The organism is Bdellovibrio sp. MYbb2 (assembly GCF_056175685.1).
Map to the genome: position 1 here is coordinate 1 of NZ_JBJKJI010000004.1, position 230,686 is coordinate 230,686.

General features: G+C 50.5%; 200 protein-coding genes, 1 tRNA gene and 1 riboswitch (1 of these 202 cut by a window edge). Of the genes, 85 read left to right on the forward strand and 116 right to left on the reverse strand.

Translation table 11 applies throughout. The features are described 5' to 3' along the window. Window positions 1-354 precede the first annotated feature (354 nt). Entirely contained in the window at window positions 355-1,149 is a 795-nt protein-coding gene (locus AC04MQ_RS16680; protein WP_475392635.1) for a hypothetical protein, read from the forward strand. A 42-nt stretch (window positions 1,150-1,191) separates the two neighbouring features. Here AC04MQ_RS16680 and AC04MQ_RS16685 read toward each other — a convergent pair. The 9 genes from AC04MQ_RS16685 to AC04MQ_RS16725 form a co-directional block, all read right to left on the reverse strand. Then, a tRNA-Cys gene (locus AC04MQ_RS16685) sits at window positions 1,192-1,265 on the reverse strand. 62 nt (window positions 1,266-1,327) lie between these two features. After that, window positions 1,328-2,779 carry an ATP-binding protein gene (locus tag AC04MQ_RS16690; protein WP_475392636.1) on the reverse strand — a complete coding sequence of 484 codons (1,452 nt, stop codon included), beginning with the start codon at window positions 2,777-2,779 and terminating at the stop codon, window positions 1,328-1,330. A gap of 82 nt (window positions 2,780-2,861) precedes the next feature. Continuing rightward, entirely contained in the window at window positions 2,862-3,740 is an 879-nt protein-coding gene (locus AC04MQ_RS16695) for a site-specific tyrosine recombinase (RefSeq protein ID WP_475392637.1), read from the reverse strand. A 93-nt stretch (window positions 3,741-3,833) separates the two neighbouring features. Further along, window positions 3,834-4,457 carry a hypothetical protein gene (locus tag AC04MQ_RS16700; RefSeq protein WP_015091377.1) on the reverse strand — a complete coding sequence of 208 codons (624 nt, stop codon included), beginning with the start codon at window positions 4,455-4,457 and terminating at the stop codon, window positions 3,834-3,836. Between the two features lie 107 nt (window positions 4,458-4,564). Next, window positions 4,565-5,338 carry a hypothetical protein gene (locus AC04MQ_RS16705; protein ID WP_015091378.1) on the reverse strand — a complete coding sequence of 258 codons (774 nt, stop codon included), beginning with the start codon at window positions 5,336-5,338 and terminating at the stop codon, window positions 4,565-4,567. A 377-nt stretch (window positions 5,339-5,715) separates the two neighbouring features. Beyond that, on the reverse strand, window positions 5,716-6,900 hold the full coding sequence (locus AC04MQ_RS16710; RefSeq protein WP_015091379.1) for a SpoIID/LytB domain-containing protein: 1,185 nt from the start codon (window positions 6,898-6,900) through the stop codon (window positions 5,716-5,718). 92 nt (window positions 6,901-6,992) lie between these two features. Then, window positions 6,993-7,745: a slipin family protein gene (locus AC04MQ_RS16715; RefSeq protein ID WP_015091380.1), complete on the reverse strand. Its 753-nt coding sequence runs from the start codon at window positions 7,743-7,745 to the stop codon at window positions 6,993-6,995. Window positions 7,746-7,757: 12 nt separating this feature from the next. Next, a complete protein-coding gene (locus AC04MQ_RS16720) occupies window positions 7,758-9,032 on the reverse strand; it encodes an NfeD family protein (protein WP_475392638.1) in 1,275 nt (424 codons plus the stop codon). Further along, window positions 9,029-9,526, reverse strand: a complete 498-nt coding sequence (locus AC04MQ_RS16725) for a hypothetical protein (protein WP_038449588.1) — start codon at window positions 9,524-9,526, stop codon at window positions 9,029-9,031. The genes AC04MQ_RS16720 and AC04MQ_RS16725 overlap by 4 nt, the downstream gene beginning before the upstream one ends. 149 nt (window positions 9,527-9,675) lie before the next feature. Here AC04MQ_RS16725 and AC04MQ_RS16730 point away from each other — a divergent pair, with 149 nt between their 5' ends. Next, on the forward strand, window positions 9,676-9,879 hold the full coding sequence (locus AC04MQ_RS16730; protein ID WP_011164733.1) for a hypothetical protein: 204 nt from the start codon (window positions 9,676-9,678) through the stop codon (window positions 9,877-9,879). Here the strand turns inward: AC04MQ_RS16730 and AC04MQ_RS16735 are convergent. Beyond that, the gene (locus AC04MQ_RS16735) at window positions 9,876-11,072 is read right to left on the reverse strand and encodes an MFS transporter (protein ID WP_475392639.1); all 1,197 of its coding nucleotides are present in this window, start codon (window positions 11,070-11,072) and stop codon (window positions 9,876-9,878) included. The two genes, AC04MQ_RS16730 and AC04MQ_RS16735, sit on opposite strands and share 4 nt — an antisense overlap. Window positions 11,073-11,149: 77 nt before the next feature. On the opposite strand from AC04MQ_RS16735, the gene AC04MQ_RS16740 reads away from it, so the two are divergent. After that, window positions 11,150-11,554 carry an Ig-like domain-containing protein gene (locus tag AC04MQ_RS16740; protein WP_475392640.1) on the forward strand — a complete coding sequence of 135 codons (405 nt, stop codon included), beginning with the start codon at window positions 11,150-11,152 and terminating at the stop codon, window positions 11,552-11,554. Here the strand turns inward: AC04MQ_RS16740 and murJ are convergent, their stop codons facing one another. Genes murJ through uvrB form a run of 3 tightly spaced genes read right to left on the reverse strand, consistent with a single transcriptional unit; the run spans window position 11,555 to window position 17,068 of the window. Further along, window positions 11,555-13,117, reverse strand: coding sequence for a murein biosynthesis integral membrane protein MurJ (gene murJ / locus AC04MQ_RS16745; protein ID WP_041577730.1), 1,563 nt, complete (start codon window positions 13,115-13,117; stop codon window positions 11,555-11,557). After that, the gene (gene uvrC, locus AC04MQ_RS16750; protein WP_015091386.1) at window positions 13,114-15,006 is read right to left on the reverse strand and encodes an excinuclease ABC subunit UvrC; all 1,893 of its coding nucleotides are present in this window, start codon (window positions 15,004-15,006) and stop codon (window positions 13,114-13,116) included. Before uvrC ends, murJ begins: the two co-directional genes overlap by 4 nt. Next, window positions 14,993-17,068, reverse strand: coding sequence for an excinuclease ABC subunit UvrB (gene uvrB / locus AC04MQ_RS16755; protein ID WP_475392641.1), 2,076 nt, complete (start codon window positions 17,066-17,068; stop codon window positions 14,993-14,995). The genes uvrC and uvrB overlap by 14 nt, the downstream gene beginning before the upstream one ends. 124 nt (window positions 17,069-17,192) lie before the next feature. Between uvrB and AC04MQ_RS16760 the strand changes: the two genes are divergently transcribed. From AC04MQ_RS16760 to AC04MQ_RS16770, 3 genes are all read left to right on the forward strand, one after another. Next, window positions 17,193-19,499, forward strand: coding sequence for a penicillin acylase family protein (locus AC04MQ_RS16760; RefSeq protein ID WP_475392642.1), 2,307 nt, complete (start codon window positions 17,193-17,195; stop codon window positions 19,497-19,499). Between the two features lie 11 nt (window positions 19,500-19,510). Then, window positions 19,511-20,026, forward strand: coding sequence for a DUF3617 domain-containing protein (locus tag AC04MQ_RS16765; RefSeq protein ID WP_015091389.1), 516 nt, complete (start codon window positions 19,511-19,513; stop codon window positions 20,024-20,026). A gap of 75 nt (window positions 20,027-20,101) precedes the next feature. Continuing rightward, complete coding sequence (locus tag AC04MQ_RS16770) at window positions 20,102-20,593, forward strand: hypothetical protein (protein WP_475392643.1); 492 nt, start codon at window positions 20,102-20,104, stop codon at window positions 20,591-20,593. Between the two features lie 90 nt (window positions 20,594-20,683). Here AC04MQ_RS16770 and AC04MQ_RS16775 read toward each other — a convergent pair whose 3' ends face one another. The 8 genes from AC04MQ_RS16775 to recG form a co-directional block, all read right to left on the reverse strand. Then, a complete protein-coding gene (locus tag AC04MQ_RS16775) occupies window positions 20,684-21,136 on the reverse strand; it encodes a GNAT family N-acetyltransferase (RefSeq protein ID WP_475392644.1) in 453 nt (150 codons plus the stop codon). Continuing rightward, window positions 21,136-22,584, reverse strand: coding sequence for a cysteine--tRNA ligase (gene cysS, locus AC04MQ_RS16780; RefSeq protein WP_475392645.1), 1,449 nt, complete (start codon window positions 22,582-22,584; stop codon window positions 21,136-21,138). The genes AC04MQ_RS16775 and cysS overlap by 1 nt, the downstream gene beginning before the upstream one ends. Before the next feature lie 10 nt (window positions 22,585-22,594). Next, complete coding sequence (gene gltX / locus AC04MQ_RS16785; RefSeq protein ID WP_015091393.1) at window positions 22,595-24,067, reverse strand: glutamate--tRNA ligase; 1,473 nt, start codon at window positions 24,065-24,067, stop codon at window positions 22,595-22,597. A gap of 120 nt (window positions 24,068-24,187) precedes the next feature. Then, complete coding sequence (locus tag AC04MQ_RS16790; RefSeq protein ID WP_011164744.1) at window positions 24,188-24,682, reverse strand: CarD family transcriptional regulator; 495 nt, start codon at window positions 24,680-24,682, stop codon at window positions 24,188-24,190. Window positions 24,683-24,895: 213 nt separating this feature from the next. Further along, on the reverse strand, window positions 24,896-27,031 hold the full coding sequence (locus AC04MQ_RS16795) for a S8 family serine peptidase (protein ID WP_475392646.1): 2,136 nt from the start codon (window positions 27,029-27,031) through the stop codon (window positions 24,896-24,898). A gap of 85 nt (window positions 27,032-27,116) precedes the next feature. Beyond that, window positions 27,117-27,521 (reverse strand): hypothetical protein, encoded by a 405-nt coding sequence (locus AC04MQ_RS16800; protein WP_015091395.1) that lies wholly within the window; start codon window positions 27,519-27,521, stop codon window positions 27,117-27,119. A gap of 81 nt (window positions 27,522-27,602) precedes the next feature. After that, the gene (locus AC04MQ_RS16805; RefSeq protein ID WP_475392647.1) at window positions 27,603-30,512 is read right to left on the reverse strand and encodes an RCC1 domain-containing protein; all 2,910 of its coding nucleotides are present in this window, start codon (window positions 30,510-30,512) and stop codon (window positions 27,603-27,605) included. Between the two features lie 117 nt (window positions 30,513-30,629). Beyond that, on the reverse strand, window positions 30,630-32,717 hold the full coding sequence (gene recG, locus AC04MQ_RS16810) for an ATP-dependent DNA helicase RecG (protein ID WP_015091397.1): 2,088 nt from the start codon (window positions 32,715-32,717) through the stop codon (window positions 30,630-30,632). Window positions 32,718-32,883: 166 nt separating this feature from the next. Here recG and AC04MQ_RS16815 point away from each other — a divergent pair, with 166 nt between their 5' ends. The 5 genes from AC04MQ_RS16815 to AC04MQ_RS16835 all read left to right on the forward strand — a co-directional run bounded on the left by AC04MQ_RS16815 (window position 32,884) and on the right by AC04MQ_RS16835 (window position 37,003). Next, a complete protein-coding gene (locus AC04MQ_RS16815) occupies window positions 32,884-33,630 on the forward strand; it encodes a class I SAM-dependent methyltransferase (RefSeq protein WP_475392648.1) in 747 nt (248 codons plus the stop codon). 19 nt (window positions 33,631-33,649) lie between these two features. Beyond that, complete coding sequence (locus tag AC04MQ_RS16820) at window positions 33,650-34,714, forward strand: lactonase family protein (protein ID WP_475392649.1); 1,065 nt, start codon at window positions 33,650-33,652, stop codon at window positions 34,712-34,714. A gap of 123 nt (window positions 34,715-34,837) precedes the next feature. Beyond that, window positions 34,838-35,782 (forward strand): HD-GYP domain-containing protein, encoded by a 945-nt coding sequence (locus AC04MQ_RS16825; RefSeq protein WP_015091400.1) that lies wholly within the window; start codon window positions 34,838-34,840, stop codon window positions 35,780-35,782. Next, a complete protein-coding gene (locus AC04MQ_RS16830) occupies window positions 35,783-36,160 on the forward strand; it encodes a hypothetical protein (protein ID WP_015091401.1) in 378 nt (125 codons plus the stop codon). A 111-nt stretch (window positions 36,161-36,271) separates the two neighbouring features. After that, a complete protein-coding gene (locus AC04MQ_RS16835; RefSeq protein ID WP_475392650.1) occupies window positions 36,272-37,003 on the forward strand; it encodes a hypothetical protein in 732 nt (243 codons plus the stop codon). A gap of 14 nt (window positions 37,004-37,017) precedes the next feature. Here the strand turns inward: AC04MQ_RS16835 and AC04MQ_RS16840 are convergent, their stop codons facing one another. From AC04MQ_RS16840 to AC04MQ_RS16850, 3 genes are all read right to left on the reverse strand, one after another. After that, window positions 37,018-37,488 carry a hypothetical protein gene (locus AC04MQ_RS16840; RefSeq protein ID WP_475392651.1) on the reverse strand — a complete coding sequence of 157 codons (471 nt, stop codon included), beginning with the start codon at window positions 37,486-37,488 and terminating at the stop codon, window positions 37,018-37,020. A 14-nt stretch (window positions 37,489-37,502) separates the two neighbouring features. Then, window positions 37,503-38,252: a ParA family protein gene (locus AC04MQ_RS16845; protein ID WP_015091405.1), complete on the reverse strand. Its 750-nt coding sequence runs from the start codon at window positions 38,250-38,252 to the stop codon at window positions 37,503-37,505. Window positions 38,253-38,349: 97 nt separating this feature from the next. Continuing rightward, entirely contained in the window at window positions 38,350-39,294 is a 945-nt protein-coding gene (locus AC04MQ_RS16850) for a S1 family peptidase (RefSeq protein ID WP_475392652.1), read from the reverse strand. 70 nt (window positions 39,295-39,364) lie between these two features. Here AC04MQ_RS16850 and AC04MQ_RS16855 point away from each other — a divergent pair, with 70 nt between their 5' ends. The 3 genes from AC04MQ_RS16855 to AC04MQ_RS16865 are packed head-to-tail and all read left to right on the forward strand — an operon-like array spanning window position 39,365 to window position 42,928. Next, complete coding sequence (locus AC04MQ_RS16855) at window positions 39,365-39,847, forward strand: DUF3465 domain-containing protein (protein ID WP_235046098.1); 483 nt, start codon at window positions 39,365-39,367, stop codon at window positions 39,845-39,847. Further along, complete coding sequence (locus AC04MQ_RS16860) at window positions 39,844-40,731, forward strand: trypsin-like serine peptidase (RefSeq protein WP_475392653.1); 888 nt, start codon at window positions 39,844-39,846, stop codon at window positions 40,729-40,731. Before AC04MQ_RS16855 ends, AC04MQ_RS16860 begins: the two co-directional genes overlap by 4 nt. 55 nt (window positions 40,732-40,786) lie before the next feature. Beyond that, a complete protein-coding gene (locus AC04MQ_RS16865) occupies window positions 40,787-42,928 on the forward strand; it encodes an ATP-binding protein (protein WP_015091409.1) in 2,142 nt (713 codons plus the stop codon). On the opposite strand, the gene AC04MQ_RS16870 is transcribed toward AC04MQ_RS16865, so the two are convergent. Genes AC04MQ_RS16870 through AC04MQ_RS16885 form a run of 4 tightly spaced genes read right to left on the reverse strand, consistent with a single transcriptional unit; the run spans window position 42,862 to window position 46,652 of the window. Then, window positions 42,862-43,314 (reverse strand): YiiD C-terminal domain-containing protein, encoded by a 453-nt coding sequence (locus AC04MQ_RS16870; RefSeq protein ID WP_475392654.1) that lies wholly within the window; start codon window positions 43,312-43,314, stop codon window positions 42,862-42,864. The genes AC04MQ_RS16865 and AC04MQ_RS16870 overlap by 67 nt on opposite strands. Continuing rightward, entirely contained in the window at window positions 43,305-44,150 is an 846-nt protein-coding gene (locus AC04MQ_RS16875; RefSeq protein WP_475392655.1) for a sulfurtransferase, read from the reverse strand. Before AC04MQ_RS16875 ends, AC04MQ_RS16870 begins: the two co-directional genes overlap by 10 nt. 48 nt (window positions 44,151-44,198) lie before the next feature. Continuing rightward, the gene (gene lysS, locus AC04MQ_RS16880) at window positions 44,199-45,677 is read right to left on the reverse strand and encodes a lysine--tRNA ligase (RefSeq protein ID WP_015091412.1); all 1,479 of its coding nucleotides are present in this window, start codon (window positions 45,675-45,677) and stop codon (window positions 44,199-44,201) included. A 51-nt stretch (window positions 45,678-45,728) separates the two neighbouring features. Beyond that, window positions 45,729-46,652 carry a class I fructose-bisphosphate aldolase gene (locus AC04MQ_RS16885; RefSeq protein WP_041577739.1) on the reverse strand — a complete coding sequence of 308 codons (924 nt, stop codon included), beginning with the start codon at window positions 46,650-46,652 and terminating at the stop codon, window positions 45,729-45,731. Between the two features lie 206 nt (window positions 46,653-46,858). Here AC04MQ_RS16885 and AC04MQ_RS16890 point away from each other — a divergent pair, with 206 nt between their 5' ends. Beyond that, complete coding sequence (locus AC04MQ_RS16890; RefSeq protein ID WP_475392656.1) at window positions 46,859-47,419, forward strand: NifU family protein; 561 nt, start codon at window positions 46,859-46,861, stop codon at window positions 47,417-47,419. Beyond that, window positions 47,406-48,749, forward strand: coding sequence for an MATE family efflux transporter (locus AC04MQ_RS16895; RefSeq protein ID WP_235046099.1), 1,344 nt, complete (start codon window positions 47,406-47,408; stop codon window positions 48,747-48,749). Before AC04MQ_RS16890 ends, AC04MQ_RS16895 begins: the two co-directional genes overlap by 14 nt. 7 nt (window positions 48,750-48,756) lie before the next feature. On the opposite strand, the gene AC04MQ_RS16900 is transcribed toward AC04MQ_RS16895, so the two are convergent. From AC04MQ_RS16900 to AC04MQ_RS16910, 3 genes are all read right to left on the reverse strand, one after another. Further along, entirely contained in the window at window positions 48,757-51,426 is a 2,670-nt protein-coding gene (locus AC04MQ_RS16900; protein WP_475392657.1) for a hypothetical protein, read from the reverse strand. Window positions 51,427-51,598: 172 nt separating this feature from the next. After that, the gene (locus tag AC04MQ_RS16905) at window positions 51,599-52,963 is read right to left on the reverse strand and encodes an MFS transporter (protein WP_015091418.1); all 1,365 of its coding nucleotides are present in this window, start codon (window positions 52,961-52,963) and stop codon (window positions 51,599-51,601) included. Between the two features lie 111 nt (window positions 52,964-53,074). After that, window positions 53,075-55,162, reverse strand: coding sequence for an AarF/ABC1/UbiB kinase family protein (locus AC04MQ_RS16910; protein ID WP_475392658.1), 2,088 nt, complete (start codon window positions 55,160-55,162; stop codon window positions 53,075-53,077). Between the two features lie 163 nt (window positions 55,163-55,325). On the opposite strand from AC04MQ_RS16910, the gene AC04MQ_RS16915 reads away from it, so the two are divergent. Continuing rightward, a complete protein-coding gene (locus AC04MQ_RS16915; protein WP_475392659.1) occupies window positions 55,326-55,775 on the forward strand; it encodes a YaiI/YqxD family protein in 450 nt (149 codons plus the stop codon). 5 nt (window positions 55,776-55,780) lie between these two features. On the opposite strand, the gene AC04MQ_RS16920 is transcribed toward AC04MQ_RS16915, so the two are convergent. Next, complete coding sequence (locus tag AC04MQ_RS16920; RefSeq protein ID WP_015091421.1) at window positions 55,781-56,572, reverse strand: MOSC domain-containing protein; 792 nt, start codon at window positions 56,570-56,572, stop codon at window positions 55,781-55,783. Window positions 56,573-56,707: 135 nt separating this feature from the next. On the opposite strand from AC04MQ_RS16920, the gene AC04MQ_RS16925 reads away from it, so the two are divergent. Then, window positions 56,708-57,271 (forward strand): hypothetical protein, encoded by a 564-nt coding sequence (locus tag AC04MQ_RS16925; RefSeq protein ID WP_475392660.1) that lies wholly within the window; start codon window positions 56,708-56,710, stop codon window positions 57,269-57,271. Window positions 57,272-57,360: 89 nt separating this feature from the next. On the opposite strand, the gene AC04MQ_RS16930 is transcribed toward AC04MQ_RS16925, so the two are convergent. Together AC04MQ_RS16930 and AC04MQ_RS16935 are read right to left on the reverse strand one after the other, a co-directional pair. Further along, window positions 57,361-58,332 carry a deoxyhypusine synthase family protein gene (locus tag AC04MQ_RS16930; protein ID WP_015091423.1) on the reverse strand — a complete coding sequence of 324 codons (972 nt, stop codon included), beginning with the start codon at window positions 58,330-58,332 and terminating at the stop codon, window positions 57,361-57,363. A gap of 136 nt (window positions 58,333-58,468) precedes the next feature. Beyond that, window positions 58,469-59,521 carry a class I SAM-dependent methyltransferase gene (locus tag AC04MQ_RS16935; RefSeq protein WP_475392661.1) on the reverse strand — a complete coding sequence of 351 codons (1,053 nt, stop codon included), beginning with the start codon at window positions 59,519-59,521 and terminating at the stop codon, window positions 58,469-58,471. A 141-nt stretch (window positions 59,522-59,662) separates the two neighbouring features. On the opposite strand from AC04MQ_RS16935, the gene AC04MQ_RS16940 reads away from it, so the two are divergent. Together AC04MQ_RS16940 and AC04MQ_RS16945 are read left to right on the forward strand one after the other, a co-directional pair. Continuing rightward, window positions 59,663-60,499, forward strand: coding sequence for a hypothetical protein (locus AC04MQ_RS16940; RefSeq protein WP_011164772.1), 837 nt, complete (start codon window positions 59,663-59,665; stop codon window positions 60,497-60,499). A 156-nt stretch (window positions 60,500-60,655) separates the two neighbouring features. Further along, the gene (locus AC04MQ_RS16945; RefSeq protein ID WP_475392662.1) at window positions 60,656-61,429 is read left to right on the forward strand and encodes a hypothetical protein; all 774 of its coding nucleotides are present in this window, start codon (window positions 60,656-60,658) and stop codon (window positions 61,427-61,429) included. Between the two features lie 8 nt (window positions 61,430-61,437). Here AC04MQ_RS16945 and AC04MQ_RS16950 read toward each other — a convergent pair whose 3' ends face one another. From AC04MQ_RS16950 to AC04MQ_RS16960, 3 genes are read right to left on the reverse strand one after another with little or no spacing between them, the layout of a single operon-like run. Then, window positions 61,438-61,584, reverse strand: a complete 147-nt coding sequence (locus AC04MQ_RS16950; RefSeq protein ID WP_417864305.1) for a hypothetical protein — start codon at window positions 61,582-61,584, stop codon at window positions 61,438-61,440. After that, window positions 61,581-62,435, reverse strand: coding sequence for a tRNA threonylcarbamoyladenosine dehydratase (locus AC04MQ_RS16955; protein ID WP_417864306.1), 855 nt, complete (start codon window positions 62,433-62,435; stop codon window positions 61,581-61,583). Before AC04MQ_RS16955 ends, AC04MQ_RS16950 begins: the two co-directional genes overlap by 4 nt. Beyond that, window positions 62,413-63,222, reverse strand: a complete 810-nt coding sequence (locus AC04MQ_RS16960) for a TatD family hydrolase (protein ID WP_475392663.1) — start codon at window positions 63,220-63,222, stop codon at window positions 62,413-62,415. The genes AC04MQ_RS16955 and AC04MQ_RS16960 overlap by 23 nt, the downstream gene beginning before the upstream one ends. 80 nt (window positions 63,223-63,302) lie before the next feature. Between AC04MQ_RS16960 and AC04MQ_RS16965 the strand changes: the two genes are divergently transcribed. Continuing rightward, a complete protein-coding gene (locus AC04MQ_RS16965) occupies window positions 63,303-64,361 on the forward strand; it encodes a hypothetical protein (protein ID WP_475392664.1) in 1,059 nt (352 codons plus the stop codon). Between the two features lie 55 nt (window positions 64,362-64,416). Here AC04MQ_RS16965 and AC04MQ_RS16970 read toward each other — a convergent pair whose 3' ends face one another. Further along, complete coding sequence (locus AC04MQ_RS16970) at window positions 64,417-65,055, reverse strand: DedA family protein (protein ID WP_015091431.1); 639 nt, start codon at window positions 65,053-65,055, stop codon at window positions 64,417-64,419. A gap of 132 nt (window positions 65,056-65,187) precedes the next feature. Between AC04MQ_RS16970 and AC04MQ_RS16975 the strand changes: the two genes are divergently transcribed. Beyond that, entirely contained in the window at window positions 65,188-66,039 is an 852-nt protein-coding gene (locus tag AC04MQ_RS16975; protein WP_038449630.1) for an RluA family pseudouridine synthase, read from the forward strand. Here AC04MQ_RS16975 and AC04MQ_RS16980 read toward each other — a convergent pair. Continuing rightward, complete coding sequence (locus AC04MQ_RS16980; RefSeq protein WP_011164780.1) at window positions 66,036-66,956, reverse strand: hypothetical protein; 921 nt, start codon at window positions 66,954-66,956, stop codon at window positions 66,036-66,038. The two genes, AC04MQ_RS16975 and AC04MQ_RS16980, sit on opposite strands and share 4 nt — an antisense overlap. Before the next feature lie 149 nt (window positions 66,957-67,105). Here AC04MQ_RS16980 and AC04MQ_RS16985 point away from each other — a divergent pair, with 149 nt between their 5' ends. The 3 genes from AC04MQ_RS16985 (at window position 67,106) to AC04MQ_RS16995 (ending at window position 68,987) form a co-directional block, all read left to right on the forward strand. Further along, a complete protein-coding gene (locus AC04MQ_RS16985; RefSeq protein WP_475392665.1) occupies window positions 67,106-68,293 on the forward strand; it encodes an endonuclease/exonuclease/phosphatase family protein in 1,188 nt (395 codons plus the stop codon). 177 nt (window positions 68,294-68,470) lie between these two features. Further along, entirely contained in the window at window positions 68,471-68,752 is a 282-nt protein-coding gene (locus tag AC04MQ_RS16990; protein WP_041577746.1) for a BrnT family toxin, read from the forward strand. Further along, window positions 68,736-68,987 carry a hypothetical protein gene (locus tag AC04MQ_RS16995; protein ID WP_015091436.1) on the forward strand — a complete coding sequence of 84 codons (252 nt, stop codon included), beginning with the start codon at window positions 68,736-68,738 and terminating at the stop codon, window positions 68,985-68,987. The genes AC04MQ_RS16990 and AC04MQ_RS16995 overlap by 17 nt, the downstream gene beginning before the upstream one ends. A gap of 47 nt (window positions 68,988-69,034) precedes the next feature. On the opposite strand, the gene AC04MQ_RS17000 is transcribed toward AC04MQ_RS16995, so the two are convergent. The 6 genes from AC04MQ_RS17000 to AC04MQ_RS17025 form a co-directional block, all read right to left on the reverse strand. Continuing rightward, on the reverse strand, window positions 69,035-69,268 hold the full coding sequence (locus AC04MQ_RS17000) for a hypothetical protein (protein ID WP_148278813.1): 234 nt from the start codon (window positions 69,266-69,268) through the stop codon (window positions 69,035-69,037). A 4-nt stretch (window positions 69,269-69,272) separates the two neighbouring features. Further along, window positions 69,273-70,226 carry a hypothetical protein gene (locus tag AC04MQ_RS17005; RefSeq protein ID WP_015091437.1) on the reverse strand — a complete coding sequence of 318 codons (954 nt, stop codon included), beginning with the start codon at window positions 70,224-70,226 and terminating at the stop codon, window positions 69,273-69,275. Window positions 70,227-70,309: 83 nt separating this feature from the next. Next, the gene (locus AC04MQ_RS17010) at window positions 70,310-71,488 is read right to left on the reverse strand and encodes a THUMP domain-containing class I SAM-dependent RNA methyltransferase (protein ID WP_080602389.1); all 1,179 of its coding nucleotides are present in this window, start codon (window positions 71,486-71,488) and stop codon (window positions 70,310-70,312) included. A 168-nt stretch (window positions 71,489-71,656) separates the two neighbouring features. After that, window positions 71,657-72,721, reverse strand: coding sequence for a hypothetical protein (locus tag AC04MQ_RS17015; RefSeq protein WP_475392666.1), 1,065 nt, complete (start codon window positions 72,719-72,721; stop codon window positions 71,657-71,659). A 15-nt stretch (window positions 72,722-72,736) separates the two neighbouring features. Beyond that, window positions 72,737-75,145 carry a hypothetical protein gene (locus AC04MQ_RS17020; RefSeq protein WP_475392667.1) on the reverse strand — a complete coding sequence of 803 codons (2,409 nt, stop codon included), beginning with the start codon at window positions 75,143-75,145 and terminating at the stop codon, window positions 72,737-72,739. After that, window positions 75,135-76,502, reverse strand: coding sequence for a hypothetical protein (locus tag AC04MQ_RS17025; RefSeq protein WP_475392668.1), 1,368 nt, complete (start codon window positions 76,500-76,502; stop codon window positions 75,135-75,137). The genes AC04MQ_RS17020 and AC04MQ_RS17025 overlap by 11 nt, the downstream gene beginning before the upstream one ends. Before the next feature lie 120 nt (window positions 76,503-76,622). Between AC04MQ_RS17025 and AC04MQ_RS17030 the strand changes: the two genes are divergently transcribed. Next, a complete protein-coding gene (locus AC04MQ_RS17030) occupies window positions 76,623-77,669 on the forward strand; it encodes a glycosyltransferase family 9 protein (RefSeq protein ID WP_475392669.1) in 1,047 nt (348 codons plus the stop codon). Further along, complete coding sequence (locus AC04MQ_RS17035) at window positions 77,666-78,961, forward strand: 3-deoxy-D-manno-octulosonic acid transferase (protein WP_475392670.1); 1,296 nt, start codon at window positions 77,666-77,668, stop codon at window positions 78,959-78,961. The genes AC04MQ_RS17030 and AC04MQ_RS17035 overlap by 4 nt, the downstream gene beginning before the upstream one ends. A 116-nt stretch (window positions 78,962-79,077) precedes the next feature. On the opposite strand, the gene AC04MQ_RS17040 is transcribed toward AC04MQ_RS17035, so the two are convergent. The 10 genes from AC04MQ_RS17040 to AC04MQ_RS17085 form a co-directional block, all read right to left on the reverse strand. Continuing rightward, window positions 79,078-80,106 (reverse strand): vWA domain-containing protein, encoded by a 1,029-nt coding sequence (locus AC04MQ_RS17040; protein ID WP_475392671.1) that lies wholly within the window; start codon window positions 80,104-80,106, stop codon window positions 79,078-79,080. Between the two features lie 2 nt (window positions 80,107-80,108). Next, window positions 80,109-81,704, reverse strand: a complete 1,596-nt coding sequence (locus AC04MQ_RS17045; protein WP_475392673.1) for a tetratricopeptide repeat protein — start codon at window positions 81,702-81,704, stop codon at window positions 80,109-80,111. Continuing rightward, on the reverse strand, window positions 81,701-82,408 hold the full coding sequence (locus AC04MQ_RS17050) for an outer membrane beta-barrel domain-containing protein (RefSeq protein WP_088564943.1): 708 nt from the start codon (window positions 82,406-82,408) through the stop codon (window positions 81,701-81,703). The genes AC04MQ_RS17045 and AC04MQ_RS17050 overlap by 4 nt, the downstream gene beginning before the upstream one ends. Continuing rightward, the gene (locus AC04MQ_RS17055) at window positions 82,405-83,565 is read right to left on the reverse strand and encodes a hypothetical protein (protein WP_015091447.1); all 1,161 of its coding nucleotides are present in this window, start codon (window positions 83,563-83,565) and stop codon (window positions 82,405-82,407) included. Before AC04MQ_RS17055 ends, AC04MQ_RS17050 begins: the two co-directional genes overlap by 4 nt. A 3-nt stretch (window positions 83,566-83,568) precedes the next feature. Then, entirely contained in the window at window positions 83,569-84,699 is a 1,131-nt protein-coding gene (locus AC04MQ_RS17060) for an AgmX/PglI C-terminal domain-containing protein (RefSeq protein WP_015091448.1), read from the reverse strand. Further along, window positions 84,696-84,962, reverse strand: a complete 267-nt coding sequence (locus AC04MQ_RS17065) for a hypothetical protein (RefSeq protein ID WP_011164794.1) — start codon at window positions 84,960-84,962, stop codon at window positions 84,696-84,698. Before AC04MQ_RS17065 ends, AC04MQ_RS17060 begins: the two co-directional genes overlap by 4 nt. Further along, window positions 84,959-87,949 (reverse strand): tetratricopeptide repeat protein, encoded by a 2,991-nt coding sequence (locus tag AC04MQ_RS17070; protein WP_015091449.1) that lies wholly within the window; start codon window positions 87,947-87,949, stop codon window positions 84,959-84,961. Before AC04MQ_RS17070 ends, AC04MQ_RS17065 begins: the two co-directional genes overlap by 4 nt. An 86-nt stretch (window positions 87,950-88,035) precedes the next feature. Further along, on the reverse strand, window positions 88,036-88,533 hold the full coding sequence (locus AC04MQ_RS17075) for an ExbD/TolR family protein (RefSeq protein ID WP_475392674.1): 498 nt from the start codon (window positions 88,531-88,533) through the stop codon (window positions 88,036-88,038). Window positions 88,534-88,543: 10 nt separating this feature from the next. Next, window positions 88,544-88,999 (reverse strand): ExbD/TolR family protein, encoded by a 456-nt coding sequence (locus tag AC04MQ_RS17080; RefSeq protein ID WP_015091451.1) that lies wholly within the window; start codon window positions 88,997-88,999, stop codon window positions 88,544-88,546. Window positions 89,000-89,015: 16 nt separating this feature from the next. Continuing rightward, complete coding sequence (locus tag AC04MQ_RS17085; RefSeq protein WP_080602390.1) at window positions 89,016-89,720, reverse strand: MotA/TolQ/ExbB proton channel family protein; 705 nt, start codon at window positions 89,718-89,720, stop codon at window positions 89,016-89,018. 390 nt (window positions 89,721-90,110) lie between these two features. Between AC04MQ_RS17085 and AC04MQ_RS17090 the strand changes: the two genes are divergently transcribed. The 3 genes from AC04MQ_RS17090 (at window position 90,111) to AC04MQ_RS17100 (ending at window position 92,368) form a co-directional block, all read left to right on the forward strand. After that, window positions 90,111-91,439 carry a chloride channel protein gene (locus AC04MQ_RS17090; protein WP_475392675.1) on the forward strand — a complete coding sequence of 443 codons (1,329 nt, stop codon included), beginning with the start codon at window positions 90,111-90,113 and terminating at the stop codon, window positions 91,437-91,439. Beyond that, window positions 91,436-91,807 (forward strand): hypothetical protein, encoded by a 372-nt coding sequence (locus tag AC04MQ_RS17095; protein ID WP_015091454.1) that lies wholly within the window; start codon window positions 91,436-91,438, stop codon window positions 91,805-91,807. The genes AC04MQ_RS17090 and AC04MQ_RS17095 overlap by 4 nt, the downstream gene beginning before the upstream one ends. 90 nt (window positions 91,808-91,897) lie before the next feature. After that, window positions 91,898-92,368 (forward strand): hypothetical protein, encoded by a 471-nt coding sequence (locus AC04MQ_RS17100; protein WP_235046103.1) that lies wholly within the window; start codon window positions 91,898-91,900, stop codon window positions 92,366-92,368. Between the two features lie 72 nt (window positions 92,369-92,440). On the opposite strand, the gene AC04MQ_RS17105 is transcribed toward AC04MQ_RS17100, so the two are convergent. Then, window positions 92,441-93,442 carry an HNH endonuclease gene (locus AC04MQ_RS17105; RefSeq protein WP_015091456.1) on the reverse strand — a complete coding sequence of 334 codons (1,002 nt, stop codon included), beginning with the start codon at window positions 93,440-93,442 and terminating at the stop codon, window positions 92,441-92,443. 253 nt (window positions 93,443-93,695) lie between these two features. Between AC04MQ_RS17105 and AC04MQ_RS17110 the strand changes: the two genes are divergently transcribed. The 3 genes from AC04MQ_RS17110 to AC04MQ_RS17120 all read left to right on the forward strand — a co-directional run bounded on the left by AC04MQ_RS17110 (window position 93,696) and on the right by AC04MQ_RS17120 (window position 98,789). Beyond that, window positions 93,696-94,829: a hypothetical protein gene (locus tag AC04MQ_RS17110; protein WP_015091457.1), complete on the forward strand. Its 1,134-nt coding sequence runs from the start codon at window positions 93,696-93,698 to the stop codon at window positions 94,827-94,829. Further along, complete coding sequence (locus AC04MQ_RS17115; protein WP_475392676.1) at window positions 94,816-98,112, forward strand: hypothetical protein; 3,297 nt, start codon at window positions 94,816-94,818, stop codon at window positions 98,110-98,112. Before AC04MQ_RS17110 ends, AC04MQ_RS17115 begins: the two co-directional genes overlap by 14 nt. 65 nt (window positions 98,113-98,177) lie before the next feature. After that, window positions 98,178-98,789, forward strand: coding sequence for a hypothetical protein (locus tag AC04MQ_RS17120; protein ID WP_015091459.1), 612 nt, complete (start codon window positions 98,178-98,180; stop codon window positions 98,787-98,789). A 45-nt stretch (window positions 98,790-98,834) separates the two neighbouring features. On the opposite strand, the gene AC04MQ_RS17125 is transcribed toward AC04MQ_RS17120, so the two are convergent. Together AC04MQ_RS17125 and AC04MQ_RS17130 are read right to left on the reverse strand one after the other, a co-directional pair. Then, window positions 98,835-99,938, reverse strand: coding sequence for an alkaline phosphatase D family protein (locus AC04MQ_RS17125; RefSeq protein WP_475392677.1), 1,104 nt, complete (start codon window positions 99,936-99,938; stop codon window positions 98,835-98,837). 81 nt (window positions 99,939-100,019) lie between these two features. Continuing rightward, window positions 100,020-100,760, reverse strand: a complete 741-nt coding sequence (locus tag AC04MQ_RS17130; protein ID WP_475392678.1) for a helical backbone metal receptor — start codon at window positions 100,758-100,760, stop codon at window positions 100,020-100,022. A 167-nt stretch (window positions 100,761-100,927) separates the two neighbouring features. Here AC04MQ_RS17130 and AC04MQ_RS17135 point away from each other — a divergent pair, with 167 nt between their 5' ends. Then, a complete protein-coding gene (locus AC04MQ_RS17135) occupies window positions 100,928-102,220 on the forward strand; it encodes an enoyl ACP reductase FabMG family protein (protein ID WP_475392679.1) in 1,293 nt (430 codons plus the stop codon). 4 nt (window positions 102,221-102,224) lie between these two features. After that, window positions 102,225-103,067 (forward strand): MBL fold metallo-hydrolase, encoded by an 843-nt coding sequence (locus AC04MQ_RS17140; protein WP_475392680.1) that lies wholly within the window; start codon window positions 102,225-102,227, stop codon window positions 103,065-103,067. Here AC04MQ_RS17140 and AC04MQ_RS17145 read toward each other — a convergent pair whose 3' ends face one another. Beyond that, on the reverse strand, window positions 103,068-103,796 hold the full coding sequence (locus AC04MQ_RS17145; RefSeq protein WP_015091464.1) for a hypothetical protein: 729 nt from the start codon (window positions 103,794-103,796) through the stop codon (window positions 103,068-103,070). 69 nt (window positions 103,797-103,865) lie between these two features. Here AC04MQ_RS17145 and AC04MQ_RS17150 point away from each other — a divergent pair, with 69 nt between their 5' ends. The 7 genes from AC04MQ_RS17150 (at window position 103,866) to AC04MQ_RS17180 (ending at window position 109,766) form a co-directional block, all read left to right on the forward strand. After that, window positions 103,866-105,008, forward strand: coding sequence for a phospholipase D-like domain-containing protein (locus AC04MQ_RS17150; RefSeq protein ID WP_080602391.1), 1,143 nt, complete (start codon window positions 103,866-103,868; stop codon window positions 105,006-105,008). Between the two features lie 45 nt (window positions 105,009-105,053). After that, window positions 105,054-105,659 (forward strand): ATP/GTP-binding protein, encoded by a 606-nt coding sequence (locus AC04MQ_RS17155; protein ID WP_015091466.1) that lies wholly within the window; start codon window positions 105,054-105,056, stop codon window positions 105,657-105,659. Then, a complete protein-coding gene (locus AC04MQ_RS17160) occupies window positions 105,659-107,437 on the forward strand; it encodes a hypothetical protein (protein ID WP_015091467.1) in 1,779 nt (592 codons plus the stop codon). Before AC04MQ_RS17155 ends, AC04MQ_RS17160 begins: the two co-directional genes overlap by 1 nt. 18 nt (window positions 107,438-107,455) lie before the next feature. Next, on the forward strand, window positions 107,456-108,187 hold the full coding sequence (locus AC04MQ_RS17165) for an SGNH/GDSL hydrolase family protein (protein WP_015091468.1): 732 nt from the start codon (window positions 107,456-107,458) through the stop codon (window positions 108,185-108,187). A gap of 150 nt (window positions 108,188-108,337) precedes the next feature. Beyond that, window positions 108,338-108,571, forward strand: coding sequence for a hypothetical protein (locus AC04MQ_RS17170; RefSeq protein ID WP_475392681.1), 234 nt, complete (start codon window positions 108,338-108,340; stop codon window positions 108,569-108,571). Beyond that, entirely contained in the window at window positions 108,571-109,110 is a 540-nt protein-coding gene (locus tag AC04MQ_RS17175; protein ID WP_148278816.1) for a GNAT family N-acetyltransferase, read from the forward strand. The genes AC04MQ_RS17170 and AC04MQ_RS17175 overlap by 1 nt, the downstream gene beginning before the upstream one ends. A gap of 8 nt (window positions 109,111-109,118) precedes the next feature. Continuing rightward, window positions 109,119-109,766, forward strand: coding sequence for a hypothetical protein (locus AC04MQ_RS17180; protein WP_475392682.1), 648 nt, complete (start codon window positions 109,119-109,121; stop codon window positions 109,764-109,766). A gap of 13 nt (window positions 109,767-109,779) precedes the next feature. Here the strand turns inward: AC04MQ_RS17180 and AC04MQ_RS17185 are convergent, their stop codons facing one another. The 5 genes from AC04MQ_RS17185 to AC04MQ_RS17205 all read right to left on the reverse strand — a co-directional run bounded on the left by AC04MQ_RS17185 (window position 109,780) and on the right by AC04MQ_RS17205 (window position 117,969). Further along, window positions 109,780-110,493, reverse strand: a complete 714-nt coding sequence (locus AC04MQ_RS17185) for a hypothetical protein (RefSeq protein WP_475392683.1) — start codon at window positions 110,491-110,493, stop codon at window positions 109,780-109,782. Then, entirely contained in the window at window positions 110,490-113,231 is a 2,742-nt protein-coding gene (locus tag AC04MQ_RS17190; RefSeq protein ID WP_475392684.1) for a PKD domain-containing protein, read from the reverse strand. Before AC04MQ_RS17190 ends, AC04MQ_RS17185 begins: the two co-directional genes overlap by 4 nt. 442 nt (window positions 113,232-113,673) lie before the next feature. Next, complete coding sequence (locus tag AC04MQ_RS17195) at window positions 113,674-115,602, reverse strand: response regulator (RefSeq protein ID WP_041577765.1); 1,929 nt, start codon at window positions 115,600-115,602, stop codon at window positions 113,674-113,676. A gap of 100 nt (window positions 115,603-115,702) precedes the next feature. After that, window positions 115,703-116,173 carry a hypothetical protein gene (locus AC04MQ_RS17200; protein ID WP_015091474.1) on the reverse strand — a complete coding sequence of 157 codons (471 nt, stop codon included), beginning with the start codon at window positions 116,171-116,173 and terminating at the stop codon, window positions 115,703-115,705. A gap of 32 nt (window positions 116,174-116,205) precedes the next feature. Next, window positions 116,206-117,969, reverse strand: a complete 1,764-nt coding sequence (locus AC04MQ_RS17205) for a SpoIIE family protein phosphatase (RefSeq protein ID WP_015091475.1) — start codon at window positions 117,967-117,969, stop codon at window positions 116,206-116,208. A 187-nt stretch (window positions 117,970-118,156) separates the two neighbouring features. On the opposite strand from AC04MQ_RS17205, the gene AC04MQ_RS17210 reads away from it, so the two are divergent. The 3 genes from AC04MQ_RS17210 to AC04MQ_RS17220 all read left to right on the forward strand — a co-directional run bounded on the left by AC04MQ_RS17210 (window position 118,157) and on the right by AC04MQ_RS17220 (window position 123,030). After that, window positions 118,157-120,325 carry a FecR domain-containing protein gene (locus AC04MQ_RS17210; protein WP_475392685.1) on the forward strand — a complete coding sequence of 723 codons (2,169 nt, stop codon included), beginning with the start codon at window positions 118,157-118,159 and terminating at the stop codon, window positions 120,323-120,325. Then, window positions 120,322-122,271 carry an ATP-binding protein gene (locus AC04MQ_RS17215; protein WP_475392686.1) on the forward strand — a complete coding sequence of 650 codons (1,950 nt, stop codon included), beginning with the start codon at window positions 120,322-120,324 and terminating at the stop codon, window positions 122,269-122,271. The genes AC04MQ_RS17210 and AC04MQ_RS17215 overlap by 4 nt, the downstream gene beginning before the upstream one ends. A gap of 177 nt (window positions 122,272-122,448) precedes the next feature. Then, window positions 122,449-123,030, forward strand: a complete 582-nt coding sequence (locus AC04MQ_RS17220) for a superoxide dismutase (RefSeq protein ID WP_041578349.1) — start codon at window positions 122,449-122,451, stop codon at window positions 123,028-123,030. On the opposite strand, the gene AC04MQ_RS17225 is transcribed toward AC04MQ_RS17220, so the two are convergent. The 3 genes from AC04MQ_RS17225 to AC04MQ_RS17235 form a co-directional block, all read right to left on the reverse strand. Continuing rightward, complete coding sequence (locus tag AC04MQ_RS17225) at window positions 123,027-123,593, reverse strand: helix-turn-helix domain-containing protein (protein ID WP_011164827.1); 567 nt, start codon at window positions 123,591-123,593, stop codon at window positions 123,027-123,029. The two genes, AC04MQ_RS17220 and AC04MQ_RS17225, sit on opposite strands and share 4 nt — an antisense overlap. 62 nt (window positions 123,594-123,655) lie before the next feature. Continuing rightward, on the reverse strand, window positions 123,656-124,060 hold the full coding sequence (locus tag AC04MQ_RS17230; protein ID WP_011164828.1) for a response regulator: 405 nt from the start codon (window positions 124,058-124,060) through the stop codon (window positions 123,656-123,658). Window positions 124,061-124,136: 76 nt separating this feature from the next. Continuing rightward, window positions 124,137-125,018: a ChaN family lipoprotein gene (locus AC04MQ_RS17235; RefSeq protein WP_235046105.1), complete on the reverse strand. Its 882-nt coding sequence runs from the start codon at window positions 125,016-125,018 to the stop codon at window positions 124,137-124,139. Between the two features lie 137 nt (window positions 125,019-125,155). Between AC04MQ_RS17235 and rpmG the strand changes: the two genes are divergently transcribed. The 3 genes from rpmG to AC04MQ_RS17250 are packed head-to-tail and all read left to right on the forward strand — an operon-like array spanning window position 125,156 to window position 126,507. Further along, complete coding sequence (gene rpmG / locus AC04MQ_RS17240) at window positions 125,156-125,335, forward strand: 50S ribosomal protein L33 (protein WP_011164830.1); 180 nt, start codon at window positions 125,156-125,158, stop codon at window positions 125,333-125,335. A 6-nt stretch (window positions 125,336-125,341) separates the two neighbouring features. Next, complete coding sequence (gene dcd / locus AC04MQ_RS17245; protein WP_015091481.1) at window positions 125,342-125,878, forward strand: dCTP deaminase; 537 nt, start codon at window positions 125,342-125,344, stop codon at window positions 125,876-125,878. Then, complete coding sequence (locus AC04MQ_RS17250; RefSeq protein WP_475392687.1) at window positions 125,860-126,507, forward strand: hypothetical protein; 648 nt, start codon at window positions 125,860-125,862, stop codon at window positions 126,505-126,507. The genes dcd and AC04MQ_RS17250 overlap by 19 nt, the downstream gene beginning before the upstream one ends. A gap of 75 nt (window positions 126,508-126,582) precedes the next feature. On the opposite strand, the gene AC04MQ_RS17255 is transcribed toward AC04MQ_RS17250, so the two are convergent. From AC04MQ_RS17255 to AC04MQ_RS17270, 4 genes are all read right to left on the reverse strand, one after another. Then, the gene (locus AC04MQ_RS17255) at window positions 126,583-129,642 is read right to left on the reverse strand and encodes a hypothetical protein (protein ID WP_015091483.1); all 3,060 of its coding nucleotides are present in this window, start codon (window positions 129,640-129,642) and stop codon (window positions 126,583-126,585) included. Beyond that, window positions 129,632-131,068: a transposase gene (locus AC04MQ_RS17260; protein ID WP_148278817.1), complete on the reverse strand. Its 1,437-nt coding sequence runs from the start codon at window positions 131,066-131,068 to the stop codon at window positions 129,632-129,634. Before AC04MQ_RS17260 ends, AC04MQ_RS17255 begins: the two co-directional genes overlap by 11 nt. Before the next feature lie 168 nt (window positions 131,069-131,236). Then, window positions 131,237-131,977 (reverse strand): alpha/beta fold hydrolase, encoded by a 741-nt coding sequence (locus AC04MQ_RS17265; RefSeq protein ID WP_041577768.1) that lies wholly within the window; start codon window positions 131,975-131,977, stop codon window positions 131,237-131,239. Further along, a complete protein-coding gene (locus AC04MQ_RS17270; protein ID WP_015091486.1) occupies window positions 131,964-132,980 on the reverse strand; it encodes a M14 family zinc carboxypeptidase in 1,017 nt (338 codons plus the stop codon). Before AC04MQ_RS17270 ends, AC04MQ_RS17265 begins: the two co-directional genes overlap by 14 nt. A gap of 138 nt (window positions 132,981-133,118) precedes the next feature. Between AC04MQ_RS17270 and AC04MQ_RS17275 the strand changes: the two genes are divergently transcribed. Next, window positions 133,119-133,922: a DUF1338 domain-containing protein gene (locus tag AC04MQ_RS17275; protein WP_015091487.1), complete on the forward strand. Its 804-nt coding sequence runs from the start codon at window positions 133,119-133,121 to the stop codon at window positions 133,920-133,922. Between the two features lie 34 nt (window positions 133,923-133,956). Here the strand turns inward: AC04MQ_RS17275 and AC04MQ_RS17280 are convergent, their stop codons facing one another. Continuing rightward, window positions 133,957-134,604: an HD-GYP domain-containing protein gene (locus tag AC04MQ_RS17280; protein ID WP_015091488.1), complete on the reverse strand. Its 648-nt coding sequence runs from the start codon at window positions 134,602-134,604 to the stop codon at window positions 133,957-133,959. Between the two features lie 171 nt (window positions 134,605-134,775). Here AC04MQ_RS17280 and AC04MQ_RS17285 point away from each other — a divergent pair, with 171 nt between their 5' ends. Then, window positions 134,776-135,438, forward strand: a complete 663-nt coding sequence (locus AC04MQ_RS17285) for a hypothetical protein (RefSeq protein ID WP_475392688.1) — start codon at window positions 134,776-134,778, stop codon at window positions 135,436-135,438. On the opposite strand, the gene AC04MQ_RS17290 is transcribed toward AC04MQ_RS17285, so the two are convergent. Beyond that, window positions 135,435-136,070 carry a hypothetical protein gene (locus tag AC04MQ_RS17290; RefSeq protein WP_015091490.1) on the reverse strand — a complete coding sequence of 212 codons (636 nt, stop codon included), beginning with the start codon at window positions 136,068-136,070 and terminating at the stop codon, window positions 135,435-135,437. The two genes, AC04MQ_RS17285 and AC04MQ_RS17290, sit on opposite strands and share 4 nt — an antisense overlap. 260 nt (window positions 136,071-136,330) lie before the next feature. Between AC04MQ_RS17290 and AC04MQ_RS17295 the strand changes: the two genes are divergently transcribed. Both AC04MQ_RS17295 and AC04MQ_RS17300 read left to right on the forward strand, forming a co-directional pair. Further along, window positions 136,331-136,726, forward strand: coding sequence for a hypothetical protein (locus AC04MQ_RS17295; protein WP_475392689.1), 396 nt, complete (start codon window positions 136,331-136,333; stop codon window positions 136,724-136,726). A gap of 114 nt (window positions 136,727-136,840) precedes the next feature. Beyond that, the gene (locus tag AC04MQ_RS17300) at window positions 136,841-137,563 is read left to right on the forward strand and encodes a rhomboid family intramembrane serine protease (protein ID WP_475392690.1); all 723 of its coding nucleotides are present in this window, start codon (window positions 136,841-136,843) and stop codon (window positions 137,561-137,563) included. 70 nt (window positions 137,564-137,633) lie between these two features. On the opposite strand, the gene AC04MQ_RS17305 is transcribed toward AC04MQ_RS17300, so the two are convergent. The 9 genes from AC04MQ_RS17305 to AC04MQ_RS17345 all read right to left on the reverse strand — a co-directional run bounded on the left by AC04MQ_RS17305 (window position 137,634) and on the right by AC04MQ_RS17345 (window position 151,324). Next, window positions 137,634-138,542 (reverse strand): hypothetical protein, encoded by a 909-nt coding sequence (locus tag AC04MQ_RS17305; RefSeq protein WP_041577769.1) that lies wholly within the window; start codon window positions 138,540-138,542, stop codon window positions 137,634-137,636. Between the two features lie 55 nt (window positions 138,543-138,597). Then, window positions 138,598-141,699, reverse strand: a complete 3,102-nt coding sequence (locus tag AC04MQ_RS17310; protein WP_475392691.1) for a S8 family serine peptidase — start codon at window positions 141,697-141,699, stop codon at window positions 138,598-138,600. Then, window positions 141,696-145,097: a hypothetical protein gene (locus AC04MQ_RS17315; RefSeq protein WP_475392692.1), complete on the reverse strand. Its 3,402-nt coding sequence runs from the start codon at window positions 145,095-145,097 to the stop codon at window positions 141,696-141,698. Before AC04MQ_RS17315 ends, AC04MQ_RS17310 begins: the two co-directional genes overlap by 4 nt. Before the next feature lie 189 nt (window positions 145,098-145,286). Further along, window positions 145,287-146,339: a hypothetical protein gene (locus AC04MQ_RS17320; RefSeq protein WP_015091496.1), complete on the reverse strand. Its 1,053-nt coding sequence runs from the start codon at window positions 146,337-146,339 to the stop codon at window positions 145,287-145,289. A 123-nt stretch (window positions 146,340-146,462) separates the two neighbouring features. Beyond that, entirely contained in the window at window positions 146,463-147,164 is a 702-nt protein-coding gene (locus AC04MQ_RS17325; RefSeq protein WP_475392693.1) for a phosphatase PAP2 family protein, read from the reverse strand. Beyond that, window positions 147,161-147,727 (reverse strand): phosphatase PAP2 family protein, encoded by a 567-nt coding sequence (locus AC04MQ_RS17330; RefSeq protein WP_015091498.1) that lies wholly within the window; start codon window positions 147,725-147,727, stop codon window positions 147,161-147,163. The genes AC04MQ_RS17325 and AC04MQ_RS17330 overlap by 4 nt, the downstream gene beginning before the upstream one ends. Before the next feature lie 12 nt (window positions 147,728-147,739). Then, complete coding sequence (locus tag AC04MQ_RS17335) at window positions 147,740-148,399, reverse strand: hypothetical protein (RefSeq protein ID WP_015091499.1); 660 nt, start codon at window positions 148,397-148,399, stop codon at window positions 147,740-147,742. Between the two features lies 1 nt (window position 148,400). Next, window positions 148,401-149,009: a DUF3943 domain-containing protein gene (locus AC04MQ_RS17340; protein ID WP_475392694.1), complete on the reverse strand. Its 609-nt coding sequence runs from the start codon at window positions 149,007-149,009 to the stop codon at window positions 148,401-148,403. 266 nt (window positions 149,010-149,275) lie between these two features. Further along, on the reverse strand, window positions 149,276-151,324 hold the full coding sequence (locus AC04MQ_RS17345; protein ID WP_475392695.1) for a hypothetical protein: 2,049 nt from the start codon (window positions 151,322-151,324) through the stop codon (window positions 149,276-149,278). A 144-nt stretch (window positions 151,325-151,468) separates the two neighbouring features. On the opposite strand from AC04MQ_RS17345, the gene AC04MQ_RS17350 reads away from it, so the two are divergent. Then, window positions 151,469-152,191: an FAD-binding oxidoreductase gene (locus AC04MQ_RS17350; protein ID WP_475392696.1), complete on the forward strand. Its 723-nt coding sequence runs from the start codon at window positions 151,469-151,471 to the stop codon at window positions 152,189-152,191. Beyond that, complete coding sequence (locus AC04MQ_RS17355) at window positions 152,184-153,074, forward strand: DMT family transporter (RefSeq protein WP_475392697.1); 891 nt, start codon at window positions 152,184-152,186, stop codon at window positions 153,072-153,074. The genes AC04MQ_RS17350 and AC04MQ_RS17355 overlap by 8 nt, the downstream gene beginning before the upstream one ends. A gap of 34 nt (window positions 153,075-153,108) precedes the next feature. Here the strand turns inward: AC04MQ_RS17355 and AC04MQ_RS17360 are convergent, their stop codons facing one another. The 5 genes from AC04MQ_RS17360 to folE2 form a co-directional block, all read right to left on the reverse strand. After that, on the reverse strand, window positions 153,109-154,140 hold the full coding sequence (locus tag AC04MQ_RS17360; protein ID WP_475392698.1) for a DUF475 domain-containing protein: 1,032 nt from the start codon (window positions 154,138-154,140) through the stop codon (window positions 153,109-153,111). A 98-nt stretch (window positions 154,141-154,238) separates the two neighbouring features. Further along, the gene (gene uvrA, locus AC04MQ_RS17365; RefSeq protein ID WP_475392699.1) at window positions 154,239-156,839 is read right to left on the reverse strand and encodes an excinuclease ABC subunit UvrA; all 2,601 of its coding nucleotides are present in this window, start codon (window positions 156,837-156,839) and stop codon (window positions 154,239-154,241) included. A gap of 108 nt (window positions 156,840-156,947) precedes the next feature. After that, entirely contained in the window at window positions 156,948-158,225 is a 1,278-nt protein-coding gene (locus AC04MQ_RS17370) for a hypothetical protein (RefSeq protein ID WP_475392700.1), read from the reverse strand. 387 nt (window positions 158,226-158,612) lie between these two features. Continuing rightward, window positions 158,613-159,110 carry a Fur family transcriptional regulator gene (locus AC04MQ_RS17375; RefSeq protein ID WP_051026306.1) on the reverse strand — a complete coding sequence of 166 codons (498 nt, stop codon included), beginning with the start codon at window positions 159,108-159,110 and terminating at the stop codon, window positions 158,613-158,615. 97 nt (window positions 159,111-159,207) lie between these two features. After that, complete coding sequence (folE2, locus tag AC04MQ_RS17380; protein ID WP_475392701.1) at window positions 159,208-160,122, reverse strand: GTP cyclohydrolase FolE2; 915 nt, start codon at window positions 160,120-160,122, stop codon at window positions 159,208-159,210. Window positions 160,123-160,295: 173 nt separating this feature from the next. Here folE2 and AC04MQ_RS17385 point away from each other — a divergent pair, with 173 nt between their 5' ends. The 3 genes from AC04MQ_RS17385 to AC04MQ_RS17395 are packed head-to-tail and all read left to right on the forward strand — an operon-like array spanning window position 160,296 to window position 162,007. Next, the gene (locus AC04MQ_RS17385; protein ID WP_015091510.1) at window positions 160,296-160,865 is read left to right on the forward strand and encodes a Maf family protein; all 570 of its coding nucleotides are present in this window, start codon (window positions 160,296-160,298) and stop codon (window positions 160,863-160,865) included. Continuing rightward, window positions 160,862-161,266: a cytidine deaminase gene (locus AC04MQ_RS17390; RefSeq protein ID WP_015091511.1), complete on the forward strand. Its 405-nt coding sequence runs from the start codon at window positions 160,862-160,864 to the stop codon at window positions 161,264-161,266. The genes AC04MQ_RS17385 and AC04MQ_RS17390 overlap by 4 nt, the downstream gene beginning before the upstream one ends. A gap of 24 nt (window positions 161,267-161,290) precedes the next feature. Continuing rightward, complete coding sequence (locus AC04MQ_RS17395) at window positions 161,291-162,007, forward strand: substrate-binding periplasmic protein (RefSeq protein WP_475392702.1); 717 nt, start codon at window positions 161,291-161,293, stop codon at window positions 162,005-162,007. Here the strand turns inward: AC04MQ_RS17395 and AC04MQ_RS17400 are convergent. Both AC04MQ_RS17400 and AC04MQ_RS17405 read right to left on the reverse strand, forming a co-directional pair. After that, window positions 162,004-163,083, reverse strand: coding sequence for an endonuclease/exonuclease/phosphatase family protein (locus AC04MQ_RS17400; RefSeq protein WP_015091513.1), 1,080 nt, complete (start codon window positions 163,081-163,083; stop codon window positions 162,004-162,006). The genes AC04MQ_RS17395 and AC04MQ_RS17400 overlap by 4 nt on opposite strands. 177 nt (window positions 163,084-163,260) lie before the next feature. Next, window positions 163,261-164,067 (reverse strand): substrate-binding periplasmic protein, encoded by an 807-nt coding sequence (locus tag AC04MQ_RS17405; protein WP_475392703.1) that lies wholly within the window; start codon window positions 164,065-164,067, stop codon window positions 163,261-163,263. A 212-nt stretch (window positions 164,068-164,279) separates the two neighbouring features. On the opposite strand from AC04MQ_RS17405, the gene AC04MQ_RS17410 reads away from it, so the two are divergent. Beyond that, window positions 164,280-165,032 (forward strand): type 2 periplasmic-binding domain-containing protein, encoded by a 753-nt coding sequence (locus AC04MQ_RS17410; protein WP_475392704.1) that lies wholly within the window; start codon window positions 164,280-164,282, stop codon window positions 165,030-165,032. A gap of 15 nt (window positions 165,033-165,047) precedes the next feature. Here the strand turns inward: AC04MQ_RS17410 and AC04MQ_RS17415 are convergent, their stop codons facing one another. Continuing rightward, the gene (locus tag AC04MQ_RS17415) at window positions 165,048-165,620 is read right to left on the reverse strand and encodes a hypothetical protein (protein WP_475392705.1); all 573 of its coding nucleotides are present in this window, start codon (window positions 165,618-165,620) and stop codon (window positions 165,048-165,050) included. 71 nt (window positions 165,621-165,691) lie between these two features. Continuing rightward, window positions 165,692-166,732 (reverse strand): SurA N-terminal domain-containing protein, encoded by a 1,041-nt coding sequence (locus tag AC04MQ_RS17420; RefSeq protein ID WP_041577772.1) that lies wholly within the window; start codon window positions 166,730-166,732, stop codon window positions 165,692-165,694. A gap of 215 nt (window positions 166,733-166,947) precedes the next feature. On the opposite strand from AC04MQ_RS17420, the gene mreC reads away from it, so the two are divergent. From mreC to rodA, 4 genes are read left to right on the forward strand one after another with little or no spacing between them, the layout of a single operon-like run. Next, entirely contained in the window at window positions 166,948-167,916 is a 969-nt protein-coding gene (mreC, locus tag AC04MQ_RS17425; RefSeq protein ID WP_475392706.1) for a rod shape-determining protein MreC, read from the forward strand. Further along, window positions 167,913-168,449, forward strand: a complete 537-nt coding sequence (locus AC04MQ_RS17430; protein ID WP_015091519.1) for a hypothetical protein — start codon at window positions 167,913-167,915, stop codon at window positions 168,447-168,449. Before mreC ends, AC04MQ_RS17430 begins: the two co-directional genes overlap by 4 nt. After that, a complete protein-coding gene (mrdA, locus tag AC04MQ_RS17435) occupies window positions 168,446-170,431 on the forward strand; it encodes a penicillin-binding protein 2 (RefSeq protein ID WP_015091520.1) in 1,986 nt (661 codons plus the stop codon). Before AC04MQ_RS17430 ends, mrdA begins: the two co-directional genes overlap by 4 nt. 2 nt (window positions 170,432-170,433) lie before the next feature. Continuing rightward, window positions 170,434-171,558 carry a rod shape-determining protein RodA gene (gene rodA / locus AC04MQ_RS17440; protein ID WP_015091521.1) on the forward strand — a complete coding sequence of 375 codons (1,125 nt, stop codon included), beginning with the start codon at window positions 170,434-170,436 and terminating at the stop codon, window positions 171,556-171,558. A 51-nt stretch (window positions 171,559-171,609) separates the two neighbouring features. On the opposite strand, the gene AC04MQ_RS17445 is transcribed toward rodA, so the two are convergent. Beyond that, a complete protein-coding gene (locus AC04MQ_RS17445; RefSeq protein WP_475392707.1) occupies window positions 171,610-175,257 on the reverse strand; it encodes a hypothetical protein in 3,648 nt (1,215 codons plus the stop codon). 298 nt (window positions 175,258-175,555) lie between these two features. Between AC04MQ_RS17445 and AC04MQ_RS17450 the strand changes: the two genes are divergently transcribed. Together AC04MQ_RS17450 and AC04MQ_RS17455 are read left to right on the forward strand one after the other, a co-directional pair. Continuing rightward, a complete protein-coding gene (locus AC04MQ_RS17450; RefSeq protein WP_475392708.1) occupies window positions 175,556-176,275 on the forward strand; it encodes a lytic transglycosylase domain-containing protein in 720 nt (239 codons plus the stop codon). A gap of 216 nt (window positions 176,276-176,491) precedes the next feature. Next, complete coding sequence (locus AC04MQ_RS17455) at window positions 176,492-177,052, forward strand: hypothetical protein (protein ID WP_015091524.1); 561 nt, start codon at window positions 176,492-176,494, stop codon at window positions 177,050-177,052. 64 nt (window positions 177,053-177,116) lie between these two features. On the opposite strand, the gene AC04MQ_RS17460 is transcribed toward AC04MQ_RS17455, so the two are convergent. From AC04MQ_RS17460 to AC04MQ_RS17480, 5 genes are all read right to left on the reverse strand, one after another. Then, window positions 177,117-177,764, reverse strand: a complete 648-nt coding sequence (locus AC04MQ_RS17460; protein ID WP_015091525.1) for an iron-containing redox enzyme family protein — start codon at window positions 177,762-177,764, stop codon at window positions 177,117-177,119. 30 nt (window positions 177,765-177,794) lie between these two features. Then, window positions 177,795-178,475 carry a hypothetical protein gene (locus AC04MQ_RS17465; protein WP_080602398.1) on the reverse strand — a complete coding sequence of 227 codons (681 nt, stop codon included), beginning with the start codon at window positions 178,473-178,475 and terminating at the stop codon, window positions 177,795-177,797. A 133-nt stretch (window positions 178,476-178,608) separates the two neighbouring features. Continuing rightward, complete coding sequence (locus AC04MQ_RS17470) at window positions 178,609-179,307, reverse strand: hypothetical protein (RefSeq protein ID WP_015091527.1); 699 nt, start codon at window positions 179,305-179,307, stop codon at window positions 178,609-178,611. 121 nt (window positions 179,308-179,428) lie between these two features. After that, complete coding sequence (gene trxA / locus AC04MQ_RS17475) at window positions 179,429-179,755, reverse strand: thioredoxin (RefSeq protein ID WP_011164878.1); 327 nt, start codon at window positions 179,753-179,755, stop codon at window positions 179,429-179,431. A 70-nt stretch (window positions 179,756-179,825) separates the two neighbouring features. Next, window positions 179,826-180,848, reverse strand: coding sequence for an ANTAR domain-containing protein (locus AC04MQ_RS17480; RefSeq protein ID WP_015091529.1), 1,023 nt, complete (start codon window positions 180,846-180,848; stop codon window positions 179,826-179,828). 128 nt (window positions 180,849-180,976) lie between these two features. Here AC04MQ_RS17480 and lptF point away from each other — a divergent pair, with 128 nt between their 5' ends. After that, a complete protein-coding gene (lptF, locus tag AC04MQ_RS17485; protein WP_015091530.1) occupies window positions 180,977-182,080 on the forward strand; it encodes an LPS export ABC transporter permease LptF in 1,104 nt (367 codons plus the stop codon). Between the two features lie 172 nt (window positions 182,081-182,252). On the opposite strand, the gene AC04MQ_RS17490 is transcribed toward lptF, so the two are convergent. The 3 genes from AC04MQ_RS17490 to AC04MQ_RS17500 are packed head-to-tail and all read right to left on the reverse strand — an operon-like array spanning window position 182,253 to window position 185,437. Continuing rightward, window positions 182,253-183,200: a DNA-processing protein DprA gene (locus AC04MQ_RS17490; RefSeq protein ID WP_015091531.1), complete on the reverse strand. Its 948-nt coding sequence runs from the start codon at window positions 183,198-183,200 to the stop codon at window positions 182,253-182,255. Window positions 183,201-183,244: 44 nt separating this feature from the next. After that, the gene (locus AC04MQ_RS17495; protein WP_235046108.1) at window positions 183,245-184,882 is read right to left on the reverse strand and encodes a LysM peptidoglycan-binding domain-containing protein; all 1,638 of its coding nucleotides are present in this window, start codon (window positions 184,880-184,882) and stop codon (window positions 183,245-183,247) included. Between the two features lie 27 nt (window positions 184,883-184,909). Then, window positions 184,910-185,437 carry a tetratricopeptide repeat protein gene (locus tag AC04MQ_RS17500; RefSeq protein WP_015091533.1) on the reverse strand — a complete coding sequence of 176 codons (528 nt, stop codon included), beginning with the start codon at window positions 185,435-185,437 and terminating at the stop codon, window positions 184,910-184,912. Between the two features lie 303 nt (window positions 185,438-185,740). On the opposite strand from AC04MQ_RS17500, the gene AC04MQ_RS17505 reads away from it, so the two are divergent. The 4 genes from AC04MQ_RS17505 to AC04MQ_RS17520 all read left to right on the forward strand — a co-directional run bounded on the left by AC04MQ_RS17505 (window position 185,741) and on the right by AC04MQ_RS17520 (window position 191,710). Continuing rightward, window positions 185,741-186,655 carry a ComEC/Rec2 family competence protein gene (locus tag AC04MQ_RS17505; protein ID WP_148278820.1) on the forward strand — a complete coding sequence of 305 codons (915 nt, stop codon included), beginning with the start codon at window positions 185,741-185,743 and terminating at the stop codon, window positions 186,653-186,655. Beyond that, on the forward strand, window positions 186,652-187,392 hold the full coding sequence (locus tag AC04MQ_RS17510; RefSeq protein WP_148278821.1) for a ComEC/Rec2 family competence protein: 741 nt from the start codon (window positions 186,652-186,654) through the stop codon (window positions 187,390-187,392). The genes AC04MQ_RS17505 and AC04MQ_RS17510 overlap by 4 nt, the downstream gene beginning before the upstream one ends. A 111-nt stretch (window positions 187,393-187,503) precedes the next feature. Then, window positions 187,504-190,695 carry a G8 domain-containing protein gene (locus tag AC04MQ_RS17515; protein WP_475392709.1) on the forward strand — a complete coding sequence of 1,064 codons (3,192 nt, stop codon included), beginning with the start codon at window positions 187,504-187,506 and terminating at the stop codon, window positions 190,693-190,695. Between the two features lie 25 nt (window positions 190,696-190,720). Then, window positions 190,721-191,710, forward strand: coding sequence for an SCO family protein (locus tag AC04MQ_RS17520; RefSeq protein ID WP_475392710.1), 990 nt, complete (start codon window positions 190,721-190,723; stop codon window positions 191,708-191,710). A 17-nt stretch (window positions 191,711-191,727) separates the two neighbouring features. Here the strand turns inward: AC04MQ_RS17520 and AC04MQ_RS17525 are convergent, their stop codons facing one another. The 3 genes from AC04MQ_RS17525 to AC04MQ_RS17535 form a co-directional block, all read right to left on the reverse strand. After that, window positions 191,728-192,000, reverse strand: a complete 273-nt coding sequence (locus tag AC04MQ_RS17525) for a hypothetical protein (protein WP_475392711.1) — start codon at window positions 191,998-192,000, stop codon at window positions 191,728-191,730. A gap of 178 nt (window positions 192,001-192,178) precedes the next feature. Continuing rightward, on the reverse strand, window positions 192,179-193,285 hold the full coding sequence (gene ald, locus AC04MQ_RS17530) for an alanine dehydrogenase (RefSeq protein WP_015091539.1): 1,107 nt from the start codon (window positions 193,283-193,285) through the stop codon (window positions 192,179-192,181). A gap of 163 nt (window positions 193,286-193,448) precedes the next feature. Next, window positions 193,449-194,240, reverse strand: coding sequence for a nitrilase-related carbon-nitrogen hydrolase (locus AC04MQ_RS17535; protein WP_475392712.1), 792 nt, complete (start codon window positions 194,238-194,240; stop codon window positions 193,449-193,451). A gap of 177 nt (window positions 194,241-194,417) precedes the next feature. On the opposite strand from AC04MQ_RS17535, the gene AC04MQ_RS17540 reads away from it, so the two are divergent. Both AC04MQ_RS17540 and AC04MQ_RS17545 read left to right on the forward strand, forming a co-directional pair. Then, window positions 194,418-196,070 (forward strand): hypothetical protein, encoded by a 1,653-nt coding sequence (locus AC04MQ_RS17540; protein WP_041577773.1) that lies wholly within the window; start codon window positions 194,418-194,420, stop codon window positions 196,068-196,070. A 281-nt stretch (window positions 196,071-196,351) separates the two neighbouring features. After that, a complete protein-coding gene (locus tag AC04MQ_RS17545; protein ID WP_475392713.1) occupies window positions 196,352-196,606 on the forward strand; it encodes a hypothetical protein in 255 nt (84 codons plus the stop codon). Window positions 196,607-196,656: 50 nt separating this feature from the next. On the opposite strand, the gene AC04MQ_RS17550 is transcribed toward AC04MQ_RS17545, so the two are convergent. From AC04MQ_RS17550 to ruvC, 7 genes are all read right to left on the reverse strand, one after another. Continuing rightward, window positions 196,657-197,382, reverse strand: a complete 726-nt coding sequence (locus AC04MQ_RS17550; RefSeq protein ID WP_475392714.1) for a hypothetical protein — start codon at window positions 197,380-197,382, stop codon at window positions 196,657-196,659. A gap of 89 nt (window positions 197,383-197,471) precedes the next feature. Continuing rightward, entirely contained in the window at window positions 197,472-198,380 is a 909-nt protein-coding gene (gene lpxC / locus AC04MQ_RS17555) for a UDP-3-O-acyl-N-acetylglucosamine deacetylase (protein WP_475392715.1), read from the reverse strand. A gap of 21 nt (window positions 198,381-198,401) precedes the next feature. Further along, window positions 198,402-199,406: an asparaginase gene (locus AC04MQ_RS17560; RefSeq protein WP_475392716.1), complete on the reverse strand. Its 1,005-nt coding sequence runs from the start codon at window positions 199,404-199,406 to the stop codon at window positions 198,402-198,404. Window positions 199,407-199,608: 202 nt separating this feature from the next. Beyond that, entirely contained in the window at window positions 199,609-202,995 is a 3,387-nt protein-coding gene (locus tag AC04MQ_RS17565; RefSeq protein WP_475392717.1) for a Calx-beta domain-containing protein, read from the reverse strand. Between the two features lie 110 nt (window positions 202,996-203,105). Then, the gene (ruvB, locus tag AC04MQ_RS17570) at window positions 203,106-204,095 is read right to left on the reverse strand and encodes a Holliday junction branch migration DNA helicase RuvB (protein WP_015091547.1); all 990 of its coding nucleotides are present in this window, start codon (window positions 204,093-204,095) and stop codon (window positions 203,106-203,108) included. Then, window positions 204,092-204,682 carry a Holliday junction branch migration protein RuvA gene (ruvA, locus tag AC04MQ_RS17575; RefSeq protein ID WP_015091548.1) on the reverse strand — a complete coding sequence of 197 codons (591 nt, stop codon included), beginning with the start codon at window positions 204,680-204,682 and terminating at the stop codon, window positions 204,092-204,094. Before ruvA ends, ruvB begins: the two co-directional genes overlap by 4 nt. After that, window positions 204,679-205,179, reverse strand: coding sequence for a crossover junction endodeoxyribonuclease RuvC (gene ruvC / locus AC04MQ_RS17580; protein WP_235046110.1), 501 nt, complete (start codon window positions 205,177-205,179; stop codon window positions 204,679-204,681). Before ruvC ends, ruvA begins: the two co-directional genes overlap by 4 nt. Window positions 205,180-205,264: 85 nt before the next feature. On the opposite strand from ruvC, the gene AC04MQ_RS17585 reads away from it, so the two are divergent. From AC04MQ_RS17585 to AC04MQ_RS17605, 5 genes are all read left to right on the forward strand, one after another. After that, window positions 205,265-206,095, forward strand: a complete 831-nt coding sequence (locus AC04MQ_RS17585) for a tetratricopeptide repeat protein (protein ID WP_015091550.1) — start codon at window positions 205,265-205,267, stop codon at window positions 206,093-206,095. Window positions 206,096-206,161: 66 nt separating this feature from the next. Continuing rightward, window positions 206,162-206,728, forward strand: a complete 567-nt coding sequence (gene efp / locus AC04MQ_RS17590) for an elongation factor P (protein ID WP_015091551.1) — start codon at window positions 206,162-206,164, stop codon at window positions 206,726-206,728. 89 nt (window positions 206,729-206,817) lie between these two features. Then, on the forward strand, window positions 206,818-207,879 hold the full coding sequence (locus AC04MQ_RS17595; protein WP_011164898.1) for a hypothetical protein: 1,062 nt from the start codon (window positions 206,818-206,820) through the stop codon (window positions 207,877-207,879). Beyond that, window positions 207,876-211,844: a translocation/assembly module TamB gene (locus AC04MQ_RS17600; protein WP_038449731.1), complete on the forward strand. Its 3,969-nt coding sequence runs from the start codon at window positions 207,876-207,878 to the stop codon at window positions 211,842-211,844. The genes AC04MQ_RS17595 and AC04MQ_RS17600 overlap by 4 nt, the downstream gene beginning before the upstream one ends. After that, on the forward strand, window positions 211,841-214,630 hold the full coding sequence (locus tag AC04MQ_RS17605) for an outer membrane protein assembly factor (protein WP_011164900.1): 2,790 nt from the start codon (window positions 211,841-211,843) through the stop codon (window positions 214,628-214,630). The genes AC04MQ_RS17600 and AC04MQ_RS17605 overlap by 4 nt, the downstream gene beginning before the upstream one ends. Window positions 214,631-214,642: 12 nt before the next feature. On the opposite strand, the gene AC04MQ_RS17610 is transcribed toward AC04MQ_RS17605, so the two are convergent. Further along, complete coding sequence (locus AC04MQ_RS17610) at window positions 214,643-215,311, reverse strand: hypothetical protein (RefSeq protein ID WP_157865701.1); 669 nt, start codon at window positions 215,309-215,311, stop codon at window positions 214,643-214,645. A gap of 100 nt (window positions 215,312-215,411) precedes the next feature. Then, window positions 215,412-215,690, reverse strand: a complete 279-nt coding sequence (locus tag AC04MQ_RS17615; RefSeq protein WP_011164902.1) for a helix-turn-helix domain-containing protein — start codon at window positions 215,688-215,690, stop codon at window positions 215,412-215,414. Between the two features lie 219 nt (window positions 215,691-215,909). Between AC04MQ_RS17615 and AC04MQ_RS17620 the strand changes: the two genes are divergently transcribed. From AC04MQ_RS17620 to AC04MQ_RS17640, 5 genes are all read left to right on the forward strand, one after another. Then, entirely contained in the window at window positions 215,910-216,683 is a 774-nt protein-coding gene (locus AC04MQ_RS17620; RefSeq protein ID WP_011164903.1) for an acyl-[acyl-carrier-protein] thioesterase, read from the forward strand. Further along, entirely contained in the window at window positions 216,680-217,213 is a 534-nt protein-coding gene (locus AC04MQ_RS17625) for a DOMON-like domain-containing protein (protein WP_011164904.1), read from the forward strand. The genes AC04MQ_RS17620 and AC04MQ_RS17625 overlap by 4 nt, the downstream gene beginning before the upstream one ends. Before the next feature lie 95 nt (window positions 217,214-217,308). Continuing rightward, window positions 217,309-218,817: an MmgE/PrpD family protein gene (locus tag AC04MQ_RS17630; protein WP_475392718.1), complete on the forward strand. Its 1,509-nt coding sequence runs from the start codon at window positions 217,309-217,311 to the stop codon at window positions 218,815-218,817. Between the two features lie 516 nt (window positions 218,818-219,333). After that, a complete protein-coding gene (gene prpB / locus AC04MQ_RS17635) occupies window positions 219,334-220,233 on the forward strand; it encodes a methylisocitrate lyase (RefSeq protein WP_038449736.1) in 900 nt (299 codons plus the stop codon). Window positions 220,234-220,442: 209 nt separating this feature from the next. Further along, on the forward strand, window positions 220,443-222,257 hold the full coding sequence (locus AC04MQ_RS17640) for a methyl-accepting chemotaxis protein (protein ID WP_011164907.1): 1,815 nt from the start codon (window positions 220,443-220,445) through the stop codon (window positions 222,255-222,257). On the opposite strand, the gene AC04MQ_RS17645 is transcribed toward AC04MQ_RS17640, so the two are convergent. Together AC04MQ_RS17645 and sugE are read right to left on the reverse strand one after the other, a co-directional pair. Further along, entirely contained in the window at window positions 222,254-224,059 is a 1,806-nt protein-coding gene (locus AC04MQ_RS17645) for a methyl-accepting chemotaxis protein (protein WP_475392719.1), read from the reverse strand. The genes AC04MQ_RS17640 and AC04MQ_RS17645 overlap by 4 nt on opposite strands. Window positions 224,060-224,190: 131 nt before the next feature. After that, window positions 224,191-224,526 carry a quaternary ammonium compound efflux SMR transporter SugE gene (gene sugE, locus AC04MQ_RS17650; RefSeq protein WP_038449738.1) on the reverse strand — a complete coding sequence of 112 codons (336 nt, stop codon included), beginning with the start codon at window positions 224,524-224,526 and terminating at the stop codon, window positions 224,191-224,193. 23 nt (window positions 224,527-224,549) lie between these two features. Further along, a riboswitch (guanidine-III (ykkC-III) riboswitch) is annotated at window positions 224,550-224,615 on the reverse strand. A 135-nt stretch (window positions 224,616-224,750) separates the two neighbouring features. Here sugE and AC04MQ_RS17655 point away from each other — a divergent pair. From AC04MQ_RS17655 to AC04MQ_RS17665, 3 genes are all read left to right on the forward strand, one after another. Continuing rightward, window positions 224,751-225,770: a lipoate--protein ligase gene (locus AC04MQ_RS17655; RefSeq protein ID WP_011164910.1), complete on the forward strand. Its 1,020-nt coding sequence runs from the start codon at window positions 224,751-224,753 to the stop codon at window positions 225,768-225,770. 200 nt (window positions 225,771-225,970) lie between these two features. Continuing rightward, window positions 225,971-227,101: a metallophosphoesterase family protein gene (locus AC04MQ_RS17660; protein ID WP_475392720.1), complete on the forward strand. Its 1,131-nt coding sequence runs from the start codon at window positions 225,971-225,973 to the stop codon at window positions 227,099-227,101. Between the two features lie 78 nt (window positions 227,102-227,179). Beyond that, on the forward strand, window positions 227,180-228,829 hold the full coding sequence (locus tag AC04MQ_RS17665) for a hypothetical protein (protein ID WP_475392721.1): 1,650 nt from the start codon (window positions 227,180-227,182) through the stop codon (window positions 228,827-228,829). Here AC04MQ_RS17665 and AC04MQ_RS17670 read toward each other — a convergent pair. Further along, a complete protein-coding gene (locus tag AC04MQ_RS17670; RefSeq protein WP_475392722.1) occupies window positions 228,826-229,194 on the reverse strand; it encodes a DUF1304 domain-containing protein in 369 nt (122 codons plus the stop codon). The genes AC04MQ_RS17665 and AC04MQ_RS17670 overlap by 4 nt on opposite strands. Window positions 229,195-229,379: 185 nt before the next feature. Here AC04MQ_RS17670 and AC04MQ_RS17675 point away from each other — a divergent pair, with 185 nt between their 5' ends. Further along, the gene (locus AC04MQ_RS17675; protein WP_011164914.1) at window positions 229,380-230,546 is read left to right on the forward strand and encodes a bifunctional 2-methylcitrate synthase/citrate synthase; all 1,167 of its coding nucleotides are present in this window, start codon (window positions 229,380-229,382) and stop codon (window positions 230,544-230,546) included. A 51-nt stretch (window positions 230,547-230,597) separates the two neighbouring features. On the opposite strand, the gene AC04MQ_RS17680 is transcribed toward AC04MQ_RS17675, so the two are convergent. Then, window positions 230,598-230,686: the 3' portion of a hypothetical protein gene (locus AC04MQ_RS17680; RefSeq protein WP_011164915.1), read on the reverse strand. 484 nt of this gene lie beyond the right edge of the window; only the last 89 of its 573 coding nucleotides appear in the window; its start codon lies off the right edge, out of view; the stop codon is at window positions 230,598-230,600.

The following is a 230,686-nucleotide window of genomic DNA, read 5'->3' on the forward strand; positions in this document are numbered from 1 at the left end:
TAATTTCCGTCTGTTAGACGTTACTTCCATAAAGACCCCCTGGGCTGGGTGTCCAAATCAAATCGGGGTCAGGAACACTAGACATAATACTCAATCCACTTCAAACAAATCTTTTTTTAAGAATGCCAAATGTTCCCTAAGATATTGTATCGGTAAACCATAACATTAGATAAACATTCTTATGTTTCATCAAGAACCTTTAACAACCCACCTCCATTTTGGCCTCAAAAAAAGCATCCAGTATGGAAACAATCCACTCATCAACTCATTCTCTTTTTTCCAGAACTCCAACCATCAACTATTACAAGTTTATTCCGATAAAATAGTGTTTGATTTTAAGGAGAACCATCCACGATGAACCCAAACGAAGAGTTAACCAAGAAATGTCCTGCATGTGCTGAATCCGTTCAATCAGAAGCAAAGAAATGTAGATTCTGCGGCGAGGTTTTCAATCAACATGACATGAAAAGTGGATTTCGTGGTGTCAGTCTCCGACTGAAACTAGGAATTCTTTTCTTCCCAATTATATTCACGTGGTTCACTCTACGCAGCGGCTACTCTTTTAAGGCAAGATTTTTCTCTTTCCTCTGGATGGTTCTGATTACTCTTGGCGCGATGTCCGATAAAAAAAGAAACGTTGAACCACCACAAACTTCCACTGTTGCAGCGAGCCCAACCCAAGACAGCGAATCAATTCAAGAGAGTATGTGGATTATGGGGACCTATGTTGACGAGTTTGGAGAGAAAACCAAGGACAACTACATCACAAACAGAAAATATCTATTTGGAACATTCTCCAATAGCGCTACTACCAATTCTGATCTTAAAGTTAGCTTAATAATCGATAGCCCTAAAAAAATTTCTATTCAACTTTACGAGTATGCTGGTAAAAATCCGGTAAAGTCATATGGAGAGGACCACTATCGAATTTCCGCCAAAGATAAGAACGGCAAAAAATACCAAATGAACGCAACTAACTACTCTGATCGTCTCGTTCTTAACGGCCCCTCAGCACTGAAGATGCACAACATACTAAAAACTGGAGGGAAAGCTTACTTTGTCATTGAGGAAGCCAGAAACACTATTACAACCTATAGTTTTTCCATTGAGAATGCAGATGGGTACTCAAAGCTTGTTTCCCAAAAGTAGCTCCTTAAAACGCAAAAACCCGCTGTTAAGCGGGTTTAAAGTTGGAGGTGACGAGCGGATTTGAACCGCTGTAGCAGCTTTTGCAGAGCTGAGCCTAACCCCTCGGCCACATCACCATGTGCATTTTCTTATGCGAAGGAAGAACCAAACTAATCCTTCCCCCCGTTTAAGTCAATATTTATCCCCCAAGTCGTTTTAAAGCTTCAAACGGAAGATGGGTGATTTTCAAGGCTTCCTCAACATGAAGCGGATGCAGCTTTTCAGCCTTCATCAGGTCCGCCAAACTTCTTGCGACCCGGAGCGTCGCAAGCTCCCGGCGCCTAGAAGACAGCTCTTTAGGGAACAGCTCCCGCATGTAAAACCCGGGCAGATCCTGGGTCAGCTCCTCCCAGCTCCAGCGGGCGGCGACCCTTAAAAACCGAGGATCTTTTCCAGCCATAGACGCTCTAAAGGCCCGAACCTCTTCCAGCTCTTTTAAAAGACTGATCCCGGTGACGGTCCCACCCTCTTCCCGCTTGCGGGTAAAGAAGGTGATCTGGAACCGGTCGACCAAAGGCCCCGACAAGCGCTCCATATAGGAATGGCACTTCTTAATCGAACGCCCACAGATGACTTTGGCCTGAGGCACCCAATCCCCGCAAGGACAAAGGTTCGTGGTCGCCACCACCAGCGTGTCGGCTGGATGTTCTTCGACGTAACGGCCGCGGCGAATGCGGATGCGGAAGTCCTCCATGGGTTCCCGCAGGGCCTCTTGCGCGCGGGGGTTAAACTCCAACAATTCATCCAAAACCATCATCCCCTTGTGCGCCCGGGTGATGTCGCCTTTGAACGGTGGCACTCCCCCACCGATCAGTCCCAACGGCGAAGTTGAATGGTGAGGATGCACCATGGGACGCCAGGATAGTGGAGCCTCTGCGCCCCCTTTATTATTCTGACGAATTTCATGCATCTCTTTCTGAGTGGGCGCCGCCAGCAACGCGTGCAGTGCTTTGGCGATCGTGCTTTTACCGGACCCCGCAGGGCCCGCCAGCAACACGGAATGCTCGCCAATGGCAGCAAGTTTTAAAAGCTTTGCCTGGCGATCAGGAAACTCCAGATCAAGGCCAAACGACGGACGTTCAATCGGATATTCGCGCGGAGCATGGGCCACGATCTCAGGTGCCGTGACGGATTTTAATTCCCGCAAACACGAACGTGCAAATGGCGAAGAACGTCCATCACCGTCCCCGGTCCATACGGTCAAGGGAACTTCGGGATCAAAGTCTTCATGCAGATCCCCGGGTTCAAACACTTCTCCGCCCAAAGAAAGTTCACCATACACCAAAGCTTCCCCATCCAAAGGCTTTGGCACTTGTTCGGTTTCCCACAAGATGCCCAAGGCCACCGCAAGCTCCAAGCCTCGCGAAGTTTTCTTTAAATGCGAGGGGCGCAAGTTGACCAGAATCTGCTGCGCTTTCGGGAATTCATACCCTTGATTGCGAATCGCACTTTTGATCCGGTGGATGCTTTCTTTGATCGCCTGATCCGGCAAGCCTAAGAATTGAATTTGCGGCAACCCCGGGACGAAGCTCAGCTCCACCTCTACAGGCACCAGACGGTCGTTATTGCGAATAAGTGATTGGATTTTCATGCCTGGGCCCAAAAGCAAGTTCAGGCCCGCGATAGAACAAACAAAAAAGGCCCCTCAGAGAGGAGCCTTTTCGAAAGCCGGACTATTTATCCGCATCAACCATCTGCGAAAGCGGATGGTGTTCTTCGATGGTTTTGGTCATCGTGTTGGTGGTAACGTTCGTGTAAATCTGCGTCGTCTGGATGCTAGCATGCCCCAGCAGCATCTGAATGGAACGAAGATCCGCTCCGCTTTCCAGCAAAGCCGTCGCACAACCATGACGGAATCTGTGCGGATTCACCGGTTCAGCAAAACCAGCGCGAGCCGACCACGCCGCCAGCCATCTCCACACGTCCACGCGGGACGGACGATGACCACGGTCATTGATCAGAATCGACGGGCTGTTTTCTTTCATCAGGGTCGGACGATGTTCTTTCAGGTAAGCCGTCAGATTTTCTGCCAGCTTTTCAGTCAACGGCACCAGGCGTTCTTTATTGCCCTTACCCAAAACCTTGATCCAACGGTCCGTCTGATTGAAGTCCACCACGTTCAAACCGATCAGCTCTGAAACACGGCAGCCCAAACCATAAAGGAACAACAGCGTCAGCTGATTGCGCGCGGTTTTCACCGCATCCGGAACTTCCGCTGCATCAAAAAGTTGCTGGAACTCTTGTGGAGTCAGAACCTTTGGCAGGCCCACCTTCACTTTTGGTGGACGCAGCTCACGCAGCTCCGGGCATTTCATCCCGCGAGTTTCACAGAATTTAAAGTAAGTGCGCAAAGAAGAAATCACACGGGCCTGAGAGCGTGTGGAGAGATTGTTTTTCTTCATAAACTCATAAAAGCCCGGCACCGTTTTACCGGTTTTACGGTACTCAAGATAGAGTTCCAAATCGCGGCGATATGCCATCACCGTATTCTGGGAGCGTCCTCGTACATTTTGCAGTTCATCAAAGAAGTCGATCCAAAGAGGTAGTTCCATACCCACATTAGACCCAGACTTTCATCTATACGCAAGAAAAAACCCCAGGTTTCCCCGGGGCTTGGTGATTCATTTATTTGGATTTGGTGAAGATTAGTAGAAGGAACCGAAGAATCTGCCAGAGCAAACGTAACCATTCACTCGAGTCACAGAAACTTTTGCGAACAGGCGGGTTCCAGAAGTGAACAACTGACCGTTTTCGATTTTCACTTCGATATTACCCACATTGCTCAGCATTGCCGGCACATTCACATCGCCGCCTGCCAAGCCCATAGTTCCTGTCGTCAAAGTCTGCAGATTGTAAGTTCCTGCTGGCAAAACACATGGAGTCAACTGAGCCCCAGTGACCGTATCCACATCCATCATCTGTCTGGTTACAACCATCTGACCTTGGATCGCAATCGGACCCTGGTAGTTATTGTAGTTGTTCCCAGAGGCATTTTGCTGAATCAGGTTCGCAGACACGATGATCTGCATATTCTGCAACATGATCTCAGGATTGCTGGTGGATGACTGAGACTGGAAAGTCGTCAGAATCACCGGTGCGGTGATATTGCCACAAGCCTGATTCAGACAGTTCAAACCCACATTGGTGTTTGTACCGCCGCCACCGCCTTTACCGCAAGCTGCTAAAGCCAGAACCATACCCAGCGCTGCAAAAGCTCGTGTGAACATCTTTGCTGGAAAACTTAAAGTTTTGTTGTTAAGTCCTTCCATTTTTTCTCTCCTGGTTAATTACCTTATTAATAAAAATTATATTAAAATTCTAAACTGCTTCAGCTTTCACGCCTGCCGGCGTTCCAGCTCTGCCGGGCCGTGCCCGATTACTTAAACGCTGCGGATTTTGCCAAGCCGGAGAATGTTCCAAGCTTTTTGAATCCGTCTGCTGGGTACAGGCTGGTCTTGTCAATTACTGCAGAAGCGCGGCAGTTGTATGGACCCGAGCGGATGTACCAGCATTTTCTGTATGGAGACTGTTGTACGTAGGACTGTGCGAAGTTCTTGTAGTATACAGAACCTGTTACATATCCGCCGCCTTGACCGTCACCTTGGTTCACTACGTTATCCACGATCAGTACAATGGCACCCTGAGCATCCTGGAAGTAAGCGCTGAACACTGTCTTGCTGCCATATTTGAACCAGTAGTTGTAGTTGTACTCCAGCATGTTGTTGTCCTGCAGACCGCTCAATTTCTGATTGGTGCCAGAACCGGATTCAAACACACCTTGATACTGATAACCTGTGTCTACATAAGAAATCTTCACAGAACCGGCATAACGGCCGCTCTCAAGCTTTTGCAAATCCACCGTCAACTTATAGTTGGATGGATTGTTCAGCGGGTGAGAAGCCACATAGTTACTGAACTCAGTAAATGATGTCGGTACGAAATCAACCGTGTTGCTGCCAGAAGTGGATCCGGAAGAAGATGAACCAGAACCATCTGGTGAAGTCGGTACGCTTCCATCAACTCCGCCATCAACAACTGTATTCGTGTTGGTGTTGGATCCAGTCTGGAACTGATTGCTCTTACCGCAACCAACGCCCATCAAAGAGAACGCCGCCAGCAGGAAGATCAGTTTAGAGTTGAATGTTTTCATATCAGCCTCACTTAAAAGGTCCGGTTGATTGATGGACCTCTCACCAAGACTCTATTGCGATGCTTGTGCCAACCTTGCCAAAACGGCATAACTCTATGATCTAACGGGGGTTTTGCAGCTAATCTCAGGGTGGTACAAACCCCAGTAATCGTCTAATCCTTGAGGATGGTGCGCAAAAGGGGCACCACTGTCACATCCTGAGCCGCCTAAAACTTCGACGAAAAAAGAAATATTTAAGATTTTCCCTCATCTTACCGAAATGGGATGTATCAATTTAAACAAGGAATTATAGATGACTGTTACAGCAACAAACGCATTGATCCTGGGCGCAGTATTCATGTTCGCAGCCCGCGTATTCATGGGCTTCTAAGCCCTTTTTATTTCTGAACGGCCTCTTGTGCAACGAGCGTTGCACCACTCAAGCCCGCCAATGGATAATAGTGTTTTAAGATCTGCCGGAAGGAATACCCCTTCTGCCCCAAAGCACGACTTCCCCACTGACACAATCCCACGCCATGACCAAAACCACGGCCCTCAAACAGGAATTGATCCCCGTTTTGCTTCATATCAAACAAAGCACTGCGCAGATCCTGAAAACCCAAAGCCTGACGGAAGTCATTGGCTGAAATCACCTTATCCGGCAGCCCATTGAAAGCCACACGCACAGACTTGATTCTTTGATCTGCAGGATTTCGTTCCAACCGCAAATCACTGAAATCTTCAACCTTCAAACGCTTTTGCAGATCCATTTTCGTCAGTGCCAACTTCCAGTGGCCGCGCGGGTTCGTGGGACAAGAGCTGTCCACCACCACTCCGGTGTTCACACCATAGTTCCAGACATTCTTGGACGTCGTGGTTTTGCCACCGCAGTCAGAATGATAGAAGGCCTTCAGCACGCGGTCTTTATTCCCCAAAAGTTTGATCCCTTGGGTGGACTCTACCGCCTGCAAAGCTTTTTGAATCAACGGGCTTTTACGATCTTCCGCCACCACATGACGAAAAACCTGATCCAGCACACTGCTTTCCAGATGATAGGCTTTGTCTTTGCGTTCGCTGATCACCGCCAGCGCATAGGATCTTGCCGCCACCGCCTGAGCCTTCAGGGTTTCCAACGGCCAGGACAAGGGCATTTCACTGGCCAGCACACCCGTGATATATTCATCCAGCGGCATCACGCCGATAACATCAATCTGTCTTTCAGAATTTAAGTTCAGCAAAACCCGGCTTGGCAGCGCCTGGGATCCGGCACGCAGGTTGTGCCCCTGAATCATCAGGTACTTGTCGGTAAAAAGATGCTCAGGGTCTTTGTTATTGATACGAAGGGCCCAGATTTTTTTTGAGCCTTTTGAAAGCACTCGCACTTCGGCAGAAGAGGAATTAGGAATCGCCACCGGGCGGAAATTCTGGGTCAGATTTTGAAACTGCAAACCCGTCCCGTTAAAAGAGATTTTTCCGGCCACGGAACTTAAGCGCACACGAACAATTTCTTTATCCGCGCGGGCCTCTGAGGTGAAACTGACCAAACCAATGCTGAAGATCAACGCTGCAAAAACGAGCTTCACTGTTGTTACTCCATCCGTAGAGCAAAAAAATAGGGATAAAGCGTCTTGCTTTATCCCCTCTATTAAACCAACAGTGGTCCAGCGATGAAAGTCTAGTTTTCCTTTTTCGTCATCTCCATGAACGGTTTAATCATGTCTAGAGGCAACGGGAACAGGATCGTGTTGGATTTATCACCAGCAATTTCCGTCAAAGTCTGCAAATAAGCCAATTGCAGGGCTGATGGAGATCCCGCCAGAGTGTTGGAAGCTTCCTGAAGCTTCTGCGCACGCTGCACTTCCCCTTCCGCGCTGATGACTTTTGCACGACGCTCACGCTCAGCTTCCGCTTCACGGGCCATGGCTCTTTGCATTTCTTTTGGAAGGTCGATTTGTTTCACTTCAACCATCGTCACTTTGATTCCCCAGGATTCAGTCGCCTTATCCAGGATCACCTGCAAAGCGGCATTGATCTTGTCACGATGCTCCAGCACGTCATCAAGATGGTACTGACCCATCACAGAACGCAAAGTGGTCTGCGCCAGCTGACTGGTTGCAAAGTAATAGTCTTCGATTTTTGTGATCGCTTCCATCGGAGAAATCACCTTGAAGTAAACAACCGCATTCACCTGCATGGATACGTTGTCTTTCGTGATAACGTCCTGAGGCTGAACATCCATTGTGATGGTACGAGTGTCGATCTTGATCATGCGCTCTACGAACGGAATCAACAGAATCAAGCCCGGACCACGCACGCCCACAGCTTTACCCAGACGCAAAACCACACCGCGTTCCCAGTCGTTCAGAATCTTGATCATCGAGCTGCCGATGATACCGCCGATGACGATAATACCAATTATAAATTCCATGCTGCTATCTCCTTATTTGTTCTTTTTCACATTCAAAGTCAGACCCTGGCGGCCCGTGATATGCACACGATCGCCGGGAACCAGTGGATCTTCAGAAACGAATTTCCAGATTTCGCCGATAATTTCAACTTGCCCACTGTGTCCGTTGCCTTCCACAGTCATCACCACGCCGTCGCGGCTTTGCATCTGTGCATCCGCATCCTGGGTGCGCAGGCGGATGGTTTTTACCGCCAGATATCCCAAGCCCAGGAAGAAAATCCCCAAAACACCCACCACTGAAACAATCAAAGACATTGGCAATGAATACCCCGTTGTCTGCGCATCAAACAAAAACACACTTCCCACAAACACGGCAATCAATCCACCAATGCCCAGCGCCCCGAAACTTGGAATGAACATTTCAGCGATTAAGAAAGCCACGCCCAACAAAATCAACGCCAGGCCACCCCAAGTGACATCCAGCTTGTGGAAGGCCACCATCGAAAGCACCAGACCAATCCCACCGATCACGCCTGGCGCAATCAATCCCGGATGAGTCACTTCGACATATAACAAAGCCAAACTGCCCATAAATAGCAAATAGGCAAATTCAGGATCTGCCACAAAACTTAAAACCTTATAGCGAAGATCCGGCACAAATTCGCGTAAGTCATGAACTGCCACAACGGAAGGCTCTTTCTTTTCACCGACAAGAACTTTGCGGCCTTGAGATTGTTGCAGGAACTCCAGCTCTGTAGCTGCCAGAATATCCAACGCGCCTTCAGCATGGGCCACTTCACTGGAAAGCGATTTGGCTTCCGTGATGATTTCTTTTGAGAACTTCAGACTGCGACCACGAAGTTTGGTCACGCCTTCCATCCAGCTGACGGTGTCGTTGATAAGTTTTTTGCGCAGATCTTCCGGCGTCTTTTCACCCGTGCCCAGAATCGGCGTCGCCGCGCCGATATTGGTGGCAGTCAATCCGCCGTTCACGTGGCAAGCTTGCAGAATAATAGCCCCAGCACTGCCCGCATGCCCCCCGCGAGGAGCAATCAGACACAGGTAAGGAACCGGTGACGCCAGAATGCGTTCAACAATCAGACGCGTGCTTTGCAGGCTGCCACCCGGTGTGTTGATACGCAGATACAATGAACTGCACTTATCTTCGACGGCGCGTTTTTCAGCGCGTTCCAGATAATCAGAAGTGCTGGCCGAGATGGCCTCGTTGATAGTGATCGCCGTCGTACAGTCCGCTTTGGCAACCACCGACAGCAAAGACACAAACAGGATCAGCATCAAAGACTTCATACTCCGAGCTCCTTCATTACTTTTTGCAGGTCATTCCACACGACTTTTTTAGCGGCCGGGTCTTCCAGCAGATAAGCCGGGCTGTAGGTTTCAAGCCACTTGCCCGGACCTTTGAAAATCAACTCGCCGATGTCTTTCGGGAACGAGCTATAGACAACCACAACTTTGCTTTCACAGATCTTCGCCAGTTCCGACGGAAGCTGTGACCGGTCTTCCACCGTGCAATCCAACTCAAGCACCTGCAGATTACGCAGCTTCATCGCTGCCTTCATCTTGGAATAAAGATCGTTCACTTCCGGCAGGAACAGACTTTCTTTGCTTTGAGTCAGGATATTTAGAAACACCAATTCATAATGGCGAAGTTCAGAGACCGTGAACGGCCCTTTTGCAGTGAAAAACTGCGTCTTGGCAGCTTCAACCCCGGCTTGTTCGGGAGCGAGCATGACATTTTGCAGACCAAGAACGTCTTGAAGATACTGGATGTAGTCTTTCATGGCGCCGATTGTATCTGGACCTTGGTTTGGAGACACCAAAAACCGGGGTTAATGCACTGTTCAAAGGGGGCCAAAACCCGCTTTTTTGTCTCAAGTTGGGACAAACTTTACCGATAAGAAAGATATCACGCACAAACAGGAGGCATCACATGGAAGTATTCAAATTCAATATCATCCCGACTGAAGAATTCATGAAACGCGAAGCCTTCCGCAAAGCCATCAACAACTGTGAAGCCTGCGGCACGGCCCTGGAATTCAGTTACAAACAATTGAATGAATTTGCAGTGCTTTCAGAAGAAGCATCCTGCCCATGCTGTGCTTTGATCAAAGAAGAAAATCACCGAGTGCACTAAGCGCGAGTGAAATCTTTAAGCCCTTTGTAAAATCCAATCAGCCCCAAACCCACGGAAGCCATGATCAGAGCCACCGAAGTGGAACCCACACGCGCCACGGCCCCCCAGGAAATCGCACCCAACGCCATACCAGCATAGAACACCGCCAAAAACACACCCAGCATTGTCGCCTTCAATTGCGAAGCACCGGTGATTTGCCTTGAGCTCATGTTCATCAAAGTGGAAAGCACCAGCCAGCCCACCCCGCCACAGAACATCGCCGCACACATCAACGCGTAACCGGGCGCAAGCCCTAACAGCAAAATCCCCACCGCATAGATCACATAAGATCCCGCCAAAGATTTTTGAGTGCGATCCGGATGCATGATCTTTCCTGACAGGAAAGCACTGACGCAGGCACCAAGTCCCAGGAATCCCAAAAGTGATCCGTATTGCAACGAGCTTAGTTGCAGCTCGATACGCCCGCGTGTCGGATAAAGCGCCCACAACGAAGACGCAAAGAAAGTGACCAGGAAAATTTCCACCCACAGTTTCATGTTATGCAATGACAACAACGGCTTCCAGTCACTTTCCTGAATGCGGATTTTTTGCTTTTGGGTTTCCACGGTTTGCGGCACTGGCCACTTCCAGAAAAATAGAATCAATCCCAGGTAAGAAACACTGTTCACCACAAAGGCACTGCTGGGCCCAAAACCACTTAAGATACCACCACCCAGTGTGGGCCCCAGTACTCGCGTGATGTTGATCCCCATGTAATACACCAGCACTGCCTGCGCCTGCATGGCATTGGGAACAAGATCAGTCAGCACGGACTGAAACGCGGGATTGGAAAGTGCGAATCCCACACCCATGATCAGCGACAACCCCAGCAAACTGACTTCGGTGACTTGTTCTGTCCAAACCAGATACGCCAAAAGACCCGCGGCAAAACACATCAGACCTTGCGCAAATAAAAGCAATTTTCGACGATGCCCCAGATCCGACAAATAGCCGGAAGGGATACTGAAGAACAACACAGGCAAACTGCCCGTGAACGACAGCAAAGAAATAATCAGCGGTGACGTCGATAAATGTGTCATCACCCAGCTGGCCGCCACATCCTGAATCCAGGTTCCCAGATTCGACAAAAAGGCACAGATCCAGAAGGATCGATAGATTGAAATTCTCATCGGAGACCAGACTGATTCGTTCATGACAAGAACAGCATACTCCTGAAAAACTTTGCGACCAATCTCTTCTTGGGAAAAAATAGAGGTGTCAGGAGGTGCTTATGAAGCTTCTACTAAGTATTTTCCTTGCCGCAAGTCTTTACCTGCCCTTAACGACCCAGGCAGCCCCACTGGAAGTCACCGTCACTCCATCCACGATAGAGACGCAGTCGCATCAATACTATTACTACAATTTTGGCAGCGTGCGCGTGAACTGGAGCCAATACGCTGATATCTATTTGCGCAACACAGGATATGAACCTTTGTATGTTCGTGGAGTTTACATCAGCGGTGCCGCGTTCTGGGCCTGGAGCCAATGTCCGAACTATCTGTATCCGGGCCAAAGCTGTTTGACCCGTGTCGAGTTCCGTCCTTGGTATGAAGGCTATTTCAGCGGCGCACTCAGATTCGCCTTCCCGAACGGCAGTATAGTCGTTGAACTCTACGGCTGGGGTGTGCGCTGGTGATTAACGAATTCGGCGCAGAACTTTCTGCAGCAAACTGTGTGCTTGCTCTACTTTCAAGAAATAACCCAATATGAAGTAGAGCAGGCCATAGACCGAAAGTGCCACTGCCGCACGCGCAATGACGTGCATTGAAGCATCGAGCAAACCCTTGGCAACGAGCGCGCCGGCACCCGCCCCAATCAAAGCCATCAGCCACACTTTACCCTGGAATCTTAAAGACAATCCAGTGCGACCGATGCGTTTATTCAAGGCCTTGCGCAAAAGATAGAATTCAATCCAACCCGCCATCCCCGCAGCCGCGGTCAGACCTGCTGTTCCCCACTGAGAATCAAGACCCAACGCCTGGGGCACATAGAACCCCAGCATCGCGCCCAGCAAGGTCGCAAAGATCACACGCACAATTGCAAATTGCAGCGGTGTCTTGGTGTCTTTCAAAGAAAAGAACGTCGAGGAATACAAACGTCCCAGGGTGGAGGCCAATAAGCCCAAGGTGTATCCCACCAGCACCATCCACACATAATGGGTGTTCTGTGCAGTGAATTCACCAGTCTGGAAAACAGCGCCGACAATCAGATCCCCCAAAATCAGGAAACCCGCCACCGACGGAATAATAAAGAACGCGATCTGTTCAAGCCCCTTGTTCAGGCGCCCTTGCAGATAGTGACGGATCTCTTCGTCAGAACCTGTCGCTTGGGACATCGCCGGCAGCTCGGCGGCCGAGACACTCATACCAAAAAGGCTTACTGGCAACAGATACAAGGTCTGCGCATAAGCCAACGCGGATACCGCTCCGGTTGGCAGCAAACTTGCCAGTACGTTATCGATATAGGCACTGACCTGAACCACCCCGCGGGAAAACACCACCGGCACAAAGTTCTTCACCACCGTGCGAACAGAAGTAAGTTTCAAATCCAAAGACGGAGAAATCTTTCTTCCTAAACGCAACGCCGACGGCAACTGCACTGCAAACTGCAGAAAGCTTCCGGCCACAAGGCCCCAAGCCACCGTGACGGCCAGATCGAACTGACCTTGCTTCCCACCCCACATCACAAGCGCTGCGATAATCGCCAAGTTCCAGATCACCGGTGCCACATAAGAAAGGAAGAACTTGCGATGGGAATTTAAAATCCCCAGACACCAAGCCGACATTACCAAGAAACCCGTGCCCGGGAACAGGATCTGGACGATTTGAATGGTCAGATCCCGCTTTTCACCGGTGAACCCCGGCGCAATCACATCAATCAAAAATGGTGTCGCCAGCACACCCAACAGCACCAGACCTGAAGTCATCAGGAACAACAAACTGCCAATGACCGACGCCACTTTGGCAGCGTCTTCATCGTGCTTTTTTGCCAATAACTGGGCATAGACCGGGATAAAGCTTGCGGACAGCACGCCTTCACCGAAAAGATTTTGCAGGAAATTGGGAATTTTCAAAGCGGCCTTGAAGGCGTCCCCGGCATCAGAATTTCCGAAGTAGTGGGCAAAGACCCTTTCACGGACAAGACCCGCGATACGACTTAAAAATATCCCCAGTCCCACTAAGAGCGCATGACTCTTCACTCTTCAACCTCAGTTTCTTCTTCTTCGCTTTCGTTCAGTTGCAGTAAAATACGCTCGGCCAGGACCCGGTTAAAGCCCTTCAGTTTTGCGATTTCCTCGGCATCAGCCATTTTGATTTCATCAACAGAGTTGAACTGAGTCAAAAGAACTTTCTTTCTTTTTTCCCCCAAACCCACGACGTAATCCAGCTCACTTTCAAGCGACGTGCCTTCACGCAACTTGCGGTGGTAGGTGATGGCAAAACGATGGGCTTCATCACGGATGCCCGAAAGAATGTACAAGGCCTCGGCATTGTGCTTAAAGATCACCGGATTGGACCGCCCCGGCAGGAAGAAGCGCTCTTCCGTGGATTCGACTTCCTGTTTCTGGAAGTCACTTTCAGTGCGCGCCTTGGCCAAGCCCACCACGGGAATGTCCTTGCGGCCGATTTCTTCCAGAATCTTCATGGCCTGGGACAGCTGCCCCTTGCCACCGTCGATCACGATCAAATGTGGATCATCATATTCCGTATGCTTGAAGCGACGACTTAGAACCTCGTACATCGAGGCAAAGTCATTGATGCCCTGAACGGTTTTAATCTTATAACGACGATAATGTTCTTTGGCCGGAACCCCGTCCTCAAACACCACCTGCGAGGCCACGGTTTCAGCCCCCTGGAAGGTGGAGATATCATAACACTCAATACGGCGCGGACGTTCCGGCAGATTGAAGCGTTCTTTGATTTCTTCCAAACCACGCAGCTTTTCTTCGGACTTCGAAACGTATTTCAAGAAATGCGACTTGGCGTTTTCATGGGCCATTTCAACCAGATTGCGGCCGCGCTCATCAGTGGCAAATCTGACAGTAGCCTTGCTGCCCGAGCGTTCTTTTAGAACTTCTTCCATCAGCTTGGTCAGGTCGCTGCCGATATCCAGTGGCAGTAAAACCTCGTCCGGTATGAAGTTGTCTTCATAGTACTGATTCAGGAAGTCCACCAGCCATTCGCGTGGATCTTCAACCGCATCATTCGGATCAAAGTGCGGCAGATAATGCGGCCTTGTTCCTATAACACGTCCGGCACGGATGTGGACGGTTTCAATCAAACAGCCACGTTCATCCCCATAGTACCCCAGGGCATCCTGGTCTTTTTCCGAGGTGTCATTGATGACCGCCTGTTTTTGCAAGATGGCTTTAATGGATTCAATGGAGTCCCGCAGGCGCGCGGCGACTTCGAATCTTTCCTCGTCAGCGGCGCCTCTCATTTTTTCGGTCATGGTTTTAATGACCTTCTTGTTCTGGCCTTTCAGGAACAGCTTCGCCCCTTCGACCTCGTTGCGATAATCTTCCATTGAGATGTACTTCACACAAGGCGCTGTACAACGGCCGATCTGGTAGGTCATGCATGGACGTGTGCGGGATTTAAAGACTGCATCGGTGCAATCGCGGATTTTAAAGGTTCTGTTTAGAAACTTGATCGTGCCATGCACGGCCAGACCTGAGGTGTAGGGACCAAAATAAAGGGACCCGTCTTTTTTCACCTTGCGCGCCAGATACAGCCTTGGCGCCTGATCACCCCAGCTAAAGCGAATGTAAGGATAGGCCTTATCATCGCGCAGACGGATATTGTATTTAGGGCGGTGTTTTTTAATCAGCGAGGCTTCCAGCAAAAACGCCTCGACCTCGGTTTTAGTCAGAATGTATTCAACTTCGCAGATGTTCGAGACCAGCAAACGCGTCTTGGGACTGTGATCCTTGCTGTCGTTAAAGTAGCTGCGCACACGGCTTCTAAGATTCTTCGCTTTACCGATATAGATGATCTTATCGGCGGTGTTTTTCATCAGATAAACACCACTTTGCGTCGGAAACTCTTTTACCTTGTCGCGCACTTCCTCGAACTTACTTGAGGCCATTCTTGACGACCTCCGCACTTTCCTGCTCGATCTCTCCACTTCGCACGTTCAGCTCCACAATCTGCAGACGTTTGATTTCGTCGCGGATCTTGGCCGCTTCCTCAAACTCGAGGTTCGCAGAAAGCTCTTTCATGCGGGCGCGAAGTTTGGTGATCTCTTGTTGGATCTTTTCAGGCTGCTGTGCAAATTTATTTAAAATGGCAGCGGACTTGTTCTCACCACCCAACGGTGTGGAAACCGTTCCGTCAAACATTTCCCCCAGACCATCACGGATGCGTTTTTTCACCGACTGCGGGGTAATGCCATTGGCTTCGTTGTATTCACTTTGAATACGACGACGACGGTCGGTTTCATTCATGGCTTTTGCCATGCTTTCAGTGATAATGTCCCCGTAAAGAATCACGCGGCCATTCAAGTTACGGGCCGCACGACCGATGGTCTGCACCAATGATCTTTCCGAACGCAGGAAGCCCTCTTTATCGGCATCGGTGATACCCACAAGGCTGACTTCAGGGATATCCAGGCCTTCTCGCAACAAGTTGATCCCCACCAGAACGTCGAAAACACCCAAACGCAAATCGCGCAGGATTTCCATACGCTCCATGGTGTCGATCTCGCTGTGCAGATACTTTACTTTGATGCCCAGATTTTCATAGTACTCGGTCAGATCTTCAGCCGAACGCTTAGTCAGGGTTGTGATCAAGACACGTTCTTGCTTGGCTACGCGGATGCGGATTTCTTTCAGCAGGTCATCGACCTGATGTTTCACCGGGCGAACTTCCACGACCGGATCAATCAGGCCCGTCGGTCGAATGATCTGCTCGACAATAACCCCTTCGGATTTTTGCAGTTCATAAGTTCCAGGCGTCGCTGAGACATAGACAACCTTGTCCATCATGGTTTCAAATTCCTGGAAGTTCAAAGGACGATTGTCCAATGCCGACGGCAGGCGGAAGCCGTGTTCAACCAGATTCATTTTTCGCGCACGGTCCCCACGATACATCCCTCCGATTTGAGGCACGGTGACGTGGGACTCGTCGATAAAGGTGACAAAGTCTTTGGGGAAGTATTCAAGCAGCGTCGGAGGTGGCTCGCCCGGCCCACGGCCCGTCATGTGGCGGGAATAGTTTTCGATCCCCTGACAGAAACCCATTTGTTCCATCATCTCGATGTCGTAATAGGTTCTTTGTTCCAAACGCTGAGCTTCAAGCAGTTTCATTTCCTGATTCAGCTGCACCAGGCGATCACGCAATTCATCCTGAATGGTCTTAATGGCACGTTTTAAAGAGTCATCACTGGTGACGTGGTGACTGCCCGGATAAATACCGATTTGGTCAATTTCTTCCAGGATCTGCCCTGTCAATGGATCAATCCACGAAAGGCGCTCGATATAGTCGCCAAAGAATTCGACACGCACGGCGCGCTCTTCTTCATACGGCGGGAAAATCTCGACATTGTCCCCGCGCACGCGCACCGTTCCGCGCGAGAAGTCCACGTTGTTACGCTGATACTGAATACGGATCAATTCTCGCAGCAAATGATCGCGCTTCATCGAGGTGTTGGACACGATTTGGATCATCATGCCTTCATAGGCCTCTGGCGAACCCAAACCATAAATGCACGATACAGAGCTAACGATGATCACATCACGACGATCAAACAACGAACGCGTCGCCGAGTGGCGCATGCGATCGATTTGTTCGTTGATCGCCGAGTCCTTTTCGATATACGTGTCAGTGGAGGGAATATAAGCTTCAGGCTGATAGTAGTCGTAATAGCTGACAAAGTATTCCACGGCATTATGCGGGAACAGTTCTTTGAATTCAGCATAAAGCTGAGCCGCCAGAGTTTTATTCGGAGCCAACACCAGCGCGGGCTGATTCAAATTAGCAATAGTGTGAGCCATCGTGAAGGTCTTACCCGACCCGGTCACCCCCAGCAGTGTTTGATGCTTCAACCCTGCGGTGAAGTTTTCAGCAATCTGCTCAATTGCTTTCGGCTGATCACCGGAAGGTTTAAACTCGGACACCAATTGAAAGTTCTTTTTATATGCTGAGGCCATCCCTCCAAGAATAGCACGATCATAAAAAAGTACCCGCCCTTTTTTGGCCCTACTCTGCGTTATATGCGAGGTGGCAATTAAAGGTTTTCTTGCCTCCCCACCAGACCCCGCCGACAGTTGAGGAATGAAAACACTCAAACGAAGCCTTCTCGTATTCTTCATCCTGGTTACTGTCTTCTGCTTGGGGGGTTACTTGTTTATGCGCCAGTCCCTGCCGCCTATGGAAGGTTCGCTGCCGCTTAAAGGGCTGACTGAGCCCGTGACCGTGATTCGCGATCAATACGGCATTCCTCACATCAAAGCCGCCAGTAAAAAAGACGCCCTGAAAGCACTGGGCTTTGTCATGGCCAGCGAAAGACTTTTCCAAATGGAACTTTCCCGCCGCATGACCCAAGGGGAACTTTCTGAGGTCTTCGGAGAGCTGGCTCTGCCCAGCGACAAGCTGTATCGCAGCCTGATGCTTCGCCGATCTGTCGAGCGCATGCTTGCGAAAGAAAAAGCCGAGGGACGCTTTGATCAAAACATGTGGGACGAGATGGAAGCTTACTTTGAGGGAGTGAATCAATACATCACCACTCAAAAGGCCCCCTATGAAATGACCTTGGTAGGACTAAAACCCCGCCCGTTCTCGCCCTTGGATGCTTATATCATGACCGGCCACATGGCCTACAGCTTTGGAATCGCATTGAAAGCCGATCCTTTAATGACCGAGCTTGCCGGCAAACTTTCTCCAGAATCTTTCCAGGGCCTTCGCAATGTGCCGTTGAAAGATCCGCTGAAAATCACCAGCCTGCAGGGCGGCTTCACACCGTTCGAGCTGCTGACCGAAAATCTTTTCACCGCTTCCTTTGAAGGCAGCAACGCATGGCTGATTGGACCGGACCGTTCCCAGTCCGGCAAAAGTATCTTCGCCAACGATCCTCACATCGGGTTTTCACACCCGGCAACCTGGGTGGAAGCGCATATACAAACGCCCGAGTTTGAACTTTACGGCCACTATCTGCCCTTGGTGCCGTTTGCCATCCTAGGTCACAGCCGCCAGCACGCCTGGGGCTTCACCATGTCGCTTTCTGACGACATGGATCTTTACGCTGAGACCTTGAACAAAGATAAAAAGACCGCCGTCTTTATGGGCAAGGAAGTTCCTTATCAGGAATGGACTGAAACCATCAAAATCAAAGATGCGGATGATCTGGTGCTGAACATGATTGAAACCAATCACGGCCCGATCATGGATGAAACTCTGGAACGCAAAAATCTGGCATTGAAATGGGCGTACCACCGCCCGGAAAACAATCCGATGAAAGCCCTTTTTGAAATGGGCAAAGCGCCGAACATGACAGCCTTTGAAACAGCCCTGCAATATGGAACAGCACCAGGTCTGAATGTCATGTATGCGGATGCCGAAAGTATCGCATGGTGGATCTTTGGTGATATTGCCATTAAGAAAAATCCCAACTCGGACATGATTCTGGACGGAGCTTCCGGACTTGAAGAATACGAACGTGTTCTGGCGTGGAAAGACAAACCCCACAAGGTGAATCCTGAAAATGGCATTATCGTGACTGCCAATTCCCGCCCCGAGGGGATTTCTGAAAATATCCGCGGCGACTGGCAGTCTGATGACCGTTACCAAACTTTGCTGCGAGCTTTGGGCGAAAAAGACCTGTGGAGTGCCGATGATGTGCGTGCCCTTCAAACAGACAACTTCAACTATAAAACCCGTGAGCTTTTAGACAAACTGAACGACCATCTGCAACTGGATGAAGCACAGAATCTGAAATATGAAACTGAATTGAACGCGCTGAAAAACTGGAACTTGCGTTCAGACATTCAATCCGTGGAAGCCAGTCTTTACCACCAGTGGAACAACGAGCTGGTATTGCTGCTGCTAAAAGATGTTCCTGAAGAAATGAAGGCCACTTATCTGACCACCCCTTACGCCTGGGCGTTTTACGAGCGCGCCGTTTTGGACGACAGCTCGCCCTGGTGGAAAAACCGCAATCAGGATGAACTGATCACCCAAGCCTTCGTGACTGCGATTGAAAAAGTGCAGGACATCCCCTGGGGCGAACTGCACACCGTGGAATACAAACATCCACTGGGTCGCAGCTTCCCGCTGGATAAGATCTTCAATCTGGGACCTTACCCAATGCCGGGGGCTTACAATGAAATCAATAACAACAAAATGCGCGGTCTTGGTGGTGATTTCAAAGTTGTGGCCGGTCCATCCACCCGTCGTGTGATAGATTTTGCCCGTCCACAAACCAGCTGGGGTATTAATCCCATTGGCATTTCCGGACATATCCTGTCACCATTCTACAAAGATCAGGTGCAATTGTTCCTGGACGGAAAATACCGCCCGCAATACATGGCGGTCGAAGACATTGAAAAGAATAAAAAATACGAGCTGAAACTGACACCCCAATAACCGGAGGAACCATGAAGTTTTTAATTTTGCTCACCGCACTTTGCACAGCTTCTGCATCATTTGCAGCCTTTGATATCAAACCCGGCCTGTGGGAAGTAAAAATGCAAATGACCCTGGATGGAAAAGCCTTTGATCCCATGGCGGAAATGAACAAAGCCCTGGAACAACTGCCACCGGAACAAAGAAAAAAGATGGAAGCGATGCTGGCAGGTTCGGACAAGATTCCCGTCACAAAAAATGGCTATCGCATCTGCTACACGGCCGACATGCTTAAAAATCCCAATAAAGTGATGGAAGGCACCAAAGCCTGCACCACCAAAATCACCACTCAAACAGCAAAAAAACTTGCCGGCACATTTGACTGCCCAAAAGATGATGCCAAGGGAGACTTCGAGTGGAATGCCAAATCCAGCAACGAATACGAAGGTCTGATGAACGGCAAAACCAGCAAGGGTAACAACACTCAAATCCGCTATCAGGGTAAGTTTATTTCTGCTGATTGCGGTAAAGTGAAGCCTGTACTTTAGCACCCGATCCGGTCTTGGACTTTCAGCCTTCTTCTTTGGATGCCATATTAGTGGCATTCCATGGAAGGAGGCTTTATGTTTACCAAATCTTTACTGACTGCTTTCACAGCTCTGTTTGCCACGACCGCCTTGGCCTATCCCAATGTCGGCGACAAAGTATCCTGGACAGGCACGATGAGCACCATCAATGGCGAAACCAACGCCGTGAAAATCACTAAAGAAGTCATCGGCCACGACGAAAAAAAGAACATCTGGAAAATCAAAATAGAAGCGGTCGTAGGCACCGACAAAACCAGTGAAACGATGGAGATCTCTGACCTCTACTCACCAGCAAAATACAAAGCCCTGATCGCCGACTGCGAGAAAAACGGTGGCACTCTTGAAAAACTGAGCGCCCCGGCGGGAACTTATGACACCTGTAAAATGAGCATGACCATGGCCGATGGCACCATGGTGGAACGCTGGTGGGGTGACATTCCGTTTGGAGTCGTCAGTAAAAACACCCGCGACAGCGGTAAAATGCCGATCTCAAAACCGGATTTAAATTCCATCATCGCTGGATTATAAATGAATGACATCGTCCGCCATCGTAGCGGCGGCGGGCCGTATCAAAGTTTGGAAAAATAGAATTTAGTTTCTGGATTTAATTTTCAGAATTTAAATTTCAAAAGTCATGATTACAAACGTGGGGCTGGCCATTTCATGAATGATGGCCCCTAGACGCGCATAAAAATCCGGGCGTTCGGTGCCCAAATATAATTTCTTAATTCCAAGACGGCGAGCTTCCGCCAACAACGTTTTCACCAACTCTGCGCCCACACCGGCATTTCGAAACTCGGGCATCACAAATAAGGCGGCCAGCCACGGCTTCAAATGAGGCCTTGCCTCATCATCACTTTCAATCAGATTCACGGTACCAACGGGTTTGCCGTCAAGGAACGCCACCAAAGACAGGGGCACTGATTCGCCGTTCACCGCTTCCTTCAGGCGCTCGTTCAAATCATCCACGGTCACACCGGGCTGATCGGCCCAGAACGCCTGATAGATCCAGTCACCCACCTCCGAAAGCAGTTCCGGATTTTCATATAGATGGCGGATGACCAAGGACACTATTTCGTCACTTCCCAGAAGCTTCCTTCCGGAGTGTCGCTGACAGATATACCCAATGCGGTGATTTTCGCGCGCAATTCATCAGACTTCGCAAAGTCCTTCGCCGCACGGGCCTCACCACGTTCTGCCACCAATGTGTCGACAGCGGATCTTTCCAGATTCATTTTCTTCAGCAACATATCATCAAGCTTGATCAGGAACGCGTGAGCCGGTTCCTGGAACAAACTCATCATCGAACCCATTTTGCGAACGAAGTTATGGAAGGCCAAAGCTTTGCCTTGAATCGCTGGGTTCGCCTTCATGCCACGGCGAACCTGGGCATTGAACTGGCGAACCACTTCAAACATCGCCGCAAACGCATCCGGTGTTCCGAAGTCATGATTCATGGCTTCTTCCACTTTCTTCCAGGCGTCCTGCGTGATTTTCGCAAAAGCAGCATCTTCCTGAGTCACTTCCGGAGTCAGATAACTTTCCGCCATGGAAAGCGCCGAATACACGCGCGACAACCCGCCCACGGCGCGCTCGACGGCTTCATCACCAAAGTCACTCAACGTGCGATAGTGCGCAGACAGAATCATCCATTTGTAGATCTCGGCGTTGTACATCTCAAGGAATTCTCGCATGGTCACGATGTTCCCCAAAGACTTGGACATCTTCTGTCCACCGAAGTTCAGCATGTTGTTGTGCATCCAGTATTTTACGAATGCTTTGCCAGTGCAGCCTTCACTTTGCGCGATTTCGTTTTCGTGGTGTGGGAAGATCAAGTCCATACCGCCACCGTGAATGTCAATTTGATCGCCGAAAAGATTTTTAATCATCGCCGAGCACTCAATGTGCCAGCCCGGACGACCTGGCCCCCAAGGAGACGGCCAGGACACTTCACCCGGCTTTGCCGCTTTCCAAAGGGCAAAGTCCATTGGGTTGCGTTTCTTTTCATCAACTTCCACTCGCGCACCCGCCAGCAAGTCGTCGGTGTTACGACCACTCAGCTTGCCATAGTCCTTGAAGGATTCGATGGAATAAAGAACGTCGCCTTGAGCTTCATAAGCCTTCTTCTGACTGACCAGATTTTCCACCATGGAGCGAATGTCATCCATGTGTTCAGTCACTTTTGGATTCATGTCATGCGGGCGCAGGCCCAGCATTGCGAAATCTTTTTTGTATTCTGCGATGTATTTTTCAGACAATTCAGTCGGGGTCATACCCAGCTCGTTCGCACGATTGATGATCTTGTCATCAACGTCCGTTAAATTCAGAGCGTAGGTTACTTTATAACCCAGATTTTCAAGCCAGTTGCGAACCATGTTAAAGACCACCGGCCCGCGGAAGTTACCCACGTGCAGGAAGTTATAAACCGTCGGACCGCACACATACATTTTCACCTGTCCCGGTGTCAGTGGTGTGAAATCTTCAAGCTGCTTGCTTTGCGAATTGTGAATCTTCAACATAGTTTTAAACCTACACTTTTGCCAGGGCCTGCTCTGCGCGGGCCACCAACGAGGATTTTTTCATCAAAGGAACCAGAGTCTTCAATTCAGCTCCGTGAGGCTTCCCGATCACCGCCACACGAATTGGCATGAACAGGTGTTTGCCTTTGGAACCAGTCTGGTTTTTCACTTCGTCCTGCATTTTCAGGAACTCTTCTTCTGTCATGAAATCAGAAGGATGGGCCTGAAGCAGGTTTTTCCAGGAAGTCAGAACCGCTTTGGTGGATTCCCACTTCATGGTTTCATCCGCTTCCGGCAGGATCACATAAGATTTGTCATTCAATGGGCGATACAGTTCGATCGCATCGGCCAGAATTTCCATGTACGGCTTGAACAAATCCAGGGACTTGCTTTGCCACGCAGGATCCGCTGGCAGATCCATGTTTTCACGAGCCAAAAACGGCGCTACCGCCTGCCATAACTCTGCATTTGGAAGCGCACGCAAGTGCTGCGCATTCATCCATTTGAATTTCACACGGTCAAAGATCGCGCCGGATGGATTCAAACGGGAAATATCAAACACTTCCAGCATGTCTTTCACCGACAGAATCTCGCGACCCTGAGGATCAGACCAACCCAACAATGCGATGAAGTTCAATACGGCACTTGCCAGGTAACCTTCGTCTTTCAACTGACCGCAAGCCACAGCGCCTTTGCGCTTGGAAAGTTTTTGGCGGTCTTCATCCAGAATCAAAGCCATGTGACCAAATTCCGGAGCCTGCCAGTTCATAGCCTCATAGATCATAAGCTGTCTTAGAGTGTTTGGCAGATGCTCTTCCGCACGGAAGACATGGGTCATCTTCATCAGATGGTCATCGACCACGCAGCAGAAGTTGTAAACCGGCATGCCGTCAGAACGAAGCAGAACAAAGTCCCCCACCATGTCAGATGGGAATTTCACTTCGCCACGAACAAGGTCGGTGAAGATATAGTCTTTCACCAGATTCTTGGTTTTAAAACGAACCACGGCTTTGTCGCCGGTTTTCAGACGTTCCAAAGCCTGATCCAAAGACCAATCCTGATACGGAGACTGCAAGTGCGCGAAATTTCCAGCTGCGGCTTTTTGCTTTTCAATTTCCTCTTCGGTCATAAAGCAATAGTACGCTTTGCCTTCTTTCAAAAGCTGATCAGCGATTTCTTTGTAGATATGCAGGCGCTCACTTTGACGGTAAGGACCATTGGGGCCCACGTCTTTCAACGTCACCGGATCCACACCCTCGTCCCATTTCAAACCCAGCCAAACCAGGTCATCAACCACCCCACGCAGGGATTCTTGAGTGGAACGGGCTTCATCCGTGTCTTCGATACGCAGGATGAACTCACCGCCATTTTTCTTGGCAAAAAGATAGTTATAAAGCGCGGTTCTTGCGCCACCCACGTGCAGGTAACCCGTTGGGGACGGAGCAAAACGAACACGAACATGCGGAGAGATTTTCGAGGACATGCGGAACTCCAAAGCTGGGAAAGGCCTTAAAAAACAAAAAGGGCCTGGTCATTAAACCAAGCCCCGAATTTATTATGTTTTTTGAAAGTCGTCCAGCCTTTCTCGGCTGGTTAAAAAAGCCTAACCCGTGATACCGAAGATGGCTTTAACTTCTTCCTCTTTGAACAGCTCTTCCTGGCTGGTCGCCAAAGTCAGCTCTTTCAAAAGCAGGCTGCGCGCAGAATCAAGCATCTTGCGCTCACCGAAGGAAAGCTCTTTGTCCGCTTTCAAAAGGAACAAATCGCGTAAAACTTCAGCAATCTCGAATACGGAACCCGTTTTGATCTTCTCCATGTACTCGCGATAACGGCGATTCCATGTCTGGTTGTCGATCTTGATGTCTTTTTCTTTAAGGATTCCAACAACTCGGGATGCTTCGGATTTGGAGATGATAGGACGCAGACCCGCGGACTTCACGTTCGTGGTAGGGATCATGATCTTCAGACCCGTGTCCACCAACTGCATGTTGTAGAACGTAGTCTTAGTACCAAGCATCTCTTTGGTTTCAATAGAAACCACTTTAACAACGCCGTATCCAGGATAAACTGCATTATCACCGACATCAAACGTCTGCATTCACGAACCTCCCCAAGGGTAAAGGGACACATCCTTAGGCCTAGACCTTTGGACAGACTTGCAACCTCGACAGTTCTATCAAATTTGACACGAGTTATCAAACGGGAGCAGCGCATTGGAAATTATTTCAGAGCCCTTTGAAAAGCAAAAAAGGCCCGGGATCACCCGAGCCTTTTAATAGTGTTTTCAATTACTTACATTGCCTACCGTGACCTATTTAGCCGTATAGACTAGAGCATAAGCTTGAGCCCCGTTCTTACCTTGCGGAACTTTAAAGCCTTTTACAGTCAGCTTGTAAGTACCCGCCGGCAGGCCGGACTTTTCGATCATCTCAAGGTTGTTGATGTGATCGTTCATGCTCAGGGTCTGACCATTTGGCAAAGTCAGAACCAGATCCAAGTCATTCACCAACGCTTGGGCCGCATTCGCAGAACCCGGTGCATCCGTCCAAACAAGGTTCGCATACAGGTTGCCTGGCGCATTCAAAGTAAATTCGTAGGAAACCTCAGCTCCTTGAGCCACACCCTGACGGTTGTCGACGAACTGAGTAGCACCACCCAAGTTGGCGATGTTAGCCACATCCACGCGACCGTAACCTTCATCAGAGTTCGGGCGACGAGTCAGGATCTCTTGACCACGAGCTGCACCGATTTCACCGAACTGACCTGGGTACATATCAACCGCAGTGTGAAGCATAGTTGCTTTCATCAAAGCAGCCGATGGGTTTTTGATGCCCAATTTTTCAACAAGAACCTGACGAGCAATCGCCGCAGCACCCGCCGTCAACGGAGTCGCCATGGACGTACCACCAGACCATACATAGTCTTTGTTGTAAGCGCCCCAAAGTGGAGAAGCGTCTTTTTCCTGAGAGAACACACTCAGGATATTAGTCCCCGGAGCCACGATATCAGGCTTCGTACGACCATCTGCCGTTGGACCACGAGACGAGAACATCGCCAAACCGTTGCCATTGTCAGAAATGTAAGAGCTGTAGATTGGTTCAGCCGGCCACTCGTCTTTTGCAGAACGAAGTTTGTTGATTGGAACCTGAATACCACCGGATTTGGTGACGTTTTCAGAAGCGCCCACAGTCAAAACGTTCTTCGCTGTGCCCGGAGAAGCCATGGAGTTGGAATCAATACGGCCGTCTTTGTTTTTGTCGGTACCGCTGTTACCAGCCGCAAACAGAATCAACATGTCCGGATTCGCGTAAGACCATTCGTCCACTTGAACTGCGAAGTTATCATAAGCACCGAAGGTACGAGCACCACCCCAAGAGTTGGTATGAATGCGGGCGCCATCAGCGAACGCTTTTTCAAACAAATCCCCTAGTTTGGATGGAACACTCAAGTTCTTCATCATCGGGGACCACATGCCTTCAGCGACCATGTTAGCTTCATAAGCGCCGCCTTTCAGCAAGCCTTTGGAAGCTGTACCACGGCCCATCACAGATCCGGCAACGTGAGTACCGTGACCCATTGGATCAGACCATGATTTAGACCACAAACCGAAAGGATAACCAGAAATCACGCCCCCTGCGAAATCCTGATGAATCGCGCCAGTGTTACCCGAATCAAGACCTGTATCCGCCATGGAAACAGTCTGACCTTTACCTGCATAACCCAAAGCCCAAGCTGCATCGAAATTCATCAAACGAGTGCCGGACTCATCACCCGTCAGGTCTGAATAATCACCCGCTGCAGTTGCAGAAACCTGATCTGCCAGGTCTTCATCCATCGCGAAGTGCAAGGATTCAATCACTGGAGCCGGTTGAACGTGCTCAACACCCGTCAAAGCAGCCACCGCCGGAACAAGCCCGCGAGGAATCAAAGCAGTGATGTGCTTTCCATCAACAACTTGAACCGCTACTTTAACATCCATTTTTTCAATTTTAGAGGCGATCACTTCCACTTCATGGGATTTGAAAGTGTTCACAAGAACTGCAACCATGTTGTCTTTAGTAAAGACGCTGGCTGGAGCAAAGGAATTGCTGACTTTATATTGAGCAGAATATTTCACCACGGCCTGTACACCAGGGTGAGTCGTTTTGAAAGTCACAAGATCAGAGTAGATCCCGCGAACAACCAAAGCATCATCAGGAAGATAGCCGAACACTTCAAACTGAGCCTTCAAAGCTGCTTTGTCTTTTTCAGTCACCGCTTTTTTGAACTGAACAATGTATTCAGTTTCTTTGGCTTCCATCATCCAGGAAGCAGCGTAGTTACTGGTAAGTTTGTTGGTGTCGATAGCGCCAGCATTGAATTTCAATACCGTGCCTGCTTGTGCTGCGCTGACAGAAAGAACTGCCGCGACCGTAGAGACCGTGATGCCCTTCACAAGATGATTCATAATACCCCCTCTGAGTACAAAATCAGATCACGACCGAAGTCCAGTCGCAAGGGGTACTTAGTATATTGATGCGCTGAGTGATTTTTTAAAGCTGATGAGCCATCACTGCCAGAGAAAGGTTCCCTGCCGTGCGACCTTTGGAATTCATGCCAAATTCCATCTCTTGATTGTCAGGAGCAAAAATCTGAGCGCGTTCCGCGAGTTTCTTTTGCCCACGCACACGTTTTGTCACGGTCACATCCATATAAAGACCGTCTTTTTTATTCACCTGGGATTTGCGCGCAAACACTTCCACCAGTGTTTCGCTTTGTCCATCGTCAGAGATTTCACTAACGAAGCTTTTCTTGCCGGATTTTGCAACCGTATTGATAGAAATAGGAGAAGCCCCCTTCAAACCGACGCGCATGTTCACCTTGTAAGAAGGTGCCGCCGCCAATGACTGAAGAGAGAATAAAACTGTTGCCGTAACTACGCTGAAGATCAATTTCATAAGAGCACATCCTTGTGATCTAAGAAAAGGATGACAAACAAAATTCGCGGATGCAACAGCAAAATGTTCCGCTATTTTTTCTTAGAAACCAGTGATCAGCGTTGGCGTTGTCGGATCAGCTGCGCCCGGTGTCGGCGGAACCGCCGACTGCCCCTGATCATTGCCGCCCCAACAGAAAAGCTTCCCGGCATTCACCGCACAAACATTTTTTTCACCCACAGAAACCTTTTGCCACAAAGCGGAAGTTCCCAACTGAATCGGCACAACCTCAGCACCGGTAAATGCAGAGCCGTTACCCTGCTGACCCCAATCGTCCGAACCCCAGCAGTACAACTTTCCAGCATCAATTCCACACGCCGCGCTATTTTCAAAACCAGATGCGATTTCAGTCCAAGTACTGGATGTGCCCACACGCTGCGGAGTCGCCTGATCAACAGGATTGCCAAGCCCCAAAGCTCCTTTGTATCCGCCACCCCAGCAGTACAACTGCCCGCTGCGGATGCCACAAGTATGCAGATTTCCCGCTACAACGGCGGTCCAATCAGAATCAGAACCCACCCGAACTGGCACATATGAAGAGGTGTTATTGCCGTCGCCCAACTCGCCGTCATCACCATAGCCCCAGCAATACAATTTGCCATCATCGATCCCGCAGGAATGATAAGAACTGATTCCCACTGCCTGCCACTTGTCTGAAGTGCCCACTTGCGTTGGTTCTTCCACCAAAGGCACCGTCGCCGGGTCGGCCGCCATCTGCCCGTCAGAGTTCTGCCCCCAACAGTACATCTTGCCACCGTTAATTCCGCACAACTGTCCTGAACCCGCGGCAATGGCAGTCCACGCCTTGGAAGTCCCCACACGCGCAGGAACTTGCGAAACCGGTGAAACACTCATCGGCATAAAACCACCGCCGCCCGGTGGTGGTGGCGGTGGCGGAGGACCTCCTCCACCGAAGTCAAACCCCACGTTTAGGCCCCAGCAGTACAACTCACCTTCTTTAATGCCGCAGGTATGCGGCCCACCAGTGGCGATTTTCTGCCAGGCCTTGGAATTTCCAACTTGCTGAGGGACAAGCGTGGACGCGAGAGTTCCATTGTCATTTTGACCCAACTGGAAAACGGAGTTGTCACCCCAGCAGTAAAGGCGACCGGCATTGATCGCACAAGAATGACCATATCCCGCACTTGGCAAAGACCAAGTTGCAGACAAGCCCACACGATGAGGCTTGTGGGCAATTTCGGCCCGATCCTCACCCAATCCGATGAAATCAATGGTGTTCTCTTCATGCGCCCAGCACAGCACAGATCCGCCGTTGATTCCGCAGGTCATATAGTAGCTTGTGCTGATTTTATTCCAGGTGCTGTCTGTACCAATGCGAGTAGGCTCCCAGACTTCGTCCTGATAGCTGACAGCACCCCAGCAATAAAGTTCTCCACCGTTGCGAATACCGCAAGTGTGATTGCCTCCGCCGGTCAGACTTTCCCAGTCACCAAAAGATCCGACCTGAGAAATAGCGCCGATGATATTGCCCGCTTCGGCTGCGCCCAGTCCAAGCTCTCCATCTGAGTTGTCACCCCAGCAGTAAAGTTTGCCATCGTTGATACCACACGTGTGATCACTGCCGGCGACGACGTCTTCCCATGTGGTGGACACTCCGACTTGCAGTATGCTCTGCTGACGAGTGATGCTGGCGTTGTTCCCCAGTTGTTTGCGGGCTCCAGCCCCCCAGCAGTACAACTTTCCGGAATCGATACCGCACACATGCGATGCCCCGGCAGAAATCTTCTGCCAGGTTGTGCTAGCGCCAATTCTTGTGGGACTGTATTTTGTCAGAATATCTCCGGTGGCGAGCTGACCAAACTGGTTATAACCCCAGCAATAAAGCTCACCGGATCTGATACCGCACGAGAAATGCGCCCCGCCTGTCAAATCCTGCCAGTCCGAGTTGCCTCCCACTTGAGTGGGCTCTGTGACTTCCGCTGGCAGTGTTGATCCCGTCGCAGAACGACCGGAATCGTTACGTCCCCAACAATAGAGTTTGCCATCGTTGATGCCGCAAGTTCCCTCATCACTCAAAGCCACCTTTTGCCACGTTGTGGAGCTTCCCACACGGACAGGCTTTGTGCGATTGTCCTGATCGCCGGCCCCCAAGCCCAGGCGGTATTTATCGTTGTTACCCCAACAATAAAGTTTACCTGACGTGATCGCGCAGACGTGAGTATCACCGGCATCGATTTCCTGAAAGACTTGCGCCGGAGCACCGGCGCCAAGTTCCAACGGAATGGCCAATTCAATTTTTGGTTTAAGCCCACTCATACCACTGTTAAGCTGAATGGTTTGATGTTCGGCGGATGACAAAGAAAGCCCCGCTTGCAAAGTCAGGGGAATACTGACCGAAGTAGCACCGGCAGGAACCAGAATCTTCCCGGTGTTCAAACCGTTAAACAGCGCAGATTCGGAGTTGGCTGAATATATAGAGTAATCAAGATAAGTTGCAAAGGGGGCCGGAGCTGACAGGTTCAACACTGTCGTTTGTGTTGGCGCACCGGAATCAAAGCTGAAGTTTTCCTGGGAAAGAGTCAGCTGCAGGCTGTTTTGCACTCCCAGACTGACAACGCCGGAAACCGCAGAGTAAGAACCTTGAGTCACCTTGACTTTAAAATCACAGGTCTCGCCCGAGACTTTGTCGATCACACCGGAAATCCAGCCTTCATCGCTGATCGCCAGCCCCGCGCAAGTGCTGTCTTCCAAAGAAAGTGTCATCGTGCTGAATACGGACATGGCACTGGAAATACCACTGACCTGAACTTGTCCATAATAGGGGAATGATTCCGGAACATCCGTCGGCAAATCGGAAAGTTTAAAGCTGACGTCGGAAGAACCACTGTCCGTGGACTTCATCCGTTCGAAAAATTCTGCATCCAGCGAACACGCGGTGAGCAGCAGAAAACTGATTGCAATGAGCAGATTGCGGATATAGTTCGTGGTCATTCCAATTCCTTAAGACGTTCAGTTAGGATCCAAATATTGATCGGTCCTTAACAACACGCACTTAAGTCATTTTCTCAGAGTGACACACGAATATTTCAAACAGGAAAGGTGTTCATATTAGGCGATACCCGCAAGCGCTGCGGGCCCGTGCTCACGCAACAGCTCGGCCTTCAACCCTTGATTCTCTAAATATGAGAGTTTTGGATCTTTGCGCAAAACTTCAAAGGCCGCTTCACGCGCCTCTTGCAAGATGGCCATATCACGCACCAGATTTGCCAGCTTAAAGCCGGAAAGGCCCGACTGCCTGGTCCCCATGAATTCACCAGGCCCGCGCATTTCAAGATCGAACTCGGCGATCTTAAATCCGTCTGATGTCTTTTCCATCATCTCGGTGCGGGCTTTGCCTTCTTCAGAAACCGCATAGCCCATGATCAGAATACAGAAGCTTTTGTATTCTCCCCGGCCTACGCGACCGCGCAACTGGTGCAGCTGCGACAGACCAAAGCGCTCAGCGTGTTCGATGATCATGATATTGGCATTCGGCACGTCGACACCGACTTCAATGACGGTGGTTGAAACCAGCACTTGAATTTCATTTCTGCGAAACTGATCCATGACCTGATCTTTTTCGTCAGGTTTCATCTTCCCGTGCAAAAGACCAATTTTCAGCTGCGGATAAAGCTCTTTCAGTTTTTCGTATTCTGAAACCGCATCTTTCAAGTCGATCTTTTCGCTTTCCTCCACCAGAGGATACACGATATAGGCCTGTCGGCCTTTTTGCACTTGTTCCAACATGAACTGCAGGGCTTGAGGGCGTTTGCTTTCAAATGTGGCGCGCGTTTGGATAGGGCTTCGACCTGCCGGCATTTCATCGATAATGGAAACATCCAAGTCCCCGTACACTGTCATCGCCAGTGTCCTTGGGATCGGAGTTGCCGTCATCACCAGGAAGTGCGGCGAGTTGCCTTTGTTTTTCAAAACCCCGCGCTGTTCAACCCCGAATCTATGTTGTTCATCGATGATCACAAGCCCCAGATTTGAGAATTGCACTTCATCTTCGATCAAAGCATGGGTGCCGATAATCAAGTCAATCTCTCCGGCTGCCAAAGCGGCCAGCAAAGTTTTTCTTTCAGAGGCTTTGGATTTACCCACCAGCAGCCCCAGCCGGATACCCAAGGGCTCAAGCACCTTGCGCGCATTTTTAAAGTGCTGTTCAGCCAGGATTTCTGTCGGCGCCATCAAACAGGATTGATAACCGCTTTCTGCGGCATAGATGGCAGCCATAAAGCTTACAAGAGTCTTTCCGCTTCCCACGTCCCCTTGAACCATTCGGTGCATAGGGTGACCTTTTTCCAGATCGGCTTTGATTTCAGTAAAGACGCGCTTTTGTGCGCCCGTCATTTCAAATGGCAACGATTGAAGCAATGCCCGCATCTTTTCGCCCGAGTTTCTGATTTGCGGAGCGCCTTCTTTCTGGAAGCCTGCTTTTTTTGAAGCCAGGTAAAGCTCCAACCAGAAGAACTCATCAAAGATGATGCGTTTTTGAGCATTGGTTTTAAATTCGGAATATTCCTTGGCCTTGTTCGGATCCGGAAAATGGATGTCCTTCAAAGCGTCTTTGCGCGGAATCAGATTGTACTTTTCGCGCATCCATTTGGGGAAGGCCTCTTCCGGCCACTCTTCAATTTGCGCAAACGCGGAACGAACAAGCTTCATGATCTTGGCTGTGGCAAGGCCTTCGATTTCCGTATACAGCGGAATCAGCGCATCCTGGGTTTCTTCATCAGGCTCCACATCCTTGATATCAGGATGATGGAATTCCAAACGACCGCGGTACTCGGTGACTTTTCCCACCACGCGAACTTCGGTGAAGGGCTTAAAGCGTTCAAAGTAGCCTTTGTAAGGCACACGGAAATATTTGCAGTGAATCTGACCTGAGGCATCCCTGACCAGAACGTCATACATCTTACGCGCCGAACGCCCCATGTTCACACTGTGAACGGCAACGACCGTGGCCTTGATGCTGACAATGTCATCCGGGCGCAGGCTTGAAATGTTTCTGGCTGCGCGCTGGTCTTCGTAGGCTCGGGGATAGAACTCAAAAAGGTCCCCCAAGGTCTTTAGACCTTTACGAGAAAACAGATCCCCTAATTTGGGACCTACACCTTTAAGAAATTGTATTTGCGTATCCAGACGAAGAGGCATGCAGGGATTATGACCCATTCACCGGGATTTCGGCAACTGCCGAACCCCCGGCAACGCAGCCTGCCGGGAACCCGGCGGGGGCTGTTTCAGCTCGAAATTAAGCCCTTTACAGAGCGAAATACGCTGGCACCGCCTGTGCTTTATAGGTTGGCATAAAGGAGATCTTATGAAAGCTCAATACCAACAATTCATCCGCACTCACAATCACAAAACTGCCATCAACGGTGAAAACCTGGTGGCCCTGAACGGCCTGACTGAACGCAATCACGTCGAGTACCTGCAAGATGTCTGCGCTGATCTGTTCCCGAACCCACAAGGATTGAAGGCTTTGGATATGGGGGCAGCTCATGGAGTTTGCGCCATGGCCCTGGCCGAACTTGGCATGCAAGTGGCGGCTTACGACATGTACCGCTCTTCTGTGGCGATTGTTCACAAAATGGCGATGGAGCAGCACTTGAATATTTCCTTCCGCGTGGGCGGCAGCCTGCAAATCGAGCAGCTGCAGGAAAAATTCGATCTGATCCACGATCGTGACTGCCTGACTCACATTCCACTGCCACTGGATCGTGCGCGCTTCCTGCAAAGCCTTCGTAAAATGCTGGCTGAAGATGGCAAACTGGTGATTCGCACCTGCATCCTAAGCCCGCAGTTCGATCCGGATGACAGCTTCGAGTCCATTTGTCTGGATGCCGACTATGTGTTGTGGAGACAAACTCCAGAATCAGATGCTGCGGGTGTGGTTGCCATGAATGGCCGTCACTGGACAGCACAAAAAAGACTGCCACCCGCTGAAGTGATTCGTCAGGAACTGTGCCGCGCTGGCTTCATGATTCTGGACGAAGAAATCGAGCTGGTTCCCGGTAACAACCCATCCATCCTTCGACTTGTCGTCACTAGCGCCCCTGGGCGCTAGTTTTTTTACGGAGAACCCCATGAAAGCCCTGCGCCTTGGTTTGACTTTGCTTTGGACACTGACTCTTGCTGCCTGTGCCGGCAGTTCTGGCTCTGACCCCTCCCCATCACCCACGCCTGCTCCGGCCAGGTTTTCTTATGTGCTGAATTCTTCCGATGGCAGCGTCAGTGTTTTTTCCATTGCCCTGGATGGTTCACTGGCACCCTTGGAGGTCGCGGCCGTCGGTGGTTATGCAAAGTCACTTTTGATGGATCAAAACCAAGAGCACCTTTATGTGGTGAACGCCAGTGATGACACGATTTCGCAGTTTCAGATTGGCAGTGATGGAAAACTGCAATCACTGGGCACCGTCGCCACGGAAGAATTCCCGCAGTCTGTGCAGATTTCTCCGGATGGGCGCTTTGTTTATTCCCTGAACTTGCGCAGTGAATCCATCACTCAGTACAGCAAAGGCAGCGATGGTCGCTTGACCGCGCTTGCGACCACTCCCCACACTGCGGGGCCATTGAGCATGCTTTTTTCCAGTCAGGGTCAGTACGCCTATGTGGTGAACATTCTTGACGCCAGCATTTCCCAATATGCGGTGGCCAGCAATGGCGCACTGACGCCGCTAGTGCCGGACCGGGTGACTTCGCAAGGCTGTCCTTCAGGCCCGATCACTTCACATAAGACCTCTCAAGGTGAATTCATCTATGTGCTTAGCTGCAGCACCGACGAAGTCGAAGTGTTTGCCATTGGTTCAGATGGCACTTTGCAATCTCGCCAAGTGATGACGACGGAATCAAGCCCGCAAGGCATGACCATCAGTGGCGACCACTTGTATGTAGCCAACGCGTTTTCATCCACCGTCAGTGTTTATGAAATTCAAACCAGTGGAACTCTGGCGCTTAAGTCCACGGTGGCTGCGGGGACTTCACCTGAAACCGTGACTGTGGATGCTGCCGGAAAATCCGCGTACGTGCTTGACTATATTGAAAACCAAATATTGCAGTATCACTTAGGCACCGACGGGTCGATGACTCGAACCAGTGCGGCTCCTTTTAGCACGGGAATGACTCCAGTGCAGATGCTGCTGAAACGCTAAATCCCGTCCCGCATTGAAACGTTGTGAGGGGCACTCGCCCCTTTGCTTCTAGACCAAGGACCGAGCTGTTTGTTTATTGCGGATTTAGTTCCTTCAAGTCCCCTTCCGTGGCAGAATTTTCCTATGGATTCCACGACTTACTTCCGCATCCGCCTCAGCACAATTCGCCCCGACAAAGTCACCAGTTTTGACATTTACATCCTTGTGGATGGTAAACATATTTTGTATCTGCGAGCGGGCGACAAGCTGGCTTCCGGTAAAATCAAAACATTGCACGGACGTGATACGGGCGATTCTTTCTTCGTGCGCATGGAAGACAAGCAGACTTATCGCGACTGGGTGAAAGAAGAGATGAACTCGGACCTGCTGAACCCGTTTGATAAAGCCAAGATCCTGCGTGAATCCTCGGTCGCTTTGATGGAAGATCTTTTTGAAAATCCGGATGTGAACAAGGCCCTGGATGAATCCCGCCCCATCATCACGGATTTCATTGATCTGATGGAAAATGCTCCGGAAGCCATGGGCTTTATGATTTCTTTGTCCGGGCATGATTTCTATACTTACAATCATTCTTTGGACGTCAGCATCTATTCGTTGGGTTTGGGTAAAGCCCTAGGGTATGATGCAAAAACTCTGGAAGAGCTGGGCGTGGGCGCTCTTTTCCACGACATCGGTAAGCGCAACGTCAGCCTGGACATCCTTTGTAAAAAAGGCGGTCTGTCGGATGCCGAGTGGGAGCAAATGAAAATGCACCCACAATATGGCTTGGTGATTTTGAACAATCACCCGAACATCAGTGATGCCATCAAAGCCGCGTGCTTTGAACACCACGAATCCTGGGCTGGTAACGGCTATCCTCAACAATTGGTCGCGGAAGAAATCCACCCGTTTGCAAGAATTGTTGCCATCACTGACACCTATGACGCCATGACCACGCAAAGATCTTACAACGTGCCGATGACGCCGATTGATGCTGTCACCATGATGAAGGAAAAGCTGGCAGGTCGCTATGATCCCGACATGCTAAAGGCCATGTATTCAGTACTTTTCAAAATAAAGGTCGCTTAGATGAAGCTCGTTTTGCATTCTTTGGTTCTTATTGCCTGTGTCCCGCTGATTGCCATTGCCCTAGAGCCCACCAACCCTGCCGGTTTCTGCGAACGCTTCATCGGCGAAAAAGAAATCACCGAATGCCAAGAACGCACCAAAACCGAAAACGTCGACTGGTATGCCGCCACGGTCTGCCACCTGCAACAAGACGACAAGGCCTTCTGGGCATGTTGGAACAGCATTCAGGGACAAAGCTACAACCCGGCCGAGCTTTCCAAATGTGGAGAAAATACCGAGGCCAGCGATACCCAGCGGCAAAGCTGTATTGATGCCGCCCGCGGCGGTCGTAAGCCGGCTTCTGTGGCTCCGTTTCAGCCTTTAAAACTTAAAAAATAGGCTTTATCCACTCGGGGGCTGTCGAAAAAGCTGACAGTCCCTTGTATTTTATTCTTCGGCACTGAATCAAATCCCCCGACTTCACCAAAATTTGATAGAACCTTTGCCACTATGAAAAAGCACTTCGTTTTCTTGGCGGTTTTGGGACTAACACTTATGGGCTGCAGCTACCCAATGGAAGAATTGGGTCTGTTTAAAACCGGTGGTCTTGAGATCAAAGGTTTCAGTAAATTCCAAAACGAAAAAGTAAGCTTCGATGTGGTAAAATCCACAGCGCTGAGCACCTGCCTTGAGTGTCACACCTCCGGTGGTCGCAGCATGAACACGGCCGAAAAAGTATTGGCACAAAAAGACGCCATTCTTGGCGCGATCAACAAAGGTTCCATGCCGCCTCGTTCTGCGGGCTATCAGCCTTTGAATGCCTGCGAAAAACAAATCCTTGAAACCTGGATCGACGATCAGGTGCGCAGCCGTTCTGATGTTCAGAAGGTCGGCGAACTTTCCAACTGTGGCGATGCCGAAGCCCCGGTTCAGAAACCGGAAACAGATCTGGCGACGCTGGAATTAAGTTTTGAAAATCTGAAAAAAGAAATCCTGGATCCAAAGTGCATGGTCTGCCATAGCACGGAAACGGCCCGTCGCACGATCCTTGAAACGGTGGCGGACCTTCAAAAACACAACCTGCTCGCTGCCACTGCGGAAGAAAGCGTCTTGTACCAAGTGACAGTGCCGGGAATGAATAAACGCTTCATGCCCCCACAAAGAGGCAACACGATGCTGGCGCCGCTGACGGCAGGTGAGTTGAGCTACATGAAACGCTGGATTGAGGCCGGGGCGAAGTAATCGCTTCTGAAAGGCTATTCCAACTCACCCAGCAGGAACTTCATCTGCTGATAGTCTTGAGCGGTGCCTAGAAGGCCTTGGGACTTGATAGAAGCGGTTTTCTTGATTTCAGAGGACTTGGGTGCTTTGGGATTTGCCTTCTTCGCCTTGGGCGCGGCCGAGGCCTTTACAGTCGTGGCAGGATCCCACTTTTCAGAGATGGCGCCGCCAGCTAGCGCCGTCTTTTCCGGGGTCGACAGCAGTTCGGCTCCGGCAGAGATCAGAATGAATCTGTACTTGATCTGCTCGTTTTGATTCAACCAAAGCTCGGCACTGTGGCGCACGGACTTTTTCGTCGCCACAGTCTTAAGAGCGAACTTCTGCTGCACCCCGAAGCTGTCAGTCACCTCAAGATACAACGATTCCCCTGGCGCCAGACTCGCATCCAATAGCTCCACGTTGGTGATCAGTTTGTCACCAACAGGCTGGGTTGAGTCTAGAAACAAGGGGTTGTGCTTTTTCAATTCCACATTTCCTGTGCAAGGCTTGCCAAAGCAAGACCCGCCGGGTTTTTCGGAGAAAAGTCATTCACCGGCAGATGCTTGTGGTGAGCTTCCTCGACCGCGATGGATTCAGGAATAAAGTTGTTAAACACCGGGATGGAATAGTTCGTGCGAAGATCCTGGATGACCTTTTCCACGATGCGGCGGTTGCGGTACTTGGAGATGATGATCCCACGCACGTTGATGGTGTGGCCAAGACCGTTTTTGATGCTTTTCAAAGTCTCTAGAATCAGATCAATACCCATCAAAGAGAAGTACTCTGGACAGATCGGAATCACGATGTCCTTGGAGGCAATCAGCGCATTCACAGTCAAAAGCCCCAAAGACGGAGAACAATCGATCACAACAATGTCGTATTCTTCCTTGATTTCCGCCAGGGCTCTTTTCAAGATGCTTTCACGGCCAAACTTGGTGGACATGGAGATCTCAATACCACTCAGCATGATTTCCGAAGGAATTACATCGATGCCGAAGGCTTCAGAGAAAACCACCGCGTCCTGCGCCTGCACTTCACCGGTAATAACGTCATAGATTGTGTCTTCAAAGTCCTCGTCGCCAAAGATCGCGCGAGTTGCGGAAGACTGAGGGTCAAGGTCAACCAGAAGAACCTTTTTGCCTTCTTTTGCCCACTGAGATGCCACGTTGATTGCGGTGGTGGTTTTAGCCACGCCACCTTTTTGATTGATGAACGATACGATGCTGCCCATACACGATTCCCTTCGTGGTAGATAAACTTCAACACCTAAGTCTAGCTGTTTTGTTTGGGCAATGTGAAGCGCGTTTTCGATTTCACGACGCGGCTGCTTAACGATCCTTCAGCAACAATGCGGAAGTCTTTTTGATCCAAGGAAGGTAAGCATCGACCCGCGAGTAAATGGAAAACTGAAAACACTTCGGCGTCAGCGGTGTCGCCAGCGAATCACCCCGGCTGGTCACACCCATCAGATACAAGTCACCGTTCTTTTCGATGTAGGCCGGGCCGCCCGAGTCGCCACTGCACACCCCTTTTTTAACCGACTGATCGATCAGAATCTCGTTTTGTCCATGGCGGGCATTACCCACTTTCAACTTCGTGGTGCGAAGAGTTCCAGAACCCTTTTTCACGCCCCACGCCCAGCTCAGTCCATATCCTGCGACCACCACTTCGGAACCTTTTTTCAGGCTTTGAAAGTCCGCAAAGATCGGTGCCGGAGCATAACCCACCGGAATATATTCGCCCCGGATTCGGACCAGCGCGATGTCGGCAGTGTCATATTTGCGGCCACGGCTTCGTTCATAGTCCTCATGGCGCAAAGATTTGATGGCATATCGGGAATTATAAGCATTCATGTTTTTAATATCATCCGTAAAGAACACCAACTGATGCGTGGAACCCGGGGTCACACAATGTGCGGCCGTCAACACCAGTTCTTTGGAAATCAAAGTTCCCGTACACAACGTACCAGAGCCTTCATCATACAGCCCCACGGTGGAACGCATGATTCGGCTGCCCACTTCGACTTTTTCACCCCCAATGACCGCGGATTGCGAGTCTTCCGACAGAATTTCTGCGGTGTTTTGCTGCCCACAGGCCGCAAGCATCGTCACCGACAATACAGTCAAAGAAAGTTTCTTAAGCATCACACACCTCGCGGTTTTGGAACCCTGTTTTACCAGATTTTCAGAGGGAAAAGTGCAGAAATCCACCGAGTGACGTTTATTGTTTTTCGCCCAAAAGTTCACCAGCAAAAACGGCCAAATTTTAGACACCACCTGAAAGCTTTTCCAGAGGGGAAATGGTCATCAGAACCTCCCCAAAATCCTGTTATATTCGGCACCTATGAAACCGCTTATTTTCTTTCTTGTTATGATCTCGTGTTCGGCATTTGCCAGCGATCGCATTCCTCAATGTTTCGATCGCAAAGACCGTATGGAATTCAACGAAAGTCAGGTGCTGACCTGGCGCGAATTCATGGAAAACAAATTCACCGCCCGCGCTTTTGTGGACGGCACCCTGGTGCGCCTGATGGAAGACCGTCAGGGACATGTGCACTTTGAAGTGGATCTGGATGAAAACCTGAACACCGACGACGACCGTGTTGAGGTGATCTACAACGTGAAATACGGCAAGCTTCCTGAATACCAACCCGGCGATCGCGTCATCGCCTGCGGTGACTTTGTGGTGGACAGGTATTCTCCCCACAAGGCCGTGATCCATTGGCTGCACATCAATCCGAAAAAAGGCGGCCCGCACGAAGACGGCTTTATTGCCCTCAATGGACAAGTGGCCGGACTGACTGATTCTAAAGGATCTAAAAAATGAGATTCCTTGTCTGCGCCCTTCTGCCGCTGACCTTGGCCGCCTGCACGGGCTCGGCCCCTGAATCTTTATCCAAGATAGAGGCTCCCGGTGCCATCTATAACGGCGACACCCGTGAAGATGTCAGCACCTCGTCGTCAGCGGAAAAAGAACTGGTCAAGGCCACGGCCGTCTTGGTTCATTCTTATCGCCTGGCGCAGGCGCAAAATTCAGCCATCAAACTGAACTCAACACCACTGGAACAGCTTTACCCGCTTTGCCCGGATGAAAAATTTCTGACCCAACCGACGTTGGGGTTTTGTTCCGGGACTTTGATTGGCCCCAATCTGGTACTGACGGCGGGCCACTGCGTGGAAAATCAAAAAGAATGCGACGACAGTCAGTTTATTTTCGGGTGGACCGAAGAAAAATCCCGTCAAGCGATGTTGCCCTCCTCTGAAATCTACAGCTGCAAAAGCATCGTGAAGTTTGAATTAAACATCAGAAAAAATATCGACTACGCAATTCTGGAACTGGATCGTCCCGTTCCCGGAGTTCGCCCGGCAAAGATTGCCAAAGAAGTTCTGCTGAAACCCAATCAAACTCTTTTAAGTCTATCACACCCACTGGGGCTGCCGGTAAAAAAAGATTACGCACACGTGCTTTCTGACAGTTCTGAGATGCACACTTTCAAAGTCCAGGTGGACACGTTCTCTGGCAGTTCGGGATCTCCGCTATACAATGCTCAAGGTGAAATTGTCGGGATTCTTTCTCGCGGCATGGACGACATTCTTGAAGATGACATTTATCGTGTGCAAAAAGAAGGCGGCTGCATCAACTTTAATGCCTGCGCCGTGGGCCTGTGCTTTGGCCAGACTTACTACAAAGCTCCCCGTATTGACCTTTAGCATATTCATAGCTTCTCGTTTAGTTGCCAAGGTTCTTTCACTCTAAACTAGAGGCATGAACCAAAAGCAACTGCCATGGTGGACCTGGGTCCTTCCTTTCTTCATTTTACTTGGAGGCACATTCCTAAGCCTCGCCTTCAAGGTTTCCCAGGGGATCTATTGGATCTATTTCCCAATCAACTTTGGCGTGATCATGGCCCTGTGGTGGGGACCGCGGGTTTTTGCGGCCGTTTTCCTGAATGCTCTGGTTGCGATTTCGCTTTTTGGTCTGCCACGTCCGGGACTTTATCCCCTGTTTGCCCTGCCTGAAACCTTGGAAGTGATTTTCTCGTGGTTCCTGGTGCGTGAACGCTTCAAAGACGTCCATGCCTGGAAGCCCAGTCCAAAAAATATCAGTCTTTATTTTGTGTACGGCCTGCTGATTCCTTCAGTGATTTGCTCCATTGCGATTCAATCCCTGTTTGTTTTAACCGGCATTCAGGACAGGGCCCTCTTCGGCTGGAGCACGTTGATCACAACGGTCGGCGACCTGACGGGCGCGATCTTTATGAGCATACCGGCATTGATTCTGATTTCGCCTTGGCTGCGCAAACGCAATCTTTCATTATTTGCCGTCAAACCCCTTCCCCCGATGCACTGGGAAACCCTGACTCGAAAAGAAAAGGCCTTGTTTGCGGTCGTGTTAATCGGAATGCTGGCTTTAGCCGTGTCCGTGCACTTACCGCAGACGTGGTACGTCTATGGCATTTTGATGCTGCTATCAGCGGCCTGGTATGGCATGTACGCCGCGTTGGCCGTGAATACCTGGGTGGTTTTCCTGACCATCATACTGCCTAAGATGACGAATCTGCCCTGGTCCAATGCCTTTATTGAAGTGCAAACTCCGGCAACACTGCTGACTTTGTGTTTCTGCTCGCTAATCACGGGATCCGCCGTGACATCTTTAACCGGAAAAATCCGCGAGCTGAGCGAAACCGAAGGCCAACTGAAGGCCGCCAAAGAACAGGCCGAAGAAGCTTCCCGAGCAAAATCGGAGTTCCTAGCCCGCATGAGCCATGAAATCAGAACACCGCTGAATTCCGTCCTGGGAATGCTGGAGCTTCTGCGTGAAACCCAACTGTCAAAAGATCAGGAAAGATATTTAACTTTATTCAGCCACGCCGGGGAAAACCTCAAGGCCCTGATCAACGACCTTTTGGATTTCTCAAAGATTGAAGCCAAAGCCCTCACGGTGGAAAACGTCAGCTACAACATTCACAGCACCATTCGCAGCGTTTTTGAGATTCTGCAAATCAAAGCCGAAGAACAAGGCCTGCACTTTGAGCTGCAGGTATCCAACGATGTCCCAGCCTTGCAATGGGGTGACCCCACCCGCCTTCGTCAGGTTTTATTCAACCTGATTGGTAACGCCCTGAAATTCACCACCGAAGGTCACGTCAAAGTGAAAGTCGATCTGACCAAAGAATCCCCCGAACAGCTGCTGATCGAGGTGCAGGACACCGGCATTGGTATTCCGCGCGACAAGCAATCCAAACTGTTTTCGCCGTTCTTCCAAGGGGACCCGACGATCAACCGAAAATATGGCGGCACAGGCCTGGGCCTTGTGATTTCCAAAAACCTGGTTGAAATCATGGGTGGCACCCTGGAAATGAAAAGCCTTGCGGGTCGCGGCACTACTTTCAAAATTTTACTTCCGCACCGTCCGGACTTTAGCAGCAACATCGAGAAAAAGACCAAGCCCGCCATGGTTTGGAACCAGCTTCCGGCCGACAAACGCTTCCGTCTGCTTTTGGTGGATGATTCTGAAGACAACCGCGTCCTGATGATTCATTATCTTAAAAGCCTGCCCTTTGACTGTGACGAAGCCGTCAATGGTCAGGAGGCCTTTGAAAAATTCAAAGAACGTAAATACGACCTGGTCTTTATGGACATGCAAATGCCCATCATGACCGGATACAAGTCCACGGAACTGATCAGATATTACGAGAAAATGAACAAGCTTCCACACACACCGATCATCGCCCTGACGGCGACTGCGGTGGTGGAAGATCTGCAACGCGCCGTCAGCAGTGGATGTGATTCCTATGCGGTGAAGCCAGTCAAAAAGGCTGAAATTTTAGAGATTCTGGCTCACAACTTGACGACAAAATCGCCGACCAAGGAAGCCTTTAAAGAACCGCCGTCACCCAGTATCTGAGAGCGGATTTTGCCGCGAACGCGTTTTTTGGAAAGCAGCTCCTGATAGAACGCCTCTTCCTCGTCTTCGGACGGAAACTCACTGACGATATCGAAATCAGTTTCCACCGGGCGCAGGTACTGGATCTCGCCCTTGGCGATGACGATGTTTTCGGTATCAAGATCGCGCTGTTTCAAACCTGCCAACGCCAAAGCATAGGCCGCAAGAACCGCCGAAGCATACAGACTGCCGCCAAAGGCTGTGCCTTTGTGGTTTTTACTTTTATCCAGGGACACCCGAAAATGCACACGCGAGGAACTGATTTCTTTTACTTCGATGCCAAGATGCTGGTACAGAGTGATCTTGTCCTTCAGAATCTGAATCAGTTCCTGCGGGTTTAATTCCATTGTTCATAGCCCCCGGCGAAGTTTGTGGCCTTTTTATAGCCCAGGAAATTCAAAGCATACACCACCGCACCGGAACGCACACCGTGATTGCTGACAACCAGTATACGGCTGTCTTTAGAAATGTTCTTTTCATAAAGCGCGCGCTCGATCTTTTTAGACGGAAGACCTTTGTCGTCAAAGAACTCACGCCACTCAAGGTTCACCACCGGCGCTTTCACGGATTTTTCCGTGGAAAGATTGCGCAATGCGAATTCCTGACCGGAGCGCACATCCAGCACGATCACCGGCTTTTCATTTTGTGTAACGTCCGCCTTGAACACTTTCAAAGTTGTATCAAGGTTTTCTGCCACTTCGGGTTTCCAGTAAGGCTTGTTCTGAACCAGAGGCGCTTCACGGTTGGGATTCGTATTCATTTCACGGTAAGAAGTGTGAACCAAAGTATAGACGTTTTTCACGCCCAGCACTTTCAACGTCCACGCCACACGGCCTTCTTCACCAGCCCCTTGCGCCCCTTTACCCAGCACCACGACAGGAGTTGACGGATCTACACCCACCAGCGCCAGTCTGCGAGCAATCGCAAATAGATCATTTTGCAACAGACCACGGGATTTAGGATTGGCTTGAGAAAAGTCCTCCCAACGAACATTGATAGAGCCCGGCACATGCGCCAAGTTAAACTCAAACGCCGGACGAGCATCCAAAATTGCCGTCTTACCTTTGATCAACTGTTCAGCCGTGACATTTTCACCCATCACCGGTTCCTGCACAGTCACCTTCGTCGGCTTCATCTGACACGCACTCAAAACCACCAGCGCCGCAATCAAAACAAACTTCATAACAAACCCCTGAAAAACAAAAGGGAGCTTTCGCTCCCCTTTTAGATACTATTTTGTGATTCTCATCGTCGGGAAGAAGATGATATCGCGGATACTTGGACGATCTGTCAGCAGCATCACGATACGCTCGATACCGATTCCCACGCCCCCTGTCGGCGGCATACCAGCATCGATCGCCAGCAGGAAGTCCTCGTCCATCGGATGAGCTTCTTCGTCCTTCGCACGGTTGGCTTCCTGGTCTTTCAGGCGCGCCAACTGGTCTTCCGGATCATTCAGCTCAGAGTAAGCATTCCCGATTTCCATGCAGGCTGCGAACGGCTCGAAACGCTCAACCAGTCGGCTGTCGCGACGGTGAATCTTCGTCAGCGGAGAAATCTCCACCGGGTGATCCATCACGAATGTCGGCTGCACCAGGTGCTGTTCGGCCGTCAGTTCAAACAGTTCCATGATCATTTCGCCGCGTTTACCCGGCTCATCGATATCGCCACCGTTTTTGCGGATGGCCTGGAAGATCTCTTGATCTGTTGCCTTGTCCGGATCAATGCCCGCGTATTCTTTAACACCGTCATGAACCGTCAGACGTCTCCACGGAGGAGTGAAATCAAGCTCTTTACCCTGATAAGTCACCTTCATGCTGCCGGTGATTTTCAAAGCCAAAGAAGAGATCAGTTCTTCAAACTGCTTCATCTGATAGTTGTAGTCCGTGTAGGCCTCGTAGAACTCAAGCAACGCGAATTCCGGGTTGTGAGTGCGGTCGATACCTTCGTTACGGAAGTTTTTGCTGATTTCGTAAACTTTCTCAAAACCACCCACGATCAGGCGTTTCAGATAAAGTTCCGGCGAAATACGCATGTAAAGTTTCATGTCCAAAGCTTTGTGGTGCGTGGTGAACGGAGTCGCCGCAGCACCGCCGTAAACCGGCTGCAAAGTTGGAGTTTCCACTTCCATAAAACCACGGTCATCAAGGAAGCGACGAACTTCTTTGATGATCTTGGAACGGGTTTCAAACACCTTGCGGGAATCCGCATCGGTCATCAGATCCAGATGTCTGTGACGATACTTGATTTCGATATCCTGAACGCCGTGGAATTTTTCCGGCAAAGGTTCGATGGTTTTCGTCAGAATCTGGAAAGATTTTGCGTAAATGGAGAATTCACCTTTTTGGGATTTGAAGACGAAACCGTCAATCCCGACGATGTCACCCAGATCCACAAGTTCAAAGGCCGCGCGGTCCTGTTCAGAAAGCTCTTCCACTTTCACGTACACTTGCACCGTGCCGGTCTGATCCTGGATATTGAAGAAAGAAGCCTTACCCATCATACGAAGGGTCATCAGGCGACCAGCAATACGGTAAGAGAATTCCGGCTTCTTTTCACCCGCCTGCAAAGTGGCAGAATGTTCAGCCACCACTTCAGAGATCTTCGCCTTGTTTTCGAAGACGTAGGGATACGGGTTGATGCCTTTCTCGCGAAGGGCATGAAGTTTTTTACGTTTCTCCGCTCTTAGCGGATTTTCATTGATGCTCATATCTACTCCAGTTACGGGCCCTTTGGGCCCTGCACTCTGTGCGCGCAGCGCCTATAGTTTTTTACCTGCGAAGGCTTCCATTACTTTGTGCAAAAGTTCCAGAGCTTCTTTTTTCGGACGCTGGAAGGCGTTGCGGCCCATGATGGAACCGAATGCGCCGCCTTGTGCCAGCTCGCCCACTTCTTTCAACAGATCTTCTGTGCTTTTCGCTTCGCCACCAGAGAAGATCACGATGCGTTTGCCGTTGAAGCAGGACTGAACGATGTGACGAGTGCGGTCCACTTGAGAGGACACTTTGATGCCCTGTTCTTCGTAAACTTTTTTCGCCGCTGCCTGTTCAAGGTGTGCAGAGGAAGGTTTAACTTTGATGATGTGCGCGCCCAACTGAGCCGCGATGTGAGCCGCGTATGCAATCACGTCGATGCCAGTTTCGCCTTCTTTGGAAAGCTGCTCACCACGAGGGTAAGACCAGATGATCACCGCAAGACCGGCTTCTTTAGCCGCGCGTGCCGCCTGAGCGATTTCTTCATACTGGTGTTTGCGTTCTGCAGAACCTGGATAGATTGTGAAACCAATACCCACGCAGCCCAGTCTCAAAGCGTCGTCGATATAAGACGTCATCGCAGAGATCGGAGCCTTGTTGGCATAAAGAGAATCCGAGTTGTTGATTTTCAGAATCAACGGGATTTCACCCGCATAGTCACGGGCGATAGCTTCGATCGCGCCCAGTGGAGCCGCGTAAGCACTGCAACCGGATTCGATAGCCAGCTCTACGTGGTAAGCCGGGTCATAGCCATCTGGATTTTTCGCGAAAGAGCGAGCAGGTCCATGTTCGAAGCCCTGATCCACAGGCAGAATCACCAATTTACCGGTGCCAGCCAATTTACCGTGGTTCAACATACGAGCCAGGTTCGTCAATACCCCTGGATTGTCAGCTCCGTACCAGCTCAAAATCTCTCTAACTCTTGGCGTCATCTAGATCTCCTATAACCTAAAGAAAACTTACATTCATATTTTAAGGCGCATCTGAAAACCTCCAGTGGAATGGAGGTTTTCAGGCACACCCTAGGCCGGGGTAAATTTATTGAGTTTTCCGGATATAATCAAGCGCGTCTCGCGGATTAACACGCTTGGCAGAAAACATGCTGTGGTATAATGTTCGTTGTCCCTGTGAGGTCTGTATGAATACCAGTGAAAAAATGCCTGTCAGCTTCGAACCAACCCCGAATCCAGCCACGATGAAGTTTTTGCTTCACAAAAAGGTCACGGATCAGGGCTTTGACTGCCCTACCGTTCAGGATGCTGAACGTTCGCCATTGGCTGCCAAAATCTTCGGCTTCCCGTGGACCAGCTCTGTTTACGTGGGCCCGGACTTCATCACCGTGACCAAGCAGGACTGGGTCGACTGGGAGCTTTTGGCTCACCCGCTGACCGGCCTGATCCAGGAACACATGGATCGCGATGAACCGGTGGTTGTGACTTTCGTTGAAGCTGAAGAGGACAACGAAAACGACAGCCCGATGGTTCGCAATATCAAATCGGTTCTGAACCGCGAAATCCGCCCGGTGGTGGCGCTTGATGGCGGCGACATTGTCTTCCATAAATACGAAAACAACGTGCTTTACATTCACATGAAAGGCGCGTGCTCCGGTTGCCCAAGTTCCACGGTCACCCTGAAAGAGGGTATCGAGGTTCGCATGAAGGAACTGTTCCCGGAGATCATCGAAGTTGTCTCAGTCTAAATTTATCCACGAAAGCAAAATGCTGGCCCGCTTGTCCGGGCCTATCGTCGTTGGTCAAGTCGGTCAGAATCTGATCACTTTGGCTGACACGATCATGGTAGGCGCCTTGGGGTCAGTGGCCTTGGGAGCTTCCGCATTTGCCGGCAGTGTCTTTATCGTGTTTCTGATTTTCGGTCTGGGGATGCTGGCTCCGGTGACGGCGCTGTTTGCGCGCATGCAGGGACAGGAGAATTATCCTTATGGCGGGGTTTTGCTTCGCCATAGTGTGGTGGTGGCCCTGGCTATCAGTGCCTTTGTTATCGGTTTGCTGTATTTGCTACTGCCCCGTTTGAGTGTCTTTGGCCAGACTTCCGAAGTTCTGGAAATGGGCTCGGGCTTCTTTGAAATCACCATCTGGTCGGTTCTGCCAAGCTTGCTTTATCAGTCCTACAAACAGTTCACCGACGGTATCGGCAAAACCAAAGTAGCCATGTACGTGATGATCTTTGGCGTTGTCTTTAACATTACCGGAAACTGGGTTCTGATCCACGGTCTGTATGGTCTCCCAAAACTGGGACTAAACGGAGCCGCGTGGGCCACTTTGATCGCCCGCTGCCTGATGGCAATGATGATGATCACTTATGTTCACGTTCATCCGCACTTTAAAAAGTACCTGGTCGAACGCTGGGTTCATCGCTTTGACCATCACCTGCTGAAAAATATGATTCGCCTGGGAATTCCCAACGGCCTTACCTATTTGTTTGAAGTCGGCGCGTTTTCCGCAGCGGCCGTGATGATGGGCTGGTTTGGCGCAACACCTTTGGCTGCGCACCAGATCACCATCAGTCTTGCCAGCACAAGCTTCCTGATCACTTTAGGTATCGGCATTGCTGCCAGCATTCGCGTAGGCTATGAACTGGGTCGTGGGGATTATTCACTGGCCCGTTTTGCAGGGTTCACCGCGATCAAGCTGGGGGCTGCCTACATGACCCTTTGTGCTCTGGGCTTTTTCTTTCTGCGTGAATGGTTCCCGACGTTCTACGTGACCGACCAGGACGTGATCGCGTGGGCGGCGAAGTTCTTTATCGTGGTTGCGATCTTTGAAATCTTTGACGGCATTCAGGCCGTTGCCATCGGTGCTTTGCGTGGCATGAGCGACACCCAATGGCCCAGCATCATCGCATTCTTTGCGTACTGGGTGATGGGTCTTCCGGGTGGATACCTGCTGGCATTCCATTTGGGCGTGGGTCCGGTGGGAATCTGGATTGGCCTATTGGTAGGATTGATCTTTGCTTCAATTCTGCTGACGTGGAGATTCCACATCCTGAGCAAACGCTTTCTGAAGAATTAGATTTTAATTAAGGATGATAAACGCAGCGATATCCGCTGTTGGTCAGAACCGCTGTCACATCCGCAGCACGCTTGGCGCTAAAGACCCCGGCGGAATTGCCATCCCCAGTTCCGCCACCGCGCCAGACACCCGTCACCGCCGAGTTGCTGAAATCAATCTTACCAAAACCACAGTACTCTGGTCCACCGACTCCACTGCAAGTCACGGCCGTTGTACCAAATGCCAGATTCAGGGCATCACCAGTGTTCTGGGCTGGATACACATAGGCCGGGCTGTAGATGACACTATTGGTGTCTTTGATCGCTTCCATGGCATTACCCGCGAAATCCCAGATGGTCTGACCGTAAGGAAGCGTGTGAGTTCTTCTTAAAGCATTGCTCGTACAAAGAGCCGTATTCGGCGCGCAGACGTCCCCACCCGTGGCAGACACTGGAGACCCGGTCTGATTGTTCCCGCGACGCAAAAGTCCTGAGCCATAAATCCCGCTGGCCCAGTTTCCTGCCTGCTTCGCAATCAGATCGGCCACCGCACGCCATTCGGCATTGGTGACCAGATCATAGCCTGCCCCCAATGAAGTACAGCGCGAAACGGAACCCATATTGCTTAGACTTTCAGGCACAAGATCAGCAATAAAGCGCGGGCGCGCGGAACCGTCGTTCTTAGCTTCATACTGACCGATACAGAACGGATTCGCCACAATACCGGCATTATGAACATAGACAAATTCCGCCGGGCACGAGAAAGCCACAAAGTTATTGGTCAAAGTGCTGCTATAGTTCCCCATTGGGTCTTTCAGACGCAGACTCATGGAATAAGTCAGACCGGGCTGCAAAGCTGTCGACAATGAAGAGAATTTCACCGGACTTGTCACCTCAACCCAGTCGCGAATGACGGCCCCGTTGGACTGCTGCTGCAGGCGAAGTTCCGCCGTCAACACATCCGGATCCGAGGGGAAGGTGAAATTCACAAGGGGTGATTCCGTGTACAGCGGAGCAACAGCCCCCAAAGTAAACGACGGAGCAACGTCCGGCCCCTGGGCGTCGACTTTCACGTTGGATGCTTTAAGGCCGTTGGCACCCGTATCAGCCGGCAACGTCATAGAAGCCTGCACAACTGGGTTGGCATTGTCGACAAGACACCCTGCACAGTTACTAAGGCTCGTGGATGTCACCCCCAGAGGGTAAGCATAGTTTCCGGCAAACACCACATAGTTGAATTGCAGTGTTCGCTGGTCCCCCTGCAGCGAAGCCGCCATCACCAGGACTCCGGTATTCAGAACCATGCTGGGCAGGTTCCCACCAATGACCCTCAGTTCACGATCATACTCGACACGAAGACTGATCGTGGTGGAGTTGCCGTAGTGAGCCCCGGGAACTGTCGCATAGACCCGGGTGATTTGCGGAACCGGGAAATCCGTTGTGAATGCAAATCCGGTATTTGACGCCGCCGTCTTGTTGCCATTGGCATCAACCGCAAAGACATAAATCTTATAAGTTGAGTTCTGCTGAAGCACGCAGGCAGAGAAATCAATAGTCGAAGCCGCCACAGTTTTATCACACAACGTGGTGGTACCACTGCTGTCTTTAATATAGGCCTCGAACTGATTGAAATCTGATGGCATCGTCAGATCGACCACAGCACCCTTGTCGCGAAGGAATGCATCTGCTGTCACATCAGCACCTGCCGTCGTGCGAACCCCGGTAATTGTGAATGCGCCAGGACCAACAAGGTCCACGATAACATTCACCAGATTAGACATCCCCTGATTGCCTGCCCGATCGAACTGGGAAGCACGGATCGTTGGGAATCCATTGCCAGCCAGGAAATCAACTGTAAAAGTTCTCACTGCCGAGCAGGTCACTTCGCGTACAACTGAATCCAGCTGCACCGAAACCGGCATTAAATCTTCAGAACATGTTCCTTGCACCGTGATAGTGGTGTCAGCGTTGATAGTTGATTGGGTGAACTTGGTGTTATTGACTGGTGACGTGATCTCCACCTCCGGAGCCGTCAAATCAACCAAAACCTCTTTCTGCTCGAAACCAAAAACCCGGTAAGCGCCCGTGGACATGTGGTTGACCGAAATATTGGTCACACCATCACCCAAATTACTTTTCAGAGTCACCGCTGCAGAAAAAACACCGCCAGAACAATTCGCACTTTGTGGTCCGCCCTCGAAGGGTCCGGTCAAATTCACCACGCCACCGTCGATTTCACAGGTGCCGCTGATTTCGTAGTTTTGATTGCCCAGCTTCAAAGTGTTAATACTTTCCGCGGTCAAACTGACACCCGGAGCAAAAATTATCAGTGAAAGGGTCTTGTTGAAAACAAACGTCTCCCCCTCAAGATTCTTCACATACCAGCGGATCTGGAAATCGTGAGCGGCATCCCCGGCAACGGTGGGTGTTTCATAAGGGAAGATATGTTCTAACGGCAGTTTGAAAGTGGCTTTACCGGCATTGGCACAGTCGACCTTTGCCCCTGTCGCAAGCTCCGTGACATCACGCCACACCTTGGTTTGTGGATTTTCGGCTTCGATCTTTTCAATGGAGCGGTCACAGGTGATGCTAAGATCCACCCCGTCGGCTGAAGCTCCCAACTCGAAAGATCCCGTTCCCGTAAGATTGTCGATCGTGAACTCGCCCTTGCCGTTGATGGCTTTGTTTAAGAAGTCCATTTACAGCGTGCGTTCGGTACAGCCCAAAATCAAAATAGACAAAAGCAGCAGACTGGCTGCTGCTTTGGTTTTCTTTAGAATTTCGGTCACTTCCCGCCTACCAACGTGCATGTTTATCTTATCGGAGATTGTGGAAAGCGACCTGAGTATCAAATTGAGAATCTGCGTCCAGTTAGTGCCAACGAACGTTCCGGTCTTCTTTGATAAAGATCATACCAATGGCGAAAGTCATCAGCGCAATGGATATCGGATATATTAAGCCGGCGAAGTGGTTCCCGGTAGAAGCCACAATCGCCGTTCCGATGAACGGAACCAAGCCTCCGAACACCCCATTCCCGATATGATATGGAAGAGACATCGAAGTATAGCGAATTTGTGTCGGGAAAAGTTCGACCAGGAAGGCGGCGATCGGTCCATACACCATCGTCACATAGATGACCTGAATAAATACCAACAGAGTCAACATCACGACGTTGGGATTCACTGCCGTCGCCAATGGATCTGCCGGGTTCCAGCCAGAATAACGTTCCATCGCCTGATAGATCGGATAGTACGTCAGCGCCGCGATCAGACACCCCGCCATCATGATATTCTTGCGCCCGATTTTATCAGACAGCCCGCCGAACACCACAAAGAACGGAGTTGCAAACAACAACGCCACCGCGATGATCTGATTGGCCACGACGAAATCGACCTTCAAAACTGTCTGCAAATAATAAAGAGCATAGAACTGACCGGTGTACCAGACAACTCCCTGCCCGGCCGTGGCCCCCAGCAATGCCAAAATAACCAGACGGCGATTTTCAGGATGCAGAAAACTGTCCCGCAATGGACTTTTCGAGGATTTGCCTTCGGCCTTCATCTGAATGAACACCGGGGATTCCTGCATCTTTCGGCGTATTAAATAAGACACCAAAACCAGAACCACCGACAGCAGGAATGGAATCCGCCAGCCCCATTCCTTAAAGGCGTCCTCACCCATCGTCAGACGGGTCAGCAGAATCACGCCTAGGGAAACAAACAGCCCCAGAGTCGCGGTAGTCTGAATAAAGGATGTATAAAAGCCCCGCTTGCCATCAGGGCTGTGTTCAGCCACATAAGTGGCCGCCCCACCGTATTCGCCCCCTAATGCCAAGCCTTGCAGCAAGCGCAGAACCAATAACAGAATCGGCGCCAGAATCCCAATTGTTTCATAGCCCGGCAAAAGACCAATTGCCGTGGTCGCAAGACCCATGATCAGCAACGTGACCATAAAGGCGTACTTACGCCCGACCACGTCTCCCACCCGGCCAAACACCAACGCACCAAAAGGACGAACAATAAAGCCCGTGGCGAACGTTGCCAACGTACTTAGCAACGCCACTGTTTCATGACCTTTAGGGAAAAATTGAGCAGAGATAATGGTGGCAAGACTTCCGAAGATATAAAAGTCATACCACTCAATCAGAGTTCCGGCGCTGGACGCCCCAATGACTTTCCAAATTTTACTTTTATCGAAGACGGCCTTGCCCGCATCTTTGACAATAGCTGTAGCCATGAACGTTCCCCTCCTGATTTTTACCCATTTTGATCAGGAGCGGGGAACAACAACAAACAAATTCAATGACGATTTCAAAGTATTAATTAAGGGACTGTCGAAGCGCAGTCCCTAGTTGAACACCATTTCACAGCGAATGACCGCCGCCGGTGTCGCCGCTTTTGCCGGAATCACCTTCGGCGAAAGACCCAGCATGTCTTTCATTTCAATCCATCCAAGCTTCACAAGCTCTTTGTGAGAGATCTTGCCCTCAATCGCCAAAGCCTTGTAAACGCGTGCCGGGTTTTTAACGGCCATACTCTTCATCAAAGAGCTGATGGACATCGTGCTGCCAGCATCCGTCAGCAGTTTATTCACGATCACGATACCGCGGTTCAGACTGACGAACTCATACGGCAGACGAAGCCCCAGATCCATCACCCATGCAGTCCACATTTCCATCGTCAGTGGCTGTTCATACCCGTGGCGGATGTTGTGCATCTTGGCCTCGATCATGAACTGAAGACGGCTTTGCGTGATTGTGCTTTTCTGCTTGTCAGCGATATTCCAGAAAGCACGAGCCATGGTTTCAGAGTTTAACAATTCAGTCCCTGCGCCCAACAGCATGACTTGCGTCTGCATGTCACGACTGATCACTCCGCCCATTCCGTAATCCAGAATGTTGACGATGATTTTAGGCTCGGTCACCTGGATCATGAAGTTCCCCTGGTGCAGATCCGAATGATAGAATCCGCCGCCAAACATCACTTCCTGAGCCCAGACGCGGGCCATTTGTTCGATGATCACACGTTTCATGTCAGGCGCAATGTCCTTGTAAATCGCGACTTCTTTATCCAGTTTTTTTCCGATGACCAGTTCTTGCACCATGAACTTAGAGCCTTTTTTACCGTCATAAATCTTCGGCACATGGAACTGGATTTCGTTTTTATAGTCTGGCGTGTTCATGAACGCCATTTTTTCATAGCGAGTCGCTGCAAGCTTTTGGCGAGCCACCGTATCTTCCTGACTTAGTTCTGCCAAAACAGTGTCGGTGATATCCTGCACCACCGGAGTCAGTTTCGGAGCACCCGTTTTACGGAATTCTGGGTTTGAATCCAGAATTTCAGCCACATCCATCAGGATGCGTTTGTCTTCTTCCACACGGTCTGCGATGCCGGGCTTGATGAAACGAACAACCACGTCGCGGCGCTCGCCATCAATAACAACCTTCGCACGGTGAACCTGAGCCATCGTTCCGACACCCAGGGGTTTTCTTTCAAAATAGTTGAACTTGTAATTGCCGTTTTCAGAACTCAAAAGCTTTTCAACCTGAGACCACGGTACCGGGCGCACCGAGTTTTCAAGGCCGCGGAAGACCTCAACCATGTCTGGCCCCAGATCCGCCTGACGAGCCACCACCTGAAGCAGCTTTTGCAGTTGCGGACCGCTGTTTTGAACCATCAGTTCAAACTTTTTCATTTCCGGCATATTCAGATCACTGCCCAAATAAGAAGACACGATCAGCTTTTTTGAAGCCGGGCTTAGACGTCTGAAATATTCGCTGAACATCGTCTGCAGGAAGATCTTCATCGTCGCATCCTGCTGCTGACCCAGCTTGGATTCTGCGATCTTTTCACCCACGCGATCCAGTTCTTTCATCTTTTCAGTTAACAGAGCATCACTTTCAGCCAAAACCCAGCCTTCAGCCAGCTTCTGGCCTTCCGGGTTTTGCGCCAGAGCCATCACCTGGGCCGCCAGGGCTTCCATCGGCATCTTTTGTTCAAGCTGGTCCTGAGGAACCATGTCCTTCAGTTTTTGCTGCTGCCATTCAAGATAGGTTTCAATCTGCTTTTGCACGCGCGCGCTGTCGGAAGTATAGGTGCGCATGGCTTTGGCACCACGGGCTTCGATCATTTCCAGATCCAAAGACACGCTATGGGTGTTGGGCCATTCGCCTTTATGAAGTTTCAGGAATTCATCGAAATTGCGCACTTTAACGGTTTCAACTTCTGCCTGATAAACGGAAGAGAAATAGTTTTTGGCTCTTTCCAGAATCTGTTCTTTGTTGTCGGCCGTTTCCCCTTGGGCCATCAGGGCATAGGTCAGCGCCAGTCTTTCTTCAAAAGACAGATGCAAGCCGACTTTTTCAGGCGTCACCGCCCAGGCAAAGCGACCAAGGATCAGTATGAATAATATCAAGAAACGCAACTGTCTCAACATGATACACCCTTAAATTAGATAATTCAGGGATCTAGCTGCACAGTTTGGACCCGGCGGGTTTTGTGTTTTATAAGATCTGATATGGTTAAGAAATTGGCAGTGCCCCAGAAGTGTCACGTTCTACTGCCTTGACCGGGTTCATTTTTGGTCTGAAACTTCAGTGATGCTGAATATATTTATTGATGCTGACGGATGCCCAGTTAAAGAAGAAACCTACAAAGTGGCTGAGCGCTATCAACTGAAGGTCTTCGTCGTCGCCAACAAATACCTCAACGTCCCGCAAGATTCCCGCATCGAAATGATTGTGGCCTCAAGCGACTTTGATGCCGCCGACGATTGGATCGTAGAACACACGCAAGCCGGTGATATCGTCATTACCGCCGACATCCTGTTAGCTGAAAGATGCGTAAAAAAACAGGTTCGAGTCATAGGAACCAAAGGTATCGAATTCACCGAAGACAGCATCGGCTCTGCCGTTGCCACCCGCGAACTAATGCAAAATCTAAGACATATGGGAGAAGTTCGCGGCGGTCCGGCACCCATGGACAAAAAGGACCGTTCAAAGTTTCTAAGCACTCTGGATCAGGTCATTCAACAGCTTAAACGCAAATAAATGAGCTACTCCAGCACGTCCAGAGCATCACCCAGCTTAATCACGCCGGTGTTTTCCGGAATCCACAACGTACCGAAAAATACGGAAGTTCCCTCGCGACGATAGCCAGCCAGGGTTTTCAAAGGCTCAGGCCCGTTGGCAACACCTGTCGCCTGATCAATCGTGGTGATCGTGCAGCGCGAACAGCGCTTGGGTTGCGAAAACACCACGTCCCCGATGCGGATCTTTTTCCATTTGTCTTCCTCGAACGGAACGTTGCCGGAATAAATGATGTTGCCGCGGAAGCGATCCATGGTGACCGGGGTTTCCAGTCGAGAATTCAGTTCATCCAGACTTTTGGTGTTGATCAACTGAACAGGTCTGCCGTCAGCAAAGCGCACTTCCGGTTTCCATGCCTTGTCAGTAGAAAGCACACGGCGCTGGGAATACGGTGCATAGCGCACCAGACGGCAGTTCACCCCCAGATACTGGGACAGGGCCTGGGAATACAAGTCCGGCTCTAAAGCCGCTTCAAAGGTGTCGTTCCAGACCTGCACCTTGACCTGACGTTTGAAAGAATTGTTGGTGGAAATTTTAAAGAACATCTTTTGAAATCCAACGGTCAGGGCGGTGTCTTCATAAAACACCTCGACAGTCGCAAGCTTTGGAAGCGTGCGCTGGGAAATAAATTTACCGTTTTCATCCACCAGCATCCACTGACGATCCCCAACCGGCCCCTCATGGGTCATGGTCATCTGGTTGATCTTTTGCGCACGAGCGGATTTCAGAGGATAGATGCAAAGCTGTTCAATTTTCATGGGACTATGCTTTCTCTTTGCAGTCCTTATTGCAAGCCATGACTACCCGCCGCCATGTATGGAGCCATTCTGTCCCCTGAAAGGCTGGCCCCGCAGTTGCAATAAATCCTCTTCGCCACTGGGAGGGGCAAAAAAATGAAAACCATCATTTTCACATTGATCCTTGGAATCTTTCTTCAAGCCACAGCTTTTGCACAAAGTGAAGGCACACTGGAACAACGTATCGCCGACCTGCAGGCCCGCATGGAACAGGCACAGAGCACGGATGAAATGCTGGCTCTTGGTGATGAGCTGATCGCCTTGACGGATGAATACATCGCCCGACACCCGGTCAAACCCGCCCCCGTTATCCCCAATGAAGTTCGCACAGTGAAGGCCGACAAATTCGGCGCCAGCCGCCACACGCTGGATGTCTGGGGTTCTTACCGCAAGATCATCATCCGCTGCGTGGAAGGACAAGTTGTCTTTGAAAACACTCCTCGAGTCATCGCCCAAAGCGAAGAGCGCGTGACAATGAACTATATCTATAAAATGAGAGCCGGTGAAACCGTGGAGTTTGATCTGGGTCACTACATCTTTGATCGCCACTTCGGCCAGAGATACTCTGAAACCCTGGATGTGCGCAGCCTGATTCTGGATATTTCCAGCCCGAACATCATCGGCAGCCGCGGCCGTCTGGAAATCGAATTCGTTCGCTAAAAAAGAAAAAGGGCGCCGCTTCCGGTGCCCTTTTCTTTGATTTCAGAGATTTTCCAATCCCCAATTTCCAATTTTTAATCTCTGCAGGACTACTTACCCATTACATAAGCGAAGATCAGAGGCGCAACGATAGTTGCATCGGATTCAACGATGTAGCTAGGAGTTGTCGGAGCCAGTTTACCCCAGGTGATTTTTTCGTTCGGAATCGCACCAGAGTATGAACCGTAAGAAGTTGTAGAATCAGAGATCTGAGCGAAGTAGCTCCACAATGGAATGTCTTCGTGACCCAAATCCTGTTCCAGCATTGGAACAACGCAGATTGGGAAGTCGCCGGCGATACCGCCACCGATCTGGAAGAATCCCACGGGTGCTTTTTTTGAAGCACTCATGTACCACTCAGCCCAGGTTTTCATGTACTCGATACCACCTTTAACAGTGGTGGATTTTTTGATGTCACCTTTGATGATGTGACCAGTGAAGATGTTACCCAAAGTGGAGTCTTCCCAGCCTGGAACAACCATTGGAAGGTTCTTTTCAGCAGCCGCCAGCAACCAGGAATTTTTTGGATCGATCTGGTAGTACTGGTTCAATTTGCCGGAAAGAAGGATTTTGTACATGAATTCATGCGGGAAGTAAGACTCACCTTTAGAGTCAGCATCCTGCCAGTATTCAAGAACCACGTTCTCGATACGACGGATAGCTTCTTCTTCAGGGATGCACGTGTCAGTAACACGGTTCAAGTGCTTCTCAAGCAATTTTTGCTCGTCAGCCGGAGTCAGATCACGATAGTTCGGGATGCGCACGTAATGATCGTGAGCAACCAGGTTGAACACGTCTTCTTCAAGGTTCGCACCTGTGCAAGAGATCGCGTGAACTTTACCCATGCGGATCATTTCAGCCAAAGAAAGACCCAGTTCCGCTGTAGACATGGCACCTGCCAAAGTCACCAGCATCTGGCCACCGTTATCCATGTGAAGTTTGTAGCCTTTAGCAGCATCTTTCAATGCAGCGGCGTTGAAGTGACGGTAGTGATGATCGATAAACTGAGTAATTGGACCCATGAGTTCTCCTTGTAGCTTTATTCAAGTGGCAAGGAAACTACCAGAAACAAAGCAAAACACAAGTCTAAAAACTTGAGTCCTTTTGGAGTGTTACCCCGTTTCCGGGATTTGAAAACATCAATTCAAAAAAACGACACTACTCTGAGGGTTTACGCGCCAAAAGGGCTTTGGCAAAAAATCCCTGATCCTTATGCAGCCCCTCAAAACCGGCCGCGATCATGAGGCCTTCCATCGGATTTTGGGTGTAGTTTTTGTAAAACGGCTCATGGAAATCCACGGGGAATTGCTCCAAAGCCCACTCAAATTCGTGAGTGTCCTCTGCCTGCAGGGAATCCACCAGCCCATAGGCCCCGCCCGGTTTCAACACGCGGAAGCCTTCGGCAATCACACGACGACGGATTTCATGAGGCAGTTCATGGAACATAAAGCAGGAATAAACCAGATCAAACCTGGCATCCTGGAACGGCAGCTCTTCCGCCGCCCCTTGCACAAAATCCAGGCGGTCAAATTCATGCAGATTATCCTGGGCTTTTTTCAAGTACGGATAACTTAAATCCAACACTGTGATCTTGGCCTTTGGGTATGCAAGCTTCATGAATCTTGTCAGGCGCCCCGTTCCCGCTCCGACTTCCAAAAAATGCAGACCAGCGCCGTCACCAGGGTGAGTCTGTTTTGCCAAGGGGATAATCAGGCGTCTCATGGCATCGGCAGAACCCGAGAACAGGATTTCAACCTGATGCTCGTACAGTTCGGCGGATTCCCTAGTCAGATAGCCTCCGGTTTGAAAGTGGAAGTTTCGCTGATAGTACTCGGGCAGATCCTTCATGAAGTTTTCAGCTTCGCCATCAAAGTCATGGGCGGACTTGTCCTTGCGGCGTTTGGCGATGGAATACCCATCATAAATGATTCGCGGATAGCGCATGAAGTGGCGGGCGACGGTTTCAGGTTTTAAAACCTCCACCGGGTAAATTCCTTGAGCGATATTTTCGCTGTCTTTTTTTAAAAGCCGGAAAAGCTCGCGGTACGCCAGGCGCAGCTTGTGCGGATCGATGTTTTTGTGAGGTTTCTTGCCACCCGTGGTGATAAATTCAAACAATGGCAGGGTCCACTGCTGGGCGGCGAAGCCCGCTGAACGCGCCAGTGAATACCCCAGAGTGATTTTGTCCTGATAAGGAATCTTGATCTTCATAGACAAGGCCTCCTCGAATTATTTTACCGCTGGAGTGTGGAAAAAAACAAGAAGCCCTCCTTGTGATTCCCGGTGTCACTTTGGTTTGGCACAAAGGTTGTAAGGTCTTTCTTGCCTGTAAATGCTGTCACCACAAAGGAGATGTTTGTGCTTTTCAGAACCGCCACTGTCAGTTTGTTGATGTCCCTGTGTTGTTCCATCTCTCTGGCCGCTGACGACGCCAAAGTCAGCCGCAGCCTTGAAGAAATCACCGTTGCCAAAGAGCAAACTCGCCTGGTCATGGGCCAAGTCTCCAGTCCGGACCAGAAAGAACGCCTGCGCTATGTGAGCGACCGCCTAACTTCCGCTGAAGAGCTTCTGCGCCAGGCCCTGGGTGGTGGCGGATCTTATCCTCCCCCGCCGTCTTACGGATCGGTGGAACTGTTCCGCTCCGACTCCTGCTCTGGCAGTCTGATTGGCACTGTCAGTGCGGGTTCCAGCTGTGAAAGATTTTCTTCTGCTGGCGACACCTGGGCTGTTCGCATCAATGGACAGTGTTTAAATATCTCTGACACCTCATCCGTGAAAGCCTGCGAATCATTCAAAGGCGGAGCAGATCCTCGCGCCATCACAATCTTCACTTCTGACTCCTGCTCGGGCAATGCGATCGCCGCTGTCAGCGCAGCTTCTCGATGCGAAAACTTCGAAAGCACTGGTTCCAGCGCATGGGCCGTGAAAATCGATGGCAAGTGTCAGAACATCAGCGACACCGCACCCGCCAAGGCGTGCGAAGCCTTTAAAGGGGCCAGTACACCGGGCGCTGTGAAAATCTTTAACTCTGATTCCTGCTCTGGAAACATGGTAGCGGCGGTGGACTACAACACTCGTTGCGAGAACCTCAGAGGCCTGCCGGCTGCGTGGGGAATTGAAATCAATGGCCGCTGTGAAAACATCAGTGACCTGGATATCGTATCAGCCTGCGAACGATACAGACCGTAAACAGCATCTCTCGAAGGCCCGCCCCCAGCTTGTGGCGATCCATGATTGTCTCAAGCTGGGTCGTTCCCATCACGACCGGGAACGAAATGCGCGCAATCATACGGGTTATCCTATTAAAGCCTCGTGTTTGCTCCGATAAGTTATACCGGAGGCCTTATGAACTTTCGGTACGTTCTGCTCTGTCTTTCATCTGTCTTTTTTTCAACCGGTTGCGTGCTTCAAGCGCACCTGATTCCAGCCATTGCCAACGTGGAAAATGAAGTCAATTTGGGCTCGTCGCAAAGCGGATTCACGGCCGTATTCAAAGCCAACAACACACCCCTGTTTGGAATTTATGATGAAAACACGACCGCCGCTGTGCTTACCGGCATTTGCAAGCCCGGCAATCTTGTCGTCATTCTGGGAGCTTACGGAGTCACGCAAAAAAGTTCTATCTTCTGTCCTGAGAATGGTATCTGGTCCGTCGACTTCGATATGAGCAACCTTGCGGGTTACAGTTCCAGCGACTCGATGCAACCGATCACCGCGGGCACCCGAGGAACCTCAAATGTTTCCGTCGACATTCGCTTCACATATTCTCCGACAACGATTCCGGCCGCAGGCGCGGACTCCAGTATCAGCAATCAAAATGGAAAGAATTTTCTATTTCTGTTTGTTGGCGGCACAACCAGCACCGGAGGATTTTCCCAGGCCATCTCGCACATCGGGCTGACGCAGAAAGCACAGTATCAGTACCGCATGGAAATTTATCGATCCGGATCGGCTCTTTTGAGTCTTGGGACCAAAGACAGCATGAAAGATGCCATTGAAGTTCCCGGGTCGTACACTTGGCAAAATGGCGACACCGTGAAGGTGACGCCATTTGATTCTTCCGGAGACAAAGCCAGTATCAACATCGCGATACCAAATCCGGCCGGTGTCGGTATTTAATTTGGAATTTAGTTTTGAGCAGAAGCGGCTGCAGTAGCGGCCGCTTTTCTTTTGGCTTTGCCCTCTTTGTACCAGTGCCAGAAGGTGACACCCAAAAAGCCGAAGCTGAACAAAATAATCAAAGTTATCAGGATGAACCAGGCTAGAACGATCATGCTTTTGCCTCGTTCTGAACTTGAGCATGGATTTCATTCACGATGTGGGAAGCCATGGCCAAACCAAAAGCCCCCGTGACATAGCTTGCAGTCCCCCAGATCACATTACGGCTGTCACAGTTGTGCAGATCGTTTTGACCTTTAGGGCACACGCATTTGAAACCCTGACCGTGGTCGTATTTCAGTTCCACCGGCTGAATCGGAGTTTCATCCGAGAAAATGCAAGGAATGCCGAAATTCTTTTCCGGGAAATCATATTTCTGGCGCAGCATTTTGCGCACTTGCGCCGCCATGGGATCAACATACGTATCAGCCAGGTCAGCTTTCTTGATGCGAAGTGGATCCATCTTCGCTGCAGAACCACCGGAAGTGATGACTTTGATACCGCGCTCACGGCAGGTCGCCAGCAAGTGGGTTTTTGCCGTCAGGTTATCGATGGCATCCACGATATAGTCCGGCTTATGGGACAACATCATTTCAGAATTTTCAGCGTTGTAGAATTCCGGAATCACAGTGACGGTGTTCTGCGGGTTGATTTTGCGCAGACGCTCGCCCATCACTTCGGCCTTCTTTTTACCCACCAGGCCTTGCAAAGCATGCAACTGGCGGTTGGCGTTGGTGATGCAGATTTCATCGAAATCGATGATCGTCAGCTTGCCGACGCCCGAACGAGCCAGGGATTCCGCAGCCCAAGAGCCCACTCCGCCCAAACCAATCACCATCACGTGAGTGTTGAAAAGGCGTTTCATCACCTCGTCTCCAACCAGGCGCCCCATACGATCGAAACGGCGGTGCAAAACGTACTCAGTTTCCTGAGGTTGAGGCAAATTAGGTGATTGTGTGGTTTCCATGAAAAAGTCTCCGAAAGTTTGCAGTAGTGATATCTAATATTTCCAGAGGATCAAGTGATTTTAGCTCCCCTATAGTTCTTGCCACCTCCCAGATGCTTTCTGGGGGATTTAAGCGGCCTTTATAGGCAGGAGGCCCCTGATCCGGGCTGTCACTTTCAATTAAAAGCTGTTCCAGGGGAATTTCACGCACAGCCTGATGCAGTTTCTGATTGTCCGGGCGACACACCGGGCCTCCAATGGACAGCATAAGGCCCCTTTGCAGGAGCTCCTGCGCCTTATAAGCACTGCCATTGAACGAGTGTACCATGCCTTTTTGCTTTGGCAGCCCCCACACGTCCATGATCTTAAGACTTTCCTCGTGGGCTTGCACCAGATGCAAAACCAAGGGCTTCCCCGTGATATGTCCCAGTTCCAACTGTTGCTCAAATACGCCAATCTGGCGCTCCATCGAGTCTTTCATGATATGGGGGCGGAAATCCAAGCCCAGCTCCCCCAAACCGTCGGCTTCGGGCAGTGCCTGCGCCAGCAGATCCAGAGCCTGCTCACATTCATCGTCTTCATGAGCCGCAACCCAGTACGGGTGCAGTCCAAAACAAAGGCCGATGTGGCTGGGATAACGAGCTTTGATTTCACGCTGGCGTTGCCAGTCCTCGGGATCAACCCCGCCTTGCATAAAGAAGGCGATGCCCTTGGTGCGGGCCTCGTCGATAATAGTATCCACCTGTCCCTGCCATCGCAGGTCCGCAAGGTGTCCGTGAGCATCGATCCAATAGCCAAATCCAACCATAGGTCTAGGTTATATCCTGAAAACCCGGACTCGAACAAGGCCGCAGTTCAACCGATAACAACAGACATGTAGGAGTATGTATGAAGCATAAAAGCTTGCGTTTGGGTTTTGATGTCACCATGGAAAAGGGTTCCACCTGGAAACCCGTCAAGGTTCAATTCTGGAGTCAACCATCTGCTTACGATAAATTCAAAGCCTCTGAACCGTTCAAGTACATGTCTGACGCCTTGGTAGGATTGTCTCTGGTCAAATTGAATCACTACATCAAAAGCCCGGTGGCAACTCCCCACCTGGATTATAACTTTGCGAGCGAAGCCTGGAAGGCATTGGATCCACACACCGAGCTTTACGAACGCTCTTTGCCACGCGTGCGTGCATTGCAGTCTCACATCGCGGTTGTGAATCCGGAACTGTGTGCCGAGTTTGAATCCAACTTCAATGAACACTTTGAAACGGCCTTGAAACCCTGGGGTGTGGACCTGACGGCTTTGTGGCCGCTTCTGGACAGCTTCAGCTGGTTTGAAACCAAAATGGGTCAGCCGTTGATGTATAACTTCGGTTTGAACTTCTCCAAACCGTTTGTCGACAAACTTCAGTATCTTTACTCTTTCCTGTACAACCTCAGAAGCCTGGTGGCTGTGGATCACAACGCTCACGTTGAAGACCCATCCCATGAAGGTGTTAAAGTGGACGCCATCACCGACTATCTGCCGCGCGCGGAATATGTGGTGAATGATGCCTTATTGTACTGGAACTTCAAAAAGTTCTCTCAGCCGTTTGCGGGCCCTAAAACTCCGGACAGCCGTGTGGAAAAACTGCTGGTGAACCCGATGGAAAAAGCCTTCCATAAGTATTCCCACAATGCCTGCCACCTGGTGGACAATCTGCCGAAAAACTTCATCGAATCTTTGAGCCCGATGGAGCTGGAAGAAGCCTTCTATCTCGTTCAGATGGACTGGTTGCTGGGTTCCCCTGCTGGTTTGCTGTTCAAAATCCGCGAAGAGATCTTTGCCCTGCAAAGTGGCTATGAGAAAATCTTCTGGAAGGACGTGGAGCCTAAATTCCACTCAAAACCCGTCAGCCTGCACCTGTGCTGTGAGGTGACTCCGGAAGCGGTCTTCGGCAGCAACGCTGCGTAAGATGTTTGCTTGCATTAAAAACTAAAAAGCCCAGCTTCGAGCTGGGCTTTTCTTTTTAGCGACTGGCAGCGCGGGTCGACCAGCGCTGATGGATTTTCTTGGCGACAAAGTAAATAACCAATAGACCGATGATTCCGAAAAGAACCAGCTTGAACTGACGCAGGTACTTCAGGATCGGCTCTCCGTAATGCGCCAGCAGGTAAATCTGAGTCGGCACGCTGATCAAGGCCGCGATACCGTCGATAACCAGGAACTTCCACACTGGGTATCTCAACATCCCGCAGGCCAAGTGACCTGGGAAACGCAAACCCGGAGTGAAACGGAAGATACCACAAGCATAGGCGCCGTATTTGTGAGTCCACTCTTCCACACGTTTCATCATGTGCTCAGGGAAGAACTTGTGAACTCTGGGGTGATACAGAAGCTTTCGTCCAAACACCCTTCCTATCACATAGATCAGGGTGTCACTGGCCACGACGGCCGTAAAGGCTATGATGGCGGCGGTATGAACATTGACGACAGGGGCGCCCTCATAAGGGGGCGGGAAATGCGCAGGGTGGGCACCCATAAAGGCCAAAATACCCACGCTAATCAGGGTGACTTCTTCCGGCAGCGGGAAACCAACGGCAGATAATGCCATCATCGCGATCAAACCGGCGTAAACCATCCCCGGCTGATACGCAAACTGAGACATCCATTGAAATATTGGCTCGTTAGCAAACTCCAAGCTGCATCTCTCCTTGAGGACCTTACTATGGATGAAACTGTCTCACTTGAACACCCTTGCTACACCGTGCTATGAGTGTTTCTAACAGAAGATTGAAATATGCAGAGTGCCAGAGGATTTGAATACGGAGTTAGACATATATTAAGCCCCCAAGCGGGTGGGCTTTGTGATGTATTATTAGGCAATCTGGAACTTGATCGTGAACAAATTGAGTTTCTTCTGCATCTGGGTGCCATTTACCACAATCATCAGCGCACGACAGAAGATTCCTCGGTTTCTGTTGGCGACTATATCAGGGTCCATACTAAACCACGACGATTCACCGCCAACGACGGTCAATGGAGATCCCGTATCGTCTTTGAGAACGAACACTTTGTCGTCGCCAACAAAATCTCGGGCCTGCCGGTTCACGCGAGCGTTGATAATCTGCATGAAAATCTTCAGTCGTACTTGCAGCAGACTCTCCATCAAAACGTCTACGTCACTCACCGTCTGGATGTGCCCACGCGCGGATTGATTGTCTATGCGAAATCCCCTGAGTTTCAGACTGAGTTCAACAAATTGCTGATCGCGCGTGAAATGAACAAGATCTATCGCGCCCGCGTCCAGGGGCACAGCCTTTCCACCGGATTGCTGCAACATTATATGGAGCCCTCCCCGCGTGCACCGAAAGTGGTCAGCAAAGAACTGCAACCCAAGTGGCAGGAATGCCTTCTTGAGATTCTTGAGTTTTCAAAGCTAGAAAACGAAATGAGTGAAGTGCGCATCAAGCTTCACACCGGGCGCACGCATCAGATTCGCGCGCAGCTATCAGCAGAAGGTCATCCCATTGTGGGCGATGTGGCGTATGGAGCTGTGAAAGTCTGGGACGAGGAAAGAATCGAACTTGAAGCCTGTGAGCTGGCGTTTACCAACCCGCTCACAGGGGAACATCACGAATTTAAAATCTAGAACAAGAACGCGTTGGTCATTACGAAGTACTGTGTGTTTTCCGGCTGACCGAAGGCGATGTCTTTGCCACGGTAGGAATTCAAAGTCGTCGTATTAGTTGCTCCCACCAGGAAGCTGATGCCACGAACCGGGCGAATACCAAGGCTGATTTGATAAAACGCTTTGGTCACGTGACGAGGCTCGATGCCTTCGATTGTGGAAGAGTGATACCAGTCTTCTTCAATCCCGATACGAGGTTTGAAAGAGAAGTACTTGTTGATATCAGCAACCACTTCAAGGAAGTGCTCCAAGGAAGCCTGTTTGTTCGCCTGACGAGGGTCGGAAACATAGTTCCCGTCATCGAACTGAGGCATGTCATAGTTGAAGCTCGCCGTGCGGCTCTGCCAGTAGTAATCCGGTTTGATGCCGTAGCTGATGGAAGAGAATCTGCCGATAGAATATTCCAGATAAAGTTCCGCACGGAATTTTGCGATCAGGCCGGAGTCTTGAGAGAACTCACTGGTAGGAAGGTAAACTTTCGCGTTACCAGAAAGGTCGATGTCACCGATATAACCCAGGTCATACATGGAATAAACCAGATGCACATCTGACAGCATGGTTTCAGACTTTACCTGATCGCCGTATTCATTCTGACCTGCAGTATTGAAAATGAACGGAACACGCAAAGAGGCTTTTTCATCTGCGTTCACTTTGTAGTTCATGCTGATGTAGGTGTAGGAGTCCTGAGAGCGGCCGTCAGTTTGTTCCTTGCCGGGCTTCATGTTGGCCTGGGAAACCACGTTGAAAAGGGTGAAGTTCCAGTTTCTGCGCAAAGTATCGCCGACAGACATCACCATGCTTTCTTCGCGCTCTTGAGCTTGAGCGAAAGGGGCAAGACAGGAGAAAACAAGGGAAAGTGCCAGGGCCTTTTTAAACATGGAAGCTCCTTAAGGGATCAAATTCGCTGGAAATATGCCATAGTGCGCCACGTTACACAATAGCGAATATTTAGACAGTATGAGTCTCAATAAATTCCTAAAACTCTTTCAACTTGAGTCCCCTGTCCCCTTCCCTTACAACTGAGGACATGAAAAATTTACTGCAACTTAAGAACCTGACCCTTGCTCTTCTTCTGTCCCTTCTTGTTGGCTGTGCCGTCACCTTCAAAAAGGCCGAGTTTAGCCTACCACCGAAGGCCGCTGACGAGGTTTCCGTGATGTCGTTCAACGTCGAAAATCTGTTCGACACGACCCACGATGAAAACCGCAATGACTACACTTATATGCCATTGGCGGTGAAACAGAAGGATCCGAAAATTGTTCAAGCCTGCAAAGACACCAACGACAGCTCTTACCGCGTGTCCGAGTGCCTTTCCACGGACTGGAGCGAGGAGCAGCTGGATAAAAAGCTGCAAAACCTAAGTAAGGTTGTACTGGGGGTAGACGGCAACGGCCCTGACGTTCTGATGCTGATCGAAGTTGAGAACGAAAACGTTCTGAACATCTGGAATAAAAAGCACCTGCAAAAAGCCGGTTACAGCACCGTGGTTCTGATCGAGGGCCCGGACAAGCGTGGTATCGACCTGGGCTTGATGTCCCGCCTGCCAGTGGTTGGAAAACCAGTCCTGCACCCGATTCCTTGGAAACCCAAAAACGATGAAGACAAAAAATGGATGGAAGCATCCCGTGGCGTTCTGGAAGTGACCCTGAAGGCGCCTAATGGCGATCCTATCACCTTCCTGACGGCCCATTTCCCGTCTCAGGCCAACCCGACCTACTGGCGCCAACAGGCTGCGGAATTCGTGGCTAAATTGATCAAAGACAAGGGGCCGGACACCATGGTTATTGCCGGCGGTGACTTGAACATCACCCACGAGGAAGAAAGCAAAGAACACATCTTCCGTGACACCTTCAGCCCGGTGGGTGACGTTTCCCACTTTGTAGGCTGCAAAGAGTGCCCGGGCACACATAACTATCGCAAGAGCTGGTCTTTCCTGGATGCGCACATCTATTCCAAAGCGCTTCTGGAAAAAGGTTCTGGCAGCTATAAAATGGAACCAAACACCATCGATGTGATCCGCTACGACGACGTTCACCTGAAAAAGGGCAAATACCCTCTTCGTTGGGATTACGACCGTCAGATCGGCGTGGCCGATCACTTCCCGCTGTATGTTCGTCTGAAACAGCGTGGCCCGGCGAAAACTCCTGTTAAGGATGAAGCCGCCGCAAAAGAAACAAACCCCGCTAAAGACGCTAAAAAGACGAAAAAGAAGTAGTCTTCAGACGCTCAAAATAAAAAAGCCGCTGATCAAAGATCGCGGCTTTTTTTATTGCCGAATCACGCACCATTCTGCTCCCCAAATCGAATCTATTCTTCCTCGCACTTCCCCCACTTCTTGCAAAATCTCCTTATTGAAAAAGTATATACATTGTATTACACTAAGGAGGTCGCTTTGGAATTCGAGTGGAACTCGTCCAAAGAGAGGATTAACCACAAAAAGCACGGCATCTGGTTTGACGAAGCGAAGACCTGCTGGTCAGACAGCCATTCACTGGAGTTCTATGACGAGCCTCACAGCCAATCCGAGGATCGCTTTTTAAAGCTAGGGTACTCATTAAAAGGACGCCTGCTGATGACATCCTTTTGTGAGCGTGTACATGGCAATACAATTCGTCTTATCTCGTCCCGCAGGGCCACCGACAAGGAAAGAGGATTTTATGAAGAAAGAATATGATCTTAAAAATCTGAAACAAAAGAAAAGCCGTACTGTCTCCAAAGACGAGGTGGGCAAGACACTTATCAGCATGCGCATCAACACCAACGATCTGGTTGATCTTAAAACTGAAGCTGATCGGCTTGGTATCCCCTATCAAACTCTTATGGGAAGCATACTGCATCGATATATAACCGGAGAGCTCCTGGACAAAAAAGGCGCAGAAATCCTAAAGATGATCAAAGACGTCTCTTAAAAATAAAAAGCCGCAGATCAAAGATCGCGGCTTTTTTTGTTCAGACTCTATTCCCAGCGAACCAGACTATTGAGTTCTTGTATCGCCTTATTTACTGCAACCTGTAAATTTCCAGGTAAGGTATTAATATCAAGCGACTTTAAGACCACTTGAGCTTCGCCAACCAGTTCGCCCCCGGTTGAGGCTCCTTCAATGGCGTCCTTAAGAGACCGGGCTTCTGTCGACATCCCGGCCTTTTCCAGCAAGTCCACTATTGTGTAGAGATTCTTGATATGTTGCACGGACCTAGTAGATAAGCATCAAAGAAAGATCAATCGTCGGACGCGCGCCACAAGCACCGTAAGTGGACTTGAAGCTGGACTGAGTTACTTCAATGCCTTCAGCTGTAGAGATCATGTTCTTCGGGTTTTTACCCTTCATCACGGTATCAAAGATCGCCACGTTACAAAGACCCTGAAGCTCAACAGACATTTTTTCGGCCTTCATGGAGGAAGTCCAAGGTTTCTTGCCTTCTTCTTTGATGTAGTCCAGTTTCGCATCAGCCTTTTTAACTGTGGCCTTGCCCGCCAGAAGTTCTTCCAAAGAAACTTCCAGTTTTTCAGAGAACTCATACTGCTCGCGTGTCGCCGCGTTTTTCAGACGACCATTGATAACACCTTTAGCAGTGATGCTGACTTTCAGAACACCGTTTTCATTCAGGGCTTCAACAACTGCTTCGTCTTCGTTCATGTTCACGAAGGTTTTTTCCAGATTCTTCTGATCCAGAGAATTGCGGGATTTTTTGGAAACAGCTTTCACCGTCGCAACCTGACCATCAACATAAGTCACATCGATGTCCCAGGTTTTAGTCAAAGTATTCGCGAATTCACCTTTGGATGTCGTGTAAGCTGTAACCACTTTATCAGCCACCAGTTTCACAGTGTCGCCACCGTCATCACGCTTGGTCACTTCCGCCTTGTAAACAGACTTGTTAACGTCCTGGGAATCCAGAGCGTAACGAAGCACTTCCAGACCTTCCAGCTGCTTACCTACGATAAGTGTGGTGCTGGAGAAAGAACCAAACTGGAACTTAAAGCCCTGTTGGCCGGCTTTTTTGTTCTTATTGTTCTTACGTTCGTTCTGCGCGATGATTTTTTTACGAACGGCATCAGAAGTAACCGCTTCGTCTTTCGGCGTACAGGCTGTCGTCAAAAGTGCAGATGAAATAAATAGGACTGAAAGTAGTTTGGCTGTTTTCATGGAAAAGGAATGTAGCCGGAAAGGACCTTTTCCGCCAGTGGGTCCGTCGATTCCTTCAATAATTCTAACCAATTCCTGAAAATTTACAGACGTGTCAAAACAGTGAACAGGCAGCGCAAGCCGCCATTGTTGATTTTAACCTCTTTAAGCAGTTTATAGCCTGCTGGCACCGTCCCAAGGCGCTCTTTTTCAGGGTAAAGAATACCCAGCTTCAGGGGATTATGACGCTCACAGAGAAGCTTGGCCAGGGCCTTCAGGCCCCCGCTTCCAGCCACCGGAAGACGTTCTCCGTAGGGCGGATTTACCACCAGCCACGAAGCCCCGACATCCTCACTGACCTCCAAAGAATTGCCATGGATGAACTTGTGAGGCGCTTTCACAAATGCCGCCTTTTGCACGGCTTGAAGCTGACGCTCGACTTCACTGAAGTTTCCTTCCGCCGCCGGAATCATGTCGGCATCAATATCCAAGCCCACATAAGCCCTAAAAGGATGCGCTGCTGGCAGCTTGTAATTCAGAGCAAAACTGGAGGACTGGAAAAGCTTCGGGGCGCGCTTCCATTTTTTGAAAGCAAAGTCCCGGACAAACTGACCGGCCCACAGGGCGCGCGCCTCGCACAGGAAGGTGCCTGAACCCATCATTGGATCCAACAATGTGATCTGAGCTGTTTCCGCAGGGCTGCTGTTACCGATGATTTCTTTCAGCAGGATCGCCGCCAAAGTTTCACGCAAAGGAGCTTCACCTTTAAGTGTCGCCCAGCCGCGCTTGTGCAGATGCTCGCCCGTGGAATCAAGGCTGATCGTGCAGGTGTCATCATCCATGCGGATATAAATGCTGGCGCAGGTTTCTTTGCCTTTAACACCTTTGAACAACTCTGTCAGGGCCGCTTCGGCACTTTCCTGCAGACGCTTTTCATTATTCAGACGACTTTTTTGCGCAGCCACTTCCCACTCGACATGGGCGTGCGGCAGGAAATCAATCCACGGCAGGGATTTGAATTTCTGATAGAACTTGGGCAGATCTTTCGCCTTAAACGAAGTCATGCGCAGTAAAATACGATTGGCCGTTTTCAGGAAAAAATTCAGCTGCAACCCAATGAACAACTCCGTCTCGAACTCGAAACCACCCTCAAGCACAGTGACTTCCGGGAACGGCAAAGAGTGAGGTTTGGCGTCTTTCCCCAACAGGAACGGCCAAACTTCTTTCATTTCAGCCAAAGCCAACTTTTCAAAATCCAATGGTGTTGCAACGAAAAATCTCATGGGATCAACCTACACTGGCCGACGCACCATCGCCAGAAAAAACAACCAGGCACCTTTTCAAGGCCCCAGATGCAAGGCGGAGGAGGCCCGCGCAGCGAAGGCGTGCTTTCGGCACGTCGTAGCGAGCAGGCCGAACGACAACGCCGTCAGATGGGGTCTTGGCTGCACTCAGAAACGCCAGTAGGCATCGAATAAAAGGTAGTAGCCGTCTTCCGGGGCGTATTTTAGCGAGGTGATGTCGGTCGAGTTCAGCGAGAAGCTTAGATGGAACTGGTCCCAGATCTTAACATAGCTGAGATAACCCCCGACAGCTTTGGATTCGAAGTTGTACGACGGCCCCAGCAAGACGCGATCCCAGTCGTCGAGAATAAATTCATAGCCCGTCTGGAAAGAGCTTGTTCCCAGGGACTTGATCGCGGTGGCATTGGCGGCGTCTTCAAAGCTGAACAGGGCCACGGACAAAAGCGTGTGCGAAACCACACTTTCGGAAGAAATCGAATCCCAATAGATATTCAAGTTCAAGGTCGAACGGTTTTCATTCGGAATGCGCGCAAAGTTCAAACCGCCGGCAAAGTTGTTGGAAGCGGACTGATACAAGCGCGTTTTGATCGTGGCATTGTAGGCACCCAGAATGTCCGCCGGGATGATGGAAGAAACCGTCAGCCACTCTTTCCAGCCATAGTTCACCTGACCAAACCACGTGATCAGGAATTCATCCTCCCACAGGGTTTCGGCCGTCTCACCCACCGCAATACCTTGGGTGAACAAAGGCTTGTATTTGGACGAGGTTTCTTTCGTGCCCTTTTTGATAATCAGGTCGGTAGTGCCTTTATAACGATTGTTTTCAGAGCTTAAATCCAAATGCATGACCTGATCGCCAATCTGGATAAAGTTCATGCGGGACTGGCGCTGAAGCTCGCAAATCAGCTCATAGGTGCCGTCTTGCTTGTTCTCGATGCCAGTAATTTCAACAAAGCCGACGATGCCTACAGAAGGCGTCTGGGACTCAATGGCGACCATTTCACCAATGTACCAGTCACTGGCAGTTGTAATCACACGCAGGGTCTTATTATCTATGAAGGAATCAATGCGCCCGCGGGCTTCGGGCTGGGGCTTTGGCATTTCCATCGCGGGTTCGCGCAGAATAATAGGAACCTCTTCATCCATCGAGGATGAAGCCTGTGCCATAAAGGACACAAAACAGATTGTCAGCACCAGAATAAGCCGCAGCATGTTCCGGAGCCTAACCTAGTTTTCCACCTTGTTCAATTGGTCCTTGAGGGTGCCGAAAAGACGGGCGATTTCCATGCGCTGGGCATCGTCGATGCCCCACATCTTTTTAAACTGGAAGCCAGCAATGCCGCCCGCCCCCGGAATTTCGCCATAGAACACCAAATGCGCAAAACCTTCCTTGATCAGGAACTCGTAGGTGCCCGGATTCACCTTTTTAAAGAAGGACATAAATCTTGGCGCCGAGGCATAAACTTCGTCGACGGACAGGCCCTGGTTGTTGTCAGTGTCGTAAATCACCATGATGGTTTCAATGTAGTGTAAAATCGTGACCATCGTGCGCACATTGGCGGTTTCAATAAGGCCCGGACGCTGAGTTGGCGTCACTGAAGCTGCCAGGACATAGTCAAAGAACTGCTTCCATTGCGCGGCATTCAATCCGCGCACATAGTTCACCATGCCCGGCATGTTCGCGAAATACACGCCAATGTGTTTGCGCAATTGTTCACGGAAGCAGTCTTCTTTGTAGTAGTTAAATCCAAAGACGTCTTTTTCCTCAATCGCGCACTGAGCCAGCTTCATATGATCAGACACGGCATTGGACGTTCCAAGACCGGCCGAGAACAGCGTCGTCACAAATTCAAAGGTCTCTTTCTGGTCCATGCCGTCGTTGCCGTTACCACTGAAGGTGAAGAAATTCGCCTCCAGGAAGCTGCGAGAACCGGAATTCGCTGAGCGCGGGTCAAAGGCCTTCAGATCCAAACCCAGTTCCTGGAAGTCTTCATACCAGGACACCAGACCTTTTTCGCTCATCTGGGACTGGCTAAGGCGGCCGCCGACATTATCGGCATAACCCAGCATCAGCATACGCGACAAAACACGCATCAAGTTGAACTTGGTCAAAGCGGCCCAGCTTTGTTTTGTCTGATTGCCCGTGGCAGAAATGATCAAACGGCCGTCACCATTGAAATTCACCATGGTCGGATTCTTGATCAGGTCGCCAATGTCAGCCCACGCGTTTTCCAAAGCCTTTTGTTCAAAGGCGTCGTCGGTCAGACCTTTTTCAATCACATAGGATTTATTGAACTTGTTGTAGTATTCAATCAACTGCTTTTGCGTGACTCCACCACCCAGCTCTGCCATCGGAATATTGTCGATAAAGCTCTGATGCAGGCGGAAGATATTCAGTTCACGCTGGATGCTCATAATGTGCTTTTTCTCAAGCCCCAGCAAGCTGCGGGAATCCGCCACGCGCGCCGGATCCAGAATCTTCATCAGCACGGCTTTATAGGTCTTAATCAAAGACTTCGGCTGAATCATGTCGGTCGCGGAAGGCAGTATCTGATTGATCAGATTGTCGATGTCTTCCACGGGAATGCGGCCCGAGGTCTTCATCTGGTGAGAGTTCAACAACAATCCCAGCCCTTGCGTCAGGAACTGGCTGGTCTGACGGACTTTGGCGGCATTCGTGAATTCAAAATCACCAATGACATAATGATATTTCAAAGCCAGCTCGTACAGATCCAATAAAGTATCAAGACTTTCACTCCACTGATAAAGGCCGGCGAAATGCGCACGACGACCCATCAATACGACTTTAACGGATTCCACCATCGGAACCCACTGACTGTATTTCTGGTAAGGCGCAAAGGGTTCTTCACCGCGAATGAATTCGGCAAAGCCAGACAAGGCTTTTTTGGCATCTTCGAAGCTGTAATCAGACTTGGCGATCTGGGTTTTTTCCAGCAGACGCTGCAAAGATCTGCGCAACTGATCCACGGCCGCGGAAATCTGTTCCCACTCGGTTTTGTCAGACTGATTTTGATTCAACAGCAATTTTACGTGCGGCGACAGCTCGATGGATTCATCACGCAAAAGCCCCAGGATTTCAACCAGACGCACGATCTCGTCTTTGGTGATATGACTGGTGGATCCACCCAAAAGCGCACGTTTGATTTTCATCAGCTCGGCCGCAAATTCCGGGGTCACGTTGTTCTTTTTCAGGAAGTACTTGCCAAAGAACCGGCGCATTTCCTCGACGGTATAAGCGTTTTCCAAAGAGCCAAAAGTTTTTTTATTAAAGTAATTCAAAGCATCCGTCATACAGTCAAAGCCCTGACGAATTTCTGATTCCTTGGCTTCACCGACCGAGAATTTTTCCAAATGCTGTGGAATCACCTGAAGACAGGCAAAACGAGTATCCGAGAATTCAATCACTTCCGGCTCAGCCTTCTTCCCATTCAAGAAGTCACTACAGCCCACAGAAGACAGACCAAAAGAAGCAACCAAAACAAAACCAACCACACGCCAAGAAATGGCCATAAAGGCCTCAAATCCAAGGCGCAAGGAGAAAGCCGTACTCTTGTACGGCGCCGACGCAGCAACGCCGGAGTTGAGGTTTTTAGGACCGTTTCGCTTAGAAGACATAAGCGGCTCCTAACATCAGGCGGTCGTTGTTTTCGAATTGGGCGATATCGTTTTGATTTTCCTGGCTTGCGGGTTCCGCCTTCACCATCTGCATTTCGCCAATGAAGGACCACAGGCCTGACAGGCGGAATCTGGCGCTGACACGGATCAGATCAAACTTGTTTTTCTCGGAATGAGTATAGCTGACCTTGGTGATCAGCTTCTTCGTGCGTTTGAAGCTGAAGTTCCCCATCAACGACAACTGCGTTGCCTGCTGATACGGGTAACGGGTCATCAATGGCGCGCGGTTTTCATTGGCAAGTTCACCCTCTTCAGTGACTTTACCGCCATAGATTTCCAAGTGCTGCAAGGCCACGCCGAAATAAGAGTTCGTCCACTCGACAAACGGGCTGACCAAAACGGCGTCTTCAAATGTCGGATGGGTCCACTTTTCTTCAAAAATCTCGTCTTTACTTGGCTTGTCGTACAGGCCGCTGATACCCACGCGCAAACGGTCGGACTTATAACTGATATCGCCACCCACCAACGAGTGATAGAAGACCTGAGGCTGCAGATTCACCGCACCTTTAAGTTCGGCGACATTCAGATTTCCTTCATAACCGATGGCCAATTGATTGGATGGTTTATAGGTATAAGCCAGCTGTCCGCGCAGCCCTTGCGGGTCGCCAAAGGCCAGCTTCAGACCAAAGGAATTTTGCAAGACCACTTCAGTCTCTGACGGTTTTTCGAAAGTATAATCAATGGCGGTGGCTTCTTCCCAGATACGAATGCTTTCTGGCGGACGGCGGAACCATGGGTTCCCCTTCACGAAGCTGCCATTTTCAATATCAAAACTAGGCCCCTGATCCGGAATATAAATGGGCGAAGCAAACAACAACAGTGTGTAATACGGCTTATCAACCTGCCAGAATATTCCGGTCAGACCCTGGCTTTCGGCGTTCAATGGATTCCACTTGAATAGAGGTTCCCACACACCCAGATCCCAGCGGGCATCCAGCTCATTCCACAGCATTTTTTTGCGACCCATATAGAAATTCTCGGTTTCACTGAGTCGCGTTTCCAGATAGAACTCGGAAATATTCAGGTAATTCAACAGCGGAGCACCGATTGCCACCCCACCAGAAACGTCCATTTTAAATGGCGCCTCGCTGAAGGTGTCGCTTTTTAACTGGGCTCCAACAAACTGATAATTGGTCTTTTCCGCGGCCTCAAAGGTCGGGCTGATGAAAGAATCTGAGAATAAACGCATCTCGGTCTGCACCTGCGCAGACGCAAAAAACGGGGCCAAAACCAGCAGCATGAACCCGATTAAAGATGTGTAAAGGGTCCCCAAAACGGGGACTTGTTTGAAAGCCATGGGCCTCCCATCAATGAGCTTTACTTCAATGCCCATGCCCGGCCAGAACGCCTATAGGCGAATACCCTTTCCACCTTTTAAACAAGTGACCTTTTTCGGCGCCTTTGATAGATTAGTCCCATGTTGGTACGGGACCCTAATTGTGCTAAATTTTTAATCATTCGCTTTTCCAGCTTTGGAGATGTCGTTCAGACTTTGAGCGTTCCTTCGGCTATCAAAGAAACCTATCCGAATGCAGAGATCCACTGGGTGACTCGCAAGGACATGGCCCCTTTGCTGAAAAATCATCCCAACATCCAACGCATTTGGGAGTTTGACCGCAAGGCGGGCTTATCAGGCCTGATCAAGCTGTGCCTGCAAATGCGCAAGGAAGGCTTCACGCACATTTACGACGCCCACAACAACATGCGCTCACGCGTGATTTCCTGGATTTTGCGTCCGCTGGGAATCCTGGGCGTGGGTCCGAAATTCATCCGCCGTTCGATCCGTCGCTGGAAGCGTCTGCTGCTGTTTAAATTCCGCATCAACACTTTCGAAATGCCCTTCAATGGCCAGCGCGATTTGCTGGAACCACTTCAACCCTGGGGCATTTCTCGCAAAGCTCCGGCGGCTCCGCAAATCTTCCCCAGCGAAGAAAGCTTTCAAAAAGCGCGCGAAGTTCTGGGGCACTATGCCGGTTCCGTCGCATTAGCTCCGTCAGCGGCGTTCTTTTTAAAACGCTGGCCGAAAGAATACTGGCAGGAACTGATTCTGCTTTGCCCGGATCAGCGCTTTGTTCTGTTGGGAGGACCGGAAGATTCCTTTATCGAGGACATCAAAGCCGCCGCCCCGGAAAGAGTTTTGAATCTGGCCGGCAAATGCTCTTTGCAAGTCAGCTCCAGCGTTGTGGGCTTGTCTGCGGCGCTGATCAGTAACGACACAGGTCTTTTGCACGTGGCCGAACAACTGGGTCAAAAGACCATTGCGCTGATGGGCCCGGCTCCGTTTGGATTCCCGTCGCGTCCATCCACCAAGATTCTTGAAATTGAACTGAAGTGCCGTCCATGCAGCAAGCACGGTCAGGGCCCTTGCGTGAATAAATTCAAATATCACCAGTGTCTGGTCGACATCACACCACAACAAGTGGCGATGGAACTAAAACAGCTGCTGCAGCGGAACCAGCCATGAGCGTTTTGATTTTCTATTTCTATAAGTTCGCCATCGTGCCTCTGGCTTATTTGCTGTTACAGCTTTTGCGCCCGTTCCTGCAGGGTAAACTGCGCGAGATGATCGAGGACAAGAACAAAGGCTTTTACAAAATCAAGATCACCGGCAATGAAGCTGAAATTGCGAAACATCGCCCGTTCTGGATTCACGCAGCCAGTGGCGAAATCGAATACGCCCGCCCGGTGATCCGTGAACTCAAGAAACAGCATCCGAACATTCCGGTGCTGGTGACGTATTCTTCCCCGTCAGCAAAAAAGATTCTGGAAAGCCTGCACGACGTTGACGTATGGTGCGCACTTCCGTGGGATCTGGATTTCCAGATGCAGGACTTTATCAAACGCTGGAACCCGCGCGTTTTGCTTTTCTCGCGCACGGACGTGTGGCCCGTACTGGTTTCTGTGACTCACAAAATGGGTATTCCATCGGCGCTGTTTTCGGCGACCTTTGCGGATAACTCTTCCCGCCTGAAAGGGATCACCCGTTATCTGACCCGTTATTCTTTGAATCATCTATCCGAAATTCACTGTGTGTCGGCTGAAGACATTCAGAATCTGGATACGCTGGGCCTGAAAGTCCCGATGCTGGTCAGCGGTGACACCCGTTTTGATCAGGTCTTTCACCGTCTGGAAAATCCAAAGGCCCTGAAAAACCACCTGATCCCAAGCCCTGAAGATTTCGTCTTTATCGCAGGTTCCACCTGGGGTGAGGACGAACTGGTTCTGCTGCCAGCCCTGGAAAAGATGAAGGGCATTTACATGCGCGCGATTTTAGCGCCGCACGAAACCACCCCGGCTCACATGGAACATCTGGAAAATCAGATGAAGGCTTTGGGACTTTCCTATGTCCGTTATTCCCAGGCGGAAGAATGGCCGGCGGGAAGTATTTTATTGGTGGATCAGGTCGGTATTCTGGCCGAGCTTTATACCTGGGCCGATATCGCCTTTATCGGCGGATCCTTCAAGAAACAAGTCCACAGCGTGATGGAAGCCTTGGCAGCAGGGTTGCCAGTCATGGTGGGGCCACATCATCGCAACAATCGCGAGGCCTTGTTCTATCAGAAAAAGAATTATTCATCCGGCATGATCGTTCAGGTGGTTCATTCCCCGGCTGACATCGCGGTGCTACTACAAAGAATGAAAAAACAGCAGGAACAGATTCCGCACATCAAAGAGGAAATCAGAGCTGAAATCGGCAAAAACCGCAACTCGACTCAACGGGTTCTTTCTGCCATTGAAAAAGTCATCCATTCATAACGAACCGGCTGAGCTAATAAAAATATCTTAAAAACAAAAAAACCGACATTGCTGTCGGTTTTTTAAGTTCATGCATATTCAAAGACCCCAGTTGCCGGGGTCTTAACTGAATTTGACTATGGCTGTTCAATATCGATGGCTTCGAAATCAATCGACAAGCCAACGCCCGGCCCCTGATAGTCCCATTTGATACCTTCAGCCAGTAAAATGGAACGAGTCGCAGGTTCGTAAACCCAACCTTCCGTCACACTGTTTGGAATCACTTGAGTCCCGTATTTCACCACGATGGTTTTCTCATTCGGCGTGCGGCTTAGCTTCACAGTGCCCGCTGTACGGCGAACGATATCACGGGCGAATTCCGCCAGTTTCACACCATAGTCCGGAGCACAAAGACTCAGAACATTGGTTTGCGCTTTATCGCCGTTCACAACTGAACCCAGGAATTCTTCAAGTTTCCCGTCAAGATCCTCGCTGGAACGACAGATCTGTTGTTCAGCCAGTTTGTTGATAGCACCGTAAGCAAGAACTTTGTTCGGATCACCCTTCTTGGTGTTCAGGAACTGCTGGAAGTCCTTCGGCGAGAACGTCGACTGTTCTTTCGCATCCGTGATAAAGATCACCGCAAGGAAAGCGTCCTGACGATAGAAACCCGCATTGATGCCGGTCTCAAGTGGCGGGCTCAAGGCCGAGATCACCGGCGAGAACATCATCTCGTTATAATCCCCGTCTGTACCCACCATGATTTTGCGCGCCAGCGTGCTGACAAGGTCCGGCGTCGTGTTTTGCACGAAGGACGGAATCCCCACCAGTTTGCCGCAGGCATTGGGCTTATTGGTATAACTGCAGGACATGTCTGTCGTCAGAACACCGATGTGGTAATCAAGGATGGACACCTTGGAAATACCATCAGCAAAGGCTGCGGCATTTCGGCTTAAGTTATTCTGAGCCCCGTCCATACTGCCGGAGTTATCAATGACAAACAGAATATCAACCTTCGGATTGAAGATCGCAAAGTCCGCCGGTTTTTCAGAGACTTCCTCTTTGTTGATTTTGGCCTTGGGCACCAGCTTCGTGGATTCGTTTCCACAAGCTGTTACCATTGCAAAAGCCATCAGCAGGCTCAAAGCCTTGATTGAAGACTTCATCCTTACTCCTTCACGCTGTCTTTAGCACAGCCCTTTTTCACGTCGACTTTGAAATTGGAAAGTTCGTCGAACCAGATTTCCTTGTCGTTGGAGAAGCTCATCGCGTACTTGCCAGAAGCACCAGTGGAACCTTTTTTGGTTTCAACTGCACCGGCGTGTTTGATGAACTTGCTGGCAGAATCCACCTGCTGGATCATCTCAACTTCCACAATGCGCAGACGCTGCATCACTTGTTTGGAATCTTCAAGCTCGGCTTTAGCCATTTCCTGCACGCGCTGATAACCCGCACCCTGGGTCATGTCTGCACGGGTTTTTACCTGATTTTTCAGGGTTTCAAACTGACCTTGCAGATTTCCGAAGGTCAAAGAACGCGCATACAGCTTTTCCGCCAGATCCGCCTCTTGATTCATGTACTGATGTCTTTTCACCAAAAGGTTCAAAACCTCATCGCGTGATGCCACTGATGGCAAAAGATGAGCGTCTTTACCCAGTTTCGCTGTACCCACCGGACCTTGCGCCAAAGCCTTCATCAGGTTTGCCACAGCCGGTTGATGAGGATCGGCACTTAGTTTTTCAAGTGCGATCAGGTGTTCGCCGAACTGACCTTTGATGGACTTCATTGTCGCCAGAACGCCCGTATAGTCACACACCTTCAGACTGGTGAAAGAGTTCAGCAGGTAAGACTCAATACCCACCCAGCCTTTGAAGTGCGGGTAAGTCAAAGTCTTGGTCAAAGCCATTGCGTTTTGCGGCTCGCCTTTTCTCATGTAAGCCCAGGCCATTTCTTCCTGTGCCTGGAACCAGTAATCCGATTTCTTGGTGATCTTTTCGTAGTACTTCAAAGATGCATCTAGGAATCCGTTTTGATAAAGCAAACGGCCCGCCGTCAGGGTCATCAGATCCTTGTCGATCGGGTTGTTTTTGGCTTTCATCAAATGCGCCAGAACCTGTGCGGCTTTGGAAGAATCACCTTTGATCCCAAGATTCAGAACCAGCTGCCATTGCAGGATGTTTCTTTCCTTGGAATCAACCGGGGTCTTCTTGATCAGCTCTGTCAAAGCTGCGATGTCTTCGGTGACATAGCTTTTTTGCAGAACCACGGCCATTTCCGCTGCCTGACCGAAAACTTGAGTCCAATAAGGGTTCCACGTCACCTGAGCCATGCCCCAGACCGGATCCTTGTCGTTCAGATTTTCTTTCCAAAGACTGATCACGGTGGCATCAATCTTTTCAGGATTGGAAATTGCCAAAAGGTTTTCCACGCCTGTCAGCTTCAGACCGTTTTTGTAGTTCAGGAAAGCTTCAAGCGCCTTGCCTGTTTCCGTCATCTGGAAAGCGGACTGATTGAAAGCCTGGCTCCACTGGAACAGGGCTTTTTCATAATTCTTTTCAACCAGGAACTGGAAGAAGATGTTCTGCTCAGCTGAAGACGGGTTCACCGCTTTTTTCAGCTTGGCCACTTCTTCGCTTTCCACGAACTGAGCTTGGGCAGTGCTTGTTTTGCCTTCAAGGATGCTCATCAGGTCGTCTTCAGCAAGAGCGACGCTGTTCACACCCACCAGCAAAGAAGCCACTGTCAAGGATTTAATCAACATCATAGCATCCAACCCATTTGCACAGAGGCAACGTTTGTCATCATGTTTTCTGTTTTGTCGTAGTACTCAGCTTTGTACTGTTGAGCACGGTACTCGATACGAGTCGTCAGGTTGTTGCTCAGCCAGAAGCCGAAGCCCACACCCAAAGTCGCCGCTGGAGAAGTTCCGGTGGAAAGCTCCATCTGGCCATAACCCGCAGTCAGGTAGGTGTCGAAGTGCGCCACACCCAATTTCCCGAAGCTGAGTTTCCCCACAACCGGATACCAGTTCACAAGACCCAGCGTTTCAGACTTTGGATAAACAACCTGAGGGAACAGGTATTGTGGATCCTTCGGGTTGGCTGCCGCCGCCTGGTCGGCTTTGGAAACCATCGCCTTGCCTTCCGGAGTCAGAGTGTTGAAGGAATAGTTGTATTTCACACCCACACTCCAGCTTGGATTGATGTGGTAGTGAGCGTTCAGACCCACGTTGTTGGTTTTATTGTAAGAATCCCCGCCGAACACTCCGGAAAACTCCGGCGCCAGTTCCACACGCTTGGTGCGGTTGATGAAACGGTTTTGCACCACTTCATTTTCAACTTCCGGGTTCAGGGCTTTGGCTTTCATGTACAAAGCCTCGTTGCCACCAAAAGAATCCACTTCCTGCTCGACCTGAGCATAGGAAACAGAAGACAAAAGAAGAGCAAAGATAATGCTTACTGATTTCATGGATTAGCCGCCTTTACGTTGATACGAAGATTGTGAGTGTTGGTTGCGGTCTGGATGGAGCGCGGGGAAACACTTTCGACCTTGATAGTCACAGTCAAAGTTTTTGCTGCCGTCGTCGCATCCGTTTTGATCAAACCAGCGCAATCCAGCTGAGAGCTGCTGCCATAAGCTTTTTTGCAGGTCAAAGAGCTGCCAGGCAAAGATGTTGCCACATCGTCCATGGAAACCAGGCGGATGTTGGCAAAGTTCGCCGGATCATAGATAGAGAACGCCACCTGCATGGATTCACCCGCAGTCAGGTTCGGAAGTGTTTCCATGGTCATTTTTGTCGGACGCAAACGCGGCTCAACAGTCACTTCACGTTTGTAGAAGTCAGACGGCACGCCGTGCTTGGAAACCGCCACCAGGCCAAAGCAGTAAGTACCGTATGCCAGAGTGTCTGCGTTGTTCAGATTCACAACCACAGTGCCGGTGTACTTGCCAGTGGAACCAGTCACATCCCTGATGTTCTTCACTTCAACAAAGTGAGAGATGGAATCAGTGGAATAGCTGACGGCACAGTCACGCACCTGTACGGACACGTTTTCTTTTGCGTAAGCGTCGATATCTTCAAGGGTCACAGTCATTTCGTAGGTTTTGCCAGCGATCAAAACGCCCGTGCTGCCTTCGATCGTGTTCACGATCGGCTTGGTGTAAGTGTTTTCGATGAAGAAACGAACTTCATGATTTCTTACTGACACAGTCGGATGAGTCGGAGTGGAGTCGGTCGCCAGAACCACCTTCAGGCTCATCGCCAGATTCGGCAGGCTGCCAAGCAAAGCTTTTGATGGAGTCCAGAAGAACTCTCCGGTGCTTTCATCAAATTTTGCACCCGGGAAATCCGCCAGATTCAGAACCATCATTTTGAAAGTCACGCCCGGAACCATCACGCGGCCGCCGACTTTGAACTGAACTTCAGAACCCACGCGAGCGTTCACACGTTCTGGCGCATCCACCAATAGTCCATCCTGCGGAATTGGTTTTTCCGGAACCGGTTTATTAGTGTCCGGCAGGTGTCCGTTACGAACCTGATCGGAAGCATTTGCCAATGGATCCTGCTGCATTTCGCAAGCAGTAAGGAACAAAACGCTGGTCAATAGTGCCAACAATACTTTCATTTTTTACCCCTGACCTTGTCTGCGCAAAACAAATGGATAAGTTACTTTTACATCCACGCCCCCTTGAGGCAGTGGGAACTTCCAGGTTTTCAAACGCATGGTAATACAATCTTCAACACCTTTATTCGCCATGGAAGAGCTTTCCACAGACGCGGACTTCACCAAACCGTTGCCGCCGATGGTAAAGCCCATCGCCACACGACCACTTAAGCTTGGAGTCCCCTGCAGGGCCTGCTCGTAACAGAAACGAACCTGCCCCAGGTTGCGACGGATGACTTCATCAATCGCAGAACGATCCAGACCTTGTGCCACTTCAGCTTCGGCACCCAATGGAACCGGAGCACCGCCCGCAGATCCCACCAGAGACAAGCTGCCGTAACCAGCCTGACCGCCGCCTTTACCTTTGGTGCCGTAACCGCCACCACCGGCAATGTTAGCTCCAGGGCCCAACGGAGCCGACGTGATGCCTTTGCCGTACAAAGACGTCTGCACACCACCGCTGCCGCCAGTGCCACCCAAGCCGACACCGGCTGTGGTGTTGACTGCACCCAGATTCAAACCGCCACGCTGCTTGCCGGAACGAAGGCTGCCCAAGGCAGACAAAGCACCGGAACGCTTCACCAGTTCCGCACGTTTTACCGGCATCTTGGTTGCCGTTGGATCCGCCATCATATTCGTGGTCGGAGCCACAGTGCGTTTGTGCTGTTCTTTGGCCTGAACGATCTTCACGACTTCCTGCTTTAGCTGTTCAGTCACCTTCGCGTTTTCTTTCGGAGCCAGCTTGAAGATGGAAAGAAGCAACAACAAGATGGCAATCGCCATCATCACGGAAGCTTTCAGATCTTTTTTGTCGTCAGTGCGAACCAGCAGATCCGCGGGAACGGCTTTGACTTCCTTCACCAGGCGCATCGAACCGAATTTGCCCAGCTGGACCTTCTTGTCTTTCATTTCATCAAAATCAAGGTCGGCGATGACCGAGAACTTGATTTTGTTTTTATCCAGAGCCGCTGTGTTGGTCACAACTTCCAGGCGTTTGGTGTCAAAGCGCTGAATCACCTGCGCTTTTTTCTCCGTCACCGGAATCTGGCGGGTCACATTGCCCAAATTGTCTTCAATTACCAGTCTTAAACTCATGGATTTTTCACCTCACCAAGGGTCGCAGATTGTTTCATGCGATCCTTGAAGTCTGCTCTGACGCCGATAAGGCTGTTCAGAACTTTGTCCTCTTCCACCGTGGTCACAGCTTCATCAGAAAAGTGATACTGACCGCTGACCAGAAGGTCTTCGAAGTTCACGTCCTGATTCTTTTTGGGTGCCATTTTATCAGATGCTGCTTTTTCAGGAGCCGCCTGGACGGAGCCTGCCATCACAAGCATCATCAATACGTATTTCATCATTGCTGCTTCTCCTTCACTTCGGTGTCTTTCTTAGCCAGAGTCGCCAGACGGCCTTCCAGGTATTCCACCATGGATTTGCGCTGGGCTTTTTTCTCAAGAACCAGAGCCTCTTCGATGGCGCTGGCCACGAATGGATTCTGCTTCAAGTTGGTGCGGGCTTTTTCAAGCTCGACCAGAGTTGGTTTTGTTTGTGCGGATTCCTCCGCTTTGATCTGGGCTACCGCCGCAGTCCAGGTGGCTTTTTGAGCCTCTGGCGCGATTGCCGCTACGGCTTCCACTTCCTGGGAAGTGTACTGCGCCCACTCAGAGTTCTGAGTCGCAAACGCTTTGTAAGATTCCAGGGAACCGCTTTGTGCCCAGAACTCTTTGACTTTGGTTTCAGCCATCATCGCCGTATTCTGATTCGGAGCCACCTGCTGGGACAGGATCGTCAGGTATTCGTTTTCCTGTTCCGGAGTCAAACCCGCAGGCATTGGCAAAGACAGGGCTTCATTATAGAAGCGCGTGTTTTCTTTCGCCACCATGTCAAGAGCCAGCAACTGAGAAGACCAATCACCCGTGTTGATCGCACGGTTCGCCAAAGCTTCGGCTTTTTCAAGCAGCTTCACGCGCGCCTTCAGGCCAAGCGCAATGGTGTTCTGGTTTTTGGTGTCAACAGTGTGTGCCGCCAACGGGGCACTCAACGCCTTCAGATCCGCCAGGAAGACAATCTTTTCGATCATCACAAAGGCATCCTGTTTGGAGGCGCCTTTTTCCTTCAACGCCAGATCCAAAGCTTTGCGGTCTTTGGTGCGACCGTAAACTTCCAAAGCAGCACGGGCATAAAGGCCGTTGTTGCTTTTAAAGTACAATTTGTAAGTCTCAAGATCCTTCACCGGATTTTTCGACAAACGAATCAGTTGGGACGCAATCAAAGGCTTTTTGCTGTCATCCTTGGACTGTTTCAAATACTGGGAATAGTACTGCTGCGGGTCTTTATCCGCCAGCTCGGAATACATCGCAAGCTTCAGGACTTTGTCATCCGCCGACAGACCGGCAAAATTCATTTGTTCTGCCGTCTTCAAAGCAGTCGCAAAATCCAGTTCCAGTTCTGCGAACCAGACTTTGCGGCCCAGGGCGAATTCACGCTCTTCTGCAGTCAAAGTCTTTTCACGCAAAAGATCCTCGATCGCCACGCGGGCTTCGGTGATCTTGTTCAGTTTTTCACTCAGAAGAATCTTGTTCTTCAGGTAAACCTTGCGGTCTTCAGCACTTGCCGAAGCCGCATGGAAAGAACCCAAAGCAGCCAAAGCCTGTTCCGGCTGGTTTTCCGCCAGTTTCGCAGACTGAGTCAGGATGGATTTTTGCTGGATTTGCTGGAAGTCCGCTTTTTTATCAGCAAACTTGCCCGCGTATTCTGCGGACCATGCCATAATGCGAGCGTCGTCTTTCAGCAATGCCAAAGCATCCAGAGAAAGTTCCGCAGCTTGTGTACGAATCGCAGCACTGCCTTGCGTGTTCAAAGCCAGTTGTTTCAACTGGTCCGCCGCAACGGCATAGTCGCCTTTCTGATAGATCGCATAGGTCTTCTGATATTGAACATCGAAGGACTTCTGTTTCAGAACCGAGTTCTGAAGATAGCCATCCTGAGCCGCAACCAACAGACTTGCATCTTTGGATTTTTCAGCATTTTCGATGCCCAAAAGCAGGTTCTTCTCAAGCTTTTCAGCTTGGGATTTTTTAGCTGCCGCATCTTTTTCAACATTGTATTTAGCCAGGATCACTTTGTTCGCCAATGCAGTCCACTGCGCCGCCTGGGCATAGCTGCCTGCTGTCGCCGCGGCCTGAGCACCCCAAACATACATGTCTTCATCTTCAGCAAACACCTGGAAATATTCCTGGTACGCCGTCAAAAGCTCTGCACTTGGCTTGCTGTTTTCCAGACGGTTCCAGCCCACGATGAATTGACGAAGACCTTTGGCTGATTCTTCGCAGGTCGCAGCCGTACAATCAGTAGCGCCCCAAAGGCCCAAAGCCGTCTGATAGGATTTTGCCGCAGCTGAAGTGTTTTTAAGATCGAAGTTCAACTGCGCCATACGCACCTGGGCTTCCAGACGCATTTTTGGATCGCTTTGTTTTTGGTAAACATAGTCCCAGGTTTTCAAAGCCTGGTCTTTTTGTCCCAGACGCAAGCCTTCGCGGGCCAGCATCGTCACCTGTTGCAGCTTGAACTGTTCCGGAGAAAGGCTGTACAGAGTTTCTGCATCGCCGTCCTTGATTCCGCGCGCGGCCATGAAGGTCGCCATATCGCGGGAAACTTCTTCCAGGAACTGCACATCAGCCACACCACGGGAAGCCGCCATGCGGGACTGCAATTTCGGATTCTTCAGAATAACCTGAAGCTGAGCGATAGAAGCATCCATGTTCCCCTGACGGAAAGAGCACCAGGCACGGCGGTATGCCGCCAAACCTTGAGAGCTCGCCCCTTCAGTTGCCAGAACCTTGTCATACAAACCCGCAGCTTTTGCAAAGTCAGACTGACGGAAAGCCATTTCCGCCAAAGACAGATTGGCTTCAGCCATCTCAATTGCCGTGGTCATGCCAGCATTGGCAAGCATGGCCTGATAGCTTTTTTCCGCAAGGTCATTACGGCCTTGAAGCTCGTACAGGTGGCCCATTTGCAAGTGAACCTTCGCCACGGAAGTGGGAGGAACTTTGGCAAGTGCTTCTGTATAATAAGTCAGTGCTTTATCACGGTCTTTGCCACCGGCGGTACAAACCGTGCAGCCGTCAGCAAGTTCCTTCATGGAAAGCTGGCGACTGCGTTCAGCGTGAAGATCGGCCAGGCGCAAAAGCACAGCGGCCCGGGCCGGATCTGCCGGCGCCAAGCCCAATTGCACTTGAGTCAGTTTTTGGATCAGAAGGTCTTGAGTCGACCCCGAGGCCATGGCGTGAGGGGCCGCAGCCACCCCAACAGTCATGGAGAAAATTAAAAGTCCTTTTTTCATTGTCGAGACCCCCTCTGTCTCTAAACTACTTGGCAGATTTTACTGAATGCCTATTTCATGAATTACTTCATGAATTACTTCATGAGTTACTTCATAACTACGGCAAACTTGATATCGCTGTAGCCCGCTTGATTCATGCCCAGAATAATCTGGTTCAGGAAGTCGTACTTCACACGACGATCCGCCTGGATGGTCGCGGTTCCCGGGAACTCCGTATTCGGATGCAGCTCCTGGTACTTTTTGCGGATTTCAAGCAGCTCGGCGGTGATCGTGTTGGCATTCACCAGTTTGTCCTCAATGAAGATTTTGCCGTCTTCAACTTTGATAACCGGATTTCTTTCCAGTACGTCAGCCATGTGCGCTTTAGGAAGTTCCTGCCCCTTGCCGATCATCAGAATGTCGCCCGTACTGGAGAAATTCATCAGAAGGAAGATCACAAGAATAGAGAAAGCATCAATCAGTGCAGTCAACAATAGATCCGCAGCGATCTGCCTTTTCATTTTGGCGCCGCGCGGACTGATCGTGGATTGCCCCTCGATCATTCCGGTCAGCACTGAACGTTTTAAAATTCCATCAGTAACCACAAAACCCCCACTATAATGGAGAAACGCCAAGATCTGTCATGCCGGTTTTCTTAAGCTTGTCCATCACGTCGATGATTTCCTCGTACGCGGTGGAAGCTGTCGGCTGAATCAGTCCTGTGTTCAAAGATGGCTCGACCTGTTTCAGATTGGTCAAAGCCTTTTCCAACCCTGCCCAGTTCACTTGTTTGCCCTCGTGAGCAACGCGAAACTTGCGCAAAGATGCCGGCACCAGAGAGCTTTGCTGCACCTCCAGATCCAGATCTCCGGTGGCCGTCATGCGAACCCAGACCAGAGGACTTTTCTTAGTGTCCTCCTGAGCCTGCCCGCCAACCGCCTGTTTCACGTTCATCGATCCGACGTTCAACCACACAGCGGTGATCAAAAGAAAACAGATCGATACCGACAGCAAGTCGATGAACGGAATAAGGTTGACCTCAAAATCCAGATGCTTCTTGGAGTGTTTCATTGAACCCCCTTAAAAACTAAGCATCCAGCTCAGCAGCGCGCTCGGATTTGGAAGTTTTGATGTTGTAGGAAGTCATTGGCTCGTAAGAGTAGCTCAGCCAATTGTAAACTTTTAGCCCCGCCTGATTCAGGTCTTCTGCCAGACGATTTGCACGGTTCTGAAGGATTGCGTAAGCAACCAGAGCCGGAATCGCAGTGATCAGACCGTAAGCAGTCGCATTCATCGCCTCAGAGATACCCGCAGAAAGCAAAGATGCTTTTTCAGCAGGATTGGCAAACGCCACGGCTGCGAAAGATGCGATCATACCAGAGATCGTACCCAACAAACCCGTCAGGGTCGCCACGTTACCGAACATTGTCAGGAAGCCTGTGCGGTGATCCAAAGCTGCGTTTTCCTGAATAAGAACTTCATCCATTTTACCCTGGATTTCTTCTTTGCCACCCAGGTTGCGAGCCGCAGTTGCACCTGCTGCAATCGCGCGAGCCACTGGATTTGTTGCCATAGCCGCTTGGGATTTGGAAATCACGGCATCCATTTCACCGCGACGGATGGACTCTTCAAAGCCCATTGCAAAGTCAAATTGAGTGATTTTACGACGAACGAACAAAGCGTAAGCTCTTTCGATCATGATTGCGATAGACGCGACTTGAATAAGCAAGATTGGCCACATCCAGAAACCACCGTGTTCGAATGCTACTGCCATTTTTGTCAGAAACTCCATGTGTTACCCCCTCATTAATGTAACGTTTCAATTACAGACCATGGTCGAGCAAATCGTAAAGAGACAAATGCAAGATGACACAACACAATATTATTTTTAGGTCAGGGAATAGTTGGCGAAACGAACGATTTACTCCTCCAAGCAAGTCGCGATCCTCTTACTGTACAAACAAGTTTCTCGAATGAAAAATTGCTTTTATGCAGTTTCCGATTTCACGCTTCTCCACCCCCAAGCCCTCGCCACACATGGCGGAACAAAATTATTTTTATGTTGGTGCACATTATAGATATAAATCCATGACACACCGTTTCGATGCAAAGCCTCATGCATTGACCCCTCACAGTGACAGGCGGAAGTTCTGTCGCACTGTCTGACCGCCTGGGAGTTTTAGTGTATTCAAATGAGTTGAAGCAACGTCGTCGTATTCTGTTAATCTGTGTTTTGAGCTGTCTGGTGGCTATCGCCAGTGTTCTGGTGGCAAAGCTGCTGCTTTTGGGAATTGCCCTGTTCACAAACCTTTTCTATTTCCAAACATTCTCTGTGGCAGAAAGCAATCCCGCAGACAACACCCTTGGAGCCTGGGCTGTCGTGGTGCCGGTCATCGGTGGTTTGATTGTCGGAGCCATGGCAAGATTTGGATCTGCCAGCATCCGCGGTCATGGCATTCCTGAAGCCATGGAAAACATCCTGCAAAAAGAAAGTCGCATCCCCCGTCGCATCACATTCCTAAAGCCCCTGTCATCAGCCATCGCCATTGGCTCCGGCGGCCCTTTCGGCGCTGAAGGCCCGATCATCGCCACCGGCGGCGCCCTGGGATCCTGGCTGGGACAGATTGTGCCGGTCAGCGCTTACGAACGAAAAATCATACTGGCCTCCGGCGCGGCGGCAGGGATGACTGCGATCTTTGGCACACCGTTGTCGGCAGTCTTGCTGGCAATCGAACTGCTCCTTTTTGAATACCGTCCCAAATCTTTTGTCCCCGTGGCGCTGGCGACCGCGGTGGCGGCGACTTTGCGTTCAGCCTTTATGCACACGGAAGCTTTCTTCACCATGCCACCTATTCAGGCCCCGGACATGACCGGGCTGCTGACATATCTGGCGTTTGGCGCGGTCATGGGATTGCTGGCGGTCGTTGTCACGAAGTCCATTTACTGGGTGGAAGACCACTTTGAAAAAATCCCGGTTCACTGGATGTGGTGGCCCGCACTGGGCGGACTGGCGGTGGGAATTATCGGCCTGATTGAGCCACGCTCTTTGGGTGTGGGCTATGGCAATATCTCGCTGAGTCTTGCTGGCAGTCTTACTGTTGGCGCCGCCGCAAGTGTTTTTGTATGGAAGTTCCTTGCCTGGGCCATTGCACTGGGAAGCGGAACATCCGGCGGGACCCTGGCGCCACTGCTGACTTTGGGCGCCGCTTTCGGATTTATCATTGGAACGCTGCTGGCTCGATTCGTTCCCGAACTGCACACGGATGTAAACACCATGGCCCTGATTGGAATGGCCGCCCTGTTTGCCGGATCTTCACGTGCACTCTTGGCATCCGTCCTGTTCGCCCTGGAAGGAACCAAACAACCCGTGGGTCTGGTTCCGTTGCTGGGATGCTGTTGTATTGCTTATTTGATTTCAACCGTGATTATGAAAAACTCTATCATGACTGAAAAAATCGCACGCCGGGGCCTTAAGGTTCCCCATGAATACTACGGAGGATCCCACTCATGAGTCAGCAACGCATTCAAGCCACCGCCGGCAGCGATCATGTCGAGTACGGCACCGCCGACATCCGCTCGTACTCCCCGCGTGAAGTTCTGATCAAGTCATTGCAAAAGTTAGGAATGTTCTGGGGCCTGGCGATTTTCAGTATTCTGCTTCCAGTGGCGCACTTTGTTCTGACGCCTTTGTTTTTTATTCTGGGAATTTATCTGTCTGTGCGCGCGCGTAAATTCCGTCACGAGATCTTGTCGGGCTCGATCCACTGCCCGCATTGCAGGACGCCGGTGACAATTGGCAAAGCCGCTTTTTTTGAGGAACACACGGAAATCTGCCAGAACTGCGCATCGGTTGTCCGTATTTCAATACCTGAAGCCTAGCTAGCCATAAAACGTCACTGGCATTATAAAAATTCACCTTGCTGAATTTTCACGGGCACCATGGGGGCGACTTTGATAGATTTTGCCCTTATGGCAAAAATCCTGATCGCCCTTATCATCAGCCTTTCTTCTGTTGCGCAAGCAGCAGACCCACTCTGCTATCAAAAAGAGCGCAACCCGAACACCCGTCAGGCCTTTGCCAGCGCTGATGAATACGATGCGTTCCGTTCTGACTGGGCTGACCAGAATCCTGGTGCTGGAAACCCGTTTTCTTTGATCAAGGCCTACAACGTTTACAAGAGCGAAAAAACCAAGGCCGAAAAGATGGGCACAGACAAACTGGCTCATTGTTACATTGGTTGCCGTATTTCTCAGGAAACCAGCTATCACACAGCGGACTATGTGGGCTGGCTGAAAGAAGACCGCGACATCACCGACTGCAATTATAAAACCCGCTTTGATGAAGACGACTACAAGGCCACCGCTCGTGGTGCACAGTTTGGCGAATCCGCCAGAGACGCAGCGGCCTGCGAGAGCTCTTGCAAGCAGGTCTATAAGTAAAAATAGAACTGGAAAATTATTGTCCTTCAGAGCTTACTTACTTCTATTTTCCTAAGAGCTCTTCAGTACAACCTATATCTTGGCTTTGATGCCAATTCCCATCCGTCTGGCTTCCGCCAGATTATGCGTGCGACAAAGCACCCTCAAGTTTTCAGCTCTATCGCTTCCACCCAGCGCAACAGGAATGCGGTGGTCAATTTGAAGCTGATAGCTGCTTTGGCATTTCTTCCCGCTGAAGGTGTCTCTGTATTCACAGCGATATTGTGCTTTTTTGAACAGTTCACGCCGCAGCCCTCGGGGCAGATAACTCCGGCTCCTTTTTACCCCGGTTTCTCTGGGCTCTTTAGGTTCGTCGTCCTCAGCTCCATTCCCAACGCAGTCCGCCGCCGCTACGATGGCGGACTGAGTCACGGCGATCCTCCCTTCCAACTTCTTTTTATTAAAAACTTCAGCGAGCTTTCCGATAACTTGAGCCCAGGTTCCTTCTATGCAGACATGACTTAGCAGACTTTTTGACAATTCCAGTTGGGAAAAATGTTCTTTCGTTAGCGTGACTAAGAGTCGAACGGAGTCATCCCGCTGTGGAGTTAACATTTCATAACTCTCAATGGGCACATTCATCTCTTGAGCCAAAGTCTTTTCTGTTTCAAATGTGTTTTTATCTTCAATTTTTTGAAGGACCTCCAAAGTCTTGGTCACCGTCAGGATTTCGCCCCTGTCCTCGCTTTTAGCAAGGCACTTTTGCATCTTGGTCAATTGGCTCAGGTTCAGACTGCCGCTCTCAATTTTATTTGCGATCTGCGGAACCTGCGCCAGCAGCCGTGCAGAGTGCAAGCGACGATAAGCCGAGCCTTCAGAATAACCCAAACCACGGGTAAGGTAGGGAAACATTCCGTCATACCCCAATTCCGCATAAAGTTTACGGGCTTCAATTTCGGCAATATGCAAAAGAATCAAATGAGTGATTTTCCGCTCCGTCCTTACAAGATTCTGCATCCTGGACAAAAGCTCACTGTTGGAAATAAGGCTGAGATTGATTTGCGAGGCTCCCACTGCAGCTACGACTTCGTTCATTTCTCCCCCAAAGAACTTCAACGGTGCAAAGGGGCTTTCTCTCTCCGAAACACCTTAGTGTCATTTACACTTATCCGAATTCGCTTCCCGGACCCTTTTCCTGATTGTGAGCCCTTGTTGGCTTTTTTACCTGGCTGTGACAATTGAGGGCACACTGTCCAAGGCCTTTCTATTAAGTCTTATATCTTTGAAATGGTAACGCCAAACCCGCGCACGGAACTTGAAATGATGTGGGTAGGAATATGGGGTTGGCATGAAAAGAACTGCATTATCAACACTTTGTCTCATTCTGATACTGACGGCGCAAAGCTATGCGCAAAGTCAGATCAGCGCAGCTATGCCTGAGACCAAAGAAAGCAGCCGCTTCGATGCCGAGTGGAGACTGCGCCTTGCAGGCTCTGACGTGCACGATGAACGCAGCCAATCCAAAGTCGTTGATATCCGTACCGATATCAAAGCCAAATACCTTCTAAGCCGTTCCCTGCAACTGGATATCCAGCCTTCTTTGCGCCTGCAATCAGGCCAGACTCAAAGTGTGGATGGTGCTGACAGAGCTGAAAATAAAATCATTCTGAACCAGGCGGCAGCTCATTATCTGCCATTCTCTTTCCTGCGTCTTTCCGCAGGGGCATTGAATCAGCGCCACATGCATACAAATCTTCTGGTGGACGGCATTGCATTCCCGGCAGCACGCCTGGAAGCCCTGATGAAGGCAGGCCTTACTAAAACAAGCCTTTCTGTGGAATCCGCAATCCCCACTTCAACTTCTTTGAGCACAAACACCAAGGAGCTTGAAAAGACCCCGTCCTTGAACACAGCGGCCCTGAAGTTCCAGGTGCAAGCTGCTCAGAATCTATTCTGGAAATCCTCGGTTGGATACTTCATGTATAACAACCTGCCGTCGGCGGTGGCTCAGCAGTCCAATCTGCTGGGGAATGAAGTTGAAAAGCTTTCTGAGGCCCAGTACGCATTCATGTATAAATACGAAGGCATCGAGGCCGCGACTGAATTTGAATTCCCGGTGTTTTCTCTGTTTGATTTCAGAGCTGGTGGCGAGTATCTGCAAAACACCAAAGCTCCATCTGATCAGAACACCGCAACCCGTTACTTTGCCGCTGGTGAGTTCCACTTCGGCAAAAACACAGATCTTGTTATTGAAGGCAGTTATTTCTCCATCGCTCCGGAAGCAGCGGTGGCTTACTTTAACGCTGGGGGTTTTGAAACCAACCGCGTTGGCTATTCCGCTGAAAGCTACCTGTCCTTTAAAAAGGAAGGTTTCAATATCGGCGTGAAATACACGGATTCTGAAGTGATGTTTAATCGCGATCCCCAATCCCGCGAAAAGACTTTGATGATCAAGCTGGAGACTTTCTATGCAAACATCTAAACTGACAATCCTTAAAGCCATCTTAAGTCTTTACGCTTTGTCACTGGCAGGATGTAATCTTCCTTCTCCGCAGGACAAAGAAAGCACGGGCACGGGTGCCGCGACTTTCACGGCGCAACCAATGGCTGACAAATCCAAAGCTTTGGAAGTCAGTGTCCAGGGCGACTTTGCCCTGCCTTCTTCCAAAGTTTTCAACCTTCAGGCCTGTATCAAAGACGTTGCTTACGACAAGGTCGTGGCTGGTCATGATTTCATGGTGGAAGAAACTCAGCAGAAAGTTACAACTGATAAAGCCGGCTGCCTGACTTGGGCAGAACGCGTGAGCTTTAACTTCCTGGCAGAATCCCAGTACATCCGCATCGAAAGAACTATCAAAGGCACGGGCGTTCACCGTGGTTCTCAAAAAGTCGCTTATGCGATCAACCCGTGGTCCCATGGCGAAACTTTGACTCCGGTTTTGAATCCGGATGATGGCAACAACATCCCTCGCCTGGTGGACAACCAGGAACAGGGCAAATTGGCTTTGAAAGGCCTTTCTGCTGACAACGCTCAAGCAACACGCCCTTTGTGGGTGGAAGATGGCCGTCTGTTCGTAACAGAACAGAAAATGACTGCGGAGGGAGTGACCCTGCTGGTGGAAATGCGCCCGAATCCATCCATTCAACTGACTAAAATGAACGGTGAAATGTTCCTGCGCGCCCTGACGGCGGGATCTTTCAAAGCGCGCATGAAGCTGATCCATATCTATCAGCACGACAACCAGGAAATCCGTCGTCAGATGTCTGAAACATCCCTGATGGATGTAAAGATGGAAAACGGCTCTTTGGCGATCAAATCCCCAATGCACCTTCCGGCTTTGCCAACTCGCGGTCAGATCATGCTGGGTCTGGAGCTTTCTCCAGTAAACGGTCCTCAAGGCCTGACAGCATTTGATGGCGTTTACTTTCTGGGTGAATACGATCAGATCAAAGGTTCTTCCTTCCTGAAACTGAACACGATTGTGGCTCAAACCAAGGGCTTCAAGATCAGCAACTATGTAAATGCTCAGATGCAGGAAGTGGCGCAAGTCACTCCGGCTGGCAAAATGAACGAAGACACTTACCAGAAACCAAAAATTGAAGTGTCCCAGCTTGAGTTCCGCTTTATCCGCGTGGGTTCTGAAACGACATCCACTCGTGAAGTGTTCTATAATATCAAGGCCTGCGTAAGAAACGGCCTGGATCAGAAGAACACGCGCGCTCACACCTTCAAAGTCACGAAGTTCCGTCAAAATGAAGCCGAGACCTCTTCTTCTGTGTCCTTGAAAACGGACAACAACTCGTGCCTGAGCTGGGATGAAAGCATTTCTTTCAAGTACTTCGATTGCCAGCGCTATTTGAAGGGCTATGTTCAGATCGAAAACGAAGACCTCGGCATGAAGGAAAAACTGGAAATCATCGTGAACCCATGGGAATCCTGGGGTCAGGTGGCTCGTGACATGCGTTATGTGGATCCAACTGAAAAGCTGATCCTGAGCTGCGAAAAAGAAAGCCGTCCCCGCACACAAATCCTGCTGGATAGCTTCAGCTACAACACTTTGTCCTATAACTACAACGTGGATGCTCAGCTGAATCTGACTGTGACCAAGAAGATCCAGTTCAAGATGGACCCGCGTCTTTTGATCTATTCCAGTCTGGCCAACGGCCGCGCGGAAGCTCAGAAACTGCGTGATGGTGTTTACCTGATGAAACTGGCGATCGTGCAAAACCGCGACTATGACCAGAAGAACACTTATGTTACATCCGCAGACCGCTTCGTAAATGTGATGAACGGCCTGATCAACACGGACGTGACTTTCCAAACTCAGGATCTTAAAGCGCTGGGTAACCGCAACAACATCCTGGTGGAACTGCATCCGGTTGATGAATCCAAAGTCGTTGTTGAAAAAGGCGAAGTGCGCCTGAAAGACGCTTCCCAGCACGTGAACTCTGCAATTGATGCAGGTTCTGTTTTGGAAAATCCGACTTTCATCGGTCCGATCACTTTGAATATCGACGAAACCACTCGCCCGCTGAGAATCATGGACCCGGCAGCGATCAGCACTTACCTGCTGAAGGGTAAAGGTGAAAACAACACGTCTGAAAAGAACGTGGTGGCTCGCATTGTGGCGGAAGGTTTGAAGGTAAAAGCAGAAATCACCAGCAACATCAAGAACCGCTCTCAGGCGGCGAACTTTGCCAAAGAAAACAACCTGGATCTGCTGGCTTTGCCAAACCTTGAAAAAGAACAGCCACTGGTAAAAGCGCTGGTGGGTTCTACCAACCTGGCGGACCGCCTGATTGTGACGAAGTCTGATTTGTATTCACTGGTTTCCACAGGCAAGTTGTCCAACGAGGCCGCGCAAAGAATGTGTGCCTTCTGGGCCAGCGATTACATGAGAAAAATGTACGCTGCCAAAGGCGGCGCGATCATGCCTAATATCGCTCCGGCGTTTGGTATGGATTGCTTCCACGCAGTTAAAAAAGACGCTTCCAGGTTCTTCATGGTTGAAAAACAGATGCTGATCAAAGAAGTCGGCAACACTCAATATGTAAAAGGTCTGAATCAGGGTCTGACTGTGGGCACAAGCTTCTCTTTGAGCGCCTCCCACTCTAAATCCGTAACGACTTCCACCAGTGTGTCTGCGAAGATTGGTCTGTCCAAGAAGTTCATGGATCTTTTGTCTGTCAGTGCGGATCTGGGTTACACCATGTCCTGGGCCACAACGGACGCGAAAGCTTCCAGCAACTCGATTTCTGTGAATGGTTCCACGTCCATGACGGTTCAACAGAGCCAGATGAAAGTTCGCGTGAACAAATACGAGCAGTGCGCGATCGTGCGCCTGAACCCGACGTTGTTCATCAAGGACACGAAATCCTGGTTCGGTCGCAAAGACTATCTGTCTGTCCTGAATTCCCAGCTGACCGAGGCTGAAAAAGCGGCGGCAGTCACTCGCGGTATCATGGTGTGTGACGGTGTGACTCACACTGAGCCAGTGGATATCACTGAAAACTACTATCTGATCGCGCAGGAAACCAGCAGCTCTCAGATGCAGGACAGTGGTGATTCCCGCAACCGTAACTTCTTTATCGCGCTTAGATCCACGCAAGACTTCAACCGCTTCGTGATCGCAATGCGCGGTAACGCTGGCATGCCTCAGGGTGCGGAAAAAGACGAAGATCCTCAGGTTCAGGCGACCAAGATGATGGAGCAGCTGTTCCAGATGCCCGCTCCAAGCTATCCGGGCATGTACCTGGCTAAATAGTCTCATTTTGGGAATTCCCTCACGACTGCTTTGCCGTCTTAGGGAATTCCTTTTATCCTGAAATCATGAAAATAGTTCTGTTTGCCGGCATGTTCATGTTTGGAATACACGCTTCTGCGTCCCAGGAGCTTTCGCAAGTCATCGCCTGCCACGAAGCGCTGGACGGCAAATCTGACGCCCGCACCTTTAAACTGGAAACCACGTCCCCCACACCGTTCACTCTTATTTCCGGAAAAAGAATCTATTTCATCACGGATCATTCCGTCAGTGTTCTGGATCACAAATACGCCAACCAAAGCATGACTGTGAAACTGGAAGAAAAAGGTCAGCCCTTCTATCGCACCATCAACTTCCAAAAAGACGGCACGGTCGGCAACGTTTCTTTCGAGGATACCACCAAGGAAGCCAAGGCCCAGGCGGTAACCCCGAAAGCCCAGCTGGATCCGGATTCCATTGCGTTGATCAAAAAAGAGCTGTTACGCCAGATGAACAGCGTCACCGGCGAATATCAGAACAAGTACGATCCGGAAGACACCCTGCACGCTCTGAACATCTGCCGTCAAGTTGAGTCCAAAGAGCTTGCCGCCAGCATCGACAAACAGAGTGCCTTTTATGAAAAGCTGCTGCATCGAAAGGCCTCATACAAATACCAAAAAGCCAAAGCCGGCCACAAATAAAAAAACCCGCGAAGTTCGCGGGTTTTTAGTTTCAGGCCTTCACATTTACAGACTCAGCTTCATTTCCTGCGCGGTCTTACCACTTTCATCCACCAGTTTCAGGTGAACTGTTTTGGCTTTCCAGTCCCATTCCAGCAGACCGAAGTTAAAGGCTTCCAAAGCACCACCCACATAGTGGAAGTCTTTTTCGCGCGGGCTGGTTTCACCGTTCATCGGCCCCACGGTCAGATCATACAGAGGACCATACCCTTCCAGCAGATCCACTTTCCCGACAGAGCCAAAACCACGATTGCCGCTGACGATCACCACTTTTTGGGCGTTAGTGGCGCGTAAAGTATCAAAGAACTTCTGACGATCCAATGGGAACAAGCCCCAACGTTCCTGGCCACCAGTGTTGGCTGCCATCTGCAGCGGAGACACGATCACGCGGTATTCAGCCTCTTTACGAAGTTCGCTTTCAAGCCAGCTCCACTGCCCGGTTCCCAACAAGGAATCTGAACGGTTCCAGTTTTTCTTAAACTCGCCATCCACGCCAGTGTCCAGCCACGGAGTCGCATAGAAACGCGTGTCCAGCATGATAATCTGCACGCGCTGACCTGGAGCGCCCAAAATCACCGAGTGTTCAACACCCTTGGCGGATTTAGGCTGAAGTTTCGGGATGTAATTCCAATAGTTCAGGAAAGCTTCGCGGCTTTCGTATTTGCCTTCAAAGCCCGAGTCCCCGTGACGAAGACCGAAATCCAGTCCGTCCCACACCGCCATGAAAGGCGCTTTGCCACGCAGTTGGCGATAGCCTTCGATCTGATCCAGTTTTTTGTACTGTGCACCCAGTGGTTTTTCGTCGTAGCGAACAGCGCTGACGCTGTTGCCGGTAAAGACAACGACATCCGGATTCCTGGCAGACACCTGCTGCCACAGGTTTTGTTCCTGATTCTGATGAGCGCAGCAGACAAAAGCCACGCGCTGAATTTTTTTGACTGATTTCAGGTCTTTTTGCGCCAGTTCAGACTGATAGTTGGTTTCAGCCTGCATTCGCATCATTTTTAAGGTCAAAGATTCCGGCGCCTGGCTTTTTTCAGCACACGAAGCCGTAAGAATGGTTGTCAAAGCCAGCAATGAAGCCCGGGTCGCCACAGAAGATACAGTCATTACAGTTCCTTCCAATAAATCGTGAGATTTTATTGTATATCAACAACTGCACCTGTCACTGAGAACTCGAAAACACCAGACCTACTTCTGGAGATAAGCCTCTTTCAAAAACTCGATGCTGCGAACACCGAACCAGGAATAGGACTCCCCGTTGACGATCGCGCCATCAATATCCAGCGCCTTCAGATCGGCGATCTTTTTTTGAAACGGGAACGGTTCGGACGAAAAAAGATAAAAGGCATTCTTGAAGTCTTCCAGCTCCACCACCGGGTATTTGTCACCCTCGGGGAATGCAGCCACCTTGGCCCCCAGCTTTTCCAGCACCGAACCAATGTATGTCTCGCGGCTGACACTCATCCAGGGTTTTTTCCAGATCAGATAAAGAACCTCGTCATAGCTTTTCCCCGGCGGGCGCACCCACTCCAAAAAGCCCGGGATCTTTTGCATATCCCATTGTAACGGCGGCGCCTCGACCAGATCCAAGGCCTCTATGGACATTTCCATCAACTGGGGATTTTCAAAGTGCTCTCCCAACCGGGCCAGCTCTTTTTGCAGGGACGCGAGCGAATGCACATGGGTCGCCAGATAAGGCACCGGGCATTCTTCGGCCATTTCCAGGGGGTTTTCTTCCTGATCCAGCAGAACTAAATCAGGCTTTAAATCCGCCACCAGATCCCATGACACATCCTTGGTGCCCCCCACGATCGGAATATTGGTGATCTGCTTCGGGGGATGAATGCAAAAACGCGTGCGTCCAACAACCTGAACGCCGGCTTTTAAAAGTGTCTCGGTCCATGACGGAACCATACTAACAACTCGCACAATATTCCTCCGAAAACGCCATTCTAAACGCCCCCCAGCGCCCAAAGCAATAAAAACGGCCCACAACATAAGCACCCTGCGGTGTATTTTGAACTGCCTCTAGTCAAAACTTGACCCCGCTGGCAGAGAGGACAAGTATGTTTTTTTTCTATTTGAGTGAGGTATTTATGACGCAACTTTTCCCTCTGAACGAGAAGCCATCCCTGAGCCCGTACAAAAAAGGCGATGTCCTGGTCTTGTTCGGCGAACTATTCACTCGCGGATATGCCAATGGTTTGGTTGAAGAAGCTGAACGCCGTGGAATGACCATTGTCCGTGCCACTGTCGGCCGCCGTGAAAAAGACGGTTCTTTGCGCGCTTTAAATGCAGAAGAAACTGCCAACATCCCTCGTCCATTCATCAACGTGCCGATGGAAGCCGGTTTTGACATGGAACCAGACTCCAAAGGCGTGACTCCTTGCCAGCAATTGGAAGGCGTTAAAATGAGCGAATGGGACAAGGTCAACTTGGACTGGGCTTCCATTGAAGAATCCCAGAAAAACGGCACCGCTCGCTTCAAAAAGAACACCGAACTTTTCCTTAAAGAGCTGGAACAGTACATCCCGGCAGGTGCCAATGTGTTGTTTGCACACTTGATGGCCGGCGGCGTTCCGCGCACAAAAGTGATCATGCCAGTTTTGAACCGCGTTGCCAAAGGCACCGGGGACCGCCACATTTCATCCCAGGCTTTGATGGATTCTGAAATCGGCAAGCTTTGCCTGAAGAACTTCCAGGACGTCACCGCGGATACCTTCAAGCACCTGATTGATCTTTCCACCCCGTTGCGCAAAAAACTGGAAGCTTCCGGCAGCCACGTTTCTTACACAGCTTACGGATACCATGGCACCGAAGTCCTGATCCGTGGTCAGTACAAGTGGCAAACTTACACGTGCTACTTCCAGGGTTGGGCAAAAATGGCGCTTGAAAAACACGCCGAAGACTTCGCCAAACAAGGCGTTCACTGCTGCGTTTACAACTGCCCAGAGATTTTGACGAACTCAAGCTCGATCTTCCAGGGTGTTGAAGTATCACTTTACCCTTTGATCGCAGCTATCCATAAAGACGCTGGCGACAAGAAACACGCTGAGCAGGTTCTGAACGACTGCAAAGCGCTTCTAAAAGATGACGTAACACTTGAACAAATCATCAAAACCACTGACGACTACTTGACCAATGATCTGACTTTGGAATTCACCAAGTTCGACAAATGGCCTCAGCATTCCCGTCAGGATCAAATGGAGTACATGCTGAAAAATTCAGATGCATTGTTTGATATGCACAAAGATCCAAAGAATCTGCTGACCGCAGTTTTGTCTGAAGTGGTGTTTAAATCCTGTGGTTATGTGATGCTTCACGACTCCTGGGCTCCAAAAGCTCCGGTGGCGTGGATTGGTCACGACCTCGTAGCCCGCTGCATGTAATCGTATGTCAGTTCAAGCCGGAGAGAGTTGGAGTTACAACAAGTACAAGTTCCATGGACTGTCGCTGTCAGGAATCCGCACGGCGATTTCCATGCCCGAACTCTCTTTGAGCTTTGATGTCGCACAAGGCTATCCGTTCCTGATAAACTTAAAGCAATTCTTTATCAGTCACGGCCATCTAGACCATGCGGCTGGGATTCCGTACATCATCTCGCAGAAAGCGATGAACTCGATGCCACCCGGAAAATTCTATATGCCGGGCACGCTGGTGGAACCTTTGGATAAGATCATGAAACTCTGGGAGCAGATTGAAAACCACCAGTACAAGTACGAGTTCATCCCGGTTAAAGCCGATGACGAAATCCCGCTGAACCCGCAGGCCTTTATCAAGGTCTTCCCGACCACCCACCGCATCGAGTCCTACGGCTACACTCTGTTTGAAGTTCACAAGAAACTGAAAAAAGAATATCTGGGCTTGAAACAGGACGAGATCGTGGACCTGCGCCGTCAGGGTCTTGAGGTCAACGAAACCACCAACATCCCGGTGGTCAGCTTTACCGGTGACACCCAGATCGAATTTTTGGATTCCCGCCCCTGGGTTCGCCAAAGCAAAATCCTGATCATGGAATCAACTTATCTGGACGACAAAAAGTCCGTCGAGCACGCCAGAACCTGGGGTCACACCCATATTGACGAAATCATCCCGCGCCTTAAAGACATCGAGAGCGAAAAAATCGTTATTATTCATGCATCCAGCAGATATTCAGACAAAGAGGCTTTACGCCTGCTTCAAGAAAAAATCCCGGCAGAATACCGGGATCGTGTCGAACTGTTTCCAGGTCGTTAACTAGAACAAGTCACCCAGATCAAGCCACAGCTTGCGGGTTTTCAACTTCTTGCTGCGGAAGTGCTCCACCCACTCAGAAGACGTGCGCTTTTGCCAGTTGCTGGCCAAGTTTGCAGTGAAAATCAGCGGGCTGTAACCCTGCCCCACGATATCGCGCGGAGCACGCAAAGCCGTCAGCATTTCCGGGCCATAGAACCCGATCACTGGGAACAAGCGGTCTCTTTCACCCAGCTCGCCGATGATCAATGCACCATGAACCTGCCCCAGGACAGTACGACTCAACGGACTGGAAACCTCCGCAGGGCCCGGGCCACCGGCAGCACCCACGACAACAAGACCCGAATCGGCTTTCTTATTCAGAAATTCGACCAGTTCTTTGTTGGCTTCGTTGGCTCTCATATTGAAATCAAAGAAAACAAAAGCGGCGTTGTCCGGCAGGGATTCCACACGATCTTGCAGGGAAGCCATGTCGACTTCGCCTTCTTTAGTATAAGGAGTGTAATTCAGAATCTCGCAGGATTTGCAGGACTTCACAAAGTCAGCAAATACAGGCTTAATCTTCAATTCGAAATCTTCAGCCTTATTCTGACCGAAATAGATCACCGTGGTTTTAGAGGACGGCAAAGCAGCCTGAGCCCATGTTGCCCCGCAGGAGGCAAGGACCAGAAGACTTCCCGTCAGGAATTTTTTAAGACTTTTGATGTCCAGAGATATGTTGCTTAATGCCATAAAGTGAGTGTGCCCTCCCCCTTGCTTTGCTGTCGACTTTTTTAATAATTTAATGAACAATTGCGACATATGGAGTCATGGAGCCAAGTTCAAATTTTTCACTCAGGTGACGACTTTTTTTTAAGTCTCTCCCAAGATATAAGACAGGCTCGTCGTAGCGTCACTATTGAATCGTACATCTTTGCTGAAGATAAGCTGACCAAGGCCATTTTGCAGGAATTGACAAACGCGCGCGAGCGCGGCTGCACCGTTAAAATCGTTGTCGATGGTTTTGGTTCCTACACCACAATCCCTTATCTGGACCGCTTTTGCACGGACAACGGCCTGGAGCTTCGGGTTTTTCATCCGCTGCCGTATCCGCTGATTTGGGCACATCAGTTTGTACTGAAATATTCCTGGCGCGGGTCTTTGCTTTTCAAACGCCTGAATCGCCGCACCCACCGCAAGATTGCGATCGTCGATGAAAAACGCGCCTATCTGGGCAGCATGAATTTCACCCAGGAACATTGCGCAAGCTTCGTCGGCGACAAAGCCTGGCGGGATACCGGCGTTTGGGTCGAAGGCGAACCGGTGAAGCGCCTGGTTTTGGCTTTTCAAATTTCATATTTGCGCACCTTTATGAAAGGCCTTTTGACGTGGGTCGGACGCTGGCGCATCAATGAAGATATCGCCCACAGTGTGCTTCGATTAAACACCACCCAGCGCACGCGCAAAAAACTTTATCGCGACCTGCTTCGCCGGATCAGCCATGCTGAAAACCGCATTTACCTGACCACGGCCTATTTCCTGCCACGACGATCCCTGCTGCGTGCTTTACTGAAGGCCGCGCACCGAGGGGTCGATGTGCAGCTGCTGATTCCCGGAAAGTCTGACGTCCCGATGGTTAAATGGGCGGCATTCTATATCGTCCGCCTGCTGATCCAGCGCCAGATCCCGATTTTTGAGTATCAAAAATCCATTCTGCACGCCAAAACGATGATCATCGACAACGAAGCGTTTGTGGGCTCATTCAACCTGAATCATCGCAGTATCCTGCATGATCTTGAGGTCGAAGTGATTCTGAAAGACCCGGCGCTTTTACAAAACATGCTGGAGCAATGGCATATGGACATCGAAAATTCCAAACCTGCCTCAGAAAAGGATTTTGCCACTCCTTCATGGCTGACCAGAATCCTGTACAAGATCGCCTTCCGATTGCGTTATATGCTCTAGTTTTTTGTTTTGACCTAAGGACCGTTTATTAGGGACCATAGAGGTATGAATTCATACGTCAAAGTCGCGATCACCGGAGGCCCTTCAGGGGGAAAAACCACACTTATCGAAGCTCTGAAAAAAGAGCTGGGCCAGCGCTGTGCCATCGTGCCGGAAGCGGCCAGTATTTTGTATCGCGGAGGTTTCCCCCGTTACAAAGATCCACAGACTGTCGTGCATGCACAAAAAGCGATCTATGCAACTCAGTTCGAACTGGAAGCGATGATTTCTTACGTCAGCCAAAAAAGCCTGATCGTCTGTGACCGTGGGTCTTTGGACAGTGCTGCTTACTGGCCGACATCTTTGGGAAGTGATTTTTTCACCAGCATGAACACCACCAAAGAAAAAGAACTTGCCCGTTATGACTGGGTTATCCATCTGGATACTGCGGCGGCTGATGACTATGACGGTTCAAATCCGATCCGCACCGAAACCTATCAGGAAGCCTGGGACCTGAATGATCGCATTAAAAACGCCTGGGACGGACATCCCCGCCGCGTGGTGATCACTCACAACGCCGACTTCCTTTCCAAGATGACAACTTCCTTAGCTGTGATCAAAGCGATCATGGCCCATAAAAGCGCTGAAGAAATCAAGAAGGAGCTACTGTAATGAAATCCGCCCTGCTTGCATTGTTAAGTCTTTCAATTGCCCTTCCGGTGGCGGCACAAACCCGCACAAGCCGCCTGAAGCCCATGTATTTTCAGGCCGACAAAAACAATCTGCAGGTTCTGCCTCAGCGCTTTGAATACACCTTGATGGATGAAAACCGCCTGAAGGTCGGCGACATCCTGATTGATACCACCGAAGTCACTTTTCAGGTGGAACCATCTCCGTCTAAAAAAGGCTCTTACCGCATTCGCTTCTCTTGGCCCGCAGGATTAATCAAGGATGGTGAGCTGGCGGTAAAAAATAATTCCGGCAAAGCCATCTTTAACGCCGTTCTGGACAAGAACAACGTCAAAGTCACCACCGACACCCTGCCTGCCGAAGAAGGAGACCTTCGTTCGGAAAAAGCAGAATTCGTGGTGGAAGAAATCGAAAACAATCTTGTCGACGACATGAAGTATCTGCCGTTCATGACGTTCTGTATTTACCGTGAAAGTGAAGAGACTCGTTTGTATCTTTGCTCGAACGAACTTTACCTCAGTTCACAGCAAGGCCAGATGGCGGTGAAAGCCCGCACCAGCACCAAGAAAGCTTCACAAATTGAAATCAATGGCAAGGTCGTGGGCAATCAGGGGATCATCTATCTGAATGATCGCAGCGAAAACGTGGCGTTTAAAGCGGCCACCCGATCTGGAGCCTTCCTGGAAATTGAAACCCGTAAAAAAGACGTGGACTTCAAAGACGTGGTTGTTTCTGATGATGGTGAAAATCTGATTCTGACCGCTTCCGGTGCCGAACCCGTGGATGCCAAGAAAGTGAAAAAGCTTTCTGCGACCGACTGGCAGATCTCTTTGCCAAAATCCCGACCGGTTTTATATTTGAAAGGCGATGGCGACATCCCAATGCGCCAGGAATTCTATATCCGTGGTCAGTTGCCACGTGAAAAGAACCGTCCTTATCTTTCCAACCGTTCGGCCGTGCGCACTTACTCTTCGTCCCTGAGCTTTGCAGGGGTGGCACCAGAAGGTGTCACGGTGAAAGTACTTGATTCCGACAAGGCCGCAAAATTGGAAGGCACTAAGAAGAATCAATTTGCTTGGACCATTGATGACATCCCAGCCGGGGTTGAAAACCGCCGCTATCTTTCTGTGACTGCCGACAGCCACACGTTTGTTGCCGGCAATGACGTCTTCCGTGGTCAGCCTTTCGGTTTGGGCTTGGGGGCTCGATATCAAACTCCGTCTGGTATTGCCTTTGGCACTATTGAGTTCCAGTGGTGGATTGAAAACTTCCTATGGATGAATTCAGACTGGTCAAGGTTCCACTGGGGCTTGTCCATCGAGCGCCAGCAGCATTTGACTGAAAACGACGATACCGCCAAGGTCGATCTGACGACAGTGGAATTGATGTGGCGTGCTCAGGAAGGTTTTAACCTGGTTGATGCCACTTGGGGCCTTACGGTGCCGCTGCAAATGGTGGCGGGTGAAAGCTCCAGTGCCACAGCATACGGGCTGGGGGCTTATATCATCAAAAAGCCGGGCCGCTGGTTGCGACCATTCATGGACTGGTCTGAATACAAGGTGCAATACTATGCAGGTTCTTCCGGAAGCGATTTCAAAGTGAAGTCCGCTTACAATCTGAAGGCGCAGGCTTATTTGCAGTTCGCGAACCAGTGGTTCTGGCGCTATGGCGTGGATGTTTCGGATTATAAGTTCGACCCATCTGCCGGCAAGGAAGACATGCAAATCGGCCTGTCGACAAGTCTTTACTGGAAGTTTTAGTTTCTGACGAAGGACCTTATGAAAAGCACACTTTTGATTTTTACAGTTTTGCTTTCATGCTCATCGGCCTTTGCCGAAGGTCCTTCGCGCGTTTTGCTGTTGGGCGATTCCCACGCTTACGGCCGCTATGGTTCGGTGCTGGATGCGCACTTTAGAAAGGGCGACACTCAGGTCACATCTTTATCCAGCTGTGGCTCGTCCCCGTCCACGTGGACAACCAGTTCTGAAAACTTTAAAAGCACCAACTGTGGTTTTTGGAAAAAGAACGCCAAAGGACAAGAAACCCGCGTGACCAGTCACCGCCTGCCCTCGTTCGGCGAAGAACTTGCCGCTACGAAACCCGATCTGACCGTGATCACACTGGGAACGAATTTCCTGGCAAGCCCTGGCAACATCAAAAGCGAAAAAGCCCACGTTGAAAAGATGATGAAGCAGATCCATGCCGCGGGTTCTGCGTGCATCTGGGTGGGGCCTCCAGATCTGAAAAAAGATCCTTTCAAAAAGAATCTTGAACTGGGTGTGAAGGAACTGAAATCCTGGGCTGACGCCAACAACTGTCAGTTCATTGATTCCACCAAGTTGACGAAATATCCCGGTGGCAAATCCGACGGCATTCATTATGGCCCGAAAGACTCGGCCACCTGGGGCGAATCGGTGGTGAAAGAAATCAGTAAATTGAAGGTCCATCCCCCAGCCAAAGCTGCTGCCCCTAAAGGCGCGGAAGCTCAGAAAAAGACCGGGACCAAGTAAAGGTCCCTTTCGTCCGAATTCCCAGAATTCAGAATCCACAACCGGACAATCCGGACGCTAGATCGATTTTAAGCGGTTTATAGCCCAAAACCCGACCGGCACGGACCACGCAATACCTCCTCGCAACAACACTTTCCTGAGGAGGAAAACATGAAATCCAAAGCTATCTTTTTCGCATTTATCGGTCTTTTGCTGGCTTCCAACGCTCAGGCTTCTGACTTGGAGCTGATCAACAAGCCTGAACAAAGCCAAAAGCTTGCTGCCAACTCTTGGAGCCAAGCTGATGCCCACGACAACAAACGCCTGGAACAAAAAGAATCAGAAGAGATTCCAGACGATCGCAAGGAAAAGTTCTATTCCCCGCGCGAACACGCTTGGTTCTAATGAAATCCGCTAAGTTCTTCCCCCTGCCACCGGCGGATATTCATTTCGGTCATTCTGGTATCTCTGTTCGAAAGCAAGACGCACGACACGCTAAAATTGTTTTTGAAAAAGTACAGGCACAAAAAGAAAGACTGCAAGAGTTCCTAAGTTGGCCGGTACAGATTAACAGCCTAAAGGACCAAACGAACTTTTCACAGAAAGCCGACATGCTGTGGGCTGCTGGACAGGCTTATCATTTTCAGATTTTTAAGGACGAAGAATTCGCAGGAGCTATATCCATCCATTCACTGAACTACCTAGCCCGCAGTTTTGAATTCGGATACTGGGTGGATTCAGAGTCAGAAGGTAAAGGTTTGGTAAAAGAAAGCCTCCAAATTCTGATGATGGCCATGGCGGACAGAGGTTGGAAGCAAGTCAAAATCAGAACCACCCATCGAAACATACGGTCGCAAAAGGTAGCAGAAAAGATCGGAATGACCCCTGACTCGCAAACCGAACACTTTAAAACTTATAGCAAAGCATTGAACCCGCGGTCCTAGGAGAAAATATGAAATCCAAATCTATTCTTTACGCTCTTATAAGTCTTACGCTGGCCGCATGCGCCCCAACGACTGAAGAACTGGCTGATATCAAAAAATCTTACTCTGGTCCCAAGGTTGGGATTTCAGGCCTGGTCGTCGTTCGACATGCAGCCGTCAATCGAAGATCTCCGGATCTGCCCAAGCAGATTTCAGTGGAATTTGAACGTGAATCAAGCCCGGGAAATCACCTCATACTGACAGGGTCCCTAGTCCACCTTCGAAACTTTAGCGCCAACGAAGGCATCGTGTCCTTCGGCTGCAATGAAGACACCGACATCGCACAGCTGCCAGCCAAGTTGACCGTGGACACCCTGAAAATTTGTGGCAAGCACAAGATCGAACATACAAGCGTTGTCATTAACGCGAAAACCGTCATTATGGATAATACCACGTTGGAGTTCATTCCCCATAAAGCTTTGCAACTTGAAGAACAGATTGAATTCATTTCTGAAGAGTTCTTAATTGAGGGGGAAAATAATATCACGATTCAAGGAGCTGCCACCGCCGGAGGCCGCGAATTGGCGCCGACGTTGTACCTGGATACCGGACCTGTCAGAGGCGCGGGACATTTGAAGGTGTATTCCAAAGCGAGCATTTACACGGTGAAGCTCTGATTTTTTTGGCTTACTACTGCCCCGCTTGAAGCATCGCGGATTCACCCAGATTGCTTTCATGCTGATGTTTTACGTTCGCCCAGATCTTCTGACTGACGGGGCCAGGAAGAAGGCTGTTGATACTGGATTCCGCGGAGGGATCTGCGGCCGCCCAGTTGTGAAGAGCTTCTGCCTTCACCCCTGCCAGCACTTTGCGATCCATTTCATTCACAGCGCTGTTTTCCACAGTCGCATCAGCCACCACGCTTTTTAGCACTTCAATCGCGGCGGATTTCATATCGGTGTTCAGGGCTTCGAAAACAAAGTCCAAAGCCGAGTTTTGCATCTGCTGGGATTCTTCATCGTTAGGAGCAGTCTTTAACAAAGCCTCCAGACTTTTCAGGAAGTCTTCGTCTTTTAGCAGACGTCGTTTGACGATCTTGTCAGGCTCAAGCAACAGGGCCTTGCGGCTCAGATCCGCGTATTTCTTAAGATCTCTGGCCTGCTTGAATTCCTTAAACACCACCGGCATCGGCTGGGAAGAAGTAATCACGTCCATCGCAGCAGGTTTTGTCCCTGCTGCGATGGCGGTCTCTTTTTCAGTTTCAACGGGGTTCGCCGCCGGAGCTTCCTGAGTCGGAGCCGCTTGGGACTCCGTCTCTGGTTTGCTCTTTTCAGTCATCACGGTCAAACCCACACCCAGGACAGTTATCGCACCTGATAGCATCACTAGTGTTCTGATTCTCATTTTCCAAACACTCCACGGGTCATGTTGTTACGGAAGATGGTTCTGTTCATTTCCTTCGCACCCGCATTCTGGAAGAATGCCGATCCGTTCAGGTATCCATTGATCAGCACCACGTTTTTATGAGGCGCATTGGACTGAACAAACACGTTGTACACCTTACCGAAGTACTTGATCTCGTTGATGGAAACAATCGCATCCAGTGTTCCACCGCTTTGAACCAGGGACTCGCCAACTTTGAATTCTTCAGCCACTTTCATGGAACCGTCCTGGCTCAGGACCGGGTGATTTTTCGTCACACGCAGTTCACGACCGGACTTCATTTTGAAGACCAGAATCTCGTGGTCGCCGTCCACCAGCTCTGTCACCCACTGATCCACTTTGGTTTTCACAACCGCATTCTTGTTCAAAGAATCCGCGGACTGCATTGTACCAACATAAGGGGACTGGGAAGTCAGAGCATCAAAGAAGGACATGTATTTCAGCTTTTTGCTAACGACCTCTTCAGCCAGGATCTGTTGTTCTGGAGTCGCGCATGAAGACACGCACACTGTCGCCACGTAAGCCGTCGCAGGCATTGTACATGGAGCATTGGCTTTCTTCGGAGCGATCCATGCTTTTTCAGGACTGTATGCACGATCCATGAAGGTCGCATAGATTTCCTGACCCGCAGAACCCAAGCCCACTTTTTTACCACCGACAGTCACTGTCACATTGGCAAAGTTGGTCAGGAACTCCTTGATTACTGGCAACTCGTTTTGACATTTCACCATCCAGTCATAACGGCCTTTGGCTTCGGTATTGCTCAAGCTGTCGTGAGAACAGCGTCTAGCCACGTAGTCACGGCAGTACTTTTCCTCAACCCAGGCACCTGGAACCGCCACTTCGCTTTCCAACTGAACAGAGTGTTGGATACAAGCCATGGTCTTGGTCGTGACAACCTCACGGGTTTTAACAATCACACCAATTTGGTTTGCCGGACAGGTCGCAGATGAATTGGCTTCTTCGATGGTTGTTACAGAAGACTGGCTGCGAACCGCTTCAGGGTTTGCGTCACACAGACGCTCTTCCACTGGTTTCACCTGGTCCGCACAACGGCTGTCATCAACCGTCACACCTTTATCATCCACGCAGACAAAGATACGGTTCTGCTTGCCGCCGCAATCCGCGGTACAAGCTGTGAACTTGTCAGTAGGAACATATTTGTAAACCGGACATTTACCGGCTTCTTTCATCGTGCCCTGACGAGTGTTAGAGCTGATGATCTGACCATCGGTACAAGTCTGATCCGAGATTTCATTATAAAGGTCAAAGAATCCTTCTTCATTGAAGGAACATTTCAATGGAACTTTCGTTTCACCTGTGATCACACCGGTTTTCACAGTGCCATGGGAACCGAAGCTGCCGCAACCCTCGTGACAAGTCACCTGGTTGTGAGTGCTGGAACCGGACAGAACACCGTTAGTACAAGTGCGGGATTCGCTGACGCTCGCGCAAGAACCCACTGGAGTCGAACTGGAATAAAGAACCTGGGAAGCCCCGTGCGCCAGCAGACTGCCATCAGGCAATTTACAAGACTGGCCTTCACAAGAACCTTCGTTGGTGATCTCTTTGGTACGAGACACTTCCACCCAGTTCAGTTTTTCAACCACAAGCTTACATTCTTCAACCACACGGTCACGGTAAGAAACAACCTTTTTACCATTCACACCGCAGGCCACTTCTTCAGAGCTCAGCTCACCCTGGGATTCACGTGTTGCACCGGCAACAGTACAAGCCATCGGATCCACTGGAACCTCTGGTTCCGGTTCAACATCAAGATCCTCGATCACTCGAATGGAATGATCCAAAGTCACCCAAGGTTCCTGATTGTCACCCAAATACAAAGTCGCCGTCACAGCATAAGTGCCCACCGCCTGATAAGCATGAGTCACAGACTGATTAGCCGCCGTACCACCGTCACCGAAGTTCCAGCGAACAGCACCGACTTTATTTACCAGACACGCTGGCAGATAAACGTGCATCATCGTAGCAATTTTAACTTTCGCTTCGTTGGCACCGGAAATACGCAAGTCTTCCAAGCAGTCCATATCATCAATCACCGTCATCACGGTCACACGATGACTGGCCACTGTGACCTTGCCATCAGCATCAGTCACTGTGGCCTGAACCTGATATGTACCAACATTAAAGAAAGAGTGTTCAACTGTTCTGACGTTGCTGACAGTCGCAGTGCCGTCATTAAAGTTCCAAACGATGGACTGAGCATCCAAACCGGAAGGAATCACAAGTTCAAAACTCATAGGATTAAAAACAAAACCGGCTTGTGGACCAGAGATGTTTAGATCCTCTTTCACAACCGTCGTCACCAAAGAAAGGGAGATATCTTCAGATCCAGCAGTTTTTTCCTGCGCCGTCACCACGTAGGTACCAGCCAACTTAAACGTCGACGTCATCCCGGACGAAGAAGTTTTAGTGCGACTGGCCCCAGCCACCTTCCATGTGACATCAGAACTGCTGACGCAGTTCCCGGCCTGATCCAAGGAGTAGCTGACAGTGCTTCCTGCCTCTGTAGCTGATTTACCGACGATGCGAACGTCTTCACTGGATGCTTTTGAAAGCTGACCCGCACAATAGCTTGCCGCCTCCATAGTATCTGCTGAACCTTCACTCAAAGCGCTTTTCTGACATCCTGCTAGAACGACTAAACTCAGGGACAGTAAGACTCTTCCGTAGTTCATCGTGCGACTCCTTGCTTACGTTCATGTTTACAAGTCGCAACTAAAATCTCCATACTTTTACAACATTCGCGTCATAATGATTGAGCGTCTTATCAACGCTTTAGACACTTTAAAGAACATTTTTTGAATGTTCCTTTTTCTGTAAAATATTTGATCATTTCCCTCAGAGAAAAGCTTTAATCCCAATGCATCTTTCAACTGCGAAACCCACTGACAGAGACCTCAGTTGTTTCGGGATTCTTTAAAGAGAAAAGTCGACTGAAAACAATTGCCGGACTGAGGGCCTTAAGACTCTGCCCTTCAAAAATACATCGAAGGAAGATTGGTCAAAAGTGTCCAGGCGCAAGGCGGAGGGGTCCCTTTGAAGCGCAGGCGTGCTCCAAGCACGTCGGAGCGAAAAAGGTCCCCCGACAACGCAGTCGAATGGGCGCTTTTCACCAATCTATTTTTTCTTGAAGAAGCCTGAAACGACTTGCTTGAGGTCGACGTTGAACACGTCTTGTTTTTTATTGGCAGCCGCCAACACAGAGATTTCCCGACGAGCAGGAATGAAGGAAGGATCCAGTGCCACGCTCTTCTCGAAGGATTTGCGCGCGGCCACCATATCGCCTTTGGTTTTATTGAACAGACCAATCACAAACGGGAAAAGCGTGTCATAACGTTCATCCGGTGGAACCTGCATCAGCTCCAGTTCCACTTCTTTCAGAACGAAGTTCTTTTTGGCCACTTCGACCGAACCCAGTTTTGCCCAAGAGCTGTACAAGTGCAGCTGCTGGGTTTGAGGGTTCAGCTTACTCACCTCGGCAAGCAGCTCCAGCGCTTTCGCGAACTGGGTGTATTGCAGGGCTTTTTTAACTTCTTCCATCAAGGAATTGGCGCGAAGTTTTGCTTCAGCTTCATTTCTTTGAGTTGCCTGACGGATTTGATCGATTTTATTGGTGTCTTTGGAGGCGTTCATGGCGTCTTCCGCCAATGTGCGCACCTTTTGCCATTGGGTGTAGACTTCCGAAGCTGTATCGCCCGGCTCATCCCCCAGCAAAGTCATAAAGTCAGACAGCATGGATTCAGCAGAACCGCCCCCGGTCCCCGTTTCCATGTATGCCACGATTTCGTATGAGTTCTTGTTTTCAAGTTCAGCAGCGATCTTCTTGATGACTTTCAACTGCTCAGCCGGGCTTGCAAAGGCCGCACGCTGGGCAAAGACAATCAATCCTTTGGTTAAAAGGAAGTGGATGGCCTTATAGACCGCCACTTCATTATAACCTTTGATGTCCAGAAGCTGCGTCAGAGTGATCTGATTGTTCAGCTTCACCGGCAGGCCTTCCAGGGATTTCACCAAAGACATGCTCAGGGCCGGATGATCATCACGGAAAGTCGGACTTTTCACGATGATGTTACCGGACCACATCACATACAGGGACTTCAGCCAGTTAATAGAGATCTTGGAAGCGATCCAGTCATGCAGATAGTACGACAGACTGTCAGCATCGATACTTGGATTGCTCATCTCAACTTCCGCGGATGCAAAATTCACGCGGATTTTCTGATCAACAATCGTGCGCACCAGACGGATGTTCATTTGCTCCATCAGGATCAGATCAAAGGCATGGGGGCTTAGCTGGTTGTTCTGAATCAGATAGTCACCGATACGGCGGTTATTTTTAACACGCAGAGCCTCCTGCACGTCTTGCGGGGTCGCATAACCACTCTGGATCAGCATCTCCCCCAGGAAGGTGGTTTTGTCATCCACGTCCACACCCACGATATTCCCGTTACAGAACGAGATACCGGACACGGAACCATCGGCATTATAGATATTCAGATAACCACCGCTCTTGGTTTCCACCAGCAGAGAATACAGGAATGGCAAGTCAAAGCCGCTCACCTCTTCAATGGACTCAATCACCTTTCTTTTCTGGCGGTTGGTCACTGTTGGGTTGGCGAACATCTGATAAAGCAGCTTACGCGCGCTGGATTCTTCGCGGCGTGGAGCCTCTTCTTTTTTCACGATTTTCAGCACCTGCTCCATATCGAATGGCTTTTTCATGAAAGCCACGGCCTGGGTGCTTTGAGTCGCTTCCTGAATGAAGGATTTGTCGGTATAAATACCGCTCATCAGAACGACTTTGAATTTGGCATTGGGATAATTGGCGCGGGCTTGTTTGATGAAATCAAGGCCCGTCATCTGTGGCAGCAAGCAGTCACAGAACAGGAATTCGATATTGGAATTGCTGGCGAAAATGCTATTGGCCTCGTCCGGACGGGACGCGACAAAAACGGCGTGGCCAGCGCGGCTTAAAATTTCTTTTAAGGCCGATCTGACCGACTCGTCGTCTTCCAATATCAAGATCTTAGATTTGCCTGATTCCACGCTTCCTTGTCGGCTCTAAAGGCCCTTCCATTTAGGATAAAAGCAAAAAGCGGGGCTGTTATACAGCACCCGCCCCAAGAACTGGACCTTTGTCGGTGGATTACTTCTTAATAAATTTGAAATACTTCGACTCAATGACGTCCATTTCCATTTCGTTCCCCTCTTCATCTTTTACGGATGCTGGAGGATTCACGTTGCCTTCGCTGAACTCTGTCCCATAACGGAACAGGACGTTCTTTTCAGACCCGGAGTCATCGTTGTAATAAGGGACAAAGAATGAGCTCACTTTGCCGGAAGCTGGCAGGAAGCCATCAACCATGTTGATCTGATCCACAATCACCTTCGGGCAATTGCTGAAGCTGATTTGAGCCGGGCCCGCTGTGCCCATCCACTTGATCCATTCACGGATACCGCAGGAGTTGATGCTCTTCAGTCCGCTCAGCTCCACTTCAATCTGTGGATTGCCGCCAAGGCTGAACTGAGAAAAATCAACGTCCTCATCAATAGTGCCTGCCATCTGGACAGTCAGCTTATCTGCGGCTTTGTTCATTTTCACATCGAGTTTACCCATAGTTCCAATCTCCTCGTTCGCAAAATCTAACTTTAACTAAGACCTTCATTTTTCACTACAAAAAACGTGACGTCATCGATTAAGGGCGCGCCTTGACGATGGGCTTGGAAGCTCATCGCGAAACGCTCTACCGAGTCATTTACGCCCGGGAAATCCTTATTAGCCGCAATCAGGGCCTTGATGAATTCACGCTCGCCCCAGGCCTCTTTACCGGGGTTCTGGATATCTGGAATACCGTCTGTATAGAAGAATACCAGATCTCCCGGCTCAACCTGAATGGTTGTTTGTTCGTACACCGAATCACGGGCCTGTCCCAGTCTGGGATTGTTCACTTCATTTAATGGAACAAGGTCTTTCTTTTTAAGTGTGCCGCCCTCATTTTTCTTCATCAGGAACGGCGCCTCGTGCGAAGCATTGCAGTAAGCAAGCTCGCCTGTCTCCAGATCAAAAGACGCCAGGAAGAACGTCATCATGATGCGGCCCTTGGACACATCATAGATCGAACGATTCAACAGCTCCAGCGCTTTGGCCGGAGTGATATTCAGACGCTCGATAATTGTGGAGGCAGATTTCGCCGCACTGGTGATCAATGCTGCCGGCGCCCCGTGCCCCGTCGCATCCCCGATCCACAGGAAGATTTTGTTGCCAATCTGACAATAGTGCCACCAGTCGCCACCGCACTCACTGGCCGGTTCATAGTAACCCGCAATCGACAACGGACCGATCTTGGCCTGCGTTTCCGGGAACAGGGTTTCCTGCACGGTTTTTGCGGTTTGCAGCTCGGATTCCATTCGCGCTTTTTCTGCCGTCTGATCCAGCAGGCGGGAAACTTCCGCCGCCATGATATTGAAATTGTCAGCCAGACTTCCGACTTCATCATTGGACTTCACGTCAACGCGGATGTTGAAGTCCCCTTCCGCCACCTTTTTGGTCGCATCGAACAATTGTGTTAAAGCTTGAGTCAAACCGCTGGAAGCAAACAGACTCAAAATCACCGTCACAGAAATCAAAATACCGAAGAAGATCAAAGATTTTCGAATCAGAATCTGAACGGCCCCCAGGGCTTTTTCTTTTTCCACCGTGGTCACAACGATCAGATCACCAAATCCCGCGCGCGAGAAAGAAACCAAAAGCTCTTTGCCATCAACCGAACGATCGGTCTCGGCCCCTTGCGCGATTTGTTTGTTGGTGCCTTCCAGGAACTGCGGACTGACGGTGGATTGAAGCTTCTGCCCCGGCATTCCATCCGGCCCAAACAAAACCGTCCCGTCAGAGGAAATCAGATACATTTTCTGAGACATCGCTGCACGGAACATCTCGGACGCTTCGCTCATCTTCACGATAACCAAAAACACCGTGTTGCGGGTGTTGGTTTCATCGCTGACTTTTTCCATGATGAACACACGGTCGTCACTGAATGGCACCTTCACCACACGTCGAGTGGCTTCGACTTCGGCAAAGTAGCCGGACATCTGGGCTTGCAGGCTGCTCAGCACCCCGTCTGTCTGATTCGGAACTTTCTCAAGCACCGCGGCCTTTTCATAGGCACCCGTTGCAGAAGGCTTAAAGACCACGATGGATTCCAGATTGAATTCGTTCTGGAAGATGGACTCGCCCACGGAAGAAAATTTCTGCTGACTCAGGTAATCCTGAAAGATCGGCTTGGTCGTTCCAAGCACGGCATTCAACTGTGTCTTAATTTGAGCCGCCATGGTTCCGGACATGCTGCTGGAAGAATCAAAGACGTAAGCGATCTTATCGTCTTCAAAAATTTTCAGCGCCAGAACCAAATACACTGTAAGTGTAATAAGTGGCAACGAAGTGAGTAACAGAAGAATCTTGTATCTAATTGATAATCCACGTTTTTTCACGACTCCAGTATGCCTGTTCCGTAACTGGCCGAAAACAAATTCTCACATAACTTAGCCTAAGGTCTGTAAATCTCTTATCATTTCCAACCGATAAGGTTTGAGCAGGAGTCTTATGTCGCGCTTTGGACGAACAGAAAAAATGATCTTCACCGGAGCCCTGCTTGTGCTCATGGTCTTCTCGTACTTCCTGTACGATGACTCTTTGCTATTCCCGAAATCAAATACCGGCGAACTGGAACTGATTGGTTCCGTTGCTGTTTCTCAGAACGACGTGCGCCGAAAAAATCTGGATACTTTCAGCTGGCTTCCGGCATCGCGCAAAGACAATGTCTTCCAAAATGATTCTATTTTTACAGGTGATCGTTCCGAAGCCACTATTCAGTTGCAGGATGGAACCCAGATTCGCATCGAACCAAATTCTTTGATCACTTTGAATCTTAAAAACGGTCAGATGAATCTGGATCTGCGTTACGGAAACCTGGTCGGTGAACTGGCGCAAGGCTCGTCCCTGACCATCAAATCCGGCACCGAAGAATTCAAACTGGAAGGCTCGGCTACAAACACACAGGAAAAGCCTAAAATCAAATTCAACAAAGCCCACAGTGGCACGGTTGATTTGAAACTGCTTTCCGGTGACGTCAAGTATACGGACAAGAAAAAACAGGCCGTTAAAGAACTGCCTAAGAACGCCGTGGTCGCTGTAAAAAAAGACGGCGACATCAAACCGGTTGAAAAACCAACCTTGCTTGTGAAAACTCCGGACAACATGAACTGGCTTCGTGTGAATCCGGACGATCCACTGCCATTTGAATGGCAGGGCAAAGGTGATATTGCCCGTTATGAACTGGAAGTTTCCCCGACGGAAGACTTCAGCTCTGTGGCCCTTTCAAAAATGACCAACGAACAAAGAGTCGCGGTGACAGAACCTCTGCAACCGGGTCCTTATTTCTGGCGTTTGAAAACCTATGATCGCAATGGCGAAGTGGGCGTTGTTTCCCAAGCCCAGCGCATGAGCATCACTCACCTGGCCGGTCCACAGATTGTGACCCCGGTTCAATCCGCCCAAATCAATCTGGAACTGAAAGTGAAACCTCAGGAAGAACTGGCCTCCACCACGGAAGTTCAGTGGAAAGCCATGGCCCAGCTAAAACACTTCACCTGGCAGGTGGCAGCCGATCCGGAATTCCAGCAGATCATTAAAGATGGTCAGACGGATTCTTTGGCGGCAGTGACTCCTCGTCTGCCAAGCGGAACTTACTGGGTGCGTGTTCAGGGCCAAACAGCCGCGAACAATGTTTCCCCTTGGTCTGAGCCTGTGTCCTTCACATTGAATCTGGCCGCCCATAAAGAAGAGCGCCCAAACAAGCCAGTGCTGATCACTAAAAAGGTCGATTTCAAGGCACCCACCGGCGAAAGAAATCCAGCATCGCCGGAAGCTCCGAAGCTTGCGTGGAAGCCGGTTCTTAGAAGCAAAGGGTATCAACTGCAGATTTCCAAGGACATGAACTTTGCCGAAGCCGAAAAGTACGACATCACCCAAAATCAGGTGGCGTGGTCTCAGTTCCGCCCGGGTAAACACTATTACCGCGTTCAAGCCAAAGGCATCAACGGTCTTAACAGTGACTTCAGTGAAGTTGGAACAATCGACGTCAGCGTCGGCGGCCTGACTTTGAATCCATTAAAAACCATCAACGCCATCGGCCAGGCTGCGGGACCAAAAGAAACCCCGATCAGCTGGAGCGAAGTACCGTTTGCTAAATCCTATTTAGTACAAGTGGACAAATCAAAAGAGTTCACGGCTCCTCAACAACTGGAATACTCCGCCACGGGTGGCAGTCTGACGCTGCAGGACCCGGGCAACTATGTGGTGCGTGTGCAGGCTTTGGATGAAGCCAACAAACCACTGACAGAGTTCTCAAATATTCAGGAAGTTCTTTACACCTTCCGCACCCCACTGGTGGCACCACCTTTGATGGAGCCATTCAACAACGCCTCTATTTTCCTGCAGACCGAGATGGAACCATTCATCTGGCTGGAATGGAAAAAGGTGGAAGGCGCGACTTCCTATCGCATCGAGATTTCCGACAAACCGGATTTCTCGCGCACACTGATTGCAAAATCTTTGGCTGGCAACCGCTTCCTGATCAAGGAAAAGGTTCCACTGGGGAAAATCTACTGGAGAGTTCGTGCCGAAGCCAAAGGCGATGCCGAAATGTCCGAGTGGGCGGAAAAACGTGAGTTCACCCTTTATCACCAGAAGAATGAGACCTTCGTAAAATGAGAATCCAGTACTCCCTCTTCGACACCCTTTTAGAGCCCGTCTTTGTTCTGACCGCAGATCAAAAGGTTGTCTATTGCAATGAAACCGCCGCCATTGTGGCCGGCCTTTCCATCCGCAAGATCACAAGAGGCATGAAGTTCAATGAACTATTCCAGTTCAGCGAACCGATTGAAGCCCTGGACAATCTGATCGGTGTGTCGGATGCGACCCCGTATAAAGAGGTCAATTTCAAAGCCCTTCACGCAGAAGAAGGAAAGGTGCAGATCACACTGCAGCCGATCTTTGATTCCATGGGCGACAAGAACTGGATCGTCTTTGTGCGTGACGTGACTTTGGAAGAACGTCTACAGAAGAAATACCGCGCTGAACTGGAACAAAAAGAAGGCGTCATTTCCGCCCTTGAAGAAGCCAAAGTTCAGCTTGAAAACTACAGTAAAAACCTGGAACAGATGGTGGCCGAGCGCACGCGCGAGTTGTCCCGTCTGAATCAAACCATGTCCGCCCTGCTGGACAGTCTGGGCCAGGGATTCTTTATATTTAATGCTGAAGGTAAAATCCTGGATGTGTCCTCGAAGGCCTGTGAAGCCACGGTGGAATGCAAACCGGACGGTCAGCTGATCTGGGATGTGCTGAAACTTCCAGAAAACAAAGTTGAAGGCTTCAAAAAATGGATGCAGACCCTGTTCATGGAAATGCTGCCCTTTGAAGACCTGTCCTGCCTGGGACCTGAAACCTACCCGCACACCAAAGAGCGCAACATCGCCCTTGAATACCATCCCCTTCGCAGCAACGAAGGCACGATGGAAGGTGTTGTTGTTGTAGCTTCTGATATCACTTCGCTGGTCGAAGCTCAGAAACAAGCCGAACGCGAAAAAGAACACGCAAAATTGATCATCCACATGATCAAATCCAAACGTGAAATTCACCGCTTCATCCAGGAAGCTCAAGGCCTGCTGGGTCAGGTGCGTGATGAAGTCAGCAAAGATGACGGTCCTTACGACACCGAAGAGCTGTTCCGCAGCCTGCACACGCTCAAAGGCGGCGCCGCGCTGTTTTCGATCAAAGATGTTGCCGAAGCCTGCCATCAGGCCGAGGGACTGCTGGCCGAACTGAAACAGTCCTGGACTCACCCCGCCTTTATCGCCCTTCGTGGCAAATGCTTTGAAGTGGAAGAGTTCTTCCACAAGTTCCTGGATCAGACCAAAGAGATTCTGGGAAGCTCGAACCTGCCGGAAGAGCGTCAGATCGAAGTCGCTATCAGCAAACTAAACCACATCGCCCGCAAAGTGGGCTCACTGCCTGGAGGCGGTGCCGTGGCGCAGGAACTGTTGCTGGAACTTGCGATGGAGCCTGTCACTGGATTTATCGAGCCTTACAGTGATGTGATGCTGCGAGTGGCAGAACAAACAGACAAAATGGTTTCGCCACTGAAGATTCATAACGGAAACCTGATGGTCATTCCGGAAATTTACAGCGGTTTGTTCTCGACATTTGTGCATGCTTTCAGAAATGCTGTCGATCACGGTATCGAAATGCCGGATCACCGCGTGGATATCGGCAAACCTGCCGAAGGCCAGGTGGATGTTACTTTCAGTCTGAATCACAATTCCCAAGGGTCTTGGTTGCTGGTGCAAATCAAAGATGACGGCGGTGGTATTGACCCGGCCCGCATTCGCGAAAAGCTTGCCGGCAAGGGCTTGGATGTGTCCGCTGAAACCGATCAGCAGATCATTCAGCATATCTTCGACAGTCAGTTCTCGACCCGCGAACAAGTCACGGACATCTCGGGCCGAGGCGTGGGTATGGACGCCATCAAAGTCGCCGCTGAAGAGCTGGCCGGCCGCGTATGGGTTGAATCCACCGTAGGACAAGGCTCCACCCTGTTCGTCGAAGTCCCGTACATCACCGAATTCCAAAAAGACAAAAAACTCCCTTCCGCAGCCTAAAAAGGTGCCTGGTTGTTTTATCTGGCTACACAGCGTCGCCTGATGTAGGCATTTTAGCGTCATTTCCGCCAATATATCGTCCCTTTGCCAATATAAAGACCAAAGGGTTCCTCAACCCCCGCCCGACCTCTATTCTGATCATGGAATTTCAACCTGAACGACAAGGAGAACTCTATGATGAACTTCGAACTTCCAGCACTTCCCTACGCAAAAGACGCCCTGATTCCTCACATGTCCGCTGAGACATTGGAATACCACCACGGCAAACACCACAAAACGTACGTTGATAACCTGAACAAACTTGTTCCCGGCACTGAACACGAAGGCAAAACTTTAGAGCAAATCATTATGACAAGTTCTGGCGGCGTGTTTAACAACGCAGCTCAGATCTGGAACCACACGTTCTTCTGGAACTGCCTGTCCCCGAATGGCGGCGGCGAACCTGCCGGCGAGCTGGCGCAAGCCATCGTTCGCGATTTCGGTTCCATCGAAAAATTCAAAGAACTGTTTGCTGATGCCAGCATCAAACAATTCGGCTCGGGCTGGGGTTGGCTTGTAAAAAACAAAGAAGGCAAACTGGAAATTCTTAGCACCAGCAATGCTGAAACCCCAATGACCAAAGGTCATACGGCTATTTTGACTTGTGATGTGTGGGAACATGCTTACTATATCGACTATCGCAACAGCCGCCCGAATTTTCTGGCAGCGTTCTGGAAGCTGGTGAACTGGGAATTTGCCGCGAAGAACTTTAAGGCCTAATACCTTGGTGTCATCGTCACGACACTCAGGCCGATGGCTTTTGTAGCGCCCGTGTTAACATAGTTATGGGCTGAATCCCCCGGGAATGCCAAAACATCTCCGGGCTTCAGCTCAAAACTTTCCCCGCTGACCACCACGGTCATCTGCCCCTGCACACAGTGCAAATACTCTTTCGTACCGCTGGAATGCGGAATCCCACCCATACGAGCGCCCACTTCAAGCTCCATGCGATCAATGGCCATCCCCGGAATGGGATCCGGTAAAAGTTTGTAAACAGTGACGTTGCCTTTGGCTTTTTTATTGGCGGGGATTTCATCCTTGCGAATCAACTTTGTCTGGGATCTGGGCGTTGCCAGCAGCTCTTCGAATGAAACCTGCAAAGCCGCGCAAACCTTGGCCAGATTCACCAGCGAGGGATTGCCCATCCCGCTTTCCATATTGGTCAGTGTGGATCGCGGCACCCCGGCCAGTTTCGCCAAGGCAGCCTGAGTCAGTTGACGTTTTTTACGAAGTTCAGTGATTTGAGCGGCAAGGTTCTGGGCCAATACATCGAAAGAAGTCATGCCCTATGGTAGATGCTTGAACGAAAGAGTGCAACGCACGCGCGCAGCACTCTTTAAAGAATCTATTTGTTGTGTTTGCTGTAAGCAGCTTTCAATTTGTCTTCAAAGATCTTTGCCGAGAATGGCTTCACGATATACTGGGACACACCCGCAAGAACCGCTTCGGTGACCTGATCACGCTCAGACTCTGACGTCAAAAGCACGAATGGCAGATTCGCAAACTCCGCCGTGGCGCGGACTTGCTTCAAAAGTTCCAGGCCCTTCATTTTCGGCATGTTCCAGTCGGAAATCACCAGTTGAATCTGAGTGCCCGGAGTGTTGTTTTGAATAAGGATTTTAAGACCGGCTTCCCCGTCTTCAGCTTCCTGCAGGTTTTTATAGCCCATGGCTTTTAACGTGTTCTTCACCAGATCACGAATGGAGGGCATGTCATCAATAACTAGGATGCGGGTCTCTGGGGGGAACATAGACGAGGTCTCCTCTATTCCCCTATTCTAGAAAACCTGTGGTGAATCTCAAAGATTCTTTACAATGCTGGACCTATTACTGGCCTGCCGCTGGACTGGCGGGTGCCAACCACAGGTAATCAGCACGGGGTCCGTCCTGAGTGCCTGGGTTGATTTCAGTCGCAATTTCGTCCTCAGTCAGACCTGAGGTATTCACTTGAGAATAGGTCAGTACTGGGAACTCGGCCCCGCGCACACGCAAACGATCCGGCAGACCACCCCCATACTGCACATGGAAATCCCCGACCACAATCACCAGAACCTGCTCGGGATGGGATCGCATGAATTCCACCGCCTGCCACGCCATCGTGTCATCCCAGATGGACTGAGACGTAAAGTAACGCTCGCCCGCTTCCGGATTCGGCAAATGCGGCATCATGGAAAGGAAACGGCGTTTGTAGCCATCATTACCCACCGTAAACTGAGGCGGCATCAACTTCAGATCATCCGGAGTCAGCGCCTGCAGGCCCCCTTTGGAAACCTTGCCCGTCAAAGAGCGCGGCGCATTCAACGCGATCGTCTTTGAACCCTCTGACAGGTTCGGGAACACGCTTTGCGCGCGATAGTAATCATAAGAGGGATTGCCCCATTTGATTTGAGAGAGGAAGTCAGCTTCGCTCAAAAGCCCCTGACGATAAGAGTCCACGGCCGGCTGATCAGTATATGTAAAAAATTCCATCCCGACAGAGACCTTCAAGCCTTTTGCCCGAAGCGCCTGCATAATAGCGACTTGCTGGTTTTGGTGTTCTTTGAAACCGTGATTTTCACCGATAACTACGATAGAACCCGGAGTGACTGGACCGACGGTTTCGGCCAAATCGACCGGTTGGAGGTCATTTCCACGCAAAATGCCACTAGTTTGAGCATGTGCGCAGGCCAACATGAGCAGGGAACTTAAAAAAAGGCCGAAAGTCTTCACGATTCCTCCTCTAGACGCGAATTTGTCTGTTGAAGTTTCCTTTTTCCTTTGATACCTTGAGCCCCTTTGAAAAGGTATTGTCATTTTTTCTATACAACGCGTGGCAGTACAAATGGTTCAATTTAAGGGGTATCGCAATGGCTAAAAAGACAGGAAGAATCATCGTAACTCTTGAGTGCACTGAAGCTCGTGCTGAAGGCAAACCTGTTTCTCGTTACACTACTACAAAAAACAAAACTAAGACTCCAAGCCGTCTTGAGAAGAAGAAATACAATCCGAATCTTAAGCGCCACACTGTCCACAGAGAAACGAAGTAATTCGTAATGATTCTGACGGATCAGCAAATTCTGGATTTCATGAAGGAAGGCTCCATTAAAGTGGAACCTTTCCGCAGAGAGTGCCTGGGTACGAACTCTTATGATGTTCACCTGGGTAAAACTCTAGCTGTCTATGAAGACAAAGTGCTGGACGCCAAGAAGCATAACAAAATTCGTACCTTTGAAATTCCAGAAGAGGGTTTCGTGCTAATGCCGGATACTCTCTATTTGGGCGTTACTTTTGAGTACACTGAGACTCTGAAGCATGTCCCATTTTTGGAAGGCAAATCGAGCGTAGGCCGTCTCGGAATCGACATCCATGCCACTGCTGGCAAAGGAGACGTCGGTTTCTGCAACTATTGGACTCTGGAAATTTCCGTGAAACAGCCTGTGCGTGTTTACACTGGAATGCCGGTTGGTCAGTTGATATACTTTGAAGTGAAGGGTGACATTTTAACTCCTTATAATGTCAAACCATCAGCAAAATATAACGACAAACAACCAATCCCGGTAGAGTCCATGATGTGGAAAAATTCATTCTAAAATCCCTACTCATACTTGGTTTCCTGGCTAGCGCCGCCTGCTCATCGGGTGGCGATGTCGAAGACATTTCTGGTTTAGACAGTTACACTGTCGTATCCGGTTCGTTCAGCCAGGCTGACTCGACTGCGCTGCATATCGCAGGCACCACCGGCGTTGTTCGCTTCACTTCTACACTGCCCGGCGTCAGCTCTTCCCGCTCTATTTCTCTGAAAGCTTCTTTAAATAACGTCACTTTAAGTGATGTCAGCGCCGTTTTCTATGCGAGCGACTCCAGCGTGTCAGGTTCAACGGGTATCGTGGTGACCTTCAGTCGCACGGGCGCCAGCGTGAACGCTTCGATCACATTTAATGGCCAAACTCGCACCGTCACCAGTGCTGATATGGGCTTTTACATCCCCAACAACATTGATGTGGTGATTGACCTTCACAACGTCGGCACTAAATCCCGCGTCTATATCTGGAGACGTGATAATCTGGTCTATGCACCGACCAGCGCTGATGTGGATTCAAATTCGGATGTTTCTTCGGCACTGCCAACTGCCGTTGGCCCCGGGGTCTTTGCCGGGTTGATTCTGAACTATGCGACCGTCACGGCAGCACAAGTTTCAACACCTAAAGTGCTCGATTAAGAAATCTCACCACTGATTTAAGCAATAAAAAAGCCCCTGTTCGGGGCTTTTGTTTTTTCTGATTTTAATTCTGAATTAAAGCTGGCTTGCGGCTTTTTCAAGAGCGTCCTGGGAGGCTGGCTCTTGAATGATCTTGGCACTTGGGCTTTTAGCGACCTGTTCGGCGATATAACCCAGGATCTGAGCCAGCTGCACGCGGTCCGCCCAGACGTCCCACTTGTCTTGTTTGCCCTTCCACTTGAACATGAACCTTGCCTGCTCCATCAACGTTGTTGGCGGTTTGCCGTAACGAAGAATGAACGTGAACACATCCAGCAGGTCTTTTTCTTTCAGCACACCACTTTTCAACTGATCCGCAGCAAGTTCTTTCAACAGACCTTTAAAGGCCGGATAAGCTTTAATGGCTTCGCTGGTGGAAATAATGTTGTCTTTGTTCTTATCAAAGCGGGCAAAGACCATTTCCACGTACTGAATCACGTGCGGAGTCAGGGCAATATCGCCCATCTTCGCCAGATTCTTGTCATTCGGAACGTAACCGGCCGCCATAAAGACATTGTTCATATAATAAGCCCACTCGTCGGCCGAGGCCTTCTTCATGAACTTGATGTATTCCGGCGTCGCTGACATGATCGCAGGCATAGCGTCTTTATAAGCTGCACGAGCACAGCTTAAAGTCACCAGACTGTTGTCAGTCACTTCTTCATCACGACCGAAGCACTTTTTCACAAGCTCGGTGCGCAGACGCGTATTGATACCCACACCCGACCAGATCATGCCAATCAAATCCGTGATCTCGGCCTGAGAAGCCAGGGCATTCCCGTCAGAGTGCGGAACAAAGATATTGGCTTCACGGAAGCGCGAAGATGCAAAAGAGGTGTTCTTCGGATCCAACAAACCCATTTCCACAAAGATGGATTTCAGTTCGTTAAACGCCCCTTCCACTTCCGGTAAGGTCGCACCCTGGAACGTGTTGATACGATTCAGGTCATTAGCAAAAGAGCGAATCAGCAGTCTTGCCACCGCACGGTTGCGGTTCAGGTCACGCAAGCTCTTAAACGTGTAAAGCTGTTCAAACTTGTTCGAGATAATCACAAAACCACGATAGTCCGTGGTCATTGGAACCGGGCTTTCCACCGACAAGATCAGTTCGGTCAGCGCCGCCTGCAATGGCAGGGCGTGAGCATCCAGGTTCTTTTCAGTTTTCTTCAACACTGCCAGCAGGTCCTTGGCTGTCAAACCTTCTTCCGGTTTCCAGCCTTCGGCCATCTGGGCAAACATCAGCTCGGTGTCGATCCAGATCTGCATTTCCTGACGACCCACTTCAACCGAAGTCAAAGTCAGCGCATCAGGTTTATGACCGGACAAACGGGCCTCTGGAGCCACCAGCATGTTGTTCAGAACCACACTGATCAATTTGTCGGCGGATTGTTCATTGATTGCACCCGGTACCAGCTCCAAGCGGATCAGGTGCTTCACAATCTTGTTCAATTCCACGCGAGTGAACTGGTTTTCTTTTTTCACCAGCAACAGATCACGCAGGATGTTCAGGGTCTGATTCCCAAACACCGAGAAATAGCTCAGATTCACCGGCTGCTGCAGGGATTCACCCATCAGGAAATACTGATAGTACAGGAAATCAGAATACGCACGGGCTGCAAAGCCCAACAACACACTCCAGTTGGATTTGCGCAAAGACGAATCATTGCCGCCCAGAACGATGTTCTTGGCGTCAATCACCAGCGGCAGATAGCTTTTAATCTGATCAGCCAGGCCCCGCCCGTCTTTCGGTGGATACAGAATTTCAATTTCACGCACGATATTGTTCAGGTCATTCAGGTCGTAAGACCCTTCAAACAACACCCCGGCTTCGCGCACAGTGGCTTCCAGAACAAACTGGGATTCCATGAACAGCTTTTGCGCTTCATCCGGGTCATACATATCCGGATCCCATTCACGACCGTAAATGGAATAGAATGGCATGAAACGTTCGATCAAAGTTCTGATACGGCTGACTTTCAATCTTGCCGTTTCAAAGTCCGTCGTTGTCAGGGAATCAACACTGCCACCAAAGAACAGTTGTTTGATCTTCATACCTTCAAACACAAGACCTGAAGACACTTTAAACTCCGGCCAGACGATTTCCAGGGTTTTTAGCAGGTCAAAGACCTCGTCACGGGAAACAACACCTTCAGGCTTTTCCGCCACAAGATCCTGGAACACGGACAAAACGTCTTCCACCGTGCGGGCCAGATAACCCAGGCGATAACCAGTGCCGGTTTCGGGAACGGACTTAATGAAATAGTGATAGCGCAGGAACTGCACATAACCACGGGCACCCAACAAAGTGAAACGGCGCCATTCGTTCGGGGTGATGGAATTTTCATCTCCACCCGCCAGGGCCTTTTTCACTTTTTTGATCACCGGCATGTACGTCTGAATGACAGAGGGGAAGTCCCATTTTTCGCCGAAGAACTGCCCCATCTCCTGCATCAAAACCACAAAATCAGACAGGTTGTAGCCCTGCGCATTTTGTTCAATCAAAGATGCCAGCATGCGCGCGGCGTTTTGCAGTTCTTTATTGGCTTCTTCAAAGTGACGGACATCACTTTGCATGTTCGGACTTTCAGAAACCTCCCAGTTCAGAGAGATCACTTTCATGTACGGATTCAGATTCACCGTGATAGTACGAAGGCTTTTAACCAAAGCGATGGTTTTATCCAGTTCGCTGCGGGTCAGATACTCGCGACTGCCGCCGACGAAGACCTGCTTCAGCTTCATGAACTCGGTCTGCAGCTGCTGGGAAATAACGACGTTTTCTTTGGGATCCAGGAAGTTCTTTTCAAGGAACGTAGCCAGTTCTTGTGCGGTGTAACGGTCTGCGGTGTTTCCGCGCACATAGCGTTTGAACTTTTCAACCGCGCTGCCGATGCAGTCCCAGGCCGCTTCCAATTCTTCCTTGTTGGCGTCACCGACAACGAAGGCTTTGGCCACAGGCTTGGCTTCGGTCAGACACTGGGTGCCGCCAAATTCCTGGGATTCCGGCGGAGGTGGTTCCTCGCCGACTTTCGAGTCACAGGACGCCAGTCCCGCGACAAGACACAATGCCAGAACGGCCTTCAAACATTTAGAAAACATAAGTCATGCCCCCGTAGAAACGGTCGTTCGCGCGATATTGATTGAGGAATCCGGATGGATCGTGCTTTTCATCCTGCACGCCCAAAACGTCTCCTCCGACGACCACGGCCCACTTTTGGCTTGGGTAATATAAGAACTCGGTGTTCAGCAACGAGCCTCTTTGATCATAATCATACAAATACTTGAAGCGGGTCACGAACGGACGATTGAAGAAGCTTGCCAGCTGCCCCTCAACACGGAAAGAAAGTGCGTTCGTGAATTTCAAACGATCATCAAACATCGTGAAGTCATCCGGCTGGCCGTTGGACTGAATGTCCGTGATGCCGCCGCCTTCAATTTTCAGGTACTCGACCTGGAAGGCCAAAGTTTTTGCCAGGAAGTCCGCCAAAGAAAAATCAAACGCTGCAGAATACGCACGGATCGGTTCCAGCTTCTGGATGGACCACTCGGGATCATCCGGGCGCTTTTCAATAGGATCGTCCTCAAGATAAGAAACAGAAGCCTTCATACGGCCATGAGTGTAACCCACGTCGATGGATTTGATGATGTGATGAGTAACATCCGGAGACACCGTCACGTCCACTTGTTCTTCAGAAACGTCTTTGAAGTTTTTGCGTTTCAGAATCAGTTCATTCACCGGCAGATAACCACCGCTGACCACCACCCACGGGCCACGCTCTTTGTTGCCCAGTCGGCCCATCATCGCCGCACCACCATTGGCCGTCAGCTTCGCTGCATCCGGGATGTCGAGCTGATACTGGATGGTGTTGATGTTGTTGTTGAAGTCATAGTCCCTGGAAGGGGCACGATACCAGCGACTGTCTGAAACCAGTCCGCCACCCTCTTCACGAATATCAGGGCCCATGCTTGGAATGAACAGAGGTGAGGCAAAACCCACAATCTGCCAGCCGTTGGTGTTATAATCCAGGAACAATCCCGTCAGCCCCTGTTCTTCGGGACGAAGGGTGTCGATAGCGAACTTCGGCTGCCACAGCCCCAGCTGCCAGCGGCGGTCCATTTCACTCCAGTCGTGCTTCTTGCGACCGGCAAAGGCGCGGAAAGGCGCTTTCTTGGAAGCCACATAAGCTTCAGAAACAACGAAGTGAGATTGTCCACGGGTGAAGAAGGTCCCGCCAGAGATGTCGGCGGCAAAGTCGATCCAGGAAGTTTCCTTAAGACCGGAAAGACGAGCGGAAAGAAGCTGGCTGTATGTCAAATTCGGAGATTCAGGAATCGGGGTCAGATACTGCATCCCCTCCATCCTGATCTGGCCGTACACCGTCGCCGGTTTTGACGAGATTTGCGGCTGTTGGATAGAGCTCACCCCTTCGGCTTGAGGAATTTTCAAGCTCGTCGATTGTGCCTTGGACTTTGAAACCACCACAACGCTCAAAAGCATCGCGGCTAAATAGGTCCTACTACTCACATCCGCCTCTGGATAAAAGTCTAGGGGATAGAGAATAAGAAAAGGCTTACGGAGTCAACGGAGCCACGCGTTGATGGGCTCCAGGTCGATTATATGCGAGCTGATGGTAAAAAAACCTCGCTCTGTTTGAAAAAACTTCCTTTGAAATCCTGTGTAAAAACAGGCGTTTTAGAGCAAGTGCTCCAGCAGCCATTGCGGGTCGTCAATGGGTACATCATGCCCCGCCCATGGGTGCATTTCCGCGCGCACGCCCCACTTTTCTGCGATCTTCAAAGTGCAGGTTGGGGAAACCAGACGATCCCCGTGACTTCCCAGCAGGCGGATATCACCTGGAGCTGAATCCGGGAAGCGATAACGAGACGCCGCCAGCATCTGACGAATCACGTTCTGAGGGTTCATCGGGTGCTGTTTCGTATATTCCATCATCGCGCCGATTTCTTCTTCGCGCCGTTCGTGGCTGTTGGTGATCATTCCAAGAATCGTTTTTTCCCAGAAGGTTTCATCTTTTTCACGACCGATCAGCTTCAAACCTTTGGGAATGTTGCCGGCAATAAAGCGACGATAAAACGGAGAAAAACCGCCAGAGCTTGTGCACACCAAAGTGGCCTTGCGGATTTCATGAGGGTATTCCTTCATCCATTCCACCGTGATCATCGCCCCCAAAGAGACCGACAACACCTGAAACGGTTCGCCCTTTTGCACATAAGAACAACGTGCGCGCAGATCTTTGACGTATTCAGAAATTTTGATCGGACTGGTTTCACCGTGCCGGGAACCATTGCCCGGCAGATCCAAAAACTCGAATTTATCATTCGGGAAGTGCTGCTGAATTTTTTCAGAGAAAGATCCCCAATGCCCCACTCCGCGCGCCAGCCCGCGCAGCAATAGCCAGTTTCTAGATGTTGCCATACCAAAGCTCCCTGGCCCGGATGTCATGCTGCCGGACCTGTTCCTGATTCTGCGTTGCCCATGCTTGCGGCGAATTCACCGCGCGGATTAAAAACTCCATCAGCGTGTTATGACGGCGCAGTGTGCGTTTGTGACGATGTCCTTTCAGTGGATTGAACGGACCTTCCGCGCTGAAAATCTGCCACGGATTTTTCTTCACCCAAAGCCATGAACCCATTTCCAGACACAGCGGCACATAGAGGCCGTTGCCAGGACGGGCGCGGTGATTGTCGTACAGATAATCCCACAAATCCCCGTGCGTGGTGTAGTTCTGGGCTTGCGGTTCAAAACGATAAAAATGATGCGGATACGTGCGATCCAAAAGGTCTTTCAGCGCGTGACACAGATGCAGTTCCGGATAAGGCTGCACCGTCTTGGCATACGGGAACCACAGGCGGTCCTGCAGACCAAAACCCGAATGCAGATCCAAAGTTATCGCCAGTTTGCTTTGCGCGATTTCCTGCTGGACACAGTCCACCAGAGCTTGCGCTTCAAGCTGCATCGGCGCGCCTTCTTCACCGCGATACCAAGGCAGTTTTTTACTGTAGCGATGACCGCCCAGCAAAAACTGTGGGTTGTCAGCATCGATGGGCGCATTGCGCATCAAATCCACGCCCTGAGGATTGCAGCGGGTTTTGCGATAGATCCCGACCGGGTTCACCGTCGGAATGAAAAAGATGCGGACTTTTTCAAGGGTCTGCTGAATGCTTTCGTCCCACTGGGACAGCTCCGCCAAAGAGCTCATCAAAGCAACACAGACTTGAGCACCGATGCGTTCAAGTCCGTGCACTCCACCGACAAAACCCAGCACCGGAGCCTGCGGGTCCTGACTGCCAAAAGAAACTTTGTAAATTGGAAAGCGCAGGTCTTCGTACTGACTATGGGTCAAAATCTCCGCCCGGGCGGTGGAGCCCAGTTGCGCGATTTTTTTTTCGATTTGCTGGATCTCAGGCAATGTTGTCATTCTTTTCCCCAGAGCCCCCTATTGTTCGCGATAATTCCACCGTGTCCAACGCTTAACGCTCGCGGCCATTAAAGGATTGCACCACTCTGACAACAGGGGTAGTCTCGTCAGTGCTGAAATAATATTTAGGAGATCGCCATGATGAATCTGGACACTCTGTTGCAAAAGATGTGGGTGGATTACTGCCAACTGAATCCTGCGGCAAAACGCATTTACGACATTTTCACCTCTGAAGGTGAAACCGTGCTGAATGACCATATTGCTCTTCGCACCTTCAACCACCCGCGCCTGGGGATTGAATCCCTGGCAAAGCACTTCAAAAAACTGGGTTACGTTGAAAAAGGCGAATACACGTTCGTGGAAAAAAAGCTTTACGCCAAACACTACGAACACCCGAACATGGACAATCCAAAGATTTTCATCAGCGAACTGGAGCTTGAAAAGGTGTCCCCTTTCGTCCGTGAAACTGTGAACCAACTGGTGGCACAGGTTCCGGAATCTGTGATTGAAAGCGAAACTTTCGCCATGGCGGGACGCCCTTGGAAAGTAAACTGGGAAACTTACGCAAAACTGGCGGAAGAATCCGAATACGCTTCCTGGGTGGCGGCTTACGGCTTCCGTCCAAATCACTTCACGGTGAACGTGAACAAACTGAACAAGTTCAACGATCTGCCGACTTTGAACAAGTTCGTTCAGGACAAAGGCTATACGCTGAACAAATCCGGCGGTGAAATCAAAGGGACCAAAGCGGACTATCTGGAGCAAAGCTCCACCATGGCTTCTGAAATTCCGGTGAGCTTCGACGACGGCAGCACCCACAATATTCCGGGCTGCTACTATGAGTTCGCAAAACGCTATGCGCTGGACAACGGCCAGCTGTATCAGGGCTTTGTCGCAAAATCTGCTGACAAGATCTTTGAAAGCACGAACAAACAGAAATAGTTCAAATGAAAAAGGCCGGGAAACCGGCCTTTTTTTATGCGATTTTTTTGATCAGGTAATTCAGAGTGTCCTGATCCTGCTTCTGGTCCTTCCAGTGCTCGTGCGCCTTCAGGAAGATCTGCACCAGCTGCGGATCGAACTGCGTGCCCGAGCAACGTTTCAGTTCTTCGTACACCACTTCCATCGGCAGACCTTTGCGGTAAGCGCGGGTTTCTGACATGGCATCACAGGTGTCAACCACCAGGATAATACGCGCAATCAGCGGAATCTCGTCGCCATTCTTTTTGTCCGGATAACCACGGCCATCGACACGTTCGTGATGTCCGCGAATGCCCGGCAGAATCTCGGCAAAGAAATCATGGGTCGCCAACGGCTTGATGATCTCTTCACTCAGCACCGGATGGCACTTCATCAGTTCATATTCCTGATCAGTCAGTTTACCCGGCTTGGCGATGATCTCTTGAGGCACACCGATTTTGCCAATATCGTGGAAAAGGCCGGCAAATTCAGCCAGCTTCTGCTGATACTCATTCAAGCCTGCATCGCGCGCCAGTTTACGAGACATCTCCCCGACACGGCAGCAATGGGCATACGTCAAAGGGTCTACGACCTTCAATGACTGCATCAGCGCCTGGGCGGCATCGTAAGCCCAAGTTGGAATGTTTCCCCAGGAAGAAGACATGGCACTCCCTTTGTTCCCCTGTTTACCATCTTTTGTTCGGCTAAACGCGCCATTTACTTAAACTCGAGAAAGTTTTACGTCTCACTCTGAGACAACTTCTCGTTGACAGCTTTCGTGCCGATTGAAAGACTTTAGTCTTGATATCCATCCTGCATGACTTGAAGAGGTGTTATGAAAAAGTGCTTTCTTTTGATCCTGTTGCTGGCCTTCTCCAGCTCCGCCTTTGCGCAAAAAATCAAAGTACGCAAAGTGAAAGGCAGCCAGGCCATTATTGACTTCTCTGGCGGCAGCCTGGCCCCGGGACAGGTCTATGAGCTGGCACCGGATGAATTCGGCGACACCACCATGAGCCAGTCCATGCGCCGCTACCTGATCGCTGTTTCCTTTGATCTGACCAACACAAAGTCTGATGCCGCAGGCGCATCTAACGAAACAGATATTGCAATCGCGGGCCGTTTTGGCTGGAACTATGCAACCTATGAGTTCGGTCCTTTGGCGTCCTATGCAGCCGACGCCACCGGCAGCCTGACCAGCACACTGTTCAAGTTCGGCGGCTGGGCTGATTACAACATGATCGCCAATACACCGGGTGAAATCTTCATCTATGGTTTGGGTGGTTTGTTTGATATCGGTCAGCTGGATAACGGTGCCGGTTCAAAACGCGACATCATGGAATTCTTCGCAGGTCCGTTTGTGAAGTGGTTCCCGACGGGCAGCAATGTCGGTTTCCGTCTTGATGGTGGATACGTTTATCAAAAACAATCCGGCGGAGTTGCCTCTGACAACGTGGTGTCAGGCCTTGCGATGCAAGCAGGTTTGATGGGCTATTTCTAAGTCTTTTGCGGGCGCACCCGGTTTGCCACCAGGAACCCCAGAATTCGGCCCTCTCTGTGCAGGGCCGAACCAAACTTCGGCTGAACCATAAAATGCCGTTTTTCCGCTGAAACACTTTCCCACACATCGTGTTCGGGCATATCAAATACCAAAGTTCCCGGCGTTCTGCCCTGCAGGGTTTGCAGACACATCGAAAAAAGTTTTTCCGTCAATCCAGGATTCCGTCCGAACAGCTTCCACCACTCGATGCAATAAAGTTCTTCCACGGTATAACTGCTCAGCTCAAAGAATCTGAGATTGCGAAAGACCTGAAATCCTTCTTCAGTATACACCTCGACACAATCCCCGTTTTCCACGCCGATAAAGAAATCCGATGAAGGTGAAAGACCCCAGCGTTCAAGAGCTTTTCGACAGAAACGTTCAGAATCGCGCAGCGAGATATGCTCTTTCTGTGCGCCCTCGCAGATGTCCACGTAGTCCCGCAGGGTTTTAAAGGCCCGCTCCTTCTGCGCAGGCTCGAGCGAGTTGAAACTTGCCAGAGCCTCACTGCGGTAGGGCTTGATGTTGACATCTTCTCGCTGCAGAGACTGGCTGAGTCTTTCACATAGAGTTTTAAAATTCGCAGAATCCATAAATTCCTCGGTGCAACGTAAACAGGATATAGCTTTCCTGATTTCAGAATACTCCTGAGCGCTCCGGAAGGGTTCACCTGAACGGGTTATCGCTGACAAAAAATGTCGGGTTCGACAGCCGAAACCAGCTTAAAGCAATACAGTCCTTACCGACACGGCATCAGACTTGCTGGATATTGGTGGCGGAACTTTGCAATTTTTTAACTGGATAGCTGAATAAATCCGCGATTTAAAAAGGCCCCTAACAAAGGATCACTCAAATGAAAAAGCTGGCTGTATTATCCCTGTCTCTGCTGTTTGCCCTGCCCGGTTTTGCCAAGGGCCTTTCTGCCGCTGAAACCAATGCAAAAGCACTGGAAATTCTGATCGACAGCGCCAGTGCAATCACTCTGGAAGGTGATGTTCGCTCTGATGAAAAACTGTCTGCCATCTTATCCCGCGCGATGATCTCTGCGGGCCAGGGTGCTGCGACTATCAAGAATAACTGCATCTTTGTCAGCTATGACGGGATCTTTGAATGCCACTTGGACATCCAGCATCTGATCGTCGGTGTCAGCTATGGCGAGACTGTGATTTCCTACGAAACATTCGCGGACAAGGACGGCGCTCCTGACAAAATGCTTATCAACAAGGTTCGCGTGTCCCGCGGTCACTAATTAGCATCCGAACTTAATTGATTTTTATAAGGGGCTCCTAAGCAGAGCCCCTTCTTTTTTGACCCGCCTTGACTTCCCCGGTTCCCGACCCACCTTTGAACTTCGGAGGTTTCGATGCAGTCCACTTCACCCAATAGCTTTCTGGTCGTTCGCCGAACGTGGCTCAGCCGCCGTCCCCACTTCCGTGCAAGCCTTATAGCGGCTTGGAGTGTGTTTACGTTGATTGCCCTGTCCGTCGTCTATTGGCGCAATTGGGGCGGTATTGGGGCCCTTTTACCGGCCTCGGGTGAAGCGGTCTTTAAAAACCACGAATACTGGCGTCTGTGGACGGCCCTGTTTGCCCATGCGGATCTGGGGCATCTGGCTTCGAATTCTTTGGGGATCTTTGTATTAGGATATTTCTTAAGCGGCTATTTCAGTCTGTGGTTTTTCCCGGCGGCGGCTTTAGTTATCGGGGGCTTCACCAATTACTTAACTCTATTAAGTTATGACCCGGCGGTGAAACTGGTCGGCATCAGCGGTGTGGTTTACTGGATGGGGGCTGCGTGGTTGATTCTGTATCTGTTATTGGATCAGCAGCGAACCAAGACTCAACGAATGCTGCGCGCGTTCGGTGTGGCGTTGGGGGTGTTCTTCCCGGCTTCGGCCTTTGACCCTTCGATCAGTTATCTGGCGCACTGGTATGGATTCTTGCTGGGACTTGCCAGTGGAGCTGTTTATTATTTCGTTAACCGGAAGACTTTCCTGAAGGCTCTTATTATTGAGCAGGTTGTTGAGGACTCCCCCTCCGAAGACGGCTTGCAAGAACCAAAGAATGTCCCCCCCGAGATTCTTTAGTTCACAAAAAAGAAAGAGGCTCCTTTTGGGAGCCTCTTCTTTTACAACAACATTTAAGTTAAGAAGACAATTACCAGTTGAAGCTGGATTCGTCGTAACCCCAGTTAGCAAGAGCTTTTTTGTACATGCCCTTCATGAACTTCTGAGCCTGGTGAGGTTTCAAACCCAACGCAGCAGCAGATCTGTTAGTCAGGTCTTGCATGCCAGAGTTGTCACCGAAGGAAAGATCTTTAGCAGCAGCCAAAGCGTCAGAGAACTGAACACCGAAGACAGCTTTGAAAGTCTTGTCCATGTCTTTTTCAGAAGTAGTACCGCGTTCAGCAGCAGCAACTGCCCAAGAATTCAATGCAGAAGCAACCGCAACCGCTTTGTCTTGTTTGAACCCGTATTCTTTCATCAGACGATCAGAAGCCATTTTAACAAGCTCTTTATTGGCATCAGAGTTCAAAGCAGCAAAGTTTGTGTCTGAAGCAGAAGAAGAAGTTTTGTCATTGATAGCTTGACCGTAGTTGGATTCACCGGAGTTCGCATTGTATAGAACGCCGTTTTTACCCAACCAGTAAGTACCACTGGAGATATCTTCCCAGTAGAAACCAGTTGTGCCCACACCGATAGTATTGCCACCAACGTAACCAGCGAATTCGCTTACGTTAGCATAGTACTGGAACACGCCAAGGTCGTTGTAAACCGCAGCTTTACCGTTGGAATCAAATTTAACATACCAAAGGTCGTCAGAACCGTAACCGCCTCTGTTGTAATCAGGATCGTCTGTTACTTTGATACGCTCGCCAGTGGATTTCAGGAAAGTACAGCCTGGAGAAGCTTCCTGAGTTTGGCACACGTCACCGTATACAGTTTCATATGGGTAGTAGATAACTGGTGCAGAGCCGCCGCCACCGCCACCACCGCCTCCGCCGCCGCAGGCAGCAAAGCTAGTCGCAACTACAGACGCAAGAACTACGCGCATAACATTTTTCATGATGGTTCCCCCTTATAGGTTTTGTTAAAAATCGAACTCTTATATTCGTTTTTGTTTAGTAAGTTAAATTAACTCTCAGCAATTTATCGCCGCAGTAGTAATCGAACGAGTGGGCTCCCTTGACCCCGTCAAAGACCGGTGTATCCATCGGACGACACCCTGTCGAAGACTTGAATCTCAAGCGCGCTGGTGACACCAGTTCGATCGCAGATCCATCCCTTGCAAAAACCGGTACCAACATTTTGACACCACGGCTGAGTTCCGAACTTTCCGTGGTAAATAGCGCTGGAATCTTCGTTGATGCGTCGCGCGCATCCTTTAAAGTCAGCGGGAAGTACAAATTCGTCATCAACATGTCGGGGAAGAACGTGTAACGCTCGAAACTTTTGCTTACTACACGGGTCGTCACGAGGTCGTGATACTGGATTTCCGAGTTCGTTAGAACAAAGGCTCCTTTACGCTGCAGCCCCGCAAACACGGCGCGCACCCACAAAGCGGAGTCAAATTGGGACCGTTCCGCCCCCAGCTGCTGGTCTAACAGTTCCCAGTTCTTGTTATCAAAGACCGACAAACGCTGTTGACGGTTCAAACCTTCACCGAACCAGAAGCTGCCCGCGAACTCGTCCTTGCCGTAATCCAGGGCATGAACCTTGTCGACACGGGTATCAAGGATGTTGCGGTAAGTGGTTTGGTGGGCAAACAGATCCAGCTCCATGAAGTTTTCGATACGGCCTTCCACCACCTCAGCGATGGCGAAATTATATAGATAACTTGGCTTGGCTTCTGTTCCCTGGTTTTTTGCCAGCAAAACAGGCACACGTCCCGCCACCATCTGTTCACGGCGCGGTTCGATCACGTCGATGATCTTGTAACCCTGATGTTCTTCCAGGGCTTTGAGTTCATTCTTTTCGTTCAGGAAATAGAAACGTGTCTGGGCCTTTTCATAGTTGTCCGGATTTTCCCAGCGCTCTTTCAAACCACGTTTTTTGGATGGATCTTTACCACCTCCCACCCACGCCGGGCGTTTGGTGCCACCAATTTTCTGCCAGTACATCTGATAAGGCGCCGGAGCCAGCTCTGCAGAATACTTGAAGGTCTCTAGCAGCTTCATGGCTTTATCAAAGATATAGAACGTCATTGGGGATGCTTCGGGTTCGTCCAACTCGGATTTGTCTTCCAGAATACCCATCACGTATTCGCTTTGACCGTCACCGTTTAGATCCAAACGGGTCAGAACCTGTTCACGCAGATTGTCGGCTTCACCTTCAGGGCGGATTTTAGTGCCACCCACAGCGGTGTAAGCGCCGTTGCCGTTGTCAGCAACCAGCCACAACTGCCAGGTGTTGTTCTGCTGACCCAAAGCCAGGTAATCACGCTGTTCCGGATGGTTGTCCAGATTTTCATCCAAAGGCAGGAAGGACACACGGGTTCTTGGCATGCCAGTGATATTAAACGTTTTCACGTCGGCGGAAGCCATTTCCGGCGTCACGCTGACCACGACTTCACTTTCAAAGACATAACGGCGGGCTTCGGCATCACCAACACGCACGTCTACGGTCAAATCCAGTTCACTTGGAATGCGGGACTGGGATGGATCCTGAGAATCCACCAGACTCATCATCACAACGTACTTGCGCACTTCATTCTGCTTCCACACACCTGGATATGGAGCCGCTTCTTTGATGGCTGTGATCCAAGGGCGAACCGCATCCACATGAGGCTTGATGAACTGAGCGTTCATTTTCACCTTGCCGATATCAATGGCCTGCCATTTGTTCACAAAAGAAATCTCGAAGCTCAAATCTTTGCTCTTACGATCCCAGTTGATTTCGACTTTTTCCTTGTCAGCAGGAACAATCAACGGCTGCACGAAAACTTTCAGGGACTGCTCAACGTCCATGTTACCGGCAACAGAATATTTTTTGTAAATTTCCCTTTCCGGGCTCAGCGCTTGTCCTTGTTCATGAGAGCCGCCAGAAACCAGAGAAAGGTTGGATTTCAAAGGACGGGCACCCAGCACAAGTCTTGCGTAAATCTCATCGGCCGGAACACCGCGAGCCATCAGCTCGGCCACCGCAGCCGCCACATAAGGCGACGCTTGGGAAGTTCCAGAAAGGTATTCGTAACCCAAAGTTGAACGGAAACGCACCGGACGTTTGCTTTCAGGATAAGTGCTCAGGATGTTCACACCCGGAGCCACAATATCCACACCACTGCCAAAGTTAGAGAAATGCGAGAACGCGCCATCCGGACCGGCCGCCCCCACGCAAATAACATTTGGATAAGCGCACGGACGAAGAAGTGCACGAGTCGAGTCATTGCCGGCAGCAGCCACGATGATCACACCGCGGGCTTGAGCTTCCGCAATCACTTTGCGCATGAAATCAGAATCTTTCGCCTGAGGCCAACCCATAGAGAAGTTGATCACCTTGGCGCCCGAACGCATCGCATAGATCACACCACGGCCAACCATGTCCCCCAGACTGCGGGTGACACTTTCACGGCCGGTCTCTTGCGGGGAATCATAAATAGACAAAGGCTTCATCGGTTCAGAAGGCTGAACACCGATCACCTGCACGGGCAGGATCTCGACGTTTTCGCTCAAACCACGCACACCGATATTGTTGTCGACTTCCGCCGCGATAATACCTGCGACGTGAGTCCCGTGACCCTGGTCATCGCCAAAGTCCGGACGGCCCATAATGCCGGCAGCATTCACGCCACCCAGCAAGCTCCAGCCCTGACAATCCAGTGGGTATCCGTTTTTATCCTGATCCACTTCCGGATTGCTCAGATCCATCCATTTCTTTTCACAGGTTTTGCGGTCGCTGTCGGCCACGCAGGCTTCAAACTTCGCCAAAGCCCGGCACTCGGATTCATTGCGACGAATGACACCCTTCAGATCCGGGTGATTTTTGGCGATACCGGTATCCAGCACGGCCACGATGACTTTGTTTTTCGCTTTTACCGGGGATGGCAGACGTACGTCTTCCTGAACTCGGGCAGGAATTTTATAGGTGTGCAATGGATCCAGGTCGATCATTTGCGGCACACCCTGATTGTTCAAACCCCATTGCATGTGCGCAAAAGGATCGGCAGCCACAGCGTGGCTTGCCAGGAAGCTCAAGGAGATAACAGAAAGAATCAAGGATCTCATCGGAAGCTCCCCAGGGATTTATCCAGTTCGATTGGAGAAATACGGGTTTTCGTCGCGAACATCTGAATCAGACCGTTGGCGTATTCGATGTTCTGCTTCGGATCACCCAAAGTGTTGGAGAAGTACTCAATATCCCCGTCTTCATCGCCAGCACGGAAGCCGTTGATGCGCACGAAGTAAATGTAGTTGTCCTTACCCAGGAACTTCAAAAGCTGAGGCAATGGAATCGCCTCTTCCAGAGTGTAAACAACGTTGGTCATCCACTGCGTCTGGGATTTTTTGTCTTTCGGGTAGCTGGCAGAAAGCTTCAGCAGTCTTTCCATCCACGGCAACATACAGTCGAAGTATGTCCCATTCACCCAAGAGCCCTGATAGTTCATCGTTCTTTCTTTTTTGTGGGCATCCTGTTCTTCCTGACATGCAGTGATGAACTCGGATTTACCACGTTTGAAGTCACCGTTACCCAGAACTGTGACCATATCATTGAACATCTCCTGATCGTGAGGACGGGCTTTACGGCCCATTTTCTCGCTCAGTTTCTGGAACAGACGACCGATGAACTTGGCTTTAGGAACAGACTTCCCGTCCTGATCCGGTTGCAGGATCAGGTCTTTGATCTTGTCCAAACCACCCGGAAGGATGGAAAGGTTCGCCGTGATACGATAGAAATCCACCGCCGTCACATTCGAGAACGCTTCTTTTTCAATCAGACGGTAAGATCCCACCGGAGAACTTTTCAGTTCGCCCTGAACCTCGTCGATCAATTTCAGGAATTTCTTGCGGTTCAAGTGCCAGCCGCCCCATACACGCTGAACCACACCCACGGATGGATACTGTTTCGCATTGGTCGTCAGGTCGGATTCGGTGGTTACGGTTCTCCAGTACGCTTTACCGTACGGAGTATTGGCTGGATTTGGATCATCAGAACGAGCCAGATCCACACGGCCTTTTGGCCACCACTTGTTCATCAGACCTTCAACCCAGTCAAAGGCAAAGCCCAGCAAATCACGACCGATCAGTTCACCGCGCTTATTAGAGAACAGCGTCACTTCTTCGTCTTTAGGATCCAGATCCGGAGCTTCTGCACTGCGCGGATAACGGATTTTCAAAGTGTGATCTTCGTTAAAGGAATTCACACGCATCGCGAAGAACTTGTTTCGGATCTCGCGGGTTTTCAGGTTGTGGTCGATCTCGAACTTGCGGTGATTGAAGTTGGCGTACAACAACTCCGGGTCATTACTCTTAAACAAGGCACGCAATGCCGGTTTCAGGTCATTACGGGTTTTGATGAAGTCTTTTACGAACTTCGCTTCCTGATTTTCAGAATCAATGTATTCCGCGTACTCGGGATTGTAATCAATCACGAACGCGTCCGTGCTTAGTTCCGCCCATGTGGTATTGGCGCGAACACGCATCACGTTGATGAAATAGTTGATGTCCAGGGTCATACCCATGGCTTTGCTGTTCTGGGAACGAACGTAAACCTGCACGCCCTCTTTGGTGCGCATGAAGCTGGTTTGTCTCAGGATCGCGCGGTTTGCATCCACACCCACAGCCACAGTGTTCAGGAAGTTCAACGGGGAAATACCCATCAAAACATCCAAAGATGAAGACGCCTGAGCGTAAGCGGACAAAGCAATAGAGTCCGTCACCGTGAACACTTCACCTTCGCGCAGTTCGCTCAAGAAAGCATCCAGAGGTTGACGAGCTGGTTTGCCCTCTTCCTGGGATTTGATAGGGTCTTTTTCGTCCAGAACCGCTGACAGTTTCGACATAAAGCGCGGAACCAGAAGATCTTTCCAGGACACTTTCGTGCCTTCCTGGATGGAGTTCAAAGGGCGTACGTGAGTGTAATCACGCATTACCATGATGTTCGCGCCGGCCATTGGCGTGATCTTAGGCACCCCGTCCAGAGTCATGAAGTAACCCAGACGACCCGCTACGGACACGTTATCCACCAACTGAATTGGCGCAGAACTGCCGAAGTAAGTGCCCGTCGTCACGTGACGAGTTGCACCCAGATTGAAGCCACCTACGGGACCGCCCCACGCTTCCACTTTTTGGTAAAGTGGCTCGTACGGACGCTCACGGATGTGCTCCAGAACTCGCTGAGTAATTTCATCACGACGGTTTTGGAACAGATCAGATGTAGAAAGCAAATCCAGCTTTTCGTTGATGTGGTTCATCACGGTGCCGATCACAGCGGATTTGGCACGGATACCCATATAACGCTCAAGGTCCCCGTCCTGGAACGGCGACTGACGGTCCCCGTGCGCAAAACGCTGAGGATAGCCCGGAACGAATTCCTGCGTGACTTTTCCGTCTTTAACCAAACCAGATCGCGAAGTGATATTCAGGTCCGGCAATGGCAACGCGGAAGTATTCTTAACGTTGAAAAGCTCCAGTGCATTGTGAGCACGGTGCAGAAGTTTTGCCACGATCAGGTCTTCAAGTTCCTGCGGGTAAGCGCCGGCACGCACGATTTCAACAAAATCACTGTGGCGAAGTTCTGCCATACGGCGAACCAACCAGCGCACGTCTTCATAGCTTGCCGCCGAGAATGATTCAGCTGAAGGATGATTGATCACCACGTGACCGGAAAGAACCGCACCGAACTTGGCACTGAATCTGTTCACGGATTCTGGCAAATCAACCAAAGCAAATGGCAGGATCAAAGCGCGGTAAGCTCTGTAACGGGAATAGCGTTGTACCGCAGGCAGTTGATTGGGATTGTTTGGATCTGGAGCATAACCCCACTGGATATCGAAATATTCCGCAACAGCCGGTTCAAGAACCGCATCCGAAAACACCACAGAGTGATTGGTTTTATTGTCTTCCGTCACCCAGCCACGGCTTTCGAAGTCAGAAATCATGGATTCCTGGGCGTTTTTCAGGAAGGATTCTTTTTCCGCTTCCGTTTTGAAGAATACACGCAGGTTGCGGTAATACTTCGGAGACGGAACATAGTAACCCAGCTTTCTTAACAAAGCCGCACGCATCAAAGTTGTATGAGTCAAACGGGACAGGCTTAGTCGATAGAACAGATTCGGATTTTCCAGCGACTGAACGCGGGACATGTAAGTGAATGGCAAGGCGGCTTCTTCAGACAGGAACTGCACCCCGCGCTGAGCAACCGGATAGCTGCCTGGAATGTCTTCCACACCCGGATAAACGCGGTTTTGCCACATCTTGTTTTCAAGAGGATTTAGCAGACTGAGATCAGACCCCTGATTGGCAAGGGCTGCGGCCTGCCCCACATCCAAAGCCGTTCCGGAGCTGTTGACCAGATCCATCGCCGGCTTCTTTACAGAGTTCAATGGCAGGGAAACACTCTCGGCACTTGCGATGGAGAGCGCCATCAAACACAGGGCGCAGACTATAACTATTCTGAGAGACATAGCTTATCCTTATCAAAAAGGTGACAAAGTGGTGTCAAAAGGGCCTTACACGGACCCCGTTCCCGGAACAGCAAGGAACGGGCCACAAATTGTCAGTCATTTAGAAATAAATTCCCGTTTAACTGCTTCAGAAACGAAATGACCGCCTTGCACGGCGGTCATCTGAAGCTTTTACAAGCTCTGCTTAAGTTATCGGCACTTGATTCGATAGTGCGCCATCATGGCGTCTTCCAGCATTTCCCGCTCGTCTTCATCCACAACATACACGCCCAATGAGCGGCTGGTGTTTTCAAGCACGAAGCGTCCCACGATATCCGGCGCATAGAACGCGCTGTTCTTCACAGAGTAATAAAGCAGCTGATCTTTTGACGGCTGATTCGAGTCATAAACAGTAAAGGTAATGATGTCGTTAGTGACCTTGTAAGACTTCACCATCACGATGTGCTGAGCCGTGCGACCAGCACGCAGATTAATCAGCGTCAGGCGTTTGGTGTCGGCATTACGGCGCAGAATAGAAACAGACTCCTGATTTTTTTTAGCGCTGCGATCACCCGAACCCGCACCCATACCGATATTGGCGGCACGGAAGAAGTGGCGGGCCTGATTTTCTTCAATCTCTGCACGGAAATGCCTGTGAACGTTCTTGCCATCCACATTTTCAACATAGCCTTCCAGCAAACGCATCCACAAACTGTTGGTGTGCCATTTGTCTTCGCTCAAAGAATTGGATGGAACCGGGAAGATGCTGTTGGCTCTCAATGAACGCGTGATAATGCGCTCAGTGCTGGAGCTGCTGCCGCGGTTGTCGTTGTTGTGATTGTCATTGATAAGTTCAAGAGTTCCACCGCGAATCTGATTCAGCAGACCCGGTGAAATCTGGTCCATCCGCAAGCTGGTTGGCTCATTATAACGAGCCATATAAGAGATCATGCGCTGGGTGCTGCTTAAAGCCCAGCAGCCCGCGATCGTGGCTACGCCGCTGCGGAAAGGCCAATTGGTGATGGGCATATTACGGGACTCATGAAAGGCGTCAGCTTTAATACGATAGTAAATACCGTCGATGCTAAGCTTGTTACAGGTCAGATCCTGCACCAAAGAGTCCGTGACTCTTTTATTGGAGATAAATTCCGAAGCGGAAGTACTTCTCTTTTTGCCCCAGGCATAAGCGCGGTCTGCCGTCGCGGCCATAGCCGTGGCAAAGGCGCATAAAAACAGCACAGCAGTCTTTAATAGCTTCAACATACAACGTCCTTTCATTTCAACGTCGGATGCTAAAGCAATTCACAATCCACACTGGTTCCATGTTTAATTCCTGTTCAGGTGTCAAAGGCCTGAACAGGTGCCCTAAAACGTAGGACATCTGGGCTAAAACTCGCGACTGAAGCTGAGACCCACGACTCCGCCCCCGACGACCGGGACTATATTATAGTCGCTCTTTCCGGTGTTCAGGGCGCTGGCGCGGCCCCAATAAATGCCCAAGGCGGCACCCGCAACCACATCGCTGGTCCAATGGATGTTTTCACTGACCCGGGAAGCAGCCACGAAGGTTGCCAAGGCAAAGGCCGGAATGCCGATCTTGTAGCCGTACGCGTAGGCCAGCGATGTGGCCGTGGCATAGGAAGAGGATGCGTGCCCCGACGGGAAGGACAGATAATCTCGTCCGCTGGGGCGTTCGCGGCCTATGACAGAGGCCATGGTGATGTGACTGGCCGCTGTGAGGGCCAGAGCCTTGCTATGAGCCAGGCCATTTTGCGGATCCAGCCACAGTTGCGCTAGCGCAATGGCGATCCCCGGGCCACCACTTCCCACATACGCCCCGATATCGGCGGTGTCTTTATCCATGATCAGCTTGTCGGGATTAAGATTGTTTTTATAAACCGTTTGATCGTACTGGCGTGCCGTCACCGTGGCAGCCGTGCCCACCAGCAAAATCAGCTGTCCCCCACTGTCGAAGGAATTTGTGATGGTGGGTTTTAGTTCCTGATGCCAAAGCCACGAAAAAGTATTTTCTTCAGCCTGTGCGGCCGCAGAAAAGGCGAACAAGAAAGCGACAACAAGGCTTTTCATGACGGACCCCTTTGCCATTTCATCAGGATCTGCTTTGCGATAAGCGCCAGCACGGCCCCCAGAAGACCGCCAAGAAGCGCCCCGACGGCAACGTCTGCCGGGAAGTGCACCCCACAATACACGCGGGAATAAGCTGTTAACGACGCCAGTGCCAGCAGAGGGATTCTTGCTTTGGGATAAAACACTGCAATGAAAGCAACCAATGCAAAGGCATCCACGGCGTGACTGGAAGGGAAAGAAAACCCACCCTGCTGTGGCCCGCGTAGCATCACCAGATCGGCGATATCAGAGCGAAACGGCCTTGCCCGTTGAAACAGGGGTTTGATCAGATCTCCGGAAAGGACATCAGCAACACTTGCCACCAGCGTGGCCGAAACCACGACCAACACACCTTTCACGCGGGTTCGCGTGAACAACCAGAATAGAATAGTCGGCAGCACCATAAACAGGAACCACGGGGATTTCTGAAAGTCCGTCCACCATGGAAAAAACACATCAAACAGCGGATTGGCAGTAGTGCTGTTGATGAATAAAAATATCTGATGATCGATTTGTTCCCACATCACACACCTTCCTTAAAAGGCCAAAATCCCGAAGGTGACGGCGATACTGTAAATGCGTGCGTTGTTAGTGACCTGGTTGCGGGAAAGGACCAGGGGCACTTCACCGTCCATCATCACGTCCTCTTCACTTTCCAGTGTCTGGGCGGTGGCAGCGATTTCTGTGAACCACACTTGTCCTTTCGAATTCTTTTTCAAAATACCCCAGCCCAACCCCACAACCGGCCCGTCGAAATGAATGCGACTGGTGCTGGGATCAGAAACGCCTTTTGGAGTTTCGCCATTCAGAAATAAAACTGTCGGAGCCCGCCCCACAAAGAGCCTTGCATAAGGCGTCCCTTCCATTTCGGGATAAATCTTTGGCAACTGAGTGCGAATCCCCATGGTCAGCAGTGTGTCCCATAAAAGGAAACTGTCCTCCATGCGGTTGAATTTCACACTGGCACTCCATTCCACGGCCCATTCGGGATGAAAGACATAAAGCAGGTCGGTCTTCAGATTCACGCCCACGCCGCCATCGGAATGGTCGTCATCAGAGGTGTACAAAGCAGAATTGAATCCACCACCGGCCAGCAGATGCAGACCGTCGCTCCAATTGTCGGTCTCAAAATCTGTCGCCAGGGCACTCACCGACAGCAGCATTGAAAGCAAAAATACAGACAGTGATTCTTTCATATCAATACCTCCAGGACACATTCAGTCCCAGGGAGTCCGTTCCCACATTTGGCATCGCCGCCAGTTCCTGCGGATAGTTTGGCAACAAGGTGAAAGGATTCAGAGCGTAGCCCAAAGCGCGCATCCACGCCGAATCCTGCCCGCGCAGATGATGGCTTAAGCGTTCAAAGCCCATCCCCACAAGAGTTCCAAAGACCGGCGTCTGATAGATATCCTGAATGCTTGGAGGCTCGGTGTAGGTTTCCACCGCAAACTCGAAAGCCAGCGAAGAAAGGAATGTCCAGGCAAAGGCTTCAGTTTCGGTATAACCACGATAGCGATAGAAAAGATAATAATACTGCCCGGCCAAGGCGTGTTTGAAGATGTTGTAGTCAAAGCTGTCTTTATCAAATTCAGGCTTGAACGGATAGCTGGTGAAATTGTCCCAGGAACCGTGATCGGCGACGGTCTTTTCCTGCGTGATCAGATACACGCTCCACTGTGCCACATAGACGGCACCGAAATTCAGAGCGTACTCACCTGCCGTGCGTGCTGGTGGTGTTGACGTGTCTGCCGCAATTCCTTGTGCGGCAAATAGAAGGGTTAAAAGGACGGTAACGAGGGCTTTCATGGGAAACTCCGCATATCGCGAAACACCCTGTGAGTTTGGACTCCAAAGTATCTATCTGTAATTGTTGATCAAATATCAACAAAAGCTCACTTATGTATGTACGCGATTACTTACTTATATGAGAACCAAACTAACGGAATCTGCATAAGTAATCAAGTAATTACTTAAAAAATGAGTATTGGGGGACGAAGCTTCGCATGAAAAGAATAAAAAAAAGGAAGGCTTTGGGGGCCTTCCTTCGCACTTTGATTTTATAATTCAACAGCTTAGAAGTTGATTCCGAGACCTACGGTTCCGTAGAACGTGTTCAGTTCGGCTTTCTGATTTACAGACCCATCAGTGAATCCGTAACGTTTCATACCGAAACCTGCCTCCCCGAAGTATCTCTCGGACCACAACACCTTACCGTGGAAGTTCAGAGACATTGGCGCATTCAGAGTCACGTTGGAATCCATCGAGCTGACATAGTAAATGAATTCCATGTCCACCCATTTTGGATAACGCATGAATGGCAGGATATTGAAGAAGTCATCAAACACCTTCGGCATAGAGCGCGCCCAGAAGGCCCCTACCCCCAGCATCGGCGCCTTCAGTTGATCGAAGGTCACGCTCTGATAGGACACCATCGCACCAACAGATTCATCACGCCCCCACAGACCTGGTGTTGCACGGTATTTCAAGTCGACAGTCATCACACTGAGCGGAGCCGTGTTGCCCGCAGCATCGACTTTCAACTGATTGAAAGACTGGAAGTACTTCGCACTGAAGCCCCAGCGCTGACGGGACAACCAATAGTTGGTCCAGCCGAACAGATCCTCGAACCACTGATTGTAGGCCACTTCACCCATGAAGATGAATTCACCGGAAGCCTGAACCGCCGTGAAACGACCGGAAAGCTCGCGCGGATAACCTTTATAGATTTCATAGTAAGACTTGTACGTCTTGCCGTCGATATCCACATTCAAGTAAGAACGATTGATCTGACCACGCTCGGTCGCTTTGAAGTCCCACACGAAAGACGGCGGATCCTGAGAATTTTCCTTTACGGAATTCTGCTCGGAAGACACTTGAGCCACCGGCTGTTTGCGACCTTCCAGCTTGATACCATCGATGTATGTACCGGTCGGAGTTCTTTTGCTCAGGTAAACACGGGACTGAGTGCGCGGGATTTCCGACAGTTCGAATTTCTGTTTAAAGATACCGCCGCCCTGACCTGGCAGATAAATTTTTGGATCGTCTTTCTTGATCGCGGCCGCCCAGAATTTACGTGGATCACCAATCGTGGATTCAAAGCCCAGCATCTTGGTGAAGGAACTGTACTGATCCGGATTCAAAATTACTGAACGTCCCACCGGGCGCGTGTCATAGCCGACAATTCTTAAAACACCCGGCTTCTTGGTGTCAGAAATATCCATCAGCTCCAGCTTGTTTGGCAAAGTCACAAATTCATAGGACTCGCCGGTTCCCAATTCTGCAAAGAAAGAGCTTGGCATGTCCGCCGCCACGGGAACGGAATTCTTCAATGCCGCCTCTTCGTTATTCACCAGCACTCGCGGAGTCACCGCATCTGCACGCACTTTCCCCATCACCACCGTCTTACCGCTGGATTTGGAACCGTAACGCTGAGAACACATTTTCGTGGAATTACGACCATCCGTCTGAGTCAGACAGAAGCGGAAAGATTCTTTCTGACCCCAGAATGGAGCCTTCGCAGATTCAGCATCACTGATCGCAAACTGAGAACCGAAGATGCCGGAGCGAACCACGTCTTTTGACGGAACACCTTTCGCAACCAGTTCTTTTCTCCACGTATCCAGTTGTTTTTGCCATTGGGTGCGATCCGCTTCTGTGAAGGAATAACTCCAAAGCACAGTTCCAGTACGAGAGATCATCTCGATTGTTCCGTGGCTCATCAGTTTTTCAGGCCATGCCATTACCAAAGCCACTTTACCGGCTTCACCGCTGCCAAGGATCTGATTGATTTGTGAGTGAGTTTTACCCAGTGGCAAAAGGGCGAAGAAGAAGTTCTTCTCGTTCAGTTGCACGTTCCCGATTTTCAGATTTTTCCCGCCAGCAGCGCTCAGGTCGTACTCCATCTCCAAGGGAGGCAGGATCACGCCATTATCCAGCTGATCGAAATAAAGGGGCTTATTGAAATCACGAGTCGCCGCTGTCTTTAGCAAGGAGCGTTGAGGCGCCGGAATTTCTTCCGTAGACTCAGTGGCTTCCGCCGGGGCCGGATTTGGCGCCGCTGCGGGTGTTCCCTCTGGCGTTTGAGCGTGTGCAAAGGACGCAAAAGACAATAATACGGACAATACAAGATGCTGCGCACTATTCACGATATATACCTCACTGCTGTGCTTCAATTTTATTGAATGCGAGGTTTTGTAACAAGCTAAAATATTGGACTGTCTGGGTTTTTCGGTTTATGAAGACGGGACCGATTATGAAGGAGCCTTATGTCTGCCGCTCGTACTATCTATCACATGAGAGTTGAAGAAATCATCGACCACACCCCAACGGTGCGTGAATTGGTCCTGAAGACGGAAACTCCGAATGAATTCGGCTTTAAAGCAGGCCAGTTCGTCATGCTTCACGTGCCTCAGGGCGAGGCAAAGCCCGCTTTGCGTGCTTACTCTATCGCATCTGATGACCGCACCAAAAATGGATTCCGACTGCTTTTCAAATTCGTAGAAAACGGCTTAGCCTCGACTTTCGTTTGGCAACTCAAAGGCGGCGAGCTTCTGAACTTCACCGGCCCGTTTGGTAAAGTCTTCTTCCAAGAGCCTCCAACGGAGCAAATCGTCTTCCTGAACACGGGTACCGGCTTGTCCCAACACTTGTGCTATCTGCTTTCCAAAAAAGAGCAGTACCCGAACCTTCGTTACCGCATGCTGTTTGGTGTGCGCACCGAAAAGGACATGTACTACCAAAAAGAGATCGAAGAGCTGCAAAATGCATTGCCTGACTTCAAGTTTGAATTTGTCCTAAGCCGTCCACAAGACGACTGGAAAGGCAAAAAAGGCTATGTTCAGAACTTTATTTCTGAATTTGATTACAAAAACATTCCGACGACGTTCTACCTTTGCGGTAACGGCGGCATGATCAAAGACGTGAAACACCAGCTTCTGGAAGTCGACGGCTTTGATAAAACAAAAATCTGGTCCGAGGCGTTTGACTAAAAATCGCGCGGCTCTGGAGCTGATCTTCGCCGGAGTCCTTTGGGGCTTCGGCTTTGTCGCCACCGTCTGGGCTCTGGAGGCCTTCACTCCGGTAGAGACCCTGTTCTTCCGCTTTGTCATCGCCTCTGTCATCGGCGAATTTTTATACCTGATCATCAAAGGCCCGAACTTCACCAGCTTGCGTGAGGAAATCTTTCGCGCCCTGCCCGCCGGCCTTCTTCTGGGCGGCATGCTGCTTTTGCAAACCATCGGATTGAAATACACCACCGCCACCAAGAGCGGATTTCTGACCAGTCTGTATGTGATTTTGGTGCCGCTGTTCAATGCGTGGTTCTTTAAATCTTCCGGCAACTGGAAGAACTATGCGCTGACCGCCCTGGCCTTACTGGGAACTTTCATTCTGGTCGATGCCAATCTTTCCGGAATCAATTCGGGCGACCTGTGGACGCTGGGCTGTTCGGTGTTTGCGGCTTTTCATATTATCTATATCGGAAAGATTTCAAACAAAGTCGGCAACGCGTTTTGTTTCAACAATTTCCAGTCGGCGTGGTGTCTGCTGGCACTGACTCCGTTGCTGTTCACACAGGAAAAAATCAGCTGGCATTTTTCAGACACAAAACCGCTTCTGGGAATTCTGTGTCTGGGCCTTGGTTCCAGCATCATCGCCTTTTACCTGCAGATACGCACGCAGAAGGTGCTTTCAGATTCCACTGCCAGCATGCTGTTTTTGCTGGAATCCCCGTTTGCAGCGCTTTTCGGGTTTATAATTTTAAGCGAGCGACTGAGCTGGTTCCAGATTTCGGGGGCGGTGATAATTATGATTGCCTCGGTTCTGCAGATCCTGACGGACACCGCGAGCAAAACCGAAAGCCCGAAGACATAAAAAAAGCCTGCTCTTTGAAGCAGGCTTTTTAGTTTTAGTGGGAAGCTTGAACATCGCCCTTTTTCAGGGACCAGATGAAGGATGTCAGGATGATCACCCCGCCGCTCAAACCGGTGAACCACTCTGGGATATGCAGGAACGGATCAGCCAGCATGATCATCGCCAGCAAACCAATCGCATAGAAGGCCCCGTGCTCCAGGAACGCGAACTTGGTCAGGGCTTCTTTTTCCACGAACATGATAGTCAAGCTACGCACGAAGAACGCCCCGATGCTTAGACCGATCATGATAATGAACAGATTGTGCGTGATCGCAAACGCGCCCACAACACCGTCAAAGCTGAAGGACGCATCCAGAACTTCCAGATACAGGAACATACCGGCGCTGGCTTTGTGCACGTCTTTGATTTGATCATCAGACGCTTCCAACCACGAACCGATGCCATCCACGATCACATAAGTGATCAGGCCCGCCATACCGGCCATCAGGAACGGAAGCTGCTCGTGGCTTTTCAGGAAGTGCGTGATCAGGATCAGAATGATCAAGGTCAAGCACACTTCGATCGCTTCCACTTTGCTGCCGATGTAGCGAGTTGGCTTTTCGATGAACGGGATCCAGTGCAGATCTTTGCTGCCGTCATAGAAGTACTTCAGTGCCACCATCAACAGGAAGCTTCCACCGAAGGCGGCCACTTGCAAGTGAGCATCCAGCATCATCTTGGCGTAATCATCCGGCTTGGTCGCCGCGATCACCAGAGCTTCCCAAGGGTTGACGTCAGCCATGAAGGTCACGATCAACAACGGGAACACCAAACGCATCCCGAAGACCGCGATCAACATACCCCAGGTCAGAAAGCGATGACGCCAAACCGGAGTCATTTCTTTCAAAACCACGGCATTCACGATGGCATTATCAAAAGACAAAGAGATTTCAAGAATCGCCAGGATCGTGGCGATGAACAAAGCCTGAAAACCCGCCGCGACTGTGCCGCCATAAAAATGACCGACAAAGTAAGAGGCAACCAAGCCAAAGAAGGTAAAGACAAAGGAACCTGTAAAGTATTTCATCCCCACAGATTTCACCGATTCAGCCCAAAGAATCAAGGACCGCTTCGGGGGACACAGGATGTCAAAAGACCCGGTTTTGGCCGGGTCTTTTTAAAGCTTTATTTTAATAAGGGCTTCAGGAATTTGCCCGTTTCACTGGCAGTGACCTTGGCCACTTTTTCAGGTGTTCCGGCGGCCACGATTTGACCTCCACCTTTGCCGCCGTCCGGCCCCAGATCAATCACATAGTCCGACGATTTGACGACTTCCATGTTGTGCTCAATGACCAGCACGGTGTTCCCTTGATCGGCCAGTTCCTGAATCAGTTCGACCAGTTTACGGACGTCATCGAAATGCAAACCCGTGGTCGGTTCGTCCAAAATGTAAAGCGTCTTACCGGTGCCACGGCGGGAAAGCTCTTTGGAAAGCTTCACGCGCTGGGCTTCACCACCCGACAGGGTTGTCGAGCTTTGCCCCAGAGTCATGTAATCAAGCCCCACCCGGTGCAGGGTTTCAAGCTTGCGGTAAATCTGGGTGTGGTTGCGGAAGAATTCCAAGGCCTCGCCCACGCTCATTTCCAGAACGTCCGCGATGGATTTGGATTTGTACTTGATATTCAAAGTCTCGCGGTTGTAACGACGGCCCTGACAGGTGTCGCAGGTCACGAAGACGTCACTTAAGAAGTGCATCTCCATACGGATCTGCCCGTGGCCCATACAGGTTTCACAGCGCCCACCCTTGACGTTAAAACTGAAACGCCCCGGCTCGTAACCGCGCAGCTTGGAATCTGGCAGATTCGCGAATAAATCCCTAATCATCGGGAACAATCCGACATAGGTTGCCGGTGTCGAGCGCGGTGTGCGCCCGATCGGTCTTTGATTGATATCGATGACCTTGTCGATCTTATCCAGGCCTTCAATTTTCTTGTAAGGCGAAGGTTGCGCCAAAGCCTTATAAAAGTGCTGCGCTAAAATCTTGTAAAGTGTATCGATGATCAGGGTGCTTTTTCCAGAACCCGAAACTCCGGTCACGGTGGTGAAAGTCCCCAGTGGGATTTCCAGATCGACGTTTTGCAGGTTGTTCCCGGTGGCTCCGGTCAAACGCACAACCTGCCCGTTGCCTTTACGGCGTTCTTTCGGGATCGGAATCCGCATTTCACCGTTCAGATATTTTCCGGTCAAAGAATTCGGGTTGGACGCCAGCTCATCCGGAGTCCCTTGCGCCATCATCTCGCCACCCAGAACCCCGGCACGAGGTCCCAGATCGACCACGAAGTCAGCATAGCGGATGGTGTCTTCGTCGTGTTCGACCAACAAGATGGTGTTCCCACGCTCTTTCAGTTCGCCGATGATATCAAGAAGTCTATGATGATCGCGCGGATGCAAGCCGATGCTTGGTTCATCCATGACATACAGACAGCCAATCAAGGATGATCCCACTTGGGTCGCCAGACGAATGCGCTGGGCTTCCCCACCGGACAGTGTGCGCGACGGACGACTGAGCGAAAGATACCCGGTGCCCACGCGAATCAGATAATCCAGACGCGCCAGAATTTGCTTTACAATTTTTTCAGCAATCAGCTGATCTTTGGATTTCCATTGAAGTTTGGCAACCCAGTCACGCAGTTCGATCGCACCGAGGTCGGAAAGCTCGGCAATGGTTTTGCCACCCAGACGGATATTCAGAGCTTCATTTTTTAAACGAGCGCCGTGGCAATCCGGGCAGTCGTTCAGAACCATCTCTTCGCCTTCTTCGTCGTCATCGTCCGAAGTTTTTTTGCCTTTGTATTTGTAGACAACTTTATCCAGTTTCTTGCCGCCGACTTCGCCGTCAGAGAACTGCTCTTCTTCTTCAAGGTCGATAGTTCCCAACCCATGGCACGTCGGGCAAGCCCCGCGCGGGTTGTTGAAACTGAACAAACGAGGTTCAATCTCGGGGAAACTGTAACCACACTCTGGACACGCCGAGTGCAAAGAATAGTTCGTGCGCTCGCCGTCCAGGGTTTCAATGATCACGCGGCCGTTGGCCATGCTAAGCGCCGTATTGATGCTTTCAGAAAGGCGCAGTTTCAGCGAATCCTTCAGAATCAGCTGATCCACGACCAGATCAATATCGTGCGTTTTGGTCTTGGCAAGTTTTGTGGCCTTGTCGAGTTCAATCATCTTGCCGTCGACTTTGGCTTTCACGAATCCTTTTTTAGCCCAGCGTTGGAATTCCGCCAGGAACTCACCCTTTTTACCGGAAGCCATCGGCGCCAGAACAAAGAACTTGGTGCCGACACCTTTTTTAAAGACCTCTTCAATGATCTGTTGCGGGGTCTGGCTGCTGACCGGAATGTGGTGAGTCGGACACTCGGGAATCCCCAGCTTCGCAAAAAGCAAACGAAGATAATCATAGATCTCGGTCACCGTGCCCACGGTGGAGCGCGGATTGGTGCTGACAGATTTTTGGTCAATCGCTATGGCCGGAGAAAGCCCGGTGATGGAATCGACTTCCGGTTTTTTAAGCTGTTCAAGGAAGTTGCGCGCGTAAGCAGAAAGACTTTCCACATAACGACGCTGACCTTCAGCATACACGGTATCAAACGCCAGCGACGACTTCCCGCTGCCACTCAACCCCGTAAATACGGTGATCTTATTGCGCGGAATAGTCACACTGACATTCTTCAGATTATGCTCTTTTGCACCCTTAACTACGATTCCATCTTCAGCATGCGACATAACTCCAAAGTCTAAAACGCCCCTCGTAAAAAGGAAAGGTGCCTGGTTGTTTTTTCTGGCAATGCAGCGTTAAACGCGCCTTAGCCAGAAAAAACAACCAGGCACCTTTTAAAGGCCGAAGCCGCATTTACGTTTTAAATAAGAGTCAAAGTCAGAGTCTGAGAAGTATTTGAAGTGCACAGGAGAGTTCTGAGCCTGATTCGGCCACAGATCACGCACGGGGACTTTGCAGGATTTGCCTTGTTTGGTCACCGTCGCAGTGCCGTTTGCCAGCAGACGCGGCTCTTCACCTCGACGATCGACCCGGACCATGACGCCGTTACCGCGGTAAGAAACCTTGGCAGGCGCCAGAATTTTGCCTCCGCCAGTCATGGGACCGTCTTCAGAAAAGGCACCCCCGATGACTTCACGGGTTTGAGCATTGTAGGTCACCGTTTCCCCAGTGGGCAGGGTCACGATCTGACGATTTCCTTCCACACGAATATGCGGCAGGGTTTTACGCGGGAACAGCATGATGTAACTTTCCTGCGTGTGACTGACCGTCGAATTTGGAGAATCACTGATACTGATTCCAATATCCTGACGAGCCCCTGCTTCGTATTCGAAAGACCATTCACGAATGCGGTAGTCACCCTTGGAAACAACTTTGTTGGGACCCATATTTCGAAGTTTGAATTTCCCCTCGGAACTGTCCCCTTCAAAAACACAACTGTCATAAGTGCCCACGGTGCGACAACGAGTCGGACGAATCCCAAACGGATTCACCGTGCGAGTCGGAGAACGCAACACCGGCGCATCCGAAGAAGCCCTCGGCGCAAAAGTGCTTACAACCTTCGCAGAATCATTCGGCAGCGTATCGCGAGCTTGTTCTTTGGCCACTTCACAGCCATCACAAGGCTTGGTCTCTTGAACTTTTTTATTGGCATCACGAATCTGCTGATTCAGCTCTTGAACAACCTGTTTTTCTTCGGCCTTTTCAGCCGCCGCAGGAACACGCAAAGCCTCCGTCTTACGAGTGGTCTCGACCGACTTGGCCTTTTCAACTTCAGCAGATGCCAAAGCTTCGCCAGCAGCCTCAGAATTTTCAAAAAGCTTCATCCCGGGATTTGCTGGTTTGTAGTATACCCAAACCTTCTCTCCCTTATGCTTGCCGGAAAGCACTTCCACCTTCAGGCCATAGTTGCCTGAACCAAACTGTTTTGTTTCTTCAATTTTCCCCCGCGTCCCCGGAGGCATGACAAACTTGACGTTACGAGTGGATTTCAAAAAGTTAGCCGAATAACGAGCATTAAAGTAGCCTTCGAGTTCAACAACCCCGCCACTGCTCACGCCCAAAATAAGAGGAATCAGCAGGAAAACTCCCCACCGTTTCATAGCCAACTTCATAAAGAGTTTATCGGCCGTTCCAATTCAAGACTTAACAGGACGTTGAAAAAGGCCCATCGTCTTCGTTGTCGAGCCTCATCTTCCACTCCAGCGTACATTAAGTACGCTTCCGCTACAGCTGAGACCCTCCGCCTCGCCGCTGAACCTTTTTGAACGTCCTAACCCCGACCAAAAGCAAGCGATGGCGAAGCCGAGCGATCCGGGCGGCCGCAAAGCGCAGCCATTCCCCGATCCCCGTCCCCAAAAATACCGGGAGCGAAGACCGTTCAAAAAGGTCCAGATGCAAGGCGGAGGGTTTTTCGCGAAACGGAGGCGTGCTTCAAGCACGTCGGAGAGCAGCGAAAGGCCCGACAACGAAGTCAGATGGGCCTTTTTCAACGGTCGCCTTTAAAGATTCTTGGCTTGGCAGGACGGGCAAACACCATACAACTCCAGAATGTGATGAGTCAGTTTGAATCCAAACTGATTCGCCACCTTCTCTTGAAGTCCTTCGATAGCTTTATTCTCGAACTCGCAGATCTTACCGCACTTCACGCACGTCAAGTGATCGTGGTGACCTTTTGGAGTCAGCTCGTAACGAGCTGGCAAACCACCCATGCGGACTTCCGTCACAAAAGTGCCTTCAGTCAGGGTTCTTAGGAAACGATAGACAGTGGCGAAACCAATATCCGGATGTTCTTTGTTCAGTTTTTCATAAAGCTCTTGAGCGGTGACGTGACGACGGCCTTCATGCAGGGCTTTCAGGATCGCCATACGCTGGCTGGTGACCTTCAGATTCAAGGCGCGGATGATGCGCTTCAATTCGGCTTCGTCGAATTGATCGGCGTGTACGACGATGTCGTCATCATGCTGTCTTGGAAGAAATGGAACTGCGTCTTTACCCATGGTCACCTCAGGGCTTCTTTATAGGGGAAGCCCCTGGAGATGTCCACATTATTAAGAATCATTTTCAGTTGGTTTCCAGTAAGTTGACACTGGAGGACTAAAAACTACGTAGTTTCAAGCCCTTAGAGATATGAGAAACGGCATTGTGAGGGTGCAGGCTCTCAACATGGCTGAATTCAGCCACATAGTCCAAAACATCCGCCTTGGCATCCAAAGCTTCCTTCACACGGCGAGCGGCATCTTCACAGAACATCAGGTTCTGGCCGTTACGAAGTGCGAACTCCTGCTCGTCCTCCCGTTTCACTGCGCCTTGAACTGCGGTCTGCAAAGCCTCTTCAACGATGTCGATCAGATCGCCATAGTTGTAGTTCGCCCCGACTTCCGCTTTCACGCGGGCAAAACTGCGTTGCGCGTGCGGAGTCGCCACGATCCCTTGCGGAGTTCCCAACCAGGAATGAACCACATCGAAATCCAAAGGTTTGTCAGTCGAGAAATTCTGTTTGAAACCATCCTGAATCAGCTGACGGGACAAGGCCGCCGACGCGGGACAAGTGCTGGAATAAGTCACCACCACTTCAACGAAGTAACTGATCTGCCCTTCTTCGTTGAAAGCCGAAGTGATCACCGGATACGAGCGCCATGCCTGATTCGCACTTTTCAAAGCTTTGCGAATCAGAGGAGCTTCAAACTGAACCTGCACCAAAGCTTTGGTGGAAAGGTCTTCGTGCGTGCGCAGGAATTCCGTCGTTACATTGCCCAGAAGGCCCAAAGAAAGTTCAGACTTGGTCAGAAGCTCCTGGGACAAAAGATACAGGCGTGACATGTGGATGCCACGGGAGGGTTTTTTATCAAGGCTGACTTTCGCATCCACGCGCGCGGGAATGCGGTAAACCCCATCGGTCTGCTTCAGCATCACCGGCAGTTCGATAGCGCCCATGCCGACCCAGTCGATCGGGGCAAAACGTTCAGAATGGGTTTCTTTGGCTACGTCAGGAAGAGATTGTTTCGTCATAAATTTATATCCAATTCACTGCTGGTCTTATCGCAATTTCCTGTAAATGGCTCTCACTTTTACCACCCAGCGAAGCTTTTTCAGACAGGTACTGCCCAGGGCCCTTTGAAGCACCGCAAGGCAGAGCCCGAAAAGAGTGTCGCCCTTGATAAGAAGCGATATATTGAGCCCCTATGTCACAAAAGCAACTGATCCTCGCAAGCACGTCCAAATACCGCCAAGAGCTTCTTTCTCGATTGGCTTACAGCTATTCGGCCCAAGCGCCTTTGATTGACGAAGAAAAAGAAAAAGACCCGTCCCTGCCCCCCCAGGCCCTGGCTGAAAAACTGGCGGACCTGAAAGCCGCAAGCCTTAAAGCCGCCGGCAAAGTCGTCATTGGCGGAGACCAACTGGTGTCCTTCGAAGGCCGCATTATCGGCAAGGCCCACACGGCAGAAAACGCGGTGGAGCAGCTTATGTCCATGCAGGGAAAAACCCACGACCTGATCACGGCAATCTGCGTGTATGACGGCGACAAGAAAATCGCCTACACCGACATCACCCGCATGCACATGAAAAAAATGACCCGCGCCCAGATTGAACGCTATGTGCATCTGGACAATCCGATTGATTGCGCCGGCAGCTATAAAATTGAAAAACACGGCATCATGCTGTTTGATAAAATTGAAAGCCAGGATTTCACCGCGATTCAAGGTTTGCCCTTGATCGAACTTGGCAAAATATTAGAGAATGCAAACCTATGAACGATACACAGAAAAAACTATTTGAAGCCGCCTGCAAGGCACAGAAAAAAGCCCACGCCCCTTATTCCGACGCCTTGATTGGTGCGGCCGTGTTGATGAGCGATGGCCAGATTTTCAATGGCTGTAATGTTGAAAACGCCTCTTACGGCGGCACCGTGTGTGCTGAACGCGTGGCCATCTTTAAAGCCGTCAGCGAAGGCGCACACAAGCTGATCAAGGAAGTGCTGGTTGTCAGCGACGCTGAAAAACCATGGCCTCCTTGTGGATTCTGCCGTCAGGTGATCGCAGAATTTGCCAATGAACACACCATGATTCACACCGCGAACCTGCAAGGCAAAATCAAGACCTTCCAGTTCCCGGAAATCTTCCCCGAAGCCTTTACTCCAAAGCATTTGGATTAGACAATCAGGGGAAAGGGAAATCCAATGCCATTGCTGATGCTGGTTTTATTTCTTTTTTCCCCCTGGGCCGAGGCCAAGAAAATCATCTTTGCCTCAGATCCCTATCCGCCGTTCATCTATGAAGAAAATGGCGAAGCCAAAGGCCTGGCCCTTGAGGCCCTGGAAAAAGTTCTGGAAATTCCCCGCAAAGACATCGAAGTCCGCATCATCCCGTGGAAGCGCGCTTTAAAAGCCGCCGAACAAGGCAGCGTCGACGTTATCGGACCGATGCAGATTGATCCCAAAAAAGACTATCTGCTCTTCACCAAAAAAATCTTCCCTTCCGAAGAGGCCGTATGGACGCTGGCCTCCAGCCAGTATCTGAGCCAGCTGAACTGGAAAACCACCGAAGAGCTGCGCAACCACAACCTGGGTTTTGTGCTGGGCTATGAATACGCCGAGCCCTTCGGAAGTTACCTGAAGTCCCCGCTGGTCAAAAAAGTTGAAGTGCAGGACGTGATTCAGGGAATGCGCAAACTTTTATCCGGCGATATCAGTCTGTTTATCTGCAACACCCAGGTGCTGGAATTTTACGCCAAAAGCGAAGGCATTCCGCTGAAGACTTTCAAACGCATTGGTCCGCCGATCATAGAGGAATTCGGGGTCTTTGGGATTTCCCACAAATCAAAACTGGCGCGCGATCTTGAAAAGATCAACGCGCGCATTTCGAAACTGCCAACAACAAAGTCAGGCTTGAATTAACGGAAGCTTGAGAAATAGTTCCAGAACGCGCCGGACTTGGTCTGCAGCTGTTCTGTCATTTTGCGCAAAGCCTCAAGGTATGGTTTGAACTCGGGCTCTTTGGCCGCCGCCAGAATCTTTTCGGCTTTGGCAAAGTTGTCCAGGGCATAAGACCTGCGAAGCTCGATACCCAGCGCATTGGTTTCAGAAGTTTTCGGATCCACTGAGAACTGCACACGCACACCATAATGATCAGACAACGGTCGGCGTGGAGTCCCCTGCATATTCACCTGCCCGTCCACCACCTGAAGCGTCGTGCCGGACTGACCCACGTTAGAATAGAAGATATAATCAAAAACCTGATCGCTGAACAACCAGCCCAGCGGGTTTCTTGCGCAGTAAGTGCAATAGCCTTTTTTGGGGTATCCGCCCATGGCATCTTCCATGGCGTCTCGTGTAGCCAGAGTCGCCATCACAAAACCGCGCTCGACACTGTCGACATTGGCATTGAAATCCCCGGACAAAAGCATCTTCAGATCCTGATGATCCATGCGCCAGCGCAACAGATCCAGAACTTGAGTCAGGCGCACGGCTTCGGACGTCGGGTGCAAATGAGTATTAATAAAATAAAAATCCTCGTCGATGCCAAAGAATCCGGACTTAACGACGTGGAAGGCTTTACGCACATTGAGGGCTTCTCGAACAGTATCCAGTACTCCGCCTTCATTGTTAACCGCAAAGGCATGGGTTTCTGTGCCCTTCACATCACCCATGAACAAAGACATCACACCGATGCGTTCGGTTTTGTTGGGTGCACTGATGCTGTATTGTCTTTTCAGGTCATTTTCAATTTGATTGATTTGCGAATCATTCCAGACTTCCTGCAGGTGAACAACATCACACTTGGGGATGCCTTGTAAGAGCGCGGTCATGCGCCCGGTGCGTTCTTCGATTCCCTTGGCGTAAACGGGACCATAAGCATTGAAGTTCTGCAGGCAGAATCTTGGCGGACGATTGTCGGGAACCCAATACTGCTCGGCAAACGCCTGAGCCGACATCAGAAGAGCACCACCCAATAGCCATGCTTTTAGTTTCATATGAAGTCCTCGCCGCCTTAAAATTTAGGGCATTCAGGAACTGATGTTTCAAGAGTCGTGCAAAGCCGAGGAAGCTTTATATTGAAGGCCGCACCGCCCGGGGTGTCCAAGAAGTCGACACTGCACCCGAGTGCGGCCCTGGGGACGGGACACCTTCGTCACTGTATAGATGGAAGATCAAAGCGCTGAATAGGATTTTTTCAAGGGACTTTTTTCGCTGTTGTGTGGGAACCCACTGGCAGCAGGTGTTTCGCTGCGAAGATGCCGCAGAACAATTTTCTCATAGCTTCCGGATTTTTTAAGATCCATCAAAGACTCATTGAACTTCCTCACGAACTCTACGCCATTTGGGTGACTGCGACTGATAATAAAATACAACTGTGTTTTCGGCAGCAGGTGCGGAGTCAGACTGATGCTTTCCACAAGCCCGGTTTCACGCAATGCCGCTTCCCCTTGAGCATCATCTGTGACAAAGAAATCCGCGCGCCCGCTATTGACCATCTTTGCACAGGTGGACGTGTTCAGCGCTTCAAACACCTTCACACGTTTTTTCTGCACCAACTCCGCCAGCTCACGGGTCGCAGGAGCCCACCCCAGCGGCAGACAATAGGTTTTGCCCTTCAGACTTTCAAGGCTGGAATAAAAACCACTTTCCCCTTTTAAGGAAAAAACGGTGTTACGGATTTCATAAAGAGGTTCAGAGAACAGGAACTCTTTTTCCCGGTCGGCGGTTTTCAAATAAGGGAAAAGGCCGTCGAACTGCGCTTGTCTGGCTTTTTCAAAACCGCGCCGCCATGGCAGCCAGGTCAAATCCACCGAGTGCCCCATGCCGGAAACCACTTCCTGCACGATCTCAGTCACCATACCACCGCGTGACAGCTTCTGTCCGGTGTAAGGCGCATAGCCATCGTCCGTGCTCAGCTTCACAGTTTTGGACCACGCGGGAGGGGTCATAAAAAGAACTGCAAGAACGATCCATCTCATGCCTTTATTATCGGCTGCTTTCTGGTTGATTTTCATTAAGGCATGGCAATGATGCGCGGAAACCAAAATGATTCATCTTGTTGTTCGCAAACTAGATACGAACACTGGGGAGAAGGCATTACTGTGAGGATTGTTCCTATTGCGTTTTGGTAATTGGCGTTCCAGGTCCCCATCTCATACAACTGGGGATTACTGAGGTCGCATTGTTTCACATGGTATTGTTCTTAATATTAGCTGTCTGTCTGTGGTCGCCACCAAGTCTTGCGGTAAACGCCGGCAAAGTCATTCATCTGCTCACCATGGAAGCGCCACCTTTTATGAGCGACTCGCTGCCGGAAAAAGGGGCCGCCGTGTATGCGCTTCGCCAGATTTTTAAAAAGAACGGCTATGATCTGAAAGTCACCTTCACCCCTTACCTGCGCGCCAAAATTCAGGCCCTGCAAAAAGACGACGTGTCGGGCTTTTTTCCCGCCGCCGAAGAAAACATCACCACCGGCTATGTGCTTTCAAAAATCATGTACGTCACACCGTGGGGCTTTGCCGAACGCAAAGACAAGCCCATCCACTGGAACCAGCCGGAGGATCTGCTGCCATATAAAATCGGAAATGTGATGGGTTATGAATTGTCCCGGGTTCTGGCGCCGGCGCAGAAAAAGAAAAAGTTCCAGATCGAAAATGTTTCCAGCGACGAGCAGAACCTGCTGAAGCTAGCCAGAAAACGTGTGGATTTGGCATTTATTGACGCCACCATGTTTGAATATCTGATGAAAGGCAGCGAAAACCTTCGCCCTTATCAGAATAAACTGCAGATCAACGCCAAAATCATTCGCATGGATGAATACGGTGTGGCCTTCAAAAACAGCGGCAAAGGCAAAGCTCACCTTGATGTCTTCAATCGACTCATTCAAAAAGAAGAATTCCACCGTCTGGTGGAACTTTACTTTAAAACTCACCTGCCGGAATAGATTCTTTATCCCCGACTAAATGGTCAGACAAACTTGTTCGGACAACACATTGACACGGATTGATTCAAGATGGCTTTCGGAAGAAAGCTTATGGCCTTTAAGCAATGCCATTTGTGTCAGGACATCTTCCAGGCCTGACAACTTCAGACCTTTCAGCAAGCGGAAACCTTCGTGCTGATAGTCCTCTTCACAGTCAAAAACCCGGCACCAGACAAAATCCAGACGCAAAAGCTGACTGCCCTGCCCTTGAGGCACTAATTCCAGAAAATGAGAATAAACAAAACGCTGCTGTTCCGGGGATTGCTGCGAGTTCCACTGAAAACTCCAGCCGCGCTCTTCACGGAACGTCAGACTGGTCAGTACGGCCTCTGCCTGCTCGGCGTTTTCGGCAAGCTTCAGGCGGGCCACCGCCATCACTTCAGCCAGGGCATGGTTCAGGCTGGCGCTTTTAGAAACAAACAGATCCTGTTCAAGCTCGGCCGTCAAGGCCCCCAGCCACTGATCCACGTCCATCAAATTCACGCTCATCCCCGACAATGGATCAATACGGCCGCCTTTCGGGGAAAACCCCGCAGCCAGATGAAACAAAAAACCCCGTCGTGATGACAGGGCTCCTTGCAAAGTGATTCGAATGGGAATCTCTCTTACGAATTGAAGCATTAGTTCAACTGCAGAGCCTGGGTGTTCATAGTCACGTGAGACTTGGAACGGAACATATTGATCCAAGCTTCGAACATACCGTCGCCACGGCGTTTTTGCATCATCTCTGCAGACATTGGCTCCAGAGCTGTTTTTACTTCTTCAACTTTGCTTTCTTTCAGTTTCAGAACGTATTTGCTGTTGCCGTCACGAACCAAACGCTTCAACAGCGGCTCGGTTTTGCTCAGCTCAAATACGGCTTCTGTCGCCACTGTGCTGGTGATTTTCGGGAAAGTCTCAGAACCCAATTCAACCAAACCAGTTTCTTCCCAAGTTGCTTTCAGCTCTTTCAGTTGTGCGTTAACTGCGGCTTCATCGCCTTTCACCAAAGCTTCATCCAAAGCCTTGATCGCTGCGTCGGCTTTTTCTTTGGTCATCGCTTTAGTCGCCGCTTCAGAGTCAATTTTCACGAAAAGAACATTGATCTTAGCCGCGCGCAGATCCTGGATCTTTTTCAGCTCCACAGCTGTTGGCTGAGTCGCCAGTTCGAACAATGCACGTGTGCGAACATTGGAGATGTCTTTACGGACTTTATCTTCAAAGTTAGCCGGAGTGGTGCGGGTCTGTTCGATATAACGCATGTAGAACTCTTTCTGGAACATGCCGTTTTGCTGGAAGAACGGGATGTCTTTCACGATAAAATCGCGAACTTCCGCGTCGGTAGCCAAAATGCCGTTCTTTTGAGCAGCCTGGGAAACAAGCTCCATGCGCACCAGATTCTCAAGCGCTTGTTGGCGCAGCAGCTGACGCTGAGAGCCAAAGTCCATCTGGTTGCCGAACAGGTTTTGGTAGTACTGCTGAATGCGGTTTTCTTCCTGCTGGAAGTCCGCCAGAGAGATCAAAGTGTTGTTCACGCGAGCCACGGAGCCAACGCCCGCGCCCATTCTTTCGGGCATGCCGAAGAAGACGAAAACCATAATGATGGCACCGAAAATCACCATCGCTGTCACGCTCTTCGCGTTGATTCCGCGCTTCATCTTATCTGCCATATTTTCGCTCATAACTTTTCCTTCCTTAAACAAGCTTGCAAACAAACCGCTTCATTACCTTACGAATTTTATAAATATTCAAGGGGAAATTGTTGTATTCCTTAGCGGTTTTTACTAGCGTTGAGAAATATTAATACAGCGAAGCTAAAATACGCAGAACGACGCGATGCTTTTTGCTGGTTTTAGAGATGGTTTTTAAGATTGGTTTTTAAAAAGAGGAACGACCTTTGAATTTCTTCAACTTTGATCTCAAGAAACTTGTGATGATCGGGATTGTCCTGGCTCTGCCACTGATTTCCATCAACATGCAGCAGCGCCCGCAAGAATCCAACTGGCTGGCAAAACCCTTCAGCCTTCTGGGCAGCGCGGTTTCTGAATCCTTCTATGGCTTCAGCTCCGGCGTCAAAGGCACCACCGCCATGTATCTTGATCTTATCAACATCAAGAAACACAGCGAACAGCTGACCAGCACCAACAATGAACTTCAGGCGCGTCTTGAAAAAATGAACGAGCTGCTGATCGAAAACGACCGCCTGCGCGGCCTTTTGGCGTTCAAAGAGCAGACCAAAATGTCCCTGATGGCAGCACAGGTCATCGGCCGTGATCTGGTGATCGATCACAACACCATCACCATCAACAAGGGCACCCAGGACGGCCTGAAAGCCGGCCAGGCCGTGATCACCACCGGCGGGGTTCTGGGTTACATCTTCAAACCGGACACCTTCACTTCCCACGTCATGCTGATCACCGACCGTTACGCAGTGGTGGATGGTATCGTGCAAAGAACCCGCGCCCACGGGATTGTCGAGGGTAAATCCCAGTACAGCAGCAGCCTGCAGCTGAAATATGTGGAAAGAACCGAAGACGTTCAGGAAGGCGACCTGGTTGTGACCGGCGGCCTGGACAACATCTTCCCGAAAGGCTTCCCGGTGGCCGTGGTTGATTCCGTTGAAAAGAAAACCTTCAGTGTTTCCTTGAAAGTCGACCTGCGCCCGGTGGTGGACCCTTACAAAGTGGAAGAGGTCTTCATCGTGCTTCAGGGCAATAACGAAGATTTCGGCGACAAGTTCGCGCCAGCTTCCGCAAAGGCGGAAACTCCGGCAGACGGTTCTGCTCCGGCTGCAGCGGCGACTCCTGCGGCGACTCCGGCAGCAAAACCAGCAGTGACTCCTAAACCTCAGGAGAACAGACAGTGAAAATCCGCTGGAATGCCCTTTTGAATTTCCTGGTTTTCCTGGCGGTGCTGATGCTGCTGGCCGGATTCCAGACAACCTTCTGGTTCCAGCTTTTCGGGAATGTTCCATCCCCGCTGCTGTGGCTGAATCTGGTTGTATATATGATCCTTTATCGCAAACCGTTCCCGGCGATCTTCACGATTTACGCCATGGGCTTCATTTTGCTCACATTCACGGCGATGCCGCTGAAGATGATGTGGATCAGCCTCATTATTCTCTTTACCTTGGTCTATACTATCAAGAGTCGCGTCTTTTGGTCGGGCTCAGGATATTATACGATTATGTGTGCATTCTCTGCCGTGGCCTATCACCTGATCTATTTCTTTGGATCGATGGTGCTGGAGAAAAACCCTGCGAGCTTTGAGATTGTCGATCGCCTTGTACAAATCATCCTGACTCCCTCCTTTGCATTCCCGATGTACTGGCTTCTGGCCAAGATCGACAAGGTCACTCAGGACGAGCTGGTTCATGAGCCCGGAGGATTGGAGCTATGAGTACATACGTCAGTAATCCGGACGAGGCAAAAGAGTACCTGAGCCGGTACAAGATCTTTTATATCGCCATCGGCTTTGCCCTGACCATCTTCACGATGCGTCTGTGGTATCTACAGATCATTTCTGGAAATGAGCTGCGCGAGTTCTCGGAAAAAAACCGTATCAAACAAAACAAAATCACTGCTCCGCGCGGACTGATGCTGGATCGTGATGGCAAGGTGCTGGTGGAAAATCTGCCGGGCTTTGAAGCGATCCTGTCCCCGCAGTACATTGAAAGCCTTGATGAGCTGGCAAAAACCGTCGGCCCGGTTCTGGGCATGGAGCCGGACAAGGTTGTTCTGAAGGTTCAGAAAAGCCGCCGTCAAAACGGTCCGTTTGCACAGATCCGTCTGAAAGAAAACCTCAGCCGCGAAGAAGTTTTCCGTCTAAAACGCATGCGTCTGGACACTCCGGGGCTTGAAATCCGCGAATCCATCGTGCGCTTCTACCCGCTTCGTGACAACGGCGCCCAGCTGTTTGGTTACGTGGGTGAGATCTCAAAACGTCAGTTGCCGGTACTAAACGACCTGTACAAGGGCGCACTGAAATTTGATCAGGGTGACATCATCGGTAAATCGGGCCTGGAAGAAACTCTGGAAAGAGACATCCGTGGTTCTGACGGCGTCAGCTTCATCCAGGTCGATGCCCACGGGCGTGAAACTGTGACTCAGACACCGAACATTTACGGTGAGCAGATCAAGGACATGATCCCGGTTCACGGGAACAACGCCATTTTGACGATTGACCGTGATATCCAGGAAGCGGCCTTTAAATCCTTCATGAGCCTGAATCGTATCGGTGCCGTCGTAGCCATGCGAACCAACGGTGAAATTTTGGCGTGGGTCAGCACCCCGTCTTTTGATCCGAATGAGTTTTCCACCGGTATTTCGGCGCAAACCTGGTCGAAACTGATCAACGATCCGTTCAAACCTCTGCGCAACAAAGTCATCCAGGATCACAATGCCCCGGGTTCGACTTTCAAACCCTTGGTGGCAGTTCCGGCTTTGCAGGAAAAAGTGATCACTCCGACAACGATTGTCTCGGCTCCGGGTGTGTTCTATTTCGGCCGTCGTCCTTATCATGACCACTTAAAAGGCGGTCACGGTAACATCACGGTGTTTGAAGCCCTGGAAAGATCCTCCAACGTGTTCTTCTATAAAATGGGTATCGCGTTGGGCGTTGATAAAATGTTCGACTATATCAGTCTGCTGGGTATCGGCCAGAAAACCGGTATCGAGCTGGCGCGTGAGGTTTCCGGAACCATGCCAAACTCGGCTTGGAAGAAATCCACGGTCGGTGAAGAATGGCAGCCGGGGGAAAATCTTTCCACGGCGATTGGTCAGGGTTTCGTGAACGTGACTCCGCTTTCCATGGCGATTGCTTACAACGCGATCGGCACCGAAGGAAAAGTCGTAAAACCATTCCTGCTTAGAAAGATCATCGATCAGGACGGAAAAGTCCTGCGCGAAAACTTCCCGCAAGTGGTTCGTGATCTGCAACAGACGCAGCCAAATGGCGTGCACATCTCTGCAGAAACGTTCAAAACGGTCAAAGAAGGCATGCGACGCGTGGCCAATGGCGAGCGCGGGACTGCAAAACGCTATAAAGTTCCGGGCGTGCAAATGGCCGGTAAAACCGGTACGGCCCAGGTCATGGGCTTCTCTGCAGATCAGATCTATGCGAAGTGCGAAAGCCGCCCGATTCACATGCGTCACCATGGTTGGTTCATTGCGTTTGCTCCGGCAGACAATCCTGAAATCACCATCGCTGCATTGGCTGAACACTCCTGCCACGGAAGCTCCGGGGCCGCACCGATTGTTCGCGACATTGTTGAAGCTTATTTCATGAAATATCACCCTGAAGTGATCGAAGCGGCGTTGAAAGCCACTGGTGGCAAACGCGCGCAAGCTCCGGCAGCCGCACCGGAAATTGAAGGAGAATAAGAGTGTTTACCTCTTTGCATGTTGAAGAAAGAACCCTCTTCAAGAAATTAGACATCAATCTGATCATCGTGATCCTGGCCCTGAATGTGATCGGTTTGATCAATCTTTGGAGCGCCACTCACGGCCCGACAACTCAGGACGTGGCGTCCTTGTTCATTTCCCAGATCATGTGGTTGATCGTGGGCTGGACGGTATTCCTTGTTGTAACCATTTTGGATTATTCTGTCGTCACCCGCATTGCGCTGATTGCCTATGTGCTGAATCTGGGCGCGATTTTGTATGTGACCTTCTTTGGTAAGGTTGCCCTGGGTGCGCAGCGCTGGATTGATCTGGGCTTCTTCCGTTACCAGCCGTCTGAAACGATGAAGTTGGCGCTCATTATGCTTATGGCTAAGATCCTTGCCACACGCAGTACTCACGGTTCGGGCATGGGCTTGAAAGAACTGGCCCTGCCACTGACAGCACTGTTGATTCCATTTGGTCTGGTTGTTGAACAACCGGATTTGGGAACGGCGATGATGCTGGCAGCGATCGGCGGATCCATGCTGATCTTTGCAAAAATCCGCAAAAGCATTCTGGCGACAATCATTGCCTTGGGAATCATCGCCATTCCCATCGCCTGGAAATTCGTTTTGCATGATTATCAGAAAAACCGCGTTTTGACGTTCCTGTCCCCGACCAGTGACCCTCGTGGTACCGGTTACAACAGCATCCAGTCAAAAATCGCCGTGGGTTCCGGCCGCTTCTTTGGAAAAGGCTTTATGAAAGGCACCCAGTCCCAGCTGGAGTTCCTGCCAGAACGTCACACGGACTTTATTTACTCGGTTCTAAGTGAAGAGCATGGCTTCGTCGGCTCGATCGCTGTGGTGGGTTTGTTCTGTTTCCTGTTCATCACCGGAATCCGCATTGCCTCCAACGCCCGCGACAAGTTCGGGGCTTTGTTAACAGTCGGAGTCCTTTGTTACATCTTCTGGCATATGTTCGTGAACATCGGAATGGTTATCGGACTTCTGCCCATCGTGGGGGTTCCACTACCGCTGCTGTCTTACGGTGGCTCCAGCATGCTGACCACCATGGCCGGTCTGGGCCTGGTGTCGAGTGTCGCTTATCGCAGATATCTGTTCTAGAGTTCATTAAAAACAGAAATAAAAAAGGCAGGTTCATCCTGCCTTTTTTATTTAGAACAATGCATGCAGCAGAATCCGGCGATTGACCCGGTCAAGCATCATCAGCCCCAAAGGACTCACTTCAAGACGGACATGGGTTAAACCCATATTCACCCCACTGACCACGGCCGATCGCGCCGGCATGTTCAAACCTGCCGTCGAAATCTGGCGCCAGCCCAGAGTGGCGTGAGCCGCCCACACCTGCACCGTGCCTGTCGGAGATTCCGACGCCGCAGAAACAAAGTACATCCAACCCGTCGATTCATCATAACGGGCATGAGTCCACAGCGTCACTGCCGTCGGATATCCGGCCAAAGAGGCGTAATCCACCACATCAAAATAAGTCGGAGTGGCATCCATTATTTTAAATTTTTTCAGTTTCATATCATCGACAACCCAAAGATTGCCATCGCTGGCCTTTTGCAATCCCACCACATCTTTCAGCGGGCTGCTTTGCAAGGTGGCCGGAGCCAGCTCTGTCGCTGCCGCGGCCGACTGAGGTTCCCCCATCACACCGGCAATAAAGGTCACGGTTGTGCCATTGGAGCGGAAAAGCATCAGGTTGCGCTGCGAACCAGAGTTTTCTGTACCCGTGAAGTAAAGATTTTCGTCACCACCAAAATCCATCAGGTAACGATAGTTCGAAACCAGAACATTCGCCCCCGCGCCAAATGACGAATTGTACGTCGGGAAGCTTGCCGCCCCCGAGTTGGTCCGCAAATAGCGCACGGGTGTCGTGGCTGCCGCTATTGTTCCCGCCAGGGGATCATAAGAGCCAAGATTCAAGGCGTTGATATAACGGGTGTCACCCGAAACTCCCGCCACCGTCAAAATCGTGCCGGCACCATTGACGGCGATCCCCGCTGTCGCCATGGAGTTGGCGATCGTCACGTTGTTATAACCCGTCGAAATTGTGGTGGCCACTCCAGAACCGTCAAATTCGATGCGACGCAGGTGACTGAGTGCACGCACATACAAGGTGTTGTTGCGATAAAGCAGATCGCTGATTTCTGAAAACAAGACTTTGCGCAAATCCGCTGGACTGCCATCGGTATTGTTGCCGATCGTCGTCAGCGGATTATCGGCAACAACCGTATAAGTCCAAGCCTCATCCGGGCCGCTCCACTCTTTGTATTTCAGTTCAAACAACTGATTGGTGGAACTGAAAACCAGCATCGAGTTGCGGGCACTTCCCACAAAAAGACGTATGCTGGTATTGCCACGCTCAACAGGAACAACATTGGTTTTATAGGTTTCAGTGTCGGTATTAAAGACCATGGCCTGGTTCCCCGTTTCTGAGGACCCATAACAGACCAGCAAAGCCGTGTCTGACGATGAGGTGTTCGGCTGGCACTGGGAAGCCTGCAACGGAAGATTTGGATTGCCGGATTCTTTCAGACGATAGCCGCCTTCCATGCTGCCTCGCAAAGACATACTCGGACCGGTCCCCGTTCCGGCGCGGGGAATAAGCCAGATTTTGGAAAGATCCGCAGAAATAATCATCCCCATCTGATTCAAGCTGCTGCAAGGTATAGGCAAATCCGCGCCCGCAGTTTCCACGGCTGGCGCGACACTGGAGCAAGTCCCCGCCACTCCCACAATTTTCTGAGGCGTGCTGGCCGGATTACTCAAATCCAAAGAATAGAAAACAAAGTTGTCATAATAGATGTAATATCGCTCCAGCACCAGGCGTTCGTATTCGATACCACTGGTGTACTTTCTTTCCGGCAAAGTCCGACTGGAAAGAAGCTGCCCGTCTGACAGACGGATGCGCAGCAAAGCCGAACACGAAACAGATTTACCTGACGCCACATAAGCAACGTCATTGGCGTCGATTCCCAAAAGCAGGGCGCCATCCAGGAAGCCGGCGGCGCATTTTTCTTCTGACAGACTTCCATAGACACTCTTCACGGAAGCCGTCTGACGGTCGATCTTCATCAATGCGCCGGATTTAATATAGTAGAAATTATTATTGCTGTCCCCGTAAAAGAAAGAACGATCCAGATCCGCTTTGGCCACGTTGACGTTTTCACTCAACGCACTTCCGCCCACCAGAATTTTCCACGGCGAGTTATACAAACCCGAAGTGGTCTGACTGATCGCCCCGCTTTGCGAACTGCAGCTGACCTTGAATTTCAATGGCAGCGACGTCGTCACAGCGACCCCCGAAGGAGTAGTCACCGGCACAGTCCATGAATAGGGTGCATTCGGCAGGTTGGTGCCGATCACATGGTAGGTTAAACCATCATCTACCGAATAAGACAGCTCGCCCACAGGCAGCGCAGGCAGAACTCCGGACGAACTGCAATTCCAGGACAGGCTGTGAGTGCTGGATGGCGCCAGAGTATTGCCCTCTGCAGGCCCGGTCCAGCTCAGTTCAGGGGGTGCTTCGGGTTGATAGTTTACGATGGCAGAAACCACATTACTTTCCAGCCCCGTCGTACTGCGCACCTTTACATAAACCGTTTTATCGCCAGCCAGGGCACTCAGTCTAAAAGACGATTTCGCGCCGGTGTAATTCACCCACGAAGCCCCGGTGAACAGCGTACTTTCTGAAAGCATGATCTCTTTGATCGGAGCCACCTGCGAATACACCGTCAAGGCCACGTTGATATCCGGAACAAAGACCACCGGTGCACCCTCGGCCAGCACCAGATCCAGCACACGCAAAACCGGGGACGTCATCTCGACCGCAAAAACCTTGGAAAGCTGACGGGTCTCATTCCCCGCCTCGTCTGTCACAGAGATCCGGTACCGGGCGGTCGTGATATCTGCTGAGGGCATCGCAATTCCTGAAAGTGTGTAGGTCTGCTCATTGTTATCACCGGCATTCGCAGCGACCCGTCCGGCTTCGGACCATGCGGAGCCATCGAAAAATTCAACAATAAACTCAGCCCCGGCTTCGATGTTTTCTTCCGTCAATTTCCAGGACACCGAACCATTGGTTCCACCGCGAACTGCCGAAGGACTGGTGATCGCAATTTCCGGAGGCAAAATATCAACAGTCCAGGTCTGTTGCGGCACGGAAGACACATTCCCCGCGCGATCACGACTGCGCAATTCAAAAGTATGCTCACCATGAGACAACGCCGTCAGCACAACCGGACTCAGACAAAGTCCCCACGAACCTCCATCAGTACGGCATTCCGTGTTTTCGATGCCGGATCCCCCAGGGTTGTCACCCGATGTGAAAGTAAAATTGGCTGCGGCCCCGTCAATAGTGGCTGGTCCCGACACTACGGCCACTGTCGGAGATGTCAAATCAACCGTCCATTTCAAAGACGTGATACCAAACTTATCCGAGCCGGTGCCGCCGCGAATCTGGAACAGGCATTCGCCTTCGACGAGATCGTTTAATTCAATGGACTTTTCGGCACTGCCACCTTCAATGCGGATCCAGCCATTGCTCATGGCAGTGGGATCGTCGGGATTGATCCGATATTCATAATATTCCGGCACAATACCACGAGGTTTGAATGTGATGGTTTTTGAAGAGCTGTTGGAAAATTCGTTTTGCGACGGGCCTTGCGAAAATTCAATATCCATACTTGTCGCTTCATAGGTCGCCGTCATCCAACCACATCCGGTTAGCCACAGTGACAGTACAGGTATAAGCAGAGGTGCAAAAAGACGACCCCGAACATCTGCTATAGATCCCATACAAGGCTTTTCGGTCTAAACATCGAAACATAGAGAGTTATCCTCTATAACAAGACCTTTTATGCTCCCATTTTTCACATTATGAAAACGTCTCACAGTGGGTGTCTCGAAACAGGATTCCATCCCATATCGACTAACCACTAATCAGACAGTGTTCATACATTGGTTGACACCCCCCTTCGCCAGCTTCAATCCATGGCATTTGAAAGGTGCTTCAAAGCAAGACCTGAAACATTCCGCACACCTGGCCGTTCGGCACGGCACTTGAACTATACCTCTGTAACAGGAGGACGCGGATATGAAAACGAAACATCTCAAAATCGGAATCGCCTTTGTCACCGCATCGCTCACGTCGGTTCTATTTAATAACTTTTCTTTTACCCAGTGGCAGCGCCCTGAGGTGCCAGCGATTGAAAGCGTGAACGAAGCTTCACGTGTTTCTCACGCGAAAGAACTGCTGGGTGGCGGCTATAAAGGCAGTGACGCCCAGAAAATTGAAGGTCAAAAGGCATTGAATCAGGCCATTCTTTCCAAAGTTCAATCTCAGTTGCCGGCAAGATTCAAAGGCCAGGCGCGTGCCATCGCCCGCACGGTGATTTCTGAAAGTGCCAAATACGGTATGGATCCGGTGTTTGTTCTGGCCGTGATCAAAACTGAATCCAAATTCAATCCATTGGTGGTGGGTCGCCATGGTGAAATCGGTCTGATGCAAATCAAACCGGACACGGCGGAATGGATCGCAAAGAAATTTGATCTGCCTTTCAACGGCAAAAAGACTTTGCAAAGCCCGTCTGCGAACATCAAGATCGGCATGGCTTACATGAACTATCTGCGTGCAAAGTTCGACAAAAAGGCGATGAAGTATGTCAGCGCTTATAATATGGGTCCGACAAATGTGCGCCGTCTGCTGGCTAAAAACGTGAAACCGGCAGAATACAATTCACGTGTGATGAAGAACTACAGCGTTCTTTACTCCAACATCAATTCCAAAAACCCGCACACCTTGGCGGCTCTGTAATACACAAGTGTTCCCGCTCGCGATTGCGATCAGCGAGCATATCGTAAGGGGCTCAATCCACAGGCACCAACTTGGCCCGCATCCCGCGGTGGTAAGGATGCCAAAGATTGTCCCCTTTTTTGCGTTTCAGACACTCCCCTGCCTTCTACCACAATTTAATGGTTTCTCGCATTGGAACGGTTATCGCAAGAAAACCTCCTATCAGGAGAAAACCATATGAAAAAGAGTCTGACGGCCCTGGTGGCCCTGTTCCTATTAAGCAGTATCGGTCACGCAGCCCCTTATTATACTGGTATCGGGTGTAACGAAGAAGGCACGTCGTGCACCTTCGGAAAGCCCTCTAAACGCGTTCTGCAGTGGTCCCGTAAAGGTACAATTGATGAACTGGGTTCCCGTTGTGAGAAATTCTTCGACAATCTGGAACAGCGTCAGCGTGTGATCGGCACTCAGCGCGCGATCGACCTGAAGTACAAAAACTTCACCTATAACTGGGTTGCGGGCGACCTGGATCAGAATGGTCACGCCAAAATCAAATGCCATATTGAATTGCACTCTGAAATCGCTGACGTGAAAATCGTGGGTGAAAAAGTAAAAAGTCTTTACTGGGTTTGTGAAAACGAAAACAGCGGCGGCATCTGCAAAAACTACGAGTCTGATTGCGAAGCTCTTCGTCAGCAGACCTTGAAAGACCCTTCTGTTCTGGATGCAACGATCTATCGTGGCGCGTCCCTGATGCAGGGTAATATCTGCGACGTGGTTGCAGCTCGTTTCAAATAGTCCTGACTTCACTCTTCTCTAATAAAAAAGCCGGAGCAGACCTCCGGCTTTTTTATTTTTACACTTAAGCGGCGCTGCGCCCCCGGGCCCGGGATATTTCACGACACTCATTCAGCATCTGGTCATAATAGCTCAAAGTCTGCCGCAGGTTCTGCATCACCACCACCTGGTCATCCGGCGACAGCGTGGCAATCTTATTCAGAGCCTCTTCGGTATGCCCCACGTCCTCTTCCGCATGCACGCGGATAAAGTGCGCGGCCTTCGGGCCCCAGGCTTTTTCAATGCGTTTGTTCATGTAATCACCAAAGTGCGCGGCCAGTGCTTCCAGCCCCAGAATGTATCCAAAGAAGGCCATCGGTGAATGGTGTTCAATATAATAGTACTGCGTCTGATAAAGCGCGCAGGTGCCCGGCATTTCCGGCCACTCGTCCATCTTGCTGCCCAGGGTTTTCAGATCATTCACCAGCAACTTGTCGTGGCCTTTTTCTTCCGCACAATGAGCCAGGAACCGGTTGTGGAACTCGGGCGCCCCAAACGGAGTGCGCGCCCCGGCCATGGCCAGCAGGCGTGTTGTGTGCCGGGCAAAATAGAAGGTCTGTGACACCCAGGCGGAATAGGCGTTTTTATCCTCCCACGGGAAAGCTTCGATCTGTTTTTTGGAGAAATTCAAAAGGGTCATCAGTTCATCGTTAACGTTCTTATTGTTAGGCATTTGTCTCTCTTTTCAGGTTTTATAAAACCATTAAGCTGCAATTTTCAGATTGTTTCTGCGAACTTCGCGCAGACAAGTCACGTGGGATTTTTTATCGGCCCACAGGCTTTCCACCAGCGCGTTGGATTTCGGATCAGGCAGAGGCACAACCTCCCCTTTTGCCGTCATCAGGATTTCGCATTCATAGTTCATCTTCATCACACTGCCAAAATAAGCGGTTCCGCTTTTTTCAGCCTTGCGCCGCACATGCAGATCCTTGCGGGCCGTGCCCACCCAGCAGTCCCATGGCGAAGACTCCATCACCTTGCTTCCCAGCGCGATGATGATTTCAGCCCAGTTCACTTCAGCACTGCGTGACCGGTATTCGGGAATCACCGTCAAATATTCCATGCTCATCAGGGTATTGATGCCGTGGCTTTTGAATTTATCAATGATCGCCTGATCAAAGGCTTTCATATAGTGGTGATCACGAAGGGCGTCCGAGCGCAGATCAAAAGCGCTGTACAAATGGAAACCGAAAACTTTTCCGTTATCGGTCAGGCAGACGACAATGTCGTTGCGATGAAAATCATCCGGGTTCAAAGGTTCGCCGACTTTGCCCAGCACCTCTGAATAGACCCGCCTCCATACCTCGTAGACGTCGTTGCTTAATTTTACTGTTTCGGGATTCAACTCGCGTGGATTGAAAAGGTGATACTGAAACTTACCCATACACTCTCCTTCCGGCAGAGTGTTTCGGATGTTCCACTTGTGAACTTGATAGTGTTTACTAATTTAAGACGTTTGATTCTGAGAACAAGTGACTTGTGTGCTGTGATTCTCAAAAAATCACATTGCAAAAAAATCAGTTGCGGAGCATTTCCACTTTTTCAAGAACGATCACGCAGTCAGGGCGCTTGTTTCGGTACACTGGAGCCATTCTGCGGATTTCGCAGTTCATCGTCAAACGCTCCGCCGAACGCGCTTCGCGCAGTTGGTGAACCGGAACATCCGGTACAAATGTACCATCCACTTCGCCGTTGAACACCAGGTTGCAGGCATCAATAATCTTCTGAGTGATGGTTTCTTCTCTTTCAAACAGGGACCACCACTCGTAGGCGTTCAGTTCTTCAAGAGTATAAGAACAGCAGTCAAAGAAATTGAAATTACGGAACAGTTGAACGTGCTCTTTGGAATAGATCTCAATGATATCTTCGTTCTGGATATGGCTGAACAAATCAGAACTTGGCACCAACCCCAGACGACGGAACGCCTTCCATGTGAAGGACAGACTGTCGTTGATTTTGTAGCCTTCAGCCAGCTGGGAATGACACAGCTCCTGATAGAAGCGCACTTTTTCAACGGCGTCTCTTTTTTTATCCAGAGGCAAACGGGAAAAATACGGAAGACCCGGAACATACGGGCGCACGGTTTTACCTTCAGCTTTCAGCATCAGGGAAATATCCGTGGTGATCGTCTTGAACTCTTCGTTCAGAACTTCGTGTTCATTGTCTCTAACGTAAATCTCTGGGTACATGATATCCTCGGTCGGCTCTTCAAACATTGTTTGGGATCCTGTGAAGTATCATAGTGAAACGCAGGACTCTTGTCCAATTCAAACAAAAAAAGGCCCCCACTTGGGAGCCTTCTTTACCTACTTCTAATAATTCTAAACAGAGACGCGATTAAACGTTCTTATTCAGGAATTCAAGAATAGCGTCTTTTGGGTGGTTGCCAACCAATTGGCCCACTTCACTGCCGCCTTTGAACAACAACATCGCAGGGATACCGCGGATGCCGTATTTGCCAGGAACGCTTGGGTTTTCGTCCACGTTCACTTTTACGATTTTTACTTTCGCACCCAACTCCTGTGCAACTTCTTCAAGCTTAGGAGCCAAAGCACGGCAAGGTCCACACCACTCGGCCCAGAAATCCACCAACACTGGGGTGGATGAATTTAGAACTTCTGCATCGAAAGACGTGTCTGTAACTGCTTTAGTAAATGTGCCCATGAATGGCCTCCGTAATATCTACACTCAATGTGATCACGGAAACCTTATCGTCAAGCCCGGTGAGGATCAATTACTTTTTAAAGAGGGCTTTTGTGAACTCTTGGCGCAACTTATCGAGTTCGTTGATGTTTTGACTATCCCAGTCAGCCTCCAGGTCTTTTTGACGACGACGCGCCTCAACCCGAGTCACGGTGCTTTTCGGAGATACCTTCACATCCTCCACAAGCTTCGCATACTTAGCCATCTTTTCTTGAAGTGCTTTATCAGCGTTTTGCAAACTTTCCTGAGCCCGCGAAACCAGCTGCGCCTGCTCGTCTTCTTCATTCCCCAGGCCCGTTCCAGGCACTGGAACTTCGACTTTTTCAACCTCGGGAGCCCCGCCACCCAAAAGCTCGCGTTCAAAAGCCTTCAGATCCACATCCGGAAAGTCCGACGCCTCTTCCGCTGCTGCGCCGCGCTCAGCATCCGCGGCAGCCATACGATCACCAAAGCGGAAAGATGGTTTTTCCCTTTGCTCTTCATCAGTTACAAGCAGGCCTTCAGAATTCTCATCAATTCTTTCAGGGCGTAAAGACTGCTCGCCATGGGCTTGCACTTCCTCCGTGGAACCCTTGATAAAAATCGCTTCATCCTCGGGGGAAAACTTTCCGCTGCCGGCCACGGTGGTGGCAGACTTTTGCGGGCTTTCAACATGCATGGCTTTGTTCAGGCGCTCCAGCAACACGGCTTCATCATGCCCCAACATGCGACCAATCACCTGCACCAGGCGCACCGGAGCCACCGGGGACTCCAACACCATGTCGACGCGGATCTTAATAAGATCCTGCGGATTGGGTTTGAAGTTTGCCGGAAAAATAAGCACCGACTTTCCCTGCCAGCGGGACATCTCTTTCAGACGCTTCCCGACCCCCAGTGAGCTGACCTTGCCGCCTTTACCAGCGCCCACAACAAGATCCGGATTGAATGCCAGCATCTGCTCGGCCACAGCGTATTCGCTGGACAGACCGATGACATCAAAGCCCACCTTTTTCAAAGTGCCTTCAACAGACATCAAGTCAGCATAATCCTCGTAAACCAAAAGAATCTTGTTCATAGTTCTATTGTCAGATAAGCAGAGTCATGGGTCAATAAGGCTTCTTCTGGACAATGGGCGCGATGACGTTGGGCCCAAGGCACTCTAGAATAGGTTCAACACACGGGCGACCAAGACGGAGACCAGATTTGAGTATTTTTAACGGAAAAAAAGCCGCACAGTACATTTTCTTTGAGATGCTCCCGAGTTTTATTTTGGGATTGCTGGTCTTTGTCTCCATTATTTTGATGTTCCAGGTTCTGCGACTTACGGAATTCGCCCTGGTGCACGGCGTGGCCATGAAAACCATCGCCGAAATCATCGGTTACGTCATTATCTCGATGCTGCCGATTCTGTTCCCCATGGCTTTGCTGTTCTCAGTTTTATTGACCTATGGGCGACTTAGTCAGGATTCTGAGATCGTCGCTATGAAAGCATCCGGCCTGCCGATGGGCACACTGCTGCTGCCCGCCCTGGTTTTGGCCACTTTGGTGGGTGTGATTTCCGCCCAGATGTCCTTCAACATCGCACCCTGGGGAAATCGTCAGTTCGAAGTTCTTTATTCCCGCCTGGCCAACACGAAGGCTGCCGCGATTATCAAGGAAGGCACTTTTGCGGAAGGCTTCTTTGACATGGTCATTTACGCCAACGAGGTCAACACCGACAAGGGCCTGCTTAAAAAGGTCTTTATCTATGACGAGAAAAACGGCGACGTGCCTTTGACCATCATCGCCAAGGCCGGAGAAATTGTTCCGGATCCCTCACGCCCGGGGCATGAGATTTTGCTGCAATTAAACCAGGGCGAAATTCACCGTCAGGCCAAAACTCACACCAAGATCAGCTTTGACACTTATGACGTGCGCTTCTCGGAACCTCAAAACATCGAGGAAAAAGCCAAGTCGCCGCCTTCATTGACGTTGGAAGAAGTCCGCAACCGCCTGAAAGAGGACATCAAAGACAAAGAGGTCCGTCGCACCTTGCAGAGTGAATACCACAAACGCTGGGCCATCTCGGTCTTGTGTATCGTCTTTGCGATGATCGGTGTGGGTTTGGGAACAACCACCAACCGTCGTGCAGCCAAAGCCGGCGGCATGATTCTTTGTATTGGTATCATCATCTTCTATTGGATTTTGTATGTGGCTGCTGAAGGTGCAGCACGAAGCGGAACTTTACCAGCGGCACTTGCCATCTGGACACCGAATGTTCTATTTGCTGCTTTGGGTGTGGAAACTTTAAGAAGAAACTGGAACTAAGATTGGGCTTGAAAAATAGAGCGATGCAGTAGCATCCTTACTACCACGGTCGTCCCTGACCACATCGCCCCTCCCTTACTTCAAATGGTAGGGGCAATACCTTGAGCTTGCAAAAGGTTTTTTTAGATCATTTCATTTTTTTCCCAAGCATTTTGGCCACTTAGCACATCCACTACAGGTAGTGTTGCAGCTCAAGTGTCTTACCTACCCCTGCTGGTGTTCTTTGTTCACCAGCATTTTCTGAATGGAAAAACATGAGCAAGTCTTGAGCATCACGAACCGCCTGTGCACCGTCCATCAACAAATCCAAAGCGCCTTGAAAATGCGGATCCAACGGATGCCCCGGAACCACCCACACAGGCCTTCCGATCTGTGCTGCTTGATGTGCGGTGATCAGCGTTCCGCTGCGACGACGAGCTTCCACCAATAAACTTGCGCGTCCCAAAGCGGCGATCAATCGGTTGCGATGATGGAACAGATGTTTGTGCATCTTTTGGTGATGATCATACTCACTTAAAAAACATCCACCCTGTTCAATCACAAGCCCCATCCACTCTTTCAAGTTCGCCGGATAGACTTCACCCAGCCCCGAGGGTAACACCACCACGGTGGGACAGAATTTGCGCAAAGCCACGCTGTGAGCCTTTTGATCCACCCCGCGCGCACCACCGCTGACAATGCAGGGCTTTTCATGCTCACAGAAATGACCCAGCTCTTTTTCCATCCATAACAATGAATCCGCCGCTGGCTCCCGACTGCCCACGACGGAAAGAGTTTTGGCATTGAGCCAAGCCGGCGAACCGCGATAACTCAGGGTCAACGGCGGGTCCGCCATCTGATAGCAAAGTTCCGGATACAAGGCCTCGCCATAAACGACAAAATTCACCCCCTGCAGTTTCAGCTGCAGACTTTCTTCGCAGTGTTTTTTGAACAGCTCATGGTTTTTCGACAAAGCCTCGGCCAGATCCGGCCACCGGGGGCGAAGTTCGACCAGCACCTGATCGGCGGCAAGCCTCCCAGCGCGGGCAAGCTCGCGATAAAGGGCATGAATACCGTCACGGTCGACGGCGTAAAGCGGATGACTTTTTATTATTTGCGAAATCGAGTAAAGATCGTTCATAAGAAAAAAGGCCCTGCAATTTGCAGAGCCTTCTTAAAAGAGTCTTAAAAATCAAGATCGGAATCATCCAGTCCGCCATCCGGCGCCGGAGTGTCTGCCGGGGTGCTCGGAGCGTTGTCAAATTCCTTTTCAAAGTCCTCGTCCGCTGCGGCGGGGGCTTCCACCACCGGAGCCTCGCGCATCGCCTGAACCACCGGTTTACCGACATAGTCGCCAACCAGGATGTTGTCCGAAGCTTTGATCACGTAGGCCGTCGCGAAGTTTGGCGATACACGCACAATTTTCACTGATCCCACCACGCGGTCGTTCATCACGGCTTCATTTTTCTTGTTACGAACGCGCTCGTCCGCAAACACCGCCAGCGTCTGACCTTCCTGCAACCCGGAAGCAGAACCGCCATCCAGGAACACCAACGTGCTATTGCCGAAGATATTACGTTTTTTGTCGAACTGCCCACCCATGATTTTTGCGCCCACACCAGACACCATGCCTGACGGAGACGGATCGATCATCGGCAGTTTTCCCGGAGTCAGGATCGCCCCCACGTCCACCGGCTGAATGGATTTTTTCACAATCGCGCGATAGATGTTTTGCTGATCGTTCACTTTTTCCAGAACTTCGATTTCACCCTGCAGTTCCACCATCTGTCCCTGACGGTCTTTCACCAGAGGATCTTTCACCATGGTCAGATTCTTCTGAGCCACGAAATCCTTGCCGCCATTGCTGTCCAGACGAACATAAATGTACTGGAATTCACCGGCCGTTTTCATGTCCATTTCAGTTGCGGTCACACGACCCACACCCTGAACCGGCGCATCCGCCAGATAGTATTCCAAAAACTCGGGCGCTGTCGGGAACTGGGTTTTCGGCAATTCGATCTGCAATTCCAACTTAGGATCGTTCATCGCACCCATGCGATAAGAAGGCAGACTGTTCGGCAGAGTCTTCAGCAGCGGTGCGCGCTTTTTTCCGCGCGGCAAAGCCACGGTGTCCGTCTTGGCGCCAGCCTCAGGCTTCACGTCCGTCACCACTGTGCCGTCCGCTTTCCCCGCGGTATCAGCCGCTGCCAGATCCAAAGTCGGCGCTTCATCGGCCGTACCCGGGAAGAACTGAATGTTCATCTTCGGATCAATTTCGTGCGGATTGTGAACCGCACCGTTATTCAAAGACCAAATTTTCGGCCAGAAATTCGGATCGCCGAAGAACGTTGTCGAGATCCCCCACAACGTGTCCCCTTTTTGCACCTGATAGATTTCCGCTTCGCGGTTGCCTACGGCTTTTTCCCACAGCTCTACAGAGGTGGGCTGTTCATTGTAGCTTTTGTAAATGCGGTGGAATTCAGCCTCGCGGGAATAATCCGGTTCCGACCCCACGACGCCCGTTGCCGGTGCCGGGCTGAATGTTTCAACCGTCTGAGTTTCCTGAGTGGGCGCTGAAGGAGCAATGTCTTCCATCGTCGGTTCAGGGCTTGCCACTTCCGGAGCCGGAGGCGGCGGCACATCTGCGCCGGAATCATCAACGTCTTTGAACTCTGGCACGCTGGGTTCAACCACTTCCTGCTGCTGGCTTTCCAGCACGTCCAATGGATCCGACTCCCAGGTCGCATCCGGTGGGTTGTCTTGCGCCTGCGCCAGCAGTGCCGTCAGGATCAGGGCCATCATTACGGAGAACTTCTTGTTCATCACTCTTTGCATCCTTGCCGTGATTTTTTATTTCAGAATTTTCAACTCAGCATCTGCGCGGAACGATTCCGGGCTGCCCGGGTAACGGGAGCGGACGTCCAGCAGGGCTTTGCGTGAAAACTCGGGCAGATTCATTTTTTTGTAGGTCATGGCTTTGGCAAACTTGGCTGCAGCCACTTTGTTGCTGCGAGGATATTGCTTTTCAATTTGCGCAAAGTACTTGATCGCTTCAGCGTAATTGCCGTTATCCACGGCCATACGGCCCGCGACAAACAATGCATTGTCGGCGTAAGAGCTTTGCGGATAGCGGGACAGAAGGCTTTGCAAGCGGCTCTTAAAGGCGATTTCATCATTGTTCTGATAGGCGCTTACCATTTCAGCATAAAGGCCGATGTCACTTTCTTTCGAAAGGTCTTTCCCCGTCAGCTCCACAAGCAGAGCTTCCTGGCTCAGGTCACGAGAAGAGCTCTTTGCTCCACTGGTTGCAGGTTTGGCGAACGAGGCCAAAGGCAGGCTTAAAAGGACCGTTGCTGCTAATAGTCTAAGTTGCTTCATCTATCGACACCTCTTGATCTTTTACTAGTATGACACGCCTTGAGAAGTGCAAACAAGCAGGAGTTATCCACATAAAATGTTGAGTTATTGTAATGCTAGACCTTAGACCTATTTGTTTTCAAGGCTTTCAGCGATTTGCATGGATCTTAAGCAGCATATAAACTACCGATATTACTAGAATTTATAGCATTAATGCCCTGTAATTATGCTCTGAAATTTCAGATCTTAAAATCCGTCCCCCGAAGACGCGCGGACCCAATAACAGACTATTTTAGAAATCCACTGCGTTATGAAAATTGCTAAGTGCTTAGAACCATGATCATTCTTCTAAGCCTTGCCCTTTGCTTAAGCATCGCCGCTCCAGACGGTTTGCTGATAAACACAACACATCTGTCACAGAATTTTCAGAAAAAGTGTGTTCACTTTCTGCCAAAGAATTCACTAGAACAGCAGTCTTTAGCATCTCTTCTTTGTGGTGAAAAAATCACAGACACTGATTTGCAGAAAAATCTGCAACGCACATCACTGATTCACATCTTTGTTATTTCAGGATCTCACCTGATTTTGCTTGATGAACTCTTAAGCATCTTAAGAATTCCACTCTTTGTAAGAATCCTTTTTCTGGGCTTCTACTCGCTGGTCGTAGGCTGGCAACCGCCGGCGGTGCGGGCGCTGATCGCGCTCGGAACACGTCACGGTTTCAAACATTTTCGGCTGCATCTGCCACCGGATTTGATGGTGCTGGTGGCAGGAATGGTGACGCTGACCCTGTTCCCGGCGTGGTGGGATTCCCTGTCCCTGCTGATGAGCTGGTGCGCGGCCCTGGCGCTGTGCTGGGGTTCTTTGCTGCGGGTGAAGGCAACCCTGCCCCGCCTGCTGCTGTCCCAGATCGGCATCTTTGTCTTTATGAGCGCCCCGCTGTGGGGCTTGGGAAGCCTGCACCCATTGAGTCTGATTTACAACCTGCTGCTGGCCCCGGTGGTGAGCTATATTTTACTGCCACTGGCGTTCTTCGTGACCCTGCTGCCCTCAGGGGTTTTCATCTTTGACGGCGTGATGGAGTTTTTCCGGCAGGCGCTGACAGCACTTTCTGAACCCATCGTTTTGCACAAAACCCGCCCACCTTCCGTGGCGCAACTGTGGCTGTGGATTTGTTTCTGGCAGGTGGTCATGCACTTTTTAAGACTGCATCTATGGCAGGGGCGGGATTCACGATGAATCTGTTTTTCTTTTTACTGATCACGCTCAGTACTTCACAAATTAAACACATTCTTCCCGGCCACTATTTTGTGATCTGGAATGTCGGTCAGGGCCAATGGGTCAGCGAAGTGTCCCCGCTGCGCTGTCGGCATTTTGATATGGGTGGAGAATTCTTTCCGTGGGCACGCCTGCGCTTTGCCTGTGCGGAAAAAGAAAATCAGGTGTTTTTATCCCACTGGGACTGGGATCATATCGGGGCTTTGTCGAAAGACTTTCAAATCCGGCCATTTCGCTTCTGTCTGGCATTGCCTCCATTGGGAAAATCCTCGCGCTACAAAATGCGCCTGGTGAAGGCGCTGCCACTGTGTCTGCAAAAAGATCTGCCGGTCTGGACACCCGCCTTAAACAAAGACAGCAATGCCGAAAGCCACGTGCTGCGCGCTGGCCCGGTGCTGTTACCCGGAGATTCCCCTAAATCCCAAGAGCTTTTATGGCGCCAGCAAAGCTTCGTGCGCACATCCACAGTGCTGGTGTTGGGTCACCATGGCAGTAAAACCAGCACCTCCACGGAACTACTGACGTCACTGCCGCACCTGCGACAAGCCGTCACCTCGGCGCGCTGGTCGCGCTACAAACATCCTCACCCTTCGGTCGTGCAACGACTGCAAGTGTCTCGCGTTCCCCTGCTGCGCACTGAGGACTGGGGGCACATCTGGATTGAAGGGAACACTTGGGACCACAAAAGTCCCCTGTGAAACTTTTAATCAACCTTTTCAACTTCGACAACTTTCTCCAGCAGGCCGCCCGCCAATTTCGCAATACCAAGAACGGCGTTTGCAGGTCCTTTTCCCTGGGGGACGATTCAAATGAAAATTTTCAAGACAAGCCTGATACTGACGACCTTAAGCGTTTCATCTGCGGCAGCTGATGTAACGGGCTATATTGATACAGTGAAGGAACTTGAAGACGGAACCGTGTCCATCCGTGGCTGGGCCTGCGATAGTGCGGTGAGTTCCACCATCAATGTGCATTTGTACGCCGGCGCACCGGCTGGCAATAAAGACACCCAGTTTGTCACCTCCACGGCTGCAAATCTTGCTTCCGAATCGCAGGTCAGCAGTGCCTGCCAGACCCAAAAAGTTTCTCATCGCTTTGAAGCACGCCTGCCCCGCGCCACCGCCTTGAAATATTCCTCTCAGCCTTTGTATGCCTATGGCATTTCACTTTCCAAAAAAGCCAATCTGCAACTGGCACAATCTGGAAAGCACAGCATTCCCAGCCGCCGCGAAATCGCTGGCCAGATTGACTCCGTTCAGGAACGCACGTCTGACGGTGCGGTGGTGATCCGAGGCTGGGCGTGCGATCGCTTCAACGATAAAAGCATTTCCGTGCACCTTTACGCCAATGCCGCGGCCGGTGGGGCTTCCGCCATTTTTGTGAAGTCTGCCCCAACAGGCAAATCTTCAGAATCCGCGATCAAAACCATTTGCGGCACAAAAGCCTCTGGCCACCGCTTTGAATCCGTGATCCCAAAAGGGGTGGCGTTGCGCTTTGCCGGAAGCCCCGTATTTGCTCACGGCATTTCCACTTCCGGCGGTGCCAACAGCCTGATCGGAAATGCCGGGCGTTTTTCCATCCCGAACTACCCTGCCGATCAAAAGCTGTCGCAGCTGATGCTGAACGCCGATGGCAGTTCAATCAGTGGTGATTTTGTGATTCCCGCCGGCTTTCGCGTGGAAATGGACCGCAATATCAACGTCAGAAATCTGACCATTCAGGGCCGCTTATTCTGCCCGGCAAAGGGTAATTTCACCCTGAAAGCCTCCTCCCTGCATGTGCACGGATCCGAGGCACTACTTCAGTGCGGAACCAGCATGACGCCGTTTCAAGGACAACTGAAAATCGCCATCAAAGGTGGTGTGTTTCTCAAGGACAACTGCGATGGCGCTCTGGTCCCGTGCAGTGATCGCAACATCATGGCCATGAAGGGCGGGACCATCCGCCTGGTCGGCAACAAGGCAAATTCCAAATGGTTGAAACTAAATAAAACAGCCGAAACCGGTGCTGCGGAAATCGTTCTGACCGAAACCGTGCAATGGAAAGCTGGCGACCGCATTGCCATCGCCCCCACGGCCTACCGCTATCTGGAAGCTGAAGAAGCCGTGATCAAATCCGTACAAGGCACACGTGTGACTTTGACGGGCCCTCTGAAATATCGTCACAACGGGCAAAGTCACAGCTATAAAACCCCCACCAAAACCTGGGTTGTGGATGAACGCGCCGAAGTCGCCAACCTCACCCGCAATATTCATATCACTTCTGATGGCAACACCGAGGCCATGAACTTCAAGGGCGCACATCTGATGATCATGCCCTCTTCCTATGGTTACATCGACGGAGTGGAGTTTTCCCATATGGGCCGCATGGGTGAAATGGCCCGCTATCCTTTCCACTGGCACCGCGTCGGGGATGCTGCCGGTCAGTACATCAAAAACTCCAGCATTCACCATTCTTTCCAGCGCTGTATCACTGTGCATGCCACCAACAATGCGCTGGTTGAAAACAACGTGTGCTATGATCACTACGGGCATGGCTTCTTCCTGGAAGACGGCAATGAAGTTGGCAACACCTTTGCCAAAAACCTGGGCATCCTGTCCCGCCGCCCACTGCCAGATCGCCATATCCTTCAATCAGATATTGATGTCAGCAGCCCCGGTCGCTTCCCAGGACCTGCGACTTTCTGGGTGTCCAATCCCAACAATATCTTCAAAGACAACGTGGCAGCCGGCTCCCAGGGCACAGGCTATTGGATGAGCTTTGCACGCGGTGTCTCCTGCGAAAAATTCAACTGTTCCTTCCCGGACAGCCGAAAACCTGCCAATGTCTTCCCCCGCCTGGAAGTCACCCGTCAGTTTGATAACAATACCGCCCGCACCACCACCGTGGGCTTCACTTGGGATGGAGTGGCCGATGGGGCTCTGACAGAAAACCCCCGCAATCCTCACGATCGAAAAATCGTGACGGTTCACTATGCTCCCGCAAAAACTCCGACCATTCGCAATATGAAGGCTTTCAAAAGCGTGGAAGCCGCAATGTACACCCGCGCTCAGACCATGAACTTCGTCAATGCCCTGTTTGCCGATAACCGCTCTAATATCTGGGCAGCCTACAATCTGGTTATGCGTGACAGTGCCGTGATTGCAATCAGCGGCAATCACCAGCCCGCTGAGTTTAAGGACAATTCCCACTTCACAGGTGCGCGCATCTATGACGGTCCGATGGATCTTAGCGGCATTGATTTCATCAACTTCAATGACGTGACCTATGGAAGCACAGTCATCAAACCCACCCCCTTCCGTTCAGTGGGCGCCTCAGAACGTTTTGCCAATGTCGCGCAAAAGCTGCGCTTCTTCCCCGAGCCATCAAGGAAAATCGTCTTTGATGCAGTCAGTGGTCCCACATCATTGGGCGGCACTGAATCTGCCAGCATCCGCGACTTGGATGGCAGTCTGACCGGCACACCCCAAAGCCTGCTGGTGCCAACTCATGCCTTTAACAATGCTCCGGGATGTGCTGCTCCAACTGACGAAAGTGTTCGCGCCATGCTTTGCAACTACGAAGTCGGCAGTCTGTATTTGTTTAATCCCAACAAAGCCACAACTGCGTTTGGCACCTCACGCAGTGATGGCGTAAAGCTGACCACCAACAACTTCATGAACAAAGTGAATCTGATCTATGGTGGTAAATATGAATACAACATCCACTATAATGAAGACCTGGATCTGGAGCGGATCACCGTGGTCTTTAAAACCGCGAATCAAGGAGCCCTCAGTCCTGTTGTTGCCATCCGCGATCTGCCAGGCCGCCATTGCAAGATGTCGCAAGGTCGCTCCGTGGCGTCCTTATCCGAACTGCGAAACGCACAGGACAGCGCCTATTACAGCGCCCCTGATGTGCTCTACATCAAAAACAAAGCCACGGGTAAGGCCGGCTATGTCACGGGTACCTCTAACGCCCAGATCGGCCAGGGCGTGATGGGAAAAATTCTTTGCCAATAAGCCGGCAAAGAATTGAAAATAAGATATGAAGAAAATCCTCCTGTCAGTTCTGGTTTTGGTTCCAGTGGTGTTTTTTCTGTGGAACAAGCACGCATCGAAAACCGGCCTGAACCCCAAAGCCGTAGAATTCAAAATGCCCACCGGAGGTGATTTTCAAATCCCCTCCACTCTAGGGCTCTTTAATTCTTCGGATAAAAAAGGCAAAGTGCTGTTTGTCTTTTTTGGTTTCGCCCTCTGCCCGCATATCTGTCCGATGACGCTGGCAAATCTGGATCGCATGATCCAAAGTCTGCCGGCCGACAATCAGAACAAAGTCGAGGTCCTTTTCATCTCAATTGATCCCGAGCGTGACACGCTGGAATCCCTGCAAAAACATTTAAATAATTTTAAATCCCCGATGGTTGCCGCCACGGATACCCACGAAAACCTGAAAGCCATCACAGCTCTTTTTGGCGCACGCTATTCACGCATACGAACCGGCAGTTCTTTCTTTGTGGATCATACCAGTCAGGTTTTTGTGATCAACAGTCGTGGCGAATGGGTCGAGACTCTGGATTACAATGTCCCGGCTGAAGAATATCGTCAGGCCCTGGAGACCGCGGATGACAAAAAACCTCTGGCTGAACGACAAATCTCTTTGAAAAACGTCAGCCTGCTAGGGGAAAATTTGAATTGCGATCTGGCCTCGCAAACCTTCTGCGAAATCAGCACTATTCAGAACACCTATCGCATCGAGATGACACCTCAACCGGTGCAGGAAGCACAGCCCACCACGGTCACCGTCCATATCAAAAACTCTATATCAACACCCCTGCTGCTAGATTTTGAAGGCGTTGAGCAGGACATGGGCTTTATCCGTCCGGTACTGACCGGATCCGGCAACACCTATCAGACCTCTTTTGAGCTGCCTGTTTGTGAACTCAGCGAGATGCAGTGGCGCGTGCGTCTGGTACTTGAAAATCAGAACAGGGAAAGAGCTGCCCTTCAGTTCTATATGAAAACCAAAAGGCAGTAACTTGGCACCAGCAACGGTTAATTCCCGTCCCCGCGATCGTCGCCGATCTTTTTACAGATGACTCCGCATTTATTGAAAACATTCTTCGCGCGGTCCCAGCAGTACTTGTTGATTGGCGCGGTCCCCCGGGGGCAGGAAATGCGACTGCCACCCGAGATAGGCTCAACCACAAAGTCCTCTTGAAGTTCCTGAATCAGCTGCACCTCGTGCAGGGTCTGATCATCAGCTTGTTCGTCCGCAAAGGCAGACAGACTGATAGCCACTGTAAATAAAAGAATCCATTTGATCATTGGTCCATCCTCCATGGGGCTTAATGCCCGATGAAGAATCTTAGAAATGCTTTTACTGGAATAACCACGGGAAACTTTCAGGGCTGCTACAATGCACAGGCACTGCGCCCTTTCCGGAAAATAAAAAAACCCGCATCCTTGCGAGATGCGGGTTTTAAAATTTCAGAATTTTTAAACCTTAGATTTTGTAAGGTTTGTACTCCATGTGAAGGTCTTTTGCTACGGGCTCGTAAACAACGTGGCCACCGTAGGTGTTCAGACCTTTCAACAATGCAGGGGATTTCGCAACTGCATCTTCCACACCCATAGCCGCGATCATGGAACCGTAGCGCAGAGTTACGTTCGTCAATGCGTAAGTGGATGTTCTAGGAACAACGCCTGGCATGTTTGGAACGCAATAGTGGATCACACCGTCAACTTCGTAAGTTGGGTTGGTGTGGGAAGTTGGACGGCAAGTCTCGATACAACCACCCTGGTCAACTGCAACGTCAACAACAACAGAGCCTTTGGACATGGAAGAAACCATCTCTTTAGACACCAAAGTCGGAGCTTTGTGACCAGTGATCAGAACGCCACCAACTACCAGATCAGATTCTTTTACGGAATCTTCGATGTTTTTCGCGTTAGAGAACAAAGTCATGCAACGGCCCTGGAAGATATCATCAAGATATTCCAAACGTGCTGTGTTCACATCAAGGATAGTTACGGAAGCGCCCAAACCTACAGCCATTTTCGCTGCGTTGGTACCAACAACACCACCACCGATGATAGTGACTTTAGCTGGTTTAACACCCGTTACGCCACCCATCAGGATGCCTTTTCCACCGTGGTCTTTTTGCAGGTAGAAAGCACCAATCTGAGTCGCCATACGACCGGCAACTTCAGACATTGGAGTCAACAATGGCAAAGAGCCGTTGTCCAACTGGATAGTTTCGTAAGCGATCGCTTTCACTTTGCGTTCACAAAGAACTTTCGTCAGCTTCGCTTCTGCAGCCAAGTGAAGGTAAGTGTAAAGGATCTGATTTTCTCTCATCAGTTCGTATTCGTCTGGAAGAGGTTCTTTTACTTTTTGGATCATGTCCGCTTTTGCGTACACTTCTTTTTTGGTGTCGATGATTTTCGCACCAGCTTTTTCGTACTGCTCGTTAGAGATACCAGAGCCAACGCCCGCATCTTTTTCAACGATCACAGTGTGGCCTTCGCTCACATACTGACGCACGCCCGCTTCGGTCAAACCAACGCGGTTCTCAGAAATCTTAATCTCCTTAGGAACACCGATAATCATGATTTACTCCTGTTATTCCGGTTTTGAAACTCCGCAACTATGCCAGATCGGTAATAAAAAGCAAGCGACCCCAAGAAAGGTGCCTGGTTGTTTTTTCTGGCGCATATGCATCAAACCAGACCCCCATGATGCATTGTAGCCAGAAAAAACAACCAGGCACCCTTTAGGGGTGGTTTATTTCGCTATAGAGCCAGCCGGCTTCGTTCAAGGTGCCTTTGGCTTGGATGCCGTCTTCTGGGTGGCCTTCTTCCAACGGGCTGTAGATGGCGGCGTATCCGGTGTTTTCGGTGACGGTGGCGGTCCATGGGGCTTTCCCCAGAAGCTGGCTGACGATCACGAAGGCGTTATTTTCCATGGCGCGGGCTCTGGCACCCAGATGCACGCGGTTGCAGTCGATGGGGCTTTCGCTGCGGCTCGGGGCCAGAAGAATTTTGGCGCCCTCAGCAGCCATTGAGGCCGCCGGGCCCGGATATTCGACATCGGTGCTCATGCAAACGGCCATGTCGCCAAGACGGGTTTCAAAAACATTGAAGGCATTGCCACCGCTGACGATCCCCCACAGCTCTTCTTCAAGTTTGGTGACGTTCTTTTTATCCTGTACACCCACCCCGCCGCTGGGGCCGACAAAGTAACTGCGGTTGACGAAGGTCTCTTGTTCGTTTTTGACCGGGATGGACGGAGCTACAATCGCGCACTGGTATTTTTTGGCCAGCTCTTGATAGGTCTCAAGGAATTTGTCTTTCATTTTATCCAGCTCACGAACCTGCGCCTTGGGATCCTGCTGAGTGGTTTCCTTCATCAAAGACACTAATTCCATAGAGCCGTATTCGGGGAACACCAGCAGGGTTGCTTTATTTTCAACCGCTTCGCGCACCCAGGATTCCACCGAATGCTGCCAGCTTTCAAAGCTGGAATGCTTTTGCAACAGGTACTGAGCGGCAGCGACACGAATCATGGGGTACTCCTTAAGGGTGAGAAACCTAATCCTTCCCATATAAATTCCAAAAAAACACGCTATTTCCCGCCGTTTTTTGTCCGGTTTTCCCGGGGATCCGGGAAGTTTCTACTGTACAAAATTCTGACAGGGGCGGATTTCCCGGACATCGAGTATTCTCCCCGCTCGGAGAATAATATGAAATTAGCAGTACGTGTTTCCGCTATATTACTGTTGTCCCTGAGCGCCCAGGCACAAAGCAAAGATGCCGCCACCCAGTGGCGTGTGACTCAGCCTGCGTGGACTGAATATCACGAAGAACAGTTCGGTCAGTTCGTGGCCCGTCTTGGCGACGCCGTTGAAAAACGCCAGTGCGGCAAGGTCAACACCTGTATGCTCAGCACGGCCAACATGTACTATGGCACTGACCCGTCGGGTTTGAAGTACTATTCTGATTGCGCGGATCTTCCTTATTATCTGCGTGGCTATTTCGCCTGGAAAAACGGTCTGCCGTTCTCTGTAACGGCAGAGGTTAAACCAAGTCCGCTGAACACCGACAAGGTGAAGGACGTTCGTTATTCCTCCCAAGGCAACATGGTCACCAAACGTTATGATGTCCTGACTAAAAACGGGATTTTCAAAAACACTTATCCAAATGCTTTGGAAATCCTGAATGACGTGGTTCCGGGCCTGACTTATTCCGCGACCCTGCGCATGTCCGGCAGCGAAGACGCGGAACTTTACACGGATTTCTATCCGGTGAAAATTGACCGCCAGGGCATCCGTCCCGGCACCGTGATCTATGATCCAAACGGCCACGTGGCTGTTGTCTATAAAGTCACTGATGACGGCCGTGTGTTCTATATCGATGCTCACCCGGACAATTCTTTGACGATGGGTATGTTCACGCCAAAGTTTGTGCGTTCAAACCCAAATCAGGGTGCGGGCTTTAAAAAATTCCGTCCTTTGTCGCTGGTTGATGCAAAACAGGATTCTTCGGGCGCTTATGCTGGTGGCAAAATCGTGGCAGCAAACAACTATCAACTGCGTGACTACAGCCTGGAGCAGTTCTATGGAACTCAACCGGACAGTGCCGGCTGGAGCAAAGGAAAGTTCCTGTTCCGCGGTCAGCAAGTCACTTATTACGATTATATCCGCCTAAGCCTGACAGAAGGTGAAGCCCACATCGACCCATTGAAAGACATGGCGCAACTGACTGATGATATTTGCGTCAGCCTTAAAGACCGTGTCGCAGCCGTCGATGCAGCAAGAACCTCAGGTGTGGCGGCGAAACCTCACCCAGAACGTCTGCCGGTGAATATCTTCGGTACCGAAGGCGAGTGGGAAAACTATGCGACCCCTTCCCGTGATGCCCGTTTGAAAGTGGCGTACATGGATCTGGTGACGTCGACACGCGCGAACATTGAAAAGTACAAAAAACGTGATCCATCCATCCGCTATAACGGCGGCAACCTGGCTCAGGATCTGTTCAATATCTACGCGCAAAAAGCCCAGGCTTGTCAGTTCTCTTACACCACCACCAGTGGTAAAACTGTGATGATGAATCTGGAAGCTGCAAGACAAAGACTGTTTGCCATGAGCTTTGACCCGTATCACTGTATCGAGCTTCGCTGGGGCGCTCGCATCCCGGCAGAACTTGCATCCTGCCAGGACGACGCGAACAAACGTTCCTGGTATGAGCGCGAACAATGGTTGCGCAACCAGTGGGAACGTCGTTATGACGTCCGCATGGACTACAGCCTGAATGAGCTGACAGGTCCCATCCAGGGCGTTGGCATCGCGAATCCCCCGGATGTAGACATCGTTGGTTACTTGAAATCCCAGAGATAACTTCCTGGCTCCCGGGCGGAGGAGCGGGCCTGCGCTGGTCTCGCCGGCCTCCTGCCTGCGACTTCGCGACACGCCGTCCGGGCTCTGCTGTGGCCCGCGCTGCGCGCGGGTGCGCGCCATCCGGGCGCCCACAGAGGTCGCTTTCGTCACTGGCATGAGTCCGTCGTGCCCAGCGCAGCCCCACTTCCCCGATGCGATTTACGAATCAACTTGTAGAATAAATAATTTCAAAGATGTAACTGCGGATTTACGCTTTGGCGTATTTGCAGTAAAACGTTTTCATGATTTTGGTTTTGGTGACGGCTCTTCAACTTCAATGCGGCATTCAACAAGCAAGCGAGCAATCGCTGAGCTACGGGACTGTCATCTATGTCACCGCAGAAAATCCAACACCGCAACTGGCTTACTTTGAACTGACCGGCAACGATTTCACCAACCATCCCTACTGCGAATTCATTCAAGACAAAATGAACTCAAATTCATCCTTCACGATCAAACTCGACAAATCCGCCAAAAAGATCCTAGGCCTCAAATAAAAAAGGGCCGGCGATGCCAACCCTTTTTTTATTCATTTTTACTGATTTAACTAGAAGGTACGACTGGTCGAAGTGCCGCAGCGGTTATAGCCGTTGATCGTGAGCGTTTTTGAGGCCCAGTCAGACGGCCATGCGGGCGTGTTCAGACAATCCACCGATGTACCGCCGAAGCTGCATTCCAGGGAGCCCACACCGGCACCGTTATCAAAGACAATAAGAGCATCAGCTGCGGACTTAGTTGGATCGTAAATGAATGTCGGCACATAGCTTCCACGAGTGTCGCAGATTTCGGTCGCCATGTCGGATGAATAGTGGGAACCATAGGCGGAAGAATCCACGCGAATACCCAAGCCTGTTGTATCGGCGTAAGAGTAATCAGAGATTTTCAAAATATACAGACGCATATTCTTGGCCGAGTTGTAAGACGCTTTCACCGTCAACGACACATAGATATAGCCGTCGATTTCAGTGAACAGACCATAATAAGAAGCCAGCGCATAATCATCCCCTGGAACCATCCAGATATAGTCGGCGGCACTTCCCATATAAGAAGGCTTTTGCAGTTTCAGTGTCACAGCCTGACCCGGAACCAGAACCACCGGTGTGCCGGAGTTTGGATAAGTTAAAATGCCGGAACCGTCAGTACTGCTTGTATTGGAATCATCCTTGGAAGCAGAGCCCGAAGAGCTCGGCGCGCAGTTTTGGAAACTAAGGGTACAAACGACAAGGACAGCAAACACAATGGCACTGCCCCAGATTTTCTTTTGATTCTGCATACATTCCCCCACCAGAAGCACAGTATTGCTACTTTACCATTATACTGATCGGCAAATGTTGAGAAAAAATGGAATCAGTCTGATTCGTCTCAGACTGGGACAGTCCAGCCCGTATAACGGCGAACTTCGTCGGAAATATCCGCACCCAGTTCAACGTGACGATAGCTGGTCGGAGAATCCCAGATCTTGCGCACCAGCTTGTTCATGACATCATGGCCGGCTTTATAAAGAACCACATGGCCCATCAATGGCATTTCCAAAGTAACCAGATCACCCAGCGCATCCAGCAGCTTGTGACGAACGAATTCATCCGCCCAGCGCAAGCCTTCCGGATTCACCACATTTTCGCCATCAAGGACGATGCAGTTATCAAGACTGCCCCCCTTGGCGAGACCGCGGGATTTCAACGCTTCCACATCCTTCATAAAGCCAAACGTGCGGGCATTGGCCACGTCACGGCCAAAGGATTGTTCGTTGATATCCAGATCGATGGTTTGTTTTCCGATGGTGGGATTTGGAAAATCAATGGTCACTGTCAAACGCAGTCCATGATACGGAACCACGTAGGCATGCTTTTCACCTTCACAGAAATATATCGGCTCAGTGATATAGCAATATTTGCGGGGCTGATCTTGTTCTACGATTCCAACAGCCAGCAAAGCTTCCAGGAAAACTCGGGCGCTGCCGTCTCCGATAGGAATTTCGGGACCGTCCAATTCAATGAACAGATTGTCGATACGCAAGGCTGACAAAGCAGACACGCAGTGCTCGATGGTTGCGACAGAAAAAGCCGCACCGCCAATGGTGGTCTGATGGGATGTCGCCTGCACGTTGCGGGCTGTGACTTTCAGCGAAGGACTGCCTGGCAGATCCGTGCGGATGAAGTAAACCCCCGTATCAGCCGGAGCCGGGCGGAAGGTCAATGTACAAGGATCGCCGGAATGAATCCCGATCCCCTGAACCACAGTCTTTTTACGAATTGTTTTTTGCAAGAACATCTTGGATTCAATTTAGCCTAACTAAGAGCCCTTCGCAATGCGGATTTGCCCGACAACGTTGCCGCGCCAGTTTGTGACAGGAGACAAGGTGAATTTAGAAAGCGCCTTGAATTCGCTTTCGTTCAATCCCCCCAACTTCAACAAAAGCATCGCTGTCGCGGCCTGAGCAGCCCTTCCCGCTCCGTCCGCGGCTTTCACCGCGAAGGCCACCTTCTTTTCTGGCAGCACACCACAGAAAACACCTTCCGCCCCGCCTTTGATCACGGCGCGACCTTGTGTCTTTTCAATCACAGCTGTGGCGAAATTGTCACTGCCAGAGATATAGAACGGATTAGATCTGACCGCGTGCAAAATACGATCTGCGGCGGCTTTGCGCGCGGGCGCTTCCTTCGGATTGATAAACGTCGACATCCCGATGGCCATATTCTGCAACGGAACGGCATACGTCGGAATACCACACCCATCCACCCCATACGGCAGTTTGGAATGATCAATGCGCATTGTTTCACTCAGAACCTTGCGCAGTCTTTTCTGCGCATTGTGTTCGTACTTTTCATATCCGGTGGGATCTTCGCCCAAGTGCAGACAGGTTGAAATAATCGCAGAATGCTTCCCGGCACAGTTGTTACAAAGCACAGTGGGTTTTTGACTTTTACGAATCATATCGTGAGCACTGGCTTCATCGTAAGGCAGATGCGGCCCACAGACATATTGGGATTCTTTCAACCCTGCTTTTTCCAGCCATTGTGAAAGCGCTGCCAGGTGATCTTTTTCCCCGCGATGGGAGGCACAGGCCAAAGCAATGTGCTTATCTTCAAGATTGAATTTTTCTGCCGCGCCCGATTCAATCAACGGCAGTGCCTGCAACATCTTGATCGCACTGCGAGGCATGGTCAGATACTGAGGATGCCCCCAGTACTGCACAAGGTTGCCGGTCTCATTCACGACAACGGCCATCACCTGATGCTGACTTTCCACCACGGGACCGCGCAACACCTCAATGATCAGGGGCTGTTTTGAAGCCATAACTTATCTCCAAATGAACCAGAATTCTTAAAACATCACCCGAACATCGCAGGCGAACCGCTGATCAGTCTATCAGCATGCACGGGACCCCAACATAAAAACCTACAACAGACTCAAAATACGACAAACGACAAAGCCGGAGAGGTCCCCGGCTTCGAAAAGAAATCATGTTTTTATAAAACTGTATTTACAAAAGAAAGACCTACAATCCCCAGACCGTGCGCGGGAATGGGAAGCGGTCTGCAGTTCCAACAACACCTTTATTATTATCACCCATGCATTTCATTTCACCCGTTTCCAGAACGAAACAGGTACTGTCACTGCCCGCAGAGACAGCACGAACACCTTCCGCAACCACGGTTGCGGGGCCGGAAGAATAACATTTATCAACCGTCGTCCCTATTCCAAGCTGCCCCTTCGGGTTCTGCCCCCAGCAAACCAAGCGGCGCTCGTCACCCACGATCGCGCACATATGGGAACGCCCCACAGAGACTTTCTTAACATCCGTCAGCAATGTTGTGGGAGTGTCGCCGTTCGTCCCCATACAAGCCAAGCCACTCCCCCAGCACTTCAAGTCCCCGTTTTTCATGATGGCACAAGAGCCCGGACTGGTTTCATGTCCCCCCATAGAGACGGAGTCAACCCCGGACAACAACGGCGTCGCTGGTATAGTTGTTCTATCAACAGTGTCTCCCAGTCCCAGTTGCTTTTGGGTGTTATCCCCCCAACAGAACAAATCATCATTGGTTGCGATATAACAGGCTGCCTGGTAAGACGTTTCAACATCCCGAACTCCGGACGACAACACCAGATTTGGAAGAGTGTTGCTGCTGGCACTTCCTGGCTTGCTCTGGCCGCTGTTATTGTCGCCCCAGCAATTCAGTCCGCCGGTCGTCAACAGCGCACACCCACCGTCATCATTCAATGCCACCTTGCTGACATCTTTACCAATCACAATCTTCGGAGTTTTAAAGCTTGTGAAGGCAGGACTGACACCCAAACTCAAGTTTGCGGAGTTATATCCCCAGCATCTCAGTTCCCCGTAGGTTGAAACTGAGCAACTGCGTTCTCGCCCTGTGGCGATCTGTCGCTGATTGCGTGACAAGGCTTGAGTCGGAACCAAGCGAGGCAACAACGTTCGATCACCCACTTGCCCCACCGAGTTTTGCCCCCAGCAAAGAACTTCGCCCGAAGACATCAAAGAACAGGCCGAATAGTAGTTTTCATGGAACACATTGCTGACCGAAACTGATTCTACACCCGCAGGAATGACCGTCACAGGCAGTGTTTTATTCACTGGCAACGGCGAGGCCATCCAACATTGAACCGAAGAATCCAGCATCAACACACACCGTGGATCCAGACCATCTGTTGGGCCATATCTATTAGACATTCGCAGCAGACTTTTCACTCCGCCGCTGATCAATTGCACCGGTGCCGAAGCCGCCACAGCGGGATTGCCCCCTGGGATTCGGCCACCTGAGCCCCATGTCCATACACTTCCGTCATTTTTCAAAGCTATGATCGACTCTTGCGATGTCATCATATCCTTGTATTCGGAACTCATCTCCACCGGAACAGTTGAACCGGCCCCGCTGGCTCCAGGGGTCAACTGACCATTACTGCCACTACCCCAACAATAGTTCTTGCGCACTGTCGGCGCACCTTCATCTTTTTGCACACAGATATTGTCATTGAAAAGGTCATAGGAAACGATATTGGTTGCCAAGGGCGTCGCGGGCACAGTGGACGTGCTTCCTGAAGAGTACCACGTCGATCTGTTACCCCAGCAGAAAAGATTTCTTTGCGACGGAGTTACGGAATCCAACTTAACCGCACACAAGGTGTTTCCGGTAACAGCCGCGATAAGACGCATTTCCTCCACCTGCCCCGTGACAAGCTGTGGAGCAGCCAGAGTGCGCGAAGCATTGGTCGATCCAGTACCAAATATACCTGAATAGTCATCGCCCCAGCACACCAGGTCTTTATTGGTTTTCAGGTAACAGAGGGCATTCGAGCTGACCGCCACCTGAGTGACTCCGGAATTCACATATTTCGTTGGCTGCAGCACTCTGCCACCGACGGATCCCGGCAGGGCACTCGCATTATCCCGTCCCCAACACCACATCTCGCCTGAAGTGTTCGCTGCGCAGACGGTGTATCCGCCCACCTCAAAATGTGCCACATTCTGCATAACAGGTGTGGCGGAAGGTTCATTCGTGTTGACCACAGTCCCATTGCCAAGCTGGCCATAGTCGTTGGCACCGAAACATTTCAGCTCATTGTTGTCATACAGTGCACAGGCAAAACCCACGCCCTGCTTGAACGACACAACCTTCGGCGCCACAACAGCGGAATCATCATCCCGGATCAATACCTCATGCACCGAGAGCATCCCCCCGTTTCCGAGAGAGTTTTTTGCCAGAATCAGACGAATCCGTTTTTCAGGCTCTGCAACAGCATCATCCAGAATGGTCAGCGGAATATATTTCGTTGTTTCATTAATGGCAAAATTAACTTCTTTGGACGCCAGGATGAAGTCCCCCGCACCAGCGTCACCCATGACCGCAATTGTAACTTTAAAGGCGATCGGAGCTGGAGTGCTCAGAACCACCGGAATATTCAACGTACCCGCATCTTCATTCACAATCAGACTGCTGGACACAAAGGATGCCGTCAAAGCCGACGTGTAAGTCAAAATCCCCGTCGTGTCTTTGGCTGGAAGATCTGTGACTGCAACCTCATTGGCAGGATTCAAAACCGTGGCACCATTCAGCTCGATTGCCGCCGGCATTTCAATTCCGTCGGTGTCATCATCCCCCGGTACAACCTCATAGCGGAAAAGCAATTCCGATGGGGAAACTTTTGTCACATAGTTGGCGATACGGTTGTTACTTCCGATACGAATGGTGATGCGCGGACTTCCCGTCACCGTCACGGGCTGATCATACTTCACAATGACTTCAAGACTGGTTCCATCCAGATACACATCCGTGTCCGGAGTGCTCAGTCTTTTTACTTCAGGAACTGTGCGAATTAAAACAGGAGTATTATTTGCCAAAGATTCATCCGAACCTGGCGCTGGCAAGGTCAAAAGATTTGCAACCTCGTCAGCAGTGCCCGTCACATCTTCAGCGGGCTCAATCGTGCCGCCGTTCAGATTCAAAGCCTGAACACCTGTGTAATCCAGTGTCAGCGCAGAATCCCCGGCCACAACTTCATATTCAAAGATCAGGATATTAGTGCCGGAACCCGAGGCATAGGTGGCAAGGCGTTTTGTCGCCCCTGTTTCAAGTTCGATTGTGGGATTTCCTGTGACATTCACCGGACCGCTGAAATGCACTTGAATAGGAACAATCCCCGCCGTGGTATAGCGAGGCAATGCCAGTGTGGAAACCGACGAAGCACCAGTGGTGTCGGCATCAACTTTCAAAACTTTTGGATATTGCAGTGGAGCTGGACCCGGTTCTGACGGCACCAGAATGGATCCCACTTTCCCAAACATTTCAGCATTCAGATTTCCGCAGCCGGCCAAAGCCAGCATCAGAAAAACTGACGCAAAAATACGGAATACATTCTGATAAACCATCGACGCCCCTTAAAATCAAAGTGTTCCTTTGAATTTATCGGCGCCAATGATGAGCTTCTGAAGCTTCAATATGAGATTTTAATGGTTATTCCGCGAGTTTCCGAAACTCGCTATTTGTCCGCCAAAACTGAGTTTTTCGCAAATTCAGTGATTACACGGCCACGCTGGGTTTTCTGAATGAACCCTTCCTGAATCAGGAATGGCTCGTAAACCTCTTCCAGGGTGTCTCGCTCTTCGCTCAAGGCCGCCGCGATTGTATCGATCCCCACCGGACCACCGGCGTACTTGTCCTGTATCAGACTGAGAATTCGGCGATCCATCAGATCCAAGCCATACTGATCCACACCCAGTTGGTTCAAAGCATAGACGGCGATATCTTTAGTCACCACTCCGTTGCCTTTGACCTGAGCATAGTCACGCACACGCTTTAGAAGCCTGTTAGCTACACGCGGAGTCCCGCGGGAACGACGGGCCACTTCTTCAGCGCCATGTTCGTCAATTTCAACTTTCAGGATTTCCGCTGACCGCATCAGAATCTGGCGAAGAGCATCTTTATCATAGAACTGCAAACGTTCGACAATACCGAAACGGTCACGGAACGGCGGGTTCAGCAAACCCGCACGCGTGGTCGCCCCCACCAAAGTGAACGGTGCCAGAGTGAACTTCATGGATCGTGCGCCCAGGCCTTCACCGGTCACGATATCAATGTAATAGTCTTCCATCGCGGTGTAGAGGTATTCCTCCACGTGACGGCTTAAACGGTGAATTTCATCAATGAACAAAACTGAATGCGGCTTCAGTGACGTCAGAATCGCCGCCAAATCACCCTTTTTGTCGATCGCTGGCGCCGAAGTCATTTTGATTTCCGCACCCATGTCGTTGGCGATGATTTTGGAAAGTGTCGTTTTACCCAAGCCCGGAGGCCCGCACAACAACACGTGATCCAGGGACTCGCCACGGAATTTCGCAGCGGCCACAAAGACCTTCAGTTTTTCCTTCACATCATCCTGACCGGGAAAGTCCTCAAACTTCTGGGGACGCAGTTCGTTTTCCCAGCTTTTTTCGCCTTCAACCGGATCGCCTTCAAGAATACGACTCATGACAAGCCTCCGGAAAGGGTCTGGAAGCCTTTGCGAATACCGTCTTCAACGGACACGTCCGTTGGCAACGAAGATACAAACTGATCCACCAACTGGGACTTGTAACCCAAGTTCAAAAGTGCAGAAGTGATTTGAGTGTGCGCCACAGATTTGGCATGGCCGATAACGCCACCGTCTTCGATCGACACAAGCTTGCCTTTTAAGGTCAGAATAATTTGTTCAGCGGTTTTTTTGCCGACCTTAGGCAGACCGGACAAAGCCTTGGCATCGCCCGCTTCGATCATCTGCTGGATTTGCGCCGGACGGCCGCCGGAAAGAATGCTCAAGGCCATCTTTGGACCGACACCGTTAACTTTCAGCAAAGACAGGAACATGTTTTTTTCTTCTTTGTCGTGGAAACCGAAAAGTTGCAAAGCATCTTCGCGCACATGCGTGTGCACCCAGACGATGATGTCTTTGCCCAGAAGGGTCTGCAGGTCCCCCAGCGTGTTGCCGGAAGCAAGGATTTCATAACCCACACCACTGACATCAATCAAAGCGGAGTCATTCATCACTTCAATAATTTTACCGCGCAGATATCCAATCATAAACTCACCGCTCTTTGCATTAGGGCTTTCTTTTTCATTTCAAAGGCATGGTAACAAGCCATGGCCAGGGCGTCCGAGGCATCGATGCGGCTGATGGTTTTTAAGCTCAGCATGACTTTCAAAATGGCCTGCACGTCTTCTTTGGAGGCGCCGCCGTTGCCGGTGACACCTTTTTTTACGGACCGGGTGGCGTATTCCTGAACTTCGGCTCCGCCTAGACCGGCTTCATACATGATCACGCCGCGGGCGTGACCCAGCTTGAAGGCACTGTCGGCATTTTTACCCAGGAAGATTTTTTCGATGACGACCTGTTCAGGTTTGTACTTTTCCATGACTTCACGGAACGCAGAACCCAGTTCGGTCATCCGGCGCGGGAAAGCGTCGTCACCGTCCATGACGATCACGCCGTGATTGATATGCTCAATCTTTCCGTTCGCCACGCGAACGACACCGAAACCTGTAATGCGGGAACCGGGATCGACCCCAAGAATAATCAAAGACAACCACCCTGTTTTTAAACTCTCGCCCCTATTTGAAGCTGAAGCTATTGCTTAGTCAATCAATCTGCTTTAGTATCTGTTCATGCCCAAAATTGAAGCAAGCACCATTGAAAAGTACCAAAGCCTCCTCGAGAAAGATCCGAATTCTCAGGTTTTTGCTCCGTTGGCAGAGGCTTATCGTGAAATGGGAATGCTTCAAGAAGCCCGTAAAACCGTGACTGCCGGCGTTCAACGCCACCCGCAATTTGTGGGTGGACTGGTGACTTACGCCAAGGTGATGCGCGACTTGGGAGAGCTTGCCAAAGCTCTGGACACTCTGAAAAAAGCCACTGCTTTGTCTTCTGAAAATATTCTGGCGCACCAACTGATGGCCGAAGTTCATCTGGCGCAAAAGAATCCGAAGGATGCTTTAAAGTCCTTTAAAATGGTTTTATTCCTGAATCCAAATTCCAAAAGCGCCCAAAAGGCGGTGCAAAAACTGGAATCCCTGACGGCGGACGAGTACGACGAAGACGTCTTTGCCATGACCAAACTGCCGGAAGTAAATCTGGAAAGTTCAGCCGCCCCCCCCGTGGGGCGCGAACCGGATTTTGGCATCGAAGAAGTGGTCATCCGTCCGGCACCGATCACCACCAACAAGGCTTTGGAGCGCATGCTTTCCCTGATTGATGCCTTTATTGTGCGCAACGATCTGGAAAAAGCCCATGCCCTTTTGAAAGACACCCGCGTGGAATTCGGCGACCATCCCGAGATCCAAAGACGCATGAAAACCCTTCAGGTCCGCTATAACGACACTGATGAGGCCATTCCACTGAAACCTATCCAACCCCGTGAGCAGTTGATCCGCGAACGAAAGCTGGAAGTCCTTGAGATGATGCTTCGCAAAATAGAAGACTACCGCGCCCAAGGTTGACCTCTGACGCCCGTTTAGGACATTATAGCTCTTCCTTGATTTATCTTATTCAGGAAGGATTTTACAATGTACGAAACGTCGGACTTTAGAAAAGGTCTAAAAATCATGCTCGAGGGCAAGCCTTACATCGTCGTGGACTTCCAACACGTGAAACCAGGCAAAGGCAATCAGTTCACTCGCACTAAGCTGAGAAACATGCTGACAGGCCAAAATCTTGAATCCACCTTCAAATCCGGTGAAAAATTCGAAGTTCCAAACGTAGAAAACAAAGAGATGTCTTTCTTGTACAAAGACGACTCTGGTTACAACTTCATGTCTCAGGAAACTTTCGAACAAATCGCCATGTCTGAAGAAGACCTGGGCGAATCCAAGTACTACCTGACTGAAAATCTGAAAGTTGTGATCTTGTTCTACAACGAAAAAGCCGTTGCTTGCGACGTGCCAAAAGCGGTGAACTTGAAAGTGGCTCAAACAGACCCAGGTATCAAAGGTGACCGTGTGACTGGCGCGACTAAGCCAGCAACTATGGAAACCGGCCTGACTGTAGGTGTTCCATTGCACATCTCCGAAGGCGATGTTCTTCGTATTGACACCTCCACAGGTGAATACGTAGAGCGCGTCAGCCAAAAGTAATTAACGCCTAGTATTAAGTCTCCGCAACCACTGAATTTTATCGCAAAATAATGAGATAAAGTTTCAGATGAACTGCGGAGGCTTTTTTCTTGTCCACATATATTGAGTTAGAAATCCAGAATTTACTCAATCAAGGCTCAGATCAAAATATCGATCTGGCTGAAGTGGCAACTCGTCTTGTCTCCAGCATCGAATCCTCCCCGGATCATTTTACTCTTGATAACATCACCGCCCTTTCACGTTTTCTGATTCAATCCGGAAATGAACTGGTGCTGGTTGAGTTTGTTTTGCGCCATCTTGAAAATGAATCCTTCCCGATTCCCTGGCCGTACTTTCTGGAAGCGCTGAGCGCCTTTAGCGAAGAGCTGGATGAAAAATCCGTGCGTGCCCTGATTGACGGTATCGAAGAAGACGGCGCCCAGGAAGAAGCGTCCCGTTCCCTGGCTTTGCGCCAGACGATTCAATCTTTGGGCGAGTGGCGCAGCAACCGCAAATACAAAATTCACAAAGACTATCTGAACAACAAACGTCTGTTGCTGGATCAGTTGATTACATTGCGCACGCAGCAGTTGTATGAACAGGAAAAATCCCTGCTGGCTCGTCTGCAGAAACTTTATCCGGGCGACAGCGACATTCGCCGCGAAGTGAACGAACACAAGCAGCGTTATGCGCTGGAAATTCTTTCCCGCCGCACACCACGCTCGCGCGGAGTGAAGACAGAAGATTTCTCTCCGAAAGATCCGGAAACAGAACAGGCTCTGCAGGTGCTGATGCAAAGTATGCATGAGCACGCAGAAACTGATCCGTCCATGGCTTTTGATTTCGCCATTGCCGCTTATATGCTGGAAAGTTATGAAGACGCGCTGTCTTTGCTGTCCTTCAGCGATGAATCGGAGACTTTGATCTGGTTCCGTCTGGAAGTGCTGCTGAAGTGCCGCCGCTTCGTGGAACTGCTGACAGATCTGGCGAAAGTGGAAGTCGTCTTTGCCCATGAACCGGAAACTTTCTTTGCCACGGCTTATCTGCGCGCCCAGGCGCTGTGGGGGCTGGGCCAAAAACACACTGCCATTGAAGTGATGGAAGGATTGCTGGCAGCGCGCCCGCATTACCGTGCGGCCAGTGCCCTGCTCAGCATCTGGGGTGGCCAGTGAGAAGGGCTTTTTGGATTTTACTGACGCCACTGGCGTGTTTTCTGGTTTTATGGGCGGTAGGGTCCACCTATATCGCACCAAAACTGGAAACCTGGGCGCTGAACAAAATCCAAAGTTATTCCGATGAGAATCTTCCCGTCAGCATTCGCGCCAAAAAGTTGTCACTACGATTCTTGCGCCCGTCCGCGGCGATAGAAGGAATTGAAATCCGCGGCAAAGGTGAATTGGCTGATTCCCTGCCGTTGATTGAAATTGGCAGCGTGCGTGCCTTTGTCGATGTGTTTCATCTGATGGGGGGCCGACTGACCCTATCTGCGGTGGTGGCGGAATCCCCGCGCGCGCAAATCAATATCGATCCTTTCCTGAAAGATGACTCTCCGGCCAAAGAACTTCCCATGGATGAAATCTTTGCCATCCTGGAAAAGCTGCCGCTGCAACGGGTGTTTTTGCAGAACATCCTGCTGAATGTTTCTTCAAAACAATTGAAACTGAATGTGGATGTTGAAAGCGGTGATCTGCTTTTGACCAATATGGGGAAAAACCTGACGGCCAAAGCCAACATCCCGTCCCTGCAGGTCAAGCTTGGCGGCATCGGTGATTTTGCGGGATCTTTGGACACGCACCTTTACCTGACCCGCCAGTCCCTGAAGATCATCCAACTGGGTGTGCGCCTGGGGGAATCCGAAATTCTGACCCGCGGGGAACTGACTCATTTTTCCAAAATCGCGATCAAACCTTCCGGTGTTCTGGATCTGAGTGCCAAGGTCAATCTAACGGACATCTACAACGAAGTGAAACGCCTGCGCCCGGACATCAAGCTGCCGGTGATCAACGGCGAGCTGGTCACCGAAATGGATGCCCGCTTCAACGGTCTGGAGGATGTCAAAGCTTCGGCCGACATCAACACCCGCTCAGTGACATTGGGAAAACTGGAACTGGGTGATGCGCGCGTTCAGGGTGAATACCAAAATGGCGTGATCAGTCTTTCTGAAATGCAGGTGAATCATCCGGCCGGCGAAGCGACTTTGACCAAGTCCCAACTGGAGCTGGACGGCAATTACGGCTTCAAGTCCCTGATCACTGTTCATAGCCTGGATCTGTACAAGCTTTTCCAAAGCCTGGATCTGGCGAACATCCCTGTGGGCATCGGGCTTGAAGGTGAACTGCCGTGCGAGGGTCGCATCCGCCCGACGTTCCAGGTGACTTGCACCAATGCTTCTATTTCCGGCAAAGACCTGTGGGTGAAAACCGACCTAAAGCCCAACACAAAACCTTTGGTGAATATCGACAGCATGAAAGCCAAAGGTCAGTTCCAGGTCACCACCCAGAGTGTAACCTATGCTGCTCTTCTGAACGTCGGCAGCAGTCAGGGCACCACCGACGGTGTGATCGATTTTAACAAGGGCTTTAAAATCAATTTCAAAACCGACAAACTGGATCTTAAGAACATCCGCAATCTGGCCAATTTGAAGATGATCGGTGCCGCCAGCATTTCAGGATCCACTTCGGGGGATTCCAATGCGGCGATCTTTGACATGAAATTGAATGCGCGCAATTTTATTTTTGAAGACTTTGCCCTGGGAAATCTGATTGCTGATCTGAAGTACCGCAAGGGACATCTGATCTTTGAGGACATTGCCGGCGCCATCAACAAGACCCAGTATCTGGGTGATCTGAATGTGAATCTGAACAACGAAACCCTGAGCGGTGACTTCAGTGTTCCAACTGCCGATATCGCCGATGTGGCGCAGGTCTTTGAGCCGATTTACAAACTGCCCATTCAGGTTCAGGGTGTGGGCGCCGCCAAAGCCCATGTGGAAGGCCCTCTGAATTTCTGGAAGCTCAATTACAAGATTGAATCCGCCTTTAAGAAAGTTTTCATCGGCCTTGAAAGCTTTGACTCGCTTCAATTTAATGCTTCCGCCAACCAGGGAAACATCAAGGCTGACAAGGTTGTTCTGCAAAGAGCCAATTCCACCGTCACCCTGCAGGGGGGCATCTCCTCTGACAAGATCATGAATCTGTATGCAGATGGAAAAAACTGGCGTCTGGAGGAATCCGACATCATCAGCAAGATCAATTCCAACATCACCGGGAACCTGAACTTTGCCGCTGAACTTAAAGAATCCGTGACGCAGCCACAGATTCTTTTAAAAGGCGCCATCACCGACACCCTGTTCGAGGATCAGGAAATTCCCAACTCCAACCTGATTCTGAAAATCAGCCGTCAAAGTGTTGCCGGCCAGATGACCCTGTTCGGGAACAAGGTCAAGGCCGACTTCCAGGTGCCTATTGCCAGCAGCCGCACGCCGCTGGTGATGAAGGTCACCACCAACAACTGGAACTATTCCACTTTGCTGGGCCTGATTGGCGGTGCGAACCTGGCCAACGAATATGACTCGGCACTGACTTCCACCGTGGACCTGAGATCCGACAGCGGCGAGCTGTTTAAAGCCACAGGCAAAGTGCACATCGACGCTTTCACCTTGAAACGCGGCCCTTTGAGCTTTGCCAACAACGGCCCTATCGACATCACCATGGATCACGGTGTGGCCAGCATCCGCAATTTCACCCTGCAAGGCCCGAACAACCTGATCCAGATCCGCGGCACCAACTTTACTGCCGAGAATCTGAACGTGGGTGTGACCGCCAATGCCGACCTTCGCCTGCTGCAGATCTTCACGCCTTTCCTGGAAGACATGGGGGGACCGATCCATGTTTCCACGAATGTATCGGGCTCTGTCATGAAGCCTGAGATTCTTGGTAACGCCAATGCCAAAGACACTTTTGTGAAAATCAAAGGCTTCCCGCATCCGCTGGAAAAAGTGTCTGCTGAAGTCGTGTTCTCGCAAAGTCGCATCCTGATTAATTCCATCAACGGGCAGATTGCCGGCGGAACTTTGACTGGTGACGGTGGCATTCAGATCAACGGCATCAAAGACATCCCGACCACCATCCGTGCGCGTTTGGAGGGTGTGACCTTCAATGTGCCGGACAAGGTTCGCAGCAGTGGCAGTGCCGACTTGCTGTTCTCGGGCCGCTGGTTCCCGTTCACTCTTTCCGGGACCTATCATGTGACCAGCGCCATGGTTGAAAAAGAATTCACCGAAGATGGTGGCGGTGTCACCGGCGTTCGCCAAAGCCTGTACCTGCCAAAACTTCTGCGCGAGGGTCAGTTTGAGGCCATCTTGCTGGATCTGCAGATTCTGCTTAGCCGCAATATCGTGATCAAAAATTCCCTTATTGATGGCTCAGTCACGGGTCAACTGCAGGTCAAAGGCCCGCCAACCAATCCGGTACTGCTAGGTAAAATCAGCATGGAAAGACGTTCCAAGATCATCTTTAAAGACAAAGTTTTTGATGTTCAAAGTGGCGTGATTGATTTCAATGATCCGGATGAAATCAATCCCAACCTGTACATTTCAGCCGCGTCCCGCATCAATGAATACGACATCACCCTGCTGGCGCAGGGACCGTCCAAAAACCCGACCATCCTTTTGAACAGCGTCCCGCCGCTTTCAGAGCAGGACATTATTTCCCTGATTGCTTTGGGTGTTACGTCGTCGGCGATGGATCAGAACCTGCAATCCCGCCAGCAGGCAGAACAGCTGGGCGTGGAAATCGGCGGCGCGGTTTTGGCAAAACCAATCAACAAACAGCTTGAAAGCACCCTGGGCCTGAACCTGGCAGTGACGTCCCAGTACGATTCCACCCGCAACATCTCGGTTCCGAAGATCACCCTGAGCCGTCGCCTTTCAGAAAAAATGAAAGTGTCTGGCAGCCGTCCGGTGGGTGACACCCAGTCTTACGACATCAAACTGGAATACATCCTGAACAGCAACTTCACTGCCATCGGATCTTTCGAAACCCGTGGCACCGAGGAAAACACCAACGTGCAGTCCACGCAGCAGGAATCCCAAAGCATCTTTGGCCTGGATCTGGAATTCAAAAGGGAGTTTAAATGATCCGCACACCCCTTTTGAAACCAGCCTTGATTCTGGCCCTGTCTCTGGGACTTCCCGCCTGGGCGGTGAAGAAGAATCTGAATTACTCCCCCCTGCCACAGGAACTGCAGCAGGATCTGGAAAAAAGATTCCCCGACGCCAAAAAAGAACGCCTGAGTCAGGATCAGGTCGACGAAATTCTGCGCTTTATGCAGCAAAAGCCTCAGCTGCAGCGCCTGCGCGTCTTTGATGACGGCAACGGCAGTCCGTGGCGCATGGACTTCCAGCTGACCCGTCGTATTTCCCAAGTTCAGTGGGAGGGCAATAAGACCATTTCGACTTCCGAAGCTGCCAGCCTGTTTGGCGTGAAGGCCGACGACGTCTTTGACCAGCAGACCCTGATTGAAGGCGGGGAAAAACTGCGCCAGGCCTATCGTGACATTGGTTTTTATAACGCTGTGATCGATATCGAAATGCCGCCGGAAAGTCCTGAGTCCGTTTCAATTCTGGTGCGCGTGAATGAAAACAAAAGAACCCGCGTTCACAATATCGTGCTGCAAAGCCCGAATGAGGATCTGAACAAACGCCTGATGAAAGAAATCGACGGCGCCCTGAATGATCCCTACACGGACTCAACTCTGTCCAAAATCCAGAAGGACGCCCGTGAATACCTGTCCCAGAACCGCTATATCCGCGCGGATCTGGTGGGGCCGACGGCGGATTTCAATGCCGACGAATCCCAGGTGACCTTGACCTATCGACTGGAAAAGACTGAAAAGTACAACTTTGACTATCAGGGGGTGCGTTTCTTAGCGATCCGCGGAATCGAAAACGCCCTGGATCTGGACAACTATTATTCCGCCAGCCCGTCGGTCAGCGCCGAGTTGGCCGCCAAGATTCGCAGCTATTATCTTTCCAAGGGTTACGCCCGCGCCGAAGTCAAAGCGGATGAATCCGAACTGCGTAATTTCCAGCGCAAGGTGACCTTCCACATCGATGAAGGCCCGCAAGTGAAGGTGCAAAAATACAACCTCACGGGCCGCTATAGCAAAAAAGACAGCTACTATATCAACTTTATCGAAGAGCACAGCTCGGCCATCGTTGACAGCGGCTATTACAACAAGGACGACATTGACGCCGGCCTAAAGAATCTGATTCTGGAACTGCAAAACAACGGTTACCTGCAAGCCAAGATTCTTTCCACCCGCACGCAGTACAACAAGGAACGTGACGCCGTCACGATTTACATCAATCTGGATGAAGGCCCCCTGACCGTAGTGGAGTCCGTCACCTTTACCGGCAATCAGGCCTTCACACCGGAAGAGCTTTTGAAGGTCACTCGCCTGCGCCCGGGGCCTCTGAAGCTGGGACAAATCGAAGAGGCCGTGGCCCGTCTGAAAAACCATTACCGCGAGCAGGGCTATATTGAAATGCTGCTGTTGAATGAGCGCGCGGATCTGGTGACCTATGATGAAACCAACACCAAAGCCACCCTGAATTTCAAAATCTTTGAAGGCCCGCAGGTGCGCGTGGCCTCTATCATTCTGGAAGGCAACACCTTTACTACCGACTATGTGATCCACAAAGAACTTGAGTTCGACAAGGGTGATCTGCTGACGCCTTCAAATCTGGAGGAATCCGTCGCACGTCTTCAAAGAACCGGCTTCTTTGGCTCAGTTGAAATCCGCACGCTCGAGGAAAAAACCAACGTCGCCAACCGCACGGTGCTGGTGAAAGTCACCGAACGGGATCCCGGGGTCTTCAATTTTGGCGTGGGCGCAACCAATGAAAGAACCCTGACATTGCGCGGATACACCGGGATTGCCTATCGCAACCTGTGGGGCACGGGCCGCGGGATTTCCCTGCGCCTGGAAGGAAACTACAACGTCGCTGACATCAAATACCTGGAAAGTCGCGTGGTCCTTGGCTATCTGGAGCCTTATATTTTCAATTCCCGCGTGCGTGGCCGTATCAACGTCACCCGCTCCAGCACCGTGACCGATTACGACATCAAGCAGGTGTCGGATGTGCGCTCGACCACCTACTCTCTGGAAAAAGATTTCACGTCGCGCATCCTGGGAATCTGGGATCTGTGGTCCTTGGCAACCATCCGCGACTTCGGTTTGGATGACTCTTATCCATACGATACGCTGGAGCAAAACATCGCCACCACCGGCCCGCAACTGGATCTGGATTTCCGCGACAATCCGTTCAATCCGACCCGCGGCACTTTCACTCGCTGGAATGCTGAGTTCTCCACTCCGGAAATCGGCAGCAGTCCAACAATCGAATACTGGCGTTCCACTTTGAGTTTCACCCACTATTGGACCGTGGGAAGCCTGTCCAAACAACCTGTCGTTTGGGCCAATCAGGTGCGCGGTGGATATTTGAAAAATCTGAGCAAAGACGGTGGTGTACCCTGGGATAAAAAGGGCTTCACGCTGGGCGGTCAATCCACCGTGCGTGGTTATGAAGCCGGAACCCAGGAGGTCTTCCCCAACCGTCAGGATCTGGGCTTGAGCGACACCGATCCGACGTACTATCTGACCACGGATTCAACCATGTATCTGATTAAATCAGAGCTGCGCTTCCCGGTTTGGGAAAGTCTGGGTGGAGCTTTGTTCTATGATGGGGGTTCCGTGAAGATCCATGATCTGCACTTTACGGATCCGTATCGTGATTCAACCGGATTTGGCATTCGCTACAATACCCCCGTGGGGCCATTAAGTCTTGAATGGGCTTGGAAGCTGGATGCACGCCCTGGTGAAGAACCATGGCGCTTCCATCTGTCGATCGGTACGTTCTAAAGACAGAAGATCCTAAATTGTGAAGTCGTTAATATTCCACACACAGTCTTCGATGGCGATCAGTCCTTCGACTTTGCCATCTTTGATCAGGGGCTCCAGATACAGGCGGGTCATATACATCTGCAGTCGCTCCAGCGACACGCGCTCTTGAATCTTATGAACTTCCGTGATGATCACCGGCTGATTCAATCGGCCTGACAAAATATAGTTGGCTTGCTCCAAAATACGCAAGGTCACTTCTTCCGCGCGGGAATACAGATGAGGCCAGCTGCGACAGAAAACGTCTTCGATAGTATAGCTGCAAAATTCAAAGAAATTGAATGAACGGAAAAACTGCGTGTGCTTGTGGGAATAAAACTCGACAATACGCCCTTCCACATTCACCAACTGATCAAGCCCCTCAGGACTGATTTTATATCCGTAGTAGTCCAAGGCTGTTTTTACCAGGAAAGGCATGTCCTTGATCCGACGTCCTTGACGGTGAACTGACCGGCAAACCTCAAGATACTGATTCATCAAATCCGTGGAATGAGCCTGCTCATCTGGATTCAATTGCTGAAAATACGGCAGAGTTTCTTGAGCATACGGACGTACAGACCAGCCCTCCTGCTCCAGCATAGAGGACAGCTCTTCACAAAGAAGTCTAAATTTTTGCAGATGTCCTTGGGTTGCCACACTCATGCCGCGCCGCTCTCGAAACAAAATCGTATTTATGCCGTTTAAACAAAAAGAGCCCCCAAAGGAGCTCTTCGACAATCAAGTTTCTAAAAAACCTGGTAACTTAACGTGCTTTGCTGCTAGCGAACTTGCGGCGAAGATCCTGAGTCACCTCATGGATGGTCGCATTCAAGGTCACTTCGAAAAGATCGTCAGCAGAAACTTTGTAAAGCTCACCCAATCTTTTCAATGCGTTGATTGGAGGATGAGAAACACCGCGCTCCCAGTTGGAAATGAACTGTGGCGTGGAGTAACCCAATTTGTCAGCAACGTCTCTCTGAGAAAGACCTGCCGATACACGTTTTTGCTTCAAAAAATCAGCTAACATATTTTTTTGTCTCATGTGATTTCCACCTAACGATGAATTTATTTATACACATCATGACGAGTGTGACAAGCCCTTTGCATTCAAAAAGCTTTCAAAATATTCTCATCCAGATAAATACATTATAGCTTATTTGATCTAAATTACTTCCTGTTTTTTTGCAATTTCTAATCTTTTCTGTGTTTGAGATATGAGCCAATTCTTGTTTTGTAGCAGAAAAGACTGAAGGATATGAGAATGACAAATATTAGCAACAGCCCCTGGGTTGAAAATTTCCACATTACAAGTCTATTAGTAAACCCGCTGGGACGCTTGGGTCTGTATGGATTGTTAAATCTGCTGCAAGAAACCGCCTGGATTCATGCCGAGAAAATGGGCTTCGGCCTGCTGGACATGGAAAAACAAGGGCTGTTCTGGGTTCTGACCCGACAAAGCCTGCAAATGAAAACCTGGCCCCGCTTCGGCGAAAACATCCAGATTCAAACTTGGCTGCGCGCCCCCGAAGGAGCCTTCGTGGCGCGGGAATTCGCAATTCTGAATCAGTCCGGGGAAGAGATCGGATTGTGTTCCACAAGCTGGCTGGCTCTGGATCGCCAAAGTAAAAAAATACTGCCAGCAGACAACCTGCGCCCGTGGGATCAGATTGCCCATGCCCGCTCTACAGGAATCAATCCGGAAAAAATCCCGGTGACGGGCACCTACGAAAAAATCGCCAAATACCGGGTGCGCAATTCGGATCTGGATATCAACCAGCATGTGAACAACACCAAATATGCCCAATGGATCCTGGATGCCATCCCCTATGATCTGCACAAAAGCCTGAAGTTGAATACCTACTCCGTCAACTTCCTGGCGGAAACTCACCTGGGTGACGAAGTCGAAGTTCACCGCAACTGCTCCAGCCCCGATGTACAACTGGCCAGCCACGGCGCCAGCGCCTACAAGGGCCTGCGCGTGGGTGATGAAAAAGTCCTCTTCACCGCCGTTCTGGGCTGGGAGAAACGCAAGTGAAACCTCTGATTCCCTTTACCAAGACACCGCTGACCAACACTTTGCAGGTTCATGGTGAAGTGACCCCGCTTTCTGACAGCCGTCTGCTGGTGGAGTTTATAATCACCGGCTCCACGGATGCCATCAAATGGCCTGAATCTTCCAATCTTGAGCGCCGTGAAGACGGCCTTTGGAAACACACCTGCCTGGAAGTGTTTCTTGGAAATGGCGCGGCACCCGAATCACCCTATCTGGAGATCAACTGCGCCCCGAACGGCCACTGGAATGCTTATTCCTTTAGCAAATACCGAGAAGGCATGGCTCCGGCCACGGACACCCGCGTGCGCCTGCAACCGCGCAATTCTGAGGACGCCGAAGCGCGTTTTCAAATTGAAATCGACAGCCGCAAACCATTGGAATTCACCTGCTTGGGACTGACGGCGGTGATTGAATTCGTCGATGGGACCCTGAGCTATTGGTCCTTGTTCCACCCCGGACCGCAGGCCGACTTCCACAACAAAGCTGGCTGGACCGCTCTTTCGACGCATTGAGCGAACCACCTGTTCCCCGTGGTCATTCTTGACCCTTTCTGGAGCCCAAGATAGCTTGGGCTGTTTCATTTTCTTAATCCAGAAAGGACCCATTCATGAAGAAACATACAGTTCGTGTGTACCCATCTAAAGAGAAGTTGGATCGCAAAGACCAACTGGCTTGGAAAATTGCTGAAATCGCAACTGACAACGCCCCTATCAAAGCTGACGTCGTTGACATGGTTATCAATCGTATCATCGACAATGCCTCTGTAGCGATTGCTGCTGCCAACCGTCGTCCGGTGGCTTCTGCGCGTGCTATGGCGATTGCCCACCCACGCAATGGTGGAGCAACTGTCTTCGGTATGCCGAATGACCAGAAATTTGACTGTGAATGGGCTACTTGGGCGAACGGCACGGCTGTTCGTGAGTTGGACTACCATGACACTTACCTTGCCGCGGACTATTCTCACCCGGCGGACAACATCCCTGCTATTCTGGCAGTGGCTCAGCAAATGGGTAAAAACGGTAAAGAGCTTCTAAAAGGTATCGTGACTGGTTACGAAGTTCACGTGGACCTGGTTAAAGCCATCTGCCTTCACAAGCACAAAAAAGATCATATCGCTCACTTGTGCCCGGCAACGGCTGCGGGTATCGGCACTTTGTTGTCTTTGCCAACTGAAACAGTTTTCCAAGCAGTTCAACAAGCGGTTCACGTGTCCTTCACGACTCGTCAGTCCCGTAAAGGTGAAATCTCTTCCTGGAAAGCCTACGCTCCGGCACACGCTGGTAAACTGGCTGTAGAAGCGGTGGACCGTGTTATGCGTGGCGAAGGTGCTCCATCTCCGATCTACGAAGGCGAAGACTCTGTTATCGCTTACATGCTTGATGGCAAAGACGGTAAATACGAAGTTCCACTTCCAGAAGTGGGCGAAGAAAAACGCGCGATCCTTGAGACTTACACTAAAGAGCACTCTGCAGAGTATCAGTCCCAGGCGTTGATCGATTTGGCTCGCAAAATGAAGCCAATGATCAAAAACTTCGACGACATCCAGTCCATCGTGATCCACACGTCCCACCACACTCATTACGTGATTGGTACTGGTGCAAACGATCCACAAAAAATGGATCCAAATGCATCCCGCGAGACTCTTGATCACTCCATCATGTACATCTTCGCCGTGGCGTTGCAGGACGGCACTTGGCACCATGTCAACTCTTACGCTCCAGAGCGCGCTCAGCGTCCGGACACTGTGGCTTTGTGGCACAAAATCTCCACTGTTGAAGACAAACAATGGACTGCTTGGTACCACGAGACAGATCCAGACAAAAAACGCTTCGGTGGCCGCGTAGAAATCACAATGAAAGACGGCTCCAAAATCGTGGACGAGCTGGGCGTAGCTGATGCTCACCCTGCCGGTGCCCGTCCGTTCAAACGTGCGGACTACATCCGCAAGTTCGACATTCTGACTGAAGGTATCATCACCAAAGCAGAACGCGATCGTTTCATTGGCTTGGTTGAAAATCTGGAAAACCTGACTGCAGAACAAGTTCAGCAGTTGAACGTTCAGATCCCAATCGAAAAGCTTGTGAACAACAAACGCGACAACAAAGGGATCTTCTAGAACGAAGGTCCGCTTGAAGGGAGTGGGAAGCTGTCCTTTACGGGACACGGCTTCCTGCCTCGCTGGGGCCGGGCGTTCGCCCGGTTCGCGCTTCCTGCGCCCCCAGAGGTCCCTCCAAGTACAGCTTCCCACTCCCTTCAAGCTCATCGCTCTGTAAGTTCAATTTGTTGACGCTTATACTTGAGCACTACTTGAAATGGACTGTGATAAGATGACTGCTGAACCGGTTACTGCCAACGTTAACGAGCGCTGCCGGACATTGAGAGATGAGCATGAAACGTCGTGCTTGGCTCTGAATGAAGAAAACATAAATAAAGACAAACGACCCAGGGGCTGCCTTGGGACAGGGGGAGGGCTCCTTGAGCCGTTCGCCGAGTTCCGCAGCAGCTCATCCCGAAGGGATGGCGTCCGCGAGGATCGAAATGCCACGATGGCATTTCGACGCGAAGTCCGAAGGATGACCAGCAGGATGCTGGTCACACTGTCCGAAGGGTCGCGAGGAAAGAAGAGGCTTGTATGTTGTTTCCTGAAATTACTCCTGCGCAGAAACGTAAGAACTTTAGAGATGCTTTGAAGTCTGGCAAGCTTTTGCAGATGCCGGGGTCTTGGTCTCCGCTGGTTTCTATGGCAATTGAAAAAGCGGGATTTGATGGGGTTTATATTTCTGGGTCTGTGCTTTCCAATGATCTGGGGTATCCTGATATTGGTCTGACTTCTTTGACTGAAGTGGCTCAGCGGGGTCGTCAGATCGCCCGCACGACAAAACTTCCTACTATTATTGATATCGACACTGGTTTTGGTGAACCGATGTCTGCGACTCGCACGGTTCAGGAAATGATCGAGATGGGTCTGGCGGGTTGCCACATTGAAGATCAAATCAATCCGAAGCGCTGTGGTCACCTGGATGGCAAGGGTCTTGTGACTCGTGATGAAGCAGCCCGTAAAGTGGCGGCGGCAGCTCGCGGTAAAAAGATGGATGAAAACTTCCTTTTGATCGCTCGTACAGATGCGCGTGCTGTTGAGGGTTTGGATAAAGCCATTGACCGTGCGAAAGCTTACATTGATGCCGGTGCGGATTGCATCTTCACCGAGGCTTTGGAAAACGAAAAAGAATTTGAAACTTTCCGCAAGGCTGTGAATGTTCCGCTTTTGGCGAACATGACAGAATTCGGTAAAGGTCGTCTGTACACTTACGAAGAGCTTTCCAATCTGGGCTACAACATCGTGATCTATCCGGTGACGACATTCCGTCTGGCGATGGGCGCGACAGTGGCAGGCTTGAATGAAATCAAAGCCAAAGGCACGCAAGAGGGTCTTTTGGACAAAATGCAGACTCGCAAAGACTTGTATGCGCTTTCTCGTTATGACGAGTACAACTCTTTCGACACCAGCATTTTCAACTTCACTTTGAAGTAGCTAAAAGGGAGGCCCCAAGCCTCCCTTTTTTTTTATTTGGCACCTAGGCATTTTCAGACTCTAAAAGCCCTCATAATTTGCAATAAACTTGGCGTTGGGCGCGAGCTCGCGGACAATCAGGTCACACAAATCAAGACGCAAACTTCGACCAGAGTCTTAATTGTTTTTTCAAAGCGGTCAGAACTCACAATCTCTTCTAAGATAGATCAATGAAGAAAGAGTTCTCTTTACAGACGAAAATCGCCCTGCCTATTCTTACAATCACTTTCATCGCACTGGGGCTGCTGACCTATTTTTCAGCTTCGCGAAGTTTTCAAACGGCGCAGTCAGACGCCGAATTTAAGGTCACAAAGTCAGCAGAGGCTTTCGCCAACGCGTTCAAAGCGGACTTGGATGCAAGCCTTATGGTGGCGCAACAAGTGGAAGCGTATCTGGACACCGTTAGAAAGCAAAACACCAAACCGCGGGCCGAGGTGAATGCCGTTCTAAAAAACATGCTGACCCAGGCGCCATCGGTCTTCGGGCTGTGGGCCACTTTCGAACCCAATGCTTTCGACGGACAGGATGCCCACTATCTGGGGCAGCCGGGTTATGAAAAAATCGGCGGCTTCGGACCTTACTGGAATCGCTCGGGCGAAGGCGGATCCCTGACCTGGGAAAATGATATCAACTATAATGGCGAATTTTATCTGGCGCCAAAAAATGCGGGCCGCCGGATTTTGACCGAGCCCTACTACGACGAAGTCAACGGACAGAATCTTTTAATGAGTTCGGCAGCGGCCCCCCTCTTTGAAGGCGGAAAACTGATGGGTGTCGTCGGTGTCGATCTGCTGCTTTCCCAACTGGACAAGCAGATTTCGGCAGTGAAGCCCTATGAAACCTCTGTCGGCTTTCTGATTTCTGACCGCTTTAACTATGTCACAAACCCGGATCCAAACCTGGTGGGAAAGCCGGTTTCACTGCCTTTCTCTCAGGAAGATTTCAAACAGGCTCTGCTCGATGGTCGTCTTTTGCTGAAAACTGGCAAGGACAGCCAGTCCGGTGAAGAGGTGCTGAACCTGCTGGTTCCCGTCTCCATCCCCTATTCAAAAGCATTCTGGGGTGTCCTGATATCCACTCCGGTGAAAACTGTTCTGGCCAATGCCTACTCTTTGCTGTGGAGTCAGCTTGTTGTGTTCCTTGTCTGTCTGCTGGTGATGGGTGTTGCGGTGGTTCTGATTTCCCGACGGATCTCCCAGCGATTCACAACCCTCACCGCAAGCCTGGAGCAGGCGGAAAATGTGGTCACTGCCGCGATCGACCAGCTAAGCCGGGCCGGACAGAATCTGGCACAATCGGCCACCGAGTCGGCGGCCTCCATCGAGGAAACCGTCGCCAGTCTGGAAGAAATGACCTCCATGGTAAAAATGAATGCCAACAACGCCAAAGAAGCCGCCCGCCTGTCCTCGGACTCCAATCAAAGTGCAGAGCGCGGCAACACCGAAATGAGCGCCCTTGTCAGCGCCATGGATGAAATCTCGGACTCCTCCAGGAAAATCGCTGAAATCAATGGTGTCATCGACGACCTGGCATTCCAGACGAACCTTCTGGCACTGAATGCCTCTGTCGAAGCCGCCCGTGCCGGCGAACACGGTAAAGGTTTTGCCGTAGTGGCTGAAGCCGTCAGAACCCTGGCGCAAAGATCCGCCACTGCCGCAAAAGACATCAACAGCCTGATCAATGACTCCATCGAAAAAGTCCAACGGGGCAGCCACAAGGCTGAAAGCTCCAATACAAATTTGAAGGAAATCGTGGATTCCGTGCGCAAGGTCAGCCATCTGAATGTTGAGATTTCTTCCGCCAGTGACGAACAATCCACCGGAATTCAACAAATCAGCAAAGCCATGAATTCCCTCGACCAGGCAATTCAGACCAATGCCGCCTCGGCCGAAGAAATTTCAGCCACGGTTCAGGAAATCCTGAACCAGGCCCATGTGATGAAAAACGTGGTGACTGAAATGAACACGGTGGTTCACGGCAGCTAAGCCGCGCTCAGCACCTTGACGGTCGAATTCATCACTTCGGATTTTTCACTGATATGCGCGGCGGTGTTCACAATCTCGCCGGCCTCAGCGGCATTGCTTTGAATGACCTGATCCAATTGATTGATGGCTACATTGATTTGCTCAATACCTGCAGACTGCTGCTGGCTTGCGCTGGCAATTTCTGAGTTCAGCGTTGCCACTTTTTCAATACTTGAGGACATCTGCTTCAGCACATCGCCATTGGCCCGAACCAGCACGGTCCCCTGCTTGACCTGAACCACACTTGTAGAAATCAACTGCGTGATGTCCTTGGCCGCCACCGCCGATCGCTGCGCCAAAGACCGCACGGCCTCGGCTACAACCGCAAAGCCTTTGCCGTGTTCACCGGCGCGGGCGGCTTCCACAGAAGCATTCAGTGCCAGCAGATTGGTCTGAAAGGCGATATCATCGATAATGGAAATGATCTCTTCAATTTTCTGACTTGAAGATTCAATCTGAGTCATGGTCTGCACCAGCTCCAGGATTTTTTCCTCGCCAGCTTTTGCCAATCGCGCAGAGTCCCCGGACAGCATCGCCGCGTTTTGTGCGTTGCCGGTATTCAGGCGCACCATCGAGGTGATCTCTTCCAAAGACGCCACGGTTTCCTCAATCGAGGCCGCCGCGCGGGTGGAGGATTCCGCCAGCTGTCCACCCGTGGAATTCAAATGCTGAATGTCCTCGGTGATCCCGGCAGAGGATTCACTCAAACCCTGGGACAAAGTTGAAATCTTTTTCTCAGAGCGTTTTGCTCCAAAATAAACCACCGACATCAGCAGCAACAACCCGACCAGGGAAAAACCCAGCTGTCTCCATAACGAGGCATAGGCCCCCGCCAGAATGGTCTTTTCGGGAGTGCGAATCACCAGCGTCCACTTCTGGGAAAGATCATAGATGGACACAGGCATCACCAGGAAAAACTCTCTGCCACGCTCGGTATCGATATCAACGCCGCCAACTTCATGCTTTTGCAGCAAAGCCTGCAGGGCACTATCGGCTTTAAATTCCTGCATCACCTCATCCTGGTTCGGCCCTGCGACCACCATCATCTTGTCAGAAACAAGGAAGGACTGGGAATCAGCAAAAGGACGGATCTCTGCCACCAGCTCTTTGATTTTATCAAGACTGATATCAATACCCACCAGGCCCTTGGCGGTCCCCTTCTGCACAACCGTATAGACCGCGGAAGTCATCACCAGTTCTTTGCCGTTAACGGTGTCCTTGTAAGGCTCCACCAGCATGCTCTGTTTGTTTTGCATGGGCTGGAAGTACCAGTCACCCAGATCCGGCGTTTCTTCATTCAACAGGGTCTTATAGATGATCTGATCACCCTGACGGACCCACCACGGATACACCCGGCCGGTTTTTTCATGGAATTCGGTATTGGCAAACTGCGCATCTTTGCCGTCATAGGCATTGGGCTCCCACGCCGACCACGTGGCCAGATACTGGGAGTCACTCTTTAGAACTTCACGCAACAGCTGATAACTTTTCTTCCGGTCCTGCTGATGAGTTTCAGTTTCCATGGCCAGATGGCGCCCCACCACTTCGGCCTGGGCAAAGGATTTATCCAAATAGGATTTAATCTGCTGGGCGTATTTGCGTCCCATCTCTTCAGACATTGCGTGCGCCGATTTTTTGGCGTCTTTGAATGAATCCTGCACAGCCAGGAAGGCAATGCCTCCCAGAACCAGTGTGCCGACAATAGCGATAGGTAAAGTTAACTGTTGAGTGAAAGAAAGTTTTCTGAATCCACGACTGAACATACAACAACTCCAGAATTATCCGACCTCGAAAGATTCGGATAAAAAACTGGCCACAAAGAGAGGACCATGGTCCAGATCCTCTCTGAAATTGGATGGATTTTCAAATTCCTCCCCCGATGGGATGAAGGACTTTAGTGCCCGCCTGCCGTCGCTTTCAGGCCAATGATGGAAATCAGCAACAATGCTAGGAAGAACAGGCGAGCTGGTGTCGCGGCTTCGTTGAACAGGAAGATTCCCAGAATAGCCGCACCCAAGGCACCGATTCCCACCCACACGCCGTAAGCGGTGCCTATGGGAAGCACGGTCGCCGCCCGCGCCAGCAAAAACATACTGCCGGCCAAGGCCACCAAAGTAAGAACACTGGGAACAAGTTTTGTGAAACCTTCGGTGTATTTAAGGCCGATGGCCCAACCGACTTCAAGAAGACCTGCGATTGCCAAAATGATCCATGCTACTGTGTTAGACATACCAACACTCCTTTCGTTAGAAAAAAGCGTCGTCTTGTCCTGACCGGGTACGTCGCACATCGTCCGGGCACCTCAGTCGCAGAAACTGAAATACCAAACTATTAAAGCGCAAAAGCCAAAAAAAGTAAAGATCAGACTCATTTGGAAAGATCTGGCTTGATCTCCCCTTTTCCTGCACCGCCTCACTCTTGACCCATCCCCTCGGGCGGACTAGGTTCAGACCCATGCAAAAGCTAAAAGTGTTTCTGTCAGACAGTTTGAATCCTCACCTTAACCTGGCCACGGAAGAATGGATCTTTCACAATCTGGATCCGTCCCAGCAAGTGCTGTTCTTGTGGCGCAATGAAGAAACCGTGGTCATCGGGCGCAACCAGAATCCCTGGTCTGAATGCAACCTGGCCAAAATGAAAGATGAAAAAGTTCACTTGGCCCGTCGCACGACCGGCGGTGGCGCTGTCTTTCATGATTTGCAAAACACCAACTTCACATTCCTGTCGCCCAAAGAATCCTATAAGCGCGAAAACAACGTTCAGATCATTTTTGATGCGTTGAAAACCTTTGGTATCCAGGGCGAAGCTTCAGGCCGAAATGATCTGCTGATCCCATTCCCCGACGGTCCCCGCAAATTCAGTGGCAGCGCTTACCGAGAAAAGAAGGACCGCGCCTTCCATCACGGCACTTTGCTGTTGAACACCGATCTGACCCGCCTGGGAAATTACCTGACACCCAATCCGAAAAAGCTTCAAGCCAAAGGCAAAGAATCCGTCCGGGCCCGCGTAGCGAACCTGACCGAGGTGTCCCCGGGAATCAATCATGATCAGATCGTGACCACGATGGTGAAGTCCTTTGAAAACTTCTATGCCGGGAAAGCGGAAGTTGAGTCTTTGACCATGGAAAGTCTGAAGCTGATTCCGGAACTGAAAGAGCAGTACGAACAGCTCAGTTCCTGGGAATGGTTGTATGGCAACACCCTGGAATTCAGCCACAAGATGGATGAATATCTGACCCTGGGGTTCTTTGATTTCCACTTCAAAGTGGAAGACGGACAGATCAAGGATTTGAAAATCTATACGGACTGCCTGTATCCACAGGTGATCGAGGACTTGACGGAAAGTCTGCGCGGCAAAGCTTATCGTGGCGATGCGGTTCGCGAGGCCCTGATGAGTGTGCGCGGCAAACACACTGAACTGAATCTGGGACTTTCCGAAGTGGAAGAATGGCTCTGCAAAAACATCGAAATCTAAACAAACAGAACCGATCCTGCAGCTTGCGGGATCGGCCCTTCATCCCGTTTATTACAATCACTCCCGTTCACTCTGCAATTTCGCAAAAACTGTCTAGAGCTACAGCAAGAAATTCAACTTAGACCTGAGTCCATTTTACATCCTCACATTCAGCATTAATTTGGCTTAATAAATCGGACCTTTGTTACGATACATACTGTATGAAAACAAAAGTCACCGCCTCCTTCAAAATTCTTGCGGCCTTTTTGCTCGTTTCGACTCTCGCTGCGTGTGCCCCCTCAAACTCTGACGTCCTAAGCACAGCCCTTCCAGGCACGGACACAGACAATTCCCAGTCGGTACCGGGGACGGAAGACCCGTCAACACCGACACTTCCTGAACCTGATGATGAAATCAAAGACAGCGCAAAGTCCCTGAAGATTCATGCTTTCGCTGACATGAACATCGACACCAGCGGCACCTATGCCAATGCCACGATCTCGATTGTCAAATCCATGATTTCGCGCCAGCCAACGGCGATTCTGGGTGTGGGTGATTACATCGATGGCGAAAAGAAAAGCCTTTCCGACAGCACCTATGTGAACATGTGGAACCAGTTCTCGAAAAAAGTTCTGTCGTTCATGCGCGATGTAAACATTCCATTCCTGCCGACGCCGGGCAATCACGATGCCTACTATGCGCAGGAACGCCGCCTGTATGATTCTTTCTGGGGCAAAAACAAACCCAACGTGGAATATGTCGATGATGACAACTTCCCGTTCTATTATTCCTTCATCAAAGAAGACGTGTTCTTTGTTTCCCTGGATGATGCCAACTATTCCAGGCTTTCCAACCGCACGGCCCAACTGGCCTGGTTGAAAGAGCAATTGTCCTCCGCCCGTGCCAAGGGGGCCCGGGCACGAGTTGTCTATGGCCATATCCCGCTATACTCGATTGTCAGCAGCAAAGCCAACAGCTCGACGGTTTACGAAAACGGGGTCCTGGCAGGAGAACGCCGCACCGCTGGCAGCAACACTCTGGAGTCCATCTTGCTCAGTCACAATGTGGACCTGGTGATCTTTGGCCATTCCCACGGATTCTATTCCGGCCACTACACTTATCCGGATGGTAAAAAATTACAGGTGGTTTCCATGCCGTGCGCGGGCAGTTCGCCACGGTACTTGGTGGGCACCAGCATTCGCACTCCGCAGGGATACGTGGAACTTGTCTTTTCTGAAACAAATCAGCTGACCATTCGCTATTACAATTCATCTGGCACTCTACAAAGCCTTAGTTCCCTGCCCGCAGCGCTGACTTTGGATTCCAAGAATGGCGTGAAGTACGTGCGCTAATTTGGCTTGCAATAAAGTAACTTGGTTTTTGATTTCGGCAGTCCTAGTCTCCGTGTTTCACAATACGGAGACTTATCCATGCTTGCTGCATTTCTATCTTTGGCCCTGATCAGTTCAAATGCCTACAGCTATCTCGATCCTCAATTCGATAAGCACGCTGTTAAAACCTACAATATTGAAGTTTCAGGAAAAGCGATTCCGGAAAAGTGTTATGTCCTGCAAAGACTTCCTGGAATGGAAAACAAAATCAACAAAGACGAAGACGCCCTTTGTGCCATGAATTTGTACGCCACTCGGGGCGACCATCCCAAAACACAGATGTACTATGCCTGTCCGAAGGTCAACAGCACTTCGGTGGCGGTGGAATACTACACCATCCCCAAAGGCATGAGCGAAGCTCAGTTCCAAAAAACGATCTGCCCTCTGACCCGTTCCGCAAAAAAAGCCTTGAAGGCTAAATCCGGCTATCCCGACAAAGAGGCCAAATTCAAATTTGCCGCACCTGGAGTTTCCGTCGGAAGCATTCTGGGCTATTCCCGCCTGACTCAACTGTTCAAATCTGTGGATGTGCCACCCAGTGTTCTGCGCACAGTAGATATGGACACCGTGTTGAATCACGCGCTGGCCGGCCGCTATCTGGGTCTGCAAATGGGTAACACCTATTTGAATCAATACTGGTACGATCAGATCGGCCACCTGGTTCGCGCCAAACACGGCAACGTGTCGCAACTGCCAGATGTCTATACGAAGCCACCTTACGGTCTGGGCATCGTGCCAGCTTCCTTCTATAAAGATGGCAAACGCCGAGGACTTTCAGCCAATGCCACCGCCTACTGGACAACACGCATCCTGACCGAGGACAAACGACAGGTCTTTGGAGTGCTGGCGGAAAATCCAGGCAACGAAGAACTGTACGCGGAGGCTTTCGGTTTGAAATCAGACAAGACCCGCATTGATCAATTCCGCAACAGCAGCGTGTTCTGGCCCCTGCTAAAAGATCCCCGTCCGATCGCACAAGTTCTGGGCGGCACTGAGATGGCCAAAGTCGGTCAGCGCATGCAGGGCATGCAGGATTCTTCCGACATGCTGGTGATGGACTTCCTGCTGGATCAGGCCGATCGCATCGGGAACATCCACTACAAGCGCCGCCAGTTCTTCAAAACGGCTCAAGGGAAAGTGGATGATATCTCTGACAAAAAATACAAAGAGCTTCTGGCGAAACCGGCGAATACGCTGACTCCGGCTGAAGTGGAAGTCTTAAGCGCCATCAAGCAGACTGGCGTCTCTTTGAAGGTCATGCTTTTAAAAGACAATGATGGTGGCTTTGACCTGAACACCGCTAAAAAATACAGCCTGATTGCCGATGTCAAAAAAACCTCTGACACTTACGACACCTGGAAAGACAATGCCGATCTGTTCCTGAATGCGACTATGGTGGTGAAACATTTCAGCCCTCAGACCTACAAAGGTGTGATGCGCTTGTATGGGCAGGTCTTTGGAACGCCCGAGTCCCAGATTGCGATGGAAACGTATTTCCGCAACTCCCTGCAGTTCACGGCGGCGGAATACAAGATCTTCAAAAACAATTTGCTCAGCTTGTACCGCGCTCTTTACAAGAACTGCAAAAGCGGAAACCTGTTCCTGGATCTGGACATGAAGGACTACTTCTCAAACAATCCGAACCCGGTGCTGACGACAACACCGGGCGTGTGTGAAGGGCAGTTCTAGATAAGGAATGGTCCCAGGGCGATGGCAGCCGGTACGATTTGCACCAGCGCTGCCCGCCACAACCGGCGTGACGACAAAATCAGCACCAAGCCTGCCGCGATGATGGACACCAATCCATAGATCACCAGGGTGGTGCCCGCAGCGCGGGTGACCTCGCCTGTTCGCAAATGCAAACCGAGCAAAATCGCCACCGCCAAAAATAAGTTATAAAACCCCTGATTAAAGGCCATCAATTTGGTGGTCGCGGCCTCGGCTTCCGTGACGCCGAAAGTCTTATTGGTGTTTTTACGCCCCCAAAGCAGGCTTTCCAGAGCAAAAATGTACACATGAATAAGTGCCGGAACGAGAGCGAATGATATTTCCATAGGCTAAGTGTGCGGAGCCCTTCCCCGTTCGTCAATCCCGCCGCTGCGCAAAGCAGAGTTCCCGCACCAACTCTTGACCGGCTCCGGGGCCCGCGCTAGCTTTGGTCGTTAATCATTAGCAATATAACGCACCGATTCCTGAATGCCTTGGGAACTCGCCTGCGCGGATTTCGCCGGAGGAAAAAATGGCTGAGTATATCAATCCAGATTATGTTCCAGAACCAGAGAAAATGAACGTTAAAAAGGGTCTTGATGGCGTTGTTATGGATACGTCTTCTGTATCCAAAGTAAACCCTCACACCAATTCTTTGATCTATCGCGGTTACCCGGTTCAAGACCTGGCTGAAAACTGCTCTTTCGAAGAAGTAGCCTTCTTGATGTACAATGGCGAGCTGCCAAATGCAGGTCAACTTGCAGAGTTCTCCAAAAAAGAACGCAGCTACCGTGAAATCTCCACCACTTTGTTAAACGTGATCAAAGCACTCCCACAAAAATGTCACCCAATGGATTCCATCCGCACGGCTGTGTCCTTCCTGGGCGCTGAAGATGCACGTATCTGGGATGCTTCCCCTGCAACTAACATGGACAAAGCCATGATGTTGCTTGCGAAAATCCCGACTATGGTGGCTGCGGACTACCGTTTCAAAAAAGGTTTGGATTTCATTCCACCTAAAGCTGATTTGTCCATCGCGGAAAACTTCTTCCACATGTGCTTCGGTAAAGTTCCACAAAAAGAAGTTGTTAAAGCTTTCGACGTTTCTTTGATCCTTTACGCTGAACACAGCTTCAATGCTTCCACGTTCACGGCACGTGTTGTGACTTCCACTCAGTCTGACATCTACTCTGCAACTGTTGCAGGTATCGGTGCCCTGAAAGGTCCTTTGCACGGTGGCGCGAACGAAATGGTTATGCACATGATGAAAGAAATCGCTGATCCTGCAAAAGCAGAACAGTGGATGCTGGATGCTTTGGCGCAGAAGAAAAAAGTCATGGGCTTCGGTCACCGCGTTTACCGCTCTGGCGATTCCCGCGTTCCAACCATGAAAAAGTACGCTCAAGTTATGGCTGACGTGACTGGCGAACAAAAATGGATGCAGATGTACACGGCTTTGGAAAAAGTCATGGTAGACAAGAAAAAGATCTACCCGAACCTGGATTTCCCAGCGGGTCCTGCTTACTACATGATGGGCTTCGAGATCGACTTCTTCACACCGATCTTCGTGATGGCTCGTACCACCGGCTGGTCTGCACACATCATGGAGCAAACTGCTGACAACCGCATCATCCGTCCTCTTTCTGAGTACGTGGGTGCCGAACAGCGCAAAGTGACTCCAATCAGCGAGCGCAAATAGTTTTTAACCAAAAGTTAAAACGAAAAAAGGGAGCCTCTGGCTCCCTTTTTTTTAGTTCAGGGCGATCATTTTGGAATCGTAGCGCATTCTTTCTTCGTTATAGTCCGCCAGCGTTCGCTCGGCTTGCGCGGCAAAGGCCG

What these genes read in the sequence shown, in the direction of transcription:
- AC04MQ_RS17550 (WP_475392714.1), bottom strand. Translation starts at nt 197,382, where the DNA reads ATGCAGAATCAAAAGAAAATCTGGGGCAGTGCCATTGTGTTTGCTGTC.
- AC04MQ_RS17190 (WP_475392684.1), bottom strand. Translation starts at nt 113,231, where the DNA reads ATGAACTACGGAAGAGTCTTACTGTCCCTGAGTTTAGTCGTTCTAGCA.
- AC04MQ_RS17265 (WP_041577768.1), bottom strand. Translation starts at nt 131,977, where the DNA reads ATGGCAACATCTAGAAACTGGCTATTGCTGCGCGGGCTGGCGCGCGGA.
- AC04MQ_RS17155 (WP_015091466.1), top strand. Translation starts at nt 105,054, where the DNA reads ATGAATTCATACGTCAAAGTCGCGATCACCGGAGGCCCTTCAGGGGGA.
- AC04MQ_RS16985 (WP_475392665.1), top strand. Translation starts at nt 67,106, where the DNA reads ATGAAAAATTTACTGCAACTTAAGAACCTGACCCTTGCTCTTCTTCTG.
- AC04MQ_RS17105 (WP_015091456.1), bottom strand. Translation starts at nt 93,442, where the DNA reads ATGAACGAAGTCGTAGCTGCAGTGGGAGCCTCGCAAATCAATCTCAGC.
- AC04MQ_RS16805 (WP_475392647.1), bottom strand. Translation starts at nt 30,512, where the DNA reads ATGACCACGAACTATATCCGCAATCTGCTCATTGCAATCAGTTTTCTG.
- AC04MQ_RS17330 (WP_015091498.1), bottom strand. Translation starts at nt 147,727, where the DNA reads ATGTGGGAACAAATCGATCATCAGATATTTTTATTCATCAACAGCACT.
- AC04MQ_RS17005 (WP_015091437.1), bottom strand. Translation starts at nt 70,226, where the DNA reads ATGAAAACAGCCAAACTACTTTCAGTCCTATTTATTTCATCTGCACTT.
- AC04MQ_RS17585 (WP_015091550.1), top strand. Translation starts at nt 205,265, where the DNA reads ATGCCCAAAATTGAAGCAAGCACCATTGAAAAGTACCAAAGCCTCCTC.
- AC04MQ_RS16830 (WP_015091401.1), top strand. Translation starts at nt 35,783, where the DNA reads ATGAAGCTCGTTTTGCATTCTTTGGTTCTTATTGCCTGTGTCCCGCTG.
- AC04MQ_RS16795 (WP_475392646.1), bottom strand. Translation starts at nt 27,031, where the DNA reads ATGAATCATCTTGTGAAGGGCATCACGGTCTCTACGGTCGCGGCAGTT.
- AC04MQ_RS17085 (WP_080602390.1), bottom strand. Translation starts at nt 89,720, where the DNA reads ATGGAGTTTCTGACAAAAATGGCAGTAGCATTCGAACACGGTGGTTTC.
- AC04MQ_RS17080 (WP_015091451.1), bottom strand. Translation starts at nt 88,999, where the DNA reads ATGAAACACTCCAAGAAGCATCTGGATTTTGAGGTCAACCTTATTCCG.
- AC04MQ_RS17525 (WP_475392711.1), bottom strand. Translation starts at nt 192,000, where the DNA reads ATGATCAAATGGATTCTTTTATTTACAGTGGCTATCAGTCTGTCTGCC.
- AC04MQ_RS17520 (WP_475392710.1), top strand. Translation starts at nt 190,721, where the DNA reads ATGAAGAAAATCCTCCTGTCAGTTCTGGTTTTGGTTCCAGTGGTGTTT.
- AC04MQ_RS17385 (WP_015091510.1), top strand. Translation starts at nt 160,296, where the DNA reads ATGTCACAAAAGCAACTGATCCTCGCAAGCACGTCCAAATACCGCCAA.
- AC04MQ_RS16800 (WP_015091395.1), bottom strand. Translation starts at nt 27,521, where the DNA reads ATGAAATTGATCTTCAGCGTAGTTACGGCAACAGTTTTATTCTCTCTT.
- AC04MQ_RS17560 (WP_475392716.1), bottom strand. Translation starts at nt 199,406, where the DNA reads ATGGCTTCAAAACAGCCCCTGATCATTGAGGTGTTGCGCGGTCCCGTG.
- cysS (WP_475392645.1), bottom strand. Translation starts at nt 22,584, where the DNA reads ATGTTGAAGATTCACAATTCGCAAAGCAAGCAGCTTGAAGATTTCACA.
- AC04MQ_RS16690 (WP_475392636.1), bottom strand. Translation starts at nt 2,779, where the DNA reads ATGAAAATCCAATCACTTATTCGCAATAACGACCGTCTGGTGCCTGTA.
- AC04MQ_RS16980 (WP_011164780.1), bottom strand. Translation starts at nt 66,956, where the DNA reads ATGTTTAAAAAGGCCCTGGCACTTTCCCTTGTTTTCTCCTGTCTTGCC.
- AC04MQ_RS17170 (WP_475392681.1), top strand. Translation starts at nt 108,338, where the DNA reads ATGAAATCCAAAGCTATCTTTTTCGCATTTATCGGTCTTTTGCTGGCT.
- AC04MQ_RS17325 (WP_475392693.1), bottom strand. Translation starts at nt 147,164, where the DNA reads ATGAAAAGCCTTGTTGTCGCTTTCTTGTTCGCCTTTTCTGCGGCCGCA.
- AC04MQ_RS16935 (WP_475392661.1), bottom strand. Translation starts at nt 59,521, where the DNA reads ATGAAGATCAAGATTCCTTATCAGGACAAAATCACTCTGGGGTATTCA.
- AC04MQ_RS17185 (WP_475392683.1), bottom strand. Translation starts at nt 110,493, where the DNA reads ATGAGAATCAGAACACTAGTGATGCTATCAGGTGCGATAACTGTCCTG.
- AC04MQ_RS17310 (WP_475392691.1), bottom strand. Translation starts at nt 141,699, where the DNA reads ATGAGATCCTTGATTCTTTCTGTTATCTCCTTGAGCTTCCTGGCAAGC.
- AC04MQ_RS17055 (WP_015091447.1), bottom strand. Translation starts at nt 83,565, where the DNA reads ATGAAAGTATTGTTGGCACTATTGACCAGCGTTTTGTTCCTTACTGCT.
- AC04MQ_RS17410 (WP_475392704.1), top strand. Translation starts at nt 164,280, where the DNA reads ATGGTATTGTTCTTAATATTAGCTGTCTGTCTGTGGTCGCCACCAAGT.
- AC04MQ_RS17045 (WP_475392673.1), bottom strand. Translation starts at nt 81,704, where the DNA reads ATGATGTTGATTAAATCCTTGACAGTGGCTTCTTTGCTGGTGGGTGTG.
- AC04MQ_RS17025 (WP_475392668.1), bottom strand. Translation starts at nt 76,502, where the DNA reads ATGGCTTTCAAACAAGTCCCCGTTTTGGGGACCCTTTACACATCTTTA.
- AC04MQ_RS16695 (WP_475392637.1), bottom strand. Translation starts at nt 3,740, where the DNA reads ATGGAACTACCTCTTTGGATCGACTTCTTTGATGAACTGCAAAATGTA.
- AC04MQ_RS17210 (WP_475392685.1), top strand. Translation starts at nt 118,157, where the DNA reads ATGTCGCGCTTTGGACGAACAGAAAAAATGATCTTCACCGGAGCCCTG.
- AC04MQ_RS17360 (WP_475392698.1), bottom strand. Translation starts at nt 154,140, where the DNA reads ATGAAATACTTTACAGGTTCCTTTGTCTTTACCTTCTTTGGCTTGGTT.
- AC04MQ_RS17285 (WP_475392688.1), top strand. Translation starts at nt 134,776, where the DNA reads ATGAAAAAGTGCTTTCTTTTGATCCTGTTGCTGGCCTTCTCCAGCTCC.
- AC04MQ_RS17300 (WP_475392690.1), top strand. Translation starts at nt 136,841, where the DNA reads ATGCAGTCCACTTCACCCAATAGCTTTCTGGTCGTTCGCCGAACGTGG.
- AC04MQ_RS17010 (WP_080602389.1), bottom strand. Translation starts at nt 71,488, where the DNA reads ATGAGATTTTTCGTTGCAACACCATTGGATTTTGAAAAGTTGGCTTTG.
- AC04MQ_RS16825 (WP_015091400.1), top strand. Translation starts at nt 34,838, where the DNA reads ATGGATTCCACGACTTACTTCCGCATCCGCCTCAGCACAATTCGCCCC.
- AC04MQ_RS17545 (WP_475392713.1), top strand. Translation starts at nt 196,352, where the DNA reads ATGATTTTGGTTTTGGTGACGGCTCTTCAACTTCAATGCGGCATTCAA.
- AC04MQ_RS16680 (WP_475392635.1), top strand. Translation starts at nt 355, where the DNA reads ATGAACCCAAACGAAGAGTTAACCAAGAAATGTCCTGCATGTGCTGAA.
- AC04MQ_RS17620 (WP_011164903.1), top strand. Translation starts at nt 215,910, where the DNA reads ATGACAAATATTAGCAACAGCCCCTGGGTTGAAAATTTCCACATTACA.
- AC04MQ_RS17605 (WP_011164900.1), top strand. Translation starts at nt 211,841, where the DNA reads ATGATCCGCACACCCCTTTTGAAACCAGCCTTGATTCTGGCCCTGTCT.
- AC04MQ_RS17515 (WP_475392709.1), top strand. Translation starts at nt 187,504, where the DNA reads ATGAAAATTTTCAAGACAAGCCTGATACTGACGACCTTAAGCGTTTCA.
- AC04MQ_RS17320 (WP_015091496.1), bottom strand. Translation starts at nt 146,339, where the DNA reads ATGTTGAAGCTATTAAAGACTGCTGTGCTGTTTTTATGCGCCTTTGCC.
- AC04MQ_RS17500 (WP_015091533.1), bottom strand. Translation starts at nt 185,437, where the DNA reads ATGAAGCAACTTAGACTATTAGCAGCAACGGTCCTTTTAAGCCTGCCT.
- uvrA (WP_475392699.1), bottom strand. Translation starts at nt 156,839, where the DNA reads ATGTCGCATGCTGAAGATGGAATCGTAGTTAAGGGTGCAAAAGAGCAT.
- AC04MQ_RS17470 (WP_015091527.1), bottom strand. Translation starts at nt 179,307, where the DNA reads ATGTTTGAAGAGCCGACCGAGGATATCATGTACCCAGAGATTTACGTT.
- AC04MQ_RS16725 (WP_038449588.1), bottom strand. Translation starts at nt 9,526, where the DNA reads ATGAAAGACTACATCCAGTATCTTCAAGACGTTCTTGGTCTGCAAAAT.
- AC04MQ_RS16760 (WP_475392642.1), top strand. Translation starts at nt 17,193, where the DNA reads ATGAAAACACTCAAACGAAGCCTTCTCGTATTCTTCATCCTGGTTACT.
- AC04MQ_RS17610 (WP_157865701.1), bottom strand. Translation starts at nt 215,311, where the DNA reads ATGAGTGTGGCAACCCAAGGACATCTGCAAAAATTTAGACTTCTTTGT.
- AC04MQ_RS17420 (WP_041577772.1), bottom strand. Translation starts at nt 166,732, where the DNA reads ATGAGCGAAAATATGGCAGATAAGATGAAGCGCGGAATCAACGCGAAG.
- AC04MQ_RS16815 (WP_475392648.1), top strand. Translation starts at nt 32,884, where the DNA reads ATGAAAGCTCAATACCAACAATTCATCCGCACTCACAATCACAAAACT.
- AC04MQ_RS16910 (WP_475392658.1), bottom strand. Translation starts at nt 55,162, where the DNA reads ATGTTGAGACAGTTGCGTTTCTTGATATTATTCATACTGATCCTTGGT.
- AC04MQ_RS17060 (WP_015091448.1), bottom strand. Translation starts at nt 84,699, where the DNA reads ATGAGTTTAAGACTGGTAATTGAAGACAATTTGGGCAATGTGACCCGC.
- AC04MQ_RS17490 (WP_015091531.1), bottom strand. Translation starts at nt 183,200, where the DNA reads ATGAACGATCTTTACTCGATTTCGCAAATAATAAAAAGTCATCCGCTT.
- trxA (WP_011164878.1), bottom strand. Translation starts at nt 179,755, where the DNA reads ATGGGCACATTTACTAAAGCAGTTACAGACACGTCTTTCGATGCAGAA.
- lysS (WP_015091412.1), bottom strand. Translation starts at nt 45,677, where the DNA reads ATGAGCATCAATGAAAATCCGCTAAGAGCGGAGAAACGTAAAAAACTT.
- AC04MQ_RS16835 (WP_475392650.1), top strand. Translation starts at nt 36,272, where the DNA reads ATGAAAAAGCACTTCGTTTTCTTGGCGGTTTTGGGACTAACACTTATG.
- AC04MQ_RS17315 (WP_475392692.1), bottom strand. Translation starts at nt 145,097, where the DNA reads ATGTCTCTCAGAATAGTTATAGTCTGCGCCCTGTGTTTGATGGCGCTC.
- AC04MQ_RS16995 (WP_015091436.1), top strand. Translation starts at nt 68,736, where the DNA reads ATGAAGAAAGAATATGATCTTAAAAATCTGAAACAAAAGAAAAGCCGT.
- AC04MQ_RS17450 (WP_475392708.1), top strand. Translation starts at nt 175,556, where the DNA reads ATGAAAACGAAACATCTCAAAATCGGAATCGCCTTTGTCACCGCATCG.
- AC04MQ_RS17095 (WP_015091454.1), top strand. Translation starts at nt 91,436, where the DNA reads ATGAGTCAGCAACGCATTCAAGCCACCGCCGGCAGCGATCATGTCGAG.
- AC04MQ_RS17295 (WP_475392689.1), top strand. Translation starts at nt 136,331, where the DNA reads ATGAAAAAGCTGGCTGTATTATCCCTGTCTCTGCTGTTTGCCCTGCCC.
- AC04MQ_RS17270 (WP_015091486.1), bottom strand. Translation starts at nt 132,980, where the DNA reads ATGACAACATTGCCTGAGATCCAGCAAATCGAAAAAAAAATCGCGCAA.
- AC04MQ_RS17370 (WP_475392700.1), bottom strand. Translation starts at nt 158,225, where the DNA reads ATGAAGTTGGCTATGAAACGGTGGGGAGTTTTCCTGCTGATTCCTCTT.
- AC04MQ_RS17670 (WP_475392722.1), bottom strand. Translation starts at nt 229,194, where the DNA reads ATGGAAATATCATTCGCTCTCGTTCCGGCACTTATTCATGTGTACATT.
- AC04MQ_RS17135 (WP_475392679.1), top strand. Translation starts at nt 100,928, where the DNA reads ATGACGCAACTTTTCCCTCTGAACGAGAAGCCATCCCTGAGCCCGTAC.
- AC04MQ_RS16765 (WP_015091389.1), top strand. Translation starts at nt 19,511, where the DNA reads ATGAAGTTTTTAATTTTGCTCACCGCACTTTGCACAGCTTCTGCATCA.
- AC04MQ_RS17035 (WP_475392670.1), top strand. Translation starts at nt 77,666, where the DNA reads ATGAGCGTTTTGATTTTCTATTTCTATAAGTTCGCCATCGTGCCTCTG.
- AC04MQ_RS17030 (WP_475392669.1), top strand. Translation starts at nt 76,623, where the DNA reads ATGTTGGTACGGGACCCTAATTGTGCTAAATTTTTAATCATTCGCTTT.
- sugE (WP_038449738.1), bottom strand. Translation starts at nt 224,526, where the DNA reads ATGTCTAACACAGTAGCATGGATCATTTTGGCAATCGCAGGTCTTCTT.
- recG (WP_015091397.1), bottom strand. Translation starts at nt 32,717, where the DNA reads ATGCCTCTTCGTCTGGATACGCAAATACAATTTCTTAAAGGTGTAGGT.
- AC04MQ_RS16925 (WP_475392660.1), top strand. Translation starts at nt 56,708, where the DNA reads ATGAAAACCATCATTTTCACATTGATCCTTGGAATCTTTCTTCAAGCC.
- AC04MQ_RS17480 (WP_015091529.1), bottom strand. Translation starts at nt 180,848, where the DNA reads ATGAACAAGATTCTTTTGGTTTACGAGGATTATGCTGACTTGATGTCT.
- AC04MQ_RS16770 (WP_475392643.1), top strand. Translation starts at nt 20,102, where the DNA reads ATGTTTACCAAATCTTTACTGACTGCTTTCACAGCTCTGTTTGCCACG.
- prpB (WP_038449736.1), top strand. Translation starts at nt 219,334, where the DNA reads ATGTTGTTTCCTGAAATTACTCCTGCGCAGAAACGTAAGAACTTTAGA.
- AC04MQ_RS16930 (WP_015091423.1), bottom strand. Translation starts at nt 58,332, where the DNA reads ATGGGTCCAATTACTCAGTTTATCGATCATCACTACCGTCACTTCAAC.
- AC04MQ_RS16870 (WP_475392654.1), bottom strand. Translation starts at nt 43,314, where the DNA reads ATGGAATTAAACCCGCAGGAACTGATTCAGATTCTGAAGGACAAGATC.
- gltX (WP_015091393.1), bottom strand. Translation starts at nt 24,067, where the DNA reads ATGTCCTCGAAAATCTCTCCGCATGTTCGTGTTCGTTTTGCTCCGTCC.
- folE2 (WP_475392701.1), bottom strand. Translation starts at nt 160,122, where the DNA reads ATGACGAAACAATCTCTTCCTGACGTAGCCAAAGAAACCCATTCTGAA.
- AC04MQ_RS16920 (WP_015091421.1), bottom strand. Translation starts at nt 56,572, where the DNA reads ATGAAAATTGAACAGCTTTGCATCTATCCTCTGAAATCCGCTCGTGCG.
- AC04MQ_RS17455 (WP_015091524.1), top strand. Translation starts at nt 176,492, where the DNA reads ATGAAAAAGAGTCTGACGGCCCTGGTGGCCCTGTTCCTATTAAGCAGT.
- AC04MQ_RS16890 (WP_475392656.1), top strand. Translation starts at nt 46,859, where the DNA reads ATGAATACCAGTGAAAAAATGCCTGTCAGCTTCGAACCAACCCCGAAT.
- AC04MQ_RS16855 (WP_235046098.1), top strand. Translation starts at nt 39,365, where the DNA reads ATGAAACCGCTTATTTTCTTTCTTGTTATGATCTCGTGTTCGGCATTT.
- AC04MQ_RS17630 (WP_475392718.1), top strand. Translation starts at nt 217,309, where the DNA reads ATGAAGAAACATACAGTTCGTGTGTACCCATCTAAAGAGAAGTTGGAT.
- AC04MQ_RS17140 (WP_475392680.1), top strand. Translation starts at nt 102,225, where the DNA reads ATGTCAGTTCAAGCCGGAGAGAGTTGGAGTTACAACAAGTACAAGTTC.
- AC04MQ_RS17445 (WP_475392707.1), bottom strand. Translation starts at nt 175,257, where the DNA reads ATGGGATCTATAGCAGATGTTCGGGGTCGTCTTTTTGCACCTCTGCTT.
- mrdA (WP_015091520.1), top strand. Translation starts at nt 168,446, where the DNA reads ATGAGTACATACGTCAGTAATCCGGACGAGGCAAAAGAGTACCTGAGC.
- AC04MQ_RS17400 (WP_015091513.1), bottom strand. Translation starts at nt 163,083, where the DNA reads ATGAAACTAAAAGCATGGCTATTGGGTGGTGCTCTTCTGATGTCGGCT.
- AC04MQ_RS17020 (WP_475392667.1), bottom strand. Translation starts at nt 75,145, where the DNA reads ATGTCTTCTAAGCGAAACGGTCCTAAAAACCTCAACTCCGGCGTTGCT.
- AC04MQ_RS17290 (WP_015091490.1), bottom strand. Translation starts at nt 136,070, where the DNA reads ATGGATTCTGCGAATTTTAAAACTCTATGTGAAAGACTCAGCCAGTCT.
- AC04MQ_RS17540 (WP_041577773.1), top strand. Translation starts at nt 194,418, where the DNA reads ATGAAATTAGCAGTACGTGTTTCCGCTATATTACTGTTGTCCCTGAGC.
- AC04MQ_RS17230 (WP_011164828.1), bottom strand. Translation starts at nt 124,060, where the DNA reads ATGTTCCCCCCAGAGACCCGCATCCTAGTTATTGATGACATGCCCTCC.
- AC04MQ_RS16950 (WP_417864305.1), bottom strand. Translation starts at nt 61,584, where the DNA reads ATGATCGTTCTAGCCTGGTTCATCCTGATAACTTTGATTATTTTGTTC.
- AC04MQ_RS16845 (WP_015091405.1), bottom strand. Translation starts at nt 38,252, where the DNA reads ATGGGCAGCATCGTATCGTTCATCAATCAAAAAGGTGGCGTGGCTAAA.
- AC04MQ_RS16865 (WP_015091409.1), top strand. Translation starts at nt 40,787, where the DNA reads ATGAACCAAAAGCAACTGCCATGGTGGACCTGGGTCCTTCCTTTCTTC.
- AC04MQ_RS17275 (WP_015091487.1), top strand. Translation starts at nt 133,119, where the DNA reads ATGATGAATCTGGACACTCTGTTGCAAAAGATGTGGGTGGATTACTGC.
- AC04MQ_RS17070 (WP_015091449.1), bottom strand. Translation starts at nt 87,949, where the DNA reads ATGAAAAAAGGACTTTTAATTTTCTCCATGACTGTTGGGGTGGCTGCG.
- AC04MQ_RS17405 (WP_475392703.1), bottom strand. Translation starts at nt 164,067, where the DNA reads ATGAGATGGATCGTTCTTGCAGTTCTTTTTATGACCCCTCCCGCGTGG.
- AC04MQ_RS17280 (WP_015091488.1), bottom strand. Translation starts at nt 134,604, where the DNA reads ATGTCTTCTTCCTGGGGAAACATTCCAACTTGGGCTTACGATGCCGCC.
- AC04MQ_RS16730 (WP_011164733.1), top strand. Translation starts at nt 9,676, where the DNA reads ATGGAAGTATTCAAATTCAATATCATCCCGACTGAAGAATTCATGAAA.
- uvrC (WP_015091386.1), bottom strand. Translation starts at nt 15,006, where the DNA reads ATGGCCTCAAGTAAGTTCGAGGAAGTGCGCGACAAGGTAAAAGAGTTT.
- AC04MQ_RS17110 (WP_015091457.1), top strand. Translation starts at nt 93,696, where the DNA reads ATGAAAAGAACTGCATTATCAACACTTTGTCTCATTCTGATACTGACG.
- ald (WP_015091539.1), bottom strand. Translation starts at nt 193,285, where the DNA reads ATGATTATCGGTGTTCCTAAGGAGATTAAGATTTCTGAGAACCGCGTT.
- AC04MQ_RS16965 (WP_475392664.1), top strand. Translation starts at nt 63,303, where the DNA reads ATGAAGCATAAAAGCTTGCGTTTGGGTTTTGATGTCACCATGGAAAAG.
- AC04MQ_RS17215 (WP_475392686.1), top strand. Translation starts at nt 120,322, where the DNA reads ATGAGAATCCAGTACTCCCTCTTCGACACCCTTTTAGAGCCCGTCTTT.
- rpmG (WP_011164830.1), top strand. Translation starts at nt 125,156, where the DNA reads ATGGCTAAAAAGACAGGAAGAATCATCGTAACTCTTGAGTGCACTGAA.
- AC04MQ_RS17220 (WP_041578349.1), top strand. Translation starts at nt 122,449, where the DNA reads ATGAACTTCGAACTTCCAGCACTTCCCTACGCAAAAGACGCCCTGATT.
- AC04MQ_RS17200 (WP_015091474.1), bottom strand. Translation starts at nt 116,173, where the DNA reads ATGGGTAAACTCGATGTGAAAATGAACAAAGCCGCAGATAAGCTGACT.
- ruvA (WP_015091548.1), bottom strand. Translation starts at nt 204,682, where the DNA reads ATGATTGGATATCTGCGCGGTAAAATTATTGAAGTGATGAATGACTCC.
- AC04MQ_RS17395 (WP_475392702.1), top strand. Translation starts at nt 161,291, where the DNA reads ATGCCATTGCTGATGCTGGTTTTATTTCTTTTTTCCCCCTGGGCCGAG.
- AC04MQ_RS17065 (WP_011164794.1), bottom strand. Translation starts at nt 84,962, where the DNA reads ATGATGAAATACGTATTGATGATGCTTGTGATGGCAGGCTCCGTCCAG.
- AC04MQ_RS17675 (WP_011164914.1), top strand. Translation starts at nt 229,380, where the DNA reads ATGGCTGAGTATATCAATCCAGATTATGTTCCAGAACCAGAGAAAATG.
- AC04MQ_RS17145 (WP_015091464.1), bottom strand. Translation starts at nt 103,796, where the DNA reads ATGGCATTAAGCAACATATCTCTGGACATCAAAAGTCTTAAAAAATTC.
- AC04MQ_RS17460 (WP_015091525.1), bottom strand. Translation starts at nt 177,764, where the DNA reads ATGCCTAACAATAAGAACGTTAACGATGAACTGATGACCCTTTTGAAT.
- AC04MQ_RS16720 (WP_475392638.1), bottom strand. Translation starts at nt 9,032, where the DNA reads ATGAAGTCTTTGATGCTGATCCTGTTTGTGTCTTTGCTGTCGGTGGTT.
- AC04MQ_RS17305 (WP_041577769.1), bottom strand. Translation starts at nt 138,542, where the DNA reads ATGAAAAATGTTATGCGCGTAGTTCTTGCGTCTGTAGTTGCGACTAGC.
- ruvB (WP_015091547.1), bottom strand. Translation starts at nt 204,095, where the DNA reads ATGAGTCGTATTCTTGAAGGCGATCCGGTTGAAGGCGAAAAAAGCTGG.
- AC04MQ_RS16945 (WP_475392662.1), top strand. Translation starts at nt 60,656, where the DNA reads ATGAACTTTCGGTACGTTCTGCTCTGTCTTTCATCTGTCTTTTTTTCA.
- efp (WP_015091551.1), top strand. Translation starts at nt 206,162, where the DNA reads ATGTACGAAACGTCGGACTTTAGAAAAGGTCTAAAAATCATGCTCGAG.
- AC04MQ_RS17495 (WP_235046108.1), bottom strand. Translation starts at nt 184,882, where the DNA reads ATGAACAAGAAGTTCTCCGTAATGATGGCCCTGATCCTGACGGCACTG.
- AC04MQ_RS17535 (WP_475392712.1), bottom strand. Translation starts at nt 194,240, where the DNA reads ATGATTCGTGTCGCTGCCGCTCAGTACCTGTTGCAAAAGCATTCCAGC.
- AC04MQ_RS17350 (WP_475392696.1), top strand. Translation starts at nt 151,469, where the DNA reads ATGTCTGCCGCTCGTACTATCTATCACATGAGAGTTGAAGAAATCATC.
- AC04MQ_RS17390 (WP_015091511.1), top strand. Translation starts at nt 160,862, where the DNA reads ATGAACGATACACAGAAAAAACTATTTGAAGCCGCCTGCAAGGCACAG.
- AC04MQ_RS16875 (WP_475392655.1), bottom strand. Translation starts at nt 44,150, where the DNA reads ATGAAGTTTGTTTTGATTGCGGCGCTGGTGGTTTTGAGTGCGTGTCAG.
- AC04MQ_RS16735 (WP_475392639.1), bottom strand. Translation starts at nt 11,072, where the DNA reads ATGAACGAATCAGTCTGGTCTCCGATGAGAATTTCAATCTATCGATCC.
- AC04MQ_RS17120 (WP_015091459.1), top strand. Translation starts at nt 98,178, where the DNA reads ATGAAAATAGTTCTGTTTGCCGGCATGTTCATGTTTGGAATACACGCT.
- AC04MQ_RS16860 (WP_475392653.1), top strand. Translation starts at nt 39,844, where the DNA reads ATGAGATTCCTTGTCTGCGCCCTTCTGCCGCTGACCTTGGCCGCCTGC.
- AC04MQ_RS17050 (WP_088564943.1), bottom strand. Translation starts at nt 82,408, where the DNA reads ATGAAATCAGTAAGCATTATCTTTGCTCTTCTTTTGTCTTCTGTTTCC.
- AC04MQ_RS17225 (WP_011164827.1), bottom strand. Translation starts at nt 123,593, where the DNA reads ATGACTTCTTTCGATGTATTGGCCCAGAACCTTGCCGCTCAAATCACT.
- AC04MQ_RS17115 (WP_475392676.1), top strand. Translation starts at nt 94,816, where the DNA reads ATGCAAACATCTAAACTGACAATCCTTAAAGCCATCTTAAGTCTTTAC.
- AC04MQ_RS17660 (WP_475392720.1), top strand. Translation starts at nt 225,971, where the DNA reads ATGAAAACAAAAGTCACCGCCTCCTTCAAAATTCTTGCGGCCTTTTTG.
- lpxC (WP_475392715.1), bottom strand. Translation starts at nt 198,380, where the DNA reads ATGTTCTTGCAAAAAACAATTCGTAAAAAGACTGTGGTTCAGGGGATC.
- AC04MQ_RS17565 (WP_475392717.1), bottom strand. Translation starts at nt 202,995, where the DNA reads ATGGTTTATCAGAATGTATTCCGTATTTTTGCGTCAGTTTTTCTGATG.
- dcd (WP_015091481.1), top strand. Translation starts at nt 125,342, where the DNA reads ATGATTCTGACGGATCAGCAAATTCTGGATTTCATGAAGGAAGGCTCC.
- uvrB (WP_475392641.1), bottom strand. Translation starts at nt 17,068, where the DNA reads ATGGCCTCAGCATATAAAAAGAACTTTCAATTGGTGTCCGAGTTTAAA.
- AC04MQ_RS16970 (WP_015091431.1), bottom strand. Translation starts at nt 65,055, where the DNA reads ATGTCTCAGTTTGCGTATCAGCCGGGGATGGTTTACGCCGGTTTGATC.
- AC04MQ_RS16790 (WP_011164744.1), bottom strand. Translation starts at nt 24,682, where the DNA reads ATGCAGACGTTTGATGTCGGTGATAATGCAGTTTATCCTGGATACGGC.
- AC04MQ_RS17100 (WP_235046103.1), top strand. Translation starts at nt 91,898, where the DNA reads ATGGCAAAAATCCTGATCGCCCTTATCATCAGCCTTTCTTCTGTTGCG.
- AC04MQ_RS16915 (WP_475392659.1), top strand. Translation starts at nt 55,326, where the DNA reads ATGCTGAATATATTTATTGATGCTGACGGATGCCCAGTTAAAGAAGAA.
- AC04MQ_RS17615 (WP_011164902.1), bottom strand. Translation starts at nt 215,690, where the DNA reads ATGAGACAAAAAAATATGTTAGCTGATTTTTTGAAGCAAAAACGTGTA.
- AC04MQ_RS16715 (WP_015091380.1), bottom strand. Translation starts at nt 7,745, where the DNA reads ATGGAATTTATAATTGGTATTATCGTCATCGGCGGTATCATCGGCAGC.
- AC04MQ_RS17510 (WP_148278821.1), top strand. Translation starts at nt 186,652, where the DNA reads ATGAATCTGTTTTTCTTTTTACTGATCACGCTCAGTACTTCACAAATT.
- AC04MQ_RS17175 (WP_148278816.1), top strand. Translation starts at nt 108,571, where the DNA reads ATGAAATCCGCTAAGTTCTTCCCCCTGCCACCGGCGGATATTCATTTC.
- AC04MQ_RS16940 (WP_011164772.1), top strand. Translation starts at nt 59,663, where the DNA reads ATGTTTGTGCTTTTCAGAACCGCCACTGTCAGTTTGTTGATGTCCCTG.
- AC04MQ_RS17465 (WP_080602398.1), bottom strand. Translation starts at nt 178,475, where the DNA reads ATGGGTAAGTTTCAGTATCACCTTTTCAATCCACGCGAGTTGAATCCC.
- AC04MQ_RS17015 (WP_475392666.1), bottom strand. Translation starts at nt 72,721, where the DNA reads ATGCTGCGGCTTATTCTGGTGCTGACAATCTGTTTTGTGTCCTTTATG.
- AC04MQ_RS17655 (WP_011164910.1), top strand. Translation starts at nt 224,751, where the DNA reads ATGCAAAAGCTAAAAGTGTTTCTGTCAGACAGTTTGAATCCTCACCTT.
- AC04MQ_RS17640 (WP_011164907.1), top strand. Translation starts at nt 220,443, where the DNA reads ATGAAGAAAGAGTTCTCTTTACAGACGAAAATCGCCCTGCCTATTCTT.
- AC04MQ_RS16900 (WP_475392657.1), bottom strand. Translation starts at nt 51,426, where the DNA reads ATGGACTTCTTAAACAAAGCCATCAACGGCAAGGGCGAGTTCACGATC.
- AC04MQ_RS17165 (WP_015091468.1), top strand. Translation starts at nt 107,456, where the DNA reads ATGAAAAGCACACTTTTGATTTTTACAGTTTTGCTTTCATGCTCATCG.
- AC04MQ_RS17340 (WP_475392694.1), bottom strand. Translation starts at nt 149,009, where the DNA reads ATGAAAGCCCTCGTTACCGTCCTTTTAACCCTTCTATTTGCCGCACAA.
- AC04MQ_RS16820 (WP_475392649.1), top strand. Translation starts at nt 33,650, where the DNA reads ATGAAAGCCCTGCGCCTTGGTTTGACTTTGCTTTGGACACTGACTCTT.
- AC04MQ_RS17645 (WP_475392719.1), bottom strand. Translation starts at nt 224,059, where the DNA reads ATGTTCAGTCGTGGATTCAGAAAACTTTCTTTCACTCAACAGTTAACT.
- AC04MQ_RS16975 (WP_038449630.1), top strand. Translation starts at nt 65,188, where the DNA reads ATGCAGAGTGCCAGAGGATTTGAATACGGAGTTAGACATATATTAAGC.
- AC04MQ_RS16700 (WP_015091377.1), bottom strand. Translation starts at nt 4,457, where the DNA reads ATGGAAGGACTTAACAACAAAACTTTAAGTTTTCCAGCAAAGATGTTC.
- AC04MQ_RS17375 (WP_051026306.1), bottom strand. Translation starts at nt 159,110, where the DNA reads ATGGGTAAAGACGCAGTTCCATTTCTTCCAAGACAGCATGATGACGAC.
- AC04MQ_RS16740 (WP_475392640.1), top strand. Translation starts at nt 11,150, where the DNA reads ATGAAGCTTCTACTAAGTATTTTCCTTGCCGCAAGTCTTTACCTGCCC.
- AC04MQ_RS17255 (WP_015091483.1), bottom strand. Translation starts at nt 129,642, where the DNA reads ATGTTTTCTAAATGTTTGAAGGCCGTTCTGGCATTGTGTCTTGTCGCG.
- AC04MQ_RS16885 (WP_041577739.1), bottom strand. Translation starts at nt 46,652, where the DNA reads ATGACGCCAAGAGTTAGAGAGATTTTGAGCTGGTACGGAGCTGACAAT.
- AC04MQ_RS17335 (WP_015091499.1), bottom strand. Translation starts at nt 148,399, where the DNA reads ATGAAAGAATCACTGTCTGTATTTTTGCTTTCAATGCTGCTGTCGGTG.
- AC04MQ_RS17125 (WP_475392677.1), bottom strand. Translation starts at nt 99,938, where the DNA reads ATGACTGTATCTTCTGTGGCGACCCGGGCTTCATTGCTGGCTTTGACA.
- AC04MQ_RS17665 (WP_475392721.1), top strand. Translation starts at nt 227,180, where the DNA reads ATGCTTGCTGCATTTCTATCTTTGGCCCTGATCAGTTCAAATGCCTAC.
- AC04MQ_RS17040 (WP_475392671.1), bottom strand. Translation starts at nt 80,106, where the DNA reads ATGAAGTCTTCAATCAAGGCTTTGAGCCTGCTGATGGCTTTTGCAATG.
- AC04MQ_RS17150 (WP_080602391.1), top strand. Translation starts at nt 103,866, where the DNA reads ATGGAGTCATGGAGCCAAGTTCAAATTTTTCACTCAGGTGACGACTTT.
- AC04MQ_RS17160 (WP_015091467.1), top strand. Translation starts at nt 105,659, where the DNA reads ATGAAATCCGCCCTGCTTGCATTGTTAAGTCTTTCAATTGCCCTTCCG.
- AC04MQ_RS16960 (WP_475392663.1), bottom strand. Translation starts at nt 63,222, where the DNA reads ATGGTTGGATTTGGCTATTGGATCGATGCTCACGGACACCTTGCGGAC.
- AC04MQ_RS17180 (WP_475392682.1), top strand. Translation starts at nt 109,119, where the DNA reads ATGAAATCCAAATCTATTCTTTACGCTCTTATAAGTCTTACGCTGGCC.
- AC04MQ_RS16955 (WP_417864306.1), bottom strand. Translation starts at nt 62,435, where the DNA reads ATGGAAACCACACAATCACCTAATTTGCCTCAACCTCAGGAAACTGAG.
- AC04MQ_RS16905 (WP_015091418.1), bottom strand. Translation starts at nt 52,963, where the DNA reads ATGGCTACAGCTATTGTCAAAGATGCGGGCAAGGCCGTCTTCGATAAA.
- AC04MQ_RS16705 (WP_015091378.1), bottom strand. Translation starts at nt 5,338, where the DNA reads ATGAAAACATTCAACTCTAAACTGATCTTCCTGCTGGCGGCGTTCTCT.